At 72.0% G+C, this 230,686-nt stretch carries 210 protein-coding genes, 7 tRNA genes and 1 pseudogene (2 of these 218 only partly in view); 168 read left to right on the top strand and 50 right to left on the bottom strand.

What is annotated here, in order from left to right:
* On the top strand, positions 1 to 550 hold the final stretch of the coding sequence (locus A6035_RS09415) for a THUMP-like domain-containing protein (protein WP_108847575.1). The gene continues 680 nt to the left of window position 1, outside the view; the window shows 550 of its 1,230 coding nt (coding positions 681-1,230); its start codon lies beyond the left edge, outside the window; it ends in the stop codon at positions 548 to 550.
* On the opposite strand, the gene A6035_RS09410 is transcribed toward A6035_RS09415, so the two are convergent.
* Positions 535 to 1,866, bottom strand: coding sequence for an outer membrane protein assembly factor BamB family protein (locus A6035_RS09410; RefSeq protein WP_108847574.1), 1,332 nt, complete (start codon positions 1,864 to 1,866; stop codon positions 535 to 537). The genes A6035_RS09415 and A6035_RS09410 overlap by 16 nt on opposite strands.
* 208 nt (positions 1,867 to 2,074) lie before the next feature.
* Here A6035_RS09410 and A6035_RS09405 point away from each other — a divergent pair, with 208 nt between their 5' ends.
* From A6035_RS09405 to A6035_RS09380, 6 genes are all read left to right on the top strand, one after another.
* Complete coding sequence (locus A6035_RS09405) at positions 2,075 to 3,706, top strand: AMP-binding protein (protein WP_108847573.1); 1,632 nt, start codon at positions 2,075 to 2,077, stop codon at positions 3,704 to 3,706.
* A 130-nt stretch (positions 3,707 to 3,836) separates the two neighbouring features.
* Positions 3,837 to 4,622 (top strand): electron transfer flavoprotein subunit beta/FixA family protein, encoded by a 786-nt coding sequence (locus tag A6035_RS09400; RefSeq protein ID WP_108847572.1) that lies wholly within the window; start codon positions 3,837 to 3,839, stop codon positions 4,620 to 4,622.
* A gap of 52 nt (positions 4,623 to 4,674) precedes the next feature.
* On the top strand, positions 4,675 to 5,625 hold the full coding sequence (locus tag A6035_RS09395) for an electron transfer flavoprotein subunit alpha/FixB family protein (RefSeq protein WP_108847571.1): 951 nt from the start codon (positions 4,675 to 4,677) through the stop codon (positions 5,623 to 5,625).
* A gap of 93 nt (positions 5,626 to 5,718) precedes the next feature.
* The gene (locus A6035_RS09390; protein WP_108847570.1) at positions 5,719 to 6,915 is read left to right on the top strand and encodes a cysteine desulfurase family protein; all 1,197 of its coding nucleotides are present in this window, start codon (positions 5,719 to 5,721) and stop codon (positions 6,913 to 6,915) included.
* The gene (gene mnmA, locus A6035_RS09385; protein WP_108847569.1) at positions 6,912 to 8,042 is read left to right on the top strand and encodes a tRNA 2-thiouridine(34) synthase MnmA; all 1,131 of its coding nucleotides are present in this window, start codon (positions 6,912 to 6,914) and stop codon (positions 8,040 to 8,042) included. Before A6035_RS09390 ends, mnmA begins: the two co-directional genes overlap by 4 nt.
* Positions 8,039 to 9,127, top strand: coding sequence for a uroporphyrinogen decarboxylase/cobalamine-independent methonine synthase family protein (locus tag A6035_RS09380; protein WP_244192401.1), 1,089 nt, complete (start codon positions 8,039 to 8,041; stop codon positions 9,125 to 9,127). Before mnmA ends, A6035_RS09380 begins: the two co-directional genes overlap by 4 nt.
* Positions 9,128 to 9,137: 10 nt before the next feature.
* On the opposite strand, the gene A6035_RS09375 is transcribed toward A6035_RS09380, so the two are convergent.
* Positions 9,138 to 9,833: an exonuclease domain-containing protein gene (locus tag A6035_RS09375; protein ID WP_108847567.1), complete on the bottom strand. Its 696-nt coding sequence runs from the start codon at positions 9,831 to 9,833 to the stop codon at positions 9,138 to 9,140.
* 69 nt (positions 9,834 to 9,902) lie between these two features.
* On the opposite strand from A6035_RS09375, the gene ligA reads away from it, so the two are divergent.
* Positions 9,903 to 12,083: an NAD-dependent DNA ligase LigA gene (ligA, locus tag A6035_RS09370; RefSeq protein WP_108847566.1), complete on the top strand. Its 2,181-nt coding sequence runs from the start codon at positions 9,903 to 9,905 to the stop codon at positions 12,081 to 12,083.
* Between the two features lie 9 nt (positions 12,084 to 12,092).
* Here the strand turns inward: ligA and A6035_RS09365 are convergent, their stop codons facing one another.
* Positions 12,093 to 12,749 (bottom strand): ACT domain-containing protein, encoded by a 657-nt coding sequence (locus tag A6035_RS09365; protein ID WP_108849182.1) that lies wholly within the window; start codon positions 12,747 to 12,749, stop codon positions 12,093 to 12,095.
* Positions 12,750 to 12,826: 77 nt separating this feature from the next.
* Here A6035_RS09365 and gatC point away from each other — a divergent pair, with 77 nt between their 5' ends.
* From gatC to gatB, 5 genes are all read left to right on the top strand, one after another.
* Complete coding sequence (gatC, locus tag A6035_RS09360) at positions 12,827 to 13,126, top strand: Asp-tRNA(Asn)/Glu-tRNA(Gln) amidotransferase subunit GatC (RefSeq protein ID WP_061229410.1); 300 nt, start codon at positions 12,827 to 12,829, stop codon at positions 13,124 to 13,126.
* Positions 13,123 to 14,577: an Asp-tRNA(Asn)/Glu-tRNA(Gln) amidotransferase subunit GatA gene (gene gatA / locus A6035_RS09355; protein ID WP_108847565.1), complete on the top strand. Its 1,455-nt coding sequence runs from the start codon at positions 13,123 to 13,125 to the stop codon at positions 14,575 to 14,577. Before gatC ends, gatA begins: the two co-directional genes overlap by 4 nt.
* Entirely contained in the window at positions 14,574 to 15,974 is a 1,401-nt protein-coding gene (locus tag A6035_RS09350) for a DHA2 family efflux MFS transporter permease subunit (RefSeq protein ID WP_108847564.1), read from the top strand. The genes gatA and A6035_RS09350 overlap by 4 nt, the downstream gene beginning before the upstream one ends.
* Positions 15,975 to 16,049: 75 nt before the next feature.
* The gene (locus A6035_RS09345; RefSeq protein ID WP_108847563.1) at positions 16,050 to 17,084 is read left to right on the top strand and encodes an ATP-dependent 6-phosphofructokinase; all 1,035 of its coding nucleotides are present in this window, start codon (positions 16,050 to 16,052) and stop codon (positions 17,082 to 17,084) included.
* 10 nt (positions 17,085 to 17,094) lie between these two features.
* The gene (gene gatB / locus A6035_RS09340) at positions 17,095 to 18,576 is read left to right on the top strand and encodes an Asp-tRNA(Asn)/Glu-tRNA(Gln) amidotransferase subunit GatB (RefSeq protein WP_108849181.1); all 1,482 of its coding nucleotides are present in this window, start codon (positions 17,095 to 17,097) and stop codon (positions 18,574 to 18,576) included.
* 57 nt (positions 18,577 to 18,633) lie between these two features.
* On the opposite strand, the gene A6035_RS09335 is transcribed toward gatB, so the two are convergent.
* Both A6035_RS09335 and A6035_RS09330 read right to left on the bottom strand, forming a co-directional pair.
* A complete protein-coding gene (locus tag A6035_RS09335; RefSeq protein WP_108849180.1) occupies positions 18,634 to 20,196 on the bottom strand; it encodes an HNH endonuclease signature motif containing protein in 1,563 nt (520 codons plus the stop codon).
* A gap of 92 nt (positions 20,197 to 20,288) precedes the next feature.
* Positions 20,289 to 21,314, bottom strand: coding sequence for a PQQ-dependent sugar dehydrogenase (locus tag A6035_RS09330; RefSeq protein ID WP_167400721.1), 1,026 nt, complete (start codon positions 21,312 to 21,314; stop codon positions 20,289 to 20,291).
* A gap of 66 nt (positions 21,315 to 21,380) precedes the next feature.
* Between A6035_RS09330 and A6035_RS09325 the strand changes: the two genes are divergently transcribed.
* A complete protein-coding gene (locus A6035_RS09325) occupies positions 21,381 to 22,199 on the top strand; it encodes a DoxX family protein (RefSeq protein ID WP_108847562.1) in 819 nt (272 codons plus the stop codon).
* A gap of 70 nt (positions 22,200 to 22,269) precedes the next feature.
* Here the strand turns inward: A6035_RS09325 and ilvD are convergent, their stop codons facing one another.
* Entirely contained in the window at positions 22,270 to 24,108 is a 1,839-nt protein-coding gene (gene ilvD / locus A6035_RS09320; RefSeq protein WP_108847561.1) for a dihydroxy-acid dehydratase, read from the bottom strand.
* Between the two features lie 182 nt (positions 24,109 to 24,290).
* Between ilvD and A6035_RS09315 the strand changes: the two genes are divergently transcribed.
* Positions 24,291 to 25,727, top strand: coding sequence for a YhgE/Pip domain-containing protein (locus tag A6035_RS09315; RefSeq protein WP_235026806.1), 1,437 nt, complete (start codon positions 24,291 to 24,293; stop codon positions 25,725 to 25,727).
* Here A6035_RS09315 and A6035_RS09310 read toward each other — a convergent pair.
* Positions 25,623 to 26,057: a PH domain-containing protein gene (locus tag A6035_RS09310; protein ID WP_108847559.1), complete on the bottom strand. Its 435-nt coding sequence runs from the start codon at positions 26,055 to 26,057 to the stop codon at positions 25,623 to 25,625. The genes A6035_RS09315 and A6035_RS09310 overlap by 105 nt on opposite strands.
* Before the next feature lie 282 nt (positions 26,058 to 26,339).
* On the opposite strand from A6035_RS09310, the gene A6035_RS09305 reads away from it, so the two are divergent.
* The 4 genes from A6035_RS09305 (at position 26,340) to A6035_RS09290 (ending at position 31,539) form a co-directional block, all read left to right on the top strand.
* Positions 26,340 to 28,235 carry an acetolactate synthase large subunit gene (locus A6035_RS09305; protein WP_108847558.1) on the top strand — a complete coding sequence of 632 codons (1,896 nt, stop codon included), beginning with the start codon at positions 26,340 to 26,342 and terminating at the stop codon, positions 28,233 to 28,235.
* Positions 28,232 to 28,738, top strand: a complete 507-nt coding sequence (ilvN, locus tag A6035_RS09300) for an acetolactate synthase small subunit (protein ID WP_007627160.1) — start codon at positions 28,232 to 28,234, stop codon at positions 28,736 to 28,738. Before A6035_RS09305 ends, ilvN begins: the two co-directional genes overlap by 4 nt.
* A 54-nt stretch (positions 28,739 to 28,792) precedes the next feature.
* Entirely contained in the window at positions 28,793 to 29,806 is a 1,014-nt protein-coding gene (gene ilvC / locus A6035_RS09295) for a ketol-acid reductoisomerase (RefSeq protein ID WP_108847557.1), read from the top strand.
* A 77-nt stretch (positions 29,807 to 29,883) separates the two neighbouring features.
* On the top strand, positions 29,884 to 31,539 hold the full coding sequence (locus A6035_RS09290) for a hypothetical protein (protein WP_108847556.1): 1,656 nt from the start codon (positions 29,884 to 29,886) through the stop codon (positions 31,537 to 31,539).
* A gap of 40 nt (positions 31,540 to 31,579) precedes the next feature.
* On the opposite strand, the gene A6035_RS09285 is transcribed toward A6035_RS09290, so the two are convergent.
* On the bottom strand, positions 31,580 to 33,064 hold the full coding sequence (locus A6035_RS09285) for a phytoene desaturase family protein (RefSeq protein ID WP_244192400.1): 1,485 nt from the start codon (positions 33,062 to 33,064) through the stop codon (positions 31,580 to 31,582).
* Positions 33,061 to 33,597: a hypothetical protein gene (locus tag A6035_RS09280; RefSeq protein WP_244192399.1), complete on the bottom strand. Its 537-nt coding sequence runs from the start codon at positions 33,595 to 33,597 to the stop codon at positions 33,061 to 33,063. The genes A6035_RS09285 and A6035_RS09280 overlap by 4 nt, the downstream gene beginning before the upstream one ends.
* 284 nt (positions 33,598 to 33,881) lie before the next feature.
* Between A6035_RS09280 and serA the strand changes: the two genes are divergently transcribed.
* From serA to A6035_RS09255, 5 genes are all read left to right on the top strand, one after another.
* Entirely contained in the window at positions 33,882 to 35,474 is a 1,593-nt protein-coding gene (gene serA / locus A6035_RS09275) for a phosphoglycerate dehydrogenase (protein ID WP_108847554.1), read from the top strand.
* Positions 35,475 to 35,500: 26 nt separating this feature from the next.
* Positions 35,501 to 36,520 carry a 3-isopropylmalate dehydrogenase gene (locus A6035_RS09270; protein ID WP_108847553.1) on the top strand — a complete coding sequence of 340 codons (1,020 nt, stop codon included), beginning with the start codon at positions 35,501 to 35,503 and terminating at the stop codon, positions 36,518 to 36,520.
* A gap of 113 nt (positions 36,521 to 36,633) precedes the next feature.
* Entirely contained in the window at positions 36,634 to 38,496 is a 1,863-nt protein-coding gene (locus A6035_RS09265) for a DUF294 nucleotidyltransferase-like domain-containing protein (protein WP_108847552.1), read from the top strand.
* 53 nt (positions 38,497 to 38,549) lie between these two features.
* Complete coding sequence (locus A6035_RS09260) at positions 38,550 to 39,215, top strand: exonuclease domain-containing protein (protein WP_235026597.1); 666 nt, start codon at positions 38,550 to 38,552, stop codon at positions 39,213 to 39,215.
* Between the two features lie 9 nt (positions 39,216 to 39,224).
* On the top strand, positions 39,225 to 40,019 hold the full coding sequence (locus tag A6035_RS09255) for a fumarylacetoacetate hydrolase family protein (RefSeq protein ID WP_108847550.1): 795 nt from the start codon (positions 39,225 to 39,227) through the stop codon (positions 40,017 to 40,019).
* A gap of 36 nt (positions 40,020 to 40,055) precedes the next feature.
* Here A6035_RS09255 and A6035_RS09250 read toward each other — a convergent pair whose 3' ends face one another.
* The gene (locus A6035_RS09250; protein ID WP_108847549.1) at positions 40,056 to 41,186 is read right to left on the bottom strand and encodes an isochorismate synthase; all 1,131 of its coding nucleotides are present in this window, start codon (positions 41,184 to 41,186) and stop codon (positions 40,056 to 40,058) included.
* 128 nt (positions 41,187 to 41,314) lie between these two features.
* On the opposite strand from A6035_RS09250, the gene gltX reads away from it, so the two are divergent.
* The 3 genes from gltX (at position 41,315) to A6035_RS09235 (ending at position 43,145) form a co-directional block, all read left to right on the top strand.
* Positions 41,315 to 42,799 (top strand): glutamate--tRNA ligase, encoded by a 1,485-nt coding sequence (gene gltX / locus A6035_RS09245; RefSeq protein WP_108847548.1) that lies wholly within the window; start codon positions 41,315 to 41,317, stop codon positions 42,797 to 42,799.
* Between the two features lie 148 nt (positions 42,800 to 42,947).
* A tRNA-Gln gene (locus tag A6035_RS09240) sits at positions 42,948 to 43,019 on the top strand.
* A 53-nt stretch (positions 43,020 to 43,072) separates the two neighbouring features.
* Positions 43,073 to 43,145 (top strand) — tRNA-Glu (locus A6035_RS09235).
* A gap of 62 nt (positions 43,146 to 43,207) precedes the next feature.
* Here A6035_RS09235 and A6035_RS09230 read toward each other — a convergent pair.
* From A6035_RS09230 to A6035_RS09220, 3 genes and pseudogenes are all read right to left on the bottom strand, one after another.
* Positions 43,208 to 43,621: pseudogene (locus A6035_RS09230) on the bottom strand (acyl-CoA thioesterase); the annotation flags it as partial.
* A gap of 189 nt (positions 43,622 to 43,810) precedes the next feature.
* Positions 43,811 to 45,400: an MDR family MFS transporter gene (locus A6035_RS09225; protein WP_108847547.1), complete on the bottom strand. Its 1,590-nt coding sequence runs from the start codon at positions 45,398 to 45,400 to the stop codon at positions 43,811 to 43,813.
* On the bottom strand, positions 45,393 to 46,133 hold the full coding sequence (locus A6035_RS09220) for a TetR/AcrR family transcriptional regulator (RefSeq protein ID WP_108847546.1): 741 nt from the start codon (positions 46,131 to 46,133) through the stop codon (positions 45,393 to 45,395). The genes A6035_RS09225 and A6035_RS09220 overlap by 8 nt, the downstream gene beginning before the upstream one ends.
* Before the next feature lie 119 nt (positions 46,134 to 46,252).
* Here A6035_RS09220 and A6035_RS09215 point away from each other — a divergent pair.
* Both A6035_RS09215 and A6035_RS09210 read left to right on the top strand, forming a co-directional pair.
* Positions 46,253 to 46,328: transfer RNA gene (locus A6035_RS09215), tRNA-Glu, on the top strand.
* Between the two features lie 71 nt (positions 46,329 to 46,399).
* A complete protein-coding gene (locus A6035_RS09210) occupies positions 46,400 to 47,254 on the top strand; it encodes an ABC transporter substrate-binding protein (protein WP_108847545.1) in 855 nt (284 codons plus the stop codon).
* A 27-nt stretch (positions 47,255 to 47,281) separates the two neighbouring features.
* On the opposite strand, the gene A6035_RS09205 is transcribed toward A6035_RS09210, so the two are convergent.
* Positions 47,282 to 47,983 carry an IclR family transcriptional regulator gene (locus A6035_RS09205; RefSeq protein WP_108847544.1) on the bottom strand — a complete coding sequence of 234 codons (702 nt, stop codon included), beginning with the start codon at positions 47,981 to 47,983 and terminating at the stop codon, positions 47,282 to 47,284.
* A 69-nt stretch (positions 47,984 to 48,052) separates the two neighbouring features.
* Here A6035_RS09205 and leuC point away from each other — a divergent pair, with 69 nt between their 5' ends.
* From leuC to A6035_RS09190, 3 genes are all read left to right on the top strand, one after another.
* Complete coding sequence (gene leuC, locus A6035_RS09200; protein ID WP_108847543.1) at positions 48,053 to 49,519, top strand: 3-isopropylmalate dehydratase large subunit; 1,467 nt, start codon at positions 48,053 to 48,055, stop codon at positions 49,517 to 49,519.
* A 6-nt stretch (positions 49,520 to 49,525) separates the two neighbouring features.
* A complete protein-coding gene (gene leuD, locus A6035_RS09195) occupies positions 49,526 to 50,122 on the top strand; it encodes a 3-isopropylmalate dehydratase small subunit (protein ID WP_108847542.1) in 597 nt (198 codons plus the stop codon).
* Between the two features lie 136 nt (positions 50,123 to 50,258).
* On the top strand, positions 50,259 to 50,639 hold the full coding sequence (locus A6035_RS09190; protein WP_108847541.1) for an HU family DNA-binding protein: 381 nt from the start codon (positions 50,259 to 50,261) through the stop codon (positions 50,637 to 50,639).
* 72 nt (positions 50,640 to 50,711) lie between these two features.
* Here the strand turns inward: A6035_RS09190 and A6035_RS09185 are convergent, their stop codons facing one another.
* The 3 genes from A6035_RS09185 to cofC are packed head-to-tail and all read right to left on the bottom strand — an operon-like array spanning position 50,712 to position 54,435.
* The gene (locus A6035_RS09185) at positions 50,712 to 51,626 is read right to left on the bottom strand and encodes an NUDIX hydrolase (RefSeq protein ID WP_108847540.1); all 915 of its coding nucleotides are present in this window, start codon (positions 51,624 to 51,626) and stop codon (positions 50,712 to 50,714) included.
* Positions 51,623 to 53,737 carry an RNA degradosome polyphosphate kinase gene (locus A6035_RS09180; protein ID WP_412523655.1) on the bottom strand — a complete coding sequence of 705 codons (2,115 nt, stop codon included), beginning with the start codon at positions 53,735 to 53,737 and terminating at the stop codon, positions 51,623 to 51,625. Before A6035_RS09180 ends, A6035_RS09185 begins: the two co-directional genes overlap by 4 nt.
* A complete protein-coding gene (gene cofC / locus A6035_RS09175; protein WP_108849177.1) occupies positions 53,716 to 54,435 on the bottom strand; it encodes a 2-phospho-L-lactate guanylyltransferase in 720 nt (239 codons plus the stop codon). Before cofC ends, A6035_RS09180 begins: the two co-directional genes overlap by 22 nt.
* 107 nt (positions 54,436 to 54,542) lie before the next feature.
* Between cofC and A6035_RS09170 the strand changes: the two genes are divergently transcribed.
* Positions 54,543 to 55,541: an NAD(P)H-dependent glycerol-3-phosphate dehydrogenase gene (locus A6035_RS09170; RefSeq protein WP_108847538.1), complete on the top strand. Its 999-nt coding sequence runs from the start codon at positions 54,543 to 54,545 to the stop codon at positions 55,539 to 55,541.
* 10 nt (positions 55,542 to 55,551) lie between these two features.
* Positions 55,552 to 56,658, top strand: a complete 1,107-nt coding sequence (locus tag A6035_RS09165; RefSeq protein WP_108847537.1) for a D-alanine--D-alanine ligase family protein — start codon at positions 55,552 to 55,554, stop codon at positions 56,656 to 56,658.
* Between the two features lie 44 nt (positions 56,659 to 56,702).
* Here the strand turns inward: A6035_RS09165 and A6035_RS09160 are convergent, their stop codons facing one another.
* Positions 56,703 to 57,317 carry a DUF3515 domain-containing protein gene (locus A6035_RS09160; protein ID WP_108847536.1) on the bottom strand — a complete coding sequence of 205 codons (615 nt, stop codon included), beginning with the start codon at positions 57,315 to 57,317 and terminating at the stop codon, positions 56,703 to 56,705.
* Positions 57,318 to 57,438: 121 nt separating this feature from the next.
* Between A6035_RS09160 and thiL the strand changes: the two genes are divergently transcribed.
* The 3 genes from thiL to A6035_RS09145 are packed head-to-tail and all read left to right on the top strand — an operon-like array spanning position 57,439 to position 59,694.
* Positions 57,439 to 58,452, top strand: coding sequence for a thiamine-phosphate kinase (gene thiL / locus A6035_RS09155; protein ID WP_235026664.1), 1,014 nt, complete (start codon positions 57,439 to 57,441; stop codon positions 58,450 to 58,452).
* Positions 58,453 to 58,461: 9 nt separating this feature from the next.
* Entirely contained in the window at positions 58,462 to 58,983 is a 522-nt protein-coding gene (locus A6035_RS09150; protein ID WP_108847534.1) for a gamma carbonic anhydrase family protein, read from the top strand.
* 3 nt (positions 58,984 to 58,986) lie between these two features.
* Positions 58,987 to 59,694 carry a uracil-DNA glycosylase gene (locus tag A6035_RS09145; protein WP_108847533.1) on the top strand — a complete coding sequence of 236 codons (708 nt, stop codon included), beginning with the start codon at positions 58,987 to 58,989 and terminating at the stop codon, positions 59,692 to 59,694.
* 54 nt (positions 59,695 to 59,748) lie between these two features.
* Here A6035_RS09145 and A6035_RS09140 read toward each other — a convergent pair whose 3' ends face one another.
* Positions 59,749 to 60,543, bottom strand: a complete 795-nt coding sequence (locus tag A6035_RS09140) for an enoyl-CoA hydratase-related protein (protein ID WP_108847532.1) — start codon at positions 60,541 to 60,543, stop codon at positions 59,749 to 59,751.
* Positions 60,544 to 60,670: 127 nt separating this feature from the next.
* On the opposite strand from A6035_RS09140, the gene A6035_RS09135 reads away from it, so the two are divergent.
* From A6035_RS09135 to A6035_RS09000, 28 genes are all read left to right on the top strand, one after another.
* Positions 60,671 to 62,446 (top strand): DAK2 domain-containing protein, encoded by a 1,776-nt coding sequence (locus tag A6035_RS09135; protein WP_108847531.1) that lies wholly within the window; start codon positions 60,671 to 60,673, stop codon positions 62,444 to 62,446.
* On the top strand, positions 62,443 to 64,713 hold the full coding sequence (gene recG / locus A6035_RS09130) for an ATP-dependent DNA helicase RecG (RefSeq protein ID WP_108847530.1): 2,271 nt from the start codon (positions 62,443 to 62,445) through the stop codon (positions 64,711 to 64,713). Before A6035_RS09135 ends, recG begins: the two co-directional genes overlap by 4 nt.
* Before the next feature lie 16 nt (positions 64,714 to 64,729).
* A complete protein-coding gene (gene rsmD, locus A6035_RS09125) occupies positions 64,730 to 65,317 on the top strand; it encodes a 16S rRNA (guanine(966)-N(2))-methyltransferase RsmD (protein ID WP_108847529.1) in 588 nt (195 codons plus the stop codon).
* Complete coding sequence (gene coaD, locus A6035_RS09120) at positions 65,314 to 65,787, top strand: pantetheine-phosphate adenylyltransferase (protein ID WP_108847528.1); 474 nt, start codon at positions 65,314 to 65,316, stop codon at positions 65,785 to 65,787. Before rsmD ends, coaD begins: the two co-directional genes overlap by 4 nt.
* 131 nt (positions 65,788 to 65,918) lie before the next feature.
* Entirely contained in the window at positions 65,919 to 66,710 is a 792-nt protein-coding gene (locus A6035_RS09115; protein WP_108847527.1) for a DivIVA domain-containing protein, read from the top strand.
* A 23-nt stretch (positions 66,711 to 66,733) separates the two neighbouring features.
* Positions 66,734 to 67,333 (top strand): YceD family protein, encoded by a 600-nt coding sequence (locus A6035_RS09110; RefSeq protein WP_108847526.1) that lies wholly within the window; start codon positions 66,734 to 66,736, stop codon positions 67,331 to 67,333.
* A complete protein-coding gene (rnc, locus tag A6035_RS09105; RefSeq protein ID WP_108847525.1) occupies positions 67,330 to 68,043 on the top strand; it encodes a ribonuclease III in 714 nt (237 codons plus the stop codon). The genes A6035_RS09110 and rnc overlap by 4 nt, the downstream gene beginning before the upstream one ends.
* Position 68,044: 1 nt before the next feature.
* Positions 68,045 to 68,956 carry a bifunctional DNA-formamidopyrimidine glycosylase/DNA-(apurinic or apyrimidinic site) lyase gene (gene mutM / locus A6035_RS09100; protein WP_108847524.1) on the top strand — a complete coding sequence of 304 codons (912 nt, stop codon included), beginning with the start codon at positions 68,045 to 68,047 and terminating at the stop codon, positions 68,954 to 68,956.
* A gap of 4 nt (positions 68,957 to 68,960) precedes the next feature.
* The gene (locus tag A6035_RS09095; RefSeq protein WP_244192398.1) at positions 68,961 to 69,452 is read left to right on the top strand and encodes an OsmC family protein; all 492 of its coding nucleotides are present in this window, start codon (positions 68,961 to 68,963) and stop codon (positions 69,450 to 69,452) included.
* Positions 69,449 to 69,739, top strand: a complete 291-nt coding sequence (locus tag A6035_RS09090; protein ID WP_108847523.1) for an acylphosphatase — start codon at positions 69,449 to 69,451, stop codon at positions 69,737 to 69,739. Before A6035_RS09095 ends, A6035_RS09090 begins: the two co-directional genes overlap by 4 nt.
* Positions 69,740 to 69,755: 16 nt before the next feature.
* Positions 69,756 to 73,319, top strand: a complete 3,564-nt coding sequence (gene smc / locus A6035_RS09085) for a chromosome segregation protein SMC (protein WP_108847522.1) — start codon at positions 69,756 to 69,758, stop codon at positions 73,317 to 73,319.
* Between the two features lie 95 nt (positions 73,320 to 73,414).
* Positions 73,415 to 74,932, top strand: coding sequence for a signal recognition particle-docking protein FtsY (ftsY, locus tag A6035_RS09080; RefSeq protein ID WP_108847521.1), 1,518 nt, complete (start codon positions 73,415 to 73,417; stop codon positions 74,930 to 74,932).
* Between the two features lie 230 nt (positions 74,933 to 75,162).
* On the top strand, positions 75,163 to 76,458 hold the full coding sequence (locus A6035_RS09075; protein WP_108849175.1) for an ammonium transporter: 1,296 nt from the start codon (positions 75,163 to 75,165) through the stop codon (positions 76,456 to 76,458).
* Between the two features lie 28 nt (positions 76,459 to 76,486).
* Complete coding sequence (locus tag A6035_RS09070; protein ID WP_007632886.1) at positions 76,487 to 76,825, top strand: P-II family nitrogen regulator; 339 nt, start codon at positions 76,487 to 76,489, stop codon at positions 76,823 to 76,825.
* A 187-nt stretch (positions 76,826 to 77,012) separates the two neighbouring features.
* On the top strand, positions 77,013 to 79,388 hold the full coding sequence (locus tag A6035_RS09065; protein ID WP_108847520.1) for a [protein-PII] uridylyltransferase: 2,376 nt from the start codon (positions 77,013 to 77,015) through the stop codon (positions 79,386 to 79,388).
* Positions 79,389 to 79,452: 64 nt separating this feature from the next.
* Positions 79,453 to 81,042, top strand: a complete 1,590-nt coding sequence (gene ffh, locus A6035_RS09060) for a signal recognition particle protein (protein ID WP_108847519.1) — start codon at positions 79,453 to 79,455, stop codon at positions 81,040 to 81,042.
* 197 nt (positions 81,043 to 81,239) lie between these two features.
* Entirely contained in the window at positions 81,240 to 81,737 is a 498-nt protein-coding gene (gene rpsP / locus A6035_RS09055) for a 30S ribosomal protein S16 (protein WP_108847518.1), read from the top strand.
* A gap of 5 nt (positions 81,738 to 81,742) precedes the next feature.
* Entirely contained in the window at positions 81,743 to 81,985 is a 243-nt protein-coding gene (locus A6035_RS09050; protein WP_007632879.1) for an RNA-binding protein, read from the top strand.
* 41 nt (positions 81,986 to 82,026) lie between these two features.
* The gene (gene rimM, locus A6035_RS09045; RefSeq protein WP_108847517.1) at positions 82,027 to 82,560 is read left to right on the top strand and encodes a ribosome maturation factor RimM; all 534 of its coding nucleotides are present in this window, start codon (positions 82,027 to 82,029) and stop codon (positions 82,558 to 82,560) included.
* 35 nt (positions 82,561 to 82,595) lie between these two features.
* Positions 82,596 to 83,387 (top strand): tRNA (guanosine(37)-N1)-methyltransferase TrmD, encoded by a 792-nt coding sequence (trmD, locus tag A6035_RS09040; RefSeq protein ID WP_108849174.1) that lies wholly within the window; start codon positions 82,596 to 82,598, stop codon positions 83,385 to 83,387.
* A gap of 161 nt (positions 83,388 to 83,548) precedes the next feature.
* Complete coding sequence (rplS, locus tag A6035_RS09035; protein WP_108847516.1) at positions 83,549 to 83,890, top strand: 50S ribosomal protein L19; 342 nt, start codon at positions 83,549 to 83,551, stop codon at positions 83,888 to 83,890.
* Between the two features lie 62 nt (positions 83,891 to 83,952).
* On the top strand, positions 83,953 to 84,717 hold the full coding sequence (lepB, locus tag A6035_RS09030; protein ID WP_108847515.1) for a signal peptidase I: 765 nt from the start codon (positions 83,953 to 83,955) through the stop codon (positions 84,715 to 84,717).
* Positions 84,714 to 85,421, top strand: a complete 708-nt coding sequence (locus tag A6035_RS09025) for a ribonuclease HII (RefSeq protein WP_108847514.1) — start codon at positions 84,714 to 84,716, stop codon at positions 85,419 to 85,421. The genes lepB and A6035_RS09025 overlap by 4 nt, the downstream gene beginning before the upstream one ends.
* On the top strand, positions 85,418 to 85,723 hold the full coding sequence (locus A6035_RS09020) for a DUF2469 domain-containing protein (RefSeq protein ID WP_007632861.1): 306 nt from the start codon (positions 85,418 to 85,420) through the stop codon (positions 85,721 to 85,723). Before A6035_RS09025 ends, A6035_RS09020 begins: the two co-directional genes overlap by 4 nt.
* Before the next feature lie 141 nt (positions 85,724 to 85,864).
* Complete coding sequence (locus tag A6035_RS09015) at positions 85,865 to 86,260, top strand: YraN family protein (RefSeq protein ID WP_108847513.1); 396 nt, start codon at positions 85,865 to 85,867, stop codon at positions 86,258 to 86,260.
* A 2-nt stretch (positions 86,261 to 86,262) separates the two neighbouring features.
* Complete coding sequence (locus tag A6035_RS09010) at positions 86,263 to 87,780, top strand: YifB family Mg chelatase-like AAA ATPase (protein ID WP_108847512.1); 1,518 nt, start codon at positions 86,263 to 86,265, stop codon at positions 87,778 to 87,780.
* On the top strand, positions 87,780 to 88,985 hold the full coding sequence (gene dprA / locus A6035_RS09005; protein ID WP_108847511.1) for a DNA-processing protein DprA: 1,206 nt from the start codon (positions 87,780 to 87,782) through the stop codon (positions 88,983 to 88,985). Before A6035_RS09010 ends, dprA begins: the two co-directional genes overlap by 1 nt.
* Before the next feature lie 67 nt (positions 88,986 to 89,052).
* Positions 89,053 to 90,012, top strand: coding sequence for a tyrosine recombinase XerC (locus tag A6035_RS09000; protein WP_108849173.1), 960 nt, complete (start codon positions 89,053 to 89,055; stop codon positions 90,010 to 90,012).
* A gap of 22 nt (positions 90,013 to 90,034) precedes the next feature.
* On the opposite strand, the gene A6035_RS08995 is transcribed toward A6035_RS09000, so the two are convergent.
* Positions 90,035 to 90,700 (bottom strand): peptidoglycan DD-metalloendopeptidase family protein, encoded by a 666-nt coding sequence (locus A6035_RS08995; protein WP_108849172.1) that lies wholly within the window; start codon positions 90,698 to 90,700, stop codon positions 90,035 to 90,037.
* Between the two features lie 413 nt (positions 90,701 to 91,113).
* Here A6035_RS08995 and rpsB point away from each other — a divergent pair, with 413 nt between their 5' ends.
* From rpsB to A6035_RS08970, 5 genes are all read left to right on the top strand, one after another.
* Complete coding sequence (gene rpsB, locus A6035_RS08990) at positions 91,114 to 91,995, top strand: 30S ribosomal protein S2 (RefSeq protein WP_108847510.1); 882 nt, start codon at positions 91,114 to 91,116, stop codon at positions 91,993 to 91,995.
* Positions 91,996 to 92,204: 209 nt separating this feature from the next.
* Positions 92,205 to 93,029, top strand: coding sequence for a translation elongation factor Ts (tsf, locus tag A6035_RS08985; protein ID WP_108847509.1), 825 nt, complete (start codon positions 92,205 to 92,207; stop codon positions 93,027 to 93,029).
* A gap of 238 nt (positions 93,030 to 93,267) precedes the next feature.
* Positions 93,268 to 93,993: a UMP kinase gene (gene pyrH / locus A6035_RS08980; RefSeq protein ID WP_108847508.1), complete on the top strand. Its 726-nt coding sequence runs from the start codon at positions 93,268 to 93,270 to the stop codon at positions 93,991 to 93,993.
* A gap of 65 nt (positions 93,994 to 94,058) precedes the next feature.
* Positions 94,059 to 94,616 carry a ribosome recycling factor gene (gene frr / locus A6035_RS08975; protein WP_108847507.1) on the top strand — a complete coding sequence of 186 codons (558 nt, stop codon included), beginning with the start codon at positions 94,059 to 94,061 and terminating at the stop codon, positions 94,614 to 94,616.
* A 41-nt stretch (positions 94,617 to 94,657) separates the two neighbouring features.
* Entirely contained in the window at positions 94,658 to 95,536 is an 879-nt protein-coding gene (locus A6035_RS08970; RefSeq protein WP_108847506.1) for a phosphatidate cytidylyltransferase, read from the top strand.
* A gap of 66 nt (positions 95,537 to 95,602) precedes the next feature.
* Here A6035_RS08970 and A6035_RS08965 read toward each other — a convergent pair whose 3' ends face one another.
* Complete coding sequence (locus tag A6035_RS08965) at positions 95,603 to 96,043, bottom strand: LapA family protein (RefSeq protein ID WP_108847505.1); 441 nt, start codon at positions 96,041 to 96,043, stop codon at positions 95,603 to 95,605.
* Between the two features lie 84 nt (positions 96,044 to 96,127).
* Between A6035_RS08965 and rlmN the strand changes: the two genes are divergently transcribed.
* Positions 96,128 to 97,237 carry a dual-specificity RNA methyltransferase RlmN gene (gene rlmN / locus A6035_RS08960; protein WP_108847504.1) on the top strand — a complete coding sequence of 370 codons (1,110 nt, stop codon included), beginning with the start codon at positions 96,128 to 96,130 and terminating at the stop codon, positions 97,235 to 97,237.
* A 167-nt stretch (positions 97,238 to 97,404) separates the two neighbouring features.
* Here the strand turns inward: rlmN and A6035_RS08955 are convergent, their stop codons facing one another.
* Complete coding sequence (locus A6035_RS08955) at positions 97,405 to 97,779, bottom strand: DUF2631 domain-containing protein (RefSeq protein ID WP_108847503.1); 375 nt, start codon at positions 97,777 to 97,779, stop codon at positions 97,405 to 97,407.
* A gap of 163 nt (positions 97,780 to 97,942) precedes the next feature.
* Between A6035_RS08955 and dxr the strand changes: the two genes are divergently transcribed.
* The 8 genes from dxr (at position 97,943) to A6035_RS08920 (ending at position 105,861) form a co-directional block, all read left to right on the top strand.
* Positions 97,943 to 99,106 (top strand): 1-deoxy-D-xylulose-5-phosphate reductoisomerase, encoded by a 1,164-nt coding sequence (gene dxr / locus A6035_RS08950; RefSeq protein ID WP_108847502.1) that lies wholly within the window; start codon positions 97,943 to 97,945, stop codon positions 99,104 to 99,106.
* Between the two features lie 3 nt (positions 99,107 to 99,109).
* Entirely contained in the window at positions 99,110 to 100,330 is a 1,221-nt protein-coding gene (locus A6035_RS08945) for a M50 family metallopeptidase (protein ID WP_268817662.1), read from the top strand.
* 135 nt (positions 100,331 to 100,465) lie between these two features.
* Complete coding sequence (ispG, locus tag A6035_RS08940; RefSeq protein ID WP_200836388.1) at positions 100,466 to 101,614, top strand: flavodoxin-dependent (E)-4-hydroxy-3-methylbut-2-enyl-diphosphate synthase; 1,149 nt, start codon at positions 100,466 to 100,468, stop codon at positions 101,612 to 101,614.
* Between the two features lie 3 nt (positions 101,615 to 101,617).
* The gene (locus A6035_RS08935; RefSeq protein WP_108847500.1) at positions 101,618 to 102,472 is read left to right on the top strand and encodes a GNAT family N-acetyltransferase; all 855 of its coding nucleotides are present in this window, start codon (positions 101,618 to 101,620) and stop codon (positions 102,470 to 102,472) included.
* A 204-nt stretch (positions 102,473 to 102,676) separates the two neighbouring features.
* Positions 102,677 to 103,126 carry a hypothetical protein gene (locus A6035_RS08930; protein WP_244192397.1) on the top strand — a complete coding sequence of 150 codons (450 nt, stop codon included), beginning with the start codon at positions 102,677 to 102,679 and terminating at the stop codon, positions 103,124 to 103,126.
* A complete protein-coding gene (locus A6035_RS18215) occupies positions 103,126 to 103,278 on the top strand; it encodes a hypothetical protein (protein WP_159149604.1) in 153 nt (50 codons plus the stop codon). Before A6035_RS08930 ends, A6035_RS18215 begins: the two co-directional genes overlap by 1 nt.
* A 64-nt stretch (positions 103,279 to 103,342) precedes the next feature.
* Complete coding sequence (gene map, locus A6035_RS08925) at positions 103,343 to 104,218, top strand: type I methionyl aminopeptidase (protein ID WP_108847499.1); 876 nt, start codon at positions 103,343 to 103,345, stop codon at positions 104,216 to 104,218.
* A gap of 164 nt (positions 104,219 to 104,382) precedes the next feature.
* Complete coding sequence (locus A6035_RS08920; RefSeq protein ID WP_108847498.1) at positions 104,383 to 105,861, top strand: flavin-containing monooxygenase; 1,479 nt, start codon at positions 104,383 to 104,385, stop codon at positions 105,859 to 105,861.
* A gap of 16 nt (positions 105,862 to 105,877) precedes the next feature.
* On the opposite strand, the gene mtr is transcribed toward A6035_RS08920, so the two are convergent.
* Together mtr and A6035_RS08910 are read right to left on the bottom strand one after the other, a co-directional pair.
* Positions 105,878 to 107,278: a mycothione reductase gene (gene mtr / locus A6035_RS08915; protein WP_108847497.1), complete on the bottom strand. Its 1,401-nt coding sequence runs from the start codon at positions 107,276 to 107,278 to the stop codon at positions 105,878 to 105,880.
* A 5-nt stretch (positions 107,279 to 107,283) separates the two neighbouring features.
* Complete coding sequence (locus A6035_RS08910; RefSeq protein ID WP_235026755.1) at positions 107,284 to 108,318, bottom strand: alpha/beta hydrolase; 1,035 nt, start codon at positions 108,316 to 108,318, stop codon at positions 107,284 to 107,286.
* Positions 108,319 to 108,453: 135 nt separating this feature from the next.
* Between A6035_RS08910 and mqo the strand changes: the two genes are divergently transcribed.
* The 3 genes from mqo to A6035_RS08895 all read left to right on the top strand — a co-directional run bounded on the left by mqo (position 108,454) and on the right by A6035_RS08895 (position 112,402).
* On the top strand, positions 108,454 to 109,950 hold the full coding sequence (gene mqo / locus A6035_RS08905) for a malate dehydrogenase (quinone) (RefSeq protein WP_108847495.1): 1,497 nt from the start codon (positions 108,454 to 108,456) through the stop codon (positions 109,948 to 109,950).
* Between the two features lie 135 nt (positions 109,951 to 110,085).
* Positions 110,086 to 111,312, top strand: a complete 1,227-nt coding sequence (cobA, locus tag A6035_RS08900) for a uroporphyrinogen-III C-methyltransferase (protein ID WP_108847494.1) — start codon at positions 110,086 to 110,088, stop codon at positions 111,310 to 111,312.
* Positions 111,313 to 111,415: 103 nt separating this feature from the next.
* Positions 111,416 to 112,402, top strand: a complete 987-nt coding sequence (locus A6035_RS08895; RefSeq protein ID WP_108849169.1) for an LLM class flavin-dependent oxidoreductase — start codon at positions 111,416 to 111,418, stop codon at positions 112,400 to 112,402.
* An 86-nt stretch (positions 112,403 to 112,488) separates the two neighbouring features.
* On the opposite strand, the gene A6035_RS08890 is transcribed toward A6035_RS08895, so the two are convergent.
* The gene (locus tag A6035_RS08890) at positions 112,489 to 113,238 is read right to left on the bottom strand and encodes a YaaA family protein (RefSeq protein ID WP_108847493.1); all 750 of its coding nucleotides are present in this window, start codon (positions 113,236 to 113,238) and stop codon (positions 112,489 to 112,491) included.
* 57 nt (positions 113,239 to 113,295) lie between these two features.
* Between A6035_RS08890 and A6035_RS08885 the strand changes: the two genes are divergently transcribed.
* The gene (locus A6035_RS08885) at positions 113,296 to 115,047 is read left to right on the top strand and encodes a proline--tRNA ligase (RefSeq protein ID WP_108847492.1); all 1,752 of its coding nucleotides are present in this window, start codon (positions 113,296 to 113,298) and stop codon (positions 115,045 to 115,047) included.
* 5 nt (positions 115,048 to 115,052) lie between these two features.
* On the opposite strand, the gene A6035_RS08880 is transcribed toward A6035_RS08885, so the two are convergent.
* Both A6035_RS08880 and A6035_RS08875 read right to left on the bottom strand, forming a co-directional pair.
* The gene (locus A6035_RS08880; RefSeq protein WP_108847491.1) at positions 115,053 to 115,457 is read right to left on the bottom strand and encodes a ferritin-like domain-containing protein; all 405 of its coding nucleotides are present in this window, start codon (positions 115,455 to 115,457) and stop codon (positions 115,053 to 115,055) included.
* A complete protein-coding gene (locus A6035_RS08875; RefSeq protein ID WP_108847490.1) occupies positions 115,454 to 115,921 on the bottom strand; it encodes a hypothetical protein in 468 nt (155 codons plus the stop codon). The genes A6035_RS08880 and A6035_RS08875 overlap by 4 nt, the downstream gene beginning before the upstream one ends.
* A 104-nt stretch (positions 115,922 to 116,025) precedes the next feature.
* On the opposite strand from A6035_RS08875, the gene A6035_RS08870 reads away from it, so the two are divergent.
* The 22 genes from A6035_RS08870 (at position 116,026) to A6035_RS08765 (ending at position 141,347) form a co-directional block, all read left to right on the top strand.
* Complete coding sequence (locus A6035_RS08870) at positions 116,026 to 116,571, top strand: ribosome maturation factor RimP (RefSeq protein ID WP_108847489.1); 546 nt, start codon at positions 116,026 to 116,028, stop codon at positions 116,569 to 116,571.
* Positions 116,568 to 117,554: a transcription termination factor NusA gene (nusA, locus tag A6035_RS08865; RefSeq protein ID WP_108847488.1), complete on the top strand. Its 987-nt coding sequence runs from the start codon at positions 116,568 to 116,570 to the stop codon at positions 117,552 to 117,554. The genes A6035_RS08870 and nusA overlap by 4 nt, the downstream gene beginning before the upstream one ends.
* Positions 117,555 to 117,694: 140 nt before the next feature.
* Positions 117,695 to 118,078, top strand: a complete 384-nt coding sequence (locus A6035_RS08860) for a YlxR family protein (protein ID WP_108847487.1) — start codon at positions 117,695 to 117,697, stop codon at positions 118,076 to 118,078.
* Positions 118,079 to 118,161: 83 nt separating this feature from the next.
* On the top strand, positions 118,162 to 120,996 hold the full coding sequence (gene infB / locus A6035_RS08855; RefSeq protein ID WP_108847486.1) for a translation initiation factor IF-2: 2,835 nt from the start codon (positions 118,162 to 118,164) through the stop codon (positions 120,994 to 120,996).
* 111 nt (positions 120,997 to 121,107) lie between these two features.
* Entirely contained in the window at positions 121,108 to 121,566 is a 459-nt protein-coding gene (rbfA, locus tag A6035_RS08850) for a 30S ribosome-binding factor RbfA (protein ID WP_108847485.1), read from the top strand.
* Positions 121,563 to 122,540, top strand: a complete 978-nt coding sequence (locus A6035_RS08845) for a DHH family phosphoesterase (RefSeq protein ID WP_108847484.1) — start codon at positions 121,563 to 121,565, stop codon at positions 122,538 to 122,540. The genes rbfA and A6035_RS08845 overlap by 4 nt, the downstream gene beginning before the upstream one ends.
* Positions 122,524 to 123,951 carry an MATE family efflux transporter gene (locus A6035_RS08840; RefSeq protein ID WP_244192396.1) on the top strand — a complete coding sequence of 476 codons (1,428 nt, stop codon included), beginning with the start codon at positions 122,524 to 122,526 and terminating at the stop codon, positions 123,949 to 123,951. Before A6035_RS08845 ends, A6035_RS08840 begins: the two co-directional genes overlap by 17 nt.
* Positions 123,948 to 124,874 (top strand): metallophosphoesterase family protein, encoded by a 927-nt coding sequence (locus A6035_RS08835; RefSeq protein ID WP_108847482.1) that lies wholly within the window; start codon positions 123,948 to 123,950, stop codon positions 124,872 to 124,874. Before A6035_RS08840 ends, A6035_RS08835 begins: the two co-directional genes overlap by 4 nt.
* The gene (locus A6035_RS08830) at positions 124,874 to 125,608 is read left to right on the top strand and encodes a 4'-phosphopantetheinyl transferase family protein (protein ID WP_108849168.1); all 735 of its coding nucleotides are present in this window, start codon (positions 124,874 to 124,876) and stop codon (positions 125,606 to 125,608) included. Before A6035_RS08835 ends, A6035_RS08830 begins: the two co-directional genes overlap by 1 nt.
* The gene (gene truB, locus A6035_RS08825) at positions 125,605 to 126,516 is read left to right on the top strand and encodes a tRNA pseudouridine(55) synthase TruB (RefSeq protein ID WP_108847481.1); all 912 of its coding nucleotides are present in this window, start codon (positions 125,605 to 125,607) and stop codon (positions 126,514 to 126,516) included. The genes A6035_RS08830 and truB overlap by 4 nt, the downstream gene beginning before the upstream one ends.
* 23 nt (positions 126,517 to 126,539) lie before the next feature.
* Positions 126,540 to 127,502 (top strand): bifunctional riboflavin kinase/FAD synthetase, encoded by a 963-nt coding sequence (locus A6035_RS08820; RefSeq protein ID WP_108849167.1) that lies wholly within the window; start codon positions 126,540 to 126,542, stop codon positions 127,500 to 127,502.
* Positions 127,503 to 127,617: 115 nt separating this feature from the next.
* Positions 127,618 to 127,887 carry a 30S ribosomal protein S15 gene (gene rpsO / locus A6035_RS08815; protein WP_007632724.1) on the top strand — a complete coding sequence of 90 codons (270 nt, stop codon included), beginning with the start codon at positions 127,618 to 127,620 and terminating at the stop codon, positions 127,885 to 127,887.
* Positions 127,888 to 128,239: 352 nt separating this feature from the next.
* Complete coding sequence (locus A6035_RS08810) at positions 128,240 to 130,501, top strand: polyribonucleotide nucleotidyltransferase (protein ID WP_108847480.1); 2,262 nt, start codon at positions 128,240 to 128,242, stop codon at positions 130,499 to 130,501.
* A 110-nt stretch (positions 130,502 to 130,611) separates the two neighbouring features.
* Positions 130,612 to 131,958 (top strand): M16 family metallopeptidase, encoded by a 1,347-nt coding sequence (locus A6035_RS08805; RefSeq protein WP_108847479.1) that lies wholly within the window; start codon positions 130,612 to 130,614, stop codon positions 131,956 to 131,958.
* 34 nt (positions 131,959 to 131,992) lie between these two features.
* Positions 131,993 to 132,742, top strand: coding sequence for a 4-hydroxy-tetrahydrodipicolinate reductase (dapB, locus tag A6035_RS08800; RefSeq protein WP_108849166.1), 750 nt, complete (start codon positions 131,993 to 131,995; stop codon positions 132,740 to 132,742).
* Between the two features lie 10 nt (positions 132,743 to 132,752).
* Positions 132,753 to 133,232: a hypothetical protein gene (locus A6035_RS08795; protein WP_108847478.1), complete on the top strand. Its 480-nt coding sequence runs from the start codon at positions 132,753 to 132,755 to the stop codon at positions 133,230 to 133,232.
* Complete coding sequence (locus A6035_RS08790) at positions 133,229 to 133,681, top strand: flavodoxin family protein (RefSeq protein WP_108847477.1); 453 nt, start codon at positions 133,229 to 133,231, stop codon at positions 133,679 to 133,681. Before A6035_RS08795 ends, A6035_RS08790 begins: the two co-directional genes overlap by 4 nt.
* Before the next feature lie 38 nt (positions 133,682 to 133,719).
* Positions 133,720 to 134,472, top strand: coding sequence for an FAD-dependent thymidylate synthase (gene thyX, locus A6035_RS08785; RefSeq protein WP_108847476.1), 753 nt, complete (start codon positions 133,720 to 133,722; stop codon positions 134,470 to 134,472).
* 58 nt (positions 134,473 to 134,530) lie between these two features.
* Complete coding sequence (dapA, locus tag A6035_RS08780) at positions 134,531 to 135,478, top strand: 4-hydroxy-tetrahydrodipicolinate synthase (protein ID WP_108847475.1); 948 nt, start codon at positions 134,531 to 134,533, stop codon at positions 135,476 to 135,478.
* A complete protein-coding gene (locus A6035_RS08775; RefSeq protein ID WP_108847474.1) occupies positions 135,475 to 137,706 on the top strand; it encodes a ribonuclease J in 2,232 nt (743 codons plus the stop codon). Before dapA ends, A6035_RS08775 begins: the two co-directional genes overlap by 4 nt.
* A 4-nt stretch (positions 137,707 to 137,710) precedes the next feature.
* Complete coding sequence (locus A6035_RS08770; RefSeq protein WP_108847473.1) at positions 137,711 to 138,367, top strand: TIGR03085 family metal-binding protein; 657 nt, start codon at positions 137,711 to 137,713, stop codon at positions 138,365 to 138,367.
* 61 nt (positions 138,368 to 138,428) lie between these two features.
* Positions 138,429 to 141,347 carry a DNA translocase FtsK gene (locus A6035_RS08765; protein ID WP_108847472.1) on the top strand — a complete coding sequence of 973 codons (2,919 nt, stop codon included), beginning with the start codon at positions 138,429 to 138,431 and terminating at the stop codon, positions 141,345 to 141,347.
* A gap of 3 nt (positions 141,348 to 141,350) precedes the next feature.
* Here A6035_RS08765 and A6035_RS08760 read toward each other — a convergent pair whose 3' ends face one another.
* Positions 141,351 to 141,632: a YciI family protein gene (locus tag A6035_RS08760; RefSeq protein ID WP_061227727.1), complete on the bottom strand. Its 282-nt coding sequence runs from the start codon at positions 141,630 to 141,632 to the stop codon at positions 141,351 to 141,353.
* 88 nt (positions 141,633 to 141,720) lie between these two features.
* Between A6035_RS08760 and pgsA (A6035_RS08755) the strand changes: the two genes are divergently transcribed.
* From pgsA (A6035_RS08755) to A6035_RS08715, 9 genes are all read left to right on the top strand, one after another.
* Positions 141,721 to 142,308: a CDP-diacylglycerol--glycerol-3-phosphate 3-phosphatidyltransferase gene (pgsA, locus tag A6035_RS08755; protein ID WP_108847471.1), complete on the top strand. Its 588-nt coding sequence runs from the start codon at positions 141,721 to 141,723 to the stop codon at positions 142,306 to 142,308.
* A 7-nt stretch (positions 142,309 to 142,315) separates the two neighbouring features.
* Complete coding sequence (locus A6035_RS08750) at positions 142,316 to 142,867, top strand: CinA family protein (protein WP_108847470.1); 552 nt, start codon at positions 142,316 to 142,318, stop codon at positions 142,865 to 142,867.
* A gap of 31 nt (positions 142,868 to 142,898) precedes the next feature.
* Positions 142,899 to 143,198, top strand: a complete 300-nt coding sequence (locus A6035_RS08745; protein ID WP_412523620.1) for a helix-turn-helix domain-containing protein — start codon at positions 142,899 to 142,901, stop codon at positions 143,196 to 143,198.
* Between the two features lie 96 nt (positions 143,199 to 143,294).
* A complete protein-coding gene (locus A6035_RS08740; protein WP_108847469.1) occupies positions 143,295 to 144,125 on the top strand; it encodes a PspA/IM30 family protein in 831 nt (276 codons plus the stop codon).
* Positions 144,126 to 144,193: 68 nt separating this feature from the next.
* On the top strand, positions 144,194 to 144,388 hold the full coding sequence (locus A6035_RS08735; protein ID WP_108847468.1) for a DUF3046 domain-containing protein: 195 nt from the start codon (positions 144,194 to 144,196) through the stop codon (positions 144,386 to 144,388).
* 235 nt (positions 144,389 to 144,623) lie between these two features.
* Positions 144,624 to 145,727, top strand: coding sequence for a recombinase RecA (gene recA, locus A6035_RS08730; protein ID WP_108847467.1), 1,104 nt, complete (start codon positions 144,624 to 144,626; stop codon positions 145,725 to 145,727).
* Entirely contained in the window at positions 145,727 to 146,353 is a 627-nt protein-coding gene (locus A6035_RS08725) for a regulatory protein RecX (RefSeq protein WP_108847466.1), read from the top strand. The genes recA and A6035_RS08725 overlap by 1 nt, the downstream gene beginning before the upstream one ends.
* Positions 146,354 to 146,379: 26 nt before the next feature.
* On the top strand, positions 146,380 to 147,948 hold the full coding sequence (gene miaB, locus A6035_RS08720) for a tRNA (N6-isopentenyl adenosine(37)-C2)-methylthiotransferase MiaB (RefSeq protein WP_200836390.1): 1,569 nt from the start codon (positions 146,380 to 146,382) through the stop codon (positions 147,946 to 147,948).
* The gene (locus A6035_RS08715; RefSeq protein ID WP_108847465.1) at positions 147,936 to 148,520 is read left to right on the top strand and encodes an Rv2732c family membrane protein; all 585 of its coding nucleotides are present in this window, start codon (positions 147,936 to 147,938) and stop codon (positions 148,518 to 148,520) included. Before miaB ends, A6035_RS08715 begins: the two co-directional genes overlap by 13 nt.
* A 71-nt stretch (positions 148,521 to 148,591) precedes the next feature.
* Here A6035_RS08715 and A6035_RS08710 read toward each other — a convergent pair whose 3' ends face one another.
* Entirely contained in the window at positions 148,592 to 149,977 is a 1,386-nt protein-coding gene (locus tag A6035_RS08710) for a DUF349 domain-containing protein (RefSeq protein WP_108847464.1), read from the bottom strand.
* A gap of 222 nt (positions 149,978 to 150,199) precedes the next feature.
* Here A6035_RS08710 and A6035_RS08705 point away from each other — a divergent pair, with 222 nt between their 5' ends.
* The 3 genes from A6035_RS08705 to A6035_RS08695 are packed head-to-tail and all read left to right on the top strand — an operon-like array spanning position 150,200 to position 152,549.
* On the top strand, positions 150,200 to 150,856 hold the full coding sequence (locus tag A6035_RS08705) for a class III extradiol ring-cleavage dioxygenase family protein (RefSeq protein ID WP_108847463.1): 657 nt from the start codon (positions 150,200 to 150,202) through the stop codon (positions 150,854 to 150,856).
* Complete coding sequence (gene miaA, locus A6035_RS08700; protein WP_108847462.1) at positions 150,853 to 151,806, top strand: tRNA (adenosine(37)-N6)-dimethylallyltransferase MiaA; 954 nt, start codon at positions 150,853 to 150,855, stop codon at positions 151,804 to 151,806. The genes A6035_RS08705 and miaA overlap by 4 nt, the downstream gene beginning before the upstream one ends.
* Positions 151,803 to 152,549 carry an IclR family transcriptional regulator gene (locus A6035_RS08695; RefSeq protein WP_108847461.1) on the top strand — a complete coding sequence of 249 codons (747 nt, stop codon included), beginning with the start codon at positions 151,803 to 151,805 and terminating at the stop codon, positions 152,547 to 152,549. The genes miaA and A6035_RS08695 overlap by 4 nt, the downstream gene beginning before the upstream one ends.
* A 110-nt stretch (positions 152,550 to 152,659) precedes the next feature.
* On the opposite strand, the gene A6035_RS08690 is transcribed toward A6035_RS08695, so the two are convergent.
* Complete coding sequence (locus A6035_RS08690; protein WP_108847460.1) at positions 152,660 to 154,840, bottom strand: malate synthase G; 2,181 nt, start codon at positions 154,838 to 154,840, stop codon at positions 152,660 to 152,662.
* Between the two features lie 118 nt (positions 154,841 to 154,958).
* Between A6035_RS08690 and dapF the strand changes: the two genes are divergently transcribed.
* Positions 154,959 to 155,888, top strand: coding sequence for a diaminopimelate epimerase (dapF, locus tag A6035_RS08685; RefSeq protein ID WP_108847459.1), 930 nt, complete (start codon positions 154,959 to 154,961; stop codon positions 155,886 to 155,888).
* Positions 155,889 to 155,902: 14 nt separating this feature from the next.
* Positions 155,903 to 157,354 carry a GTPase HflX gene (hflX, locus tag A6035_RS08680; protein ID WP_108847458.1) on the top strand — a complete coding sequence of 484 codons (1,452 nt, stop codon included), beginning with the start codon at positions 155,903 to 155,905 and terminating at the stop codon, positions 157,352 to 157,354.
* 71 nt (positions 157,355 to 157,425) lie between these two features.
* Here hflX and lexA read toward each other — a convergent pair whose 3' ends face one another.
* Positions 157,426 to 158,094 (bottom strand): transcriptional repressor LexA, encoded by a 669-nt coding sequence (gene lexA / locus A6035_RS08675; RefSeq protein WP_108849163.1) that lies wholly within the window; start codon positions 158,092 to 158,094, stop codon positions 157,426 to 157,428.
* A gap of 228 nt (positions 158,095 to 158,322) precedes the next feature.
* On the opposite strand from lexA, the gene A6035_RS08670 reads away from it, so the two are divergent.
* Positions 158,323 to 158,772, top strand: coding sequence for a hypothetical protein (locus A6035_RS08670; protein ID WP_162533993.1), 450 nt, complete (start codon positions 158,323 to 158,325; stop codon positions 158,770 to 158,772).
* 111 nt (positions 158,773 to 158,883) lie between these two features.
* Entirely contained in the window at positions 158,884 to 159,339 is a 456-nt protein-coding gene (gene nrdR, locus A6035_RS08665; protein WP_108847456.1) for a transcriptional regulator NrdR, read from the top strand.
* An 87-nt stretch (positions 159,340 to 159,426) separates the two neighbouring features.
* On the opposite strand, the gene hrpA is transcribed toward nrdR, so the two are convergent.
* Complete coding sequence (gene hrpA, locus A6035_RS08660; protein WP_108847455.1) at positions 159,427 to 163,341, bottom strand: ATP-dependent RNA helicase HrpA; 3,915 nt, start codon at positions 163,339 to 163,341, stop codon at positions 159,427 to 159,429.
* Between the two features lie 50 nt (positions 163,342 to 163,391).
* On the bottom strand, positions 163,392 to 163,580 hold the full coding sequence (locus A6035_RS08655) for a hypothetical protein (RefSeq protein ID WP_108847454.1): 189 nt from the start codon (positions 163,578 to 163,580) through the stop codon (positions 163,392 to 163,394).
* Between the two features lie 49 nt (positions 163,581 to 163,629).
* Between A6035_RS08655 and A6035_RS08650 the strand changes: the two genes are divergently transcribed.
* Positions 163,630 to 164,385 (top strand): hypothetical protein, encoded by a 756-nt coding sequence (locus A6035_RS08650; protein ID WP_108847453.1) that lies wholly within the window; start codon positions 163,630 to 163,632, stop codon positions 164,383 to 164,385.
* Here the strand turns inward: A6035_RS08650 and A6035_RS08645 are convergent.
* Together A6035_RS08645 and A6035_RS08640 are read right to left on the bottom strand one after the other, a co-directional pair.
* Entirely contained in the window at positions 164,360 to 165,019 is a 660-nt protein-coding gene (locus A6035_RS08645) for a potassium channel family protein (protein ID WP_108849162.1), read from the bottom strand. The two genes, A6035_RS08650 and A6035_RS08645, sit on opposite strands and share 26 nt — an antisense overlap.
* A gap of 88 nt (positions 165,020 to 165,107) precedes the next feature.
* Positions 165,108 to 165,770, bottom strand: a complete 663-nt coding sequence (locus tag A6035_RS08640; RefSeq protein WP_108847452.1) for a potassium channel family protein — start codon at positions 165,768 to 165,770, stop codon at positions 165,108 to 165,110.
* A 65-nt stretch (positions 165,771 to 165,835) separates the two neighbouring features.
* Between A6035_RS08640 and A6035_RS08635 the strand changes: the two genes are divergently transcribed.
* From A6035_RS08635 to dxs, 3 genes are all read left to right on the top strand, one after another.
* A complete protein-coding gene (locus A6035_RS08635; protein WP_412523648.1) occupies positions 165,836 to 167,875 on the top strand; it encodes an APC family permease in 2,040 nt (679 codons plus the stop codon).
* On the top strand, positions 167,872 to 169,224 hold the full coding sequence (locus tag A6035_RS08630) for a class I SAM-dependent RNA methyltransferase (RefSeq protein WP_108847451.1): 1,353 nt from the start codon (positions 167,872 to 167,874) through the stop codon (positions 169,222 to 169,224). Before A6035_RS08635 ends, A6035_RS08630 begins: the two co-directional genes overlap by 4 nt.
* A 118-nt stretch (positions 169,225 to 169,342) precedes the next feature.
* Positions 169,343 to 171,220 carry a 1-deoxy-D-xylulose-5-phosphate synthase gene (gene dxs, locus A6035_RS08625; RefSeq protein WP_108847450.1) on the top strand — a complete coding sequence of 626 codons (1,878 nt, stop codon included), beginning with the start codon at positions 169,343 to 169,345 and terminating at the stop codon, positions 171,218 to 171,220.
* An 86-nt stretch (positions 171,221 to 171,306) separates the two neighbouring features.
* Here dxs and A6035_RS08620 read toward each other — a convergent pair whose 3' ends face one another.
* Together A6035_RS08620 and A6035_RS08615 are read right to left on the bottom strand one after the other, a co-directional pair.
* Entirely contained in the window at positions 171,307 to 172,545 is a 1,239-nt protein-coding gene (locus A6035_RS08620; RefSeq protein WP_108847449.1) for an HRDC domain-containing protein, read from the bottom strand.
* Positions 172,542 to 173,129 carry a DUF3000 domain-containing protein gene (locus tag A6035_RS08615; RefSeq protein ID WP_108847448.1) on the bottom strand — a complete coding sequence of 196 codons (588 nt, stop codon included), beginning with the start codon at positions 173,127 to 173,129 and terminating at the stop codon, positions 172,542 to 172,544. The genes A6035_RS08620 and A6035_RS08615 overlap by 4 nt, the downstream gene beginning before the upstream one ends.
* A gap of 176 nt (positions 173,130 to 173,305) precedes the next feature.
* Between A6035_RS08615 and hemE the strand changes: the two genes are divergently transcribed.
* Genes hemE through hemQ form a run of 3 tightly spaced genes read left to right on the top strand, consistent with a single transcriptional unit; the run spans position 173,306 to position 176,457 of the window.
* Positions 173,306 to 174,370, top strand: a complete 1,065-nt coding sequence (hemE, locus tag A6035_RS08610; protein WP_425267522.1) for a uroporphyrinogen decarboxylase — start codon at positions 173,306 to 173,308, stop codon at positions 174,368 to 174,370.
* The gene (gene hemG / locus A6035_RS08605) at positions 174,367 to 175,758 is read left to right on the top strand and encodes a protoporphyrinogen oxidase (protein WP_108847446.1); all 1,392 of its coding nucleotides are present in this window, start codon (positions 174,367 to 174,369) and stop codon (positions 175,756 to 175,758) included. The genes hemE and hemG overlap by 4 nt, the downstream gene beginning before the upstream one ends.
* Before the next feature lie 3 nt (positions 175,759 to 175,761).
* Positions 175,762 to 176,457, top strand: coding sequence for a hydrogen peroxide-dependent heme synthase (gene hemQ, locus A6035_RS08600; protein ID WP_108847445.1), 696 nt, complete (start codon positions 175,762 to 175,764; stop codon positions 176,455 to 176,457).
* A 118-nt stretch (positions 176,458 to 176,575) separates the two neighbouring features.
* On the opposite strand, the gene msrB is transcribed toward hemQ, so the two are convergent.
* From msrB to A6035_RS08580, 4 genes are all read right to left on the bottom strand, one after another.
* Positions 176,576 to 177,010, bottom strand: a complete 435-nt coding sequence (gene msrB, locus A6035_RS08595; RefSeq protein WP_108847444.1) for a peptide-methionine (R)-S-oxide reductase MsrB — start codon at positions 177,008 to 177,010, stop codon at positions 176,576 to 176,578.
* Positions 177,011 to 177,019: 9 nt separating this feature from the next.
* Positions 177,020 to 178,216, bottom strand: a complete 1,197-nt coding sequence (locus A6035_RS08590; protein WP_244192580.1) for a glycosyltransferase family 87 protein — start codon at positions 178,214 to 178,216, stop codon at positions 177,020 to 177,022.
* 53 nt (positions 178,217 to 178,269) lie between these two features.
* Positions 178,270 to 179,766: an alpha/beta fold hydrolase gene (locus A6035_RS08585; RefSeq protein ID WP_108849160.1), complete on the bottom strand. Its 1,497-nt coding sequence runs from the start codon at positions 179,764 to 179,766 to the stop codon at positions 178,270 to 178,272.
* Positions 179,767 to 179,897: 131 nt separating this feature from the next.
* Complete coding sequence (locus A6035_RS08580; protein WP_108847442.1) at positions 179,898 to 180,644, bottom strand: dihydrofolate reductase family protein; 747 nt, start codon at positions 180,642 to 180,644, stop codon at positions 179,898 to 179,900.
* Positions 180,645 to 180,695: 51 nt separating this feature from the next.
* Here A6035_RS08580 and zapE point away from each other — a divergent pair, with 51 nt between their 5' ends.
* Positions 180,696 to 181,712 (top strand): cell division protein ZapE, encoded by a 1,017-nt coding sequence (gene zapE / locus A6035_RS08575; RefSeq protein WP_108847441.1) that lies wholly within the window; start codon positions 180,696 to 180,698, stop codon positions 181,710 to 181,712.
* Positions 181,713 to 182,016: 304 nt separating this feature from the next.
* Here zapE and A6035_RS08570 read toward each other — a convergent pair whose 3' ends face one another.
* The 5 genes from A6035_RS08570 to A6035_RS08550 all read right to left on the bottom strand — a co-directional run bounded on the left by A6035_RS08570 (position 182,017) and on the right by A6035_RS08550 (position 183,264).
* Complete coding sequence (locus tag A6035_RS08570) at positions 182,017 to 182,550, bottom strand: GNAT family N-acetyltransferase (RefSeq protein WP_108847440.1); 534 nt, start codon at positions 182,548 to 182,550, stop codon at positions 182,017 to 182,019.
* A gap of 22 nt (positions 182,551 to 182,572) precedes the next feature.
* On the bottom strand, positions 182,573 to 182,803 hold the full coding sequence (locus A6035_RS08565; protein WP_159149647.1) for a hypothetical protein: 231 nt from the start codon (positions 182,801 to 182,803) through the stop codon (positions 182,573 to 182,575).
* Positions 182,804 to 182,965: 162 nt separating this feature from the next.
* Positions 182,966 to 183,040, bottom strand: a tRNA-Val gene (locus tag A6035_RS08560).
* 31 nt (positions 183,041 to 183,071) lie between these two features.
* Positions 183,072 to 183,142 (bottom strand) — tRNA-Cys (locus A6035_RS08555).
* 49 nt (positions 183,143 to 183,191) lie between these two features.
* A tRNA-Gly gene (locus tag A6035_RS08550) sits at positions 183,192 to 183,264 on the bottom strand.
* Positions 183,265 to 184,072: 808 nt separating this feature from the next.
* On the opposite strand from A6035_RS08550, the gene A6035_RS08545 reads away from it, so the two are divergent.
* Positions 184,073 to 184,144, top strand: a tRNA-Val gene (locus A6035_RS08545).
* Positions 184,145 to 184,247: 103 nt separating this feature from the next.
* Here the strand turns inward: A6035_RS08545 and A6035_RS08540 are convergent.
* Positions 184,248 to 184,928: a DsbA family oxidoreductase gene (locus A6035_RS08540; protein WP_235026586.1), complete on the bottom strand. Its 681-nt coding sequence runs from the start codon at positions 184,926 to 184,928 to the stop codon at positions 184,248 to 184,250.
* 158 nt (positions 184,929 to 185,086) lie between these two features.
* On the opposite strand from A6035_RS08540, the gene thrS reads away from it, so the two are divergent.
* The 18 genes from thrS to A6035_RS08450 all read left to right on the top strand — a co-directional run bounded on the left by thrS (position 185,087) and on the right by A6035_RS08450 (position 203,012).
* Positions 185,087 to 187,171, top strand: a complete 2,085-nt coding sequence (gene thrS, locus A6035_RS08535; protein ID WP_167400783.1) for a threonine--tRNA ligase — start codon at positions 185,087 to 185,089, stop codon at positions 187,169 to 187,171.
* The gene (locus A6035_RS08530; protein ID WP_108847436.1) at positions 187,168 to 187,770 is read left to right on the top strand and encodes an ATP adenylyltransferase; all 603 of its coding nucleotides are present in this window, start codon (positions 187,168 to 187,170) and stop codon (positions 187,768 to 187,770) included. The genes thrS and A6035_RS08530 overlap by 4 nt, the downstream gene beginning before the upstream one ends.
* 12 nt (positions 187,771 to 187,782) lie before the next feature.
* The gene (pgsA, locus tag A6035_RS08525; protein WP_108847435.1) at positions 187,783 to 188,442 is read left to right on the top strand and encodes a phosphatidylinositol phosphate synthase; all 660 of its coding nucleotides are present in this window, start codon (positions 187,783 to 187,785) and stop codon (positions 188,440 to 188,442) included.
* Complete coding sequence (locus A6035_RS08520; RefSeq protein ID WP_108847434.1) at positions 188,439 to 189,347, top strand: phosphatidylinositol mannoside acyltransferase; 909 nt, start codon at positions 188,439 to 188,441, stop codon at positions 189,345 to 189,347. The genes pgsA (A6035_RS08525) and A6035_RS08520 overlap by 4 nt, the downstream gene beginning before the upstream one ends.
* A gap of 7 nt (positions 189,348 to 189,354) precedes the next feature.
* On the top strand, positions 189,355 to 190,470 hold the full coding sequence (locus A6035_RS08515; protein ID WP_108847433.1) for a glycosyltransferase family 4 protein: 1,116 nt from the start codon (positions 189,355 to 189,357) through the stop codon (positions 190,468 to 190,470).
* Positions 190,460 to 191,059 carry an NUDIX hydrolase gene (locus A6035_RS08510; RefSeq protein ID WP_108847432.1) on the top strand — a complete coding sequence of 200 codons (600 nt, stop codon included), beginning with the start codon at positions 190,460 to 190,462 and terminating at the stop codon, positions 191,057 to 191,059. The genes A6035_RS08515 and A6035_RS08510 overlap by 11 nt, the downstream gene beginning before the upstream one ends.
* Positions 191,060 to 191,152: 93 nt before the next feature.
* Positions 191,153 to 192,058, top strand: a complete 906-nt coding sequence (gene pdxS / locus A6035_RS08505; RefSeq protein ID WP_108847431.1) for a pyridoxal 5'-phosphate synthase lyase subunit PdxS — start codon at positions 191,153 to 191,155, stop codon at positions 192,056 to 192,058.
* 7 nt (positions 192,059 to 192,065) lie between these two features.
* The gene (locus tag A6035_RS08500) at positions 192,066 to 192,938 is read left to right on the top strand and encodes an acyl-CoA thioesterase (protein ID WP_108847430.1); all 873 of its coding nucleotides are present in this window, start codon (positions 192,066 to 192,068) and stop codon (positions 192,936 to 192,938) included.
* Positions 192,935 to 193,549: a pyridoxal 5'-phosphate synthase glutaminase subunit PdxT gene (gene pdxT / locus A6035_RS08495; protein WP_108847429.1), complete on the top strand. Its 615-nt coding sequence runs from the start codon at positions 192,935 to 192,937 to the stop codon at positions 193,547 to 193,549. Before A6035_RS08500 ends, pdxT begins: the two co-directional genes overlap by 4 nt.
* 90 nt (positions 193,550 to 193,639) lie before the next feature.
* Positions 193,640 to 194,392 carry a YebC/PmpR family DNA-binding transcriptional regulator gene (locus A6035_RS08490; RefSeq protein ID WP_108847428.1) on the top strand — a complete coding sequence of 251 codons (753 nt, stop codon included), beginning with the start codon at positions 193,640 to 193,642 and terminating at the stop codon, positions 194,390 to 194,392.
* A gap of 63 nt (positions 194,393 to 194,455) precedes the next feature.
* A complete protein-coding gene (locus A6035_RS08485) occupies positions 194,456 to 195,115 on the top strand; it encodes a crossover junction endodeoxyribonuclease RuvC (protein ID WP_108847427.1) in 660 nt (219 codons plus the stop codon).
* Positions 195,112 to 195,711: a Holliday junction branch migration protein RuvA gene (gene ruvA / locus A6035_RS08480; RefSeq protein WP_108847426.1), complete on the top strand. Its 600-nt coding sequence runs from the start codon at positions 195,112 to 195,114 to the stop codon at positions 195,709 to 195,711. The genes A6035_RS08485 and ruvA overlap by 4 nt, the downstream gene beginning before the upstream one ends.
* Positions 195,711 to 196,817, top strand: a complete 1,107-nt coding sequence (gene ruvB, locus A6035_RS08475) for a Holliday junction branch migration DNA helicase RuvB (protein ID WP_108847425.1) — start codon at positions 195,711 to 195,713, stop codon at positions 196,815 to 196,817. Before ruvA ends, ruvB begins: the two co-directional genes overlap by 1 nt.
* A gap of 92 nt (positions 196,818 to 196,909) precedes the next feature.
* A complete protein-coding gene (gene yajC, locus A6035_RS08470) occupies positions 196,910 to 197,218 on the top strand; it encodes a preprotein translocase subunit YajC (protein WP_108847424.1) in 309 nt (102 codons plus the stop codon).
* A gap of 144 nt (positions 197,219 to 197,362) precedes the next feature.
* Entirely contained in the window at positions 197,363 to 198,991 is a 1,629-nt protein-coding gene (secD, locus tag A6035_RS08465; protein WP_108847423.1) for a protein translocase subunit SecD, read from the top strand.
* Positions 198,988 to 200,046 (top strand): protein translocase subunit SecF, encoded by a 1,059-nt coding sequence (gene secF / locus A6035_RS08460; RefSeq protein ID WP_108847422.1) that lies wholly within the window; start codon positions 198,988 to 198,990, stop codon positions 200,044 to 200,046. The genes secD and secF overlap by 4 nt, the downstream gene beginning before the upstream one ends.
* On the top strand, positions 200,043 to 200,600 hold the full coding sequence (locus A6035_RS08455; RefSeq protein WP_108847421.1) for an adenine phosphoribosyltransferase: 558 nt from the start codon (positions 200,043 to 200,045) through the stop codon (positions 200,598 to 200,600). Before secF ends, A6035_RS08455 begins: the two co-directional genes overlap by 4 nt.
* 45 nt (positions 200,601 to 200,645) lie before the next feature.
* On the top strand, positions 200,646 to 203,012 hold the full coding sequence (locus A6035_RS08450; RefSeq protein WP_108847420.1) for a RelA/SpoT family protein: 2,367 nt from the start codon (positions 200,646 to 200,648) through the stop codon (positions 203,010 to 203,012).
* A gap of 97 nt (positions 203,013 to 203,109) precedes the next feature.
* Here A6035_RS08450 and A6035_RS08445 read toward each other — a convergent pair whose 3' ends face one another.
* Positions 203,110 to 204,030 carry a peptidylprolyl isomerase gene (locus A6035_RS08445; RefSeq protein ID WP_108847419.1) on the bottom strand — a complete coding sequence of 307 codons (921 nt, stop codon included), beginning with the start codon at positions 204,028 to 204,030 and terminating at the stop codon, positions 203,110 to 203,112.
* Between the two features lie 209 nt (positions 204,031 to 204,239).
* Here A6035_RS08445 and A6035_RS08440 point away from each other — a divergent pair, with 209 nt between their 5' ends.
* Together A6035_RS08440 and hisS are read left to right on the top strand one after the other, a co-directional pair.
* On the top strand, positions 204,240 to 204,905 hold the full coding sequence (locus tag A6035_RS08440; protein WP_108847418.1) for an MBL fold metallo-hydrolase: 666 nt from the start codon (positions 204,240 to 204,242) through the stop codon (positions 204,903 to 204,905).
* A gap of 44 nt (positions 204,906 to 204,949) precedes the next feature.
* Positions 204,950 to 206,230, top strand: a complete 1,281-nt coding sequence (gene hisS / locus A6035_RS08435; RefSeq protein ID WP_108847417.1) for a histidine--tRNA ligase — start codon at positions 204,950 to 204,952, stop codon at positions 206,228 to 206,230.
* Between the two features lie 13 nt (positions 206,231 to 206,243).
* Here hisS and ypfJ read toward each other — a convergent pair whose 3' ends face one another.
* Positions 206,244 to 207,152, bottom strand: a complete 909-nt coding sequence (gene ypfJ / locus A6035_RS08430) for a KPN_02809 family neutral zinc metallopeptidase (protein WP_108847416.1) — start codon at positions 207,150 to 207,152, stop codon at positions 206,244 to 206,246.
* 149 nt (positions 207,153 to 207,301) lie between these two features.
* Here ypfJ and aspS point away from each other — a divergent pair, with 149 nt between their 5' ends.
* Positions 207,302 to 209,104, top strand: a complete 1,803-nt coding sequence (gene aspS / locus A6035_RS08425) for an aspartate--tRNA ligase (protein WP_108847415.1) — start codon at positions 207,302 to 207,304, stop codon at positions 209,102 to 209,104.
* Positions 209,105 to 209,203: 99 nt separating this feature from the next.
* Here the strand turns inward: aspS and A6035_RS08420 are convergent, their stop codons facing one another.
* Positions 209,204 to 210,508 carry an alkaline phosphatase family protein gene (locus A6035_RS08420; protein WP_108847414.1) on the bottom strand — a complete coding sequence of 435 codons (1,305 nt, stop codon included), beginning with the start codon at positions 210,506 to 210,508 and terminating at the stop codon, positions 209,204 to 209,206.
* Positions 210,509 to 210,670: 162 nt separating this feature from the next.
* On the opposite strand from A6035_RS08420, the gene A6035_RS08415 reads away from it, so the two are divergent.
* The 17 genes from A6035_RS08415 to carB form a co-directional block, all read left to right on the top strand.
* The gene (locus A6035_RS08415) at positions 210,671 to 212,047 is read left to right on the top strand and encodes a replication-associated recombination protein A (protein ID WP_412523603.1); all 1,377 of its coding nucleotides are present in this window, start codon (positions 210,671 to 210,673) and stop codon (positions 212,045 to 212,047) included.
* Positions 212,048 to 212,487: 440 nt separating this feature from the next.
* On the top strand, positions 212,488 to 215,148 hold the full coding sequence (gene alaS, locus A6035_RS08410; protein ID WP_108847413.1) for an alanine--tRNA ligase: 2,661 nt from the start codon (positions 212,488 to 212,490) through the stop codon (positions 215,146 to 215,148).
* Positions 215,145 to 215,627: a Holliday junction resolvase RuvX gene (gene ruvX / locus A6035_RS08405; RefSeq protein WP_108847412.1), complete on the top strand. Its 483-nt coding sequence runs from the start codon at positions 215,145 to 215,147 to the stop codon at positions 215,625 to 215,627. Before alaS ends, ruvX begins: the two co-directional genes overlap by 4 nt.
* 93 nt (positions 215,628 to 215,720) lie before the next feature.
* Complete coding sequence (locus A6035_RS08400) at positions 215,721 to 216,893, top strand: endolytic transglycosylase MltG (RefSeq protein WP_108847411.1); 1,173 nt, start codon at positions 215,721 to 215,723, stop codon at positions 216,891 to 216,893.
* Positions 216,883 to 217,731 carry a shikimate dehydrogenase gene (locus A6035_RS08395; protein WP_108847410.1) on the top strand — a complete coding sequence of 283 codons (849 nt, stop codon included), beginning with the start codon at positions 216,883 to 216,885 and terminating at the stop codon, positions 217,729 to 217,731. The genes A6035_RS08400 and A6035_RS08395 overlap by 11 nt, the downstream gene beginning before the upstream one ends.
* Positions 217,732 to 217,837: 106 nt before the next feature.
* Positions 217,838 to 219,040, top strand: a complete 1,203-nt coding sequence (gene aroC, locus A6035_RS08390) for a chorismate synthase (RefSeq protein ID WP_108849159.1) — start codon at positions 217,838 to 217,840, stop codon at positions 219,038 to 219,040.
* Entirely contained in the window at positions 219,037 to 219,591 is a 555-nt protein-coding gene (locus tag A6035_RS08385; RefSeq protein ID WP_108847409.1) for a shikimate kinase, read from the top strand. Before aroC ends, A6035_RS08385 begins: the two co-directional genes overlap by 4 nt.
* Before the next feature lie 52 nt (positions 219,592 to 219,643).
* Positions 219,644 to 220,771: a 3-dehydroquinate synthase gene (gene aroB / locus A6035_RS08380; protein ID WP_108847408.1), complete on the top strand. Its 1,128-nt coding sequence runs from the start codon at positions 219,644 to 219,646 to the stop codon at positions 220,769 to 220,771.
* Positions 220,768 to 221,868, top strand: coding sequence for an aminopeptidase P family protein (locus A6035_RS08375; RefSeq protein ID WP_108847407.1), 1,101 nt, complete (start codon positions 220,768 to 220,770; stop codon positions 221,866 to 221,868). The genes aroB and A6035_RS08375 overlap by 4 nt, the downstream gene beginning before the upstream one ends.
* Before the next feature lie 93 nt (positions 221,869 to 221,961).
* Positions 221,962 to 222,525 carry an elongation factor P gene (efp, locus tag A6035_RS08370; RefSeq protein ID WP_108847406.1) on the top strand — a complete coding sequence of 188 codons (564 nt, stop codon included), beginning with the start codon at positions 221,962 to 221,964 and terminating at the stop codon, positions 222,523 to 222,525.
* 2 nt (positions 222,526 to 222,527) lie between these two features.
* Positions 222,528 to 223,082 (top strand): transcription antitermination factor NusB, encoded by a 555-nt coding sequence (gene nusB, locus A6035_RS08365; protein WP_108847405.1) that lies wholly within the window; start codon positions 222,528 to 222,530, stop codon positions 223,080 to 223,082.
* 69 nt (positions 223,083 to 223,151) lie between these two features.
* Positions 223,152 to 223,736 (top strand): bifunctional pyr operon transcriptional regulator/uracil phosphoribosyltransferase PyrR, encoded by a 585-nt coding sequence (gene pyrR / locus A6035_RS08360; protein ID WP_108847404.1) that lies wholly within the window; start codon positions 223,152 to 223,154, stop codon positions 223,734 to 223,736.
* Positions 223,733 to 224,674, top strand: coding sequence for an aspartate carbamoyltransferase catalytic subunit (locus A6035_RS08355; RefSeq protein WP_061228662.1), 942 nt, complete (start codon positions 223,733 to 223,735; stop codon positions 224,672 to 224,674). Before pyrR ends, A6035_RS08355 begins: the two co-directional genes overlap by 4 nt.
* A complete protein-coding gene (locus A6035_RS08350; RefSeq protein ID WP_108847403.1) occupies positions 224,671 to 226,017 on the top strand; it encodes a dihydroorotase in 1,347 nt (448 codons plus the stop codon). Before A6035_RS08355 ends, A6035_RS08350 begins: the two co-directional genes overlap by 4 nt.
* Positions 226,014 to 226,553: a PH-like domain-containing protein gene (locus A6035_RS08345; protein ID WP_108847402.1), complete on the top strand. Its 540-nt coding sequence runs from the start codon at positions 226,014 to 226,016 to the stop codon at positions 226,551 to 226,553. Before A6035_RS08350 ends, A6035_RS08345 begins: the two co-directional genes overlap by 4 nt.
* Positions 226,550 to 227,758 (top strand): glutamine-hydrolyzing carbamoyl-phosphate synthase small subunit, encoded by a 1,209-nt coding sequence (gene carA / locus A6035_RS08340; RefSeq protein ID WP_108847401.1) that lies wholly within the window; start codon positions 226,550 to 226,552, stop codon positions 227,756 to 227,758. The genes A6035_RS08345 and carA overlap by 4 nt, the downstream gene beginning before the upstream one ends.
* Positions 227,758 to 230,686 carry the 5' portion of a carbamoyl-phosphate synthase large subunit gene (gene carB, locus A6035_RS08335; protein ID WP_108847400.1) on the top strand. It continues 431 nt past the right edge of the window, so 2,929 of the gene's 3,360 nt are visible here — the first part of the coding sequence; the start codon lies at positions 227,758 to 227,760; its stop codon lies off the right edge, out of view. Before carA ends, carB begins: the two co-directional genes overlap by 1 nt.

Here is a 230,686-nt window from a genome sequence, read left to right as displayed (position 1 = left end):
CCTGTCGGGGGGCGTGCGGCGCCGCGCGACGGTCGTGCGTACCGCGGCCGCCGGGGCGCCGGGCCCGTGGGGGCCGGCGCGCCTGACCGCGGACGGCGTCGCCGTGCACGTGGAGGAGGTGACCGACGGCGACGACGACGAGGTCGACGCCCACCCCGAACCCGAGCGGTTCATCGTGGATCCCGACGGGGCGGTCGTCCGGGCGGGGCTCGTGCGGCACTGGGCCCGCAGGCACGGGCTCCGCCAGCTCGACCCGCGGATCGCGCACCTGACCGGGCCGCGGATCCCTCCGGGCCACAGCGGGTTCGAGGTGCTCGAGCGGTGTCGGCTGGACCGCAAGCAGCTGCGTCGCGCCCTACGCGCGCGGGACTGCGGGTCGCTGGAGATCCTCGTGCGCGGCGTCGACACCGACCCGGACGTGCTGCGTCGCTCGCTGTCGCTGTCGGGTTCGCGGCCGCTGGCGCTGGTGGTCACCCGCATCGGCACGTCGGCCGTGGTGTTCGTGTGCGGGCCCCGGACCCGGGCCGCCGGGGATCAGCCGAACATGTAGACGGCGCCCATCGCGGTCGTCAGCGCGATCCGGCCGTCCGAATCGACGCTGAGTCCCGACACGGGACCCGATGCCGCGGGCACCTCGAGCCGGTGGACGGTCCGCCCGTCGCCGCCGTCGAGCACGTGCACGGCGATGCCGGGCTCGTCCCCGCCACCGCCCGCGCGCACGGCCACGACCACCTGCCCGTCCGGGGTCGCGGCCGGGTTGGTGAGCTGCTGCAGGTCGTCCCGGCGCCAGACCTCGCGGCCGGTCCCGTCGACCGGGCGGACGGCCACCACGGGCGCCGGGCCCGCGTCGTCGTCGTGCTCGTCGTCGGGACCCCTCCACACGGTCGTCGTGCGCCCCGCGGTGACCAGGGTGCCGTCGGGCAGCAACGCCGGCGAGGCGTCCGGGCGGTACCCGACCGGCGTCGTCCACAGGGCGGCGCCGTCGGCCGCCCGGTACGCGGCGAGGGCGCCGTCCGCGGCGTGCACGTAGACCTCGTCCCGGTCGCCCGACAGGACCACCGGCACGCCCAGCCGACCCTCGGCCAGGGGGACGCGCCACAGGACCTCCAGGGCGGGCCGCTCGTCACCGACCAGCCGCACGGCGACCAGCTCCGGATCCGCCGTGCCCGGCGTCCACGCGGTGAGGTACGCCGTGGCCGCGTCGGTGTCCACGGCCGCGGTCGCCGGCACCGGACATCCCCGCGCACCGGTGGCGCACCACGGCAGACCGTAGGCCGGGTCGTCCGTCGCGACGTCGCCGGTGATGCGCAGCTCGGGGGTGACGTCCAGACCCGTGTGGGCGTTGACGACGCGAGCGACCCCGAGGTGGGAGACGAGCAGCAGGTGGCGGTTGTCCATCAACGTCACGGTGGTCGGCACGCCGCGGGTAGCGGCGAACCACCGGTTCTCACCCTCGGCGGCCACCGCCGCGACCCCGCCGTACGCCGGCACGAACAGCGAGCCGCGCCCGTCGACCGTCGCCGTGATGCGCGGGCCGTCCGTCGGCATCCGCGAGCACCACCGCTTGCGGCCGTCGTCGGCGGTGAGGGCGAAGAGGTTACAGCCGCGCTCGGAGACCGTCGCCTGGAACGAGGTGCCGATCCCGTCGGAGGAGGCCACCCCGATCGCCGGGGCGCCCAGCGTGCGCGACCAGAGGAGCTCGGGGGAGTCCGACACCCCGGCGTGCGCCCGAGACGAGTTCGGCGGGCCACCGGCCACCGACGACCAGCTCGCGGCCTGGCCGAGGCGGGCGTCCCCGCTCGGTGTGTCCGACGCGCAGCCCGAGGCCACGGCGAGGGCGAACCCGGCGACGACCAGGGACCGCACGGTGCGCGGTAACGATGCCGGTGCCACAGGTCCCCCCGTCGAAAGAGTGATCAGGGCGTAAGCGTAGTCCGAGCGCCCGGTGACCCAGGGGTACGCCCGGGGGAACCGCCGCTCGCGGAGCGCGCTCCGCCGATACCGTGACGACACTCACCCGTGCCCGCGAGGGCACCAGCCCCGGCCCCGGCCCGACGGAAGGCGGACACCCCCGATGACAGCGAACTCCGGACTCGACACCGCGCTGACCCCGCTGAGCTTCCTCTCCAAGGCCGCGCGCGTCTCACCTGACGCGACCGCGGTGGTGGACGGCCCGCGGCGCCAGACCTACGCCGAGTTCGCCGAGCGGGCCACCCGCCTGGCCTCGCTGCTGAAGATGCGTGGTGTCGCGCGCGGCGATCGCGTCGGCGTCCTGGCCCCCAACTCCGCGGAGGCCCTGCTCGCCCAGTTCGCCGTCCCGCTGGCCGGCGGCGCCGTGGTCGCCCTCAACACCCGTCTGGCCCCGGCCGAGATCGCCTACATCGTCGACCACGCCGGCATCGAGGTGCTCATCGCCGACGCCGACCTGCTCGCCGGCCTGGGCGACGAGGTCCCCGACGCGCTGCGGCTCATCCTGGTCGCGCCCGACGCCGACGGCACCCAGCCCGACGCCTCCCGCTTCGGCCCGCGCGCCGAGGCCCTCGAGGAGGGGCTCGCGAACGCCTCGCCGCAGCCCGTGCCGTGGACCGTCGCCGACGAGGACTCCGTCATCGCCGTCAACTACACCTCCGGCACGACCGGGCGCCCCAAGGGCGTCATGTACACCCACCGCGGCGCCTACCTCAACGCGCTCGGCGAGATCATCACGCAGGGCTTCGACGCCGACTCGCGGTACCTGTGGACCCTGCCGATGTTCCACTGCAACGGCTGGTGCACCACCTGGGCGCTGACCGGGGCGCGGGGCACCCACGTGTGTCTGCGCGCCGTCCGCGGGGAGGACATCTGGAGACTGTTCGACGACGAGGGGATCAACCGCCTGGCGGGGGCGCCGGCCGTGCTGTCCACGATCGCGGACGACCCGGCCGCCCGGCCGATCGAGGGGATCCGCATGGTCACCGCGGGGGCCCCGCCCTCGCCGACGATCCTGCGCCGCTTCGAGGAGCTCGGGATCGACGTCACCCAGGTGTACGGCCTCACCGAGACCTACGGCCCCTTCACCGTGTGCACCCCGCAGCCCGGCTGGGCCGATCTCGACCCCGACGAGCGGGCCGCCCTCAAGTCCCGCCAGGGCGTCGCGATGATCCATGCCGACACCGTGCGCGTGGTCGAGCGGACCTCGCCGGGGGAGACCCGCCTGATCGACGTCCCAGCCGACGGCGTGACGATGGGCGAGGTCGTGATGACCGGCAACGGCGTCATGAAGGGCTACTTCAACGACCCCGAGGCCACCGCCGCCGCGTTCGCCGGGGGCTGGTTCCATTCCGGTGACCTCGGCGTGATGCACCCCGACGGATACGTGCAGCTGCTCGACCGCGCCAAGGACGTGGTGGTCTCCGGCGGCGAGAACATCTCCACCATCGAGGTCGAGCAGGCGATCGTCTCCCACCCCGACGTCGTGGACTGTGCCGTGGTGTCCATGCCCGACGAGAAGTGGGGCGAGCGGCCCAAGGCCTACGTGGTGGTCCGGCCGGGATCGCAGCTCGACGAGGCCGGCGTGATCGAGCACTGCCGTACGAAGATCGCCCGCTACAAGGTCCCCGGCGCGGTGGAGCTGACCGAGGCGCTGCCGCGGACGTCGACCGGCAAGGTGCGCAAGAACGAACTGCGCGACGCCGCGTGGGCCGGCTGGGAGAAGCGGATCAACTGACGGGTGCGAACCCGGCCCCGCCACCGTGACGCCGGTGCCGTTATTGTGTCAGGCAGGACCACAATCCGGTGCGCCCGGTCATGACGGGGGGCGCACCCCGCCCCGACTCGCAGGAGGTCGACGCAGGCCCATGACGAACATCGTCGTACTGATCAAGCAGGTTCCCGACACCTATTCCGAGCGCAAGCTCTCGGACGGGGACTACACCCTGGACCGCGAGGCCGCGGACGCGGTCCTGGACGAGATCAACGAGAAGGCCGTCGAGCAGGCGCTCCAGATCAAGGAGGCCAACGGCGGCGAGGTCACCGTCCTGTGCGCCGGACCGGATCGCGCCACCGAGGCCATCCGCAAGGCCCTGTCGATGGGTGCCGACAAGGCGGTCCACCTCAACGACGAGGGCCTCCACGGGTCCGACGTCGTCCAGACCGCGTGGGCCCTGGCCAACGTGCTGGGCACCATCGAGGGCACCGAGCTGGTCATCGCCGGCAACGAGGCCACCGACGGCCGCATGGGTGCCGTCCCGGCCATCCTCGCCGAGTACCTGGGCCTGCCCCAGCTCACCCACATGCGCACCCTGGAGATCGCCGACGGCGTCGCCAGGGGCGAGCGCGAGACCGACGAGGGCATCTTCGAGGTGGAGGCCTCCCTGCCGTGCGTCGTGTCCGTCGGCGAGAAGATCAACGAGCCGCGGTTCCCGTCCTTCAAGGGCATCATGGCCGCCAAGAAGAAGCCGGTCGAGGTCCTCACCCTGGCCGACGCGAACATCGAGGCCGGCCAGGTCGGCAAGGACAACGCCGCGTCGACCGTGACCTCCTCCGCCCCGAAGCCGCCGCGTGCGGCCGGTGAGAAGGTCGTCGACGAGGGCGAGGGCGGCAACGACATCGCCAAGTACCTCGTGTCGCAGAAGCTCATCTGACGCGAGCTCACCCCGACCGACTCATCACAGTCTTTTTCAAGGAGAACCCACCATGGCTGAAGTCCTCGTCGCGGTCGAGCACGTCGACGGCGAACTCAAGAAGGTCACCAACGAGCTGCTGACCGCCGCCCGCGCGCTCGGCGAGCCGTCCGCCGTCGTGTTCGGCGAGACCGGCACCGCCGCCGCGCTCACCGACGCCCTCAAGGAGGCCGGCGCGGAGAAGATCTACGTCGCCGAGGGCGACGCGGTGCAGAATTACCTCGTCACCCCGAAGGTCGACGTCCTGGCCGGCCTCGCCGAGCAGGGCGCCGCCGCGATCGTCCTGGCCGCCACCTTCGAGGGCAAGGAGGTCGCGGGTCGTCTCGCGGCCCGTACCGGCTCCGGCGTCCTCACCGACGTCATCGAGATCCGTGAGGACGGCTCGGCCGTCCACTCGATCTTCGGTGGCGCCTACACCGTCGAGGCCACCGTTTCCGGCGACACCCCGATCTACACGCTGCGTCCGGGCTCCGTCGAGGCGTCCCCGGCCGCCGGTGCGGGCGAGGTCGTCGAGGTCCAGGTCCCCGAGCCCGAGAACGCCGCCAAGGTGCTCTCGCGCAACCCCATCGTCGGTGGCGACCGCCCCGAGCTCACCGAGGCGACCGTCGTCGTCTCCGGTGGTCGCGGTGTCGGCTCGGCCGAGAAGTTCGAGGAGGTCGTCGAGCCGCTCGCCGACTCCCTCAAGGGTGCGGTCGGCGCCTCCCGCGCCGCCGTCGACTCGGGCTACTACCCGGGCCAGTTCCAGGTCGGCCAGACCGGCAAGACCGTGTCGCCGCAGCTGTACATCGCCCTGGGCATCTCGGGCGCCATCCAGCACCGCGCCGGCATGCAGACGTCCAAGACGATCGTCGCGGTGAACAAGGACGAGGAGGCCCCGATCTTCGAGATCGCGGACTACGGCATCGTCGGCGACCTGTTCAACGTCGCCCCGCAGCTCACCGAGGCCGTCAACGCCCGCAAGTGAGCCCCGCACACCGTGTCTGACGGACGCGACCCGGACCCCGGCACCCCTGCGGTGCCGGGGTCCGGCGCATCCGGGCGTATCCTTGCCTGCGATATGCCCACCTTGCGCCCCGTGCACTATCTGGACCACGCCGCGACCACCCCGATGCGTCCGGCGGCCGTCGCCGCCTACGCCGAGGCGGCCTCGGTGGTCGGCAACGCCTCCTCGCTCCACGGCTCCGGTCGCCGCGCACGGCGACGCGTCGAGGAGGCCCGCGAGTCCCTCGCCCACCACCTCGGGTGTCGACCCTCGGAGGTGGTGTTCACCTCCGGCGGTACCGAGTCCGACAATCTCGCGGTTCTCGGACAGGCGGCCGCTCACGACGGCGACCTCGTCGCCGTCGGCGCCACCGAGCACCACTCCGTCCTCGACGCCGTCGCCCATCTGGCGACCGGGCGCGGCGGGAACAAGGAGATCCGGCTCCTGCCCGTCGACACGCGCGGCGCCGTCGTCCCGGACACCGTCCGTGAGCTCGCCGAGGAGGCCGGCCCCCGCCTCGCCCTGGTCGCGACGATGCTGGCCAACAACGAGATCGGCACCCTCGGCGACGTCGCGGCGGTCGCCGGCCACGCCCGCGCGGTCGGCGCCGCCGTCCACACAGACGCCGTCCAGGCCGTGGGGCACGTGCCGGTGGACTTCGCCGCCCTCGGCGTCACCTCTCTGAGCCTGTCCGCCCACAAGTTCGGCGGCCCGCTCGGTGTGGGCGCGCTGATCCTCGACCGAGGCGCCGACTGCCTGCCGATCGGCTTCGGCGGCGGGCAGGAGCGCGACCTGCGCTCCGGGTCGGTGGACGTACCCGGCGTCGTCGCCATGGCCGTGGCCCTCGAGGAGGCCGTTCGCGAGATGGAGGCCGAGACGCGGCGGCTGACCGCGCTGCGGGACCGTCTCGTCGACGGCGTGCTCGCCGCGGTCCCCGGTGCGATCGCCAACGGGGGCGGCGAGCGCCTCCCGGGGATCGCCAACATCACCTTCCCCGGATGCTCCGGAGAGTCGCTCATCCTCCTGCTGGACGCCGCCGGGATCGAGTGCTCGACCGGCTCCGCGTGCACCGCCGGGGTCGCCGAGCCCAGCCACGTCCTGCTCGCCCTCGGCGCCGACGACGCCTCGGCGCGGAGCAGCCTGCGGCTCAGCCTGGGGTACACGACCACCGAGGCCGACGTCGACGCCGCGATCGCCGCCCTGGGCCCCGCCGCCGACCGCGCCCGCGTCGCGGGCCTCGGTCTGGCCCGTGCCGGGGTGAGCGCGTCATGAGAGTGCTCGCCGCGATGAGCGGGGGAGTGGACTCCGCCGTGGCCGCCGCCCGCGCCGTGGCCGCCGGCCACGAGGTCGTGGGCGTGCACCTGGCCCTCAGCACCGATCCGGCGACCCTGCGGACGGGATCCCGGGGCTGCTGCTCGCGCGAGGACGCCGGCGACGCCCGTCGCGTCGCCGACCTGCTGGGGATCCCCTTCTACGTCTGGGACTTCGCCGAGCGGTTCCGGGCCGACGTCATCGACGACTTCGTCGAGTCCTACGCCCGCGGGGAGACGCCCAACCCGTGCCTGCGCTGCAACGAGCGCATCAAGTTCGAGGCGCTGCTCGAGCGCGGCATGGCGCTCGGGTTCGACGCCGTCGCGACCGGGCACTACGCGCGGCTGTCGACCGAGGAACTGCCCGACGGCTCCCGCCGGCCCGTCCTGCGCCGGGCGGTCGACGCGGCCAAGGACCAGTCCTACGTCCTCGGCGTGCTCACCCCCGAGCAGCTCGCCCACTCGATGTTCCCGCTGGGGGACTCGCTCAAGTCGCAGGTCCGCGCCGAGGCGGAGGCGGCGGGTCTGCCGGTGGCCACCAAGCCCGACAGCCACGACATCTGCTTCATCCCGTCCGGCGACACGCGTGCGTTCCTCGGGGCCCGCATCGGGGTGCGCCCCGGCGCGGTCGTCGATGCCGACACCGGTGACGAGCTCGGCCGCCACGACGGGATCCACGGGTTCACCATCGGCCAGCGCAAGGGGCTCGGTGTGCAGGGACCTGCGGCCGACGGCCGCCCCCGGTACGTCACCGCGATCGACGCCGACAGCGGCACCGTCACCGTCGGCGGCGCGGATCACCTGCTGTCCGTCGCCATGACGGCCACCTCGCCGTACTGGCTGGTCGACGACGAGGTCCGCGAGACCGACTGCCACGTGCAGATCCGCGCGCACGGCGAGGCCACCCCGGCGCACGTCCGTCGGGTCGGGGACGGCGCGGACGCCACGCTCGAGATCACCATGGACGAGCCGGTCCGCGGGGTGGCACCCGGGCAGGCCGCCGTCCTGTACCGCTCCGAGCCCGACGGCGACCGCGTCCTGGGCAGCGGCACCATCTCCGCCTCCCGCCCGGCGACGGAGACGGTGTGACGCCGGGAGCGGGTCCCTCACCGTCCAGCACCGGGCCCGGCCCGATGCCCGGCACCGATCCCCGCGAGGCGGCCCGCGTAGTGATGGGGGAGTGTCACTCCCTCCCGTTCCTGCCGGAGCTGGCTGACCGGGGCCCCGGCGCGGACGCGATCGGCCGGACCCTCGCGATGCTCGCGGACCTGCCCACGGACGTCACGCCGCGCGGGTGGCGGCTCGCCGATTCGCCGGGCCGCCTCGCCCGGCGGGCCGCCGACCACCTCGAGCGGGACGGCGACGCCCTCGAGGAGGCCGACGAGCTGGCGAGGGACCCCGAGGAGGTGCCCGAGCCCGATCGTCGTCGGCTCCAGGTGCGGATCGTGGGCCCGTGGTCGCTCGCGGCGCAGGTGGAACTGCCCGGCGGGATGCCGGTCCTGTCCGACCGCGGTGCCCGACGCGACCTGGCGGCCTCCCTCACCGAGGGCGCGGGAGGCTTCGCCGCGCGGCTCGCGGGCCGGCTGCGTGCGGGCGCCCGCGTCCTGCTCGACGAGCCACTGCTCTGGAAGGTGGCCGCCGGGACGGTGCAGTCACCCAGCCGCCTCGACCCGATCGCGGCCGTCCCCGCCGACCAGCTCGCCCTGTCGCTGTGCCGCTTCGGAGACGCCCTGCGCCGCGCCGGCGCCGCCGAGGTCATGGTCCGCGTCCCCGCGACGTCGGATCCCGGCGCGCCGCCGGTCTGGTCCGTCATCGCCGAGCCGCCCCGGGGCGAAACGCCTCTCGACGGCGCGTGCGTGCCCGCCTCACCGCTGTACTCCGCGCGGTCGCACGCCGCCCTCGACGCCGCCGGCACCCTGCTGGGGGACGGCCGCACCCTCCAGTTGGAGGGTCTGCCCGGTGCCGGCCGGCCGCCGCGGACCACCGCCGAGGCCGAACGACCCGCGGCGGAGTTGGTGGCGCTTCTCGACCGGCTCGGGGCGCCGCCTCAGTCGCGCCTGCCCTCGATCGTCCTCACGCCGACGGCAGACGACATCGTCTCGCCCTCGGGGGCCGCCGCGGCGCTGCGCGCATCCCGACTCGTCGCGGAGACCGCGCCCCGGATGGCCGAGTGATCGGCCGGGGCTACACCGTCGCCATCGGCCACAGGGTGTTGACGTCGGACGCGTCCTTCCCGCAGCGCTCGAGGTAGGCGGCGAAGTCCCGCTGGCGTGCCTCGTGCCACCGGGCCTGCTGTGCGTTGGACTCGCGCCAGTCACAGCCGGACAACTTCTGCTGCGTCCCCAGCATCTTCCACGCCAGGCGTGCAGCCGCGAGCGCATCCCCGGCCGCCTCGTGCGCGGCGTCGAGGCGCACCCCGTGCTGACCGCACAGCGCCTCCAACGTGCGTTTGCCCTTGCGGAAGGGGTCGACGGCACGGTCGACGACATAGGGATCGATCACCGGGCCGGCCACCTCGAATGTCGGGTGCCACCGGCGCAGGATCGTCAGGTCGTAGCACGCGTTGAACACCACGAGCGTGCGGCCGTCGCGCCATCCCTGCCGGATGGCCTCCACGGTCTCCGCGATGACCTCCGCGTGGGGCCGACCGTGCTCCCTCGCGTGGGCGGTGGTGATGCCGTGCACCGCGGTCGCCCCCTCGGGGATCTCGATACCGGGATCGGCCAGCCAGTTCCGTGCCTTCTTGTGTGGCCCGTCGATCTCGATCAGGGCCGAGGTCACGACGTGGGCCGTACGCGGGTCGGGACCGGTCGTCTCGAGGTCGAAGGCCAGGAGGCGGTTCCGGTCGATGGTGACGGGGAGCGTGATGTCGTTGTTCATGGGCTCACCGTAGGCCAGCGCTCCGACACCGCGGAGGCATCGTGGCCGCCTGCGACATAACCTGTCTGTGTGAGCCAAGCGAGCGACAGCACCGAGCCCGTCGGCACCGGGGACATCCCGCCGGAGGTGAGGCAGGAGTGGACCGAGCTCGCGGAGACCGTCCGCGACCATCAGTTCCGCTACTACGTCAAGGACGCGCCGATCGTCTCCGACGCCGAGTTCGACCGGCTGTTCGGGGAGTTGCAGGCGCTCGAGGAGAAGCACCCGGGGTTGCGTACCGCCGACTCGCCCACGCAGCTCGTCGGCGGTGGCTTCTCCACCGACTTCGCCCCGGTCGAGCACCTGGAGCGGATGACCAGTCTCGACAACGTCTTCTCCGAGGAGGAGCTGCGCGACTGGGTCGCCTCCGCGGTCGAGCAGGCGGGCGTGCCCGAGAACCGGCTGCCGTTCCTCTGCGAGGTGAAGATCGACGGCGTGGCCCTGGATCTGGTCTACCGCGACGGGAAGCTGGTCAGCGCGGCCACCCGTGGCGACGGGCGCACCGGCGAGGACGTCACCCTCAACGCCCGCACGATCGAGGACATCCCGGTGACCCTCACCCCGACGGAGGACCGGCCGGTGCCCTCGCTGCTGGAGGTCCGCGGGGAGGTCTTCTTCCGCCTCGAGGACTTCGCCGAGCTCAACGCCCGGCTCGTGGCCGAGGGCAAGGCGCCGTTCGCCAACCCCCGCAACAGCGCCGCGGGGTCGCTGCGGCAGAAGAACCCCGCCATCACCGCCCAGCGCCGTCTCGGCATGTACTGCCACGGGCTCGGAGCGGTGGAGGGCGCGACGTTCCAGAGCCTCCACGACGTCTACCTGGCCCTGGCGGACTGGGGCCTGCCGGTCTCCCCGCACACCGCGCCCGCCACCGGCGTCGAGGAGGTGGTCGAGCGCATGCGGTACTGGGGTGAGCACCGCGGCGACCCCGAGCACGAGATCGACGGGCTCGTGGTGAAGATCGACGACCGCGCCGTCCAGCGCCGCCTCGGCCAGACCTCCCGGGCCCCGCGGTGGGCGATCGCCTACAAGTACCCGCCCGAGGAGGTCATGACGGAGTTGCTCGACATCCGGGTCTCCGTCGGCCGGACCGGGCGCGTGACCCCGTTCGCCTACATGGAGCCGGTCCTCGTCGCGGGGTCGACGGTCTCACTGGCGACGCTGCACAACCAGACCGAGGTGATCCGCAAGGGCGTGCTCATCGGCGACACCGTGGTGATCCGCAAGGCCGGCGACGTGATCCCCGAGGTCCTCGGTCCCGTGGTCGAGCGGCGCGACGGGACCGAGCGCGAGTTCGTCTTCCCCGAGCGCTGCCCCGAGTGCGACACCGTCCTGGCCCCCGCCCGCGAGGGCGACGCCGATTGGCGCTGCCCCAACCAGCGGTCGTGCCCCGCCCAGCTGCGCGAGCGGCTGTTCTACCTCGCCTCCCGCAACGCGCTGGACATCGAGGCACTCGGATACGAGGGGGCGTCCGACCTCCTCGCCAGTGGCGTGCTCGAGAACGAGGCCGGGCTCTTCGATCTCACCGAGGCCGATCTCCTCCGCACCCACCTCTACACCCGTATCGACAAGGCGACGCGGAAGCAGATGGAGGAGGGGGCCGAGCCCGAGCGGACCGTGCTCACCGAGAACGGACGCAAGCTGCTGGCCAACCTCGCCACCGCGAAGGACCGGCCGCTGTGGCGGGTCCTGGTCGCCCTGTCGATCCGTCATGTCGGTCCCACGGCCGCGCGTGCCCTCGCGACCAGGTTCGGGACGATGGAGGCCATCCGCGCCGCGTCCGAGGAGGAACTGGCCGAGACCGACGGCGTGGGCCAGACGATCGCCGCGTCGGTGGTCGAGTGGTTCGGCGTCGACTGGCATCGCGAGATCGTCGACCGGTGGACGGCGGCCGGCGTCTCGATGGCCGATGAGCGGGACGAGTCGATCCCGCGGACGCTCGAGGGGCTGACGATCGTCGCCACGGGCTCGCTCGAGGGCTTCACCCGCGACGGCATCAAGGAGGCCATCATCGCCCGCGGCGGCAAGGCCTCGGGTTCGGTGTCCAAGAAGACCGACTACGTGGTCGTGGGCGACAACCCGGGCTCGAAGGCGGCGAAGGCCGAGGAGCTCGGGCTGACCATCCTGGACGAGGCAGGCTTCGTCGAGCTCCTGGCGAACGGGCCCGCCCCGGCCGAGACCGCGGATCCGGACGCGGACGACGTCGACCGGTGACGACGCGCCTCAGCCGGCGTGAAGGGTCCGCAGGATCCCGGTGAGGTAGCCGAGACGGGCGATCTCCGACGGCCGGAACGAGGGGCCGCCGGGCCGACCGACCACCAGGACGTGACCGGCGTTCAGGGGCGCGGCCGCCAACGCGGTGTCCATCGCCGTCCATTCGGCCGGGACCTCGTCGTCGTCGTCATCCAGTGCGGTGACGCGTGCCAGGCCGCACACGACGGGGACCTCGCCCCCCTCCCACATCGGCGCGGACTCCCCGCGGGCCACCAGTCGACACGTCGCGTCCCCGGTCACCTCCAGCACCAACGCCCAGCCGACGCGCAGTGCGGCGGGGATCTCGTCGGCGAGCATCTGCGCGGCCCCGGCGCCCGCCCCGGCGACCGCGTCGATCAGCTCGAGCTCGCGATGGGCGTCGAGGATCCCGCCGAACGGACGCAGGGAGTCCACGACCACGCCGTCGAGTCGCTCGGCCGCCGTGATGAGGGAGTCGGGGAAGGTGCCGTGGGGTACGTCCACGACGATGTCGTCCACCGCGACACCGTCGAAGCGGTCCACGACGTCGAGGCTGATGATGTCCGCGTCAACGGTTCCCAGGGCCACCGCGAGGGAGCCGAGGCTGCCCGGTCGGTCGGGCAACATGACGCGGAGGAGATAAGACATGACGCCCATTGTGCCGCACCCCCGCGGCCTGACTAGGCTGGGCCGGTACCGACCACGCCACGGAAAGGGGCAGGCACGTGACCTCGATCTCACGCGGGGACGTCGCGCATCTGGCCAGGCTCTCCCGCCTGGAACTGAGCGACGCCGAGCTGGATTCGTTCGCACAGCAGCTCACCGACATCCTCGACCACGTGCAGGCCGTCTCCGAGGTCGCCGCGGACGACGTCCCGGCGATGAGCCACCCCACCGCGATCACCAACGTGTACCGGGACGACGTGGTCGCCCCGGGTCTGACCCCGGAGCAGGCGCTCGACCAGGCCCCGGCCTCCGACGAGCAGCGCTTCGAGGTCCCGCAGATCCTGGGAGAGGACGCATGACCGAGCTCACCACCGCCACCGCCGCCGAGCTGGCGGGCCGGATCGCCGCGCGGGAGGTGTCCTCGGAGGAAGTCACCCGTGCGCACCTGGACCGGATCGACGAGGTCGACGGCGAGATCAACGCCTTCCTGCACGTGGGCGCCGACGAGGCCCTCGCGGCGGCGCGGGACGTCGACTCCCGCCTGGCCGCCGGTGAGACGCTCGGCCCGCTGGCCGGCGTGCCGATCGCCCTCAAGGACGTCTTCACCACCACCGACGCGCCCACCACGTGTGGCTCCCGCATCCTCGAGAAATACCGCTCGCCCTACGACGCGACCGTGACCGGTCGGCTGCGTGAGGCGGGCATCCCGATCCTCGGCAAGACCAACATGGACGAGTTCGCCATGGGGTCCTCCACCGAGAACTCCGCCTACGGACCGACCCGCAACCCCTGGGATCCCAGCCGCACGCCGGGCGGCTCGGGCGGCGGTTCGGCCGCGGCGCTCGCGTCCCACCAGGCGCCGCTCGCCATCGGCACCGACACCGGTGGGTCGATCCGCCAGCCCGCCGCGCTCACCGCGACGGTCGGCGTGAAGCCCACGTACGGCACCGTCTCGCGCTACGGCCTCGTGGCCTGCGCCTCCTCGCTCGACCAGGGGGGGCCGTGCGGCCGCACCGTCGAGGACACCGCGCTGCTGCACCAGGTGATCGCCGGGCACGACCCGCGTGACTCCACGAGCCTCGACGTGTCGATCCCGGACGTCGTCGCGGCCGCGCGGGAGGGCGCGAAGGGCGACCTGACCGGACTGCGCGTCGGCGTGGTCTCGGAGTTCTCGGGCGAGGGTTACCAGCCCGGCGTCGAGGCGTCGTTCCGCGCCGCGGTCGACACCCTGCGCGAGCTGGGCGCCGAGATCGTCGAGGTCTCCTGCCCCAACTTCCGCTACGCACTGCCCGCCTACTACCTCATCCTCCCGTCCGAGGTCTCCAGCAACCTCGCGCGCTTCGACGCGATGCGCTACGGCCTGCGGACCGGCGAGGGCTCGGCCGACCAGGTCATGGCCGCGAGCCGCGAGGCCGGCTTCGGGCCGGAGGTCAAGCGCCGCATCATGCTGGGCACATACGCCCTGTCGGCCGGCTACTACGACGCCTTCTACGGCCAGGCGCAGAAGGTGCGCACGCTCATCGCGCGCGACTTCGACGCCGCCTACCAGAAGGTGGACGTCCTCGTCTCGCCGACCACGCCCACGACGGCGTTCCCGCTGGGGGACAAGGTCGAGGACCCGGTCGCGATGTACCAGTTCGACCTGTGCACGCTGCCGCTCAACCTCGCCGGGCACTGCGGCATGTCCGTGCCGTCCGGTCTCGTCGACGGACTGCCCGCGGGCTTGCAGATCATGGCGCCGGCGCTCGCCGACGACCGCCTCTACCGGGTGGGCGCCGCATACGAGGCCGCGAGAGGCGCGATAGCGTGACCACGGTCCCCGAGCGGGACGCCTGGAAGGCCCTCGCGGCCCTGGTCATCGGGTTCTTCATGATCCTGGTGGACCAGACGATCGTCGCCGTGGCCACCGACGCGTTCGTCACCCAGCTCGGTGCCAGCACCAACCAGGTGATCTGGGTGACCAGCGCCTACCTGCTGGCGTACGTGGTCCCGCTGCTGTTCACCGGGCGGCTCGGGGACCAGATCGGACCGCGCACGGTCGCGATCGCGGGACTGGTCGTGTTCACCGGGGCGTCGCTGTGGTGCGGCCTGGCCCCGAACGTCGAGATGCTCATCGTCGCCCGGGTGTTCCAGGGTGTCGGGGCCGCGCTCCTGACGCCGCAGTCGCTGAGCGTGATCACGCGCGTCTTCGCGCCCGAGCGTCGGGGCGCGGCGATGGGCACGTGGGGCGCCGTGGCCGGGATCGCGTCGGTGGTCGGCCCGGTGTTCGGCGGCGTGCTGATCGACGCCTTCGACTGGCGCTGGATCTTTTTCGTCAACATCCCGTTCGGTGTACTCGCCGTGGTGCTGGTGTGGCTGTGGGTGCCGGTGCTCGAGACCCGCACGCGCTCCTACGACGTGCCCGGGATCGTGCTGTCGGCGATCGGCATGTTCCTGCTGGTGTTCGGCATCCAGCAGGGCGAGTCACACGGCTGGGGCGGAACGACCGCGGCGCTGATCGTGGCCGGGGTCGTGGGGCTCGCCATGTTCGTGTGGTGGCAGTCGCGCGTGCGGACCGAGCCGCTGGTCCCTCTACGGTTGTTCCGCGACCGCAACTTCTCGATCGGCACGTTCGGCGTATCGACGATCGGCTTCGTCACCGCCGGCACCATGGTGCCGCTCATGTTCTACCTGCAGGGCGTCAAGGAGCTGACCCCGACGCGGGCCGGCCTCATGCTGCTGCCGATGGCTCTTGTCGCCGGTGTCCTCGCGCCGGTCGTGGGCCGGTGGGCCGATCGCCTCGACCCGCGGATCTTCACGGGCGTCGGGTACTTCTCCTTCGCGATCTCCCTGTTCTGGCTGGCGCTGGTGATGGACTCGCAGACGCCGGTGCTCGTCCTGCTCGGCCCCATCGCCCTCATGGGGGTGGCCAACGGGTGTGTGTGGGCGCCGACGTCCTCCACCGCGATGCGCCGCCTCGAGCTGGCCTCCGCGGGCGCCGGGTCCGGCGTGTACAACACCACTCGCCAGGTCGGCGCCGTGCTGGGTTCCGCCGCGATCGGCGCGCTGATGCAGGCTCGCCAGGTCGCGCACGGGGACATCGGTCAGGCGGTCGCGGACTCGATGTTCCTGCCCGCGGTGGTCGTCCTGCTCGGCGGCCTCGTCACGATGGCGTTCAAGACGGGCGATCAGTCGTTCGCGGAGCCGGCGACCAGCCCGGCGAGGTGACCCGCTCGGCGAGGTGACCCGCGCGGCGGGAGGCCGTGCGCCCCTAGACTGCGGGGGAACCGAGAGGAGCTCGACGTGCGTATAGGTGTCCTCACCGCCGGCGGCGACTGCCCCGGCCTCAACGCGGTGATCCGCGCCCTGGTCCGCACCGCCAACTCCGAGTACGACTCGCCGGTCCTGGGCTTCCAGGACGGGTGGTCCGGCGTGGTGGAGGACCGTGCGGTCCCACTGTTCGACGACGAGGGCATCGACCGCATCCTGCTCCGCGGTGGCACGATCCTCGGGACCGGCCGACTCAACCCGGACATTCTGACGGCCAGCCTCCCGGAGATCCGTCAGACGCTCGAGCGGCACGCCCTGGACGCCCTGGTGGCGATCGGCGGCGACGGTACGCTCAAGGCCGCCCGGTGGCTCACCGAGAACGGCATACCCGTGGTGGGCGTGCCCAAGACCATCGACAACGACGTCGGTGGCACCGACTACACCTTCGGCTTCGACACGGCCGTGTCGATCGCCTCGGACGCCATCGACCGTCTGCACACGACCGCGGAGTCCCACGAGCGGGTGATGCTGGTCGAGGTGATGGGCCGTCATGCCGGCTGGATCGCTCTACACGCCGGGCTCGCCTCGGGGGCGCACATGATCGTGATCCCCGAGGTCCCGTTCGACATCGACTACGTGTGCAAGGTGATGAAGCGTCGCTTCCAGATGGGGGAGGCCTACGGCATCTGCGTGGTCGCCGAGGGCGCGACACCCGTCGAGGGCTCCGGAATGACCCTGCGCGAGGGTGGCACCGACCAGTTCGGGCACGAGGTCTTCACCGGGGTCGCGGACCAGATGGCGACGGCGATCCGTGAGCGCATGAACCGCGACGTCCGCACCACGGTGCTGGGCCACATTCAGCGGGGCGGCACGCCGACCGCCTACGACCGCAATCTGGCGACCCGGTTCGGGGTGCATGCGGCGCATGCCGTGCACCGCGGGGATTTCGGCCAGATCGTCGCCTTGCGGGGGGAGTCGATCGCGATGGTGCCGGTCGAGGAGGCCGTGTCGGTGCTCAAGACAGTTCCGGAGGACCGCTACCGCGAGGCCGCCTGCCTCTTCGGCTAGATTGTTCGGCATGGAGTTCACCGAGGTCGTGTCACGTTTCGATCCCGTCATGGGTATGGAGGTGCACGTCGAGCTGCACACCAACACCAAGATGTTCTGCGGGTGTCCGACCGCGTTCGGGGCCGAGCCCAACACGCAGGTGTGTCCGGTGTGCATCGGCCTGCCGGGCGCGTTGCCGGTCGCCAACCGGCAGGCGGTCGAGTGGGCCATCAAGATCGGTCTCGCGCTGAACTGCTCGATCGCGCCGTACAGCCGGTTTGCCCGGAAGAACTACTTCTACCCGGACCAGCCGAAGAACTACCAGATCTCGCAGTACGACGAGCCGATCGCCCACGACGGCTACCTCGACGTCCAGCTCGAGGACGGCTCCACCTGGCGGGTGGACATCGAGCGCGCCCACATGGAAGAGGACACCGGGAAGTCCACGCACGTGGGCTCGGCGACCGGCCGCATCCACGGCGCCACGCACTCGCTGCTGGACTTCAACCGTGCCGGCGTGCCGCTCATCGAGATCGTCTCCAAGCCGATCGTCGGGGCGGGGGAGCGGGCCCCCGAGATCGCCCGCGCCTACGTGTCGGCACTGCGTGACCTTCTCAAGAGCCTCGACGTATCCGACGTCCGGATGGATCAGGGGTCGATGCGCTGCGACGCGAACGTCTCACTGATGCCCAAGGGCGCCACCGAGTTCGGTACCCGCACCGAGACCAAGAACGTCAACTCACTGCGCAGCGTCGAGATCGCGGTGCGCCACGAGATGTGCCGCCAGGCGGACGTGCTCGAGTCCGGCGGCGAGGTCGTCCTGGAGACCCGGCACTTCCACGAGTCGGACGGCACGACGACCGCCGGTCGCCCGAAGGAGTCGGCCGAGGACTACCGCTATTTCCCCGAGCCGGACCTGGCGCCCGTCGAGCCGACGGAGGAGCTCATCGAGTCGATCCGCGCGACGCTGCCGGAGCTGCCGTGGGTGCGTCGGGCGCGCGTGCAGGCGGACTGGGGCGTGTCGGACGAGGAGATGCGCGATCTCGTCAACGCCGGCGCCCTGGACCTCATCCTCGCCACGGTGGACGCCGGCGCGCCGCCCGCCGAGGCCCGGTCGTGGTGGGTGTCCTACCTGACACAGCAGGCCAACAAGCGGGGCGTCGAGCTGGACGCCCTCGCCATCACGCCCGCGCAGTTGGCGCGGGTCATCGAGCTGGTCGCCGAGGGCAAGCTCACCAACAAGCTGGGCCGTCAGGTCGTCGACGCGGTCCTCGACGGCGAGGGCGAGCCCGATCAGATCGTGGCGGACAAGGGCCTCGAGGTGGTCCGCGACGATTCCGCGCTCCAGAAGGCCGTCGATGATGCGCTCGCTGCTCAGCCGGACATCGCGGACAAGATCCGCTCCGGCAAGGTGCAGGCCGCCGGCGCGATCGTCGGTGCGGTCATGAAGGCCACCCGCGGACAAGCCGACCCGGCCCGCGTGAAGGAATTGGTGATCGCTGCCTGCAGCTAGGCGGTACAACCGACTACTCCGTCGGTCGTCCCTCGCGTCCGGACCTCGCCCCGCCGATCAGGCGGGGCGGGGTCCGTCTCGTTCGGCGCCGCGTGGGTTGGTGAGGTGGCCGTCGTCGGCGATGAGTCGGTCGAGGTGTTGGTGCCAGCGGTGGTCGAGGATGCGGTCGCGGGCCTGGGCCAGGGGGCCGTGGGGTCTGGTGTGGTGTTCGTGTCCGGTTTCGGTGATGATGGTCAGCTCGCCGAGGGGTCCGGGCCGGTAGGCGCAGTGGCCGAAGGTTTTCTCCCGGTGGTGTTTGCGGCACAGGCACACCAGGTTCCACTCGGCGGTGGGCCCGCCCAGTTCGGGACGCTGGTGATCGAAGGCGATGACGTGGTCGATCTCGCAGTTGTGGGCGTCGACGGTGCAGCCGGGGTGGCGGCAGGTGCCGTCGCGTAGTCGAATCCGTTCGGCCAGGGCGGGGCTGATGCGGTACTTCAGCGCCGCGTCGGGGGTGTCCTCGGTGCCGGGTTGCGGGTCGAGCAGTTCGAACCGGACCTTGGCGTCGCCGCCGGAGAGCAGTTCCTCGCACAGCCAGTCGAAGCTGGCGTAGGCGCCGGTGACGAACTCCACGCGGTTGGGCAGGCCCTGGGCGATGCTGTCGATCACGGAGATGCGGATCGGCTGGTCGGTGCCCCACGAGGCCCCCAGCGGCGCACGACCGGCCGCATCGGCGGCGTCGGTGCCGGGGGCGGTGTCGGTGTCGGCGGCGGTGGCCGTCGCGCCCGGGGCAGCCGGGTCGGCCGCGCCGTCGTCGCCCGGGTGGTCGGGCAGGGGGTCGGCGATGTCGGTGGTGTTGGGATCGCCCAGGGCGATCAGGGCGTCGGCGCGGAGTTGGTCGCGGGTGCGGGGATGCCCGGTCTCGGCGGCGGCGCGGGCGGCGGCGTCGATGCGGCGGCGCAGCTTCTCGGCGTCGCCGGAGGGCAGATGGGCCCACATGCTGGTCATGCCGTCGCGTTCGGGCCGGAACCGCACGGTGCGCTTGTCGGCGGCCGCGTCGACGGCGTCGCCGGCGCCTTGGGGGTCGTGGCGTTCGCGGGAGGCGTCGACGGTGGTGTCCAGGGCGGTGCGGCTGGGCCGGTGACCGCCGGCCAGGTCGCGGGTCAGGCGGGCCACGACATCGGATTCGACACCACTGATGATGTCGTCGGGGATCGAGGCCAGGCGGCAGGCGGCGTCGATGGCCAACTGCTCGGGCAGCAGCCCCCGCTCGACGGCCTCGCGTAGGCGGGGCAGGCGGGTGTGGATCTGCACGCCGGCGGTGACCAGGTGGCGGGCGTGCCAGCCGGTCATCGCCAGCGCCGCGGCGAGGTGGTGGCGGGCCCGGTCGGCCGGGTCCAGGCGGGCGTGCGCGGGACGGGTATCGGCGCCGGGCTCGCCGCGGGCGGCCTCGTCCAGGGACTTGAAGCTCTCGACCAGCAGGTGTGCGGCATGCAGCCGAGTGGCCCCCGCCAGGTTCTGCGCCAGCGTCGCCGACCGCGCCACCTCGCTCAGCGCCGAGGCGTCCAACGACTCCAACGGCTCGTCCACCGCGCGCAGCGCGCCGAGACCGAACGCCCTCGCCGTCGTCGTCGTATCCACTCCGGTCACCCCCCGCTCGCGTCGCACTATCACTCGAACGTGAGAACGAGTTTACCGGCCAAACCGGCGTCGCACAAGGGTTCGAGTCGGACTCACATGCGGGCGTCGCCTCCGCCGCCGGAGTCGGGCAGGATGACCGCCCGGTCGTCGGTCGCGACAGGGGAGCCGCCGGCCTTGTTGGTGGTCCCGGCCAGGAGGATGCCCTCGCCGACCACGGTGAGCCCGGTGAGTCGCCCGTAGCGCCCCTCCGCGAGGGCCTCGGGCTGACCGCGCGCGGCACCGCCGGCGGTCTGCAGGGTGTCGACGCGCTCGGCGTCCGGGAGTGCGATCGCCATCGTCCCCTCGCCGGCGGCGCACCCGCCCGCGGAACGCTGGTCCGGCCACGTCCACACCATCCGATCCGGGGCGCGGAGCGCGGCGCCGCGGTCGGTCACGGTGGAGAGGTACACCTCGTCGCCGTGGACGCACAGCGCCTGGATACGACCAAGATCGCGCCCGATCACCTCGGGTCGCTCGGCGCGCCCGATCCCCGTGTACGACGGGAACCGCGCGAGCTCCGACCCGACACCGACGGTGAGGACGTCCGCGACGAACGCGAGGCCGCCGCTCTCGGCGGGGGCGAGCTCCGCGACCGTGCGGGGAGCGTCGCCGCGCGCCAGGCGCTCGACGCGGGTGGGTCCATCGCCGACGACGAGGAGATACACCAACCGGTCCTGGGCGAAATCCGGGGAGGGCGCGACCGCGGCCACCCGACCGCCCCGCGGATCCACCCGCCCGAAATCCTCCGGCTCCGCGTCCGGCGAGACGATCCGCACCGCACCCGTCGACTCCGCGACCAACGCCCGCTCGCCCAGACCCGCCACGGCGACGGCCGGACCCAGACACGCGGCGATCACCGCGGGGTCCGGGTCTACGCACGGGCCGGTCTCGGGTGGCGGTTCGGGCGCCCCGGAGGGCGAGGTCGGCGGGGGAGTCGGAGCGCCGGGCGCACTCGGCGGCGGCGCGGCCCCCGCTCCCGGACCCGGTGCCGGCGTGAACGGGGCCTCGAGGCGATCGTCGAACCTCGCGCAGCCCGACACCGCGACGGCGAGCGCCAGGACGAGCGCGATCGATCTCATGCCGACCAGACTACGGCGCGCCGTGTCCTACGGGTCCCCGCGGCGGCCCCGGCCTACAGTCGAGGGGTGACTTCCTCAAAGCGCGGCGACGACGACGCCCGTACCGAGATCATCCACGACGTCGACTACCCGCTCGACGTACCCGACGCGAGCGGGTCGGGATCGGGTGCGGGCGGTGGGACGGGGGACGCCGCCACCACCGCGTTCCCGGCCGCCGGGCGCACCGACTACTCGCAGTTCTCCGAGTCGGGTGGATACGACATGTCCGCGCCGTTGCCGTTCGGCGAGCAGCCGACGACCATCGCCCCCGCCCGCCGCGACGAGATCGGCAGGCGCGGGACCATCGACCTCGGACTGTTCGTCCTCCGCCTGGCGGTGGGCGTCCTTCTGGCGATGCGCGGCCTGCAGAAGCTCGCCGGGTTGTTCGGTGGCCCCGGGATCGACGGGTTCACCCAGACTCTCGCCGACTCGGGGTTCGACATGGCCCGCGCCCTGGCGATCGCCGGCGGAGCCGTCGAGCTCGTCGCGGGGGTCATGCTCGTCGTGGGACTGGCCACGCCCATCGCCGCTGCCGGCCTCCTCGGGATCGTCGGCCTCGGCATCGCGGTCCGGTTGACCGGAGCGGACCCCATCCCGGTCCTCAGCGACACCTCGCGGGGACTCGAGCCGTCGATCCTTTACGCCGCCGCACTGATGACACTGCTCTTCACCGGACCCGGGCGGTGGGCCGCCGACCGCAAGTGGGGATGGTCGCACCGCCCGCGGTTCAGCGGGATCGTGTGGCTGGTGATCGTCGTCGTGCTCGCCGGGCTCGTGTGGTACTTCCTCAACGGCACCAACCCGTTGACGTCGTCCGCCGACAGCGCGCCGGTCACCGCGGGCTGACCGCGCCGCCGGCTGATCGCGCCGGTCTCTGCGGGCCGACCGCTCACTGGTGTCCGGCCCGCAGCCGCAATCAGTCCGGCAGGATCCGGACGGCGCCCTTGTCCGCCGATGACGCCATCGACGCGTACGCGCGCAGGGCGGTCGAGACCTTCCGGTCCCGGTTCGCCGGCCGCCACGGCAGCTGACCCTTCTCCTCCCGGCGGCGGGCCAACTCGTCGTCGTCCACCGCCACCGAGATGGACCGCGTGGCCACGTCGATCGTCACGATGTCGCCGTCACGCACCAGGCCGATCGGGCCGCCCGAGGCGGCCTCGGGCGCGATGTGGCCGATGGACAGTCCCGAGGAACCGCCCGAGAACCGACCGTCGGTGATGAGGGCGCACTTGGTGCCGAGGCCGGCGCCCTTGATGAACGCGGTCGGGTGCAGCATCTCCTGCATGCCCGGGCCGCCGGCCGGTCCCTCATACAGCACCACCAGGACCTCACCGGCCCGCAGCGTCTTGCTGAGGATCACCGACACCGCCTCCTCCTGGGACTCGACCACCCTGGCCGGCCCCGAGAAGTGGAAGTTCTCCTCGGACACGCCCGCGGTCTTGAACACCGACCCGTCGGGGGCGATGTTCCCGCGCAGCACGACGAGGCCGCCCTCGGCGGTCGCGGGGTGCTCCACCGAGTGGATGCAGCCGCCCACCGCGTCGGTGTCGAGCGACTCCCACCGGTTGTCCGTGGAGAAGGGCTCGATCGTGCGCACCCCGCCCGGGGCGGCGTGGAACAGCTCGACGGCCTTCTCGGTGGCCGTGCCACTGCGGATGTCCCAGTCGGCGATGTACTGCTCGAGCGACGGCGAGTGCACCGAGTGGACGTCGGTCTCCAGCAGGCCACCGCGGTACAGCTCGCCGAGGATCGCGGGGATGCCGCCGGCCCGGTGGACGTGCTCCATGTAGTAGTCCGAGTTCGGGGCGACCTTGGCCAGGCACGGCACCCGGCGGGAGACCTCCTCGATGTCGTGCAGGTCGAAGTCGACCTCGCCCTCCTGCGCGGCGGCGAGAATGTGCAGCACAGTGTTCGTGGAGCCACCCATCGCGACGTCGAGCGCCATCGCGTTGGTGAAAGCCGACTTGGTGGCCACCGAGCGGGGGAGCACGGAGTCGTCCTCGTCGCGGTAGTAGCGCGTGCACAGGTCCACGATGAGCCGACCCGCCTCGGCGAACAGCTCGCGGCGCGCACCGTGCGTGGCCAGCGTCGAGCCGTTACCCGGCAGGGACAGCCCGAGGGCCTCGGTGAGGCAGTTCATCGAGTTGGCGGTGAACATGCCCGAGCACGACCCGCAGGTCGGGCAGGCCGACCGCTCGATGGCGTCCAGATTCTCGTCGTCGACGGCGGAGTTCGCCGAGGCGGAGATCGCGGTGATGAGGTCCGAACCGGCCTTGACGACGCCGTCGACGACCACCGAGAAGCCCGACTCCATCGGCCCGCCCGAGACGAACACCGTGGGGATGTTGAGCCGCATGGCCGCGTTGAGCATGCCCGGCGTGATCTTGTCGCAGTTGGAGATGCACACCAACGCGTCGGCCGTGTGGGCGTTGACCATGTACTCCACCGAGTCCGCGATGATCTCGCGGCTGGGCAGCGAGTACAGCATCCCGGCGTGCCCCATGGCGATGCCGTCGTCGACCGCGATGGTGTGGAACTCACGCGCCACGCCGCCCGCCGCCGCGATCTGCTCCGCGACGATCTCGCCCACGTTCTTCAGGTGGACGTGGCCGGGTACGAACTGCGTGTAGGAGTTGGCGATCGCGATGATCGGCTTGCCGAAGTCCGAGTCCGTCATGCCGGTCGCACGCCAGAGGGCCCGGGCCCCCGCGGCGTTGCGTCCGGCGGTGCTGGTTCGTGACCTCAGGGGCGGCATGGGACCTCGATCCGGTTCGAAGGGGGCGGGCGGCCGGAGGGGCTGTACCCGCGGGGGCGTCCCGGACGCGCCGACGGCGCCCCGGACGCGCCGTGACCTCCCCACGATACGCCCCGTTGTGGGTTTACTCTTCTCACGGTCGGCCGCCCGGCCAGCCCGCCCACGACGCGAAGGGGATGGATATGAGCGACTCCGGCCACACCGGCGGGATCCGTGAGTTCGTCTCGCACTCCGCAGGGGCCGTCGCGGTGGTCTGTGGCCTGTTCTTCCTCCTGGCCTTCATGTACATCGGCGGCACCGCGGACCCGCAGGCCCACGCCCGGCACATTCCTGTCGCCGTGGTGAACTCGGACGAGGCGTCGACGCTCGAGACCCCGATCGGCCCGCGACGGATCGACGTGGGCACCCGCATCACGGCGGGGCTCATCCAGAACAACGACTGGGGCACCGTGAGGCTGCACATGGTGGACCCGGCCACCGCCGAGGCCGGGTTGCGAGACGGAACGTATTTCGGCGCCCTGCGGATACCCGCCGACCTCAGCGACCGGGTCGTGGGACTGGTCGAGGCGGCCGCGACGGAGGCGGGGCGGAGCGGGCCCGTGCCGGACCGCGCACGCGTGGAGCTGCAGTACTCACCGCGGGTGTCGATCGTCTCCGGCCAGGTGCTGAACACGATGGCCGACCGGATGCGGGAGTCGTTCCGGGAGAGCGTGGGACCCGGCCTGCTGGAGGACGCCGGGCTCCTGGCGGGCGCGGAGGGCGGATCGGTGGGCGCGGCGGCCGCACTCGCAGTCGAGGACCCGATCAGGGTGGACGTCACGGCGTGGAACCCGCTGCCGGCGGGTGTCTCCAACGCGTCGCTGCCGATGTTCTACGCGCTGGTCGTCATCCTGGCCGGGTTCACCGGCGCGATGATCATCTCGGCGCTCTTGGACGCCCGACTCGGGTTCATCCCGCTCGAGATCGGGCCGTTCGCCCATCACGTCCACGTGGCGCCGTTCGGTCGGTTCCAGACCCTCGTGCGAAAGTGGGCGGTCACGCTCGTCACCGCTCCGCTGGTGTCGGTTCTATGCCTGTGGGTGGCGGACATCCTCGGCATCAGCGGGTACGACCCGTGGCACATGTTCTGGTTCTCGAACCTCGTGATCGTGGCGGTGGGGGTCTGCGCGCACACCATCATCGCCGCGATCGGCAACGCCGGGCTGCTGGTCAACCTCGTGCTGTTCGTGGTGCTCGGGATCCCCACCTCCGGCGGGGCGACGCCCACCCAGATGCTGCCGCCCGTCTTCGTCGCCATCGGCGACCTGCAACCGATGCACCAGGCCTATCTCGGCCTGCGCTCGATCATGTTCTTCGACTCGGGCTGGGAGGCCGGCCTTGGTCACGCCGTGTGGGTGCTCGGTGCCTGGACGCTGGGCGGGCTCGCGGTGGGCATCGCGGTCACCCTCGTGTACGAGCGGATGGGGATGCGTCGGCAGGCCGTGGCCGATCGGGTGCCGGCCGGCCGGGGCGGATCAGGGCTGCTCGGGTCCGGGCGCGGCGTAGGGGTCGCGGATGCGGCCCCGGCTGGCGGCGGACAGGCGCGGGAGGTCGTGGAACGACACGCCGCCCATCGGTAGGGAGTCGTCCGAGGTCGTCACGAGCCGGGCGAAGCCCTTCTTCGGGAACATCACGCCCTTCACCTCGTCCCACGGGACCGAACGCCGGGAGCGCCAGGTCGACAGGTGCACTCCGCGCTCGTCGAGCCGGGTGCGGGTCCTGGCCACCCACCAGGCGAAGCCCACCGGGATCAGCACCAGCCAGCCGAGGGCCAGCGGGTAGGCCGCGACGGGCCAGAGGATCGCCACGACGAGGATGGCGATGACGATGTAGGACATGGGGTTGACGCGGAAGAGGGCGCGGTCGCGCGGGGTCGACTCCGGCACGGGGGCTCTGAATGGGGCGCTCATGATGCCCTCTAGTCTCGCACGGTCCACTATGTGGGATCGGTGTTCCACGAGTTGACGCTGCGGACAGCCGGGGCCTAGTCTGGGCCGCGTGAACACCTGGAACGGTCTCGTACTCGGCCGGCGCGTCGGCGCCTGAGCCGCAACCTGGCTTTCCCCCGACGCGCACCCTCGCCGGCCCCATGTGGCCGTCGGGGGTTTTTTGTTGCCAGGTTCCACCGGTCCCACCGGACCGGGTGAGGCGACGAACGACAAGCTCCACGACCAGCATGAAGGACAGTTGAAGTGAGCGCACCAACGGCACAGCCCGGACCCCGTCCGGGCACAGACCAGAAGGCCCGCCCGGCGGCCCCCGAGCGGATGACGGGCGCGCAGGCCGTCGTCCGGTCCCTCGAGGAGATCGGCACCGAGGTGGTCTTCGGCATCCCCGGCGGGGCGATCCTGCCGGTCTATGACCCGCTCTACGACTCGGCCAAGGTCCGACACGTGCTCGTCCGGCACGAGCAGGGCGCGGGCCACGCCGCCACCGGCTACGCCCAGGCCACCGGCAGGGTCGGCGTCTGCATGGCGACCTCGGGCCCCGGTGCCACCAACCTGGTGACGCCGCTCGCGGACGCACAGATGGACTCGGTTCCGGTCGTGGCGATCACCGGCCAGGTGGGGACCTCTCTCATCGGCACGGACGGCTTCCAGGAGGCCGACATCTCCGGCATCACGATGCCGATCACCAAGCACAACTTCCTGGTCTCCCACGGCGACGACATCCCGCGGATGATCGCCGAGGCGTTCCACATCGCCCAGACGGGCCGTCCGGGTGCCGTGCTGGTCGACATCCCCAAGGACGTCCTCCAGGGCGAGATGACGTTCTCGTGGCCGCCGGAGATGAAGCTCCCCGGCTACCGGCCCGTCACCAAGCCGCACGGCAAGCAGATCCGCGAGGCCGCCCGGATGATCGCGCGGTCGAAGCGCCCGGTGCTGTACGTCGGCGGCGGCGTCATCAAGGCGGACGCCTCGGCGGAGCTCATGGCGCTGGCCGAGCTGACAGGCATCCCCGTCGTCACCACGCTCATGGCCCGCGGCGCGTTCCCGGACTCGCACCGGCTGCACTACGGCATGCCCGGCATGCACGGAACGGTCGCCGCGGTCGCCGCACTGCAGCGCTCCGACCTGCTGGTCACGCTCGGCGCGCGCTTCGACGACCGGGTCACGGGGCGCCTCGACACGTTCGCGCCCGACGCGAAGGTCATCCACGCGGACATCGACCCGGCGGAGATCGGCAAGAACCGTGCGGTCGACGTGCCGATCGTCGGCGACATCAAGGAGGTGCTGGTCGAGCTGGTCGAGACGCTCCGCGGTGAGCGGGAGTCCGGTGCGCTGGACGCGCCGTCCGCGTGGGTGGGCGAGCTGGACGAGATCCGTGACGAGTACCCGCTGGGATACGCGCCGCAGTCGGACGGGTCGCTGTCTCCGGAGTACGTCATCGAGCGCCTCAGCGCCGCCGCCGGCCCCGACGCGGTGTACTGCGCGGGCGTGGGGCAGCACCAGATGTGGGCTGCCCAGTTCGTCCAGTACGAGAAGCCGCGCACGTGGCTCAACTCGGGCGGTCTCGGCACCATGGGTTACGCGGTCCCCGCCGCGATGGGCGCCAAGTTCGGCCGTCAGGACGCCGAGGTGTGGGCCATCGACGGCGACGGCTGCTTCCAGATGACCAACCAGGAGCTCGCCACCTGCGCCATCGAGGGTGCGCCGATCAAGGTCGCGCTCATCAACAACGGCAACCTCGGCATGGTCCGGCAGTGGCAGACGCTGTTCTACGAGGAGCGCTACTCGCAGACCGACCTGTCGACGCACTCCATGCACATCCCCGACTTCGTCAAGCTCGGCGAGGCGCTGGGCTGCGTGGCGCTGCGCTGCGAGCGGGCCGAGGACGTGGACGACGTGATCGCCAAGGCGCGCGAGATCAACGACCGGCCGGTGCTCATCGACTTCATCGTGGGCAAGGACGCCCAGGTCTGGCCGATGGTCGCGGCCGGGACGTCCAACGACGAGATCATGGCGGCCCGGGACATCCGTCCGCTGTTCGACGACACCGACTCCGCGGCGGACGAGGCCACGGAGATCCACGAGGTGACCGAGCGGATCGACGCCGCCGTCACCTCCGGCCAGGAGGAGGATCAGTGAGCGCTCGTTCCCACACCCTGAGCGTGCTGGTGGAGGACAAGCCCGGCGTGCTCGCGCGCGTCGCGTCACTGTTCTCCCGGCGCGGGTTCAACATCGAGTCGCTGGCCGTCGGCCCGACCGAGACCGACGGGCTGTCACGCATGACGATCGTGGTCAACGTCGAGGACTTCCCGCTCGAGCAGGTGACCAAGCAGCTCAACAAGCTGGTCAACGTCATCAAGATTGTCGAGCAGGACCCGGCCGGTTCGGTGGCCCGCGAGCTCACGCTGGTCAAGGTCCGTGCCGACGCCACCAACCGCGGGCAGATCGTGGAGATCGCCAGCCTGTTCCGTGCGCACATCGTCGACGTCTCGCCGGAGTCGCTCACGCTCGAGGCCACGGGCACGCCGGACAAGCTGGACGCGCTGCTGCGGATGCTCGACGGCTACGGCATCCGCGAGATCGTCCAGTCCGGCATGGTCGCGCTCGGACGCGGTCCCAAGTCCATCACCACCACTCGATAGTCTCGACCTGTAACCCGGTTTCGACTTACCGATAACAAACGAAGGGAATCCACCATGGCAGTGGAGATGTTCTACGACGATTCGGCGGACCTGTCGCTGATCCAGGGCCGCAAGGTCGCCGTCATCGGCTACGGCTCGCAGGGCCACGCGCACTCGCTGAGCCTGCGCGACTCCGGTGTGGAGGTCGTGATCGGCCTGCGCGAGGGCTCCAAGTCCCGCGAGAAGGCCGAGGAGGCCGGCCTCAAGGTCATGACCGCGTCCGAGGCCGCCAAGTGGGCCGACGTCGTCATGCTGCTCGCCCCCGACACCTCGCAGGCGCAGATCTACGCCGACGACATCGAGCCCAACCTGAACGACGGCGACGCGCTGTTCTTCGGCCACGGCCTCAACATCCACTTCGGCCTCATCAAGCCGGCCGAGAACATCACCATCGCGATGGTCGCCCCCAAGGGGCCCGGCCACCTCGTGCGCCGTCAGTTCGTCGACGGCAAGGGCGTCCCGGCGCTCATCGCCGTGCAGCAGGACCCCAAGGGCGAGGGCGAGGCGCTCGCGCTGTCCTACGCCAAGGCGATCGGCGGCACGCGTGCCGGTGTCATCAAGACCACCTTCAAGGACGAGACCGAGACCGACCTGTTCGGTGAGCAGGCTGTGCTGTGCGGCGGCACCGAGGAGCTCGTCAAAACGGGCTTCGAGGTCATGGTCGAGGCCGGGTACGAGCCCGAGCTGGCCTACTTCGAGGTGCTCCACGAGCTCAAGCTCATCGTGGACCTGATGTACGAGGGCGGCATCGCCCGCATGAACTACTCGGTGTCCGACACCGCGGAGTTCGGCGGCTATCTCTCCGGCCCGCGCGTGATCGACGCCGGCACCAAGGAGCGCATGAAGGAGATCCTCGCGGACATCCAGAACGGCGAGTTCACCAAGCGCCTCGTGGCCAACGTCGAGGGCGGCAACAAGGAGCTCGAGCAGCTGCGCAAGGAGAACGCGGAGCACCCGATCGAGGTCACCGGCCAGAAGCTGCGCGACCTCATGAGCTGGGTCGACCGTCCCATCACGGAGACCGCCTGAGTGTCGCTGAAGCATCTCGTGTGAGGTCCCTGTAGGGTCCACCGGGATCGTTTCCCGACAGCTGTAGGAGGACCGCCGTGCGTCACATCAACCGAGGTGTGGGTGCGGCGGTCCTCGCCATTTCCCTGGCCGCCACGACGGTGGCCTGCGGGTCGACGGAGGACGGTGACGCCCCCGGGATGCGGGCGGTGGAGGCGGACGGCGTCCGGGTCGCCGCCGACGCCGACGGCTCGGGGGTGGAGGCCACGCGACTGCTGGTGGAGTCCGCGCCGGTGGTCGTGGTGGCCGCGCCGGACGAGGCGGCCCAGGCCGCGGCGGCGTCGGTCGCCGTGGGCCTGCGCGCCCCGATGCTCACCGCCGTTCCGGGCGGCGAGGCGGGCCTGGCCGACGAGGTGTCGCGGCTCGGCGCCGAGCGGGTGCTCCGGGTCGGCGCGGTGTCCTTCGGATACGACGACGGCGAGGTGGTCGATTCCCCGACCGACCGGCCGGGACTCGAGGAGCTGACCGGCATCAGCTTCGATTCCGAGGTGGAGGTCCCCGGCGACCGGATCGACGACGTCACGGTCCACCAGTCGCCCGGCGCGCCGGCGCTGATGACGGTCGGCGGCACGGACGCCGCGGGCGGCGGAACGGATACCGCCGGAGGCGACGCGGACAGCGACGACGGCTCGGGTGCGGCGGAGCCGTTCGAGCCGGGCGCACCCGCGTGGGACGGCGACGACGCCCCGAGCGTGCTCGTCCACGACCGGACCCCCGTCGCGTCGATAGCGACGGCCGTGGCCGCCGGCGCGGCGGTGTCCCACCTGCGGGCGCCGGATCCCCGGGTCGACGGCGGGTCGGTCGAGGCCGTGCGCGACGCCGACGCGGTCTACGCACTCGGTCCCGGGTGGGGCACCGAGCAGCAGCTCGGAGACCGCGTCGAGACCGCCCGGACGGTGCCCGAGCTCCCGGGCGGCGGGCAGCTGATGTTCCCGGGGCGGCGGTTCGTCGCGGCCTACGGGTCGCCGATCACCCCGGCGCTGGGCATCCTCGGCGAGCAGGGGCCCGCCGAGAGCGTGGCGCGCGTGCAGACCCTGGTCGACCAGTATCAGCCGTTCTCGCCGGAACCGGTGATCCCGGCGTTCGAGATCATCGGCACGGTCGCCGCGGGCGGGCCCGGCGCGGACGGGAACTTCACCAACGAGTGGCCGCCGGAGGTGTTCGTCCCGATGGTCGACGCGATCACCGACGCTGGTGGCTACGCGGTGATCGACCTGCAGCCGGGGATGGCCGACATGGTCGACCAGGCCAGGATCTTCGAGGACCTGCTCCGGCGGCCCGGCGTGGGGTTGGCGCTGGACCCCGAGTGGAAGCTGGAGCCGGGGCAGCAGCCGGGCGCGCAGATCGGGTCGGTGGACGCGGAGGAGATCAACCGGGTGATCCACTGGCTGGCGGACCTCACCCGCGACAGCGGGGGGCCTCAGAAGCTGCTCATCCTCCACCAGTTCAGCATGGCGATGATCACCAACCGGGACCAGATAGACACCTCCCGACCCGAGGTGGCGATCGCCCTGCACGCCGACGGACACGGGACGCCGGGGCTGAAGATGGAGACGTGGGACGTCCTGCGCAGCGGGCTCTCTCCCGACATCTGGATGGCCTGGAAGAACTTCTACGACGAGGACACGCCCACGTTCACGCCCGAGCAGACGATGGCCGTGCGGCCGCGCCCGTGGTTCGTGTCCTACCAGTGACCCGGCAGGCCTCCGCGAGGTGACGTCGCCGGCGGCGTGATCAGCGGCCGAGGATCCGGTTCGCCACGTGTCGGCCGGCCATCCCGTGCACGCCGGGCCCGGGCGGGGTGGAGCCCGAGGCGTGCCAGATCCCGGGGACGGGCGTGGCGAACGGGTCGACCCGCGGCACCGGGCGGGCGATGAGCCCCCGCAGGTCCACCCGTCCCGCCGCGATGTCCCCGCCTGCGTTGTTGGCGTTGTGCTCGGCCATCCGGTCCGCGGGCGTGGAGTGCGCGGCCAGCACGACGTCGCGCACGCCGGGCGCGACCTCCTCCAGCGCGGCGAGCACCTGCTCGGTCTGATCGCGGCCGGAGAAGGCGGGGACGTGGGCGTACGTCCACAGAGGCCGCCGGCCGTCCGGGGCGATGCGGCCCGGGTCGGTCACCCACGGCTGCGAGACGAGGATCATCGGACGCTCGGCGTGGCGACCGGCGGCCACCTCGCGCTCGGCGACGGCGAGCGCGTGCGAGTCCCCGCCCAGGTGCACGGTGCCCGCGCGGGCGAGGCGCTCGTCCCGCCACGGCACGGGGCCGGACAGGACGAGGTCGACCTTCGCGGCCGCACCGCCGACCGGCGCCTCCAGCAGCTTCCGCGCCCGGCGGGCCACGGCGGGCGACGGCGAGGACGCCAGCAGGATCTCACCGAGGATCCGGGACGAGGTGTTGAACACCACGTCCCGGGCGTCGAGCCGCGCCAGCGAGTCGACGGTGACGCCCGTGTGGATCTCGCCGCCGGCGTCACGCACGGCGTCGGCGAGGGCCGCGGTGATCGCGCCGCTGCCGCCGACGGGCAGACCCCATCCGCGCGGGGAGTGCAGCAGCGCGCCCAGGACGAGCCCGACGCCGGTCGCGGCCGGGGACGTCAGGGGAGTGATGGCGTGGGACGCGATGCCGGACAGCAGCGTCCGGCCGTCCGGGCCGAGCGGGTCGGCGACCCCGCCGCGGGGGTGGGCCCGCAGGAAGGCGCCGGCGAGCGCCGCCGTCGCCGCTACGGGCGGGATCGAGCGCTGATCGGACAGGGCGGCCGCGACCGCGTCCTCGGCGCGGCGGCCGACCGGACCCATCACGCTCCACCAGCGGTCGGCCTCCTCGCGCGAGCCCAGCCCCTCGGCGAGGGTGGCGGGGGAGGGGTCGGACGGCACGACGATCGCGTCCCGACCCGGCAGGGCGTGCCCGAGCTGTACCGGGGGCGTGGCCAGCTCGACACCGTGGGCCGCGAGATCGAACTCGCGGAAGAACGGTGAGGCCCCCGCCATCGGATGCACGGCCGAACAGGGGTCCACCAGCAGACCGTCGGCGAGGTCGTCCGGGATGTCGCCGGCGGCGTCGGACATCGGGAGGGTCCGGCAGCCGCCGCCGACCGTGTCCTGCGCCTCGAGGACAACGACCTTCCGCCCGGCACGGGCGCACATGACGGCCGCGGCCAGACCGCTCGGGCCCGAGCCCACCACGATGACGTCCGCGCGCACGGTTCCCGCGGCGCTCACCCGAAGACCGCCAGACCGTAGGTGCGGCGCAACTGCTCCAGCAACTCCTCCTGCGCCCGGGCCTGTCCGGCGAGACCCCGCAGGAGCCGGCCCGTGTCGTGGACGCCGACCTCGTCGTCGTCGCCTCCGGTCCCCGCACCGTCGCGCCGGGCTCCGGCACCGTCACCGCCGGGCGCCGGGTCGTCGGCGACCCACGACGCCGCGAGCAGCTCCCACATCGAGCGCTTGGCCACCACCAGGGTGCGGAGCGTCTCCAGCACGGCGAGCCGCGCCAACGGATCGCGCAACACCGGCCCCACGGGTAACGCGGAAAGCGTCACCACGGACGACGCCCGGAGCAGACCGCGACCCGGCGCGCCCCACGGCGACAGGCGCCGCAGCAGCGCGGCGGCGATGTCGATCTCCCGGTCGAACTCCGCGCGCAGCGGTACCAACCGCACGCGGTCGGCCGGCTCCACGGCGCTGATACAGCGGTCGAGGAGGCTGCGACCCACGGCCGCGCCGTACAGGTGCGCCCGCAGATACGTCGCCACCGCCGTCGCTCCGCGCGCCGGCGCCACCACCGGCAACCACGGGTCAGGGAAACGGACCGGGGGCGGTGTCGACCGGGGGCTGCGGGGCATCGGGGCTCCGTTCATCGCGCGGCGGTGTGCTCGTCGGTGCGCCGGTGCCACGACGGTGGCAGCGGATCGACCGTAACCGTCAGCCCGGACTCCCCGCCACGGTAGGCGTCCCGGGCCGCACCGGCCACTGGTCGGCGTCGGTGACAGGTGCCCTAGACTGGCCGTGCCCATTTTGACACCGAGGAGATCCCACTGTGACAGCATCCGGACGTCCCGTCGTCCTCATCGCCGACAAGCTCGCCCAGTCGACCGTCGACGCGCTCGGCGACGCCGTGGAGGTCCGCTGGGTCGACGGCCCGGATCGTCCCAAGCTCCTCGAGGCCGTCGCCGACGCCGACGCCCTGCTCGTGCGCTCCGCGACGACCGTCGACGCCGAGGTGCTCGCCGCGGCGCCGAACCTCAAGATCGTAGGCCGCGCCGGGGTGGGCCTGGACAACGTCGAGATCCCCGCCGCCACCGAGCGCGGCGTCATGGTGGTCAACGCGCCCACCTCCAACATCCACTCGGCCGCCGAGCACGCGGTGTCGCTGCTCATGGCCGCCTGCCGTCAGATCCCCGCCGCCGACCGGACGCTGCGCGAGCACACCTGGAAGCGAAGCTCCTTCAACGGCGTCGAGCTGCTCGGCAAGACCGTCGGCGTCGTGGGCCTGGGCCGCATCGGGCAGCTCGTGGCCCAGCGCCTGGCGGCGTTCGAGACCCACATCATCGCCTACGACCCCTACCTGCCGGCCGCCCGCGCGGCGCAGCTGGGCATCGAGCTGGTCGACATCGACGAGCTGGTCTCCCGCGCAGACATCATCACGATGCACCTGCCCAAGACCAAGGAGACCGCCGGCCTGTTCGACGCCGAGCGTCTCGCCCGCGCCAAGGACGGCGTCGTGATCGTCAACGCCGCCCGCGGCGGCCTCATCGTCGAGGACGCCCTCGTCGACGCCCTGAAGTCCGGCAAGGTCCGCGCCGCCGCGCTCGACGTGTTCGACACCGAGCCGTGCACCGACTCGCCGCTGTTCGAGCTCGAGAACACCGTCGTCACCCCGCACCTGGGCGCCTCCACCGCCGAGGCCCAGGACCGCGCCGGCACCGACGTCGCGCGCAGCGTCCTGTTGGCCCTACGCGGTGAGTTCGTGCCCGACGCCGTCAACGTCTCCGGCGGCCCGGTCGGCGACGAGGTCGCCCCGTGGCTCGACCTCGTCCGCAAGGTCGGCCTCATCGCCGGCCACCTGTGCCCGGGCGTGCCCACCACCGTCAACGTCGAGGTCGCCGGCGAGCTCGCCGCCGAGCAGGTCGACGTCCTCGGCCTGGCCGCCCTGCGCGGCCTGTTCTCCGCCATCACCGACGAGCCGGCCACGTTCGTCAACGTCGGCCAGATGGCCGAGCAGCGCGGCGTCACGCACTCGGTCGAGACCCGCAGCGAGTCCAAGTCCTACCGCAGCACCGTCACCGTCACGGCCGTCGCCGCCGACGGTTCCACCGGGAAGGTCACCGGGACCCTCTCGGGCCTGGACCAGGTGCAGAAGATCGTCCGGATCAACGAGCGCGGCTTCGATCTGCGCGCCCAGGGTCAGAACCTCTTCGTCCACTACTCGGACCGCCCGGGTGTGCTCGGCAAGGTGGGTTCGATCCTCGGCGGCGAGGGCATCGACATCCAGGCCGCCGCCCTGAGCCAGGACGCCACGGGTGAGGGCGCGTCGCTCATCCTGCGCGTGGACCGTGCGGTCGCCGAGCCGACGATCGACCGGATCGTCTCCGACCTGGGCGCCACCGCCACCCAGATCAACCTCGACTGACGAGCAGCAAAGGAACCCACACCGTCATGAAGCTCGCAGTCATCCCCGGCGACGGCATCGGCGTCGAGGTCACCGCCGAGGCGCTCAAGGTCCTCCACGCGCTGGTGCCCGACGTCTCCACGACCGAGTACGACCTCGGTGCCCGCCGTTACCTGCGCAACGGCGAGACCCTCACCGACGCCGACATCGCCAGCCTCAAGGAGCACGACGCCATCCTGCTGGGCGCCATCGGCGACCCGCGCTCCGTGCCGGCCGGCGTGCTCGAACGCGGCATGCTGCTGCCGCTGCGGTTCGCGCTCGACCACCACGTCAACCTCCGGCCCTCGCGGCTCTTCCCCGGTTCGGCCACCCCGCTGAAGAACCCCGGCGAGATCGACTTCGTGGTGGTGCGCGAGGGCACCGAGGGCCTCTACACCGGTAACGGCGGCGCGATCCGCGTCGGCACCCCACAGGAGATCGGGACCGAGACGTCGGTCAACACCCGCTTCGGCGTGGAGCGCGTCGTCCGCGACGCGTTCGCCCGCGCGCAGGCCCGCCGCGGCAAGCTCACGCTGGTCCACAAGACCAACGTGCTGGTCAACGCCGGCGGACTGTGGCAGCGGACGGTCGACGAGGTCGCGCCCGAGTTCCCCGCTGTCGAGGTGGACTACTGTCACATCGACGCCGCGACCATCTACATGGTGACCGACCCCGCGCGCTTCGACGTGATCGTCACCGACAACCTCTTCGGCGACATCATCACCGACCTCGCCGCCGCAGTCACCGGCGGGATTGGCACCGCGGCGTCCGGCAACATCGACGCCTCCGGCACCAACCCGTCGATGTTCGAGCCCGTCCACGGCTCGGCCCCGGACATCGCCGGCCAGGGCAAGGCCGACCCGACCGCGGCCATCCTGTCCGTGGCCCTGCTCCTGCGCCACCTCGGCAAGGAGGAGGTGGCCGCGCGCGTCGAGGCCGCCGTCGAGGCCGACCTCGGCTCGCGCGGCGACGCGCCCGTCGTCACCTCCGAGGTGGGCGACCGGATCGTCGCCGCGGTCAGCGCCTAGCCCGGACCGCCTCGCCGGCGACGGCACGCCGGGACCCGTTCCACCCCGCGGCCCGCGGGTGTGAATCGCGTGAAGCGATCACACCGCGGGCCGCTGGCGTCCACAGTGGAGGCGTGGACGTGGAACTGGCCGAGGTGCGCGACTTCCTCGCCCGCTGCGCGCCGTTCGACGGGTTGCCGTCGGAGCAACTCGACCGGTTGCCCGCCCTGCTGTCCCAGCGGTACCACCGCCGCGGCTCCGTGATCATCGAGCCGGGGACGCCGAACGACTGCCTGCACATCATCCGTACGGGAGCCGTCGAGGTGTGCGACCCCGACGGCACCCTGCTGGACGCGCGCGACGAGGGCGACTGCTTCGGCTACTCGACGCTCACCGAGTCCCGCCTGTCGCGCTACCTCATGGTCGCCTCGGCGGACACCCTGCTCCTCGAGATGCCCCGCGAGGTGTTCGACGAGCTGGCCGACGGGCATCCTGCCCTGCGCGCCTTCTTCGGTGCACGCAGCGACCGCATCCGCCAGGATCTGGCTTCCGCCCGCGTCGCCGCGTCCGGCGGAGACGCCCTCGGCACGCCGGTGGGAGAACTGCTCACGCGGGACGCGGTCACCGTGGGACCCGACACCCCCATCCGGGAGGCCGCACAGGTCATGACGAGGGAGCGGGTGTCGGCGCTCGTGGTGGTCGAGGTCGGGCGCGTGGTGGGGATCTTCACCGACCGCGATCTCCGCGCGAAGGTCGTCGCCGTCGGCGGGGACCCCGAGGCCCCGGTCTCGACCATCATGACCCGCGACCCGGTGACGGTGGACGCCCGCACGCGGGCGTTCGACGCCACGCTGCTCCAGATTGACCGCGGGGTCCACCATCTACCGGTGTGCCAGGACGGGGCGCCGATGGGGATGGTCACCACGGGCGACCTGCTCCGGCTCGCCCAGGCCGACCCCGTCTACCTCGCCGCGCGGATCTCCCGCGCCCCGGACGCCGACACGGTCGCCCGGCTGGCGGAACGGCTTTTGCCGCTGATCGGTGAATTCGTGCGGCGCGGGACCGCACCCCAGGACATCGGGCGCGTCATCACCGCCACCGCCGACGCCGCCACCCGGAGACTGATCGCCCTGGCCGAGGCCGACCTCGGTCCGGCGCCCGCCGCCTACTGCTGGGTCGGTCTCGGCTCGCAGGCCCGCGGGGAACTCGGTGCCTCCAGCGACCAGGACAACGCCCTGATCCTCGACGACGCCGCCGACACGGTCCCGGGCGCCCACGACTACTTCGCCGCACTCGCCGACCGGGTCTGCGACGGCCTGGACCGGGCGGGCTTCCCGCGCTGCCCGGGCGGCGTGATGGCGAGCAACCCGCAGTGGCGGCGCACCGCGTCCGACTGGGAACGGCGGGTGCGGGACTGGGTGGGCGCGCCCGACCCCGACGCCGTCCTGCACAGCCAGGTGTTCTTCGACATCCGCGCCGTCCACGGGTCCGAGCGCCTGGTGGACCGGGTCCGCCGCGAGATGCTCTCCAGGTCCCGGGGGAGCCGGCGGTTCCTCGCCCACCTCGCCCGGATCGCCTGCGACTGGCAACCGCCCCTCGGGTTCTTCCGGGGCCTCGTGGTCGCGCGCCGGGGGGAGTACCGCAACACGCTGGACATCAAGGCGGGCGGCATCGCGCCCGTCGTCCAGATCGCCCGGCTGCACGCGCTGTCGGCCGGGCTACCGGAGGTCTCCACACTGGGCCGGCTCGAGGCCGCGGCGGCCGCCGGGGTGATCGCCCGGACGGACGCCGAGAACCTCTCCGGCGCTATCCGATTCCTCAGGGGTCTGGCCTACCGGCACCACGCGCGCCAGATTGCCGAGGGGCTCGAGTTGGACAACCACGTCGACCCGTCGACCCTCGGCACGATGGACCGCCACCGCCTGCGGGCGGCGTTCCGCATCATCGCGGCCGCACAGTCCGCGTTGGCCATCCAGTACCGGGTCGGGCAGATGTGACGGGTCGGGGCAGACTGACGACGGCCGCCCGCCGGCGACGCGCGGCGCGCCGGGTGCCCGACGGCCCGCTCGGCACCTTCCTGCGGACACCGCCGCCGGGCCCCGGCACCCCGCTCGACGAGGCGCGGCTGCTGGCCGTGGACGTGGAGACGACGGGCCTCGACCCGCGACGGGACCGGGTCGTGTCGGTGGGATTCGTCCCGGTCGACGGGGACCGGATCGTGCTGGGCGGGGCCGGGTCGATGCTCCTGCGGCCGGACGACCGGTCGGGTGACGACGGCGGTGTGGGCCAGAGCGCCACCGTGCACGGCCTCACCGACGACGACGTGGCGCACGGGGCGGGGGTCGCGGAGGTGCTCGACCGGGTGCTCACCGCCCTGACCGGGCGTACCCTGCTGGCGCACTACAGCACGATCGAGGTGGACTTCCTCGGCGCGCTGTGTCAGCGCGTGTACGGCGTGCGCCCGCCGCTGGAGGCCGTCGACACCCTCGAGCTGCAGCGACGGATACTCGGCGGAGGGATCGACATGGGGTTCACGGCGGATCCCTCGCCCGACGAGCTGCGCCTGTGGGGCGCCCGGGGACGCTACGGGCTGCCCCGGTACCGCGCGCACGACGCGGCCGTCGACGCGCTCGCCTGCGCCGAGTTGTACCTCGCCCAGGTGGCCGAGCTCCGCGACCGTGGGGCGCGGGTTCTGCGTGACCTCCGTACGCCCTAGGATCGCGGTATGCGTCTCGCCCGTATCGCCCATCCGCAGGGGTTCGCCTTCGTCGAGGTCCGTGGGGACGTCGCCGACCCCACCTCCCTGACCTGTGCCGAGATCTCCGAGCACCCGTTCGGCACCCCCGAGTTCACCGGACGGGAGTGGCCGCTGGCCGACGTCCGACTCCTCGCGCCCATCCTGGCGTCGAAGATCGTGTGTGTCGGCAAGAACTACGCCGACCACGCCGAGGAGATGGGTTCGCAGGCCCCCGCCGAGCCGTTGATCTTCCTCAAGCCCAACACCTCGGTCGTAGGCCCCGAGGCCGCCATCGCGTACCCGCCGAGCTCCGAGCGGGTCGACCACGAGGGCGAGCTCGCCGTCGTGATCGGGCAGCCGTGCCGCGACGTCGCCGCCGCCCGTGCGCACGAGGTCATCCTGGGCTACACCTGCGCGAACGACGTCACCGCGCGCGACCAGCAGCTCTCGGACGGACAGTGGACGCGGGGCAAGGGCTACGACACCTTCTGCCCGCTCGGTCCGTGGATCGTCACCGACCTCGACCCGAACGGTCTCGACGTCCGCACCACCGTCACGCACGAGGACGGGACCCGCGAGCTGCGCCAGGACGGCAACACCTCGCAGTTCATGCACACCGTCGGCGAGATCATCGAGTACGTCAGCCGGGTCATGACCCTGCTGCCCGGGGACGTCATCCTCACCGGCACCCCGGCCGGCGTCGGGTCGATGCTGCCCGGGGACCGCGTCACCGTGGAGATCGAGGGCATCGGTGCTCTGACCAACCCGGTCGTCGACAGGTAGCCACCCCGCGTGCCGCCGGGCTCGGCCCCCGGCGGCCTATGCGGCGCCGACCGCCCGCAGGACGGTCCGCAGCTTGGCGCCGGTCTCCGCGACCTCGTCGTCGGGCTGCGAGTCGGCCACGAGCCCGCCCCCGGCCCAGGCGACAGCCCCGGCGCGGTCCGCGTCGATCTCGACGCACCGGATGGTGACCATCCACTCGCCGTCTCCGCCGGCGTCGGACCAGCCGACCGCGCCCGCGTAGAAGCCCCGGTCGCCCTCGATCCCCGCGATGAGGCGGCGGGCCGCGTCCGTCGGCGTCCCGCACACCGCAGGCGTGGGGTGGACGGCCAGGGTCAGATCCAAAGCGGTGGTCCTGGGGTCGGCGATGCGCCCTCGGATCCGGGTCCCGAGGTGCCACATCTCCCGGGTCGAGGTCAACGACGGGTGCTCGGGGATCTCGAGGTCGGTGCACAACGGCCCGAGCGACCGGGCCAGCGAGTCCACGACGAAGGCGTGCTCGGAGGCGTCCTTTCCGGAGGCCCGCAGCGCGCGGCCCGCGGCCTGGTCGGCGGCGGGATCGGCGGAACGGGGCGCGGACCCGGCCAACGGGTGGCACTCCACCAGGTCACCCCGGCGACGGACGAGCAACTCGGGACTGGACCCCACCAGGACGCGGCCCGAGTAGCGACCGCCGGCGGGGGAGAGGTCGACGAGGTACCCGTCGGCCGAGGGGCTCGAGTCGATGAGGGCGGCGCACACCGCGTGGGGATCGATCGGCTCCTCCGCCGCCAGGCGCACCGCCCGGGCGAGGACCACCTTGTCGAGTTCGCCCGCGCGCACGCCCGCGATCGCGGTCGCGACACGCGCCCGGTGCTCCGCCGCCGTGGGCATCTCTTCGGCGATGTGGGCGCGAGTCCGCATCGCGCGGAAATACGCAGGCGGCTCGAGCGGGCCGTCGGTGCGCACCACGACGTCGGGCTCCACGAGCGCGGCCGGTGCGTCCGGCTCGAAACCGATCGCACCCACCACGAGGCCGCAGGAGCCCGAACGCAGGGCCAGTGCGGCGTCGGCGGGATCGGTGAACGAGGCGAGCGCGCCCTGCGTGCGCAGCGAGCCGGTCGCCCGCGAGAGCAGGAAGTCCGGGGCGGTGACGGGACGCCCGACGTCGGGGTGGAGCCCTGACGCCACGGCTCGCCTCCCTCGACTCGGTCCGGTCCGTGGGGCGCCGTCCTGGAGGCGCCGGCCACGGGTACCCGCTGATCCTAGGCCGGTCCTCGACGGGGGTGCGAGCCGGGACCGTCACTAGGATGGGCCCCATGACAGCCTCCGATGTCCGCGTCCGCTTCTGTCCGTCGCCCACCGGCACACCTCACGTGGGGCTCGTGCGCACGGCACTGTTCAACTGGGCGCACGCCCGGCACACGGGTGGGACGTTCGTGTTCCGGATCGAGGACACCGACGCCGCGCGCGACTCCGAGGAGTCCTACCAGGCGATCCTCGACGCGCTGCGGTGGCTCGGCCTGGACTGGGACGAGGGACCCGAGGTCGGCGGTCCGTACGCGCCGTACCGCCAGTCGGAGCGGCGAGATCTGCACCTCGACGTGGTGCGCCGGCTCGTCGAGGCGGGGGAGGCCTACGAGTCCTTCTCCACCCCCGAGGAGGTCGAGGCCCGGCACCGGGCGGCCGGACGCGACCCCAAGCTCGGCTACGACGGATACGACCGCGACCTCACCGAGGAGCAGAAGCAGGCCTTCCGCGACGAGGGCCGCGGAGCTGTGATCCGCTTGCGGATGCCGGACGAGGACCTGTCCTGGGACGACCTCGTCCGCGGTGAGACGACGTTCAAGGCCGGCACGGTCCCCGACTTCGCGCTCACCCGCGCCAACGGGATCCCGCTCTACACGCTGGTCAACCCCGTCGACGACGCCCTGATGAAGATCACTCACGTCCTGCGCGGCGAGGACCTGCTCAGCTCCACCCCGCGGCAGATCGCCCTGTACCGCGCCCTCGAGCGCATCGGCGTGGCCGACGATGTGCCCGAGTTCGGTCACCTGCCGTTCGTCATGGGCGAGGGCAACAAGAAGCTCTCGAAGCGCGATCCCGAGTCGGACCTCTTCCTGCACCGCGACCGCGGCATGCTGCCCGAGGGCCTGCTCAACTACCTGGCGCTGCTCGGGTGGGGCCTGTCGGACGACCGTGACGTGTTCTCGCTGCAGGAGATGGTCGACGCCTTCGACGTCCGCCAGGTCAACGCGAACCCGGCCCGCTTCGACCAGAAGAAGGCCGACGCGATCAACGCCGAACACATCCGTCAGCTGTCGGCCGACGAGTTCGCGCGTCGTCTGCGCGAGTACCTCGTCGCCCACCCGGCCCAGGACGGACTCACGCTGCCGGCGGACTTCGACGAGCAGCGGTGGGCGGTCGTGGCCGAGTTGCTGCAGACCCGCATCGTGGTCCTGTCGGACGCCTGGAATCTCATCCGCTTCCTGCTGGTGGACGAGTCGGAGTTCACGGTGGACCCGCAGTCCGCGGCCAAGATCCTCAAGCCTGAGTCGCGTGAGGTCGTCGACGCGGCGATCGCCGTCCTCGACTCTCTCGAGGAGTGGACGACGCCCGCCATCGAGGCAGCACTGTCCGGGGCGCTGGTCGACGGTCTGGGCATCAAGCCGCGCAAGGCCTACGGCCCGGTGCGGGTGGCGGCGACGGGCTCGCATATCTCGCCCCCGCTGTTCGAGTCCATCGAGCTGCTCGGCCGCGAGGCGACCCTGTCCCGTCTCCGCTCGGCGCCGGTCGCCGACTGATGAGAGCGGCCGCGCCGGTCGTCAGGTGACGGGCGCGGCCGGGTCCGCCCTCGGAAACAAGGACTCTGACCAGGCGATTTGTTATTCACCCACAGAGGTTTGGTAGTCTCTTCGAGGTCGCCGAAGAGCGGCGGACAAGTGAAAATAGTGGCCTATGGTGTAATTGGCAACACAGCTGATTCTGGTTCAGTCGTTCTAGGTTCGAGTCCTGGTAGGCCAGCGGAGCACTCCACGCGAGTGCTCACAGCGGATCCCCTGCGGATCCGTGTCCTAGCCCCCGTCGTCTAGCGGCCTAGGACGCCGCCCTCTCACGGCGGTAGCGTGGGTTCGAATCCCATCGGGGGTACAACATGAAGACGCCCGGAGCACATCGCTCCGGGCGTCTTCCGCATTTCGGGCGGTCATCGCTCAGCTCGGGGCGGGCGCCCGCCTCGCGGACCGTCCCCGTGCCCGCAGCCGGATGAGGTCCCGTGCGTGTGCGTCCAGGGCGGCGCAGACGGTGAGGCAGTGCGTGCTGAGCGTGCGGGCGGACGAGGTGGCCGGCCCGGAGCGCACGTGCACGGAGACGTGCATGGTCTCGTGGCCGGTGTGGAGGAGGCGGGCCTCCACCTCCACCACGTCCCCGATCCGCACCGGGTGGTAGAAGCGCACCCCGCCGGCGTACACGGAGTTGCACGGGGTCCCCGACCACTGGGCCGCACACAGGTTCGCCGCGTCGTCGATCCACGACATGATCCGTCCGCCGTGGGCGTTGCCTCCCCAGTTGACGTCCGAGGGGGCGGCCAGGAACCGCAGCACGGTCTGGTGGGAGGCGGTGCGGTCGGGAGCGGTGAGGTGCGGCGTGGTCACACGTCGGACGCTAGTGACGCCGCGTGACGGGGCCGTGTGTCGTGCGTACGGATCCCGTGTCGGACTCCTCACCCCCGCGCCGGCGCGCGGTGAGCGCGGGCACGGGGGTGAGGGCGGCGGACCGCGGCGGGGAGCGCACCGATGGGTGCGCCTCGGGGACGGTCAGTCGACCGTCTCCTTGAGGGTGTCCTCGCGGACGAACAGCAGCAGCACGGTCGCGACGAGGATGAGCGGGACGACCATGTGGTAGATCGGCACCAGGGCGTCGTTGTACGCCCCGACGATCGCGTCGTGCAGGGGGCCCGGCAGCCCGGCGAGGATCTCCGGGCTCATGGAGTTGGCTCCCGAGCCGTGGGCGAAGGTCTCGGCGAGCCGTGCGCCCTCGGGTCCGAGCTGGGCCGCCGCGGCGGGGATGCGCTCGCCCATGAGGTCGGCGAGCCGGCTGACGAACAGCGAGCCGACGATGGCCGAACCCATGGTCCCGCCGATCTGGCGGAAGAAGTTGTTCGACGCGGTCGCGGTGCCGACCACCGAGATGGGGAACGCGTTCTGGACGATCAGCACGAGCAGCTGCATGCACAGGCCCAGTCCGAAACCGAACACGAAGAGCACCACGCCGAGGTGGACGAGGGTGTCACCGGCCTGCAGCGAGCCGATGAGCCAGAGCCCGACGCCCATGATGAGCGTGCCGGCGACGGGATACCACTTGTAGCGGCCGGTGCGGCTCACGATGTTGCCGACGACGATGGAGGTGCCCATCATGCCGATCATCATGGGGATCATCATGAGGCCGGCCGCGGTGGGCCCGAGACCGTGGACCATCTGGATGTAGGTGGGCAGGTAGGCCATGCACCCGAACATCGCGACGCCGATCAGGAGCCCGGCGGCGGTGGAGACCGAGAAGTTGCGCTCGGCGAACAGCGTCATCGGGATCAGCGGGTGCGGGGAGCGACGCTCGACCTGTACGAAGGCCACGGCGCACACGAGGAACAGCGCGCCCATGCCGAGGATGACCGGGTCGGTCCAGTCGTAGCGGTTGCCGCCCCACGAGGAGATGAGGATGAGCGCGGTGGTGCCGACGGCCATGAGCAGCGTGCCGGGCCAGTCGGTGCGGCGTCCGCTGCCGCGGTTGGGCAGGCGCAGCCAGACGACGGCCACGACGAGGGCGATCAGGCACACGGGGAGGTTGAACCACAGCGCCCACCTCCAGCCGGGCCCCTCGGTGAAGAATCCGCCGAGCAGCGGGCCGAGGACGGAGGACAGCCCGAAGACGGCGCCCATGACGCCCATGTAGCGGCCGCGCTGCCGGGCGGGGACGACGTCGGCGACGATCGCCTGGGACAGGACCATGAGGCCGCCGCCGCCGAGTCCTTGGACCGCGCGTGCGGCGATGAGCAGATCGATGTTCCACGCCAGCGCGCCGAGGAGGGAGCCGGCGGAGAACAGCAGGATGGCCGTGACGAAGAGGGGTTTGCGCCCGATCTGGTCCCCGAGCTTGCCGTACACGGGCAGGCCGATCGTCATGGTGAGCAGGTAGACGGTGATGACCCAGCTCATGCGGTCGACGCCGCCGAGGTCGGCGACGATCGTCGGCAGTGCGGTGGCGAAGATCATCTGCCCCAGGGACACGATGAGCATCCCCAGCAGCAGCGAGGTGAACACCAGCGGGACGTTGTGCGTCGTCGGCGCCGGGGCGGGGGAGCGGTCGGCACCGGGCGGTGCCGCGGTGGTGCGGATGTCTGTCTCACTCATGCGGGGTCCCGTCGGTGGAGGAGTCGTGGGCGCAGGGCTCGCCGACGAGCACGGCGAGCTGCCGCAGGGCGGTGGCACAGTCGGCGTGGAGGTCGGCGAAGGTGGCGGAGTCCCGGTTCAGCCAGGTGGCCATGCCGAGGTTGCCCGAGGCGGCGACGAGCGCGACGCACGCGCGTGCCTCGGCCTCGGCGCTCACTCCGGGCAGGCGGCGCAGCCGCGGGTGCTGGTCGAGGTGGCAGGAGACGAGGTCCACGAGTTCGAGCTGGAACCGGTACGAGGCGGTCATCCGCGCGGCGCCGAGTTGCGGCTCGGCCCGGAAGATGTCGCGCCGACGTTGGACGAGCGTGGCGGTCTGCTCGCGGTCCGCGATGCGGGTGGCGGCGAAGCCGGCGAGGAAGACGCGCATCACCGCGCCGGGGACGTCCGGATCGACCCGGTCGAGGAACTCCTCGCGCTCGGTCTCGGGGACGTCCTGCGGGGTGGCGCCGATGACCGCGGCCTCCTTGGAGGCGACGTAGTTGAAGAACGTCCGCTTGGAGACTTCGGCGGCCGCGCAGATCTGGTCGACCGTCACCGCGTCGTACCCGTGCTCGAGGACCAGCGCGGTGGCGGCGTCCTCGATGGCGAGGAGCGTCGCGCGGCGCTTGCGGTCGCGCAGGGAGTCGTCGCGTGGGGCGTCCGCACTCGGGGACGCGTCGTGGGCCTGCAGGGAGGCGTCGGGGGGAGAGCTCACAGAGGAAGCCTAACGGAATAAGTAGACCGAGTGCATCTTTGTACCGGGTGAAGTCCGCCACGCGCACCGATTTGGTTCCGCGTCCACCTGTCGGCTACTGTGGTGGAGCAGCAAGCAAGGCCCCCGTCGTCTAGCGGCCTAGGACGCCGCCCTCTCACGGCGGTAGCGTGGGTTCGAATCCCATCGGGGGTACCAGGCAGACGTCCCGGTTCGTCACTGACGAGCCGGGACGTTCCGCATTTCGGGGGTCGTGCGAAGATCACCGCGTGACCTCGCGCCGTGACCTGTTCCGCCTCGCCGCGGGGGCCGGCCTGTCCCTCACCGCCCTCGGTGCGTGCGGCGCGGAGAAGGGGGCGACGACGACGAGTCCGTCCGCCACCCCGACGGACCCGCTGGCCCCTCCGAAACCGGTCCGGACACCCACGCCGGACGCGCCGCCGCGGCGTCTCCTCGCGCTCTCCTCGGCGGATCTCGACGTCCTGCACGCTCTCGACCGCGAGCCGGAGGCCGCGTGGGCGGTCGACGGCACGGGCCCGCGGCCGTGGCGTGGGCGGCCCGCCCCGCCGCGTCCCGAGTGGGACGGCCCGGGCCTGCCCGATCTGCGGTCACTGCTGCCGTTCGGCGTCGACGCCTTCGTCCTGGCCGCGGCGGACGTCACCGGCGACCAGCTACGCGGGTACGAGCGCCTGGCGACCGTGATCGTCGACCCGCAGGGGCGACCGGGCTGGCGGGACCACCTCGACCTCGTGGCCGACGCCCTCGACCGCGATCCCGGACCGGCGGCCGCCACCGCCGAGGAGGCGCTCGACGCGTGGACCCGGGGTCAGCGGCGGCTCGGGGTCGAGGCCCTCGCCGTCGTCGTCGGCACCGGCGCCCGGCCCGACACCCCCGTCGCCACCCTCGCGGCGGACTCGCCGCTCGGCGCGGAGATCCGCGCCCTGGATTTCGAGGTGGACGCCCGGGCCGAGCCCCGGCCGTATCGGGCGCTGCGGCGTCCGGGCGTCCAGGTGGTGCGGGTCGACCCCCGCGACGACGACCTCGTGGCGGCCGTGCGACAGCCCAGCGTCACGAGCCTGCCGTGGGCGCTGGACAGGCTCGTCCGCGGGCGACGGCCCGCCTGAGGGCCGGCCGCGTGCCGACGGGCCGCCCTACAGCCGATTGTGGATCGCGTCGGCCGCGGCGAGCAGGTCGGCGGCCCACTTCACGCCCGGTCGTCGGCCGATGCGGTCCACCGGCCCGGAGACCGAGATCGCCGCGACCACGGTTCCCGTCGAGTCCCGGATGGGCGCGGAGATCGAGGCCACGCCCGCCTCCCGCTCGGCGACGGACTGCGCCCAGCCGCGCCGGCGGACCTCCGCCAGCTGGCGTTCGGTGTACGTGGCGTCGGTCAGCAGCGTGCGCTGCGTGGCCGGGTCGGCCCACGCCGCGAGGACCTTGGCCCCCGAACCGCGGCTCATGGGCAGGACTGCGCCGACGGGCACCGTGTCCCGCAGGCCGGTCGGCGGCTCGGCCGAGGCCACGCAGATTCGACGATCGCCGTCCCGGCGGTAGACCTGAACGCTCTCCTCGGTGATCTCCCGCAACCGCGGCAGCACCGTGGAGGCGGCGTCGGCGAGGGAGTCGGAGACGTGCGCCGCGAGCTTGGCCAGGCCGGGCCCGAGGCTCCACACCCCGGCGTCGTCGCGGGACAGCAGTTGATGGATCTCCAGCCCCACGGCGAGGCGGTGCGCGGTGGCGCGCGGCAGTCCCGTCCGCTCGCAGAGGTCGGCCAGGACGCAGGGCTGTTCGGCCACCGCGTGCAGCACCGTCATCGCTTTGTCGAGGACCCCGATCCCGCTATACTGTCTCACAGTTCGACTATATCGTCCTACATGGTGAGAAACCATCAGAGGCTCATCCGGGACGTGACTGGAGGCGTGATGACTGAGACCGTGACCGGCGGAACGCGACCGCGGACCCTGGCCGAGAAGGTCTGGGATGACCACGTGGTGGTCAGCGGAGAGGGCGAGGGCGAGTCCCGGGGGCCCGACCTCATCTTCATCGACCTCCACCTCATCCACGAGGTCACCAGCCCCCAGGCGTTCGACGGACTCCGCCTGGCCGGCCGTCAGCTCCGCCGCCCGGACCTCACCCTGGCCACCGAGGACCACAACGTGCCGACCGACATCGTCGGCGGCGCCGTCAACCTCATCGCCGACCGGACCTCGCGCGTCCAGATCGAGACCCTGCGCCGCAACTGCGAGGAGTTCGGGGTCCGGCTGTACCCGATGGGCGACCTCGACCAGGGGATCGTCCACGTCGTGGGCCCCCAGCTGGGCCTGACCCAGCCGGGCATGACGGTGGTGTGCGGCGACTCGCACACGTCCACCCACGGGGCGTTCGGGTCCATCGCCATGGGCATCGGCACCTCCGAGGTCGAGCACGTCATGGCCACCCAGACGCTCAGCCTGCGGCCGTTCAAGACGATGGCGGTGACCGTCACCGGCGAGCTGCAGCCCGGCGTCACGGGCAAGGACCTCATCCTCGCCGTCATCGCCCAGATCGGCACCGGCGGGGGACAGGGCTACATCATCGAGTACCGCGGCGAGGCCATCGAGAAGCTCTCGATGGAGGCCCGGATGACCGTCTGCAACATGAGCATCGAGGCCGGCGCGCGGGCGGGCATGATCGCGCCCGACCAGACGACCTACGACTACCTGCGCGGCCGTCCGCACGCGCCCACGGGCGACGAGTGGGACGAGGCCGTGCGGTACTGGGACAGCCTGCGCACCGACGACGACGCGGTCTTCGACACCGAGGTCGTGATCGACGGCTCCGCGCTCACCCCGTTCGTCACCTGGGGCACCAACCCCGGCCAGGGCGTCCCGCTGGGCGCGTCCGTCCCGAACCCGGACTCGTTCACGGACGAGAGCGCGCGCATCGCCGCCGAGAGCGCCCTGGAGTACATGGACCTGCGGGCCGGCACCCCCATGCGCGAGGTGCCCGTCGACGTCGTGTTCGTCGGGTCGTGCACCAACGGCCGCATCGAGGACCTGCGCACCGTCGCCGAGGTCATCGACGGGCAGAGGATCGCCGACGGCGTCCGGATGCTCGTCGTGCCGGGTTCCATGCGGGTGCGCGAGCAGGCCGAGCAGGAGGGCCTGGACCGGGTGTTCACCGAGTTCGGCGCCGAATGGCGCCAGCCCGGCTGCTCCATGTGCCTGGGCATGAACCCCGACTCGCTGCTGCCCGGCCAGCGGTGCGCGTCGACCTCAAACCGCAACTTCGAGGGACGTCAGGGCAAGGGTGCGCGCACCCACCTGGTCAGCCCGTCGGTCGCCGCGGCCACCGCGGTGCTCGGGCACCTCGCCTCGCCCGTCGATCTCGAGCCCGCGAAGGGGGCCTGACACCTCATGGAGCCGATCACCACCCACACCGGCATCGGCGCCCCGCTGCGCCGCTCCAACGTGGACACCGACCAGATCATCCCCGCCGAGTACCTCAAGCGCGTCACGCGCACGGGTTTCGAGGACGGGCTGTTCTCCTCCTGGCGCGCCAACGAGCCGGACTTCGTCCTCAACCGTGCGCCGTACGACCGCGCCTCCGTCCTGGTCGCCGGACCGGACTTCGGAACCGGCTCGTCGCGCGAGCACGCCGTGTGGGCGCTCATGGACTTCGGCTTCCGCGTGGTCGTCTCGTCCCGCTTCGCCGACATCTTCCGCGGCAACTCGGGTAAGTCCGGTCTCGTGGCCGCTCAGGTCGAACAGGAGAACGTCGAGCTCCTGTGGAAGGTGATGGACGAGCGACCGGGTATCGAGCTCACCGTGGATCTGGTCGCCCGCACGATCACCGCGGGTGAAATCACCGTGCCGTTCGACATCGACGACTACACGCGCTGGCGGCTCATGGAGGGGCTCGACGACATCGGCCTCACGCTGCGGCGTGCCGACGATATCGAGGCGTTCGAAAGCCGGCGGCCGGCGTTCAAACCGGTCACCACACCCCGCTGATCGACGCGCGTCAAAAATGTTCCGGAGTCACCTCCGAGTTGACCGCCGTCCGGCCCAGCCGTGTGAGTATGCTTATATTCATTCCGTGCGGTTGCGGAAACCGCGCACGCATACTCACCCGAAGGGGGATCCCCACGTGAACAAAGCCGACCTGATCGCCGAGCTGGCGGACCGGATGGGCGGAGACCACCAGCTCGCCACCGAGGCGCTGGAGAACACCCTCGACATCATCGTGCGGACGGTGGCGTCCGGGGAATCCATCACCATCATGGGCTTCGGCATCTTCGAGAAGAAGGCACGTGCGGCCCGCGTCGCGCGCAACCCCCACACCGGCGAGTCCATCCCGGTCCCGCCGACCTACTCGCCGGTGTTCCGGCCGGGTCAGTACTTCAAGTCCGTCATCCAGGGCACCGAGACGCTGCCCGAGGGGCGGCTCGCCGCCAAGCGGTCGAGTTCGCACCAGTCGTTCGGTGGCCTGCACACCAACGGCGTCGGCCTCCGCGACAAGGTCAGCTGAGCCGCTCGGCCTCGGTCGGCTGGCTCGGCCCCGGCCGCACCCGGGTGACCCGGCCGCGTGGCCGCCCGCGCCTCAGAACAGCGGTAGGGGGCTCGGGTAGTAGTCGGCGTGGACCACCGTCCCGCCGTCGAACCCCAGCACCCAGACGCCGGCCTTCTTCGTGGACGCGTCGCCCACGTCGAGGCCGGCCGGCCCGGCCAGATCACGGACCATCCCGGGGATGGCGCTGCCCTGCGAGGACACCGCGGCGACACCCTCACCGGCGGCGATCCGGGTCAGCCGTGACACGGCCGCGACGGGATCGTCGAGGTAGGCCTCGTCGCTCAGCGCCGGCTCGGTCGAGACCGGGACCCCGAGTTCATCGGCCAGTGGCGCGAGCGTCTGCTCGCACCGGACCCGCGGCGCGCTGTGGAGACGGGTGACACCGAACGCCCGCAGCATCGGCGCCAACATCTCGGCCTGCACCCGGCCGTTCTTCTCCAGCGGCCTCAGGTCATCGTCACCGCTCCACTCGCTCCGGCGCCCCGCCTTGGCGTGCCGCACGAGCAGCAGGACCGACCGGGCGCGCGGCGCGTCGTCGAAGCGGCTGAGGATCTTCCGGTCGAGCGGGTAGGAGACGAGCCGCTTGGCCTCGTCCACGGGCACCCAGCGGATCTCGTCGACCTCGGAGTTGGGTTCGAAGTCACCGCCGGTGGCCAGCGCCGACCAGTAGGTGACCTCTTTGCGGGTGTTCTCCTTGAGGGGGTAGGCGGTGGTCCCGATCCGGGACCGCAACTCGGCGGCGAAGCCCGTCTCCTCCTCGATCTCGCGCACGGCGGTGACCGGCAGTGCTTCGCCGGCGTCGACCTTGCCCTTGGGCAGGGACCAGTCGTCGTAGCGCGGCCGGTGGACGACCGCACACAGCGGCGAGTCGCCGTCCTTCCGGTACAGGACGGCCCCGGCGGCCGGGACCACGCGGACCCTGGACTTCCCCGGCTTCGGGCTCATCGGTTCCGGAACCCCGCGTGCTGGGAGGCCATGCGCTCCTGGTGATCGACCGAGTCGTCCCAGTCCTCCGGCGCCGGCATGCGTCGCCAGGTCGCGTCCGGTTGGAGGTGGAAGCTGCGGGTCGCCGGGTCGAGCGCCGAGTCGAAGATGCGGCGGATCTGCTCCTTGAGGCGGTGGTCGGAGACGGTGACCATCACCTCGACCCGGCGGTCGAGGTTGCGGTGCATCATGTCCGCACTGCCGATGAACACCTCGTCCGCACCACGGAAGTGCAGGATCCGCGAGTGCTCGAGGAAGCGGCCGAGGATCGACCGGACGTGGATGTTCTCGCTCAGGCCCGGGACCCCGGCGCGGAGCGAACAGATGCCGCGCACCACGATCTCGACCGGCACGCCGGCCTGGGAGGCGCGGTACAGCGCGTCGATCACCTGCTCGTCCACCAACGCGTTGGCCTTGAGCCGGATGCCCGCCTCGTGCCCCTCCTCGGCCAGGGCGATCTCGCGGTCGATTCGCTCGATGATGCCGGAGCGGATGCCCTCCGGCGCCACCAGGAGACGGCGGTACTTGCTCACGTTGGAGAACCCGGTGAGGTGGTTGAACAGGTCCGTCAGGTCCGACACGACCTCCTCGTCGGCCGTGAACAGTCCCACGTCCTCGTACAGCCGGGCCGTCTTGGGGTTGTAGTTGCCGGTGCCGATGTGCGCGTACCGCTGTAGCCGGTCGCCCTCCTTGCGCACCACCAGGCAGGTCTTGCAGTGCGTCTTGAGGCCGAGCAGACCGTAGACGACGTGCACGCCGGCCTGCTCGAGCTCGCGGGCCCACCGGATGTTGTTCTGCTCGTCGAACCGGGCCTTGATCTCCACCAGCGCGACCACCTGCTTGCCGGCCGCCGCGGCGTCGACGAGCGCGTTGACGATGGGGGAGTCACCGGAGGTCCGGTAGAGGGTCTGCTTGATCGCCAGGACGTCCTCGTCCGCGGCGGCCTGCTCGATGAACCGCTGCACGGTCGTGGCGAACGAGTCGTAGGGGTGCTCGACGAGGACGTCGCACTCCTGCAGGGAGGCGAAGATGTTGCGGGCTGTCTCCCGTTCCCCGAAGGCCGGGGGAGTGGCCGGGACCATGGCCGGGTCCTTGAGGTCGGGAAGGTCCAGTCCGTGGATCTGCCACAGGCCGGTGAGGTCGAGCAGACCGGAGAACCGGATGACGTCGGCGGAGTCGACGTCGAGTTCCCGCTGCAGGATCCGCAGCATCCGCGGGGTGGTGTCCTCCGCGATCTCCAACCGCACCGCCGACCCGAAGCGGCGACGCGCCAGTTCACGCTCGAGAGCCTGCAGCAGGTCCTCGTCTCGGTCCTCCTCGACCTCCATGTCCGCATTGCGGGTCACCCGGAAGACGTGGTGTTCGACGACCTCCATTCCCTGGAACAACTCGCCCAGGTGCGCGGCGATGATGTCCTCGGCGGGGACGAACGAGTACTCGTCCGGTCCCCCGCGGTCCACCCGGACGAAGCGGGGGACGTTGTGGGGGATCTTCACCCGGGCGAAGTGCTCCTGGCCCGAGTCGAGGTCACGGATGATGACCGCGAGGTTGAGGCTCAGGCCCGAGATGTACGGGAACGGGTGCGCCGGGTCCACCGCCAGCGGGGTGAGCACCGGGAAGATCGAGTTGCGGAACAGTTCCGCCAGTGAGAACCGCTCGTCCGCGGTGAGTTCGGACCACGGGAGGATCCGGATGCCGTTCGCCTCCAGCTCCGGTCGGATCTCGTCGCGGAACAACCGGGTCTGCTCGTCACACAGCTCGCGCGTGCGCAGACTGATCCGCCCGAGTTGCTCGGCTGGCGTCTGACCGTCGGCGGAACGGACCGACAACCCCGTCTTGTCACGTCGTTTGAGGCCGGCGACGCGCACCATGTAGAACTCGTCCAGGTTGGAGGCGAAGATCGCGAGGAACTTGGCCCTCTCCAGCAGCGGGAGATCCTTCTCGCCGGCCAGCGCGAGGACCCGCGCGTTGAAGTCGAGCCAGCTCAGTTCGCGGTTGAGGTAACGGTCTCGGGGCCGGGGCAGTCCCTGGAGGGCGTGCTGTTCTACGGTCACCGCACCATTGTGGCCGATACCCCGTGGACGTGTGTGGCGTGCCGCGTCGAGGGGTCCCGCAGCGTCTCGGCCGTGGCGGCTCCCACGTCGCGGGCCGAGAGGGTGGCGAGATCGGCCGGGATGTCGACGTCCCGGGCGGCCGCGGCGAGATCGGCCGCCACGCCGACGGTCACTGCCCCGCCCGCGCGGAACCGGGTCGCGGAGTCGGGGCCGAAACGGCACACGCGGGACTCCGGCGCGCCCGTCCAGAACGCCATCGTCGTCCCGGCCCCGCGATGGTCCGCGACCGTCGAATGGGGATGCCGCGCGGCGGAGGCGAGGATGCGCGCGAGGTGATGCGGGCGGAGCTCGGGCAGATCGGCGGTGACGACCCCGACCGGTCCGTGGACGTCGGCGAGCGCGGCCGTCAGCGCGGCGTTGAGGGGGTCGACGCGGGGGCGGGGGGCCTGCTGTGGCTCCGGGACGAACTCCGCGCCGACCCGGGCCGCCAGGTCCCGGACGAGCGGATCGACGGCGGAGACGACACGGACCCGACCGACACCGGGGGTGGCGAGGCACGCCCGCAGTACGTCGGCGGCCATCGCCAGGACGAGGGCCTTCCGCCCGGCCGACGGCAGAGCCGGATCCAGGCGACTCTTCGCGCGGTCCAGCGCCTTGACGGGGACGACGATCGTCCAGCCGTCAGTGCCGGTCGTGCCGCCCTCAGCTGTGCTCATCGCCCGCCATCCTGCCAGCCGCGCCTCGGTGGCGTCCCGCGCCGGGTAGCGTTTGCCGGGATCCACCGCGGTCGGCGGGCAGGGACGACGAGGGCCGGGAGGCGAAGATGGCGCGGATCGCGGTGATGGGAGCGGGATCCTGGGGGACCGCGGTCGGCAAGGTGCTCGCCGATGCCGGGTCCGAGGTCGTGATGTGGGCCCGCCGCGAGGAGGTGGCGGCCGATATCAACGGAGCGCACTGCAACCCCACGTACCTGCCCGACATCGTGCTGCCCGCGAGCGTGTCCGCGTCCACCGATCCCGCGGAGGTCCTCGAGGGCGCCGAGGAGGTCGTGCTCGCCGTGCCCTCGCAGAGCCTGCGCGGCAACCTCGAGACCTGGGTCCGGTCCTTCGAGCCCGACGCCGGCGTCCTCTCGTTGGCCAAGGGCATCGAGACCGGCACCCTCATGCGCATCAGCGAGGTCGTGGCGGAGGTCGTCGGTCTGCCGGAGTCCCGCATCGCCGTGCTGTCCGGCCCGAACCTCGCCCGCGAGATCGCCGAGGGACAGCCCGCCGCCACCGTGATCGCGTGTTCGGACGAGGAGCGGGCCGCCCGCCTCCAGGACGCGTTCTCCACCCCGTACTTCCGGCCGTACACCAACACCGACGTCGTGGGGTGCGAGATCGGCGGCGCCACCAAGAACGTCATCGCGCTGGTGTGCGGGATCGCCACCGGGATGGGCCTGGGGGACAACACCATGGCCACCCTCGTCACGCGGGGGCTGGCCGAGACCACCCGGCTCGGGGTGGCGCTGGGCGCGAACCAGATGACGTTCGCCGGGCTGGCCGGGCTGGGCGACCTCGTGGCCACCTGCACCTCGCCGCTGTCGCGCAACCGGACCTTCGGGGAGCGGCTGGGCCGCGGCGAGACCCTCGAACAGGCGCAGCGGGCGACCAACGGCCAGGTCGCCGAAGGCGTCAAGTCGTGCACCTCGATCCGCGAGCTGGCCCGGCGGACCGGGGTCGAGATGCCGCTCACCGAGGCCGTCCACGAGATCTGCCACGAGGGCGGCGACGCCGTGGAGGTGGCGGTGCGCCTCATGAGACGCAGCACCAAGCCCGAGTAGCCTCGGCCCGGTGAATCGCATCACCGTCGCAGTCCTCTACGGCGGCCGCAGCTCCGAGCACTCCGTGAGCTGCGTGTCCGCCGGTGCCGTCATGGGTCACCTCGACCGCTCCCGCTACGAGGTGATCCCCGTCGGCATCACCGAAGCGGGGGCCTGGACCCTCGGATCCGACGACACGGCGGACCTGCGCATCGCCGACCGGGTCATGCCCGTGGTCGACGCCGGCCGACCGCGGGTCGCCCTCGGACTGTCCACCGACGACCGCGGCGTGCTGCGGTACGCCGACGGCGACCGGGCCGGGCAGGAGATCGCCCGGGTGGACGTGGTCTTCCCTGCCATGCACGGCACCCACGCCGAGGACGGGACCATCCAGGGCCTGCTGGAGCTGTCCGGCATCCCGTACGTCGGGCCGGGTGTGTTCGCCAGCGCGGCGGGGATGGACAAGGAGTTCACCAAGGTCGTGCTGGGCGCGGCAGGGCTGCCCATCGGGCGCCAGGTCGTCCTGCGGCCCGGCACCGCGACGCTCTCGCCCGCCGACCGCGACCGGCTGGGACTTCCGTTGTTCGTCAAGCCCGCCCGCGGCGGTTCGTCCATCGGCATCACCAAGGTCTCGCGGGCGGCCGACCTCGACGCCGCGATCGTTGAAGCCCGCCGCTTCGACGACAAGGTGATCGTCGAGGCCGCGATCGTCGGCCGCGAGATCGAGTGCGGGGTGCTGGAGTACCCGGACGGCCGGGTCGAGGCGAGCCTGCCGGCCGAACTGCACATCCCCGGCGAACCGACCGGGGTGGGGGGCGAGACGGAGGGCGACGCCTTCTACGACTTCGACACCAAGTACCTCGACGACGTGACGACCTTCGATCTGCCCGCCGACCTCCCGGCCGAGCAGACCGCGCAGCTGCGGGCCCTGGCGGTCGAGGCGTTCCACGCCCTCGACGGACGCGGTCTCAGCCGCGTGGACTTCTTCGTCACCGCCGACGGGCCGGTGATCAACGAGGTCAACACGATGCCGGGGTTCACCCCGATCTCGATGTACCCGCAGATGTGGGCGGCGACCGGGGTGGACTACGAGAGTCTGCTCGACACGCTGATCCACACCGCGATCGCCCGCGGCTGACCCTCAGGGCGCGGTGGGGCCCTGTCGGGGCGCCCTCGGGCGGGTCAGCCCGCCGGGGCCGGGTTCGGCTCGACCTCCTCGAGCGCCGCGGTGAGCGCGTCGGACAGGTCCTGGATCGGGCCGGTGCCGCTGCCCTCGGGGAGGGTCACCGCCACGTACTGCGGGCGGTCGACCGCGACCCACGTGGAGTCGGTGACGGCCGGGTCCGGATCGGGCTCGTTGAACCACTGCACGCCGTTGACCTCCTGCAGTCCCACGCCGACCGTGAACGTCGGCGGCGCGGGCAGCCCGCAGCGCACGATGATGGGCTCGGCGTCCGGCATCCGGTAGGCGGCCGTCCCCTCGGGCGCCGGCTCGACCAGCGCCACCCGGGCGGCGTCGCCGAGCATCTCGGGCAGCTGGCCGACGAGGGCGGCGCACTCCTCGGACCCCGCAGCCGGCGCCGGGATGGCGACGGCGGCCACAGGCTCGCTCGCGGCCTCCTCTGCCGCCTCGTCGCCGATTCCGCGCACCATCACCAGCACCACCGCCAGCATCGCGAGGGGGATGACGGCGGCGAGCGCCACCACGATCTTCGAGACCGGCGCCGCGGACGCGGCACCCGCGTCCCTCGGTCCGGCGTCGTACCGGTCGGCCGGGTCCGAATCCCTCGAAGCCACGTCGCGTCGTCCTTCCTCCCACGGCGGCCGGCGCGGAGCGCGGCCGCTAGCCTGACGGCAACGCTACAGACCCGCGCCGGAGCTCCCGGCGTGCGACACCACGGGAAAAGGGGTGGCCGCCGTGTCAGACCGGGCCGAGACCGCCGCCCATGCGGTCAGCCCCGACCGGGACCTGACCGTTGCCCGGGCGGGGGAGGCGGCGGTACTCGCCGTCCTCAGCGGGCCGGGCGACGGGCATGCGGACGATCCCGTGGGCAACGGGGACGACGCGGCGGTGCTGGGGCCGGCGGAGGCGACGGTGGTCACCACCGACATGCTCGTCGAGGGCACCCACTTCCGACTGGACTTCACCGGCTGGGCCGACCTGGGGCGCCGGGCGGTGGCCCAGAACGTCTCCGACGTCCTGGCGATGGGCGCCGACTGCACCCGTGTGCTCGTCGCCCTCGCGGTACCCGCCGGGACGACCATGGGGCAGATCGAGGACCTCGCCGCGGGGATCCACGGGGAGGCCGCCCGATCCGGCGCCGTCGTGGTGGGCGGCGATCTCACCAGGGCCGACCTCGTCGTCGTCGGCGTCACCGCGATCGGCACCCTCCCGCGCGGCGCCCGGGCACTACGCATCAACGGCGCGGAGCCGGGGGATGCCGTCGCACTCACCGGGACCCCCGGGCGCTCGGCGGCCGGCCTCGCGCTCCTCCTCGCCGGACATCCCCAGGGGCCTCTACAGCAGTCGCACCGCGTTCCCGTGCCCCCGATCGGACTCGGGACCGCGGCGCGCCTCGCGGGGGCACGGTCCCTCACCGATGTCAGCGACGGCCTGCTGCGAGACCTGTCGGGCCTGGCGCGCGCCTCGGGCGTCGCGGCCGACCTCACCGCGGACGCGCTCCCCGTCGACCCCCTCCTGTACGAAGCCGCCGGTACGCTCGGCGCGGCCGACCCCGCCGCGCAGGTCACGGACTGGGTGCTCGACGGCGGCGAGGACCACGGCCTGCTCGGCACCTTCCCACCCGGGACCACCCCGCCGGCCGGGTTCACGGTGATCGGCACCGTCCGGGCCGGTGAGCCGGGGCGCGTCACACTCGACGGCCAGCCGCGGGTCCCCGGGGGCTGGGACTCGGCGCGGGGCGCGAACTAGGGTGGACGCATGGCCGTCTACGCACTCGGAGACCTCGAACCCGACATCGCCCCCGACGCGTGGGTGCACCCCGACGCGGTGGTCATCGGGCGGGTGACCCTCGGACCCGGCGTCTCGGTGTGGCCCACCGCCGTGCTGCGCGGGGACTACGGGCGCATCGAGGTCGGCGCCATGTCCAACATCCAGGACGGCACGATCGTGCACTGCACGGCGAGCGACGCGACGATCATCGGCGAGCACTGCGTGGTCGGGCACAACGCCCACATCGAGGGCGCGACCATCGGTGACCGCACGCTGATCTCGTCCGGGTCGATCGTGCTCAACGGCGCAGTCATCGGCGCGGGCGCCGTCGTCGCCGCGGGGTGCCTGGTGCCCCCGCGGTTCGAGCTGCCCGACCGCCGCATGGCGATGGGGATGCCCGCGAAGATCCGGGAGGGCCACAAGGTCGACCCCGCGATGCTCGAGGGCAACACGCAGATGTACCACGACAACGCCATGCGCTACCGCGCCGACCTGCGCCGCCTGGACTGACCGGTGGCACCACGACGCACCCCCGCGCCGCTCGCCGACCTCCTCGACCCCGGCTGGGCGGAGGCCCTGGCCCCGGTCGAGGAGCGAATCCACGAGATGGGCGACTTCCTCCGCGCCGAGAACGCCGCCGGCCGGGGTTTCCTGCCGGACGCGGACCGTGTCCTGCGGGCGTTCACGCAGCCGTTCGACGACGTCCGCGTGCTCATCGTGGGCCAGGACCCGTATCCCACGCCCGGGCATCCGATCGGACTGAGCTTCGCGGTCGAGGCGGACGTGCGCCCGCTGCCCCGCAGCCTGGTCAACATCTACCGCGAGTACACCGACGACCTCGGGCTGCCGGCCCCCCGACACGGTGACCTCGGCGCGTGGACCCGGGCGGGCGTGCTGCTGCTCAACCGGGTGCTCACCGTGGCCCCCGGCGAGCCCGCCTCGCACCGCCGCAAGGGCTGGGAGGAGATCACCCAGCGGGCGATCGAGGCGCTCGTCGAGCGCGAACGGCCCATGGTGGCGATCCTGTGGGGACGCGACGCGCAGTCACTGGCGCCGATGCTCGGCGACACTCCGGTCATCGCCTCCGCGCACCCCTCGCCGCTGTCGGCATCGCGGGGCTTCTTCGGCTCCAGGCCGTTCAGTCGGGCGAACGAGGAGCTTCGCCGACTCGGCGTGGAGCCGGTCGACTGGAGCCTCCCCGACGAGCCCCGACAAGCGTAGAGGCAGGAGGCGGGCGGGCCGGTGCCGGCGGACCGGCCAGCAGGCCCCGTCGCGTCAGCGCCCGCCGAACTCCGGCGTGCGCTTGGCGACGAAGGCGTCCACGCCCTCGACGCCGTCCGGGGAGACGGCCAGCCGGGCGATCGAATCCCGCTCGGCGTCGAGCTGCTCGGCCAGCGTCGTGGACTCCGAGGCGCGGAGCAGGGCTTTGGCGGCCGCGTGTGACTCCCGGGGCCCGGCGGCCAGGCGGACCGCCAGCTCGCGCGCGGCCTCGCGGACGTCGCCGTCGACGAACGTCGTGAGCAGGCCCAATTGGTACGCCCTCGCACCGTCCATCGGCTCGTTGCTGATGATGAACGCCCGAGCCGCACCCTGGCCGATCGCGCGGGGCAGGCGCCACGACATCCCGCCGTCGGGGGACAGGCCGATACCCGGATAGGCCGCCAGCAGCCGGGTGTCGGGGCCGCCGACCGAGAAGTCCGCGGCCAGGACCAGCGAGGCCCCGGCGCCGGCCGCCCACCCCGCGACGGCGGCCACGACCGGCACGGGGAGCTCGTCGAGCTGACGGACGACCGCGTGGAGACGGTCGGCGAGCTCGCGCACGTGCTCCGCGCGGTCGGGGGCCGCGGCGAAGCCCGGGACGTTGCCGCCCGCGCAGAAGTTCGCGCCCAGGCCCACCAGGAGGACCGCGCCGGCGTCGATCTCACCCGCGAGCAGGGCGCGCAGCGCGACCGACGCCTGGTCGACCGCGTCGGAGTCCAGCGAGTTGCCCCTGCCCTCCAGGGAGACCGGGAGCGTGAGCACACCCTCGGCGAGGGTGACGAGCGGGGTGTCGGCGAGGTCGAAGGTCATCGTGGTGCTCCCGGGTCGTATCGGCCGTCTCGGCTAGTCGGAGGGCTGTCGAGTGGTGAGGGTACTAGGCTTGGCCGCGCGGGCCGGGAGTTGCACCACAGGGGTGGTCGTGTGGTGAGGAGGGGTGATGACGCAGGAGTCGACTCATGTCGAGGATCGTCCGTCGACCCTCGACGCGCACGGACTGCTCCTCTGGGCGCGGCGGTCCGTCGAGATGCTCGCGCTCCACCGCGAGGAGATCAACGCCCTCAACGTCTTCCCGGTGCCCGATTCGGACACCGGGACCAACCTGCTCTATACGATGCGCGCGGCCGTGGACCGTGCTGAGGGCGAGGACGCGTGGATCACCGAGGGCGGCGGCACGGCGGGCGCCCGCGAGATCGCCGTCGCGCTCGGCCACGGGGCGGTCCACGGGGCGCGCGGCAACTCCGGCGTGATCCTGTCCCAGGTGCTCCGTGCGGTCGGTGAGGCGGCGACCTTCACCGTCGTCGACGCCTCGACCTACCGCCGGGCCCTGCGCACGGCCGTCACACTCGTCGACCACGCGCTGAGCGACCCCGTGGAGGGGACCATCGTCACGGTCCTGCGCGAGGCCGCGTCGGCGGCGGGGCGCTCGTCGGCCCACTCGCTGGTCGAGGTGGCCCGCGCGGCTGCGGACGCCGGAGCGGAGGCCCTGGACCGCACGACCGCGCAGCTCCCGGCGCTGCGCCGTGCCGGGGTCGTGGACGCCGGCGGTCGGGGCCTGCTCGTCCTGCTCGACGCGATGGTCGAGGTGCTGACGGGACAGACCCCCGAGCGCCCGGAGTACTTCACGCCGTCCGAGCCAGCCGCCGCGGCGGCCGCGGTCGCGGCATCCGGTGGCGACGGCCGGCCCGGCGGCGCGGGAGCCGGAGGGACCTGCGACGCCGAAGACGTCGAGCGCGGGACGCGGTACGAGGTGATGTACTCGCTGACCCACTCCGACGACGCGCGCGCCGACGAGCTGCGGTCGGCACTGCGGATGCTCGGCGACAGCGTGGTGGTGGTCGGCGACGGCGGCTCGGACGTCAACGCCAGGTGGGCGGTCCACGTCCACACCGACGACATCGGCTCGGCAATAGAGACGGCGCTGCCGCTGGGGCGCGTCACCGAGATCAGGGTCACGGACATGCTCGACCCGATCGGGAACAGCGGCCGGGGCGAATCCGCCGACGACGCCGCGGGCGCGGGCGTCGGCGGCGGCGCCCGGCGTGGCGGTCCCGGCGGTGAGCCGGGCGTGCGACGCGTGGTGGCCATCGTCCCGGACGGCCCGCTCGCCGAGCTGTTCGCGGGCGCGGGCGCCGCGACCGTCGACCCCGGCGAGAACGGGGCCGGTGTGGTCGACGCCGTGCTGGCCGTGGAGGCCGATGAACTGCTCGTGCTGCCCAACGGGGAGCTCTCGCGGGACCGGATCAGCGCGCTCGACGCCGCGCTGCGGGACGCCGTCGGCCACGCGTTGATCCTGCCGACGGGATCGGTGGTCCAGGGACTGGCCGCGCTCGCCGTGCACGACCCCACCACGACCCTGTCGCTGGACGGGTTCTCGATGGCCGACGCGGCGGCGGGCACCCGGCACGCGCACCTCGCCCGGGCCGAGCAGGACGCCCTCACGCTGGTCGGCCGGTGCGCGGCGGGCGACCTGCTCGGCGTGGTCGGCCACGATGTCGCGCTCATCGGGACCGACGCGGTCGAGGCGGTCTGTGCGCTGGTCGACCGCATGCTGTCCGCCGGCGGGGAGCTCGTCACGGTGTTGTTCGGAGACGAGTACGACGAGGCGGCGACCGAGTCGGCGCTCTCCAGGCTGCGCAGCGCGCACCCCGACATCGAGGTCGTCGGCTACGCCGCGGGCCCGGGGCGGGCGCTGGCGCACGTCGGGGTCGAATGACGACGCTCGCCACCACGGACACGCCCCTGGTCGAGGTGCTCGACCCCGGGCTGGCGGAGCGGATCACCACGGCGTTCGGCCACCGGACCGTCGGGGACCTGCTGCACACCCTGCCGCGGCGCTACCGCCAGCACGGGCAACGCTACGACAAGCGGCAGCTCGTCGACGGCGAGCGGGTGACGGTCATCGGCACGGTCACCACGGCGCGGACGAGGACTTACCACACCAAAAAAGGCCAGCCTCGCGAGATGCTCACGCTCACCGTGGAGGACGGCGACATGGAGTTCCGAGTGGTCTTCTTCGCCGGTCGCAGCATCAAGTACCTGCTCCCGGTGGGCACCCTCGCCATGTTCGACGGCACCGTGTCGCACTTCCGTCGCGCGCCGGACCTCAAGCACCCCGAGTTCCTGGTGCTGCGGTCGGTCTCCGGGCAGAGCGGGCAGCTCAAGGGATCAGGCGACCTGGCCGCGCTGGCCCGGCTCGCTGCGGAGATCGACGCCGAGGGCGGGCCGAGCCTGTTCGACCGCCCGCTGCTGCCCGTCTACGCCGCGAAGGAGGGCGTCACCTCGTGGGACCTGCTCGGCGCGGTCGTGACCGCGTTGCGGGCGCTGGTGCCGGTGGTCGACCCGCTGGACGACACCGTGCGGTCGGCGGCGGGGCTGATGGGGTTGGACGAGGCGCTGCGTAAGGCGCATCTGCCCGAGAACGCGCGGGAGAAGGACCACGCGGGACACCGGCTGCGCTTCGACGAGGCGCTCGCCCTGCAGCTGCTGCTCGGTGCGCGGCGCCGGTTCGTCGCGCGGGACCCGGCGCCGGCCAGCCCGGTGCGGGACGACGGCATCCGCGCGGCGATGGGCGCCCGCATGCCGTTCGAGCTCACCGACGGACAGAAGGCGGTGCTGGAGGAGATCTCGGCCGACCTGGCGCGGGACGAGCCCATGAACCGGCTCCTGCAGGGCGAGGTCGGCTCGGGCAAGACCGTGGTCGCGCTGCTCGCGATGCTGCAGGTGCTCGACGCCGGACGGCAGTGCGTCATGCTCGCGCCCACCGAGGTCCTGGCGGTCCAGCACCACCGGTCCCTCACCGCGATGCTCGGCGATCTCGGCGAGCGCGGCCGCCTGGGCGCCGCCGACCACGCCACCCGCGTCGTGCTGCTCACCGGTTCGATGTCCACCGCCCAGCGTCGGGCGGCCCTGCTCGACATCGTCACCGGCGAGGCGGGGATCGTCGTGGGGACCCACGCCCTGATCCAGGACTCGGTGGACTTCTTCGACCTGGGCCTGGTGGTGGTGGACGAGCAGCACCGCTTCGGGGTGCGTCAGCGCGACCGCCTGCGGTCCAAGGGCCGCGCCGGCATGGTGCCGCACCTGCTGGTGATGACGGCGACCCCCATCCCGCGGACGATCGCCATGACGGTGTTCGGCGACCTGGAGGTCTCCGAGCTCGAGGAGCTCCCCGGGGGTCGGCGCCCGATCTCGACGTCCGTCGTGCCGGCGCGCGAGCGGCCGGCGTGGTTGGTGCGGGCGTGGGAGCGGGTGCGCGAGGAGGTGGCCGCCGGCCACCGAACGTACGTGGTGTGTTCCCGCATCGATGCCGACGACGGCAAGGCCGACGACGGGGCGAAGGGTGACGACGACGAGGGCGGCGACAGACCGCCGTTGGTCGCCGCCGTGGATCTGCACGAGTACCTGTCCACCGGCCCGCTGGCCGGGCTGAGGATCGGCCTCCTGCACGGCCGGCTCCCGTCGGAGGAGAAGGACGCCACCATGGCCGACTTCGCCGCGGGCCACCTCGACGTACTCGTGTCCACGACCGTCATCGAGGTCGGGGTGGACGTCCCCGAGGCCACGGTCATGGTGGTGATGGACGCCGAGCGTTTCGGTGTGAGCCAGCTCCACCAGCTGCGCGGTCGGGTCGGCCGCGGCGGGCTGCCGGGACTGTGCCTGCTCGTGACCAACTCCCGCGCGGGGAGCCGGTCCATGGAGCGGCTCGACGCGGTCGCCGCCACGAGCGACGGGTTCGCCCTGGCCCAGCTGGACCTCGTCCAACGGCGCGAGGGGGACATCCTGGGGGACGCGCAGTCCGGGGCGCTGTCGGCGCTACGGCTGCTCTCGGTTGTCGACGACGGGGACGTCATCGAGATCGCCCGCCGCCACGCCGAGGAGATCCTCGAGGCGGACCCGGGCCTGCACCGGCACCCCGCCCTCGCCGAGCGTGTCCGCCGCCTGGCCGGCTCCGAGGAATCCGACTACCTGTTCAGATACTGACGCGACGGGAACCCGAATGACCCGCATCATCTCCGGCCGCCTGCGCGGGCTGTCGATCACCGTGCCGCCGGCCGGGACACGGCCCACCACCGACCGGGTCCGCGAGGCGCTGTTCAGCGCCATCGACAGCCGGGTGGACCTGGACGGCGCCGCCGTCCTCGACCTGTTCGCCGGCTCCGGGGCGCTCGGGCTCGAGGCCCTGTCCCGGGGGGCCGACACCGCGTGGTTCGTCGAGGAGAACCACCGGGCGGTGGCCTGCCTGAAGAAGAACACCGGAGGGGCCTCGTCGTCGTCACCCTCCCTGCGCACCATCGTCAGACGTGCGGCCCTCCCGGCGGCCGTCGAGGGCGACTGCCCCGTGCCCGGCGGCTTTCACCTGGTCCTGGCCGACCCGCCGTACGAGCGCTCGGCCGTGCTCGACGAGCCGGTCCTGGGCGCGCTGCTCGCGGGGGGTTGGCTCGCCGAGGACGCCCTCGTGGTGTGGGAGCGCTCGAAGCGCGACCCCGCGGTGCGCTGGCCCGCCGGCTACGACGTGATCTTCGAGCGCACGTACGGGGAGACCACGATCGAAATGGCCAGGCCGGTTGATACGGTCGCCCCATGACGACCGTCGTGTGCCCAGGCTCCTTCGACCCGGTGACCCTCGGGCACCTCGACATCATCCGCCGCGCCGCGGAGCTGTTCGACGACGTGGTCGTGTGCGTGGTCGCCAACCCCAACAAGCAGGGCACCTTCACGATCGACGAGCGCAAGGCGCTCATCGACGAGGTGTGCGCGGACATACCCGGCGTGCGGGTGGACAGCTTCTACGGACTGCTCGTGGACTACTGCCGCGACCAGGGGGCGACGGCCGTCATCAAAGGCCTGCGGGACTCCACCGACTACGACTACGAGCTGCCGATGGCCCACATGAACCGGTCCATCGCGGGCGTCGACACCGTCTTCCTGCCCACCCGGGCCGACTTGGCGTTCGTGTCGTCGTCGCTGTGCCGCGAGGTCACCCGGCTCGGCGGCGACGTCTCGCACCTGCTGCCGGATCCGGTCGCGGTCGCGCTGCGGGAGCGCCTGGGCTGAACCGTCGCGCTGCGGGAGCGCCCGGGCTGAAATCGCCGGACCACCGGACACACCGCCGCCGCACCGGCCCGTCACCGTGTGTTGCGGGCACACTGATGGGACGAATGTGACGATCCGGTGAAGGGACGAGCGTGTACCGAGTGTTCCAGGCCCTCGACGAGCTGAACGCGATGATCGAGGACGCCCGCAGTCTGCCCATGACCGCGAACTGCGTGGTGCCCCGGCACGAGTCCCTGCTGTTGCTCGACGACATCCGCGACTCCTTCCCCGGCGAACTCGACGACGCCCAGGACGTGCTCGACCAGCGCGACCGGGTGCTGGCCGAGGCGGACGCCACCGCTCGCGAGACCGTCGCCGCCGCCGACGCCGAGGCGGACCGCACCCTGCGGGACGCCCGCGAGGACGCCGACGCGATGCTCGCCGACGCCAAGTCCCGCGCCGACCGCATGGTCGCCGAGGCCACCGCGCACGCCGACGGGCTCGTCGGTGATGCCCGCGCCGAGGCCGCCGAGCTACTGGATCGGTCCCGCCGGGACGCCGAGTCCACCACCACCCGCGCCCGCGCCGAGGCCGACCGGCTGGTCGAGCAGGCCAACATCCTCTACGACCGCACGATCACCGAGGCCCGCCAGGAGCAGCAGCGCATGCTGTCCGAGTCCGAGGTCGTCCGGATCGCCGACGAGGAGGCCGCCCGCGTGCGCGACGCCGCCCACGCCGAGAGCGAGCGCCGGCGCGAGGAGTGCGATGCCTACATCGACGAGAAGATGGCCCGCTTCGAGGAGTTCCTCGGGGCCACGCTGCGCACCGTCGCACGCGGCCGCGAGGAACTGCACGGTGTCGCGCCCGCCGCACGGCGCGATCCGGCCGCCCGCAGGGGCACCCGTGACGACGAGCGCTTCGGCGACGGGTACGGGGACTACTGAGTCAGGCGGGTAGTCTGCTGGGCGTGTCCACCACCTCCCGCACCCCCCGCCACGGCCGTCCGGCCGCCGATTCGCTCGTCCTCGACACCCGCGTGCTCTCCCGCACGCCCGGCGCGATGGAGCCGGTGCAGCGCGCCGCCGTGCTGCCCTCCGACATCGGCGTCGAGCTCATCCGGATCCCGAGCGGGTCGCAGGTCGAGCTGGACCTGATGATGACGTTCGTCGACGAGGGCGTGCTGGTCACCGGGTCGGTCAGCGGCCGGGCCGACGTCGAGTGCGCGCGCTGCCTCGGTGAGTTCACCACCGACGTCGCCGTGGAATTGACCGAGATGTACGCGACCCCCGGCACCGCCGCGGCCGACGGCGCGGAGGAGGACGAGGTGCGACTGCTCGACGGCGAGCTGATCGACCTCGAACCGGCCCTCGTCGACGCGTTCGGTCTCGAGTTCCCCATGTCGCCCACGTGCACCGACTACGGACACGACAAGTGCGTGAACCCCGAGACCCCCGCCCCGGACGGGGTCTCCGGCGAGGAGACCGGCCGCATCGACCCGCGCTGGGCCGGACTGGCGGAGAAGTTCGGCATGACGGACCCGGCCGACTCCGACGGGGACCGCGCGTGACCGACCAGCCCTCGCCGCTGGACACCGTCCTGGGCGTGGCCCTGCCCGCCGGCCTGGCGACCCAGGCGCTGACCCACCGCTCCTACGCCTACGAGCACGGGGGGCTGCCGCACAACGAGCGCCTGGAGTTCCTCGGCGACGCCGTGCTGGAGCTCGTCGTGACGGAGTACCTCTACAACGCGTACCCGGACCGCCCCGAGGGCGACCTGGCCAAGATCCGCGCGAGCCTGGTCAACACGTACGTCCTGGCCGACATCGCCCGCGAACTCGGCGACGGCGGACTGGGCCGACACCTGCGGCTGGGCCGCGGCGAGGAGCTCACCGGCGGCCGGGACAAGCACTCGATCCTCGCCGACACCCTCGAGGCGGTGTTCGGATCGGTCTATCTCACCCACGGCCTCGAGACGGCCCGCGGCCTGATCGAGAAGATCATCGGCGACCGCCTGACGGTCGTGCCCCATCTGGGCGCGGCGCTGGACTGGAAGACCAGCCTCCAGGAGAAGTGCGCGTCGCTCGGCCGGCCCAAGGCGCGCTACGAGATCACCTCCACGGGCCCGGACCACGACAAGACCTTCTCCGCCGTGGTGTTCGTCGGCGACGACGCGCTCGGCGAGGGCACCGGCCGCACCAAGAAGGAGGCCGAACAGAAGGCGGCCGAGCAGGCCTGGGCGGCCCTGGACGGGGCCACGGCGGACCGGACCGCCGGCTGACGTGCCCGAACTTCCCGAGGTCGAGGTCGTCCGCCGGGGACTGGTCGATCACGTCGTGGGTCGCACGCTCGTCTCCGTCGAGGTCACCGGGGCGCGCACGGCACGCCGCCAGCCCGGGGGCGCGACCGAGATCGTCGCGCGGCTGACCGGGCGTACCGTCAGCGGGGCGCGACGCCGTGGCAAGTACCTGTGGCTCACCCTCGACGGCGAGGACGCGGCCGGCGCCGACTGCCTCCTGGTCCACCTGGGCATGAGCGGGCAGATGCTCGTCACGGGTGCCGGCGCACCGCCGGTGCGCCACCTGCACGCCCGGGCCGTCCTGGACGACGGCAACGAGCTCCGGTTCGTCGACCAGCGCACGTTCGGCGGGTGGACGGTCGTGCCGATGGCTGAGTCCCGTGACGGCAGCGGGGTGCTGCTGCCCGCGCCGGCCGCGCACATCGCCGCCGACCCGTTCGAGTCCGCGTTCGACCCCCTCGCCGCCGCCCGGGTCATCCGACGCCGCGACACCGAGATCAAGCGGCTCCTGCTGGACCAGACCGTCGTGTCCGGCATCGGCAACATCTACGCCGACGAAGCGCTGTGGCGCTCCGGTCTGCACGGTCGGCGACGGTCCGGCGCGGTCACCCTGCGCGCCGTCACCGGCGCCCTCGAGCACGCCCGCGCGGTGATGGCCGACGCCCTCGACGCCGGCGGCACCTCGTTCGACGCGCTGTACGTCAACGTCAACGGCGCCTCCGGGTACTTCGACCGGTCGCTCGACGTCTACGGCCGTGCGGGCCTGCCGTGCGGCCGCTGCGGGACCGCCGTCGTGCGCGAGGACTTCATGAACCGGGGCTCACACTTCTGCCCCGTCTGCCAGCCCGCGCCCCGCCGCCGGAGCGGGGCGCGCCGCCGCCCGGTCGTACGATGACCGCATGACCCAGACGCCTCAGCCCGCACCGCAGGATCCCGCACCCGCCCACGGGGACGCCCCCGGGTACGCCCCGGGCCCGGAGCTGCGGGTCGACCGGGTCGGCACCCGGCGCTACGTGGGCACCTCCTCGCGCGGGGCACGGGTCGAGATCGGGTCGGCCGACGTCGAGGGCGTGTTCACCCCGGGCGAGCTGCTCAAGATCGCGCTCGGTGCGTGCACGGCCATGGCGTCGGACTTCACCGTCTCCCGCCGGCTCGGTGACGACTACGCCGCGACCGTCCGCGTCTCCGGCGACGCCGACCGCGAGAACGAGCGCTACCCGCGCCTCGAGGAGACCTACGAGCTCGACCTGTCGGGCCTGGACCCGGCGATGGCCGACCGCGTGCTCGACATGATCCGCCGCTCGGTCGACGCCACGTGCACCGTCGGCCGGACCATCACCGCGGGTACCGAGGTGGCGCTGCACTTCGAGACCGGGCGCGATCCCGAGTGAGCGACCCGGGGCAGGACACGGTCCGCCTGGTCGCGTGGGTGCACGGTCACGTCCAGGGCGTCGGCTTCCGCTGGTGGACGCGCAGCCGCGCCCTCGAACTGGGCCTGAGCGGGTACGCGGCCAACAAGCCGGACGGCCGCGTCCACGTGGTGGCCGAGGGACCGGAGTCGGCGTGCCGGGCCCTGTGCGATCTCCTCCGCGGTGGCGAGACCCCCGGACGCGTGGACCTCGTCGTCGACACCTACGAACCGGCGCGAGGCGGACTGACGGGATTCGTCGAACGCTGACCTAGGATCGACATCCGTGTATCTCAAGTCGCTGACGCTCAAGGGCTTCAAGTCCTTCGCCGCGCCCACGACGTTGAGATTCGAGCCCGGGATCTGCTGCGTCGTCGGCCCCAACGGCTCGGGCAAGTCGAATGTCGTCGACGCGCTGACGTGGGTCATGGGCGAGCACAGCGCCAAGACCCTGCGCGGCGGGAAGATGCAGGACGTCATCTTCGCCGGCACCGCCGGCAAGCAGCCGCTCGGCCGCGCGGAGGTCACGCTCACCCTGGACAACTCCGACGGCGCGTTGCCGATCGACTACGCCGAGGTCTCCCTGACCCGCCGGATGTTCCGCGACGGGGCCGCGGAGTACGAGATCAACGGCGACCGCGCCCGCCTCATGGACGTGCAGGAACTGCTGTCGGACTCCGGCATCGGGCGCGAGATGCACGTGATCGTCGGCCAGGGCAAGCTCGCCGAGATCCTCGAGTCCAAGCCCGAGGAGCGACGCGCGTTCATCGAGGAGGCCGCCGGCATCCTCAAGCACCGCCGCCGCAAGGAGAAGGCGCAGCGCAAACTCGCCGGGATGCAGGGCAACCTCGACCGGCTCAACGACCTCACCACCGAGCTCCGACGCCAACTCAAGCCGCTCGGGCGGCAGGCCGAGGTCGCGCGGCGGGCGCAGACCATCCAGGCCGACCTGCGCGATGCGACGTTCCGGCTGGCCGCCGACGACCTCGTCACCCGCCGGCGCGAGCTCGCCGACGCCGAGAGCGTGCGCGCCCGCCTGGCCGACCGGGTGGCCGAGGCGGTCGACCGCCGGGACGAGCTGGCCCGCGCCGCGGCGGAGACCCAGGCCGAGCTCGACAGGCTCACCCCCGAGGCCGACGCCGCCCAGCAGCGGTGGTTCGCCCTGTCGACCCTGGCCGAGCGGGCCCGCGCGACCGCCCGTATCGCCTCCGACCGCGCCCGTTCGCTCGCCGCCGAGGTCGCCGTGCACCACGGCACCGATCCCGACGAACTCGACCGTCAGGCCGAGCGCGCCGCGGCGCACGAGCAGGATCTCGCGGAGCAGGCCGAGGCCGCCGCCGACCGGGCCCGCCGCGCGACGGAGGCGCTGGGTGCGGCCGAGGCTGCGCTCGCCGCGCTCGAGGCCGAGCACCTCAAGGCCGTCCGGGCGATCGCCGACCGGCGCGAGGGCGTGGCCCGACTCGCCGGCAAGGTCGAGACGCTCGCCGCGCGCGTGGAGTCGACCGAGGCGGAGATCGCGCGGCTGGACGCCGAGGCCGCCGCTGCCCGCGCCGCCGTGGCCGACGCCGAGGCCGAGTTCGACGCGGTCCACGCCCGGATCGGCGCCCACTCCGAGGGCGAGCGCACCCTCGACGAGCACCTCGGCCGCGCGGAGCGCGCCCACCTGGCCGCCCGGGCGCGACTGGCCGAGCTGCAGGGCCTCGAGCGGGAGGCCGATCAGCGGATCGCGCGGTTGGCCGCGCGCATCGAGACCCTCGAACAGAACAAGGGCGCCGGTGACGGCGCCGACTGGGTCGTGCGGCATCTCGGCGCGGATGCCGTGGCCGGCACGGTGGGGGAGTCGCTCGGCGTGCGCGACGGCTGGGAGCGCGCGATCGGCGTGGCGCTCGGCCCCGCCGTCGACGCGGTGGTCGTGGACGCCGGGGTGGACCGCGGGGAGGTGCTCGCCGCGCTGCGCGAGGCCGACGCGGGGCGGGCGGGGCTCGTGGGCCGCGGCGCGCCCGGCGGGGACTACCGGCTCGAGGTGGACCTCGTCGACGGCGCCCGGTGGGCCCTGGACGTGGTGGACGTGCCCGAGGACCTCGTCGCCGCGGTGACCGCCCTGTTGGTGGACGTGGTCGTGGTCGACGACCTGACCGCCGCCCAGGCTCAGGTCGACGCGGACCGGCGCGTGCGCGCGGTGACCCGGGACGGGGAGCTCGCCGGCGCGGGGTGGGCCGTGGGTGGCTCGGCGTCCGGGCGCACGGGTCTGGAGATCCAGTCCGCGATCGACGCCGCCGTCGCCGAGCGCGACTCGGTCCGCGCCGAGATCGAGACCGCCCGCGCCGAGCTGGCCGGCGCCGAGGCGGAGGACGCCGAGCGCGCCGACAGGTACTCCGAGACCCTCGCCGCGATCGGGGAGTCCGATGCCGCGATCGAGGAGATCTACGCCGAGCTGGCCCGCATCGGGCAGCGGCGTCGCCGCGCCGAGGCGGACGTGCGCCGCCTCGAGCAGTCGCGGCGCATCGCCGTGGACAAGCTCGATGCCGCGCGCGCCGAGCACGCCGAGCTGTCCGACCGGCTCGTCCGGGCGGGTGACGACGACGAGGTCAGGCCGCCCGAGGACGACGGTCGGGTCGCGGCGCAGGCGGAGGTGGCGACGGCCCGGGCCGCCGAACTGGAGGCCAGGCTCGCGCACCGCTCCGCCGAGGAACGGGCCGCCGGCGTCCGCGGGAAGTCGGCGTCCCTGCGACGGGCCGCCCAGGCCGAGCGCGAGTCCCGTGCCCGCGCGGCCCGGGCGGCGGCCGAGCGCCGACGGGGCGCCGAGGTCGCCGGGGTGGTGGACGAGCTCAGCGGGCGACTGCTGGCCCGCCTCGACGAGCTCATCGCCGCCGCCTCGGCGGAACGCGACCGGCTGGCGGCCGCGCGCTCGGAGGCGACCGCCCGGGCCACCGCCCTGCGCGGTGACCTCACCGCGGCGGAGAGCGAGGTCTCACGGCTGGGGGACGCCGCGCACCGCGACGAGATCGTCCGCGCCCAGCTCGAGGTCAAGGTCTCGGAGCTCGAGGCGGCGGTGCTCGAGCGGCACGGGATCGAACCGGAGGCGCTGGTCGCGGAGTACGGGCCCGACGTGGACCTGCCGCCGTCCGCGCTGGAGATGTCGGAGTACGAGGCGGCCCGCGAGCGTGGCGAGGACGTCACCCCGCCGCCGCCCATGCCGTTCGTGCGGTCCGAGCAGGAGCGGCGCCTCAGGCGAGCGGAGAAGGACCTCGCCACGCTCGGCAAGGTCAACCCCCTCGCGTTGGAGGAGTTCGCCGCGCTCGAGGAACGCTACGCGTTCCTGTCGGCCCAGCTCGACGACGTCAAGAAAGCCCGCGCGGACCTCGAGGGCGTGATCGACGACGTCGACGACAGGATCGAGCAGATCTTCACCGAGGCGTATATCGACGTCGAACGCGAGTTCCGCGACGTGTTCTCGGTGCTGTTCCCGGGCGGCGAGGGCCGGCTGGTGCTCACCGAGCCCGACGACATGCTCGCCACCGGCATCGAGGTGGAGGCGCGGCCGCCCGGCAAGAAGGTCAAGCGGCTCTCGCTGCTGTCCGGCGGCGAGAAGTCGCTGACGGCGGTGGCGATGCTGGTGGCGATCTTCAAGGCCCGGCCCAGCCCGTTCTACGTGATGGACGAGGTCGAGGCCGCGCTCGACGACACCAACCTGCGCCGGCTCATCGGGCTGTTCGAGCAGCTGCGCGAGACCAGCCAGCTCATCGTGATCACCCACCAGAAGCCGACCATGGACGTGGCCGACGTGCTCTACGGCGTCTCCATGCAGGGCGACGGGATCTCCAAGGTCATCTCCCAACGCATGCGCTGACCGTGACCGGCGCGGCGAGGGGGAGCGGCGTGGCCGCGGGCCGCGGACCCCCGGGGCCGCCATGGCGACGGACGCCCTCGGCCATACTGGGCACCGTGACTACCACCACCTGGATCATCATCGCCGTCGCCGCGGTGCTGCTGCTGGCCGTCATCGCCCTCGTCGTGGGCCTGCAGCTGCGCAAGAAGCGGCAGATCTCCCTGACCAAGGCCGAGGAACGCAAGGAGCTCACCCGCGAGGAGCGGTCCGGCAACTACCAGGCCGGGACGGGGTTCTCCTTCGCGCAGGGCGGCGGTGTGGCCGCGCCCGCCAAGGAGCCGATCCCGAGGGAGGAGCCCCGTTCCGCAGCCGCACCTCCCGTCGCGCCTCCCGTCGCGCCTCCCGCCGCGCCGGCCGGACCGCCACCCGCGACGCCCACTGACGCCCGGCCCGGTACGCCGACGGCGCCGGAGACCCCGCCGGTGGCCGAGCCGACGCCCGCGCCGGAGCGCGGCGTCGATGCCGAGCCCGAGATCCCGGTCGTCGAGCCGGACGTCGAACCCGGTCCGAGCGCGGACACGGAGATCGTCGAACCCGCCCCCGTCGAGCCGGTGGTCGTGCCGCCCGAGGTTCCCTCCGACGAGGTCCCGGCGCCCACCACGGAGGTCATCACCGGGACCCCCGAGCCGGTCGCACCGGTCGAGCGCATCGATCCGGCCACCGGCCGACTCGACCGCCTCCGGGGCCGGCTCGCCCGCTCGCAGAACACCGTCGGCCAGGGGCTGCTCGGCCTGCTCGGTGCGGGCGACCTCGACGAGGACGCCTGGGAGGAGATCGAGGACACCCTCATCATGGCCGACCTCGGGGCCACCACGACCCAGCGCGTGGTGGACCGGCTGCGGGAGGAGATCGCGACCCGCCAGGTCCGCACCGAGGCCGAGGTGCGGGACCTGCTCCGGCAGACCCTCATCGACAACCTCCACCCCGAGTACGACCGCTCGCTACGTGCGCTGCCGAACGAGGGCACGCCCGCGGTCCTCCTCGTCGTCGGCGTCAACGGCACCGGCAAGACCACCACGACCGGCAAGCTCGCCCGCGTCCTCGTCGCCGACGGCCGCGCCATCCTGCTCGGCGCCGCGGACACGTTCCGCGCCGCCGCGGCGGACCAGCTCCAGACCTGGGCCGAGCGCGTCGGCGCCGAGGTCGTGCGCGGCAAGGAGGGCGCCGATCCCGCCTCGGTCGCCTTCGACGCGGTCAGACGCGGCGTCGAGACCGGTGTGGACGCCGTGCTCGTGGATACCGCGGGCCGCCTCCACACCAAGGCCGGCCTCATGGACGAGCTCGGCAAGGTCAAGCGGGTCGTCGAGAAGAAGACCCCCGTCGACGAGGTCCTGCTCGTGATCGACGCGACCACCGGACAGAACGGGCTCATGCAGGCCCGCGTGTTCAAAGAGGTCGTCGACATCACCGGCGTCGTGCTGACCAAGCTCGACGGCACCGCCAAGGGCGGCATCGTCTTCCAGGTGCAGCACGAGCTGGGCGTGCCGGTCAAGCTCGTCGGGCTGGGCGAGGGCGCGGACGATCTCGCGCCGTTCACCCCCGAGGCGTTCGTCGACGCGCTGCTCGGGACCTAGGCGCGGCGGGCCGCGACACATGACCGGAACCGGGGCCCGTCGCGTGTAACCGGTAGGAAACACACGCGCACATCCACCGCAACACGGCAGCGGAAACCTCTAGTGCGACGGGGAGCGAGAAGACGCTCACCACGCAACGAAACGAGGAGGACAGCACCGTGATAGGTGACAGTGTCGCGTTGCTCGCCCAGGAGGCGACGCCGGAGTTCGATACGGGAGACACGGCCTGGATGCTCATGGCGGCATCCCTGGTCCTGCTCATGACCCCCGCCGTGGCGTTCTTCTACGGCGGTATGTCCCGGCAGAAGTCGGTGCTCAACATGATGATGATGTCGTTCGGCACCATGGGGCTGGTCGGCGTCGTCTACCTGCTGTGGGGCTGGTCGATGTCCTACGGCACCGAGTCCGTGGCCGGGCTGTTCGCCAACCCCTTCGAGATGTTCGGACTGTCCGGGGTGATCGGTGACGCGAGCGGGTGGGCGATGTCCGGCTCCGGGGCCTACCCGGCGGTCGTCGACGTCGCCTTCCAGGTGACGTTCGCGATCATCACCGTGGCGCTCATCTCCGGTGCGATCGCCGAGCGCGTCCGGTTCGGCACCTGGCTCGCGTTCGCCGGCGTGTGGGTCACCCTCGCGTACTTCCCGCTCGCCCACATGGTGTGGGGCGGGGGACTGCTCTCCCACTCCGACAGTGGTCTGGCCGCGATGATCTTCGGCTCGGTCGACGACGGCGAGGGCGGCCTGACCGCGGCCGTGGGCCCCGTCGACTTCGCCGGCGGAACCGTCGTGCACATCAACGCCGGTATGGCCGCGCTGGTGCTCGTCCTGCTCATCGGCAAGCGGCTCGACTTCGGTCGCACCGCCTTCCGCCCGCACAGCCTGCCCCTGGTCATGCTCGGCGCCGCGCTGCTGTGGTTCGGCTGGTTCGGGTTCAACGCCGGCTCCGCGTTCGGCGCCAACGGCACGGCCGGCCTGGCCTGGGTCAACACCACCGCCGCCACCGCCGCCGCGATGCTGGGCTGGCTCCTGGCCGAGCGCATCCGCGACGGGCACGCCACCAGCCTCGGCGCGGCCTCCGGCGTCGTCGCCGGCCTCGTCGCCATCACCCCCGCCGCGGGGTCGGTCCACCCGCTCGGCGCCATCGCCCTCGGCGCGATCGCGGGCGCGCTGTGCGCCCTCGCCGTGGGACTCAAGCACCGATTCGGCTACGACGACGCGCTCGACGTGGTGGGCGTCCACCTCGTGGCCGGCATCTGGGGCACCGTCGCGATCGGACTGTTCGCCACCGGCACCTTCGACACCGCGCCCGGCGTCTTCTACTCCGCCGACGGCTGGCGCCTGCTGGTCGTCCAGATCGCCATCGCCGTCGTGGCGCTGGTGTTCACCGCGGTCATGACCGTGATCGCCTGGGCGATCTGCCGCCCTCTCGGCTGGCGGATCGACAAGGCCGACGAGCAGGCCGGCATCGACGGTGCCCAGCACGCGGAGACCGCGTACGAGGCCTCGACCAACGCGCTCATCCGCTGAACCGACCCCCTTCGAAAGGAACCAGGACATGAAGCTCGTCACCGCGATCGTCAAACCGTTCACGCTCGACGACGTCAAGGCCGCCCTCGAACAGGCGGGCATCCACGGACTCACCATCAGCGAGGTCCAGGGCTACGGACGCCAGAAGGGCCACACCGAGGTGTACCGCGGCGCCGAGTACGCCGTCGACTTCGTGCCCAAGATCCGGGTCGAGGTGGTGGTCGACGACGACACCGCCGGGACGGTCGTGCAGCTGATCGTCGACGCGGCCCGCACCGGCAAGATCGGCGACGGAAAGGTCTGGGTGACCGCCGTCGAGAGCATCGTCCGTGTCCGCACGGGCGAGGAGGGTGTCGACGCCATCTGAGCGGCCCCGCCCGTTCCCACACATACCCACGCTTCCGCGCGCGGGTCGTCCCCCACGGGGGCGGCCCGCGCTCTCGTGTGCGCCCGCTCCGTGCGGGGCCGTTCACAGAAGCGAAACACGCCCGCCCCGGCGGGGTGACACGGGCGCGGGACTCTGGATCCCGACGGACGTGGGGAAGGGGAGAGGGATGAGGGCGACCGCTGACGGCGAACGTGCCACGGCACTGCGAGCCGGACGTGCACGGATCCTCTCCGCGCGGCGCGAGGACCTGCCGGCCGCGGCACTGCGGGCAGCCCTGTGCGAGCTCTACGAGATGGAGTTGTCGCGGCTCGCCGAGGAGGCCGGCGTCGACCCGGGCTCAGGATTCGCCCTGATCGCGTTCGGCGGACTCGGCCGCAGGGAGGTCCTGCCGCATTCGGACCTCGACCTGGTGCTCGTGCACGAACGCCGCACGGACCGCGACGTGGGCGAGCTCGCCGACGCGCTGTGGTACCCCCTGTGGGACTCCGGGGTCGGCCTCGACCACAGCGTCCGCACGGTTGACCAGTGCCTGGCCGTCGCCGCCGCCGACGTCTCGGTGGGCCTGAGCCTGCTCGACGCGCGGGTGATCGCGGGCGATGCGGATCTCGGTGCTCTGGTCGTCGACGGCGCCCGCCGCCAGTGGCGTGACCAGATCGCCTCCCGCTTCGACGACCTCGTCGCCGCCGCCGCGGCGAGGCGCCACCGCGCCGGCGTCATCGCCCACCGCAGCGAGCCGGACCTCAAGAACGGTGTCGGGGGTTTGCGCGACGCACAGCTCGTCACAGCCCTGGCGCTGGCGCACCTCAGCGACGGCCGACCCGTGGTGCCCGGGGGGATGGCTGCCGCGCACCGGCTCGTGCTCGACGCCCGCACCGAGCTGCACCGGGTCGCCGGGCGCGCCCGCGAGGTGCTGCACGCGGAGTACGGCGACGAGGTCGGCCGTGCCCTAGGACTCGGTGACCGGTTCGACCTCGCCCGTGCCCTCAGCGACGCCTCCCGCACGATCGCGTTCACCGCCGACCAGGCGATACGCGGATCGTGCGCGACCCTGTCGACGCGGGGGCTCACCGGGCTGCTGAGGCGGTCCCCGGTCCGCCGGCCGCTGGACGACGGCGTGGTCGAGCACGCGGGCGAGGTGGCGCTGGCCCGTGGCGCGCGCGTCGCGGAGGACCCCTGGCTACCGCTGCGGGTCGCGGCCGCCGCCGCGCGGTTCTCCCTGCCGGTGGCGGGCTCCACCCTCGGCGTCCTGGCCGAACGCAGCCCCGCCCCCGAGGGCCGGTGGCCCGCGGAGGCGCTGTCCGACCTGCTGGTGCTGCTGGGCTCGGGCGAGGCGCAGATCCCCGTGCACGAGGCCCTCGACCGCTGCGGACTGTGGGAGCGCTTACTGCCCGAGTGGTCCGGCGTGCGGGACCTGCCCGCCCGCGAACGCACGCACGTCTACACGGTCGACAGGCACCTCGTGCAGACGGCGGTCGAGGCGTCGCGGCTCACCACCTCGGTCGGGCGGGCCGACCTCCTACTGCTGGCGGCGCTCCTCCACGACCTCGGCAAGAGCCGCGGGGGCGACCACAGCGAGAACGGCGCGGTCATGATCCGGCCGATCGCCGAGAGGATGGGGCTGAGCGTGCGCGACACCCAGACCCTGGAACGACTCGTCCGACACCACCTCCTCCTCGCCAGGACCGCCGGCCGCCGCGACCCCTCCGACCCGGAGACCGCCCAGTTCGTCCTCGACACACTGGACTGGGACACGGCCGCCCTGGACGTGTCGGCCGCGCTCACCGAGGCGGACTCGATCGCCACCGGCCCGACCGTGTGGACGGCGGGACGGGCCAGCGCGCACACGGCGCTCGTCGCGGCGTGCCGCGCCCAGGTGGGGCCCCGGCCCGCCGCCGTCGAGGCGCCGACGGTGCGGGCGTCGAGACGGCACGGGCCCCCCGACGTCGTCGTCGAGCTCCGTGCCGCGGGCACGGGCACCACCCACGAGGTCACCCTCGTCGCCCCCGGCGCCGGACGATCACTGGCGGTGGCCGCGGAGGTCCTCGCCGCCCACCGACTGGAGATCGTCGACGCGGAGATCGACCTCCGGCCGCCCGGCGGGATGCGCGCGAGGATGACGGTCTCCACGAGGTTCGGCGATCCAGTGGACGCGCGCGTGCTCCGGCAGGACCTGCGCCGGGCGATCGACGCCGGCCTCCCGGGATCGCTGCGCGCAGCCCTGGCGCGGGGCGAGGCCCTGCCCATCGGGCCCCCGCGGGCCAGGTCCTCCGTCCTCGTCGGGCACCGCTCCGACGCGGACGGCGTGATGATGGAGGTCCGCGCCGAGGACCGACCGGGGCTGTTCGCCCGGATCGTCTCCGCGATCCTGCAGACGGGCGCCCGGATCGACTGGGTGGTGGTCCGGACCAGGGGTGCGGCGGTCGAGGACGTGTTCGCCCTCTCCGGGCCCGGTGCGGTCCTCAGCACGGCCGGTCAGGTCGAGTCGCTGCTGCCGGGACACCAGCCCGCGACGCCCGTCGTCGCGCGTGCCGATACCCTGTGATCAGTCGTCGCCGACGACGCCGGGACGCGCGCGCTCCCGGGACGCGAACCAGGGAGCTGTTGCCGTGTTCGAATCCTTGTCCGACCGCCTCACAGGGGCGCTCAAGGACCTGCGCGGAAAAGGTCGGCTGAGCGAGGCCGACATCGACGCGACGGCCCGCGAGATCCGACTCGCGCTGCTTGAGGCCGACGTCGCGCTGCCGGTCGTGCGCGCCTTCATCTCCCGGGTCAAGGAACGGGCCAAGGGTGCCGAGGTCTCCGAGGCGCTCAACCCCGCCCAGCAGGTCGTCAAGATAGTCGACGCCGAGCTCACCGCCATCCTCGGTGGCGAGGCCCGCCGGATCGAGTTCGCCAAGCAGCCGCCGACGGTGATCATGCTGGCCGGTCTCCAGGGCGCCGGTAAGACCACGCTGGCGGGCAAGCTCGCGTACTGGCTCAAGGGCCAGGGGCACACCCCGCTGTTGGTGGCGTGCGACCTCCAACGCCCGGGCGCGGTCGACCAGCTGCGCATCGTCGGTGAGCGTGCCGGCGTCCAGACGTTCGCGCCGCACCCCGGCACCTCGGTCGGAGGGGACGGCGCGGAGATCGGCGTCCAGGAGCCCGTGTCGGTGGCGCAGCGCGGGCTGGCCCACGCGCGCGCCAAGATGCACGACGTCGTGATCGTCGACACCGCCGGCCGCCTCGGCATCGACGAGGAGATGATGGCCCAGGCCCGGGGCATCAGGGACGCCGTCCAGCCACACGAGACCTTCTTCGTCCTGGACGCCATGATCGGTCAGGACGCGGTGGTCACCGCCGAGGCGTTCCGCGAGGGCGTCGGCTTCACGGGCGTCGTGCTCACCAAGCTCGACGGTGACGCGCGCGGCGGCGCCGCGCTCAGCGTCCGCGAGCTCACCGGCACCCCGATAATGTTCGCCTCGGACGGCGAGAAGCTCGAGGACTTCGACGTCTTCCATCCCGAGCGCATGTCGAGCCGGATCCTCGGCATGGGCGATGTCCTGTCGCTCATCGAGCAGGCCGAGACGGTCTTCGACGCCAAGGAGGCGGAGAAGACCGCCGCCAAGATCGGCTCCGGCGAGCTCACGCTCGAGGACTTCCTCGACCAGATGATGATGATCCGCAAGATGGGCCCCATCGGGAACCTGCTCGGTATGTTGCCCGGCGGCAAGGACATGAAGGACGCCGTCGGCGACATCGACGAGAAGCACCTCGACCGCATCCAGGCCATCATCCGCGGCATGACCCCCGAGGAACGTGCCGATCCCAAGATCATCAACGGTTCCCGCCGTCAACGCATCGCCAACGGCTCGGGCGTCACCGTCACCGACGTCAACCAGCTCGTCGACCGGTTCTTCGAGGCCCGCAAGATGATGAGCCGGATGGCCGGCCAGATGGGGATGCCCGGGGCCGGGCGTAAGAACCAGCGCAAGGGTAAGAAGGGTAAGGGGAAGGGCAAGGGGCGCGGCCCCACGCCGCCGAAGAACCGCGGCATGATGCCCGGGATGCCCGGGATGCCGCCCGGCGGGATGCCGGGCATGCCGGGGATGCCGCCCGGTGGCATGCCGGACCTGTCGCAGATGCCGCCGGGCCTGGACCAGCTCCCGCCCGGTCTCGAGGGCATCGATCTGGACAACCTCAAGTTCCCCAAGCGGTGACCCGACGGCCCGCGGGCACCGATTGGTGCCCGCGGGCCGGGCGTGTCTAAACTGGACCGCTGGACGCCGTCACCGGTGGGCCCCCGCGCGGGGCCCGGGCCGAACGGCGGTCACCCGGAAGGCGAAACCGGACCCCGCGACCAGCGCGGGCGTCGCTGAATCGCCATGTGACCCACAACAGGAAGTGAGACGCGCTCATGGCCGTCAAGATCAAGCTCACCCGACTCGGCAAGATCCGCAACCCGCAGTACCGGGTCGTCGTCGCCGACGCCCGCACCCGCCGCGACGGCCGTGCGATCGAGACCATCGGCCTCTACCGTCCGAAGGAGGAGCCGAGCTTCATCCAGATCGACTCCGATCGCGCGCAGTACTGGCTCGGCGTCGGCGCCCAGCCGACCGAGGCCGTCGAGCAGCTGCTCAAGGTCACGGGCGACTGGCAGAAGTTCAAGGGCATCGAGGGCGCCGAGGGCACCCTTCGTACCCCGGAGCCCAAGCCCTCCAAGCTGGACCTGTTCAACAAGGCGCTCGAGGAGGCCCAGGGCGAGCCGTCCGCCGAGGCCATCACCGCCAAGCGCAAGGCCGACAAGGCGAAGAAGGCCGATGAGGCCAAGAAGGCCGAGCAGGAGGCCGCCGCGGCGACCGACTCCGCCGAGGGCGAGGCCGCGTCGGCTGACGCCGAGACCGCCGAGGCCTGAGACAGATGAACGACATGGTCGTCGACGCCGTCGACCACCTCGTCCGCGGAATCGTGTCGGATCCCGACGCGGTCTCCGTGCGGTCGAGTGGTGGTCGGCGCGGCACCGTGATCCGGGTCGCGGTCGCGCCCGAGGATCTCGGCCGTGTCATCGGCCGGGGCGGTCGCACCGCCTCCGCGATCCGGACGATCGTCTCCGCCGTCGGGGGAGAGGGAATCCGGGTCGACGTGGTCGACACCGACCGCTGATCCCCACCCCGCACGCCGACAACCGGAGGACCTGACACACCATGGAGCTCGTCGTGGGCCGCGTCGTCAAATCGCACGGCGTCCGCGGCGAGCTCGTGGTGGAGGTCCGCACCGACTCGCCCGAGGAGCGGTTCGCGCCCGGCGCACGGCTCACCGGCCGCGTCGGCAAGGGGGACCGCGCCACCGATCGTGACGTCACAGTGGAAGCCGCCCGGAACCACTCCGGGCGGCTTCTCGTGCGCCTGGCCGGTGTGTCCGACCGCGACACGGCCGACGCCCTGCGGGGCATGCTCCTGCTGGTCGACTCCGCCGAGCTCCCCGATCCGGAAGACCCGGACGAGTACCACGATCACCAGCTCGTCGGGCTGCGGGTGCTCGATGCCTCGGGCGCACCGCTGGGCGAGGTCACCGAGATCGTCCACACCGCCGCCGGAGAACTCCTCGGAATCCGACTGAACGACGGGGCCGACGCGCTCGTCCCCTTCGTCACCGAGATGGTCCCCGAGGTCGACGTCCCCGGTGGCACGTGCGTCATCGACCCACCGGAGGGGCTGCTCGACCTGGGTACGTCGTGACCGGGCCCGCCGCCGGCGAGCGGTCCGGGCCGATCATGCGTCTCGACGTCGTCACCGTCTTCCCCGACTACCTCGCCCCGCTCCGTCTCGCCCTCCTCGGTCGCGCCGTCGACCGCGGCATCGTCGAGGTCGGCGTCCACGATCTCCGCGCCTGGACCCACGACGTGCACAAGTCCGTCGACGACACCCCGTTCGGCGGCGGGCCGGGGATGGTGATGCGGCCGACGGTGTGGGGCGACGCGCTCGACGACCTCGTCCCCCCGGCCGGCACCGGGGGGGCGACCGGGTCGACCGCCTCGGATCCGGACTCCCGGCCCCTGCTGATCGTCCCGACCCCCGCCGGGCGGCCCTTCTCCCAGGCCGACGCCCACCGGTACGCCCGTCGCCGTCGGATCGTGTTCGCGTGCGGCCGCTACGAGGGCATCGATCAGCGCGTGGTCGACGAGGCTTCCGAGCGTATGGACGTCGAAGAGGTCAGCATCGGGGACTACGTCCTGATCGGGGGCGAGGTGGCCGTCCTCGTCATCGCGGAGGCCGTGGTCCGCCTCCTGCCAGGTGTGCTGGGGAATCGGCGCAGTCACGAGGAGGACTCCTTCTCCGACGGCCTCCTCGAGGGGCCGAGTTACACCCGCCCCGAGGTGTGGCGCGACCGCCCGGTGCCCGAGGTCCTCAAGAGCGGCGATCACGCGAGGATCGCGCGATGGCGCCGCGACGAATCGCTGCGGCGGACCGCGGAGAGGCGACCGGACCTCCTGCGCCGTGCCGCGCTCGGCGCCGCCGACCTGCAGACCCTCGCCGAGCTGGGATGGGAACCACCCGCGGACTGATTTGGGCCGGCCGCGGCGGGGATGGCACACTAGCGAGGTTGACCTTTCGGGCGCACGCGCGCCCGTGGACGGTCGCGCTGATCCGGGGCACGAACCGGTCGATCCGCCTGACGGCGGGCGCCAGGGTCCTCTGTCCTCATTCCTGACATGCAAGGAACACAATGAACACTCTCGACTTCATCGACAACAAGTCCCTCCGGGACGACATCCCGGAGTTTCGTGCCGGCGACACGCTCGACGTGCACGTCAAGGTCATCGAGGGCTCCAAGGAGCGCATCCAGGTCTTCAAGGGCGTCGTGATCCGTCGCCAGGGCGGTGGCGTCCGCGAGACCTTCACCGTCCGCAAGGTCTCGTTCGGCGTCGGCGTCGAGCGCACGTTCCCCGTGCACTCGCCCAACATCGACCGCATCGACGTGCTCGTGCGTGGCGACGTCCGCCGCGCCAAGCTGTACTACCTGCGCGCGCTCCGTGGCAAGGCCGCCAAGATCAAGGAGAAGCGCTGAGCGCATAGAGCGAGTCGGACTCGGCCGCCGTCGGCGGTGCGGGATCGACTACGCTCATCCGGGTGAGCAGCACCGATACGCCCGGACACGACACCGCCGAGCCGGGACCCCGTGATCACGGGGCCCCGGCTCGCGGCGTCGAGAAGAAGGGCCAGCCCTGGTACATCGAGATCCCGCTGCTGGTGGTGATCGCCCTGGCCCTGGTGTTCGTCTTCCAGACCTTCGTCGGTCGCGTCTACCAGATCCCGTCCGAGTCGATGGAACCCACGTTGCACGGCTGCGCCGGCTGCACGGGAGACCGGATCTTCGTCGACAAGATCAGCTACCGGTTCGGTGATCCCCGGCCCGGCGACGTGGTCGTCTTCGAAGGGCCCGATTCGTGGAACGAGGGATACCAGTCCATTCGTTCGGACAATCCCGTCATCCGCACCCTCCAGAACATCGGCGGTGTGATCGGCATCGTCCCGCCCGACCAGAACGACATGGTCAAGCGCGTGATCGCCGTGGGCGGGCAGACCGTGGGGGGATGTGCGCCGGACGGGTCGCTCCTCGTCGACGGCCAACCGCTTGACGAGCCCTACCTCAACGAGGACCCGTCGCCCGCCCGCAACCCGTTGAACTGCGCGTTCGGTCCCGTCACCGTCCCGGAGGGCAACTACTGGGTGATGGGCGACAACCGCGGTAACTCCGCGGACTCCCGCTTCCACATGGGCGACGAGTACCAGGGCACGGTGCCGGCGGAGAACATCATCGGCAAGGTGCAGGCGATCATCCTCCCGTTCGACAGGATCGGGACGGTCTCCTCGCCGGACATCAGCGCGGGGTGACCCGGGGACGTCCGGAGCGGTCGCGACGGCACCGCCTGCTGCCCACCCGGGCGCGGGTGACCCGCAGGGACGGCCGGCTCGCGCTGGAGGCCGCGCTCAGCCGTCGGGGGCTGGGTCCCGTAGCGGGCGTCGACGAGGCCGGCCGCGGCTCCTGCGCGGGTCCGCTCGTCGTGGCGGCGTGTGTGCTCGGTGACCGCCTCCACCCGGAACTGGCGGACCTGGACGACTCGAAGAAGCTCACCGCGGCGGCCCGTGATCGGCTCCACGACGCGGTCCTGCGGCGCGCCAGGGCGGTCTCGGTCGTCGTGATCGAGCCGGATCGGATCGACGCGCGCGGGATCCACCGCTGCAATATCGAGGGGATGCGTCGGGCGGTCGCCGCCCTGGACCCGCGACCCGGGTTCGTCCTGACAGACGGGTTCGCGGTCGACGGTCTCGGGTGCCAGTCCACGGCGGTGATCGGGGGTGACGCGGTGGTCGCATCCATCGCCGCCGCGAGTGTCCTCGCGAAGGTCACGCGCGATCGGATTATGGTGGACCTCGACTCGCGGTACCCGGGCTACGGCTTCGCCGCCCACAAGGGGTACAGCACCACGAGTCACGCCAGGGCGATCGAGCAGCTCGGTCCCAGCGACATCCATCGGATGTCGTACGCCAACGTCCGTCGCGCCGCGCAGGCGCATTCGAGGAGCAGCACGAGATGAGCGCCGAGGATCTGGAGAACTACGAGACCGAGATGGAGCTCTCGCTGTACCGCGAGTACCGCGACATCGTCGGTCAGTTCACCTACGTCGTCGAGACGGAGCGGCGCTTCTACCTCGCCAACGCCGTCGAGTTGATCCCGCGGTCCGCCGACGGGGAGGTGTACTTCGACGTGCGCATGTCAGACGCGTGGGTGTGGGACATGTACCGACCTGCTCGTTTCGTCAAATACGTTCGCGTGCTGACGTTCAAGGACGTCAACATCGAGGAGCTCGACAAGCCCGAGCTGCGCCTGCCGGAGTAACCCCCGCCGCAGTTCTCCACAGCCCGATCCGCCTCCACAGGAGGCCCCCGGCCCGGTCCGCGACCAGCGGATCGGGCCGTCGTCGTCCGGAAGGGTGTGCCCCGGCGGACCCGGACGGGCCGGGCCGCCGGGAGGACGGCGATGACAGGGGACGGGGCGAGGCGCGCCAGGGGCGGCGAGGACCCGCGGCGGAGGACGGGACGGATCGGGGAGGAACACGCGGCGGTCCTGCTGGAGGCCCGCGGTGCGGTGGTGATCAGCCGGAACTGGCGGTGTCCGGTCGGGGAACTCGACCTGGTGGTCCTGGACCCCGCGGGCAGACTGCGCTTCGTCGAGGTGAGGGCCCGCACCGGTACGGGTTACGGCAGCCCCGCCGAGTCCGTCACGGGGAAGAAGCGCCGACGCCTGCGCCTGCTGGCCACCCACTGGCTGGCGGAGCACCCGGGTCGCTGGCGTCAGGTGTGTTTCGACGTGGTCGGGGTGGATCTGGCCGATCCGTCGCGGCCCCGACTCGAGCTGTTCGAGGACGTGATGTAGCCGTGGCGCTCGGGCGGACGTGGGCGGTGACCCTGCACGGGGTGGGCGGTCAGATGGTCGAGGTCGAGGCGGACGTGGGTCGCGGGCTGCCGGGGGTGAGCATCGTGGGGCTGCCGGATTCGGCGGTGCTGCAGGCCCGGGAGCGGATACGGGCGGCGGTGACCAACAGCGGCCTGTCGTGGCCGGCGGGCAAGGTCGTCCTGTCGCTGTCGCCGGCGGGTCTGCCCAAGCGGGGCTCCGGTTTCGACCTGGCGCTCGCGGTGGGGACCCTCACCGCCTCCGGGGAACTGCCCGCGTCGTGCTTCGACGGCACCCTGCTGGTGGGCGAGCTCGCCCTCGACGGGCGCGTCCGTGCGGTCCGCGGGGTCCTCCCCGCGGTTCTCGCGGCCCGGGACGCCGGGCTGCCCCGCGCGATCGTCCCGAGCGCGAATCTCGCGGAGGCCCGGCTGGTCCGCGGCATCGATTCCGCGGGTGTGGACTCGCTGGCGATGCTCGCGGTGTGGAGCCGTGGTGGCGGTGCGCTGGTGACGGACGCGCCGGCCGCGCGTGCCGTGGGCGGGCGGCCCGGCGAGGACCTCGCCGAGGTGTACGGCCAGGACGACTGCCGGCGGGCGGTGGAGATCGCGGCCGCCGGCGGGCACGCCCTCCTCCTGCGGGGGGCGCCCGGGACGGGCAAGACGATGCTGGCCCGACGACTGCCCGGACTCCTGCCGGACCTGGGGGAGCGCGAGGCCCTCGAGGCCACGGCCGTCCACTCGGTCATGGGCACACTCGCCCCGAGGGATCCGCTGCTGCGTCGACCACCGTTCGTCGCACCGCACCATTCGGCCTCGGTGGCCTCGCTGGTGGGCGGCGGGAACAACGTCGCCCGCCCGGGGGCGGTGACGCTCGCGCACCGTGGGGTGTTGTTCCTCGACGAGTGCGCCGAGTTCCCCGCCCGCGTGCTCGACAGCCTGCGGACCCCGCTGGAGGACGGGGAGGTGAGGATCGCCCGCCGGGACGGCATCTCGGTCTATCCCGCGCGATTCCAGCTGGTGATGGCCGCCAACGACTGCCCGTGTGGCAGCGCACGACCGGACGCGTGCACCTGCACGCCGGACGCGCGGCGGAGGTACGGCCGCTCGCTGACGGGCCCGCTGCGGGACCGCATCGACATCGCGGCCCGCGCCCTGCCGATCGGGTCGGGTCTGTTCGCGGTCGGGGAGGTGGAGGACACGGCCGCGGTACGCGGAAGGGTGGCCGCGGCCCGCGCAGCCGCCGCCGAGAGGTGGGCCGGGTGCCCGGACGCGGCGGGCGCCCGGGCCAACGCGGAGGTCCCCGGGCGCGTGCTGCGCTCGGTGTGGGGGCTCGACCGGAGCGCGTTGCAGCCGCTCGACCGCGCGCTCGCACACGGGGTGTTGTCCGCGCGGGGCGTCGATCGATGCCTGCGCCTGGCGTGGACGGTCGCCGACCTGGACGGGGCCACCGTGCCGCGCGAACCCCATGTGGCCGAGGCACTGATGCTGCGAGGAGAGGACTGATGTCGGTGGGCGAGCAGGAGGCCGCGGCGGTGCCGCGGGACGTCCGCGAGGCGTACGCGTATCTGGGAGCGGTCACCGAACGGCCGACCGCGCAGGTGTGGGACCTGGTCGACTCGGTCGGTCCGGTCGCCGCGCGGGACCTCATCCGGGACGGGCGGGCGGGTGAGACGCTGAACGCCCAGGCCGAGTCCCGTCGCGAGCACGTGGACGGGGCGGCACTGCTCGAGTCGGCCGCGACCGTAAGCGCCCGTCTGGTGGTGCCGGGCGACCCGGGCTGGCCGGGATACGCGCTCGCGCCGCTCGACCGGCCACGCGGGCGTCGCCGGGACGGCACGGGAGGGGTGCCCACCGCGTTGCGCCCACTCGGGTTGTGGTGGCGGGGGCCGGCCGACCCGGCGACGGAGCTGGGCAGGTCGGTGGCGGTGGTGGGCACCCGGGCGCCCACGCCGTACGGCCGGACGGTGGCCGCGGATCTGAGCGCGGGGGCCGCGGCGGAGGGTTTCACCGTGGTCTCGGGAGGCGCGTTCGGCATCGACGCGGCCGCGCACCGCGCCGTGCTCGGGGTGCGGGGCACGACGATCGCGGTCCTGGCCGGGGGCGTCGACCGTCTGTACCCGCGCGGCAACGACGGCCTGCTCCGTGAGGTCGCGGAGACCGGTGCGGTCGTCTCCGCACAGCCGCCGGGGACCGGGGTGACGAGGTACCGGTTCCTCGACCGCAACCGCATCATCGCGGCGTTGACGGGCGCGACGGTGGTGGTCGAGGCGGCGGCCCGCAGCGGTGCGCTGAGCACGGCGGCGTGGGCGGCGGCCCTCGATCGGCCGGTCGGTGCCGTACCGGGTCCGGTCACGTCGGTCGCGTCGGTCGGATGCCATCTCCTCCTCCGGGACCGTGGGGCGGTGCTGATCGGGCGCACGGCGGACGTGGTCGAGCTGGCCGGCGCGATGGGGGAGACGGCCCCGCCGCCGGCCGGGGAGGCCACGTCGTGGGACGGGATGGACGACGTGACGCGGCGGATCCTCGAGGCGCTGCCGACCTCGGGAGGGGCCGCCCCCGCGGAGGTCGCCAGGTCGGCCGGGATCGCGCCGACCACGGTGCGGGCCGTACTCGGTCGGCTGATGTCGACCGGCGCGGCCGTGCGGGGCCCGGAGGGCTGGCGCAGATCCGGCGACGGCGGGATGCAGCTCAGCCTGCCGGTGTCCTGAGGCGGGCTCGGCTCCGGATGGTTGCGTGCTCCTCGAAGGACCGCGACAATCGGTGCCCATGGGACGGATGCGCACTCGTGAGGACGATGGAAACGCGCTGTCCGACCACCTCGAGGAGGTGCTCGACGACTACGTCGAGCACCTCCTCACCGGCAGGTCGCGCTCCGAGGCGACCGCCCGCTCCTATCGATCGGACGTCCGCGGGCTGCTCGGCCACCTCGCGGCGGGCGACGGCGGGCCCACCACCGGGCCGGAGCTCGGAGCCGCGTTGACCCTGCCCGCCCTACGGGGCTGGCTCGCCGCCCAGGTGGCCGCGGGAGCCGCACGGTCGACCGTCGCACGCCGGGTCGCGGCGGCGCGCTCGTTCAGCACGTGGGCAACGCGTACCGGGCTGCTCCCGACCGACGTCGCGGCCAGACTGGAGGCTCCGCGTGCCCGCCGGCACCTGCCGGAGGTCCTCGACGCCGCCCAGGCGGGCGAGACCATCCGGACCAGCGAACTCGGCGCGGCCGAGGGCGACCCCCTCGCCGTCCGTGACCGGCTCGTGGTGGAGCTGCTGTACTCGTGCGGCATCCGGGTGGCCGAGCTGTGCGGCCTCGACGTCGACGACGTCGACACGGAACGGCGACTCCTCCGCGTGATCGGCAAGGGCGACCGCGAGCGGGCGGTCCCGTACGGGGCTCCCGCCGACCGGGCACTGCGGGCCTGGCTCGACACCGGGCGGCCGGCTCTGACGAACGCCCGCTCGGGTCCGGCCCTCCTGTTGGGAGCCCGCGGCGGACGCCTGGACCCCCGGGCGGCCCGCAGGATCGTCAACGAGGTCAGCGAGGCCACGCCGGGCGCGCGCCGTGTCTCGCCCCACGCCCTGCGGCACAGCTCGGCGACGCACCTGCTCGAGGGCGGCGCGGACCTGCGACACGTCCAGGAACTGCTCGGGCACTCCACGCCGGCGACCACCCAGATCTACACGCACGTCTCGGCAGAGCGCCTCCGCGCCGCCTACCGCGGAGCCCATCCCCGCGCCTGATCGAGGTCGCCGCCGCCGCTTCTCAGCCCACGCCGTCGCCGGGCAGGGTCGGCTTGAGACGGATCGGACGGTGGGCGTCGGCCAACAGCGCGAGCGGATCGACGTAGTCGTCGTCGTCACCGGACGGGCCACCCGAGGCCACCCGCGCGCCCCAGTGCAGACACGCCACCACCGGACACCCGGGGTGGCCGGCGAGGAGCCGGCCGATCCGTGCACCCGCGGCGACGGCGTCTCCGGCGCGCACGTCGGCGGCGACCGGTTCGTACGTCGTGCGCAGCCCGCTGCCATGGTCGATCGACACCACCGGCCGCCCGGCCACGGCGCCGGCGAAGGACACCGTCCCGTCGGCGGGGGAGAGGACGGGTGAGTGCGGCGCCGCGGCCAGGTCGACCCCGCGGTGGCCGGGCAACCACCGCCGCGCCGGAGGGTCGAACGCGGTGACCACCGACAGCGGGCCCGGCACGGGGCCGACCATCGCCGGACGTGGACCGACCGGCGCCGCGCCGGAGTCCGGAGCGACGCCCACGGTCGGCGCGGCGTCCGCTGACGGCACAGCGCCCGCGGACGGCACCGAGGCGGGCGGAGCGGCGGAGGCGAGGGGCACGACGACGAGGACGACGACGAGCGCCGCGGTCACGAGGCCGGCGGACGCCCCGTCGCGCCCACCCCGTCCACGAGACCTGATCATCGTCACGCCCCGAGTGCACCGCACAGGCCCGCCCACCGCCAGGGGCGGCGCGCCCGTTGTGGACAGGGTGGACGACCATCCCCAGGGCCGGGGGACCGGTCGGAAGAGGCCCGCCTTGGCTGCGCGGGGCCGAGGGGATATGCTTCCCAGTGCGGTCGACTCTCGTCGATCGACTTCGCGTGTCCTGCGGCGACCCGGTCAACGGCGCCGCATCCGGGCCCCGGGGCTGCAGAGCCCCGGCCTCCCCGGACGTCGGACCAGCAGGTGCCCCCGCACGCCGGGGGTCCGGCCCGGCGCGGACACCAGGGCCCGCCGCCGCCCGGCGAGTGGGCATAACCCGATACGTACCAGAAAGCGAGGACGAGGGCCTCGCGGTCCGGCTGCTTCCAAGCCGGACGAGCCCTCAACCCATCATGGCAGTCATCTCCATGAAGCAGCTGCTCGACGCAGGCGCCCACTTCGGCCACCAGACCCGCCGCTGGAACCCGAAGATGCGTCGGTTCATCTTCACCGACCGCAACGGCATCTACATCATCGACCTGCAGCAGACCCTGACGTACATCGACCAGGCGTACGAGTTCGTCAAGGAGACCGTCGCCCACGGCGGCACCGTCCTGTTCGTCGGCACCAAGAAGCAGGCCCAGGAGGCCATCGCCGAGGAGGCCGCCAAGGTCGGGATGCCGTACGTCAACCAGCGTTGGCTGGGTGGCATGCTCACCAACTTCCAGACCGTGCACCAGCGGCTCCTGCGGCTCAAGGAGCTCGAGTCGATGGAGCAGACGGGCGGATTCGAGGGTCGCACCAAGAAGGAGATCCTCATGCTCACGCGCGAGAAGAACAAGCTCGAGCGCACGCTCGGCGGTATGCGTGACATGAGCAAGGTCCCCTCCGTGGTGTGGGTCGTCGACACCAACAAGGAGCACATCGCCGTCGGCGAGGCCCGCAAGCTCAACATCCCGGTCGTCGCTCTGCTCGACACCAACTGCGACCCGGATGTCGTCGACTACCCGATCCCGGCGAACGACGACGCGATCCGCTCGGTCACCGTGCTGACCCGCGTCATCGCCTCCGCCGTCGCCGACGGTCTCAAGGCCCGCTCGCAGGCCGGCAAGGCCACCGGCGAAGAGGCCGAGCCGCTCGCCGAGTGGGAGACCGAGCAGCTCGACCAGGTGACCGGTGGCGCCGCCACCGAGGGCACCGAGGGTCCCGCCGCGGACATCACGGGCACCGAGTCGCCCGCCGCCGAGGCCCCCGCGGCCGAGGTCCCCACCGAGGCTCCGGCCACCGAGGCCTGATCCGCACCACCAGCTCGAGCGCCATCGGGCCCGGCCGCCCACGATCCCCGAGGGGATCTTCCCGGTGGCCGGGCCCGAGGTGTCGGAGGCGGTGGGCGGCCGTCCCCGGACGTCCCGGCGTCTAGGGTGGAGACGATCGCGCCCGCCGCCCGACTCTTGAACACCTTTCCCGACACATCACGAACCCCTTTAAGGAGGGTCGCCCCACCATGGCGAACTACACCGCTGCCGACGTCAAGCGTCTGCGTGAGCTCACCGGCTCCGGGATGATGGACTGCAAGAAGGCCCTGGAGGAGACCGACGGCGACTTCGACAAGGCCGTCGAGGTCCTGCGCATCAAGGGCGCCAAGGACGTGGGCAAGCGCGCCGAGCGCACCACGGCCGAGGGCCTGGTCGCCATCAAGGACGGCGTCATGATCGAGCTCAACTCCGAGACCGACTTCGTCGCCAAGAGCGCCGAGTTCATCGCGCTCGCCGACAAGATCGTCGACGTCGCCGCCTCGCAGGGCATCTCGGACCTCGACGCCCTCAACGCCGCCGAACTCGACGGTTCCACCGTCGCCGACGCCGTCGTGTCGTTCTCCGCCAAGTCCGGCGAGAAGCTGGTCCTGCGCCGCGTGGGCAAGCTCGACGGCCCGGTCGCCGTCTACCTGCACAAGCGTTCCTCCGACCTGCCGCCCGCCGTCGGCGTCATGGTCGCCTACTCGGGTGAGGGCGAGGCCGCCGAGTCCGCCGCGCGCGCCGCCGCGATGCAGATCGCCGCGCTCAAGGCCCAGTACGTCTCCCGCGACGAGGTCCCCGCCGACATCGTCGCCAAGGAGCGCGAGATCGCCGAGGCCACCGCCCGCGAGGAGGGCAAGCCGGAGCAGGCCCTCCCGAAGATCGTCGAGGGTCGCCTCAACGGCTTCTTCAAGGACGTCTGCCTCCTCGACCAGCCGTCGGTCACCGACAACAAGAAGACCGTCGGCGCCCTGCTCGACGAGGCCGGCGCGAAGGTTTCGGCCTTCCTGCGCTTCGAGGTCGGCCAGGCCTGATCCGACCGGGACCCGTCACCAGGGGTCCCACACGACGGCGGCACCCGGGATTCCCGGGTGCCGCCGTCGGCGTCTGCGGACCCGGGTGTCCCCGCGCCCGGCGGGCTCCGGTGTGGCGTCAGGGGCGATAGGGCAGAATGAACGCGGTCCCACCATGGGCCGCACGCCACCCCGACGACACCCCGTCGGGGGCGTTGACGCGCGATACGGGCTCGATCCGCCCGGGACGAGGAGAACGATGACCGACCCGCGGGACGGCTACAGGCGAGTGATGCTCAAGCTGGGCGGCGAGATGTTCGGCGGCGGCGGCGTGGGTATCGACCCGGATGTGGTCCAGTCGGTCGCCCGTCAGATCGCCGAGGTGTCCCGCACGGGGGCGCAGATCGCGATCGTGATCGGTGGCGGCAACTTCTTCCGCGGCGCCCAGCTGCAGCAGCGTGGCCTGGACCGCGCCCGCAGTGACTACATGGGGATGCTGGGCACCGTGATGAACTGCCTCGCCCTGCAGGACTTCCTCGAGCAGGAGGGCGTCTCGACGCGCGTCCAGACCGCCATCCACATGGGACAGGTCGCGGAGCCGTACATCCCGCTGCGCGCCGAGCGGCACCTGGAGAAGGGGCGCGTCGTGATCTTCGGCGCCGGCATGGGCATGCCCTACTTCTCGACCGACACCACCGCGGCGCAGCGGGCGCTGGAGATCAAGGCCGACGTGCTGCTCATGGCCAAGGCCGTCGACGGTGTGTATTCGGATGATCCCCGCACGAACCCCGGGGCCGAGCTGTTCACCCGCATCGAGCACCGCGAGTGCCTCGAGCGCGGGCTGAAGGTGGCCGACGCGACCGCGTTCAGCCTCTGCATGGACAACAACATGCCCATCCTGGTCTTCAACCTCCTCACCGAGGGCAACATCGCTCGCGCCGTGGCCGGTGAGCAGATCGGGACCCTGGTCAGCAGCACTGACTGAAGCAGCCCGCACTGACCCGCCCGCCACCGGACCACAGCCACCGACGAGAACGAAAAGAGACGCACATGATCGACGACACTCTGCTCGAGGCCGAGGAGAAGATGGAGAGGGCGCTCGAGCACGTCCGTGACGAGCTCGCCGCCATTCGCACCGGCCGCGCCAATCCGGGCATGTTCAACCGCGTGCTCTGTGAGTACTACGGGACGCTCACCCCGATCACCCAGATGTCCAGCATCACCGTCCCCGAACCACGGATGCTGATCATCAAGCCGTACGAGATGTCGCAGATCGGCCCCATCGAGAACGCGATCCGCAACTCCGACCTCGGCGTCAACCCGACCAACGACGGGCAGGTCCTGCGCGTCACGGTGCCGCAGCTCACCGAGGAGCGGCGTCGTGATCTGGTCAAGCAGGCCAAGGCCAAGGCCGAGGACGGACGGATCGCGGTCCGCGGCGTCCGACGCAAGGCGATGGACGAGCTCAAGCGCATCCAGAAGGACGGCGAGGCCGGCGAGGACGAGGTCACCGCCGCCGAGAAGGAGCTCGACAAGCTCACCCAGCGTTACGTGGCCGATGTCGACGAGCTGGTCAAGATCAAGGAAGGCGAGTTGATGGAGGTCTGACCTCCCTGCCCGTTCCGCCCTTCACAGTCGAGGAGTACGCCGTGGACACCGCTCCCCCCGGACCGCCCGGGCCCACTGCCGCGGCCGCCGCACCTCCGTCGCGCGCCGGCCGGGACCTGACCCGGGCCATCCCCGTCGGGGTCGGCCTCGGTGCGCTCGTGATCGCGAGCATCGCCTTCACCCCTCGCGCCTGGTACGTCGTCGCCGCGGGAGCCGTCGCGATCGGCACCTGGGAGGTGTTCAAGCGTCTGCGGCAGGCGCGGTTCCGGCTCCCGCTGATACCGCTCCTGCTGGGCGGGCAGGCGACGGTATGGGCGGGTTTCCTCAGCGGGGCGGAGGGCGCCTTCGCCGCGTTCGCCGTGACCACTGTCGTGGTGTTCGTGTGGCGACTGCTCATGGGCGGACTGACCACCGCGCCGAAGAACTACATGCGGGATGCCTCGGTCGCGGTGTTCGTCCTGGTGTGGATCGCCGTCCCGGGCTCGCTGGGCGCCATGCTGTCCGACGGGGAGTTCGGGGCGCAGCGGGTCGTGGCGCTCATCCTGCTGGTCGTGTGCTCGGACGTCGGTGGCTACGTCGCGGGGGTGCTGTTCGGCAAGCACCCGATGGCCCCGGCGATCAGCCCGAAGAAGTCCTGGGAGGGTTTCGCCGGTTCACTTCTGTTCGCCACGGTCGGCGGCGCCACCGTGGTGGCGACGATGTTCGACGACAGCATTTGGAAGGGGATCCTGCTCGGCGTCCTCACCGTGTTCACCGCGACGCTGGGCGACCTCGTCGAATCCCAGGTCAAGCGGGATCTGGGCATCAAGGACATGGGGACGATGCTGCCGGGCCACGGCGGTTTCATGGACCGCCTCGACTCCGTGCTGCCCAGTGCCGTGGTCGTCTGGGTCGTCTTCACGTACGTCGTCCCGACCTGACCGGCCGGGGGCGGGCCGACCTGACCGGCCGGACCGACGGCGTGGGGAGCCGCGGGCCCGGCGGGGTCAGTGCCCGCGGGCCGAGAGCTTGCGGGCCCTGCGCGCACGCATCCGCAGCTGGAGGATCCGGAATCCGGCGAACAGCGCCATGATGAGCGCCCCGGCGATCGCCGCCAGGAGGATCAGCACCCCCAGCGGCAGACTGAATTCCCACCCGAGGTAGCGGACGTCGGTCGAGGTCGTGTTCTGCGCGATGAAGATCAGCAGCAGGACCGTCACCAGTGCGCCCAGGACGAGACCGACCCACGCCGATCCCAGGAGGCCGCCGGCGGTGTCGGGGTAGGGGTCGTCCCCGTTCCCCCGGCCCGGTCGTGGGCTGTCGGTCGCCCCGTCCTGGGGGGCCGGCGCCGAGTCGCCGACATCGGATCGCCCGGCGGGCAGCCCACCCGACGCGTCGCCTGCGCCCGGATGATCAGGGTCTACGGGATCGTGTGAACGTGTGGCCATACCAGAACTGTATGTGCTCATCTCATCGGGCGGCACCGTTGGCGGTGTGTCCTGCGCGTTCGTTTCTGACAGAATGGCCGAATCATGGCTGAACCTCTTCCCCTCGTATTCGACGCCCCTCGCCGCGGGCTGCCCCCGCGCCACTTCGCCGACCTCGACTCCGACGGCCGCGCGGTGGCGATGGGTGACCTCGGGGTCCCCTCGTTCCGTGGGAAGCAGCTGGCGAACCAGTACTTCGGGCGGCTGGAGGCGGACCCGCGCGAGATGACCGACCTCCCGGCCGATCTGCGCGACCGGGTGGGGCAGGAACTCTTCCCGCCGCTCACCACCTCGCTGCGTCACGTGTCCGCGGACGAGGGCACCACGCGCAAGACGCTGTGGAAGCTGCACGACGGGTCGCTGGTGGAGAGCGTGCTCATGCGCTACCCCGACCGGGCGACGGTCTGCATCTCGAGTCAGGCCGGCTGTGGCATGGCGTGCCCGTTCTGTGCGACGGGGCAGGGCGGCCTCCAGCGGAACCTGTCGACGGCGGAGATCCTCGAGCAGGTTCGCGTGGCGGCGCGGGCGCTGCGGGACGGCGATATCCCGGGGGGACCGGGGCGCCTGTCGAACGTGGTCTTCATGGGGATGGGGGAGCCGCTGGCCAACTACAAGCGGGTACTCGCCGCGGTCCGCGGGATCATCTCGCCCCCGCCGTCCGGTTTCGGGCTCTCGCAGCGCTCGGTGACCGTGTCGACGGTCGGGGTCGTCCCCGCCATCCACCGGCTCGCCGAGGAGGGACTCCAGGTCACCCTCGCCGTGTCGCTGCACACCCCGGACGACGAGCTCCGCGACACCCTGGTGCCGGTGAACAACCGGTGGCCGGTGACCGAGGTGATGGACGCGGCCCGCCACTACGCCGACGCCACCGGCCGGCGTGTGTCCATCGAATACGCGCTGATCCGCGATGTGAACGACCAGGTCTGGCGCGGGGAGATGCTCGGTCGGTTGCTCGCGCAGCGGCTCGGGCCCATGGCGCACGTCAATCTCATCCCGCTCAACCCGACGCCGGGAAGCGAATGGGACGCCAGCCCCCGCCATCAGCAGGACGCCTTCGTCGCCGCCGTGCGCGCGGCCGGCGTGTCCTGCACGGTCCGTGACACCCGCGGCTCGGACATCGACGCCGCGTGCGGACAGCTGGCCGCCGAGGGCTGATCGCCCCCGGAGTCCGTTCTCGCGTCGGGCGGCGCGCCGACTCCCGGATCGCGGCCGCGCGGACTCCCGACCGCTACCGCGCCGACTCCCGTCGCCGCCTCACCGACGAGAAGGGCCGCCACCGCTCCGGGGAGTGGTGGCGGCCCTTCGTCCGGGTCGGCCCGGCGTCAGTGCTTGGCGGGAGCGATGCCCTCCGGGTTCCTGGCGGCGTCGCCGGTCGCGACCGTGCTGGCCGCGGCGTAGTGGTGCGCGGAGACCTCGTGGATCCGGCTCTTCTTGAGGGTGTCGTCCTTCTTGGGACGCAGCGAGATGACCATCCAGATGGCCAGGATCGCGGCGATGCTCACCAGCCAGATGTTCTCTACCCGGCCGATGTGGTTCCCGAAAAGCATCGCCAGGAGGAACAGGACGAAGAACCCGCCCACGGCGACGCCGACAATCCTGCTGTGCTTGTGCCAGCCCCAGGCGACCGAGGGCTCGTCCACGGAACTGATTCCGTTGACGACGATCTCCCTGCTGGTGTGGTGTCCGTCAGCGCTCATGCTCCCCGGTTCTCCTCACGGCTCGCTGGCAGCCCTGCGGGCCGCCGACATCGTGGCCAGTTTGTCACACCGCCTTCTCAGGTCGACGCCTAACCCGCCGAGGGAGGCCCCGAGGGGGTCGTCCGATGCGGCGCATACGGCCGTCGCCGTGGACAATGGCGGGGTGACCACGCGCGTTCTCGTCCTCGGCAGTACCGGTTCGATCGGTACCCAGGCACTCGAGGTGACCTCGCAGGCCGGTGCCGACCGCTTCGAGGTGGTCGGGTTGGCCGCGGGCGGGGGCCGGGTAGATCTCCTCGCGGAGCAGATTCGCGCGACCGGCGCGCGCATCGTCGCCGTGTCGGACCCGTCCGCGGCCCGGCGGATCGGCTCGTCGTTCCCGGATGTGACGGTCCTGTCCGGTCCGTCCGCGGCGACTCAGCTGGTCGACGCGGTGGAGTCGGACGTGGTGCTCAACGGCATGGACGGGTCGAGGGGACTGGGGCCGACCCTGGCGGCGCTGCGCTCGGGCGCCCGGTTGGCACTGGCCAACAAGGAGTCGCTAGTCGCCGGGGGCGCGCTCGTGACGGGGGCGGCCGCGCCGGGGCAGTTGATCCCGGTGGACTCGGAGCACTCCGCGATGGCGCAGTGCCTGCGCGCGGGCACGGCCGAGGAGGTGTCCTCGCTGGTCCTCACCGCGTCCGGTGGCCCGTTCCGCGGTCGGACGCGCGCGGAGCTGGCCGACGTCACGGCCGAGCAGGCGCTGCGCCACCCCACGTGGGCGATGGGCCGGATGATCACGCTCAACTCGGCGACGTTGGTCAACAAGTCACTCGAGCTCATCGAGGCGCACCTGCTGTTCGGGGTGCCCTACGACAGGATCGAGGTCACGGTCCACCCGCAGTCGGTGGTGCACTCGGCCGTGACGTTCGTCGACGGGGCGACGGTGGCCAAGGCCTCGCCGCCGTCGATGAAGCTCCCGATCGCGTTGGCCCTCGGCTGGCCCGACCGCGTCCCGGGTGCGTCGACGCCGCTGGATTTCACCCGCGCCCACACGTGGACGTTCGAACCGGTCGACTCCGGGACCTTCCCCGCGATCGAGGTGGCCCGCGCGGCCGGCGAGGCGGGTGGCCTGCGCACGGCGGTGTTCAACGCGGCCAACGAGGAGGCCGCGCCGGCGTTCCTCGACGGACGGATCCGGTTCGCGGACATCGTGGACGTGGTGGCGGAGACCGTCGGCGCCGCGGACGAGTGGGCGTCGGATCCGCGGGACCCCGACGACGTCGCGGCGGCGGAGTCCTGGGCGCGGCGGCATGCCGCGGCCATCGTCACGGGCCTGGAGGGCTGAGTCGTGCTGATCGTCGGGATCGTCCTGTTCGCGCTGGGGATCATGGTGTCGATCGTGCTGCACGAGTACGGGCACATGAGGGTGGCCCTGTGGTCGGGGATGAAGGTGCGCCGGTTCTTCGTGGGCTTCGGCCCGACCCTGTGGTCGGTGCGGCGGGGCGGGATCGAGTACGGGCTCAAGGCGGTCCCGCTGGGCGGGTTCTGCGACATCGCCGGGATGACCGCGTACGACCGGTTGTCGCCGGAGGACGAACCGAAGGCCATGTGGCGTCAGGCGTGGTGGAAGCGCGTCGCGGTGTTGCTGGCGGGGCCGTTCATGAACATCGTGCTGGCGATCGCCCTGTTCTACACGGTCGCCCTGGGGTGGGGGTTGGCCAACAGGGACGTCCAACCGATCCCGACCGACCGGGTCGCCGCGGTGGTCGGTGACACGTGCGCGGGTGCGGACGAGTGTGGCATCGGCGTGGGCCCCGCCGGTGAGGCGGGGATCCTCCCGGGCGACCGGATCACCGCCGTCGACGGGGTCCCCGTGGTGAGCTGGGCCGACCTGTCGGACGTGGTGTCGGCGCGCCCGGGCGAGACCGTGCCGGTGGCGTTGGAGCGGGACGGGGAGGAGGTGACGACGACGACGACGTTGACCTCGTCGACCGTCGACGGTCAGGCGCGGGGAGCGCTCGGTGTCCGGCTCTCGGAGGACGGGATCCCGCAGGAGATCCTCGACGACCCCGCGTATCAGAACGTCCACACCTATGACGCGATCTCCGCGGTGCCCGCGACCTTCGTCTTCACCGGTGAGATGGTTGAGGCGACCGTCGAGGGCCTGATCTCGTTCCCGGCGAAGATCCCGGCCGTCGCGGCGTCGATCTTCGGCCCGGAGCGGGCCGAGGACTCGCCGGTGTCCGTGGTGGGCGCCAGCTACATCGGCGGACAGGCGGTCGAGCAGGGGCTGTGGAGCCTGTTCCTTCTCTTCCTCGCCGGACTCAACCTCTTCCTCGGCGCGTTCAACCTCGTGCCGCTGACGCCGTTCGACGGCGGCCACATCGCGGTGGTGTTCTACGAGAAGATCCGCGACGCGGTGCGGAGGCTGCGCGGGCTGGCTCCCGGCGGCCCGGCCGACTACGAGAAGCTCGCGCCGCTGACGATGGCGGTGTTCGTCTTGTTGATCGGCGTCTCCGCGATCGTTATCACCGCCGACTTCGTCAACCCGATCCTGCTGCCGGGCTGAGCCGACCCACACCCACCTCGCCCCCGTCGCCGGTTACCCGGATAATGGCGGGCGGGACTCGCGGGCACCCGGCCCGCAGCCCCTACGGAAGGCCCTGTTGTGAACGACTCATCCTCGATCCCGGTCGGACTGGGTATGCCCGACTCACCGCCGCCGGTGCTGGCGCCGCGGCGCAGGACCCGGCAGCTGTTCGTCGGCCCGGTCGGCGTGGGCAGTGATCACCCGGTCTCGGTCCAGTCCATGACCAACACCAAGACGCACGACATCAACTCGACGCTGCAGCAGATCGCCGAGCTCACGGCGTCCGGCTGCGACATCGTCCGCGTGGCCTGCCCGCGGCAGGAGGACGCCGACGCGCTGTCGACGATCGCCCGCAAGTCGCCGATCCCGGTGATCGCCGACATCCACTTCCAGCCCAAGTACATCTTCGCGGCGATCGACGCCGGGTGTGCGGCGGTGCGCGTCAATCCGGGCAACATCAAGGAGTTCGACGGGCGCGTCAAGGAGGTCGCCAAGGCTGCCGGCGACGCGGGCATCCCGATCCGTATCGGCGTGAACGCGGGTTCGCTCGACCCCCGCCTGCTGGCCAAGTACGGCAAGGCCACGCCCGAGGCGCTCGTGGAGTCGGCCGTATGGGAGGCCTCCCTGTTCGAGGAGCACGGGTTCGGTGACATCAAGATCTCGGTCAAGCACAACGACCCGGTGATCATGGTCGAGGCGTACCGGCAACTCGCGGCCCAGACCGACTACCCACTGCACCTCGGGGTGACGGAGGCGGGCCCAGCGTTCCAGGGCACCATCAAGTCCGCCGTCGCGTTCGGCGCGCTGCTGTCCGAGGGCATCGGCGACACGATCCGTGTCTCCCTCTCTGCCCCGCCGGCCGAGGAGATCAAGGTAGGCGCGCAGATCCTGCAGTCGCTCAACCTGCGCCCGCGGAAGCTGGAGATCGTCTCCTGCCCGTCCTGCGGTCGCGCACAGGTCGACGTGTACAAGCTCGCCGAGGAGGTCACCGCCGGTCTCGAGGGGATGAGCGTGCCGCTGCGTGTGGCCGTGATGGGCTGCGTGGTCAACGGACCGGGCGAGGCGCGCGACGCCGATCTCGGTGTCGCCTCGGGCAACGGCAAGGGGCAGATCTTCGTCAAGGGCGAGGTCATCAAGACGGTGCCGGAGGCGGCGATCGTGGAGACCCTCATCGAGGAGGCCATGCGGATCGCCGACGAGATGGGCGAGACGGTGGGGGAGGCCGCCGAGGGGCAGGGCCCCCAGGTCAAGGTCACGCGATAGGCCGTGACCGATACGGCTGCACCGGGCACCGGGATCGGGGAGTGCCGGGAGGTCGGCCCGGGCGAGTCCCGGGCCGTGTCCGATGTGCTCGCGTCCGATCCGCTGGTCTCGGCGCCCGCCGCGGAGAAGCTCGCGACGTCGGGCGTGGTCGCCGGTGCGGACGGTCGCTTCCTCACCCTGGGCGGTCCCGCGCGGTCGCTGGTCTTCGTCGGCAGTTCCGTGCTGCCCCTGCGCGGTGACGACGCCGATCACCGCGCGCTCGGCCGCGCGGTCGCCGGTCTCGGGCTCGGCCCCATGTCCGTCCACGGTCGGCGGGAGCAGGTGGCCTCCCTGTGGCCGGCTCTCCGTGACGCCTGGGGCGAGGCCAGGGAATACCGCGGGCGGCAGTTCCTCATGACGCTGGAGCGCCCGGTGGATCCCGCGATGATCCCCGACGGGATCCGCCCCGCCACCCTGGAGGAGTTCGAGCCGGTCCTGGCGGCCGCCGCGGCCATGTACCGCGAGGAGCTGCGCGCCGACCCGTTCGCCGTGGGGGCGGGGATCCCCTTCCGCCGTCGCGTCGCCCGTTCGCTGGCGAGGGGGCGGACCTGGATCGGGCTCGACCGGGGCGAGGTGGTCTTCAAGGCCGACGTCGCCGCTCTCGCCCCGCGGGTCGCGCAGATCCAGGGCATCTGGGTGCACCGGGAGAGGCGGGGCGCCGGTCTCGGATCGGGGGGGACGGCCGCGGTGTGCGCGGCGCTCCGGTCCCGCGGGCTCACGCCGTCGCTCGTGGTGAACGGGTCCAACGTCGCCGCCCGCGCCGCCTACCGCCGCGTCGGCATGACCGACGCCGTCGACTACGCGACCGTCCTCCTGTGATCAGCACCGCCGCCGCCGCGCGGGCCCGACCCCGAGCGGGGTACCGCGCCCGCCGCGGCTTCGGGCCCGGCGGGGCGCTGTGGGACAGTGGATCGGAAGTCGGATCGTGACCTCGAACTTCTGGAACCGCACGGAGGGTAGGACGGCGATGAACCGGACAGCGACAGTGACCACCGGACACGGTGCCTCGCAGAGGAGGGCCGCGTGAGCGTTCCCGCCCCCGCGCCCGCCGCCCCCGCGCCCGCCGCCCCCGCGCCGGTCGGAAGGGCCGTGGCCGATCCGGGTTTCCGGTCGCAGCGCGGAGCCGACCGGCTCATGCGGCGCCTCCTCGGGATCCACGAGATCGACAGCAAGGCCGGCTCGGGCGCGCACCGCGCGTTTCGTATCTCCGTTCTCGTGTCCGCCGTGCGCTGCCTCATCACGTACCTCGCCATCCCGATCCTCGTGCCGCTGCTCAGCCTGTCCGGGTGGGTGGCGGCCCCGGTCGGAATCGCGCTGTGCGTCATCGCCGTCGTCAACGGTGTGGTGAGTGTGCGGCGCTTCTGGGCGTCCGACCACGCGCGGCGCTGGATCTACACCGCCTTCATGGGCGTCGTGTTCGTCATCCTCGGCGTGGCCATGGTCTCCGAGCTGAGCCGGCTGGGGGTGATGTGATGGATCCGCGACAGGACCCCGACACCGGGGCCGAGCAGGAGGACCGGGTGGAGCCCGACGAGACCGGCCGGTCCCCGGGCGGCGACGTGCTCACCATGTGCCTCTTCGGGGCCATGGTGATCGTCGCCTCGATCTGTTTCGTCATCTGGTGACTCGCCGCCCCCGTGCGCGGCCACCGGCGGGGCCGGTCGGCTCGTCCCGGCCTATCCTGGTGGCATGACCACCTCCACCCGGCAGCCCCTCGTCCCCGGTGACCCCACCCCGATACGGACGGTGCCCGACTCGATCTCGCGTCCGGAGTACGTGTGGCGTGACCGCGTCGACGAGGCCAACGGCGAGGCGTGGGTGCAGCCGCCCGAGGTGATCGACGCGATGCGCGTGGCGAGCAGGATCGCGGCGGACGCGCTCGTCGCCGCCGGTGAGGCCGTCGCGCCGGGCGTGACGACCGACGAGATCGACCGGGTCGTCCACGAGTACCTGTGTGACCACGGGGCCTATCCGTCGACGTTGGGATACAAGGCGTTCCCCAAGTCGTGCTGTGTCTCGCTCAACGAGGTCATCTGCCACGGAATCCCCGACACCACGGTGATCCGGGACGGCGACATCGTGAACGTGGACGTGACGGCCTACATCCACGGCGTGCACGGCGACACGAACGCGACGTTCCTCGCCGGCGAGGTCAGCGACGAGGTGCGGCTGCTGGTCGAGCGGACCGAGGAGGCGATGAACCGCGGGATCAAGGCCATCCGCCCCGGACGCGAGGTCAACGTCATCGGTCGCGTCATCGAGTCCTACGCCCGGAGGTTCGACTACACAGTGGTCCGCGAGTTCACGGGTCACGGCGTGGGGCCGACCTTCCACAACGGGCTCGTCGTCCTGCACTACGACGAGCCGTCGCGGACCGAGGTCCTCGAGCCGGGCATGACCCTGACCGTCGAGCCCATGATCTCCCTCGGCGGCCCGGGGTTCGAGGTCTGGGACGACGACTGGACCGTGACGACCGCGGACAAGGCGTGGACCGCGCAGTTCGAGCACACGGTCGTGGTGACCGAGGACGGCTACGAGATCCTCACCCTGCCCTCCGGCTCCTGACCCTCCGGCGGGCGGGGTGAACGCCCACGGGGGCGGCGAACGCCCGCGGGTCCGGTGCGCGCCCGCGGGTCCGGTGCGCGCCCGCGGGGAGTCGTGGCGGCGTCATATGAACGGTCGTCCCGATGTGGCCTCGGGGGTGGACACGGCAAGGCATACTGTCCAGCATGATCGACTCGCCCCGTGGACCCGTGGACCAGATCGACCTGCTGGTGGTGGGCGCCGGCTTCGGCGGTATCGCCATGGCCGACCGTCTCCTACGCGAGGGTCGGGGCCGCGACTTCCTCGTCCTCGAGGCCGCCGACGAGGTGGGCGGGACGTGGCGCGACAACACGTATCCGGGCTGCGCCTGTGATGTGCCGACGGCGCTGTACTCGCTGTCCCGTCACGCCCACCCGGGGTGGTCGCACTCATTCGGTCGGCAGCCCGAGATCCACTCCTACCTGGTGTCGGTCGCCGACCGTATCGGCCTGCGTGAGCGGCTCGTCACCTCCTGCGAGGTGACCGCGGCGAGGTGGGACGCCACAGCGGGGTCGTGGATCGTCGACACGAGTCGCGGGCAGGTGCGGGCGCGGCACCTCGTGGCCGCGACGGGCGCTCTCTCCGCGCCGTCGGTTCCCCGCCTGCCGGGGCTCGACTCGTTCGAGGGGGAGGTGTTCCACTCCGCCCGGTGGCGACACGACATCCCACTCGAGGGCAAGAGGGTCGCCGTGGTGGGCACCGGGGCCTCCGCCGTGCAGTTCGTGCCGGAGATCGCCGGGACCGCCGAGCACGTGACGGTGTTCCAGCGGACCCCCGGGTGGATCCTGCCCCGGCTCGACCGTCCGATCTCCGAACGCCGCAAAAAGCTGTACCGGCGACTGCCGCTCCTGCAGAAGCTCGTCCGCGGGCGGATCTACCTGGGGCGCGAGCTGTACGTCGTCGTGTTCACCCGGGCGCAGGTCCTGCTGCGCTTCTTCGAGTGGTTCGCACGGTTCTACCTCTTCCTCAAGGTCCGCGACCGCCGCATGCGCAGGGCGCTCACGCCGGACTTCTCGATCGGCTGCAAACGCGTCCTGCTCACCAGCCACTGGCTCCCCGCGCTGACGCGCCCCGACGTGACCCTCGTCCCCGGGGCGGCGTCCGCCGTCACGCCCGGAGGCCTGGTCGCCGACGACGGGACCGAGCACGCGGCGGACGTGATCATCTTCGGCACCGGCTTCCAGCCGACCGAGCCACCAATCTCGAAGCTGATCACCGGAGCGGACGGCCGCACGCTCGCCGAACACTGGGACGGCAGCCCGCGCGCCCACAACGGCGTCACCGTCTCCGGCTTCCCCAACCTGTTCCTGCTCTACGGACCCAACACCAACCTGGGGCACTCGTCGATCGTGTACATGCTGGAGTCGCAGGCCGGACACGTCCTGCGACTGGTCGACCTGACGGAGCGGTCGGGGGGCGGGACGATCCAGGTGCGGGCTGAGGTGGAGCAGGCCTACGCCGATCGCATGGACCGTGAACTGGCCCACACCGTGTGGAACCAGGGCGGGTGCTCGAGTTGGTATATCGACTCGCGGGGCCGGAACTCACTGCAGTGGCCGACGTTCACGTTCCGGTACCGCGAGCAGGTCCGCACCGTGGACCCGGGGGACTTCGTCCTCACCTGACGGCGCCCGCCGCGGACTAGAAGCCGCGGTCGGGGAAGTCCAGACCGAGCAGCGCGTTCTCGACCACCTCGGCCATCGCCGGGTGGATCCAGTACTGACGCCGCGCGAGATCGGGCACGGTGATCTCGAACTCCATCGCCTGGATGAGGATCTGGATCAGCGACGGCGCGTGGGCGCCCATGATGTGGGCGCCCAGCAGGAGGCCGGTCGCCCGGTCGGCGATCAACTTGCAGCAGCCGACCGAGTCCTCCATCGCCCAGCCGTAGGCCACGTCGCCGTAGTCCTGGGTCTTGACGGTCACGTCGTACCCGGCGGCCCGTGCCTCCGCCTCGGTGAGGCCGACCGACGCGATCTGCGGCCACGTGAAGACCGCGTACGGGACGTGGCTGTGGTGGAACGGCTGCAGATCGTCGGGGTGATGCAGGTTGTGGCCGAGCACGCGCTGCTCATGGTTGGCGACGTGCTTGAGCTGGAACGGCGAGCTCACGTCCCCCAGCGCCCACACCCCCTCTGCGGTGGTGCGGCCGTACTCGTCCACCCGGACCCGGGCGCCGTCCATCTCCACCCCGGCGGAGGACAGCCCGAGCAGATCGCCGTTCGGCGTGCGCCCGGTCGCCACGAGGAGCGCGTCGCCCGAGCAGGTCGAGCCGTCCTCGAAGCTGACCTCCACGCCCCGGCGGTCCTCACCGGTCGCGGTCATGTTGGTGATCTGCTGACCGAGTCGCACGTCCCAGCGACGCCCGGCCGCCGCGGTGAACCGCTCCGCGAGCTCGCGGTCGAGATGCTTGAGCAGCACGTCGGAACGACCGATCACGGTGACCTCCACGCCCAGGGAGGAGAAGATGTGCGCGAACTCGCAGGCGATGAAGCCGGACCCCTGGATGACGATCGACTTCGGCAGCTCCGGGATCCGCATCACGTCGTCACTGGTGTGGAAGGCCACGCCGGCCTCGGTGACGATGTCGGGGATCGACGGACGGCCACCGGCGGCGATGACGACGGAGTCGGCGGTGATGATCTCCCCGGTGCCGGTGTCGATGGTGCGCGGCCCGACGAACCGCGCGTGGCCGTCGTACACCGTGACGTTGTCGCAGCGGTTACGCCGGTAGTCCTCGCCGCTGTTGGCGATGGGGTCGATCCGACGCTCGAAGACCCGCGAGACGATGTCCGGCCACCGGACCCCGTCGAGCGTCGAGTCGACCCCGTAGGTCGACGAATGCGTGACCGAGGTGGCCGTGTCCGCTGTGTAGACGAACATCTTGGTGGGGATGCACCCGACGTTGAGGCAGGTGCCGCCGAACGTCCCCTTCTCGCAGATCGCGACGGATTTGTCGGCGAACGACTCGTCGACCAGCGAGTTGCCGCTGCCCGTGCCGATGACGACGAGGTCGAAGTGGCGCGAGGGGGTCTGTGTCATTGCGGTCAGGACTCCTTGGGGTGTGCGGACAGGGTCTGGTCGAGCCAACGCCCGAGATGATCGAAGACCACCTCGAGCACGTCGGCGCGGGAGAGGAAGACATCGTGGCGGGCACCGTCGACGGCGATGTCCGTGACGTCCGCGGAGACGCGGTCCGCGAACCGTTGCATCGACCGGACGTCGAGGATGAGATCCGTGTCGACGTCGATCTCCCCGCCGCGGGGCCTCGTCCCGACCGACGACGCGGTCGAACGCAACAGCAGCACCGGCAGCGGCAGGTCAACGCCGGCCTGCAGGCGGCGCTGAGCGCGGCGCACCGCGGCGAGCCACCCGGCGCGGACGCCCACCCCTCCGGGGGGTTTGAGGGTGGTGTCGAAGTGGAAGTCACCGTCGTGGTCGACGTGGGTGCTGATCACGTACCGGTCCGACGTGGGCAACGGGAGTCGATAGAACGGGCGGACCGAGCCCAATGTCCGGATCACCGGATCGAGCACCGCCCGGGCGCGCTCCGGCACGTCGAGCTGGAACCAGGGGGAGTTCAGCACCACTCCCACGACGGGCTCCAGCGCGGACCGGTCGCGACGCCGCGCCAGCCACAGGGGCACCACCAGGCCTCCCGTGGAGTGCGCGAACACGAACACGGGCACGCCCGGGTGCTCGGCGACGATCACCTCGAGCGCCTGATCCAGCTCGTCGTCGTACCTCTCCAGGTCCGTCGTGAAATGAGGCGTCACCCCCTCCCGCCTCGACCGGCCACACTTGCGCAGGTCGATGCCGTACGTCGCCGTTCCGCGCGCGGCGAGGAACTCGGCCAGGTGCGTGTGGAAGAAGTAGTCGGACAGTCCGTGGACCACGAGCACCACGGCGTCCGGCCGGGTCGGCGCGTCCTCGTGACGCACCAGGGTCGCCGAGATGGGCCCCTCGCCGTCCGGATCGGTCCCGAGCGGGAGGTCGCGCCGTCGGTACGACGGCCCAAGCAGATCCGGGGTCCATCGCGGGTCGGATCCGGAGGCGGCGGGATCGGGGGAGTGCGGCGACACGACGACCACCCTAGTCCGGTGTGCCGCGGCGGCGTCCCCGTGAGTAGGCTTGAAGCCCTGTGGGCGCGGGCCCCCGAGGGACCGCCCCGCGTCGACGTGAGATTCGGGTCCACGACCAATGAGCGAGGGTAGCCGGTGACTTCAGACCAGGTGGCAAAGCACGGAACGACGGATGTGGCGCTCATCGGCGCGGGCACCATGAGCGCGACCCTGGGGGCGTTGCTGCGTCGGCTCCAGCCGGACTGGGACATCCAGGTCTTCGAGCGGCTGGAGGGCCCCGCCATGGAGTCCTCCGACGCCTGGAACAACGCCGGCACCGGCCACTCCGCCCTGTGCGAGCTCAACTACTCGCCCAAGACCGCCGACGGCGACGTCGACATCACCAAGGCCGTAGGCGTCAACGAGAAGTTCCAGGTCTCCCGTCAGTTCTGGTCCTACGCTGTGGAGAACACCATTCTCGGCGACCCGACGGAGTGGATCCGTCCCGTGCCGCACATGAGCTTCGTCGCCGGCAAGGACGGCCAGGACTACCTGCAGAAGCGGTACGACAAACTCGCCGGGCACCCGCTGTTCCCGGGGATGAACCACACCACCGACTTCTCCGAGCTGGAGCGGCTCGTGCCCCTCATGGCGAAGGGCCGCTCGCCCGAGCAGCCGTTCGCCCTGAGCCACTTCTCCAACGGCACCGACGTCAACTTCGGTGCCCTCACCCGTCAGCTGGTCAAGTACCTCACCCGCACGGGCACCGAGGTGCACTACCAGAACCAGGTCAAGGACATCGAGCGCAACACCGACGGCACGTGGCGCCTCACGGTGGCCAACCGCCACACGGGTGACGAGCGCACCGTTGACGCCAAGTTCGTCTTCGTCGGCGCGGGCGGCGGCGCCCTGCACCTCCTGCAGAAGTCCGGCATCCCCGAGATCAAGGGCATCGGCGGGTTCCCCGTCGGCGGCCAGTGGCTGCGTTGTACCGATCCCCAGCTCGTCGAGCAGCACCAGGCCAAGGTCTACAGCCAGGCCTCCGTCGGCGCGCCCCCGATGTCCGTGCCGCACCTGGACACCCGCGTCATCGACGGCAAGAAGGGCCTGCTGTTCGGCCCCTTCGCCGGCTGGACCCCCAAGTTCCTCAAGATGGGCAGCTTCCTGGACCTGCCGTCGAGCATCCGGCTCGGCAACCTCCTGCCCATGGCCAACATCGGCCTCACCGAGATGAGCCTGGTCAAGTACCTCATCACCGAGCTGGCCAAGAACCACGGCGCACGCGTCGACTCCCTGCGCGACTTCGTCCCGTCCGCCCAGGAGGGTGACTGGGAGAAGGTCGTCGCCGGCCAGCGGGTCCAGGTGATCAAGCCCAACGGCCGCGGCGGCACCCTCGAGTTCGGCACCGCCGTGGTCAACGCCGCGGACGGGTCCATCGCCGGCCTGCTCGGCGCGTCGCCGGGCGCCTCCACCGCGGTCGACGCCATGGTCGACGTGCTCCAGCGCTGCTTCCCGAGCCGGTTCGCCGAGTGGAAGCCCGCGCTCGAGGAGATGATCCCGTCGCTGGGCCGCAAGCTCGCCGAGGAGCCGGCGCTGTTCACCGAGCAGTTCGAGCGGTCCACCCGGACGCTCAAGCTCGACCAGAAGGTCTGATCGACCGGCACCGCCGCGCCGCGGCCCCGCCACCCTCATCCCCCGGCCGCCTCCTCGGCGAGGCCGGGGGATGAGTCGTCTCACACGGCCCGGGTCGACGACCGGGGCGCCGCCGACGGCGGATAGGATCGGGGCATGATCCGGCCCGTGAACCCGTACCCCGTCGGCCTGGACCTCGAAGGCCGTCGCGTTGTGGTGATCGGCGGTGGATCCGTGGCGCAACGCCGCGTCCCCGTGCTGCTCGAGGCCGGTGCGGTCGTCCACCTCATCAGCCCGGAGGTCACGCCCACTCTGCAGGGGCTCATCGATACGGGCCGCGTCTGGTGGGAGCCCCGCGAATACCGGACCGGGGATCTCGAGGGAGCGTGGTACGCGGTGGCCGCGACGAGGAACTCCCTGGTCAACGCCCGCGTCGCCGCAGAGGCCGAGCAGCACCGGACCTTCTGCGTCCGCGCCGACGCCGTCACGTCCGGCACCGCCGTGACCCCCGCCGTCGTCCGGCGGGGGCAGATGCTCGTCTCGGTGCTCACCGGCGACCGCGACCGGACCGCCGAGGCGCGCGACATCGTCGCGAGGGCCCTCGACGAGGCCGGTGCCGAGGCCCCGGAGGTCGACGATTCCCTGCGCGGGACCGTCGCCCTGGTCGGAGGGGGGCCGGGTGCGGACGATCTCATGACGGTCCGCGGGCGTCGACTGCTCGCCCGCGCCGACGTGGTGGTCGCCGACCGGCTGGCCCCGCAGCGTCCGCTCGCCGAGCTACGACCGGACGTCGAGATCGTCGACGCCGCCAAGATCCCCTATGGCCGCTCGATGGCCCAGGAGGCGATCAACGAGGTACTCGTGGACCGGGCACAGGGCGGGAAGTTCGTGGTGCGGCTCAAGGGCGGCGATCCCTTCCTCTACGGACGTGGCTTCGAGGAGGCCCAGGCCTGCGCGGAGGCCGGGATCCCGTGCACGGTCGTGCCGGGCGTCTCCAGTGCGCTCGCCGTGCCCGCCCTAGCGGGTATCCCCGTGACCAACCGCGGGATGACCCACGAGCTGACCGTCGTCTCCGGACACCTCCCGCCCGGGCACCCGGGGTCCCTCATCGACTGGGAGGCGCTCGCACGCATGCGCGGCACTCTCGTCGTGCTGATGGGTGTCAAGAACTCGCCCGCGATCGCCGAGTCGCTCATGGCCGGGGGCCGTTCGCCCGACACCCCGGCCGCGGTGGTCGTCGACGGCAGCCTCGAGGGCCAGTCGACCTACCGGTGCACTCTCGGCACCATGGCCGGGACCCTCGACGAGCACGAGGTACGGCCACCGGCCATCGTCGTGATCGGCGACGTCGCCGGTCTCCCGCAGGTCCTCGCCGCCGACTGACGCACCCGGTCGCGCCGCGGCGCCGCGGTTCCGCGCCGACCTCCGGCATGATGGCGTCGTGGACAACCCCAAGAAGATCGGCTTCCTGTCCTTCGGTCACTGGATGGACCATCCGGACTCCGCGGTCCGATCCGCCTCCGACGCGCTGCTCCAGAGCGTCGAGTTCGCAGAGGCGGCGGAGGAGCTCGGCGCGGACGGTGCGTACTTCCGGGTCCACCACTTCGCCCGCCAGCTCGGGACCCCCGCCCCTCTGCTCGCGGCCGTCGGCGCCCGGACCCACCGGATCGAGATCGGCACCGGCGTGGTGGACATGCGCTACGCCAACCCCCTCGGGTTCGCCGAGGACATCGCCGCCGCCGATCTCCTCGCCGGCGGGCGCGTCCAGCTCGGGGTCTCGCGCGGCTCGCCGGAGCAGGTGATCGACGGCTGGCGCTATTTCGGCTTCCGGCCCGGGGAGGGGGAGACGGACGCGGACATGGCCCGGCGCCACACGGAGGTCTTCCTCCGGGCGGTCGAGGGCGCGGCGTTCGCCGAACCCAATCCGCGTCCGATGTTCCCCAACCCGCCGGGGCTCCTCCGCGTCGAACCCCACTCCGAGGGTCTGCGGGAACGCATCTGGTGGGGCGCCGCCTCCGACGCGACCGCCCGGTGGGCCGCCTCGACGGGGATGCATCTCATGTCGTCCACCCTGAAGGCGGACGAGTCCGGAGAACCGCTCCACGTTCAGCAGCGCCGGCAGATCGAGGCGTTCCGGGAGGAGTGGGCGCGCCACGACCACGGGTTCGCACCGAGGGTCTCGGTGTCCCGGTCGATCGTCGCCATCACCTCTGACGCCGACCGGCGCTACTTCCTGGGCGGCGGGGAACGCGGAGATCAGTTCGGGGACATCGAACCGGGCCTCCGCGCGGTCTTCGGCCGCTCGTACGCGGCCGAGCCGGACCAGCTGGTCGAAGAGCTCCGGGCCGACGAGGCGATCAGCGCGGCCGACACCCTGCTCGTGACCGTCCCGACCCAGCTCGGCGTCGACTACAACGCCCACCTGCTGGAGTCGATCCTCACCCATGTCGCGCCGGAGCTGGGCTGGCGCTGACTCCCGCCGGAGACCGTGTCCCGCCGGAGACCGTGTCCCGCCGGGGGAGGTCTCCCCGGGGGAGAGACCCGGCGGGGGGCGTCGACTCAGGGAGCGGTGACCATCGTGACGACCGAGTCGGACTCGTGCTCGACCGTGTGGCCGGCCCGGCGTGCCACGCGGAGAAGCGACGCGACGTCGTCCATCTCCGCCCGCGACGTCGCGAGGGTCCGCGCGAGCAGCCCCTTGTGGAACTTGGAGAAATGGGAGACCACCTTGCGGGTGCCGTCCGGATACTCCGTGACCACGTCGACCGTGACCGCCCCCGGCACCGGACCGAGCTGGTGGTAGCCGCCCGAACGGAGGTCCACGACGAGCTCGTCGTCCCACGCCGCGGTGGCGGCGGTGAGCGACGGCTTCCACACGGAGCGCAGCGTCCCCAGGCCGGGGAGTCTCGTCCCCGCGGAGAGCCGGTAGTGCGGGATCGGGTCGGATGCGCCGACGAGGCCGAAGAGCGCGGACCCGATCCACAGGCGTGACTCGGCCCGCGATCGCGCGGCGCCGCTCAGCGACGGCTGGTCGAGGGCGTCGTAGAGGACACCCGTGTACCGGCTCAGCGCCGGGGCGGTGGGGGAGGACCACAGCTGCGCGTTCAGATCGACCTCGCCCGCGAGTCGCTCACTCAACCCCAGAGCGGCGCGCGCGGCCTCCGGGTCACCGGTGCACAGGGGGACCAGCGTGTCGGCGACCACCTTCCGGGTGTCGCCGAGAGACGGTAGCGAGAGGGCCGTGAGATCGAGTGGGGCACCGGAGCCTCCGACGGACTTGGTCTCGGAGGGCGAGAGGAGGATGCGCACCCGGCAGAGGCTACCGTCGGGCCTGTCCGGCACCCCCGGCGGCTACTCTGGATCACCGTGATCACGCGCCTGTCCCACCTGTTCCTCCGCACCCTCCGCGACGACCCGTCGGACGCCGAGGTCCTCAGCCACAAGCTGCTCGTCCGCGCCGGCTACATCCGCCGCGTCGCGCCCGGTGTGTACTCTTGGCTCCCGCTGGGCCTGCGCACGCTCAGGCGGGTCGAGCAGGTGGTCCGCGAGGAGATGGACGCCTTCGGCGCCCAGGAGATCAGCCTGCCCGCGCTCCTGCCCCGCGAGCCGTACGAGACCACCGGCCGCTGGACCGAGTACGGTCCGGCCCTGTTCCGCCTCAAGGACCGCAAGGGCAACGACATGATGCTCGGGCCCACCCACGAGGAGCTCTTCACGCTCACGGTGCAGGGCGAGTACTCGTCGTACAAGGATCTACCGGTCACTCTGTACCAGATCCAGACCAAGTACCGCGATGAGGAGCGGCCCCGCGCCGGCATCCTGCGCGGCCGCGAGTTCGTCATGAAGGACTCGTACTCCTTCGATGTCGACGACGCCGGGCTCGAGCGCTCGTACCAGGCTCATCGTGATGCGTACCAGCGGATCTTCGACCGACTGGGCATCGAGTACGTCATCTGCGCGGCCACCTCCGGTGCGATGGGCGGATCGGCGTCGGAGGAGTTCCTCGCCGTGTCGGCCGCCGGCGAGGACACGTTCGTGCGGTCGACGGACGGTGCGTACGCGGCCAACGTCGAGGCCGTCGTCACCCCCGCACCCCCGGCCCGTCCGCTGGAGGGACTGCCCGAGGCGACCGTCCACGACACGCCCGACGCCCCGACCATCGACTCGCTGGTCGCGTGGGCGAACTCCGCGGGCCTCGGACGCGAGGTCGGTGCCGCCGACACGCTGAAGAACGTGATGCTCAAGGTGCGCCGCCCCGGCGAGGAGTGGGAGCTACTGGCGGTGGGTCTGCCCGGCGATCGCGAGGTGGACATGAAGCGGGTCGAGGCCGCCCTCGAGCCCGCCGAGGTCGCGATCCTGGAGGAGGCCGACTTCGCCGCCAACCCCTTCCTCGTCAAGGGGTACATCGGCCCCCGGGCGCTGCGGGACAACGAGGTCCGGTACCTGGTCGATCCCCGGGTGGTCGAGGGCACCGCGTGGATCACCGGCGCCGACGAGCCGGGCCGCCACGTCGTGGACCTGGTTTGCGGGCGCGACTTCACGCCCGACGGGACGATCGAGGTCACCGAGGTCCGCGAGGGCGATCCGGCACCGGATGGTCACGGCACCCTCACGCTCGCCCGCGGTATCGAGATCGGCCACATCTTCCAGCTCGGTCGCAAGTACACCGATGCCTTCGGGTTCGACGTGCTGGGGGAGAACGGCAAGCCCGCACGCGTCACGATGGGTTCGTACGGGATCGGCGTCTCGCGCCTGGTCGCCGTCCTCGCCGAGCAGTTCGCCGACGACAAGGGCCTCGTCTGGCCCGCGGAGGCCGCGCCGGCCGACGTGCACGTGGTGATCGCCAACAAGGACCAGGCCGCGATCGACGGTGCGGCCACCCTCGTGGAGGCGTTCGATCGGGCGCGACTCGAAGTCCTCTTCGACGACCGCAGGGCCTCACCGGGCGTGAAGTTCAAGGACGCCGAACTCATCGGCGTCCCCTGGGTCGTCGTGGTGGGTCGCGGCTGGTCCGAGGGAACGGTCGAGCTCCGCCACCGGGCCACCGGCGAGGTCACCCAGGTGGCGGTCGACGGCGCCGCGGACGAGATCATCCGGCTCATCGGCGCCGGGCGCTAGGCCCGTCAGGCGGAGGGCGGGAACCCGGGCAACGCCTCGAACGGGGCGCCCGGGACCAACGTCCTCCACCGCGCGAGCTGTACCGCCGCCGCGCTGAGGGCGTCAACGCAGAACCGGCGGGTCTCCGGCGAGTCCGAGCGGCCGAGTTCCACACGCCACGCCTCACAACAGTCCGACTCCAGTCGGATGGCCAGGAGGACGGGGGAGGACGGGGTCTCCGGTCCGACGAGGTAGCCCACGGGCGCCGGTGGGGATCCCGGCCACAGTCGTTCGGCCTCGTCGCGGCGGGCACGGTGGGCGGCCAGTTCGCGCCGCACGGCCGCACGGATACTCGCGTCGGCGCGGGAGAGGACGAGTCCGTATCCGTAGATTGCGGCGTCCTCCGCAGCCAGTCCCACGGCCCGGCTCATGCGAGCACCACCTCGGCGGCGGCGGTGCACGCCGCGGAGACGGCGCCGGCGATCTCGGCCCGGGCCCCGTCGATCGCCGCCGCGACGTCCGCGGCCAGCGCCGCATCCGCACGCAACCTGGCCCGTACCTCGTCGACGGAGGGGCACACCGGAAGCGGGGCCGGTGCCACCGGCTGGTCCTCGCCCTCGTCGGCCGTGTCGGCCAGTTCCGCGAGCGCGTCTGCGTGCACCCGACGTGCGTCGGCGATCCGTCGCAGCGCTCCGACGCGGCCCCCGTGTGTGGCGTCCGCGGCCGCCAACTCGCGGGCGTCGCGGGCGGCGGCGTCGATCAACGGGATCAGCGGGTCCGGGCGGTCGACGACCGCGGGCAGTGCGCAGCCACCGGCGACCGCGAGCCCGGTGACGCCGACGGCCGCGCCCACGAATCGACGGCGGGAGAGGACGACGGGGGCGGAGTGGGGCACTCCGACATCCTGCCAGGGCTCGGAGGTGGGGGCGTCGAGGCGGTACAGTGATGCGGCCCGTCCGCGTCCCGGACGGGTTCCCCGGCCCGCACTCCAGGAGCACAGTGATCGTCCCCGAGCCCGACAGGGCCCACATACTCAGAGCGGTATCCGACCGCGGCCTCGATCTCGAGGACATCCGGGAGGATGCCGGCTCGTCCGCCTGGCGCGTGACGATCGTCGTGGACGGCGACTCCGGAGTCTCACTCGACGACCTGGCAGAACTGTCGACCGCCGTCGATCCCCTCGCCGAGGGATGGGGCGGACCGGACCGGCCCGTGACGCTCGAGGTGACCAGCCGCGGGATCGACGCGCCCCTTGAGCACCCGAGACACTGGCGTCGGGCCCGCGGGCGTCAGGTGGATCTCACCTACGTGCAGGGCGCCGAGGGCCCGGCACGAGCACGGGTCGGAGATCTGGACGAGGCCGCGGGGGTGGTCCGCCTCGTGTCCGGTGCGGGCCGGGACAAGAAGGTGGAGCCGGTGGCGCTGGAGCAGGTGGCCCGCGCCGTGATCCGGGTCGAGTTCCGGCCCGTCCCGCAGGACGAGCTGGACCTGCTGTCGGAGCCGGGGGCAACCGGTCGTGGCGCGCGAGAAGGAGAAGACCGTTGAACATCGACATGGCAGCGCTCAACATGCTGTCCCTGGAGCGCGAGATCCCGCTGGATGATCTCGTGCATACGCTGGAGAACGCGCTTCTCACCGCCTACAAGCGCACCGACGGAGCGCACCGCGTGGCCCGGATCGAGCTGGACCGAAAGGCCGGCACCGTCGCCGTGTTGGCGGCGGAGGTCGACGAGGACGGCAACCGTATCGGCGAGTTCGACGTCACCCCCTCCGACTTCGGGCGGGTCGCGGCCGCGACCGCGCGGCAGATCATCCTCCAGCGCCTCCGTGAGGCGGAGACCGATCGCATCTACGGCGATCTCGTCACCCGTGAGGGTGAGGTCGTCAGCGGCGTCATCCAGTCCGACTCGCGGGCCAACGCCCGGGGCATCGTGGTGGTCCACATCGGACCGGAGAACGGCGGCACCGAGGGCACGATCGCCCCCGCCGAGCAGGTGCCCGGCGAGAGCTACCAGCACGGCGAACGCATCAAGTGTCACGTGGTGGGCGTTCACAAGGGTCCGCACGGAGCCTCGGTGTCGCTGTCCCGGACGCACCCGGATCTCGTCCGTGGGCTCTTCGCCCTCGAGGTGCCCGAGATCGGTGACGGTTCGGTGCGTATCGCGGCGATCGCCAGGGAGGCCGGGCACCGCACGAAGATCGCGGTCGAGTCCACCGTCTCGGGCCTGAACGCCAAGGGCGCGTGCATCGGCCCGAACGGCGCCCGCGTCCGTGCCGTGATGGCGGAGCTGAACGGCGAGAAGATCGACATCGTCGACTACGACGACGACCCGACGGTGTTCGTCGGGAACGCCCTGTCGCCGGCGAAGGTCATCTCGGTCTCCGTGGCCGACGAGCAGGCGAGGGCGGCCCGGGTGGTCGTGCCGGATTACCAGCTCTCGCTCGCGATCGGCAAGGAGGGGCAGAACGCCCGCCTGGCCCACCGCCTCACCCAGTGGCGGATCGACATCCACAGCGACGCGGAGTGAGGCCCGTCGTCCGCGGGCGCCACGCGGTCGGGCGCGCCGTTAGTGTCGACACGGCATCTTCTGTAGACTGATCAGTTGTCACAGTGACTTCACGTCCACCCGTCCCCACGGGCCGGGCGGCGAGAGACCGAGGTGGCCGTATGCCGGGTCGTCAGGACCAGCGGAACGACGCCGCCGAGGACGAGGGTCCCATCCGGACCTGCGTCGGTTGCCGTGGCCGGGATAACGACTCCCGGCTGCTGCGGATCGTCCACGATCCGCAGACGGCGGCGCTCTCGTCCGATCCGCGTCGGCGGGCGGAGGGGCGAGGAGCCTGGGTGCACCGCGACGAGCGGTGCATCGCGACAGCACTCGACCGCAGGGCCTTCATCAGGTCACTGCGAGTCGCCGGGAACGTGTCGCAGGATGCGGTCTCGGAGGTGCTCGAGGCGTTACGGCTCGGGCACGACACCACCCGTCGGCCGTTCGGCCCGGCGGGGGAGCACAAGAAGAGGAACGGACCAGACACGATGAGCACACCGTGAAGCTCCAGCGATGAACGTCCATCGAATGTAGACCGAGGTCGCGCGGCCAGCCCCTGCCGTGAGACCTCGCAGTGAGGAGAGCAGTGGCAGGCAAGCCCCGGGTACACGAACTGGCCAAAGAGTTCGGTATCACCAGTAAAGAACTTCTGACGAAGCTCCGCGATCAGGGAGAGTTCGTCAAGTCCGCGTCGTCGACGCTGGAGGCACCGGTCGTCCGGCGCCTGCGCGAGGCGCACGCACCGGCAGGAGGCGGCGACAACGCCGCGCCGGCGCCCAAGTCCGGTGGAGGGTCCGCGCCCAAGCCGGGCGCCCCGTCCAAGCCCGCTCCGGGTCCGCGTCCGGGTGCGACCCCGCGCTCCGCGGCGCCCAAGCCGTCGGCCGCGCCCACCCCGGGCGCCAAGCCCGCGGCACCGGCCCCCAAGCCCGCCTCGGCGCCGACACCGGGCGACAGGCCCGCTGCGGGATCGACGCCGGGTGCCAAGCCCGCCGCGCCGGGCGCGAAGCCCGGCGCGCAGCGTCCCTCCCCGGGTGCGACCCCGGGCGCAGCGGCAGCCGCGTCCCGGCCGTCTCCCGGCCCCCGTCCGGCCGGCCCGAAGCCCGGGCCCAAGACGCCGCGCGTGGGTAACAACCCGTACTCCAGCGGCACGACGCCCGCGCCGCGCCCCCAAGGCGGTCCGCGCCCGGGTCCCGGCCAGGCGGGTCCGCGACCGGGTGGCGCACGTCCGGCGCCGGGTCAGGGCGGTCCGCGTCCACCGCAGCGCCAGGGCGCTCCGGGTCAGGGCGGCCCCCGTCCCACCCCCGGCAACATGCCGCCTCGTCCCAACCCCGGTCAGATGCCGGGGCAGGTCGCACGGCCCGCAGCGGGTCGCGGTCGGCCGGGTGGTCCCGGCGGACGGCCCGGCGGCGGTGGCTTCCGCCCCGGCGGTGGCGGCGGCGCTCCGGCAGCGGGCGGCGGCGGCTTCCGCGGTCGGCCCGGTGGTGGCGGTCGCGGTCGCGGCGGTGCCGCGGGTGCGTTCGGTCGTCCCGGCGGTGCCCCGCGTAGGGGGCGCAAGTCGAAGCGGCAGAAGCGTCAGGAATACGATTCGATGCGGGCACCGGAGGTCGGCGGCGTCCGGCTCCCGGACGGTCGTGGGCAGGTCCTGCGGCTGGCTCAGGGCGCGTCGCTGAGCGACTTCGCGGACAAGATCGACGTCAACCCGTCGCAGCTGGTCCAGGCGCTGTTCAACCTGGGCGAGATGGTCACCGCCACGCAGTCGGTCACTCCGGAGACGCTCCAGCTCCTCGGTGAGGAGATGGGCTTCAAGGTCCAGATCGTCAGCCCCGAGGATGAGGACCGCGAGCTGCTCGAGTCCTTCGACCTGTCCTTCGGCGAGGACGAGGGCGGCGAAGAGGACCTCGAGCGTCGTCCCGCGGTCGTCACCGTCATGGGTCACGTCGACCACGGTAAGACGCGGCTGCTCGACAGCATCCGGTCCGCCAAGGTCGGCGAGGGTGAGGCCGGTGGCATCACCCAGCACATCGGTGCCTACCAGGTCACCGTGCCGGTCGACGAGGTCGAGCGCACGATCACCTTCATCGACACCCCGGGTCACGAGGCGTTCACCGCCATGCGTGCCCGCGGCGCAAAGTCCACCGACATCGCGATCATCGTGGTGGCGGCGGACGACGGCGTGATGCCGCAGACGGTCGAGGCGATCAACCACGCACAGGCGGCCGAGGTGCCGATCGTCGTGGCGGTCAACAAGATCGACAAGGAGGGCGCGCAGCCCGACAAGATCCGTGGCCAGATGACCGAGTACGGCCTCGTGCCGGAGGAGTACGGCGGCGACACCATGTTCGTCGACATCTCCGCCAAGCAGAACCTGAACATCGATTCGCTGCTCGAGGCCGTCGTCCTCACGGCGGACGCCGCTCTGGACCTGCGGGCCAACCCGGACATGGACGCGCAGGGTGTCGCGATCGAGGCGCACCTCGACCGCGGTCGTGGTCCCGTGGCCACCGTGCTCATCCAGCGCGGCACGCTGCGGGTCGGCGACTCGATCGTCGCCGGCGACGCCTACGGTCGTGTGCGCCGCATGGTCGACGAGCACGGTCAGGACGTCGTGGAGGCGACCCCGTCCCGTCCGGTCCAGGTCATCGGCCTGACGAGCGTCTGCGGTGCCGGCGACACCCTGATGGTGGTCGACGAGGACCGCACGGCCAGGCAGATCGCCGACCGTCGTAACGCGCGCAAGCGCAACGCGATGGCCGCGCGCAGCCGTCGCCGGATCAGCCTCGAGGACCTGGATTCCCACCTCAAGGAGACGAGCCAGCTCAACCTCATCATCAAGGGCGACAACTCCGGTACGGTCGAGGCCCTCGAAGAGGCCCTCATGGGTATCGAGGTCGACGACGAGGTGCAGCTGCGCGTCATCGACCGCGGTGTCGGTGCCGTCACCGAGACGAACGTCAACCTCGCGGCGGCGTCCGACGCGGTGATCATCGGGTTCAACGTCCGCGCGGAGGGTAAGGCCACCGAGATGGCCAACCGCGAGGGCGTGGACATCCGGTACTACTCGATCATCTACCAGGCGATCGACGAGATCGAGAGCGCGCTCAAGGGCATGCTCAAGCCGATCTACGAGGAGAAGCAGCTCGGACAGGCGGAGATCCGCCAGATCTTCCGCTCCTCCAAGGTGGGCAACATCGCCGGTTGTATGGTGCTCGACGGCATCATGCGGCGTAACGCCAAGGCGCGGCTCATCCGCGACGGCAACGTGGTCGTGGAGGAGATGACCGTCTCCTCGCTGCGCCGGGAGAAGGACGACGTGACCGAGGTCCGCGAGGGCTTCGAGTGCGGTCTGACGGTGACGTACTCCGACATCAAGATCGACGACGTGATCGAGACGTACGAGCTCGTCGAGAAGCCGCGCGACTGACGTCGCAGAGCACACCGTGGGGGCGGGTTCCGTATCGTACGGACCTGCCCCCGCGGTGCGCTCGTCAACACGTGACCGCGCAGCGGTCGCACCATGTCAAGGAGGATCGCCATGACCGGCAAGGGACGCGCGGGACGGCTCGGCAAGCGGATCGGTGAGATCGTCGCGACGGCCATCGAGCACGAGATCAAGGATCCGCGGCTCGAATACGTCACCATCACCGACTCGCGCATCACGGCGGACCTGCGGGTCGCCACCCTGTACTACACGGTGCGGGGCGAGACCCTCGACGAGGAGCCGGACCTGGAGGCCGCGGAAGAGGCGTTGACCGCCGCCCGCGGGCGTCTGCGCACCATGGTCGGCAGGCAGACCGGGGTCAAGTTCACCCCGGAGCTCACGTTCGTCCTCGACTCCGTCCCCGACGCCGCGCGGCACATGGAGGAGCTCCTCGCCAGAGCGCGGGCCAACGACGAGCAGGTCCGGCGTGCGGCCGAGAACGCGCGTCCCGCCGGTGATGAGGACCCCTACCGGAAGCCGGAGGAGGACCGACCGGAGGACCGCGACCGGTGACGACGGCGGTGGACGCCGCGGGGGCGGCGGACGTGTTGGCGCGGCATCGCGAGGTAACCGTGCTGTGTCACGTCCGCCCGGACGCCGACGCTCTCGGCAGTTCCTGCGGTCTGGCGCGGGCCCTGCGGGCGGTCGGTGTGACCGTCCACCATTCGTTCGACCCCGGCGTGGTCCCGGACGCGCTTCGTGGCATCCCGGGCACCGACCGGGTGGTCCCGCTGTCCCGGGTGCCCGCCCACGACGGCCTCGTGGTGACCCTGGACTGCGCGAGCCCCGACCGGGCCGGGGCCTGGGAGCGGCTGGCCGAGACGGCGTCCGAGGTCCTGGTGGTCGACCACCACGGGTCGAACCCGGGCTTCGGATCGCACATGTACCTCGATCCGGCCGCCGCGTCGACCGCGTCACTCGTGTTGGAGGTGCTCGACGCCGGCGGGTACATCGTCGACGCCGACATCGCCACCAGCCTCTACGCCGGCCTCGTCACCGACACCGGGTCGTTCCGGTGGGGCGGGTCGCACGCGCACGAGACCGCCCGCCGCCTGCTCGAGGCCGGGGCGGAGTCGGAGGAACTCGCGTACGACCTGCTCGACGCCCGCTCCTTCGCCTGGTTGCAGGTCCTGGGTGAGCTGCTCGCCACCGTCCGTCTGGAGGTCGACGCCGTGGCGGGTCGAGGTGCCGTCTGGCTCGCGGTCCCGTACGAGGTGATCGCCGCGGCGGACGAGGACGACGTGGAGTCGCTGGTGTCCCATCTGCGGGGCGTCCGGGAGGCGCGGGTGGCGGTCCTGCTCAAGGAGTACCGACCGGGGGAGTGGGCCGTCTCGCTACGCTCCCGGAGCGACGCGGATCGGGAGGCGATCGACGTCTCGGCGGTGGCCGCGGCTCTGGGCGGCGGCGGACACCCGTCGGCGGCCGGCTGCACCGTGCGCGGCGACCTCGACGCCGTGAGTGCGAGGCTCCGTGAACTCCTCGGCTGACCCGGCGCCCCCCGCTCCGCGGTCGGCGGCACGGCCGGAGCCGGAGCCGGTGCTGCAGGTCGGGGTCGGAGCGATCGGTCGTCGCCTGTGGTCCATCGCGCTGCCCGTGCTGCCGGTGCTGTCTGCCGAGCCCGTCTACCTGCTGATCGACGGCATCATCGTGGGCCGTCAGGGCGCGGACGACCTCGCAGCCCTCGGCGTGGGTGCGCTCGTGCTGCTCGTGCTGGGCACCCAGATGAACTTCCTTTCCTACGGGACGACCGCCCGGTCCGCGCGGCTGCACGGCGCCGGTCGGCGCGCCGACGCGGTCGCCGAGGGCGTGCAGGCGACGTGGATCGCCCTCGCTGTCGGAGCGCTCGTGGTCGCCGCGGTGTCGGCGCTGATGGGCCCGCTCACTCGTGCCCTCGCCGCGGACGCCGAGGTCGCCGCCGGGGCGGCCGAGTGGCTCCGGGTGGCGGTGTGGGGCATCCCGTGCATCCTCGTCGCCTCGGCCGGGCACGGCTGGATGCGCGGCGTCCAGCGCCTGCGTACCCCGCTCGCGCTGGTGTCCGTGGGGATCGGCGTGTCGACCATCGGCTGTGTGGTGCTCGTTCCCGGACTGGGGCCCGCGCCGGAGATGGGACTGGTCGGCAGCGCGTGGTCCAATCTGGCCGGTCAGCTGCTCATGGCGGCGGGTTTCCTCACCACGCTGGTCCTCGAGCACCGCGGTTCGCTCCGGCCTCGTCGCGCCGTGATCGTCAGCCAGCTGCGGATGGGTGTCGACCTCATCATCCGCACCGCGTCGTTCCAGATCACCTTCGCCGTCGCCACCACCGCCGCCGCCGCGGCGGGCGTCAACTCGCTCGCCGCCCACCATCTCGCACAGCAGCTGTGGTCGCTGTACTCGCTCGTCCTGGACTCCGTGGCGATCGCCGCGCAATCGCTAGTGGGCGCCGCCCTGGGCGCCGGGCTCGCCGCGCACGGCCGGGCGTTGGCCCGGGCCGTCGTCGTGTGGTCGCTGGGACTGGGGGTCGCGCTGGCGCTGCTGACGGTGGTCTTCCGTGAGCCGCTGGCCGCCCTGCTGGCCGGCGACGCGGGCGTGGCGGACCGGCTCGTGGTGGCGCTGATCGGCATGGCGGTCGTCGTCCTGCCGGCGGCGGTCGTGTTCGGCCTCGACGGGGTCCTGCTCGGTGCCGGGGACGCGGCGTACCTACGCACGAGCACGGTCATCGCCGCGCTGTTCGGCTTCCTGCCCGTGCTTCTGGCGACCCGGCACTTCGGGTGGGGCCTGACCGGGATCTGGTGGGGGATGGGGGTCTTCGTCGGGATGCGGCTCGTCGCCGTGGGGATGCGGGTGCGCGGCGACCGGTGGGTGGTCCTCGGCGCGCGTACCCCGGAGGCCGCCGGTGCCGACGCGGGGGCCACGGGATGACCGCGGGCCCGTCCCTGCGGGCGGTGTCCGACCTGCACGTGGGGCACCGCGGGAACGCCGACGTGGTGGACGACCTCCACCCGGGGCACCCGGGCGACTGGCTGATCGTGGCCGGAGACGTCGCGGAGAAGACCGACCACGTGGTGGACGCCCTGGAGCGCCTGGCGGCCCGGTTCGAGCGCGTGATCTGGGTACCGGGCAACCACGAGTTGTGGATCGGGCGCGATGACGAGGGGATGACCTCCACAGCCAAGTACGACCGGTTGGTGGAGGCGTGCCGGGCGATCGGCGTGGACACCCCCGAGGACCCGTACCCCCTGTGGACCGGCCCCGGCGGGCCGGCGTGGGTGGTGCCGATGTTCCTGTTCTACGACTACAGCTGGACCCCCGTGGCGGGGCAGGCCCGCGCGGAGGCGCTGGCCGGGGCGCGCGAGCGCCGGGTGGTGGCGTCCGACGAGTTCCTCATCGACCCGGGCCCGCACGGCGACGCCGTGGCGTGGTGCCGGGAGCGCCTCGTGGCCACCACGACCCGGCTGGGGCGCCTCGACCCCGCCCACCCGACCGTGCTGATCAACCACTGGCCGCTGCTGCGCGAGCCCACGCGGGTACTGCGCCACCCCGACTTCGCGCTGTGGTGTGGGACGGAGCAGACGGCCGACTGGCACCGCCGCTACCGGGCGACCGCGTGCGTCTACGGGCACCTGCACATCCCGCGCACGACCGTGCACGACGGCGTGCGCTTCGAGGAGGTCTCGCTGGGCTACCCGCGCGAGTGGGGGGCCCGGGGGCGTCCGGAGCCGCTGACGCGCCAGATCCTGCCCGCCCCGGACGCGCCGCAGGTGCGGTGGGTGCGGGGCGAGGATGGCATGCCGCGGCTCGCCCGACCGGGCGAGAGCGCGCCGGAACTGGAGGAGGAGCGGTGATCGCGGACCTGTTCCCCGGCGACCTGTTCCCGGACGACGTGGCCGTGGTGACCGACGCTGAGCTCGGGATGGACGACGCCGCCCTGCTGGCGTCGCTGTACCCGGTGGAGGTCGAGCAGATCGGTGCGGCGGTGGAGCGGCGGCGGGTCGACTTCGCCGGGGCGCGGGCCTGCGCGCGTGCGGCCATGGCGCGGCTCGGGGTGCCGCCCGGCCCGGTGCTGCGGGGCGCGCGGGGCGTGCCGGTGTGGCCCAGGGGGCTGGTGGGCACGCTGACGCACACCGACGGTCTGCGCGCCGCCGCGCTGGCCCGGGCCGGGCGGGTGCGGTCGGTGGGGTTGGACGTCGAGCGGCACGAACCGCTCGCCGACGGGGTGCTGGAGGCGGTGTCGCTGCCGGAGGAGGCGGCGTGGGTGCGCGCCGCGCGCACGGAGATGCCGTCGGTAGCGTGGGACGCGCTGCTGTTCACCGCGAAGGAGGCCACGTACAAGGCGTGGTTCCCGCTCACCCACCGGTGGTTGGGGTTCGCCGACGCGCACATCACCCTGGTGCCGGACGGCGACGACGACGAGGTGGTGGTCCGCGGCACGCTCGTCTCGCGGATCCTCGTCGACGCGCACACGGTGGACGGCGGCGCGGACGCGACCGAGTTCCGCGGCCGATGGGCCGTCCGGGGCGGCCACGTGGCCTCGGCGATCGTGCTGCGGCCCGCCGGTGTCGATAGCGTGGGTCCGTGACGCCGCGCAGACCCGACCCCCGTCCCGCCCCCGAACCCGGCCTGGTGGTCGTGGACAAGCCCGGGGGGATGAGCAGCCACGACGTGGTGGCGCGATTGCGCCGGTTCTTCGGCACCCGCAAGGTCGGACACGCCGGCACGCTCGACCCCATGGCCACGGGTGTGCTCGTCGTGGGCATCGAACGCGCCACCAAGATGCTCGGCATGCTCGCGCTGGAGACCAAGTCCTACGAGGCGACCATCCGCCTCGGCGAGACCACGACCACCGACGACGCCCAGGGGGAGACCACCGCGACCGTCGACGCCTCCGCGGTGGCCGACACCGCGATCGACGCGGCCGTGGCCGACCTGACGGGCGAGATCGACCAGGTGCCGTCGGCGGTCAGCGCGATCAAGGTCGACGGGAGGCGGGCCTACGACAGGGTGCGGTCGGGGGAGGAGGTCGAGCTCCGGTCCCGGCGGGTCACCGTCACCCGGTTCGACGTGCTCGAGCGGGTCCGCGCCGGGGCGGTGATCGACCTCGTCGTCGTCGTCGACTGCTCCACGGGGACCTACATCCGCGCGCTCGCCCGCGACCTCGGCGCCGCGCTCGGCGTCGGGGGCCACCTCACCGCCCTGCGCCGGACCCGCGTCGGACCGTTCGGGCTCGACGTCGCCCGCACGCTCGACGAGCTGGAGGCCGCGCCGACCCTGTCCCTCGACCTCGACGCGGCCGCCCTGGCAGCGTTCCCCCGCCGCGACATCGACGCCGACGCCGCCGAGGGGCTCCGCCACGGCCGCTGGCTCGACGCCCGGGGCGACACCGGCGTCGTCGCCGCCGTGGGTCCCGACGGTCGGGTCGCGGCGCTGGTCTCGGAGTCCGGACGCCGCGCCGCTCCGGTCGTGGTCATGCGCCCGGCGGGGCTGTGAACCCCGCGCGTAAGGTGGTCGCCGTGCAGCTGTGGCGGACGTTCGACGAGATCGTGATCCCCGACGGCGGGACCTCCGTCGCCCTCGGGGTGTTCGACGGACTCCACCGGGGGCACCGCACCCTCGTGGACCGCGCGGTCGGCGCGGGGCGCGAGCTCGGTGCCAGCCCGGTGCTGGTGACCTTCGATCCCCATCCCGTGGAGGTCGTCCGGCCGGGCACCCACCCGTCCGTCCTCACCCCCCTTCCCCGGCGCGCCGAGCTCGCGGCGGGATTCGGCGTGGACGCCGTGTTCGCGCTGCCCTTCGACCGCGAGATGGCCTCGTGGGAGCCCGACGAGTTCGTGGACCGCGTCCTCGTCTCCGGTCTCGACGCCCGCGCCGTCACCGTCGGACGTAACTTCACGTTCGGTCGCCGGGCCGCCGGAACCCCAGAGACGATGCGTGACCTGTGCGCGGAGCGGGGGATCGCGTGCGAGGTGGTCGACCTGCTGGAGGCCGGCGGTGAGACCGTCTCCTCGAGTCGGGCCCGGCGCCTGCTGTCGGAGTCCGACGTCGCCGGGGCCGGGGAGATCCTCGGCCGCCCCCACCGCGTCTCGGGCGTCGTCGTCCACGGTGCCGGGCGAGGGGGCCGCGACCTGGGCTACCCGACCGCCAACCTCGACCTGCCCGAGCACACCGCCGTCCCCGCCGACGGGGTGTACGCGGGCTGGTTCACCGTCCTCGACGACGGCCCGGTGGACGGGTCGATCGTCCCGGGGCGCCCCTACGCGTCCGCGATCTCCGTCGGCACCAACCCGACGTTCGGCGACGCCCCGCGCAGTGTCGAGGCGTTCGTGCTGGACGAGTCCGCCGACCTGTACGGCCGGACGGCCGCCGTCGACTTCGTCGACCACGTGCGTGACATGGAGAAGTTCTCGTCCGTGGACGAGCTGCTCGTGGCGATGGACCGCGACGTCCGGCGCACCCGCACCGTGCTCGGGGCCTGACGGCGCCCGAATTGGGGCCGCCGCCCCCGGCTGGTAACGTCTCCTGTCGGCCCTGCTGCGGTCCGCGGCGGCGGTGGCCACACATTTTCGCGGACTGGAACAACCAGGAGTCATCATGGCGCTGAGCACCGAAGAGAAGAAGGCCGTTCTGGCCGAGTACGGGGTCCACGAGACCGACACCGGGTCCCCCGAGGCGCAGGTCGCGCTGCTCACCCGGCGCATCCAGCAGCTCACCGAGCACCTCAAGACCCACCAGCACGACCACCACTCGCGTCGCGGCCTGCTGCTGCTGGTCGGCCGTCGCCGTCGGCTGCTCAAGTACATCGCCAAGGTCGACATCGCGCGCTACCGCTCGCTGATCGAGCGCCTCGGCCTGCGCCGCTGACATCGGCCCGTCCGGTCCCGCCGACGATCCCCGCCCTCCACGTGAGGGTGGGGATCGCCTGCGTTCCGGGGGAGGCGTGCCCGCGCGCCCCGGTGACCCGGGGCGTTTTCCCTGATAGCCTGGGACACAGCCGGTGCACACGTGCCGGGGTGGTCGACAGGTCCGATTGGCGGTCCTCGGTAGTGGCCGCCGGAACCCGACGCACGCGGGCTCGTGAGAGCCGCGCGCACCGTTCCGGCCGCTTCGATCGAAGACCGAGGTCGTACCGGGACCGCCCTGTCGCATGGCCGGCGGCCCCGGCGGGCACAGCCCCGCCGCGAGGCCCCATCACCCCCGATACGACAGGAAACACATGTCACAAATCACGGCCGTCGAGGTCGAGGACGGCGTCTTCGAGTCCGTCGCGACCATCGACAACGGTGACTTCGGTCGCCGCGAGGTTCGCTTCGAGACAGGCCGGCTGGCCAAGCAGGCCGCCGGTTCGGTAGTCGCCTACCTCGACGACGACACGATGTTGCTGTCCGCCACCACCGCGGGCAAGCACCCCAAGGACCACTTCGACTTCTTCCCGCTGACGGTGGACGTCGAGGAGCGGATGTACGCCGCGGGTCGCATCCCCGGCTCGTTCTTCCGCCGAGAGGGTCGTCCCAGCACGGACGCGATCCTCACCTGCCGCCTCATCGACAGGCCGCTGCGCCCGACCTTCGCGGACGGCGTCCGCAACGAGGTCCAGGTCGTCGTGACCGTCATGAGCCTCGATCCCAAGGACCTCTACGACGTGGTGGCCATCAACGCCGCCTCCGCGTCCACGCAGCTGTCCGGGCTGCCCTTCTCCGGCCCGGTCGGCGGCGTGCGTGTCGCCCTCATCCCCACGGCGGCCGACCCGGCCGGCCAGTGGGTCGCGTTCCCGACCGCCGAGCAGCTCGAGGAGGCCGTGTTCGACATGGTCGTCGCCGGCCGCGTCGTCGGCTCGGGAGACGACGCGGACGTCGCGATCATGATGGTCGAGGCCGAGGCCACCGACAACGTCATCGAGAAGATCGCCGGCGGCGCCCAGGCGCCCACCGAGGAGGTGGTCGCCCAGGGGCTCGAGGCCGCCAAGCCTTTCATCGCGGAGCTGTGCGCCGCCCAGCAGGCACTGGCCACCGCCGCCCCCGGGACGCCGCGTGAGTTCCCGCTGTTCCCGCCGTACGCCGACGACGCGTACGCGGCCGTCGCCGAGGTCGCGGAGACCAAGCTGGCCGAGATCATGCGCATCGCGGACAAGCAGGAGCGCGAGGTCGCGACCGATGAGCTCAAGGCGTCCGTGCTCGACGAGCTCGCCGACCGCTTCGCCGACCGCCTCGGCGAGATCGGTGCCGCGTTCAAGTCGCTGACCAAGAAGATCGTCCGCCAACGAATCCTCACCGATCACTTCCGGATCGACGGCCGCGGCGTGCGCGACATCCGCGCGCTGTCCGCCGAGGTCGAGGTCATCCCGCGCGCACACGGCTCGGCCCTGTTCGAGCGCGGCGAGACCCAGATCATGGGTGTCACGACGCTCGACATGGTCAAGATGGCCCAGCAGATCGACTCGCTCGGCCCCGAGACCAGCAAGCGCTACATGCACCACTACAACTTCCCGCCGTACTCCACCGGTGAGACCGGCCGCGTGGGCTCGCCCAAGCGTCGCGAGATCGGCCACGGCGCGCTCGCCGAGCGTGCCCTCATGCCGGTGCTGCCCAGCGTCGAGGAGTTCCCCTACGCCATCCGCCAGGTCTCCGAGGCGCTCGGCTCCAACGGTTCCACCTCCATGGGCTCGGTGTGTGCGTCGACGCTGTCGCTGCTCAACGCCGGCGTGCCGCTCAAGGCGCCCGTCGCCGGCATCGCGATGGGCCTCGTCTCCGACGAGGTCGACGGCGAGACCCGCTACGTGGCCCTCACCGACATCCTCGGTGCCGAGGACGCGTTCGGTGACATGGACTTCAAGGTCGCCGGCACCGGGATGTTCGTCACCGCGCTGCAGCTGGACACCAAGCTCGACGGCATCCCGTCCGAGGTCCTGGCCGGGGCGCTCACGCAGGCCCGTGAGGCCCGCCTGACCATCCTCGACGTGATGGCCGAGGCGATCGACGAGCCGGACGAGCTGAGCCCGTTCGCGCCGCGCATCGTCGCCATCAAGGTCCCCGTCGACAAGATCGGCGAGGTCATCGGGCCCAAGGGCAAGATGATCAACTCGATCACCGAGGAGACCGGCGCGTCCGTCTCGATCGAGGACGACGGCACCGTGTACATCGGCGCGACCGACGGCGAGTCGGCGCAGGCCGCGATCGACAAGATCAACGCCATCGCCAACCCGCAGCTGCCCAAGGTCGGCGAGCGGTTCCTCGGCACCGTGGTCAAGACCGCCCCCTTCGGCGCCTTCCTGTCGCTACTGCCGGGCCGTGACGGCCTGGTCCACATCTCGAAGCTCGGCGGCGGCAAGCGCGTCGGCAAGGTCGAGGACGTGGTGAACGTCGGCGACAAGATGCAGGTCGAGATCGCCGACATCGACAACCGCGGCAAGATCAGCCTCGTGCCCGTGGGCGAGGACGCCGACAACGGCTCCGACGCGGACGCCGGCGGCGACGACTGATCCCGCGCCCGGCGCCCCGAGGGGGCCGGGCACACCCGAGGCACGCACCCCGCGCGGGGTGCGTGCCTCGTTCGTTCGACCCGAACGCAGCAGACCGACGATGGAGGGCCGTGAACCCAGAGATCCGCGTGGACCGAACGATCCCCGGCGTCAGGGTGGTGACCGAGGAGCTCCCGTGGTGCCACACCGCCGCGGTCGGCATCTGGATAGGCGCCGGGTCGGCGGACGAGGGCCCCGACGAGCACGGCGCGGCCCACTTCCTCGAACACGTCCTGTTCAAACGCACGGCCACCGCGTCCGGGCGCGAACTGTCCGAGCGGATCGACCTGCTCGGGGGCGACCTCAACGCCTACACCGGGCGCGAGCACACGTGCTATCACGTCCAGGTCCCCGCCGAGGGTCTGGACACGGCCGTCGACGTCCTGGTGGACGTGGTGGCCAACGGCTCCTGCGACCCGGAGGACGTCGAGGTGGAGCGCGACGTCGTGCTCGACGAACTCGCGGGTCGGGCGGACGATCCGGAGGACCTGGCCTGCGAGCTGGTGGCCACGGCGGCCCTGGGGCGCGACCCGCTCGCCCGCCCGGTGATCGGCACCGAGGAGTCCGTCGAGGCGCTGGACGCCGCCACCCTCAGAGCGTTCCACCAGCGCATCCTCGGCTCCGGGGACGTCGTGGTCGCGGCCGCGGGCCGCATCCTCCACGACGCGCTCGTCGCCCGGATCGCCGGCGGACCGCTGCCCCTGGCGGTGGCCCGCAGCCTTCCCGGCGCGGATACTCCCGTCGGGCCGGGCGACCGCGCACGGTCCCTCGTCCCGGCCCGCGGGCGGCGCGGCGCCGACGGCGTCGACCCCGGCTGGGCGACCGCTCCGGTGGTGGTCGGCGAGGACGACGACTCCGAGCAGGCCCTGCTGGCCCTGGCCCGTCGCACCCCCGCGCGGGGACACGGTGACCGCGCGGCCGCCCAACTCGGCACCGCCGTGCTGGGCGGCGGGCTGAGCTCGCGGCTGTTCCAACGGATCCGGGAGGAGCTCGGTCTGGCTTACACGGTCTACGCCGGCATGGACCAGTTCCACCCGACCGGGCTGCTCACCGTGGTCGCCGGCTGCCCCGTCGACCGCGTCGGATCCCTGCTCGGGGAACTCGGCGAGGTCGTCGACGGGATGCGCACGGCACCGCCCTCGTCCGACGAGGTGGATCGCGCGATCGGGCACCTCACGGGCTCCATCAGGCTCGGCCTGGACGACCCCCTGTCCCGGATGACGCGGATCGGACGACACCTCCTCGACCGCGACCGGGTCGTGACGGTCGAGGACTCCGTGGCCCGGCTACGGCGGGTCACCGCCGGCGAGGTCGCCGACTACTGGGCGGGCGAGTCCGCGCCCTGGTGCCTGGCCGCCGTCGGACCCGGCATGCCGGACGGCGGCGCGGCGGGATTGCTCGAGCGCGTCGGCGGATAGGCTGGAGAGGACGACGATGACCACGGAGGAGACGATGACGGTGACGAAGGTCGGGGTGCTCGGTGCACGCGGCAAGGTGGGTTCGGCGATCTGTGAGGCCGTTCGTGCGGCCGAGGATCTGGAGCTCGTCGCCGAGGTCGACCAGGGCGACCCGCTCAGCGCGCTCGTCGACGCGGGGGCCGAGGTCGTCGTCGACTTCACCCACCCCGACGTGGTCATGGGCAACCTCGAGTTCTGCGTCGCCAACGACATCCACGCCGTGGTGGGCACGACCGGATTCACCGACGAGCGTCTCGAGACGCTCCGCGACTGGCTCGCCGACAGCCCGGACACCGGAGTGCTGGTCGCGCCCAACTTCGCGATCGGCGCGATCCTCATGATGAGGTTCGCGGTGCAGGCGGCGAAGTACTTCCCGTCCGCCGAGATCGTCGAGCTGCACCACCCGAACAAGGCGGACGCGCCGTCCGGCACCGCGCACCGCACCGCCGCCATGATGGTCGCCGCACGCGCCGAGGCGGGGCTCGGTCAGTCGCCGGACGCCACCTCCACCGAGCTCGACGGCGCCCGGGGAGCCGACGTCGACGGGGTCCGCGTCCACTCAGTCCGGCTGACCGGCCTGGTCGCACACCAGGAGGTGCTCCTCGGGACGCAGGGGGAGACCCTGACGATCCGGCACGACTCGCTGGACCGCTCCTCCTTCGCCCCCGGCGTCCTGCTGGGTGTCCGATCGATCGCCGCGGCCCCGGGACTGACCGTGGGGCTCGACGCATTCATGGACCTGTAGGACGCCCGCGGTGGACAGAGTCGTCAAACCCCTGGTCATGGCCCTCACCGCGGTGGGCCTGGTCGTGGCCTTCCTCTACCTGCTCTACCTCGGGTGGTCGATGTTCCGCGCCTCGGAGCACCTGTCCGTCCGCGGTCTCGGGGTGGGGATCCTCCTGCTCGCCGTCGTCGGGGCGTGGGCCACCTGGGCGATCGTGCGCAACGGACTGGAGTTGCAGAAGATCTCGGCCGCGGCCGCCGCCGAGGGCGTCGAGCTGGACCTCACCGGACTGGACCGGCGACCCTCCGGCCGTCTCGAGCACCACTCCGCCGACGAACTGTTCGACCGGGTCAGCGCCGAGTACCAGGCGGCGCCGGACGACTGGCGGACCACCTACCGCCTCGCGCGCGCCTACGACCACGCCGGTGACCGCATCCGGGCGCGGGAGATGATGCGCACGGCCATCGAGCTGCACGATGCCGAGGCGGCGCCGGGGAAGGACCCGCGATGAGCACCGTCTTGCTCGTCCACCACGCGCCGTCGCCTCGGCTGCGGCGCATCCTGGAGGCCCTGGAGACCGGGCTCGCCCACCCGGAACTGGAGGGCATCTCGGTGGAGTCGGTCCCCGCCCTGGCCACCACCGACGACCACGTCCTGCGAGCCGACGGCTACGTCCTGCTCACCCCGGCGAACTTCGGGTACATGTCCGGAGCGCTCAAGCACTTCTTCGACCGCACCTACTACACCTGCGAGGGCGCGGTCTCCGGCCGCCCGTACGCGCTGTGCGTGCACGGCGACAACGACACCGCGGGAGCGGTCACCTCCGTCGAACGCATCGCCACCGGCTGGGGCCTGCATGCCGTGGGTCCGGCCGCGCAACTCACGGGCGAACCCACACGCGAGGACCTCGACGCCGTCGCCGAGGTCGCGGCCACGGTCGCCGCACACCTGCTCGGCTGAACCGCCGGGCGCACCACGTCACCACAAGGAGCCTCATCATGTCCGAGCTCGTCCGGCGGCAGGTCCGCATGGTCGCGCACACCGAGTTCATCCCGCCCGATGAGGTCGGGTGGGAGACGGACGCGGAAGGCGGGTCCGCGCTCGCGGAGTTCGCCGGCCGCGCGTGCTACCAGAGCTGGGACAAGCCCAACCCGCGCACCGCGACCAACGCGGGGTACCTGCGGCACATCCTCGAGGTGGGGCACCTGTCGGTGTTCGAGCACGCCAGCGTGACCTTCTACATCACCGGCATCTCGCGGTCCTGTACCCACGAGCTGATCCGGCATCGGCACTTCTCCTACAGCCAGCTCTCCCAGCGGTTCGTCCCGGAGCACGACTCGAAGGTCGTCCCGCCCCCGGCGATCGCCGACGACCCCGAGCTCGTCGAGATCTTCCGCCGGGCCACCGACGCCTCCCGCGACGCCTACGCGGAGATGCTCGCGAGGCTCGAGGAGAGGTTCGCGGACGTGCCCAACCCGATGTTGCGGCACAAGCAGGCCCGGCAGGCGGCCCGGTCGGTGTTGCCGAACGCCACCGAGACCCGCATCGTCGTGACGGGCAACTACCGCTCGTGGCGGCACTTCATCGGGATGCGCGCCACCGAGCACGCCGACACCGAGATCCGGGGCCTGGCGATCGACGTCCTGCGGCAGTTGCGCGAGGCCGCGCCGGCCGTGTTCTCGGACTTCGAGATCGCCACCCTCGAGGACGGATCGGAGATCGCGGTCAGCCCGTACGTGCTCGAGGGATGAGCACACCCGCCGGGTCGGAATCGGGATCCGGACCTGGCTGCGGGTACCCTGGGAGACCATGACACACGTGACCACCGGGGGGCCGACACCGGCCGGTAGTGGCCGGGCCCCCGCCGAGACAGGGCGCCCGGCGCCGTTCGGCACGGTCGTCACGGCGATGGTGACCCCGTTCGGGAACGACGGCTACGTCGATCTCAAGGCCGTCGCACGTGTCGCGCGACATCTCGTGGACTCCGGGTGCGACGGCCTCGTCGTGTCCGGGACCACGGGCGAGTCGCCCACCACCACCGACGCGGAGAAGATCGCGGTCCTCGAGACCGTCCTCGCCACGGTGGGGGACAGGGCGACGATCGTCGCGGGCGTCGGGACCTACGACACCGCCCACTCCGTTCACGCGGCCCGACAGGCCGCGGCCTCCGGAGCGCACGGTCTGCTCGTCGTGACCCCGTACTACTCCAAGCCCACCCAGGCGGGCCTGGACGCCCATTTCCGCACCATCGCCGACGCGACCGACCGGCCGGTGATGCTCTACGACATCCCCCCGCGGTCGGTCGTCCCGATCCAGGCGGAGACGCTGATCGGTCTGTCCGCGCACCCGAACATCGTGGCCGTCAAGGACGCGAAGGGTGACTTCCACGACGCGGTCACCGTCATGTCGCACTGCGATCTCGTCTACTACTCGGGAGACGATCAACTCAACCTCCCGTGGCTCGCCGTCGGGGCGAGCGGCTTCGTCAGCGTGATCGGCCACGTGGCCGCGCCGCGTCTGGTCGAACTCCGCCGCGCGTTCCTGTCCGGAGACATCGAGACGGCCCGCCGGATCAACCTCGGACTCCTCCCGCTCTTCGACGCCCAGCGGGCACTCGGGGGCGTGTCGATGTCCAAAGCAGCACTTGAACTTCTCGGGATCCCGGCCGGTGTGCCGCGACTCCCGCAGTTACCACCCACCGACGAGCAGCGAGCGGCCCTCGAGGCGCTGCTGCTCAGAGCAGGAGTCACCAGATGACGGAAAGTTCCTCCACCGGCCGCGGACGCGGCCGTACCCGACGCGCCGCGGGGCGGCCCTCGGGCGAGCCGGCACCCGCCACTGCCGTGCAGTTCACCGAGCCGACCCCGGCTCCCGACGCCCCCGCCGCCGAGTCGGCGCCGTCCCGCTCCGGCCGGGACAGGGCTCAGCAGGACAAGGGCCAGCAGGACAAGGGCCAGCGCGGCGGCCAGCAGAGCAGGTCCGAGCAGAGCAACGGCGGTCAGAACAAGGGCGACCAGGACAAGGGCGGTCAGAACAAGGCCGACCAGGGCAGGGCCCAGCAGGAGTCGTCCAAGGGCGGCTCACGGGGTCGCGGTCGCGGTTCCGCCTCCGGCGGTCAGGAGGGCGGCCAGAAGTCCGGCGGTCAGAAGTCCGGCGGTCAGAACGGCGGCAACCAGGACTCCGGCGGTCAGAACAGCGGACGCGGTCGCGGCGGCCGCAGCCGGGGTCGTGGACGGGGCGAGACCTCGACGGCCGAGTTCGGTGGCGTGAAGACCATGCAGGGCGGGGACATGACGGTCCGTCTGCCCAGCCCGCCGAAGCCCCGCAAGGGTGCCCTGCGGATCGTCGCGCTCGGCGGCATCTCCGAAATCGGCCGGAACATGACGGTCTTCGAGTACGACTCGAAGCTTCTGATCGTGGACTGCGGCGTCCTGTTCCCCAGTTCCACGGAGCCCGGTGTGGACCTCATCCTCCCGGACTTCGGGCACATCGAGGACCGCCTGGACCAGGTCGAGGCGCTCGTGCTCACCCACGCCCACGAAGACCACATCGGGGCGATCCCGTTTCTGCTCAAGTTGCGCCCGGACATCCCTGTGGTGGGCTCCAAGTTCACCCTCGCGCTGGTGGCGGCCAAGTGCCAGGAGCACCGCATCAAGCCGGTATTCCGCACGGTCGACGAGTCCAGCGTCAGTGACTTCGGCAAGTTCCAGGTCCGCTACTTCGACGTCAACCACTCGATCCCCGAGTGCCTGGGCGTGGTCATCAAGGCCGGCGACAACACGGTGATGATGTCCGGCGACATCAAGCTCGACCAGCTCCCCACCGACAAGCGCCCCACCGACCTGCCCAAGATGTCGCGGTTCGGCGACGAGGGTGTCGACCTGCTGCTCCTGGACTCCACCAACGCGACCACGCCGGGCATCAGCCCGTCGGAGTCCGGAGTCCGGCCCGCCCTGCAGCGGCTCATCGCCGACGCGCGCCAGCTCGTGGTGGTCGCCTGCTTCGCCTCCAACGTCTACCGCGTCCAGTCCGTCGTCGACGCGGCCGCCGCCACCGGACGCAAGGTCGCCCTGACCGGACGGTCCATGCTCCGCAACATGGAGATCGCCCTGGAGATGGGCCTCCTCACGGATCCCGACAGGGTCCTGGTGGACATGGACACCGCGGCCAAGCTGCCCTCCGAGAAGGTCCTCGTGATGACCACCGGTACGCAGGGTGAGGCCATGGCCGGGCTGTCCCGGATGGCCCGCCGTGAGCACCGGCAGATCAACCTCTCCGAGGGCGACACGGTGCTGTTCTCCTCGTCGATCGTCCCGGGCAACGAGGAGTCCGTCTTCGGCGTCCAGAACGGTTTGTCGCAGATGGGCGTGAACGTGGTCACCAGCCGTGAGGCGAACATCCACGTCTCCGGCCACGGCTATTCCGGCGAACTGCTGTTCATCTACAACGCCGTGCGTCCGAAGAGCGCCATGCCCGTGCACGGCGAGTGGCGGCATCTGCGCGCCAACAAGGCTCTCGCCGTGGCGACCGGGGTGCCCGAGGAGAACGTCGTCCTCGCCCAGAACGGGGTGGTCGTCGACCTCGTCGACGGCAAGGCCTCCGTGGTGGGACAGGTGCCGGTCGGCAACCTGTACGTGGACGGCCTGTCCACCGGCGACATCGGCGACACCGTGCTCGCCGACCGGACCGCTCTCAGCGAGGACGGGTTCATCGTCGCGACGGTCGTGGTCGATCCGCGCACCGGTCGCCCCGTGAGCAAGCCGCAGATCATCGGCAAGGGCTTCACCGACGAGCCGGGCGCTCTCGCCCCGGTGGTCGAGCTGGTGGAGAACGCGCTGTGGGATCTCGCCGGCGAGGGCGAGACGGACCCGTACCGGATCGCCCAGGCCGTCCGGCGCACCGTCGGTCGCTGGGTGTCGGAGAAGTGGCGCCGCAAGCCCATGATCGTGCCGACCGTCATCACCTCCGCCGTCGCCGAGGCCTGAGACCGTGGGTCCCGACCGTCCGAGCCTGGCCCAGCGGGAGCGGAGCGCTCTCGTCGAGACGATGCGTGCCGCGGGGCCGGACGCCCCCACGCTGTGCGAGGGATGGACGGCCAGGGACCTGGCCGCCCACCTCGTCGTACGGGAGGGGCGGCCCGACGCCGCGGCCGGGGTCGTGGTCCCCGCGTTCGCGGACCGGCTCGAGCAGATCAGGCTCCGAGAGGCCGAGAGGCCGTGGGAGGACCTCCTGTCCGCGATCGCCGCGGGCGCGCCGTGGTACTCGCCGTTGCGCTACGCGGACCGCGTGGCCAACACGGCCGAGTACCTGGTCCACCACGAGGACGTCCGACGCGGCGGCCCGGGATGGACCAGGCGCGGGTTCGACCTCGAGGACCTCGAGCGGGTCTGGACGCTGGCCACCACCGTGGCGCGGACGTTCCTGCGCAAGGTCGACGCCCGCGTGGACATGCGCGCCCCCTCCGACCTCGGCTCCGCGAAGATCGCGCCGGTGTCGACGGGGGCCGCGTTGGCGCCGTTGGTGAGCGTCTCCGCCGATCCGGTCGAGCTGCTGCTGTGGGCGTTCGGTCGCGACGAGGTCGAGGTCGACGTCTCCGGAGCGCAGCGGGGGATCGACGCGCTGCGGGCCGTCCCGCGAGGCCTGTAGAACAGCCCCCGCCCGTGTGGCTGCTGTTACCAGTGGTGCCTGAGACGATAGAGTAACGGTCATGGCATCCACCTCGAGCACGCGATCCTCCCGTGCCCCCGGCGGCCGACGTCCGGCTCCGACATCGGGAGCGAAGCGATCGACCACGTCCACCTCGTCGTCGTCACGGAACGGCGGTTCCCGGCGTGGAGCGGTGGTCTCCACGCCCAAGAAGGGCACGCGCGGCGGCGCGCGGACGGCATCGCCGGCCCCAGAGCGGACCTCCGGCGCGTTCGGTGCCGTCGGCCGCGGCCTGCGCGGGGGATGGTCGGCGGTGGCCAAGGGCGTCGGACACGGTGTCCGTGGTCTCGGGGGAGGGGACGACGACGACAAGGTGATCCCCCCGCACCGCAGGGACGGTCTCGGGCTCATCCTCGTCGGCGTCGCCATCGTCTTCGCCGGAGCCGTGTGGTTCGGCGCGGCCGGGCCGGTCGGGGACTGGATCGACACCGGAATCCGCACGATCGTCGGCACCCCCGGCGCGCTCCTACCCCTGCTGTTGGGCGGGTGGGGCGTGCTCGTCATGGCGCGCGAGCCGCGACCGGACGTCCACTCGCGCTGGCTGGTCGGCGCCACGGTCACCGCTCTCGGCGTCCTGGGCCTGTGGCACATCGGCTCCGGCTCGCCGACAGATCCCGAGGGCGTCCGCTCCGGCGCCGGCGTCCTGGGCCGGATCGTCGGCGGCACGCTCGAGGCCGGGCTGTCGGTGTTCGTCGCCGTCCCGCTGCTCGTGCTGCTCGTGGCCTACGGCCTCCTCGTGATCGTGGGCCGGCCCGCCCGCGAGATCCCCGGCATCGTCCGCGGCTTCTTCGGCTGGGACGGCAGCGGCGACATCGTCGACCACGACTACGACGACGCCGCGGAGGACTGGGACGACGAGGCGACCACCGCGTACCCGATCGCCGAGACCACGGGGCAGGAGGACTCCGTGCGCGCGGCGACCCGGCGCAGCTCACGGCGCCGCGTGGCGGCCTGGTCCGACACCCCCACCACGGGCGAGACCGTGGAGATGCCGCGGGCCTCACGCGCCGCCGCGCAGGCGCGGGACACGTCCGACGCGGACGTCCCCGGCGACGGCGCGGCGCTCGACGACGAAGCCCCGGCGCCGACCCGCACCCGGCGCGCCCCACGCCGGACCGAGGTCCTGCCGGCCGGCGAGGACCCGACGGCCGACACCGCGTCGGCGGCAGACCCCGCGGCCCGTGCCGCGGCGGAAGAGGCCCCCACCCGAGTGGCGTCACCGCGGGTCACCGCACCGACGCCCGCGGCCCGTGCGACCGCACCCGCCCCCGCGACGCCCGCCGTGAACACCTCGGCCGTGCCGCAGACCAACACGCCGTCGACGCACACCGCCGCCGAGGGCGACACGGAGCGGCTCGACTCGCAGACCCAGCTCCTCAGCGGCATCGACTACGCGCTGCCGCCGGTCAGCCTGCTCACCGCCGGCGACCCGCCCAAGGCGCGCAGCGAGTCCAACGACCAGATGATCGAGGCCATCCAGGGCGTCCTCCAGCAGTTCAAGATCGACGCCGCCGTCACCGGTTTCACCCGTGGCCCGACGGTCACCCGCTACGAGGTGGAGCTCGGGCCGGGCGTCAAGGTCGAGAAGATCACCGCCCTGCACCGCAACATCGCGTACGCGGTGGCGACGGACAACGTGCGCCTGCTCGCGCCGATCCCCGGCAAGTCAGCGGTCGGTATCGAGGTGCCCAACCTCGACCGCGAACTGGTCCGGCTCGCCGACGTCCTCACCGACCCCAAGACCGCGAGCAAGCACAACCCGATGCTCATCGGTCTGGGCAAGGACATCGAGGGCGACTTCGTCACCGCAGACCTCGCCAAGATGCCGCATCTGCTGGTGGCCGGTTCAACCGGCTCCGGTAAGTCGAGCTTCGTCAACTCGATGCTCGTGTCGCTGCTCACGCGCGCCACCCCGGACGAGGTCCGCCTCATCCTCGTCGACCCCAAGATGGTCGAGCTCACGCCGTACGAGGGCATCCCGCACCTCATCACGCCGATCATCACGCAGCCCAAGAAGGCGGCCGCGGCCCTGGCGTGGCTCGTCGAGGAGATGGAGCAGCGCTACCAGGACATGAAGTCCACGCGGGTGCGTCACATCACCGACTTCAACGAGCGGGTGAAGTCCGGGGCCATCACCGCTCCGCCCGGCAGCGAGCGGGTCTACCGCCCGTACCCGTACATCGTGGCCGTCGTCGACGAGCTCGCCGACCTCATGATGACCGCCCCGCGCGACATCGAGGACGCCATCGTCCGCATCACCCAGAAGGCGCGCGCCGCCGGCATCCACCTGGTGCTGGCCACGCAGCGGCCGTCGGTCGACGTGGTCACCGGCCTGATCAAGACCAACGTGCCGTCGCGGCTGGCGTTCGCCACCTCGTCGCTGACGGACTCGCGCGTCATCCTCGACCAGGCGGGCGCCGAGAAGCTCATCGGTATGGGTGACGGCCTGTTCATCCCGATGGGCGCCTCCCGCCCCATCCGTATGCAGGGCGCGTTCATCACCGACGAGGAGATCCACGAGGTCGTCGACTACGCCAAGAACCAGGCCGAGCCCGAGTACGACGAGTCCATCACCGCCTCGAAGGACGACGGCAAGAAGGACATCGACTCCGACATCGGCGACGACCTCGACGATCTGCTCGCCGCGGTCGAGCTCGTGGTCTCGAGCCAGTTCGGCTCCACCTCGATGCTCCAACGCAAGCTGCGTGTGGGCTTCGCCAAGGCCGGCCGCCTCATGGACCTCATGGAGTCCCGCGACATCGTGGGCCCCTCGGAGGGGTCCAAGGCGCGCGAGGTCCTGGTCAAGCCCGAGGAGCTCGCCTCGGTGCTGTGGATGATCAAGGGCGGGAGCCCGCCCGAGGACGATCCCGGCGAGCAGCCCGCCGAACTCGACGCGCCGGCCGGGACGCCGGTCGGGTAGCGGTCAGGAGAAGGCGCCGAACACCGGCCTCCACTCCCGCACGGTGATCTCCGAGACCATCCCGCGCAGGCAGTGGGGGTCGTCGTTCACAAGGGAGCGCGCGGCCTCGTCGTCGTCGGCCTCCACGAGCAGTAACGCGCCGGAACCGTCGACGAACGGTCCCACGGACCGGATGGCGCCGGCGGTGACCTGCGCGTCCAGCCACTCACGGTGGGCGGGTTTGTTGGCCTCGCGCTCCTCGCTCTGGGCGGCCTCGTAGCGGTAGGTGACGGCGAACAGCGGCATGGGTGGCTCTCCCTCGGGGGTCGGCGGTGACGGGCGGGGGTGCGCCCGCGACCAAGGGTATTCGCCGGGGTCTCGCTAAGGTGTGGGGGTGACTGCTTCCACGCGCGAGGACGGCCGCCCGGCCGCCGACGTCCCCGTTCTCAACATCGCGAACGTCCTCACCGTGCTGCGGATCCTCCTCGTGCCCGTCTTCGTCGTGATGTTCTTCATCGCGGGCGCCCAGGAATCGTGGTGGCGGGTGGGCGCGTTCGTCGTCTTCGCCGTGGCCATGCTCACCGACTACGTGGACGGCTACCTCGCGCGGCGGCTCGGTCTGGTCACCGACTTCGGCAAGATCGCCGACCCTATCGCCGACAAGGCGCTCATCTCCGCCGCGCTCATCTCCCTGTCCCTGGTGGGCGAGCTGTTCTGGGCGGTGACCGTCGTGGTCCTCGTCCGCGAGGTGGGGATCACCCTCTGGCGCCTGTTCGGTGTCGACTACGTGGTGGCCGCCAGCAAGGGCGGCAAGCTCAAGACCGTGACCCAGACCCTCGGCGTGGGCATGCTCATCCTGCCGCTGCCGCACTGGGTGTGGCCCGCCGAGTGGGTCGTCATGGGGATCGCCGTGGCGCTGACCGTGTACACGGGCGTGGACTATCTGGTCAAGGCCAGGCGGGCCGCGCTCGTCCGGAGCTGAGACGGGTATGGATGCCGGCCCGCCGTCACCGGACTCCGTGGTGCCGTCACCGGCTGCCGCGGCGGCCGTCGCCGCGCTCCGCGACCGCGGGTGGGCCCTGGGCACGGCCGAGTCCCTCACCGCCGGGTTGCTCGCCGCGACCGTCGCCGAGGTGCCGGGCGCGAGCGCCGTGCTGCGCGGGGGGCTGGTCGTCTACGCGACCCCCCTCAAGCACGAGCTCGCCGACGTGCCCACCGACGTCCTCGAGCGCCACGGCGCCGTGTCTCCCGAGACCGCACGCGCGCTCGCCGCGGGCGCGGCGCGACGCTGCGGCGCCGAGGTCGGCGTCGGTCTGACCGGCGTGGCCGGCCCGGACACCCAGGAGGGTAGACCGGTGGGCACCGTGTACGTGGGCCTGACGACCCCGGAGCGCGCGGCGTGGTCGGTGCCGCTGTCCCTGTCGGGCGACCGGGCCGCCATCCGCCGCGCGGCGTGCGAGGCGGCGTTGGCGCTGGTGGTGGCCGCGGCCGGTGGGGATCCGGAGGTCGACGACGACGACGGGAACGAATCCGGGAACTGACGCGTTGTACCGGGTGATGCCGAACATCCAGATGACCACACTGCCCCGACCGGACGAACCCGGAGCGACGCCTCTGCTGCGCGAGACCCTGGGGACCGTCCTGCGCGGGCTGCGCGGGGAGTCGGGTCGCACCCTGCGTGACGTGGCCGACGCCGCCCGGGTCAGCCCCGGCTACCTCTCCGAGATCGAGCGTGGCCGCAAGGAGGCCTCGAGCGAGTTGCTCGCCTCCATCTCCGGCGCGCTCGACGTGTCCCTGGGCGAGATCCTCATCCGCGCCGCGCTCGAGGTCTCGCCCCCCGGGACCGTCGCGGAACCCGTGCTCGCGGCATGACACCGCCGCCGCGTCGCCCGGTGGTCGCACACGGGCGTCGTTCGGTACCGTAGACAAGACCCGTCGTCCGAATCGGCAGAAGGACACTACGCAGCGATGGCCAATCCGTTCACCAAGGCATGGCGCTACCTCATGGCGTTGTTCGATTCGAAGATCGACGAGAATGCTGACCCCAAGGTCCAGATCCAGCAGGCGATCGCCGACGCGCAGCGCCAGCACCAGCAGCTCTCGCAGCAGGCCGCGGCGGTGATCGGCAACCAGCGCCAGCTGGAGATGAAGCTCAACCGCCAGCTCGCGGACATCGAGAAGCTGCAGGGGTCGACCCGCCAGGCGCTGCAGATGTCCGAGCAGGCGCGCGAGAACGGCGACATGCAGAAGGCCACCGAGTACGAGAACGCCGCGGAGGCGTTCGCCGCGCAGCTCGTGACGGCCGAGCAGAACGTCGAGGACCTCAAGGGTCTGCACGACCAGTCGCTCCAGGCCGCCGCGCAGGCCAAGAAGGCCGTCGAGCAGAACGCCATGGTCCTGCAGCAGAAGGTGGCGGAGCGCACCAAGCTGCTCAGCCAGCTCGAGCAGGCCAAGATGCAGGAGCAGGTCAGCGCCTCCCTGCAGTCGATGTCGGAGCTGTCCTCGGGCGGCAACACCCCGAACCTCGACCAGGTCCGCGACAAGATCGAGCGTCGCTACGCCAACGCCCTCGGCTCCGCCGAGCTCGCGCAGAACTCCGTGCAGGGCCGGATGCTCGAGGTGGAGCAGGCCTCCACCCAGATGGCCGGGCACAGCCGGCTCGAGCAGATCCGGGCGTCGATGAAGGCCGATGGCGGGCAGCTGGGTCAGGGATCCGGCGCCGCAGGACAGATCGGCCAGGGCCAGTCCCAACCGGCCACCCCGCAGCAGCAGCAGCAGGCGCAGACCGAACAGCAGTGATCTCGCGGCCACGGGCCGTCGGCGAGCGTGCCGGCGGCCCGTCGTCGTCTCGCAGGGGAGGGTGAGACGTGACTCTGACCGAGTTCCAGGCACGCACGGTCGAGGCGTTCGGTGAGCTGCGCGCCGACCATCTGGTCCGCTCGCACCACCTGGCGGCGTGCGGCGGCCGGACCGCACACGAGGCCATCGACGCGGGGGAGTCCGTGAAGCGCGTGTGGCTCGCGTTGTGCGACGAGTTCGAGGTGCCCGAGCACCTGCGCTAGGCGGATCCGCCCGGCGTGTCCCTCGACCTCGAACACCCGTTCGGCTACACTCGAGAGCATGTGATGGCGGGTCCACCGTCCACAGGGATCCACAGGGCGTGCCGCCTCCACAGGGCGCGGTCGCCGGGTACGACGCGAGGGGATCGTGTCGTACCCGGCCGCTAACGTCCGCGAGTGAAGACCACACAGACCGATCGGCCGGAGGCCGGGGGTCGGACCGAGAACGGAGCATGAGATGGCAGGCAAGGCCAAGGCGGGCTCGAGCAAGGCCGGAGCCGCCCAGAACCGCGAGCAGGCGCTGGAGCTGGCTCTGGCGCAGATCGACAAGGCCTACGGCAAGGGCTCCGTCATGCGGCTGGGCGATGACACCCGGCCGCCGGTCCAGGTCATCCCGTCCGGTGCGCTGTCGCTCGACGTGGCGCTGGGCGTGGGCGGCTTCCCCCGGGGCCGCGTCGTGGAGATCTACGGGCCGGAGTCCTCGGGTAAGACCACGGTCGCGTTGCACGCCGTGGCCAACGCCCAGGCGGCCGGAGGCATCGCGGCGTTCATCGACGCGGAGCACGCGCTCGACCCGGAGTACGCCCGCAAGCTGGGCGTGGACACGGATAACCTCATCGTCTCCCAACCCGACACCGGTGAGCAGGCGCTGGAGATCGCGGACATGCTGGTCAAGTCCGGCGCGATCGACATCCTCGTGATCGACTCCGTCGCGGCGTTGGTGCCGCGTGCGGAGATCGAGGGCGAGATGGGTGACAGCCACGTCGGCCTGCAGGCCCGGCTCATGAGCCAGGCGCTGCGGAAGATGACCGGCGCGCTGCACAACACCGGCACCACCGCGATCTTCATCAACCAGCTGCGCGAGAAGATCGGCGTGATGTTCGGTTCGCCGGAGACCACGACCGGCGGTAAGGCCCTCAAGTTCTACGCGTCCGTCCGCCTGGACGTCCGCCGCATCGAGACCCTCAAGGACGGCGCCGACGCGGTCGGTAACCGCACCAAGGTCAAGGTCGTCAAGAACAAGGTCGCGCCACCGTTCAAGATCGCCGAGTTCGACATCCTGTACGGCGAGGGCATCAGCCGCGAGGGCTCGCTCATCGACATGGGTGTGGACAACGGCTTCATCAAGAAGTCCGGCTCCTGGTTCACCTACGGTCAGGACCAGCTGGGCCAGGGTAAGGAGAACGCCCGCCGCTACCTCAAGGACAACCCGTCGGTGCGGGACGAGATCGAGCGGAAGATCCTCGACAAGCTCAACATCGGTGCGGGCGCGGAGATCGCGGAGATCGAGGCGGAGTCCGATGAGGACGCTCCGATCGACGTGGTGCCCGTCGACTTCTGATGCCGGGCCGGTCCACACGGCCGGGCCGGTCCGGTGGGCCGGGCCCGGTCGGCGGGGGCATCGACGCGGACGAGTTGCGCGCGGCCATCGCCGCCGTGGAGTCGCGGCCCTCGAGCTCCGCGGACCTGCCCCCGCTGGCGCCGGAGGCGCACGAGGCCGCCACGTCCGCCCTCCGGCTGCTGCGACACCGGCCGCGCAGTGAGCACGAGCTCCGTCAGCGGCTGATCGCCAAGGAGTTCGCGCCGGCGGCCGTCGACGAGGCGCTCGATCGCGTCCGTGCCTGGGGTCTGCTCGACGACGCGGAGTTCGCCGCCGAGTGGGTCCGCGGACGCCGGCGCCGCCGCGGTCGTTCGCGTGGGGCGCTCGAGCGGGAGCTGCGCGACAAAGGCGTGGCCGAGGGGCACATCGCGGACGCGGTGGCCGATATCGACGAGTCCGACGAGCGTCGGCAGGCGACGGAGCTCGTGCGCGCCCGGCTGGACAGGCGCCCGGCCGCCGCGCTCTCCGGGCCCGAGGCGCAGGGCGAGCGGCGGCGGCTCGTCGCGTTCCTCGCCCGGCGGGGTTATCCCACGGGGTTGGCGATGTCCGTCGTGGACGCCGAATTGGCGGCCCACGCCTCGCCCTGAGTACCCTGGCCTGCGTGGATTCTCTCGTGACCGACCTGCATCCGGCGGCGGAGGACGTCCCCGCCGAGGGCGTGGACCGTCGCACCTACCAGGTGCGCACCTTCGGATGCCAGATGAACGTCCATGACTCCGAACGGCTCTCCGGGGTGCTCGACGCCGCCGGCTACGTGCCCTTCGAGGGCGACGCCGACCCGGCCACCGGCAGCCTGCCGGACCTCGTCGTGTTCAACACCTGTGCGGTCCGTGAGAACGCCGACAACCGGCTCTACGGCACCCTCGGCCACCTGCGGCCCTGGAAGGACGCCAACCCCCGGCTGCAGATCGCCGTCGGCGGATGCCTGGCGCAGAAGGACAAGGACGCCGTCGTGTCCCGGGCGCCGTGGGTCGACGTCGTGTTCGGCACCCACAACCTCGGCCACCTGCCCACCCTCCTCGACCGCTCCCGGCACAACGAGCGGGCCGAGGTGGAGATCGCCGACTCCCTGCAGCACTTCCCGTCGACCCTGCCGGCGACCCGTGACTCCGCCTACGCCGGCTGGGTCTCCGTCTCCGTCGGCTGCAACAACACCTGCACGTTCTGCATCGTGCCGTCCCTGCGCGGCAAGGAGGTGGACCGCCGCCCGGGCGAGGTCCTCGCGGAGATGCAGGCCCTCGCCGACGAGGGCGTGCTCGAGGTGACGCTGCTCGGCCAGAACGTCAACGCCTACGGACGGTCGTTCCACGACCCCGACGAGCCGTCCGACAAGGGTGCGTTCGCCAAGCTCCTGCGCGCGGCCGGCCGGATCGAGGGCATCGAGCGGATCCGCTTCACCTCGCCCCACCCCGCCGAGTTCACCGACGACGTCATCGAGGCCATGGCCTCCACCCCGACCGTCTGCCCGCAGCTGCACATGCCGCTGCAGTCCGGCTCCGACCGCGTCCTCCGCGCCATGCGGCGCTCCTACCGGTCCGAGCGGTTCCTCGGCATCATCGACCGCGTCCGCGCGGCCATGCCGCACGCCGCGATCACCACCGACATCATCGTCGGCTTCCCCGGTGAGACCGAGGAGGACTTCCAGGCGACCCTCGACGTCGTCGAGAAGGCACGGTTCTCCAGTGCCTTCACCTTCCAGTACTCGCCCCGCCCCGGGACCCCGGCGGCCACGATGGAGGACCAGATCCCGAAGGCCGTGGTCCAGGAGCGGTACGAACGGCTCATCGCCCTCCAGGAGCGGATCACCCTGGAGGAGAACCAGGCGCAGGTCGGGCGCGTCGTCGAGCTGCTCGTCACCGCCGACGAGGGCCGCAAGGACGCCGCCACCGCCCGCATGACCGGCCGCGCCCGCGACGGTCGCCTCGTGCACTTCGCGCCCGTCGGAGAGGCCGCCGACCGGGTGCGCCCCGGCGACGTCATCACCACCCGCGTCACCGCCGCCGCCCCGCACCACCTGCTCGCGGACGACGGCGTCCTCAGCTACCGCGCCACCCGCGCCGGGGACCGCCACGAGGAGGGCCGCAAGCCCGAGACGCCACCCATCGGCGTCGGGCTCGGGCTGCCGACCTTGCGCCGCGAGACCGTCCCCGCCGCCACCATCGAGAAGGGATGCCCCACGTGAGCACCGACGACGACCGACGAGATCCCATCGCGGGGATCATGGAGGTCACCCGCAACGCGGAATCGGAACTGCGCTCCAAGGACCGCATCCTCGGCCGCACCCTCGTGATCGGCCGGGCCTACCTCGCCTCGGCCGTCCTCATCGTGCTGCTCGCCGCCGCGCTCGCCCTCCCGCACAGCGACGGCGTCCGCGGGTTCGACGTGCTGTTCTTCACCGACGTGGCCCGCGAGCAGTACACGTCGCTACCGTCCCACCTGTTCGTCCTCCTGTACTCCGTGGGCACCATCGTCTTCGGCGCCGTGATGATCCTGTCGCAGAAGTGGTGGGCCGCCGGCATCGCGTGGAGCACGGCCTGCGTGGCCGCCGTGTACGGCGTGCTGGCGATCTGGCTGCGCCAGTCGGGCCGTGGCCCGAACCCGGACTTCCAGGATTTCGGCGGTCCCGGCATCGGCCTCTACCTCAGCGAGCTGCTCGTGCTGGCGCTGGTCGCGACCCTCGCCGCGGTGCTGTGGTCGCGGACACCCGAGCAGCGCCAGCTGGAAGAGGACGCCCGGCACGGCGACGGGGCCTGACCACACCCCGCAGACGCCGGGAGCCCGGCCGGTGATCCCGGCCGGGCTCCCGGCGTCTGTTCGTGCCACCGTCAGCGGGTGTCGACCGCCTTCTCCGCCGCCTCGGCCCACTCACGCCACTGCGCGGCCTGCGCCCGGGCGCTCTCGGCGTCCCTGATCTTGCCCGCGGCGTCCGCCTTGGCGGCCTGCTCCTCGAAGTCGCGGACCCGGTCCCAGAACTGGCCGGCACGCGCCCTGGCCTCCGGATCCGTGCGGCGCCACTCGGTGTCCGCCGCGTCCGCGACCGCCTTCTCCAGCGCACGGATACGGCCCTCGAGGCGACCCATCTTGTCGCGCGGGACCTTGCCGATCTCCTCCCACCGGGACTGCAGGTCCCGCAGCGCGGACCGGGCGGCGGCCAGATCGGCGGCCGGGTCGATCCGGCCCTCGAACTCGGCGAGCAGGGCCTCCTTGGCCTCGGCGTTCGCCTCGAACTCGGCGTCCCGCTCGGCGGCCGCCGCGTGCCGCGCGTCGAAGAAGAAGTCCTGGGCGGCCTTGAACCGCTTCCACAGCGCGTCGTCCGCCTCACGCGGCGCGCGGCCCGCGGCCTTCCACTCGTCCATGAGCTTGCGGAAGGCCGTCGCCGTGTCGTTCCAGTCGGTCGACCCCGACAGCGCCTCCGCGCGCTCGACGAGTTCCTCCTTGACCCGCTTCACCGACGCCCGGTTGCGATCCAGTTCCGCGAAGTGGGAGCCGCGCCGGCGGTTGAACGCCTCGCGTGCTTTGGAGAAGCGCTTCCACAAAGCGTCGTCCGTCTTGCGGTCGATCCCGCGGATCGTCTTCCACTCCTCGAGGATGTCCCGGAGACGGTCGCCCGCGACCTTCCACTGGGTCGAGGACGCGCCGATCTCCTCGGCCTCGGACGCCAGGGCCTCCTTGCGGGCGATCGCCGCCGCACGCTGCTCGTCCTTGCGCTGACGAGCGGCCGCCTCGACCTCCGTGGACCGTTCGATCACCGCGGTCAGACGCGCCGCGAGCGAGTCGAGATCGCCCACGGCCGCGGCGGTCGGGATCTGCTCCGCGAGGGCCTCGGCCGAGGCGCGGGTCTTGCGCGCGTCCTGAGGGTGCGACTCCAGCCGCGTCTCCAGCAGGGCCACCTCGGCCGCCAGATCGTCGAAGCGGAGCCCGAAGTGCGCCAGGCCCTCCTCGGGTGCGCCCGCCTGCCACGAGCCCACCTGGCGCTCGCCGTCACCGGTGCGCACGAACACCGCGCCCGTCTCGTCGACCCGGCCCCACTGCGACGGGTCGGACCCGCGCGCGACCCGTGGATCGGCCGCGGGGGTCGGCCGCGGAGCCACCTTCCGGGCGAGCGCCGCGGGCGATGGCCCGCCCGGCCGTGGCCCGGGCCGCGGACCCGGTGTCGGGGTGGCCCCGCCGTCGTTCGCTCCGCCCGTGGCGGTGGGTGACTGCTCGGTCATCTCGTCCTCGTTTCCCTCTGCCGCGTGTCACGGCACCGTCGCCGGGATCGCACCGGTCGTCGCCTCGCCGCCCCGGCTCGGACCGGCGCGGCATCCTTCTAGTGTGTACCAACCGCCGCACGGGTGTCCGCCGTATCCCCGGGTACGCCCCACCGAGCCCACCCGGCATCACGGGGCGGCGTCCTGCGACGGTGTCGTAGGCGGTCAGTAGGGTTTCCAGGTGTGAACACGTCAGTCGTCCTGGTCCCCGGCGCACCCGCGCTCGTGCCCGAACTCTCCGGGACAGCGGCCGCCGACTTCGCACGCCAGGTCGCCGAGATGGTGCGCGTGCTCCGGCGTGCCGCGGGGGACGCGAGCGCGGTCAGGGTCGTGGGGGCGGACAGCGGCGGACGCTCACTGGGAGACGTCCGCTCGACGCTCGCCCGGTGGGGGGCCGACGTCCCGGTCGGACGGCCCGGTGCCCCGCCGGCGCCGCACGAGGCGGTCCCGGATGCCGCGCTGATCGCGTGGTGGCTGCTGGACCGTGCGGAGATCGGCCTGACCAGGGCCTTCACCGGCGTGACCGGGCCGTCGCCCACCACGCCGCAGGTCGGGGCGGACGACCTCGTCGTCGTCGTCGCCGACGGACCCGCCTCCCTCGCGCCGCGCGGCCCCGTCCCCGAGGACCCGCGCGGCGTCGACCTGGACGCCAGGCTCGGCCGGTGGCTCCGAGACCCCGGCGGGCTCCCCGACCCCGGGGCCGACGTCGCCGAGGAGATCGGGTGGTGGAGCCGTCCCGCGTGGCTCGTCCTCGCCGACCTCGTGGACTCGCGCGCCGCGCGCGAACAACTGTCCTGGGCACCGTTCGGTGTCGGCTACCACTGCGGGTGGTGGTCATGACCGGCCCGGCCCCCGTCGCCGTGATCGGGCCGACGGGCACCGGCAAATCGGAGCTCGCGCTGGGTCTGGCCGAGCGCCTCGGTGGCGAGATCGTCAACTGCGACGCGATGCAGCAGTACCGCGGCATGGACATCGGCACCGCCAAACTCAGGCCCGAGGAGCGCCGCGGCATCCCGCATCACCGACTCGACGTGCTCGATGTCACCGATACCGCGAGCGTCGCCGACTTCCGCGCCGAGGCCGAGCGCGAGATCGGCGGGATCCGCGACCGCGGGCACGTGCCGATCCTGTGCGGTGGGTCCATGATGTACATCCAGGCGCTGGTGGACGGGTGGAGCATCCCGGACACCGACCCGGAGGTGCGTGCCCGCTACGAGCGGCGGCTGGAGGAGATCGGCGTCCGCGCCCTGCACGCCGAACTCGCACGGGTCGACCCCGAGGCGGCGCGGACCATCCTGCCCACCGACCCGCGGCGCACCGTCCGCGCCCTGGAGGTCGTCGAGCTCACGGGGCGGCCGTTCTCCGCGTCCCGACCGGCCATCGGCGAGCCACGATTCGGTACCCGTCTGATCGGCCTACGGTGCGCGCTGCCCGAGCTCGATGACCGGCTGGCCGCCCGGACCTCGACGATGTTCGCCGACGGGCTCGTCGAGGAGGTGCGGGGTCTCGTCGGCGTCGGGCTCCTCGAGGGCGTCACGGCCCGCCGCGCGATCGGCTACGCCCAGGTGCTCGACGAGATGGACGACGCCCTGCGGATCGACGACGAGGGGTTGTCCCGTGCGGAGGAACGGACGGTCATCGGCACCCGCCGCTACGTCCGCCGTCAACGGTCGTGGTTCGGACGCGACCACCGGATCCGCTGGATAGACACCGACACCCGTGACCGGGCCGACGACGCCCCGCGGCCGCTGGACGAGGCGCTGCGGATCCTGGGGGAGGGGACGCGATGACGGCGCCCGGCGCCGGGCGGTCCCGCGTCCAGTCCGTCGACCGCGCGTTCTCGTTGCTCGACGCCTTGTCCCGCCGCGGGGGACGCGCCAGCCTCGGCGAACTGGTCGCCGACACCGGGCTGGCCGCCGCGACCGTCCACCGGCTCTGCGGCACCCTCGCCGAGAGCGGACACCTCCGCCGCGACGCCGGCCGCGGCTACCTCCTCGGCCCCCGCCTCCAACGGATCGGGGACGCGGCCCAGCGCGCGACCGCCTCGTGGGCGGAGCCCGTGCTGCGGGCCGTCGTCGAGGGCACAGGGGAGACCGCCAACCTCGCCGTCCGGGAGGGCGACGGCGTGGTCTACCTCGCCCAGGTGCCCTCGCCTCACTCGATGCGGATGTTCACGGAGGTGGGGCGGCGCGTCGAGGTCCACTGCACGGCGGTGGGCAAGGCCCTCGTGGCGGGCGACGACGACGCCGACATCCGCGCCATGCTGGAACGGGCCGGCATGCGCCGCTACACCGACTCGACCCTCGTCGAGGTCGGCGCGCTGATCGAGCAGATCCACGAGGTCCGACGCCGGGGCTTCGCCACCGACGAGTCCGAGCAGGAGGAAGGGGTGCGGTGCGTGGCCATCGCCGTGGGCACCGGCGACGCGGCGTTCGCGATCTCCGCCTCCGGGCCCGAAGCCCGCTTCACCCGAGACCGGAGGGACGCCGCCGTCGACGTCCTCCGGGCCGCGGTAGGGGGTCTCCTCGGCTGACCGTGCGGCGTGGCGCCGTCCCGATACCGGAGATCCGCTACTCCCGGCCCGGATTCGCTACCTCTGCAGGGGTAGCGGATGCCGAAGGGAGTAGCGGATTCCCGCGAGGGTCAAAGCCCGTTCGCGGCCTTGAACTCGCGGCGACGGCGGTGCAGGATCGGCTCGGTGTAGCCCGACGGCTGCGTGGTGCCCTCGAGGATCAGCTCGCGGGCCGCCTGCCAGGCGATCGAGGACTCGACGTCCGGCGCCATGTTCCGGTAGGCGTCGTCGCCCTCGTTCTGCTTGTCGACGACCTCGGCCATGCGGCGCAGCGAATCCTCCACGAACTCCGCGGTGACGATGCCGTGGCGGATCCAGTTGGCCAGCAGCTGCGAGGAGATCCGCAGCGTGGCGCGGTCTTCCATGAGGTTCACGTCGTGGATGTCCGGGACCTTCGAGACGCCGATCCCCTGCTCGACCCAGCGGACGACGTAGCCCAGGATGGTCTGGCAGGAGTTGTCGACCTCCTCCTTCTTCTCCTCATCCGACCAGTCGGTGCTCGGCGCGAGCGGCACCGTGAGGATGTCGTCGACGCTCGCGCGACGACCGCCGGCGAGGAGCTCCTCCTGGCGGGTCAGGACGTTGACGCGGTGGTAGTGGGTGGCGTGCAGGGTGGCGCCGGTCGGCGACGGGACCCAGGCGGTGTTGGCGCCGGCCTTCGGCTGGCCGATCTTCTCGGCGAGCATCTCCGCCATGAGGTCGGTCTTGGCCCACATGCCCTTGCCGATCTGCGCGCGGCCCCGCAGACCACACGCCAGGCCGGTGTCGACGTTGAAGTCCTCGTAGGCGTTCATCCAGCGCGCGGACTTCATCTCGCCCTTGCGGATCATCGGCCCGGCCTCCATGGAGGTGTGGATCTCGTCGCCGGTGCGGTCGAGGAACCCGGTGTTGATGAACACGACACGCTCTGTGGCCTCCGCGATGCAGGCGGCGAGGTTCACCGACGTGCGGCGCTCCTCGTCCATGATGCCGACCTTCAGGGTGTTGGCCGGCAGGCCGAGGAGCTTCTCGACGCGGCCGAACAGCTCGGTGGTGAACGCGACCTCGTCGGGCCCGTGCTGCTTGGGCTTGACGATGTAGATCGACCCGCTGCGGCTGTTGCCGCGCTCGTTGCCCTCCGCGATCCCGTGCATGCCCGCCAGCGCGGTGATCAGCGCGTCGAGGATCCCCTCGGGCAGCTCGTTGCCCTCGGCGTCCAGGACCGCGGGGTTCGTCATGAGGTGGCCGACGTTGCGGACGAACAGCATCGATCGCCCGTGGAGGCGGACCTCACCGGAGCCGTCGGGGGAGGTGTAGACACGGTCGTCGTTGAGGACGCGGTTGAACGTCTTACCGCCCTTGCTGATCTCCTCGGACAGGTCGCCCTTCATCAGGCCGAGCCAGTTGCGGTAGCCGAGCGTCTTGTCCTCGGCGTCGACAGCGGCGACGGAATCCTCGAAGTCCATGATCGTCGTGACGGCGGACTCGAGGACGACGTCCTTGACGCCGGCCGCGTCCGTCGAGCCGATGGGGGAGTCCGGGTCGATCTGGATGTCGATGTGCAGGCCGTTGTTGCGCAGCAGCACCGAGGAGGGGCTGGCGGCATCCCCGCGGTAGCCCACGAACTTCTCCGGGTCGGCCAGCCCGGTGGTCGCGCCGTCCGCGAGCGTGACCCGGAGCGCGCCGTCCACGACCGCGTACCCGGTGGTCCCCACGTGGCTGCCGGAGGCCAACGGCGCCGCGTCGTCGAGGAACTCACGAGCCCACTCGATCACCTTGTCGCCACGGACCTTGTTGTAGGAGTCGCCCTGCTCGGCGCCGTCGGTCTCCGGGATGGCGTCGGTGCCGTAGAGGGCGTCGTAGAGCGAACCCCAGCGAGCGTTGCCGGCGTTGAGGGCGAATCGTGCGTTGGTGACCGGCACGACGAGTTGCGGACCGGCGACGGTCGCGATCTCCGCGTCGACGTTCTCCGTGGTGACCGAGACCGACTCGGGCTCCGGCACGAGGTAGCCGATCTCCCGGAGGAACTCCTTGTACGCCGCCTGGTCGATCGGCGCCGGGTTCTCGTGGTGCCACGCGTCGATCTTCGACTGCAGGTCGTCCCGCACGGCGAGCAGTTCGCGGTTCCGGGGAGCCAGGTCCGCGAAGATCTCGGAGGCACCGGCCCAGAACGCGTCGGGGTCGACCCCGGTGCCCGGGATCGCCTGGGTGTTGACGAAGTCGAAGAGGACCTCGTCGACCTGGATACCGCCGACGGTGATGCGTTCGGACATCGATGCTCTCCTCAGGTAGGGGATCGTTCTCCCCACCGACTCTAATGTCCTCGTCGTGGCGCTTCATCCGCCATTTCCGCAGTGCGGAATGACGGTCGGCCGCTAGTACGATCACGACATGACTCCGGACCACACGCCGACGGCCACCGACGGCATCGCCTTCCTCAAGGGCCACGGCACACTCAACGACTTCGTGATCCTGCCCGACGACCACGCCGAGCTCGACCTCGACGAGACGCTGGTCCGCGCGCTCTGCGACCGACGCGGCGGCATCGGTGCCGACGGAATCCTCCGGATCGCCACCGCCGGTGCCCTAGTCGATCGCGGGGTTCTTCCCGCGCTCCCGAACGGGGTCGACCGCGCGGACTGGTTCATGGACTACCGCAACGCGGACGGTTCGATCGCCGAGATGTGCGGAAACGGGGTCCGGGTATTCGCCCACGCGCTGGTGGCCACGCACCGGGCCGACACCGGAACGATCGCCATCGGCACGCGTTCCGGGCCGCGGCCCGCGACGATCGTGTCCCACTCCGGCGACGACGCCGTCGTCCGGGTCGACATGGGGGAGCCGCGGCTGCTCGGACTCTCCTCGGCCGAGCTCGGTGGCCGCACCTTCGCGGGCGTGGCCGTCGACATGGGCAACCCCCATCTGGCCTGCATCGTGCCCGGGCTGGACGCCGCGACTCTGGCCGCCTTGCCGGTCGGCGACGCCCCGACCTTCGACCGCGATTTCTTCCCACACGGCGTCAACGTGGAGATCGCCACGCCCCTGTCCGAGGGGCGGGTGACCATGCGCGTGCACGAGCGGGGAGCGGGGGAGACGATGTCATGCGGGACCGGCATCGTGGCGACGGCGGTCGCCGCTCTGGCCGACGCCGGACGCGGCACCGGAGACGTCGTCGTGGCGGTCCCCGGCGGGGAGGTCAAGGTACATCTGACCGACGGCGGTTCGACTCTCATCGGCCCGTCCGCGCTCGTCGCGAGCGGCCGGTACCACGGCGGGGCATATCACACGGCCGTGCACGCGACACACACAGCCCCGATGTGAGATGATGCAGGGGAATGACTATTGATCACACGGCCGCCGAGCGGCCGACACGCGACCTCGATCCATCCATCGGCGAACTGCAGCTCGAGGAGAGATCCTCGCTGCGCCGGGTGGCGGGTCTGTCCACCGAACTCCAGGACGTCAACGACGCCGAGTACCGCCAGCTCCGCCTGGAGCGGGTCGTACTGGTGGGCGTGTGGACCGAAGGGTCCGCAGCCCAGGCGGACGCCGCGATGGCGGAGCTCGCCCAGCTCGCCGAGACGGCCGGCTCCGAGGTCTGCGACGCTCTCATCCAACGCCGCGACAAGCCGGACGCGGCGACCTTCATCGGCTCCGGAAAGGTGAGCGTCCTCAAGGACGTCATCGCCGCGACGGGTGCCGACACCGTGATCTGCGACGGCGAGCTCACCCCGGGTCAGCTCCTCGCGCTGGAGAAGGCGATCAACGTCAAGGTCATCGACCGGACGGCGTTGATCCTCGACATCTTCGCTCAGCACGCGACCAGCCGCGAGGGCAAGGCGCAGGTCTCCCTCGCACAGATGGAATACATGCTCCCCCGCCTCCGCGGGTGGGGTGAGTCGCTCTCCCGACAGGCGGGTGGCCGGGCCGGCAGCAATGGCGGCGTCGGCCTGCGTGGCCCCGGTGAGACGAAGATCGAGACGGACAGACGCCGTATCCGCGAGCGCATGGCCCGGCTGCGTCGCGACATCAAGGGCATGAAGCAGTCCCGCGACACCAAGCGCTACCGCAGGCGCGCCACGCCCGTTCCGTCGATCGCGATCGCCGGATACACCAACGCCGGGAAGTCGAGCCTGTTGAACCGGATCACCGGCGCCGGCGTCCTCGTGCAGAACGCGCTGTTCGCCACACTCGATCCCACCACCCGCCGCGCCGACCTTCCCGACGGGCGGCCGGTCGTGTTCACCGACACGGTCGGCTTCGTCCGGCACCTGCCCACGCAGTTGGTCGAGGCGTTCCGGTCCACGCTGGAGGAGGTGGTCGACTCCGAGCTGTTGCTCCACGTGGTGGACGGTTCGGACGCGTTCCCCCTTCGTCAGATCGAGGCCGTCCGCAAGGTGATCAACGAGGTTGTGGAGGAGCAGAACGCCGAACGACCTCGCGAGTTGGTGGTCATCAACAAGATCGACGCGGCCGATCCGGTGGTGCTCACCGAGCTGCACCACGCCCTGCCGGACGCGGTCTTCGTCTCAGCAGCCACCGGGCAGGGCGTCGACGAGTTGCTCGAACGGATCATGCAGATCGTGGCCTCCGGAGACATGGAGCTGACTCTCGAGGTCCCGTACACCCGTGGTGACGTGGTCGCACGGGTCCACACCGAGGGTGCGGTGGTCGAGGAGGAGCACACCGACCGCGGTACGCGCCTGGTGGTGCGGCTTCCCGCCTCGGTGGCCGGTGAGCTCGGCGAATTCGTCTCGGACAGCGGCACACGCGACGGGGCCGCCTGACCGGTCCCTGCGACGACGACGCCGCCTGACCCGATCACGGGGCAGGCGGCGTCGTCGTCGCAGGGCGGTGTTCAGAGTTTGCGGAACACCGTGACGACCTTGCCCAGAATCGTGGCGTGCTCGCCCGGGATGGGACTGAAGGACGGGTTGTGGGGCAGGAGCCAGACCCCGGTGGAGTCCTTGCGGAAGGTCTTCACGGTCGCCTCGCCGTCGATCATCGCGGCGACGATCTCGCCGTTGTCCGCGACGTTCTGCCGCCGCACCACGACGTAGTCCCCGTCGCAGATCGCCGCGTCGATCATCGACTCACCGACGACCCTGAGCATGAAGAGGTCCCCGGACCCCACGAGATCGGTCGGGAGCGGGAAGACCTCCTCCACGGCCTGCTCGGCGAGAATGGGGCCACCCGCCGCGATCCGACCGAGGACCGGGACGTAGACGGGCTCGACCGCTCCACTCGGCCGTCGGACCTCGCTGGTGGGGGAGCGGCGCCCCCGGGTCTTCTGCCCGGGCACCCCGTGGACGTCGACAGCCCGCGGCTTGTGCGGATCCCGGGTCAGGAACCCCTTCTTCTCCAGGGTCCGCAGCTGATGCGCTACAGACGACGTCGACTGCAGGCCCACGGCGTCCCCGATCTCGCGGATGCTCGGCGGATAGCCGCGCTCCTTGACCGTGTCGTGGATGTGCAGCAGCACACTCTTCTGGCGGTCTGTCAGTGAGTCGAAGTCGGGCTTCGGCATCTCGGGTCCCTTCGGCGAATGGATGTTCGACGTCGTCATCTGTGTACACCCTATCGCCCCTGAGCGGGGAGCGCCACACACACGTTCGAAGAACTTCGTCGCGGAATGGTGACCGTGTCGGAGTCGCGTGATACAACTCTAGGCGTATCGGTATTCGAACATAGGTACACAGAAATCCACACGATTGTGCGAATCCTCTTCGCACACCGTATCGAGCAGGGAGTGGACATGACCATTCTGGAGATGCACTCGCACACCGACTCCACCGTGGGGTGGACCGAGATCTGCGCGGCGGAGCACCGCGCCCCCGCCCAGCGTGCGGACGGTGTCCGCCCGCACGCCGGCCGGGCCGGGGACCGACAGGCCCGCGGGCGTTCCGGGACCCGACCCGGCGCGCGGCCGGTGGGCCGTCGCGACTCCGCCTCGCCCATCCACGGCGCCTCCACCGACCGGGTCGTCGCTCACGCGCCGGCGACCTCGCGGACGTCGGCTCCGCGGCGGATCGTCCAGGCCCGCCCGGTGGCGTCCGACCGTGTGCGCGCCTGCCGCGTTGAGTCGCCGGCCCCGACCCGTGTCGTCGATGACGTGCCCGCCTGGGCACTCCTGGCCTGCGGCATCGCCTTCGGGGTTCTCATGCTCCTGGCCGTGGCGTTCCTCGGCGGGCCCGCCTACGCGTGACCGGCACACCGGCCTCCTAGAATGAGTCGGGGACGATGGTCAATCGTCCCCGCGTCCCGTGGTCTACGTCCTGGGAGGCGTGAAGTCCGGTCGACGAAGGGCCACACGGGAATGTACTGCCCTACATGCCACAACGAGGACTCCCGGGTGATCGACTCACGATCGGTCGACGAGGGTCAGGCCATCCGGCGCCGGCGGGAGTGCCCGGAGTGCGGGCACCGCTTCACGACGCTCGAGACGCCACTGCTGACGGTCCTCAAACGCAACGGCGTCACCGAGGCCTTCAGTCGCGACAAAGTGGTCCGGGGAGTTCGCCGGGCCTGCCAGGGCCGGTCCATCGATGAGGACGCCCTTCGGCGCCTCGCCCAGCAGGTCGAGGACACCGTCCGCGCACGCGGCGCGTCCGAGGTGCCCGCCCACGAGATCGGTCTCGCGATCCTCGGCCCCCTCCAGGACCTCGACGAGGTGGGCTACCTACGCTTCGCCTCCGTCTACAAGCAGTTCAGTTCGGCCGACGATTTCGAACGCGAGATCATCGCGCTCAGGGACCGCCGCGCGACCCTGTGATCCGCCGCGCGAGCCGCTGACCCGCCGGCCCGCGCCGATGGCAGGCCGCTGCTCACACCAGTGGTAGGACCTCCGGCCGCCGGACGGTCAACGCCGGGCGCGGGGTGCGAGCGCGGACGCCACCGCCTTGTCGATGCGCTCGGCCGAGACCGGACGGGACGTACCGAGGGACTGGGCGAACAGTCCCACTCTGTATTCGGCCAGCAACCACCGCAGCTCGCGCGACGAGCGCGCGCCGCCGGGCCGACGTCGCAGAGCCGCGCACGCCTCCTCGACGGTCTCCTCCGACCGCGCCAACCGGGCCGTCAGTTCCCGATGCCGGGCAGGGGACTTCTCCGCCAGGTCGAGTCGGACACCGACCGCCTTCACGTGCCGCTCCAGGTGCGGCAGCACGTCGACCGGATGCCGGGCCAGAAAACCCTTACCCACGAGGAACTCCAGCGACGGGGCCACCGCCTCGGCGACCTCGGCCGGGGCCTCCGCCACACGCACGGACACCTCCCGCGCCGCCACCAACGCGGGCACGACCGCCGAGATCGCCGACGCCACGGCCCCCGGCACCTCCGCCCTGGCGGCGTCCCGTAACTCGCCGAACTCCGCCACCGTCAACACCGGCACGCCCTTACGCCGGGCGATGATCCGGCCACACGCCGCCAGGGCGGCGTCGGAGACCAGTGCCTCGACGCCCCCGTGCGGGTACTGGGTCAGGGCCAGTCGCTGCTCGACCGGGCGACCGCGCAGGATCGAGGAGGCGGAGACGAGGTCGGACGAGATGAGCGTGAGCACCGCTGACGCCTGCCTGGTCCGGCGTTCCTCCTCCGTCGCGCACGCGACCCGGTGGATGCCGTCCGCATCGACGCGCAGGGCGGGGTAGACCGTCACCTCCACACCGTCCACCGTGCCGGTAACCGACGGGGGGAGATCGCCGATGGTGTCGGCACTCCACTGCCGGAATGGCCCGTCGTCCGGCACGAGCCGGGTGTTGAGGGTCTCGCGCACCTTGTCCCGCAGTCGCGTCCGCAGCGCTGCGAGGTCGGTGCCGGACGCGACGACCGTCTCGCCGTCGACCACCTCGAAACGCACCCGCAGGTGATCGGGGAGCTGCGTGGGGTCGAACTCGCGGGGGTCGACCGTCGTCCCGATCCGGGCGGAGAGCGCCTGCGCCAGGGCCACCGGAAGCGGGGCCGAGCGCGGGGTGACGTCGCGGGCGAGCAGGGCGGCGTATTCCGCGGGCGGCGAGCAGAGCCGCCGGAGGTACTTGGGGAGGGTGCGCAGCATCTCCGTGTAGAGCTCTTCGCGCAGCCCGGGGACCAACCACTCGAAACCGGCGGTGGTCACCGAGGACAGCTGGGGCAGCGGGATCCGGACGGTGATGCCGTCGGCGGCGACGCCCGGGTCGAACTCGTAGCGCAGCTCGAATCGTCGGTCGCCCTGCTGCCAGAACGGCGGGAAGTCACCCGCGTCGGGGGCGGCTTCCGAGGTGCGGATGTCGGCGGGGGTCAGCCGGATCGAGTCCGGGTCGCGGTGGCCGCGCTTCTTCCACCACGAGTCCAGGTGACGGCCGGAGGTGATGTCGGCGGGGAGCCGGTCGAGGTAGAAGGCGACCAGGGCCTCGTCGTCGATCACCAGGTCGCGTCGACGGCTGCGGGTCTCCAACTCCCTGGCCTGCGCCACGGCCTCGGCGTTCTCCCGGATGACCGGGACCCGCGTGTCGAGGCGCCCCTCGACGATCCCGTGACGGACGAGCATTTCGCGGGCCAGGGGAGCGTCCACCCGGGACAGCAGCACGCGGCGCGCCTCCACGACCGTCAGGCCCAGCAGGAGGACCTTCTCGTAGGCCATGGCGGCGCCGCGGGCGTCCGACCAGTGCGGCTCGGAGTACTGGGTGCGGGTGAGGTGGCCGCCGAGCTGCTCGATCCACGCGGGGTCGATGCGCGCCACGTCGCGGGCCCACAGCCGTGAGGTCTCCACGAGCTCGGACGCCATGACCCACCGGGGTGGCTTCCGGGCCAGGTCCGAGCCGGGGAAGATCTGGAAGCGGATGCCGCGGGTGCCCCGGAACTCGCGGGCGTCCTCGTCGCGCATGCCGACGTTGGTGAGCAGGCCGGTGAGGATCGCCTTGTGCAGGTCGTCCTCGGACGCCTGGCCGGACGGCGGGTGCCAGCCGCGTTCGCGGCACATGCTCCGCAGCTGGGCGTTGAGGTCCTGCCATTCGCGGATGCGGAGCCAGTGCAGGTACTCCGCGCGGCACATCTTGCGGAACGCGCTGCCGGAGAGTTCGCGGCGCTGCTCGGTGAGGTAGCGCCACAGGTTGAGGTAGCCCAGGAAATCGGACGTCTTGTCGGTGAAGCGGCGATGGAGCTGGTCGGCCTTGTCCCGCTCCTCCGCGGGCCGCTCCCGGACGTCCTGCACGGTGAGGGCGGCGACCACCACGAGCACGTCGCCCAGCGCCCCGTTGCGGTGGCCCTCCACCACCATCCGGGCCAGTCGGGGGTCGAGGGGGAGCGCGGCCATGTCGCGGCCCACCTCGGTCAGGTGCGGGCGCTCGTCGTCGTCGACCCTCAGCGCCCCCAGCTCGGTGAGGAGGGTCATGCCGTCGCGGACCGCCTTGCGGTCCGGCGGCTCGACGAAGGGGAAGTCGTCGACGGGACCGAGGTCGAGATCCGCCATCGACAAGATGACCGAGGCGAGGTTGGTGCGCAGGATCTCGGGGTCGGTGAACTCGGGCCGTGCCTCGAAGTCCTCCTCCGAGTACAGGCGGATGCAGATGCCGTCGGCGACGCGGCCGCAGCGGCCCGCGCGCTGCGCGGCGGAGGCCTGCGAGACCGGCTCGATCGGCAGCCGCTGGACCTTGGTCCGGGTCGAGTACCGCGAGATGCGCGCCTGTCCGGTGTCCACCACGTAGCGGATGCCCGGGACGGTCACCGAGGTCTCGGCGATGTTGGTGGACAGCACGACGCGCCGGGTGGAGTGGGCGCGGAAGGCGCGCTGCTGTTCGGCGGCGGTGAGGCGCGCGAACAGCGGGAAGATCTCCGTGCGCGGGAACTTCCGCCCTCGCAGCACCTCCTCGGCGTCCCGGATCTCGCGCTCGCCGGACAGGAATACCAGGACGTCGCCGTCGTCCTCGCGCAGCAGCTCCGCCACGGCGTCGGCGAGCGCGTCGAGGGGGTCCAGGTCGATCACCCGGTCCCCGTGCTCGACCTGGAGCGGTCGGTATCGGATCTCCACGGGGTAGGTGCGTCCGGAGACCTCGATGACCGGGGCGGGGCGCCCGTCGGGTCCCGCGAAGTGGCGGGCGAACCGCTCGGGGTCGATGGTCGCGGAGGTGATGACGAGCTTGAGGTCCGGGCGCCGCGGGAGGATCTGCTTGAGGTAGCCGAGGAGGAAGTCGATGTTGAGGCTTCGTTCGTGGGCCTCGTCGATGATGATCGTGTCGTAGGCGCGGAGCAGCCGGTCGCGGCGGATCTCCGCGAGCAGGACGCCGTCGGTCATGAGCTTGACCGAGGTGTCGGGTCCGGTGCGGTCGTCGAAGCGCACTGCGGAGCCGACGGGACCGCCGATCTCCACGCCGAGTTCGTCGGCGATCCGCTCGGCCACGGAGCGGGCGGCGAGGCGCCGCGGTTGGGTGTGGCCGATCACGCCGCGCACGCCGCGCCCGAGCTCGAGGCAGATCTTGGGGATCTGGGTGGTCTTGCCCGAGCCGGTCTCGCCGGCGATCACGACCACCTGGTTCTCGCGGATGGCCTCGGCGATCTCGTCCTTACGCGCGCTGACGGGGAGCTGCTCGGGGTATTCGGGGACGGGGATCGCCTCGGCGCGCCGCCGGATGCGCTCGGCGGCCTCGTCGACGCGGCGGGTGAGGTCGTCGAGCTGGTCGGCGCGGGCCCGGCGGATCCGGGGGCGGAGCCGGTGCGCGTCGAGGGTGCCGACCTCGTCGAGCCGGACGAGCAGATCGTGGCGGGCCCGGCGGAGCTCGGGTGGGGCTGAGGTGGACGACGGCATGGTGCCCGCCAGGATATCGGCACCCGGGCCGGGTCGGCCGGACGGCGTCGTCAGTCGCCGGCGGCGTCGCGCCGGGCCTGGATACGCGTGTAGCGCTCGTGGAGTCGTTCGCGGATCTCGTCCGGCTCATAGGAGCGGCGGCGCCGTTCGGACCGGGCGGCGAGGATCCCGGAGGCCGCGACACCCGCCAGTCCCGCCGCGCCGATCATCTTGAACCACTGCCGTCCCCGGGGAGCCATGTGCTCGAGCCTAGGCCGACCGGCCCGGCCGCCCTGGCAGGATCGCACCATGGACATCGACACCGTGCCTCTGGCCGCGGCGGCCGACCGTACGCGCACCGGGGACCTGTGGCTGTTCCGCGGCCGGACGACGGCGGACCGGCTGATCCAGACGTTGACCAACGCGCCGGTCAACCACGTGGGGGTCGCGGTGGTGCTCGAGGACATGCCGCCCCTGATGTGGCACGCGGAGATGGGCAGGGCGTTGCCGGACGTGTGGACGGGCCGCCGCCAGCGTGGGGTGCAGCTGCACGACCTCGAGGCAGCGGTGCGTCAGTGGACGGGCCCGTACGCGCAGCGGGCGTGGTTCCGGCAGATCTCGCCGGAGGTCGGGACGGTGCAGGAGGAGGCGCTGTTGGAGACGATCGCGCGCCTGGACGGCGTGTCGTTCCCGTCGGCGGGGCGCCTCACCGCGCGGTGGGCGCGGGGACGCTGGGCGTCGCGCGGCCGACAGTCGCCGGGCGGCGTCGCGGCCGGTCCGGGGGCGGTGTCGGGGAACGACGACGAGGTGGGCGGTGGGCTCCGGGGCCTGCTCCCGCGGCGCGGGCGGGTCTCGCCCGGTCCCGCGATGCGTATGGAGGCGGCCTACTGCGCGGAGGTCGTGGGCCTGACCCTGGAGGCGATGGGCGTGCTCCGGCCCGCCGGGGACGCCAGTTGGTACGACCCGGGGAGGTTCTGGAGCGGGGACGACCTGCCCCTTGCGCCGGGCTGGGGCTACGGGCGGGAGATCGCCGTGACGGTCAACCGCCCAGGATCGCCTCGCTGACGTCGGCCTCGACCGCTTCGGGGGCCACCACGAGCAGTTCGTCACCGGGCTCGAAGGGCACATCGGGTTCGGGGACGATCACCCGCCCACCGCGCAGGATCGCCACGAGGGCGGCGTCGCGGGGGATCCGCACGCGGGACACGGGGCGTCCGGCCAGCGGGGTCTGCGGGGGCAGGGTCACGCTGACGAGGTTCGCGCCCCCGCGACGCAGCGTCATGAGCCGGACGACGTCGCCGACGGACACCGCCTCCTCGACGACCGAGACGATCAGTCGGGGGGTGGAGACCGCCACGTCGACCCCCCAGCGGTCGTCGAAGAGCCACTCGTTGCGGGGGTCGTTGACCCGGGCCACGACGCGGGTGACGGCGAACTCGGTCTTGGCGAGCAGGCTCACCACGAGATTAGCCTTGTCGTCCCCGGTCGCGGCGACGACGACGTCGGCCTCCTCGATGCGGAGCCGCTCGAGGACGCTGAGCTCGCACGCGTCCCCGACCTGCTGGTCGGCGTCCTCGACCGGGTCGGAGGAGAACACGCTGGAACGCTTGTCGATCAGGGTCACCGTGTGGCCGCCCGCGAGGAGCTCGCGGGCGATGGACCGTCCGACGACGCCCGCGCCGGCGACGACGACCCGCATCGAGCTCGTCCGGAACGCCCGGGACGGGGCCTCGGCGAGCAGGCCGGAGCCGTCGGCGTAGTCGTCGACCGCGGGATCGGGTGTCGGGTCAGGCATCGGAGGGTCCTCGCTGCAGCATGTCGTCCAGACCGCGCACCGACTCCGAGGGCAGGGCGAGGTGGAGGACGTCGTCGGACTGGACGAGCGTGTCCCCGTCCGGGATGCGGCATTCGCCGAAGCGGGTGACCGCGGCGGCGCGGCCACCGGCCTGCGCGGCGAGCCGGTCGACGGGCAGGCCCACCCATTCCCGGGGTGCGTCGAGGGCGACGAGGGACACCGTGTCGGTCTGGTCCCGCCACTCCACCGGACTCGTCCCGGCGGTGATGTACCGGACGAGCCGGCCGGTCGCCCAGGGGACGGTCGTGACGGTGGGGATGCCCAGGCGCTCGTAGACCTCGGCGCGGCCGGCGTCGTAGATGCGGGCGATCACGCGCTCGACGCCGAAGGTCTCGCGGGCCACGCGGGCCGCGATGATGTTGGAGTTGTCCCCGGAGGACACGGCGGCGAACGCGTCGGCGCCCACGAGTCCGGCGTCGGTGAGCACCGCCCTGTCGAACCCCTGGCCCGTGACGGTGCGGCCGCCGAATCCCTCGGGGAGTCGGGCGAAGGCCGCCGCGTCGCGGTCGATCACCACCACCGCGTGGCCGGCGGCGTCGAGCTCGGCGGACAACCCCGCCCCGACGCGGCCACAGCCCATGACGACGACCCTCATCGCGAGTCCCACTCCTCACGGCGCACGCTCGTGCCCCAGGGACGTCACGCTACTCACATCCGCGGATGCTGTCCGCCGCGGCGCGCGGGTCCTACGATGTGTCGGTGTCCAGGATCTCCAGGGTCTCCGTGGGAGCCAAGCGGCTGTTGGTGGGGCGCCCCTTCCGCAGCGACACCATCGGCGCCACCCGCCTGCGCAAGCGGATAGCCCTGCCGGTGTTCGCCTCCGACGCGCTGTCGTCGGTGGCGTACGCCCCGCAGGAGATCTTCCTCGTGCTGTCGATCGCCGGGATGTCGGCGATCGCGTTCACCCCGTGGGTCGGGGTGGCGGTCGCGTTCGTCATGGTCGTCGTCATCGCCTGTTACCGGCAGAACGTCCACGCCTACCCGTCGGGCGGCGGCGACTACGAGGTGGCCACGGTAAACCTCGGCCCCCGCGCCGGCCTCGGGGTGGGCGCGGCGCTGCTCATCGACTACGTCCTCACGGTCGCCGTCTCGATCTCCGCCGCGGCGGCGAACATCGGCTCCGCCATCCCGTTCGTGCAGTCCCACGCCGTCTTCTTCTCCGTGCTCGCGATCGCCGGACTGGCCGCGGTCAACCTCCGGGGGATCCGTGAGTCCGGGGCGATGTTCGCGGTGCCCGTCTACGCGTTCCTCGCGTCGATGATCGCGCTCATCGTGTGGGGCCTGCTGCAGGTCGAGGTGTTCGGCCGCGACCTGCGCGCGGAGTCGGCGGGGTTCGACCTCGTCCCCGCGGAGGGCGCGGAGGTGACCGGCCTGGCGCTGGCGTTCGTCGTGGCCAAGTCCTTCGCCTCGGGGTGCGCCGCGCTCACCGGCGTCGAGGCCATCCACAACGGGGTGCCGGCCTTCCGCAAGCCCCGCGCCCGCAACGCGGCTGTCACCCTCGCGATCCTGGGGGTGCTCTCGGTGTCGTTCCTGCTGGGCCTCATCGCGTTGGCGCGCAGGCTCGGGGTCCGGATCGCCGAGAACCCGGCCACCCAGCTCGTCGGCGCCCCGGAGGGGTACCAGCAGAAGACGATGATCGCGCAGCTCGCGGAGCCGGTCTTCGCCGGGCTGCCGATCGCGTTCTACGTCGTCATGGTCGTGACCGCGACCATCCTCGTGCTGGCGGCCAACACCGCGTTCAACGGCTTCCCCGTGCTGGCGTCCGTGCTCGCACGCGACAAGTACCTGCCCCGTCAGCTCGCCACCCGCGGCGACCGACTCGCGTTCTCCAACGGCATCGTGCTCCTGGCGATCGCGGCGATCGCGCTGGTGGTCGCGTTCGACGCCCAGGTGACGGTCCTCATCCAGCTGTACATCGTGGGCGTCTTCGTGGCGTTCACGTTGGGCCAGCTCGGGATGGTCCGCCACTGGACCCGGCGGCTGCGGCACGAGGAGATCCCGGCGGTGCGTCGCCGGGCTCGCCGGTCGCGGGCGGTCAATGCGGTCGGGTTCGGCCTCACCTCTGGTGTCCTGCTCATCGTCATGGCCACCAAGTTCTTCTCCGGCGCCTATATCGCCGTCCTGGCGATGGTGGCGGTCTTCGCCGTGATGCGGCTCATCCACCGGCACTACGACGCGGTGGCGCGCGAACTGGAAGACTCCTCCCGAGAGGCCGTGCTGCCCAGCCGGACCCACTGCCTCGTCCTGGTCTCCAAACTGCACCTGCCGACCATGCGTGCCCTCGCGTACGCGAGGGCGACCCGCCCGGACACCATCGAGGCCCTGACGGTGAACATAGACACCGCAGAGACCCGCACCCTCGTCAGAGAGTGGGAGAGCCGGGGCATCTCCGTTCCGCTCAAGGTCGTCGAGTCCCCGTACCGTGAGATCAACCGCCCGGTCGTGGACTACGTCAAGCGGCTGCGGGACCAGTCGCCGCGGGACGTGGTGATCGTGTACATCCCGGAGTACGTGGTGGGCCACTGGTGGGAGCAGCTGCTGCACAACCAGAGCGCGCTCCGGCTCAAGACCCGCCTGCTCTACGAGCGGGGCGTCATGGTCACGAGCGTGCCGTGGCAGCTGTCGTCCTCGCGCGGCCGGGCGGAGCAGGCCCGCGACGAACCGATCGTCGGGCGTTTGGGCGGACCGGAGGCGAGATGACACACGAGCACACGACCGACTGGACGGGCCGCGTCCTGCGGCTGGAGGTGGTCGGCCCGGCGCACGGCGGTGAGTTCGTCGCCCGGCACGAGGGACGAGTGGTGTTCTGCCGCGGCGGGATTACCGGGGAGACGGTCGACGTCCTGATCGAGGACGACCCGGGCCGCGCCTTCTGCCGCGGCACCGTGCAGTCGGTGATCGTCGCGTCCCCGCACCGGGTGGAGCCCGCCTGCCCAGCGGCCGCCGCCGGGGCCGGGTGCTGCGACTGGAGCCACATCGAGCCCGCCGCCGCCCGCGGGTTCGCCGGCCGGATCCTCGCCGAGCAGGCCGCCAGGATCGGCCGGATCGACTCACACGCCGACGCGGTCCCCGTCGAGGTCCCCGCCGGCGACGCCGCGACGACCGGGTGGCGCACGGTCGCCCGGTGGGTCACCGGCCCCGACGGTCGGCCCGGTGTACGCCGGGCGCGGTCACGGGACCTCGTGACCGAGCCCTGCGTCCAACCCGATCCGCGCATCCTCGACGTGGTGACCGCCGCGGACGTCGGCCCCGGGCGCGAGCTCCTCGGGCTGCTCGGTGACGACGGGACGGTCCACGTCGCCCATCGGCCGGCGGTACGTGACGCGCCCCGCGGGCAGGGTTCGCGCGCGCGTCGGTCCGCCGCGACGCGGGCCCGGGCGCGGCACTCCCGGGCGGCGGGCTGGGAGTTCGTCACCGGCGGACCCGACGTCGTGCGGCGCGTGGGGGAGCGGGAGTGGCGGTTGCCTCCCGAGGCCTTCTGGCAGGCCCACCGCAGCGCGGCGACCCACTACGCGTCGGCGGTCCGCACGGTGGTGGCGCAGTCCCCGGGCCTTCCGGACGAGCCCGTCGTCTGGGACCTCTACGGAGGCGCCGGACTGTTCGCCGCGGCCGTGCGGGAGGCCGTTCCGGGCGCGCGCGTGACCGTGGTGGAGTCCTCGTCGGCGTCGCTGGGGGCGGTGTCGACCACCCCCGGATCCGGCGACCCGGGCACGGCGTCCGCGCTCGGCCCGGGAGTGCACACCGTGCGCTCGAGGGTCGAGACGTTCCTCGAGGACCTCGCGGCGGACGCCGAGGCCGACCCGGCCCCCGACGTCGTGGTGCTCGACCCGCCCCGCGGGGGTGCCGGCATCCCGGTCATGCAGCGCCTGGCGGAGTTGACCCGGTCGCGGATCGTCCACGTCGGCTGCGACGCCGCGAGTCTGGCACGGGACGTCGGAGCGCTCGTCGCGGCCGGGTGGACGCTCACGGATCTGCGGGGCGTCGCCGCGTTCCCCGGCACCCACCATGTCGAGGGGATCGCGGTGCTGGATGCCCCGGGCGGACGCTGAATCGCCACGCCGGTCGGCGGCCCACCCACCGACCGAGGGCGAGCCCGCGGGCCCTCAGCCCGTAGACTGGCGACTCGACCCAACGGGGTGTCGGACAGGGAAGGGGCAGTCGACAGCAATGAGCGTGCTCGATCAGGTGAACGGCCCCTCCGACCTCAGGGGGCTCGGACCCGACGAGTTGGGCCGGTTGTGCGGCGAGATCCGCGAGTTCCTCATCCGCAAGGTCGCGGCCACGGGCGGGCACCTCGGACCCAACCTGGGCGTCGTCGAGCTGACGGTCGCCCTGCACCGCGTGTTCGACTCACCGCGTGACCCGATCGTCTTCGACACCGGACACCAGTCGTACGTCCACAAGATGCTCACCGGGCGACGGGACCACTTCGACGGGCTGCGCACCCGCGGCGGCCTCTCCGGATACCCGTGCCGCGCGGAGAGCGAGCACGACATCGTCGAGTCCTCGCACGCCACCGCGTCGCTGTCGTACGCGGACGGGCTCGCCAAGGCCTTCGCGCTGCGTGGCGAGCGCGACCGGACCGTCGTCACCGTGATCGGTGACGGGGCGATGACCGGCGGTATGGCGTGGGAGGCCCTCAACAACATCGCGGCCGCGAAGGACCGGCCCATGGTGATCGTCGTCAACGACAACGGCCGCTCCTATTCGCCGACGATCGGCGGTCTCGCCGAGCGGCTGGGCGCGCTGCGTCTGCAGCCCGCGTACGAGAAGGCGATGGACCGGACGAAGAGCGCCCTGACCGCCCGCAAGGACGTCGTCGGCAAGGCGGTCTACTCGGTGCTGCACGGCATCAAGGCCGGCGTCAAGGACGTCGTGTCGCCGCAGGAGCTGTTCGCCGACCTCGGCCTCAAGTACATGGGCCCGGTCGACGGGCACAACCTCGCGGCCACCGAGGCGGCGCTCCGGCTCGCCAAGGATTTCGGCGGCCCCGTGGTGGTCCACGTGGTCACCCGCAAGGGCATGGGCTACGTGCACGCGGAGAACAACGAGGCCGATCAGATGCACGCCACCGGGGTGATCGACCCCGAGACGGGTAAGCCGCTGTCGACCTCGTCGTCCGTCGACTGGACCTCGGTGTTCTCCGAGGAGCTCTGCGCGATCGGCGCCGAGCGCGACGACGTCGTGGCGATCACCGCCGCGATGGCCGGGCCCACCGGGCTGGCGGCCTTCGGCGAGCGGTTCCCCGATCGGATGTTCGACGTCGGCATCGCCGAGCAGCACGCCGTGGCCTCCGCGTCCGGGCTGGCGCTGGGCGGGATGCATCCCGTGGTGGCCGTCTACTCGACCTTCCTCAACCGGGCCTTCGACCAGCTGCTCATGGACGTCGCCCTCCTCTGTCAGCCCGTGACCCTGGTGCTGGACCGTTCCGGTGTGACCGGTCCCGACGGCGCCAGCCACAACGGGATGTGGGACCTGTCGCTCACCGGCATCGTCCCCGGCGTGCGGGTGGCCGCGCCGCGCGACGCGCTCACCCTGCGCCAGGAGCTCCGCGAGGCCGTGGCCGTCGACGACGGCCCCACCGTCGTGCGCTTCCCCAAGGGCTCCGTGGGCGAGCCCGTCCCGGCCCTGGCCACCTCCGAGGACGGCGTGGACCGGGTCCACGGCCCGGGTGACGCCGAGGTGCTGGTGGTGGCCGTGGGGCCCATGGTCGCGCCCGCCGCGGCCGCGGCCCGCGCGCTCGAGGCGGAGGGGATCTCCGTGGACGTGGTCGACCCGAGGTGGGTCTACCCCGTGCCGGCGTCGATCGTCGAGACCGCCCGCGGCCGCCGCCTGGTGGTGACGGTCGAGGACAACGGACTCCACGGCGGAGTCGGGTCCGCGGTCTCGGCCCGCCTGGACCTCGCCGCCGTGCGAGGCGACCGCATCGCACTGGGCATCCCCCAGGAGTTCCTCGACCACGGCTCCCGCGGCGAGATCCTCGCCGAGGCCGGGCTGACCGCGGAGGGGATCGCCGAGAGCATCAGGGCCCGCCTGGCACTGTAGAACGCGCGCGTCGGACCGACCCGGTAGGTCACGGGCCGCCCCGGCGGGGAGGGCCGACCCGGTAGGTCACGGACCGACCCGGCGGGTCAGCTCTCCGCCCGGAACCGGCGCACGGCCTCGAGCAGAGGGCCGGTCGTCAGCTCGATCTGCCACTCCCGCGCCCCCTCGTCCCGCAGGACGTCGTCGAGTAGCTCGGCGTCGTCGGCGGGACCGGAGGTGGCCGCACGCCAGACCCACAACCGCAACGTCGAGGGCTTGAGGAGCAGACCCTGGTCGATCCCCAGGTCGTCGGCGAGAGCAGCGATCGCCTCCCGCGCGACGTCCAGGAGCGCGGCGGCCTCCGGCTCGTTGCGCTTCCACGACGCGTGCGGGGGATGCTCGGCGGGCGGACCCTGACGGGACGGCAGGTCCTCGCGGCCGAGTCCGTCGGCCCATTCGAGGGCGGCCAGCCATTCGCCGACCAGGCGTCTGCGCTGCGGGCCGTCGAAACCGTCGATCGCCAGTAGCGCGGACCGGCTGGTCGGGCCGACCCGTGCGGCCTCGACGACGGCGGCGTCGGCCAGTAGTCGCTTGGGAGCGATGTCACGCTCGGCGGCCACGCGGTCGCGGGCCATCCACAGCTCCCGCGCGCGGGCCAGCTGCCGGCCGTCGCGCAGGCTCGACAGGCGTGACAGACGTCGCCAGGGGTCGGCGGCGGCCGGGGTCGGGACCGAGTCGACGAGGTGGCGGCACTCCGCCTCGAACCACTCTCGGCGGCCCAGGGCGTCGAGCCGGGGCAGGACCTCGTCCGCCAGCTCGTGGAGGAACAGCACGTCGTAGGCCGCGTAGTCGAGCCACGCGGCGGGCAGCGGCCGGCGGGACCAGTCCGCGGCCGAGTGCGCCTTGGCCAGCCCGATCCCGAGATGCTCGGAGATCATGGCGCCGAGGTTGACCCGCTCGATCCCGAGGAACCGCCCGGCGAGCTCGGTGTCCACGAGCGCGGTGGGGTGGATGCCGAGCTCGCGCAGGGACGGCAGGTCCTGGCTCGCGGCGTGGAACAGCAGCGGCCGCTCCGAGAGGACGGTGGCGAGCGGCCCGACGGTCCGGCCCGGGGTCTCCGGGTCCACGAGCAGGGCGGGCTCGCCGGGGACGCGCAGCTGGAGCAGGAACGCGCGCTCGGAGTAGCGGATCCCGGAGGCGCGTTCGACGTCCACCGCGATCGGCTCGGACGACGCGTCCAGGGCGCCGACGACCGCACCGATCCCGGCGAGGTCGTCGACGAACTCGTACTCGGCCGGGGGAGGCGCCGCCCCGGGCGGGGTCTCGCCGCGGCGGCGCCCGCTCACGCCCGTCCGCGCAGGGACGTGACCCCGACGGGCGGCAGGCCGGCGGCCTGCGCCAGGGTCTTGCAGAACGCCGACGCGTGGCCGGTGAGGTCCGGCTCGAGGGCCGTCCACGACGCGCGCAGCTCCAGCTGATGGGCCTGCGGGGGGCCGGCGATGTCGCCGTAGCGGACGGAGGCCGTGCTGGTGACGGTGCCGCCGAGGGCCGTGTACGGCCCGGCCTCCTCGTCCAGCGCCTCCGTCAGCCAGCTCCACGCCACCTGCGGCAGGAGCGGATCACCCGCCAACGAGGCCTCCATGTCCGCCTGGATGTACGCGACCAACCGCAGGGTGCCGTTCCAGGCGTCGTCCCCGGACGGGTCGTGCAGCAGGATGAGGCGGCCGAACGCGTCGCCGTCGGAGAACTCCGGCACGTCGTCGCCCCGGGGCGGGAGGATCTCCACACCGAGGGCGTGACTGTAGGGCGCCAGTCGCTGCGGCGGGCGGATCGGGCCGACCGAGATCTCGGGCCGTACCTCGAGCCGCGACAGCGACTCGACCGCCGCCCGGAAGACCTCGGGCTCGCCGTCATTGACCGATGTGCTCACAGGTCGTCACGCTAGCGACCACCGCCACGTGCGTGGAAGAGGCGCGCCGTCACCGGCCCGGGTGGGCTGACCGGCCCCGGCGGCCACTTCATGGGACGATGGGGGGCGTGTTGAACTCTGATGCGTCCTCGTCCCCCCTTCCCGGCGGCACCTCCGGTGCCGGAACCACCGAGCGGGTGGCCGCGGCCCCGGGCCGTCGCGCCGGGGCGGGCCCCTACCTCGACGAGGTCACGGGCAGGGGCGGTGCGCACACGCCGGTGTGGTTCATGCGCCAGGCGGGCCGGTCGCTCCCCGAGTACAAGGAGGTCCGGGGCACCTCGACCATGCTCGAGGCGTGCTTCGACCCTGAGATGACCTGCGAGATCACGCTGCAGCCGGTGCGCCGTCACGGCGTGGACGCGGCGATCTTCTTCTCCGACATCGTCATCCCGCTGGCCGCGGCCGGCGTGGACATCGACATCGTCCCGGGGACCGGTCCCGTGGTGGCCGAGCCGATCCGCGACGAGTCGGACGTGGCCGCGCTGCCCGAGCTCACCCCGGACCGCCTCGAGGCGATCGAGGAGGCCGTGCGGCTCATCACCGCCGAGCTCGACCCGGCCGTGGCCCTCATCGGCTTCGCCGGCGCGCCCTTCACCCTGGCGTCCTACCTCATCGAGGGAGGCCCCAGCCGCAACCACGAGCACACCAAGTCGCTGATGTACTCGCGCCCCGAGGTGTGGAACGCACTGATGGCCAAGCTCGCCGACCTCACGACCGTGTTCCTGCGCGCGCAGGTCGGGGCGGGCGTCGACGCGGTCCAGCTCTTCGACTCGTGGGCCGGGGCGCTGACCGAGCGGGACTACCGCTCCCTGGTCCTGCCGCATTCCACGCGGATCTTCTCCGACGAGGTCATCTCCTCGGTACCGCGCACCCACTTCGGCGTGGGCACCGGCGAGCTGCTCGGCGCGATGGGCGAGGCGGGCCCCGAGGTGGTGGGCGTGGACTGGCGCATCCCGCTCGATGACGCGGCCACCCGGGTACCCGGCAAGGTCCTGCAGGGCAACCTCGACCCGGCGATGCTCTTCGCCGACCGCTCGGCCCTGGACGGCGAGGTCCGGCGCATCCTCGAGGAGGGCCGCCGCGCCCGCGTGGCCGGCGCCGCCGGCCACGTGTTCAACCTCGGCCACGGGGTCCTGCCCGCGACCGACGCGGGCGCCGTGACCCACGTGGTGGAGCTCGTCCACGACCTCACCGGCAAGTGACGGAGGCGTCGCCGCGCGTCGTCGTGGTGGGGGGCGGCCTCAGCGGACTGACGGCCGCCTACCAGCTCTCGCTGGACCTCCCCGGCGCGCACGTGACCGTCCTCGAGGCGTCGGCGGCGCCCGGGGGAGCGCTGCACACGGTCGACTTCCCCTCGGGGCCCATGGAACTCGGCGCGGAGGCGTTCATCGGCCGCCGCCCCGAGGCCTCACAGCTGGTCGCCGAACTCGGCCTCACCGACTCGCTGCGCCACCCGGGCACCCTCGGGCCGGCCATCCTCACCGGCGGGGGCGCGGTCCCCATGCCGCGCGGGACCCTCATGGGTCTGCCGTCGGACGTCGACGCCCTGTCGGAGGTGCTCGGCCCCGCCGAGCGGGCCGTCGCCGCGCGCGAGGCGGACCTGCCGCTGGAGTGGGAACCGGGCTCGGACGTGTCCCTGGGCGCGCTGGTCGCCGAGCGGTTCGGCCACGCGGTCGTCGCCCGGCTCGTCGACCCCATGCTCGGCGGGGTGTACGCCGCCCCCAGCAGCCGACTCGGCCTGCGCCAGGTCGTGCCCGGGCTCGCCGAAGCGCTCGATCGTGGCGCGCCCAGCCTCACCGCCGCCGCCCGCGAGCTCACCGGCAACCGCACGCCCGGCCCGGTGTTCGCCACCCTCGACGGCGGCTATCGCGTCCTCGTCGACGCGATCGCCGCCGCCTCCGGTGCGCTGATCCGCACCGGCGCGAGGTGCACCTCACTCCGGCGCGAGGGCGACGGATACACGCTGGCGGTCGTCGGTGACCGCGGGTCGTGGGTCGAGAGCGCCGACCTCGTCGTCGTCGCCATCCCCGTTCCCCACGCCGCGCCGCTGCTCACCGCCGCCGGCGGCCTCGACGCCGGGGAACAGGCCCTGTCCGGGATCCGCACGGCCTCCTCGGCCGTCGTCGCGCTCGAGGTCGACCGCTCCGCGGACCTCCCCGAGCGGTCCGGGATCCTCGTCGCGACCGACGAGCCGGTGCCGTTCAAGGCCATGACCTTCACGAGCCACAAGTGGCCCCACCTCGACACCCGTCCCGGTCACCTGGTGCGGGTCTCGTTCGGGCGACTCGACGACGACGAGGTGCTCGCCTCCGACGACGCCTCCCTCACCCGGATGGCCGAATCCGCGCTCGGGGGACTGTGCGGCTCCGCGCCGACGATCCTGCACTCGCGGGTGCGCCGCTGGACGGACGCCCTCGCCGAGATCGGCCCCGGCCACGACGCCCGGATCGCCGGTGTGCGGGCCGAGCTGGCCGAGCGGCTGCCCGGCGTGGAACTCGTCGGCGGGGCGACCGCGGGCGTGGGGGTACCCGCCTGCATCGGGTCGGCACGGGCCGCGGCCCGGCGGCTGGCCGCGAAGTGGCAGGATTGAGCCATGGCACGCCTCGACTACAAGAAGCTCAACTCCACCCTGCGCTACCTGATGTTCTCGGTCTTCACCGTGACGCCCGGGCAGCTCGGCGAGGACCGGGACGCGGTCGCCGCGGATCTCGAGTCGTTCCTCGCCCGCTACGAGGGCACGGACGTCGTGGTCCGCGGCCTGTACGACGTGTCCGGTCTGCGCGCCGAGGCCGACTTCATGTTCTGGACCCACGCCGAGCACATCGAGGACCTGCAGCGGTTCTACAACGAGTTCCGGCGCACCACCCTGCTGGGCCGGGCCAGCACCGCGTACTGGTCCAACACCGCCCTGCACCGGCCCGCCGAGTTCAACAAGAGCCACATCCCCGCCTTCCTCGCCGAGGAGGAGCCGGGCGCGTACATCTCCGTGTATCCGTTCGTGCGTTCCTACGAGTGGTACCTGCTGCCCGACGAGGAGCGCCGCCAGATCCTCGCCGAGCACGGCCGCGCCGCCCGCGAGTACCCGGACGTCCGCGCCAACACCGTGCCCGCGTTCTCGCTTGGTGACTACGAGTGGATCCTCGCCTTCGAGGCGCCGCAGCTCGACCGGATCGTCGATCTCATGCGGATCATGCGCTCGACCGAGGCCCGTCGCCACGTGCGCGAGGAGATCCCGTTCTTCACGGGGCCGCGCGTCACGGCCGCGCAGCTCACCGCGACCCTGCCGTAGGGTTCGCGCGTACCCGACTGCGCGCGGGAAAAGGGGCCGACCGGGAGGATCCGGTCGCTCCCTTTCGCGTGCCGCGAGCGACTCTGCTGTGCCGCGCGCCCGCGGTGCGGGTCCGCGCTCAGCCCTCGGCGGGCTCGAGCGTCAGGCTCACCGAGTTGATGCAGTACCGCAGGTCGGTGGGCGTGCCGTAGCCCTCGCCGGCGAACACGTGGCCCAGGTGACCGTGGCAGTTGGCGCAGATGACCTCGGTCCGGGTCATGCCGAGCGAGGTGTCCTCGCGCTCGATGACCGCGTCGCCGGCCAGCGGGGTGAAGAACGAGGGCCAGCCGCAGTTCGACTCGAACTTGGCGTCGCTGCGGAACAGCTCCGCGCCACAGCCGCGGCAGCGGTAGACGCCCTCGGTCTTGGTGTCGTTGTACTCGCCCGTGAAGGGCCGCTCGGTCCCGGCCTCGCGGAGGACCTGGTACTCCGCCGGGCTGAGGCGGCGGCGCCACTCGGCGTCGTCGAGGGTGAAGTCGGGCTGGGTGGTGTGGCTGTCGGTGGGCTTGCTCATGCCCGCAGGCTACGCCGCTGCGGCGGCCGGTGCGATCCGCTCGTGGCGGCGGGGGTCCGAGCGGCGCCACAGGAGCACCACCAGCACGGTGGCCAGCAGCAGCAGCCAGCCGAGGGTCGGGTGCGCGAACTCGAGCAGCCGCCCGTAGTACGGCCAGCGCGTCGACTCCCAGAAGTCGAGGGTGAAGAACCCGTAGGCCGCGAGCCACGCCGGCCAGTTGCGCACCAGGGACTTGTCGAGCACCACCGTGAGCATAATGGGGATGAGCATCATGGAGTAGTACATCTGGCCGAGGGTGGAGACGAGGAACACGCCGGAGAGGACGACGCCGGAGGTGGTGGCGAGCCACAGGACCTCGTGGTTGTGGCGGTACTCGAGCAGCAGCCACACCGCCAGAAGCGTCGCGGCCACCACGAGGATCCGCGCGACCAGGATGAGCGGCTCCGGGACCCCGTAGTACAGACCGAGCCCGGCGAGCGAGCTGTTGTAGTAGTCACGCACCTCGCCCATGTACGCCAGCGTGGTGTCGACGTAGCTGCGGGCGTCGACGGTCAGCGCCCAGCCGGCGGCCATGGCCACGGCGGGGATCGCGGCGGCCGTGACGAAAGGCTGCCACTGCCTGCGGATGAGCGGCAGCACGAGCAGCGGCGCGAGCATCGGTTTGACGGCCAGCGACAGGCCGATGGCCACGCCCGCCCACCACAGGCGTCGGCGGTGCAGCAGGTACAGGAACGCGACCTGGCAGAGGAAGATCAGGCCGTTGACGTTGGTGAACACCAGCGTGTTGGTGACGGCCTCCGTGCAGAACACGGCCAGCAGGATCGAGGGGGCGGCGAACGACCGCACATCGAGGTCGAACAGCCGCATGAGCAGCCACAGCGCGGCGATGATCGCGGCGGTGTTGAGGCCGATGAACAGCCAGCGGGCGAGCGTGTAGTTGTCGATCAAGCCGAACGGGGCCAGCATGAACGTCCCGCTGGGGGCGTAGAGGTAGTGCGGCTGGACGGTCAGCAGGTTCTCGGCGTACACCGGCTCGCCGGCGAGGAACCGCCTGGTGGCGGCGTAGACCGTGCCGAAGTCGTTGGTGACGGAGCCGTTGACGGCCCTGATCAGGACACGGTGGATGACCGTCATGATCGCCAGCGGCCACAACACGTGGGCGAGGACGCGGGGCACGGTCATCGTGTTTTGGGTCGGCAACGGCACGACACGCAGGCTACCGCCTGGCCGTCCGGGGTCGGGCGAGGCGCTCCGGTCGGTCAGGACGGGCAGGCGGCGGAGTCCTCGGCGGTGTCGGGGTCGGCGAGGAATCCGGTCACCGCGGTTCGGGCGCACACGGAGTGCAGAGTCACGCGCGATCCGGGTGCGCCCCAGGTGAGCGTGCGGACGTCGGTGGCTCCGGCGGCGGTGAGCGCGGCGGCGGCCGGTTCGACGGCGGCGGCGCCGGCGACGGGGTCGGCGATCCCGCCCAGGAGGAGGACCGGCACGTCGGCGGGCACGCTGACCGGAGCCTGCCCGGGGACGGGCCAGGTGGAGCACGCGGACAGTTGCGCGGCGAGGATCTCCCCGAACGGCGGGGTGCCGGCCCACTCGGAGCTCAGTTCGTCGACGCGGTTGACCGGCACGCGGCGTGACAGGTCGGAGCACCCGGCCACGTACGGCAGGGACGTCCCGGACAGTTCTGTGGCGCGATCACGGACGCTGTCGGGGGTCTCGTCGGGCGCCGCGCTCACGAGGTCGCCGAGGATCACGTCGCCGGGGGACGGGGCGGCGGCGGAGGCGCCGGACAGGTCGGCCAGCGCGGAGCGGACGACGTCGGACAGCAGGGCCGCGGGCACGGTCGCGCCGGGGCCGCGGGCACGGTCGAGGGCACTGGCGATCGCGTCGACCTTCTCGTCGGCGTCACCGGGTCCGCATTCCGGCCGCGTGCACGAGGCGGCCCAGAGCCGCAGCGCGGAGTCGGAGCCGTCGAGGGCGGCGCGGGCGGCGGCCTCCTGGTCGCCGTCAGCGGGGGCGGGGGAGTCGACGACCAGTGCCGACAGGCGGCCGGGGTGGGCGCTCGCGTAGGCCAGGGCGGTGCGGGCGCCGGTGCCGATGCCCAGAACGGCGAGTCCGGGGACCCCCCATTCCTGCCGGAGCCGTTCGAGGTCCTCGGCGGCGCCCGCGGCGCCGAAGTCCAGTTCGCGTCCCTGGAGCTGGTCGGTGCACGACTGCGCGGTGTCGGCGAGGGCGCCGCGCACCTCGGGGGAGGTGGGGTCGGTGCCGCGGTCCGCCAGCCCGTCGAGGGTGCGCCGGGCGGGGAAGGACAGGCACGCTCCGGCCGCGCCGGACCGGCCCCGGTGGTCGACGACGACGAGCGGCCGGGAGTCGGTGAGTTCGGGGCCGGCGGAGGCGAGCCGCGCGGTGAGGGTGTCGGGTGAGGTCTCGGGACCGGCGACGACGACGAGGGGCGCCGCGTCGTCCGGGGTGCCCGTCGCCGTGAGGCGCAGGACGGGCGTGTCCCCGAGCATCGAGCACTCGACGGTGGCGTCCTCGGGGATCCCGCGGGCGCGGTTCCCCGCGCACGGGGTCCAGGTGAGGTCGGAGCGCGGTACGAGCCACTCCGGGCGGTCCGCCGTCTCCTGGCCGGTCCCGCCGTCGGCGTCACGGCCCGGGGCGTCGCCGGTGGCCAGCCGCGGGCCCGTGGCGGGCAGGGGAGCGCAGGCGGCCGCCACTACCGCGACGGCGGCCGCTGCGGCTCCGAGCGCGCGCGTCATCCGACCACGGTGCCGGGGGCCCGCGTCGTCTCCGGCGCGGGTCATCTGTCCGCGTCCCCGGGGAGCCGGGTCGTCTCCGGCGCGGGTCATCTGTCCGCGTCCCCGGGGAGCCGTGTCGTCTCCGGCGCGGGTCACCCGGCCGCCCCGTCGACGACCCAGCGCGCGTAGAGCCCGCCGTGCGGGCAGGTGAAGGCGGCGGCGACCCGCATCGGCACGCTGCTGGTGCCCGGGCCGCTGGCCAGCGGCGTGCGGTCGCCGCCGACGACGAGCTGTGGCGCGACGGACAGCACGAGCTCGTCGATCGCGCCCTCTCGGAGGAAGGTGCCGAGGAGTTCGGGGCCACCCTCGAACGCCACCTCGGACGCCCCGAAGTGGGTGGCCAGCGATCGGACCGCCGCGCGCAGCGGCCCGGGGTCCAGCACGTGGACGGTCACACCCTGTCGGCGGGCGACCTCCAGGCGGTCGCCGGGGACGCCGTGTGCGGCGACGACCTGGAGGGCGTCCCCGAGTGGCGCGCAGTGTTCGATCAGCCGGTCGGGGAGGCTCCGGGTGAACACCAGGACCACTGGCGGGGGACCGGGGCGACGGTCCGCCCAGGCCTCGGCGATCCGGGCGGGGCCGTATCCCTCGGCCAGGGCCGTGGCGGAGCCCACCATCACCAGGTCGGCGCGGGCGCGCATAGCGTCGTAGACGAGTCTGTCGGTCGGGGTGCCGAGCCCGCCGCTACGTCCGTCGACGGTCGTGCTGCCGTCGACCGTGGAGATCATCACGGCCCGGATGCGGGGCAGGGCGAGATCGGGCTCCGGTTCCAGCGCCTCCCAGAGGGTGTCCAGGGCCGCGGGGTCGTCGTCGATCACGGTCAGCCGTGTCGTGGGCACCGCGGACTCCTTCCGTTCTGACGTCGGATGCCCCCACGATAGGCTCTGCGTATGGTCTCTCGCCTCGTTGACGTCACCCCGGTGGTCCCCGCCGACCAGCTCGTGGCCCAGATGGTGCCGCCGTCGATGTTCGACGACGTCAGCTTCGACTCCTACATCCCGGATCCGGCAGAGCCCTCGCAGGCCGCCGCGGTCAAGGCGTGTCGGCAGTTCGCCGAGGAGGTCAACGCCCGGCGCGCGCCGAAGAAAGGCCTGTTCGGTCGACGCCCCAAGGCCGTCCAGGGTTCCGGTATCTACCTCGACGGCGGGTTCGGTGTGGGCAAGACCCACCTGCTGACGTCGATCTATCACAACTGCCCCGTGCCCAAGGCGTTCGGCACGTTCGTCGAGCTGACGCACGTGGTGGGCGCGCTCGGCTTCAATCGCGCGGTCGAGGAGCTCTCGGGCCACTCCGTGCTGTGCATCGACGAGTTCGAGCTCGACGACCCGGGCGACACCATGCTCGTCTCCCGCCTGCTCGCCGAGCTGACGACGGCCGGTGTCAGTGTGGCGGCCACGTCCAACACCCTGCCCGAGCAGCTGGGGGAGGGGCGCTTCGCGGCCAAGGACTTCATGCGGGAGATCCGCAAGATGTCGGGCATCTTCGAGTCCATCCGCGTGGACGGTCCGGACTACCGGCACCGCAACCTGCCGCCGGCCCCGGACCCGATGACCGACGAGGACCTGCGGGCGGACGCCGAGGCGGTCGACGGCGCGACATTCGATGACTTCGACGAGCTGTGCCAGCACTTGTCCACCCTGCACCCCTCCAAGTACAACCGCCTGGTCGACGGTGTGAACCGTGTCTGCCTGAGCGGGGTCAAGCCGCTGCCGGACCAGTCGATCGCGCTGCGGCTCGTGGTGCTCGCGGACCGTCTCTACGACGCGGGGATCCCGGTGCGGAACTCGGGCGACAAGTTGGACGCGATCTTCACCGAGGAGATGGTCGCCGGCGGGTACCGCAAGAAGTATCTGCGGGCGACCTCGCGACTGCTGGCGCTGTCCCGCTTCGAGACCGTCGGCGGCTGACCTCCGGCCGTAGCAGCGCGGCGCCGCGGCCTACCCGGTGTCGGCGACTCGCCGCGACCCGCGAGGCTCTCGACCCGCGACGTCACCTATCGGAGCGCCCGCCACCCATCGGCCTCCGCGCCACCTATCGGATAACGCGACGCCTAAGGGATCCCACAGGTGGCGCGTGATCGGATAGGCGGCGTTGCCCTCCCACGATCTGGCGACCCGCGCGAGCGCCCACTCAGGGATCGCGTGCGATGAGAGGTGCGTTGTCCCGCCCGGGAGCCCCGAGCGAGGACTCGTCCAACCGCAGCAGCGCGACTCAGAGGGGCAGTTCGTAGACGACGTCGGTGTTGGCTACGCCGCCCACGTCAAAAGTCCGATTTCCGCGAGGCTCGAACCCGTGCTTGACGTAGAACCTGCGGGCCCGCGCGTTCGCGACGTTTGTGGCCAACCAGACGCTCCGCACACCCGACTGCCGGCTCCGCGCCGTCACGTCGTCGAGCATCAAGGACGCGATACCCGCGCCGTGGTGGTCCGGGTCGACGTAGAACTTGCTGATGCCCGTCGTGGGGCGGTGGACGATCTGCGATGCGCAGTCCGGATCCATCGCCGTGCCCTCTACGAGCAGGACGTACCCCACGATCGCGCCGCCGTCTGCACGACACACCAGCACCTCGTGGTCCGGGGACTCCTTGTATGCCCTGAACGCCTTTTCACTGAGGTGCTCGGTGATGAAGGCTCCGATCACCCCCGCGTCGAGGTCGGGCGGGCACGCCAGCGGGAACGTACGGGCGGCCAGGTCCGAGAGGGGGCCGAGGTCGGCCTCTACGGCCTCGTCGAGTCGCGCGGTCACCCAGCCAGCCTAGGGGCACCGTTCACGCGTGCAGATGAAGGCTCTCGTCCTCGCGTACCCCGCGGATGACATACCGCTCGATGTCGTCGCCACCGCCGAGCACGAGCGTGACCTCATACGAGTCGGCAGCGGTCCGACGGAGGTCGGCAAGGACCCCGGTGATGTGGCGGCGGTCGACGACGCGGCCGCGCATGCTCGCCACGTCGGCCCGGCCGACCGTCGTCGGATGGTGGAGTCGGGGCGTGGCAGTCATGTACTCATCATCCGCGACAGACATCACACCGGCGGAACGGTCAGGTACCGGTACGGCGGCGATCTGTCCGGTGGCAGGGGAGGACCGCGGCTGGGTCTCGAAGCGCATTTCACCACCGGCGCATCAACGCCGAAAGCCCCAGCCGGGGCCGGGGCTTTCGTGTGGTGCGCGATACTGGGATTGAACCAGTGACCTCTTCCGTGTCAGGGAAGCGCTCTCCCGCTGAGCTAATCGCGCGGGTTCTGCGCCCGGACGAATCCGGACGTAGAGGTGGAGACGGGAATCGAACCCGTGTTGACGGCTTTGCAGGCCGCTGCCTCACCACTCGGCCACTCCACCGCAAAGGTATCGAGCCTGGTGAGGACGTCCTGGCTCCTCGATCCCTCCGAGCGGATGACGGGATTCGAACCCGCGACCCTCACCTTGGCAAGGTGATGCGCTACCAGCTGCGCCACATCCGCATCGCTTCCCGGCTCGCTGTTGCTTACCGCGTTGCGAGAATGAACATTAGCCGACGAGTTCGACGGAACACAAATCCGGGGTCGGAAATGCGCGATGAACTGGGCGGATGTCCGAAAACAGGCGTCTGCGACCGCTCCCGGCAGACCCACACACCGGCCGATCCGCCTTCGCAGCGAGCGCCCCTGGCGATCCGCAGAGAACGCGCCCGCCGGTCGCGGCCGCGATCGCGCCTGCCCAGTGGCTTACCTGCCCGCAGGCCTTGGCCGCACACGCCCCTCCCCGGCCGGAGCCCCGCGCCCCGTCGCCTCCGCACGCGAACCCGTTCCATCTACTCGGCTAGCCGCTCGCCTGAGTGCCCGCCAGGCCTGGACAGCGAGTTCGCCCGCCCGCGCGCCCGGCAGACTTCGGAGGCGCATCGCGCCCGCCCGCGCGCTCGGCACAACCCGGCGGTGAATTCCGCCCGCGGCGCCTCCGAGCGCGCGGCGGGAGGACGGTACGAGCGGACGCGGGCGGTAGAGGGCCCGCGCGCCGGGCTGGCGGGCGCCGCCGGACGCGCTCACCGCCGAGCGGTCATATGTGTCCAAGTTTTCCCAGGTCACGACTCGGAAATTTCGTCGTTTGTGACCACTCGCCGGTCGGCCACACTGACGGTGGCTGGGGGAGCGCGGCGGGGGCGCGGCGCGGGGCGGCGGGGGCGCAGCGGTGTGCGCGAGCTGGGCGGGAACGGGGATCCGGGCCCCGAATTGGGCGGCGGGCCGGGGCTTGCTACAGTGTTCCGGTGCCGAGCGAGAGAGCCCGGCGACATGCGGTCCTATAGCTCAGCGGAAGAGCGCTCCGTTCACACCGGAGAGGTCACTGGTTCGAACCCAGTTAGGACCACAAGGCAATCAGAAGCCCTCCCGGATGCCGGGAGGGCTTCTGTCGTCGCAGGGGGCGACCGCGGCGCGGCAGCAGCCGGTGCGGGGTCGGCCGGCGAGACGGGTCAGCCGGCGTCGGACGTGGCCTCCGCGCCGGACTCCAGTGCCTGCTCCAGCGCCTGTACGAACACCTCCACGGGCTGCGCGCCGCTCACCGCGAGCCGGCCATCGAACACGAAGAACGGCACCCCTCGGACCCCGAGGCCGCGGGCGGTCTCCACGTCGCGCCGGACCTGGTCGGAGAAATCGTCGCCGGCCAGCACCCGGTCGACCGAGTCGGAGGGCAGGCCGGCGTCGACGCCGATACGTCGCAACACGGCGGGGTCCGAGATCACCTGACCCTCCGAGAAGTGGGCGCGGCGCAGTCCCTCGTCCACCTCGTCGGCGCGCCCGTGCTCAGCCGCCAACGCGGCGAGCCGGTGCGCGTCGAACGTCGAGCTGACCCGCGCCGACCGCCAGTCGAACTCCAGACCCAACTCGCGGAAGCGGGCGGCCATCTGCTTCTGCCCAGCCTCGGCTTCGGCCCGGGACATCCCGTATTTGCGCGCGAGCATCTCGACGCTGGTCTCGCCCGGCTCGTCGCCCGTGACGCGAGGTGCCGACGGATCGAGTTCGTAGGCGCGCCACGCGACCTCGACCTCGGTGTCGGGATGCTCGACCCGGAAGGACTCCAGCGCCGCCTCCAGATGCCGCTTGCCGATCCAGCAGAACGGACAGATGACGTCGGACCAGACATCGATGCGCATACCCGGGTGCAACGCCCCGGCGAGGTCCGGGATTCCGAGGGGGCCCGGGTAGCATGGACCGGCCCGGTCCGCCGTACGGACCGCGGTGTCAGCCCGGGCGGCCCGTCGCCGCCCGACGTCCACTGCCGAGGAGATCGTCCCCCGTGTCCGAGAACCGCATGCCTCAAGCCGATGTCGACGCGACGGGTGCGGCCACCGTGACCACCGTCATCCCGGCCGGTGAGCCGGCGGGCAAGATCCTCGCCGAGCGCGAACTCCAATCGCGCAGCGGGCCGGAGACGATCGTCGTGGTGCGCGATCCGGAGGGCACGCTGCGGGATCTGTCGTGGGAGCCGGAGGTGGACACCGAGGTCGAGCTCGTCCGCGCCGACACCGAGGACGGCCGCTCGGTGATCCGACACTCCTGCGCACACGTGCTCGCCCAGGCCGTTCAGGACAAGTTCCCCGAGGCCAAGCTCGGCATCGGGCCGCCGATCGAGAACGGCTTCTACTACGACTTCGACGTGGCCGAGCCGTTCACCCCCGAGGACCTCAAGGACCTCGAGAAGCGGATGAAGAAGATCATCAAGGCGGGTCAGCGCTTCTCGCGCCGCGAGTACGCCTCGCTCGACGAGGCCCGGGCCGAGCTGGCCGGCGAACCGTACAAGCTCGAGCTCATCGAGGACAAGGGTCGGGCGGACGCAGGCGACGAGGGCGGCGCCGAGGCCCTCGAGGACTCCGAGATCATGGAGGTGGGCGCGGGCGCACTCACCGCGTACGACAACCTCAACCCCCGGACCGGTGAGGTCATCTGGTCCGACCTGTGCCGCGGACCCCACGCTCCGACCACCAAGTTCATCCCCGCGTTCACGCTCACCCGCTCGTCGGCCGCCTACTGGCGGGGCGACCAGAGCAACGCCGGCCTCCAGCGCATCTACGGCACCGCGTGGGAGAGCACCGAGGCCATGGACGCCTACCTCGACCGACTGGCCGAGGCGGAGAAGCGCGACCACCGGCGGCTCGGCACCGAGCTCGACCTGTTCAGCTTCCCCGACGAGATCGGCTCCGGTTTCCCGGTGTTCCACCCGCGCGGCGGCATCATCCGCAACGAGATGGAACAGCACTCCCTCAGGCGCCACCTGGCCGCCGGTTACTCGCTGGTCAACACCCCGCATGTGACCAAGGGCGATCTGTTCCGCAAGTCGCAGCACCTGAGCTGGTACTCGGAAGGCATGTTCCCCCCGATGGTGCTCGACGCCGAACACGACGCGGACGGCAACGAAACCAAGCCGGGGCAGGACTACTACGTCAAGCCCATGAACTGCCCGATGCACAACCTCGTCTTCGACTCCCGCGGCCGCTCGTACCGCGAGCTGCCGCTGCGGATGTTCGAGTTCGGCACCGTGTACCGGTACGAGAAGTCGGGCGTGATCCACGGGCTCACCCGCGCCCGCGGCTTCACCCAGGACGACGCGCACATCTACTGCACCGAGGAGCAGATGGAGGGCGAGATCGCCTCCGTCCTCTCGTTCATCATCTCCCTGCTGCGTGACTACGGTCTCGACGACTTCTACCTCGAGCTGTCCACCAAGGACCCGGAGAAGTACGTCGGCGGCGACGAACTGTGGGAGCGGGCCACCGAGACCCTGCGTCGGGTGGCGACGAACTCCGGGCTCGAGCTCGTGCCGGACCCGGGCGGGGCGGCGTTCTACGGTCCCAAGATCTCCGTGCAGGCCCGCGACGCGATCGGCCGCACCTGGCAGATGTCGACCGTGCAGCTCGACTTCAACCTGCCCGAGCTGTTCGATCTGACCTACAACGCCGCCGACGGGACCAAGAAGCGCCCCGTCATGATCCACCGCGCGCTCTTCGGCTCGATCGAGCGGTTCTTCGCCGTGCTGCTCGAGCACTACGCGGGCCTGTTCCCGGCGTGGCTCGCGCCCGTGCAGGTGGTGGGCATCCCCGTCGCCGAGGCGCACGAGAAGCACCTCGAGGACGTCATCGACGAACTGCGGGGCAGGGGCATCCGCGCCGAGCTCGACACGTCCGACGAGCGGATGCAGAAGAAGATCCGCAACCACACCACCGGCAGGGTCCCGTTCATGCTGCTGGCCGGTGACCGCGACGTGGAGGCCGGCGCCGTGAGCTTCCGGTTCCCCGACGGCACGCAGCTCAACGGCGTCTCTCGTAACGCCGCCATGGACAAGATCGCCTACTGGATCAACTCGCGCCGCAACGACGTGCCCACCGCGGAGCGCGTGTGACGTCCGGGGAGTCGGTGCCGACCGAGGAGTACCGCCAGTTCGGCGTGGGCGAGGACCGTCTCCAGCTGCTGTGGGCGCCCTACCGGATGTCCTACATCGCGGAGACGCGCCCGGAACCCGCCGAGGGGATGACGGGGGAGCCGTTCCTCGACATCCCCCGGATGAGCGACGAGGACGGGCTGGTGGTCGCCCGGGGCGAGCACGTCTACGTCGTGCTCAATCTCTTCCCGTACAACCCGGGTCACGCCATGGTGGTGCCGTACCGCAAGGTGGCGAACCTGGAGGACCTGGACGACGGCGAGTCCCGCGAGCTGATGTCCTATACGCAGCACCTGATCCGGGTCGTGAAGGCGGTCTCGGCACCCGATTCGTTCAACGTCGGGCTCAACCTCGGCGGCGCGGCCGGCGGGTCGCTGTCCGACCATCTGCACCAACACGTCGTCCCACGCTGGATCGGGGACGCCAACTTCATTACGGTGACCAGCGGCACCAAGGTACTGCCGCAGCTCCTCCGTCAGACGCGGCAGCTGCTCGCCGAGGCGTGGTCCACCACGGAGTCTCCGGCTACCGTGCCCGGGTCGACCACACCTTCTAGGTAAGCGGGGGGACGAATGCTCAGCGAGTACGGAAGGTCGGGGGTCACCCGGGTGGCCCACCCGTTCGCGACGCTGCTCGTCCGGGCGGGCGTCACGGCCAACGGCATCACCCTGACGGGGCTCGTGCTGACGAGCGCCGCGGCCGTCGCCCTGTTCGGCAACGGCCTGCTCGTCGCGGGCGCGATCGTCATCGCGCTGTGCACCCTGCTCGACCTGGTCGACGGTGCCGTCGCGCGCGCCGGCGGCGGCGGATCGCCGTACGGCGCCCTGGTCGACGCGGTGTCCGACCGGGTCGCGGACGGCGTGATCCTGTCCTCCCTGCTGTGGTGGCTCGTCTACGCCGAACCCGATAACCGCTACGCGCTCGTCATGCTGCTGGCCTGCCTGGTGCTGTCCCAGGTGGTGTCCTACTCCAAGGCCCGAGCCGACGCCGGAGGCCTGCGTACCCCCGGCGGGCTCATGGAACGCGCCGACCGGCTGGTACTCATCCTGCTCGGCGCCGGGCTCGAGGGACTGGGTGTCCCGTGGGCCCTCGAGGTGGGGCTCACCGCCGTCGCGGCGGGCAGCCTCGTCACGGTCGTCCAGCGCGTATGGGGCGGGCGCACCGACTACTTCCGCCGTGTGGCCCGCGAGGACGTCGCCACCGCACCGACGACGAGGCCGGGAGACCGATGAGCGGCGTGACCGAGCGCCTGTCCGATCTGGGCTACGCGGCCGGGTGGGCCGCGGTCCGGGCCCTCCCCGAGGGCCTGGCGCGGGCGCTCTTCCGCACGGGCGCCGACGTCGCCGCCCGTAGACAGGGCCCCGACTCCCAGCTGCGCAGGAATCTCGCCCGGGTCCTGGGCGTCCCGCCGGCCGAGGTCCCCGACGAGCTCATCCGCGACTCCTTCCGGTCCTACGCCCGGTACTGGCGGGAGGCGTTCCGCCTGCCCTCGATGGACCGGGAGGCCGTCGCCCGCGAGATGGACCGCACCATAGACGGGATCGAACACCTCGACGCGGCCCTCGCGCCGGGGCGCGGCGTCGTGGTGGCCCTGCCGCACTCGGCCAACTGGGACCTCGGGGGCACCTGGCTCGCGCGGCGGTACGGCGGGTTCGCCACCGTCGCCGAGCGGCTCCAGCCGGAGTCGCTCTACCAGCGCTTCCTGGACTATCGCGAGAGTCTGGGATTCACCATCTTCCCGCATACGGGTGGGCCGACCCCGCCGCTGGACGCATTGCGGGACTTCCTCGCCGGCGGCGGCATCGTCGCCCTGCCGGGGGAACGGGACCTGCGCCGCACCGGGGTGCCCGTGACGTTCTTCGGCGAGACGACCCGCATGCCCGCCGGCGCGGCCAGGCTCGCGGTGGAGACCGGCGCGCCGTTCCTGGTGGCCCAGTTCTGGTACGACGGCCCCGACACCATGCGGGTCCGGATCACCCCGCCTATCGACGTCTCCGGGGGCGTCGAGTCCGCCGTCCAGGCGATGGCCGACCTGTTCGCCGAGGGCATCGCCCGGCACCCCGCCGACTGGCACATGCTGCAGCCACTGTGGCTCGACGACCTGACGGCCGAGCGGCGAGAGCGGATCGAGGGCTGATCCGGCCGTGCGTATCGGCATGATCTGCCCCTACTCCTTCGACGCCCCCGGCGGTGTGCAGGCCCACGTCGTGGACCTGACGGAGGAGCTCCGACGCCGCGGGCACACCGTCCGCGTCCTCGCCCCGGGCAGTCCCGGCAGCGCACCGGTCTCCGGCATGACGCTGACCGGGCCGGGCGTCCCGATCCCGTACAACGGGTCCGTGGCCCGGCTCAGCTTCGGGCCCACGTCCTGGCGCGCGACCCGTCACTGGCTGCGCGAACAACCCCTCGACGTGCTGCACATCCATGAACCCAACGCCCCCGGGGTCGGCATGTTCGCCCTCGCGATGTGTTCGGGCCCCATCACGGCCACCTTCCACACCTCGACCACCGAATCGATGATCCTCGACGCCGCGGACGGCGTCCTGGCCCCGCTGCTCGAGAAGATCCGTGGCCGTATCGCCGTGTCGACCCTGGCCCGCCGCTGGCAGATGGAGGCCCTGGGCTCCGACGCCGTCGAGATCCCCAACGGGGTCGACGTGAGCGCCTTCAGCGACGTCGACACCTCCGGAGAGCCGGCCGACGCCCCGACGGTGGCGTTCCTCGGCCGCTACGACGAGCCCCGGAAGGGGATGGGCGTCCTCGCCGCCGCGCTGCCGGCCGTCCTGCGCGAGGTCCCGGGCTTGCGTCTGCGGATCATGGGCGACGGTGACGAGCACGCCCTGCGCGCGCGACTACCCGCCGGTCTCGACGTGGAGTTCCTCGGCCGCGTCGACGACGCCCGCAAGGCCGCCGTCCTGGCCGCTGCCGACGTGTACTGCGCCCCCAACACCGGCGGCGAGAGCTTCGGCATCGTCCTCGTGGAGGCCATGGCCGCCGGCACCGCGGTCGTCGCCTCGGACCTCGACGCGTTCCGCCGGGTCCTGCGCGACGGGGAGTGCGGAGAACTCGCGGCTGTCGGGGACGCCGACGCCCTCGCCGGTGCCCTCACTGTCGTCCTGACCGACCCCGCGCGCCGTGCCGAGCTGTGCACCCGCGGCAGCGAGGCGGTCCGGGAGTACGACTGGCCCGTCGTCGCCGACCGGGTGATCCGCGTGTACGAGACGATCCGGGGACCGGGGGAGACGCTCCGTGTCCGTTGAGCTGATCGCCCTCGTCGTCGTCGTCCTCGTCGCGGTCCTGGCCGCCGCCCTGTTCGGCGCCTACCTCACCGCCCACCGACTGGACCGGCTGCACATCCGCACCGACCTCGCCCGCTCCGCCCTGGCCGGCGCCCTGGAGCGGCGCCACGCGGTCACCGCCGCGGTCGTGCGCGACCTCACCCCGCGCGACCCGCCGGGGGCCGACCGACTGTCCCGCGCGCTCGCCCGCGCCCGCGCGCACCCCCCGGACGCCGTCGCCGGGCCCGACCCGGCGCCGCAGCCCCCGCCGCGCCGGAGGACCGACCTGACCGACGACGATGACGAGGCAGGCGAGCACGCTGAACTGGCCGAGAACACCCTCGGCATGATGCTGGCCGCGCTCGACGTGGACGCACTACCCGGCGATCTCGCCGGCGAACTCGAGGACGCCACCGACCGCGTCGCCATGGCTCGCCGCTTCTACAACGACGCCGTGCGGGACACCCGCAGTCTGCGCGAGCAGACCGCCGTCCGCGCCCTCCGCCTGGCCGGCCGGGCCCCCATGCCCGACTACGTCGAGCTCGTCGACGCCCCGCCCCCGCGCCCCTGACCCACCCGCGCGGGGCGGCGGTTGGGGCGCCGACGTGCGGCCGCCCTACACTGGACGCCTATACACGTCGTCTGAGCCAGGAAGGCCAATTTCGTGAGCGAGCCGCAGTCGAGCGAGAACACCACCGGAACCGCACGCGTCAAGCGGGGCATGGCCGAGATGCTCAAGGGCGGCGTCATCATGGACGTCGTCACCGCCGAGCAGGCGAAGATCGCCGAGGACGCCGGTGCCGTGGCCGTCATGGCCCTCGAGCGTGTTCCCGCCGACATCCGCGCCCAGGGCGGCGTCGCCCGGATGAGCGACCCCGACCTCATCGACGGCATCATCGAGGCCGTCTCGATCCCGGTGATGGCCAAGGCGCGCATCGGCCACTTCGTCGAGGCACAGATCCTGCAGGCCCTCGGGGTGGACTACGTCGACGAGTCCGAGGTCCTCACCCCCGCGGACTACACGAACCACATCGACAAGTTCGCCTTCACCGTGCCGTTCGTCTGCGGCGCCACCAACCTCGGCGAGGCGCTGCGCCGCATCACCGAGGGTGCGGCCATGATCCGCTCCAAGGGCGAGGCCGGCACCGGCGACGTCTCCAACGCCACCACCCACATGCGCTCGATCCGCCAGCAGATCCGCAAGTTGCAGAACCTGCCGGAGGACGAGCTGTACGTGGCGGCCAAGGAGCTGCAGGCCCCGTACGAGCTCGTCAAGGAGGTCGCGGAGAAGGGCAAGCTCCCCGTGGTGCTCTTCACCGCCGGCGGCATCGCCACCCCCGCCGACGCCGCGATGATGATGCAGCTCGGCGCCGAGGGCGTCTTCGTCGGCTCGGGCATCTTCAAGTCCGGCAACCCGTCCGAGCGGGCCAAGGCCATCGTCAAGGCCACGACCTTCCACGACGACCCGGAGATGCTCGCGAACATCTCCCGTGGTCTCGGCGAGGCCATGGTCGGCCTCAACGTGGACGACATCCCGGAGCCCCACCGGCTCGCCGAGCGGGGCTGGTGACCCGCCGGTGGCGAAGATCGAGGAGATCCTCGACATCGAGCGGATCGACCGCGACCTCTACCGGGGTCCCGCGATCCGCACCCACCTCCAGCGGACCTTCGGTGGACAGGTGGCCGGTCAGACCCTGACCGCCGCCGTCCAGACAGTGGATTCCGACAAGCACGTCCACTCCCTGCACGGGTACTTCATCCGCCCGGGGATCCCCGATGTGCCCACCGTCTACCAGGTCGACCGGCTCCGTGACGGTCGGAGCTTCGCCACCAGGCGGGTCACCGCCATCCAGCAGGGAGAGCCGATCTTCTCCATGTCGGCCTCCTTCCACCTGATCGACCAGGACGGGATCGAGCACCAGGACCAGATGCCCCGCGTCGTCGACCCCGAGGAGATCCCCGTGACCTCCGTCGACGACCTGGACGAGGTCCACCGCGTCTTCGTCGACGAGTGGGCCCAGTGGGACATCCGCTTCGTCCCCCGTGACGGGATGCCGACCAGCCGTGAGCTGGCCGCGCAGCAGCGGGTGTGGTTCCGGTGCGTCGACCGCCTCCCGGACGACGCCAACTTCCACGTGTGCACGCTGGCGTACATGTCCGACATGACCCTGCTGGGATCCGCCAAGATCCCGCACCCCGACGAGCCGACCCAGGACGCCTCGCTCGACCACGCCATGTGGTTCATGCGGCCCTTCCGGACCGACGACTGGCTGCTCTACGACCAGACGTCCCCGTCCGCCTCCGGGGGGCGTGCCCTGACCCAGGGGCGGATCTTCGACCGCTCGGGGCGACTCGTGGCCGCCGTGACCCAGGAAGGCCTGTCCCGGCAACTCAACCCGGGAGCCCAGTCGTTCCCCGTGGACACCTCCGGCTCCACCTCCGTGTCGTGAGCGGGCGCACACCGACGATCGGGGTCCTCGCCCTCCAGGGCGACGTGGCCGAGCACATCCGTCACCTCGAGACCGTCGGCGCGCGGGCCGTCCCCGTGCGCCGACGGTCCGAGCTGGACGCGGTGGACGGCCTGGTCCTGCCGGGAGGCGAGTCCACCGCGATGAGCCGACTGCTGGACGTGTACGAGCTGCACGAGCCCGTGGCCGAGCGGATCTCCGGCGGCATGCCCGTCTACGGGTCGTGCGCCGGCATGATCCTGCTCGCCTCGGACGTCCTGGACACCCGGGCCGACGCGACGTGGTTCTCCGCGATCGACATGACGGTCCGCCGGAACGCCTTCGGGCGGCAGGTCGACTCGTTCGAGGCCGACCTCGTCGTCGACGCCCTCGGTGGCGACCCGGTACGCACGGTGTTCATCCGCGCCCCGTGGGTCGAATCGCTCGGGCCCGACGTGCAGGTCCTCGCCGACGTCCGCGCCTCCGACGGCCGCGACCACGTGGTCGCGGTGCGGCAGGGCAACGCCCTGGCCACGTCGTTCCACCCCGAGATCACCGACGACGTGCGCGTCCACGGGTACTTCCTCGACATGGTGCGGCAGGCCACCTCGTAGACTAGGCGGTCAGCGGACCTCTACGAGGCGCCGCGCCGGGCCGCCGGACGGCGGGACCCGGTCCCCAGACCCCCGGAGGGCGGAACATCAATGGCAGGCCATTCCAAGTGGGCCACCACCAAGCACAAGAAGGCGGCGATCGACGCCAAGCGCGGCAAGCTCTTCGCCAAGCTCGTCAAGAACATCGAGGTGGCCGCCCGCACGGGCGGCGGTGACCCCGCCGGAAACCCCACTCTCTACGACGCCATCCAGAAGGCCAAGAAGAACTCCGTCCCGGCCGACAACGTCGAGCGCGCCCGCAAGCGCGGCGCCGGCGAGGAGGCGGGCGGCGCCGAGTGGGAGACCATCATGTACGAGGGCTACGGCCCGAACGGCGTGGCCCTGCTCATCGAGTGTCTGACCGACAACCGCAACCGCGCCGCCGGCGAGGTGCGCACCGCGATGACCCGCAACGGCGGCAACCTCGCCGACCCCGGCTCCGTGGCGTACCTGTTCACCCGGAAGGGCGAGATCGTCCTGGACAAGGGCGAGCTGACCGAGGATGACGTCCTCATGGCCGTGCTCGACGCCGGTGCCGAGGAAGTCAACGACCTCGGTGAGCAGTTCGAGGTGGTCTGCGAGTCCACCGACCTCGTCCAGGTGCGCACCGCCCTGCAGGAGGCCGGGATCGACTACGAGTCCGCCGAGTCGGGCTTCCGGGCGTCCGTCGAGGTCACGGTCGACGCCGACGGCGCCGCCAAGGTCTTCAAGCTGATCGACGCGCTCGAGGACTCCGACGACGTGCAGAACATCTACTCGAACATGGACGTCCCCGAGGACGTGCTGGCGAGCCTCAACGCCTGACGGCCGATCCCACTGGTAGGGTCTCGAACGTAGGTTCTACCACCGGTCGAGGAGAGGTCGCAGATGCGCGTCATGGGTGTGGACCCGGGGCTGACCCGGTGCGGGCTCGCCCTCATCGAGACCGCGCCGGGCCGCGCGGTCACGGCGCTCGACGTGGACGTGGTGCGCACGACCTCCGACGAGCCGCTCGAGCGCCGGCTGCGGGCCGTGCACTCCGTGGCCGACGAGTGGATGGAGATCCACCGCCCCGACGTGGTGGCCATCGAGCGCGTGTTCGCGCAGAACCAGGTCTCGACCGCCATGGGCACCGCTCAGGCCGCGGGTGTCGTCGCGCTGGCCGCGGCGTATCGCGAGATCCCCGTGGCGTTCCACACCCCGTCGGAGGTCAAGGCCGCGATCACCGGTAGCGGGCGCGCGGACAAGAAGCAGATGACCCTGATGATCACCCGCATCCTGGGCCTGCAGAAGCCGCCGAGCCCGGCCGACGCCGCGGACGCGCTCGCCCTGGCCGTCTGCCACAGTTGGCGCGCGCCCATGCAGGGTCGGGTCGACTCGCTCGACGCCCACGTCGCCCGCTCGCGGGCCGGCTTCGAGGCGAAGGTCGCGGCCGCCAGGGAAGCGGCCGCATCGGACGGGACCGGGCGGCGCGACCCGGCCGCCGACCAGGAACGCGCCCGGGCGGCCGCCCGCGGTATGGCGCGGACGAAAGGAGTGCGCTGGTGATCGCCTCGATCCGGGGAACGGTGGCCGAGATCGGCCTGGACCGCTGCGTCGTGGAGACCGGAGGCGTCGGTGTCCTCGTACACGCGACCCCGGCCGCGCTCGCGGGACTGCGGCGCGGCACGGAGGGCATGCTCCACACCGAACTGGTGGTCCGCGAGGACTCGCTCACCCTCTACGGCTTCGACTCCGTCGACGCGCGACAACTGTTCCTCACCGTGCAGACCGTCTCCGGCGTCGGACCGCGGCTCGCGCTGGCGATCGTCGCCACACTCGAACCCGAGGCCCTCATCCGCGCTCTCGGCACCGGGGACGTCAAGGCGTTGACCCGGGTGCCGGGCGTCGGCAAGCGCACGGCCGAGCGGATGGTCCTCGAACTCAAGGACAAGGTCGGGCCGGTGCCGGACGGTGACGCGACGACCGCCGTGGGCGGGAGCGGGCGCGCACCGGCCGCCACCGAGGTGGCCGACGCCCTGGAGGGCCTGGGCTTCTCCGCGGCGGAGGCCGAGAAGACCGCCACCGCCGTACTGGACTCACAGCCCGACCTCGATCCCGCGCAGGCGCTGCGCCTGGCCCTCAAGTCACTCGGTAAGCGCTGATGACGGGACAGTTCGACACCACGAGCGGCGGCGCGGAGGCCGGGGACGGGCACGAGGCGGAGCTCTCCGCCTCGCTCACACCGTTCGACACCGACGTCGAGGGCGCGCTGCGACCGCGCAGCCTCGGGGAGTTCATCGGCCAGGAGACCGTCCGCGAGCAGCTCGATCTGGTCCTCACCGCCGCCACCCGCCGGGGCGTCGTACCCGACCATCTGCTGTTCTCCGGCCCGCCTGGTCTGGGCAAGACGAGTCTGGCCATGATCGTGGCGGCCGAGCTCGGCGGCTCACTGCGCATCACCTCCGGGCCCGCGCTCGAGCGGCCCGGGGACCTCGCCGCGATGCTCTCCAACCTCATCGAGGGCGACGTGCTGTTCATCGACGAGATCCACCGCATCGCCCGGCCGGCCGAGGAGATGCTGTACCTCGCCATGGAGGACTTCCGGATCGACATCATGGTGGGCAAGGGCCCCGGGGCCACGTCGATCCCGCTGGAGATCGCTCCGTTCACCCTGGTCGGCGCCACCACGCGCTCCGGCGCGCTCACCGGTCCACTGCGTGACCGCTTCGGGTTCACCGCGCACATGGACTTCTACACCGACGCCGACCTGGCCCGGATCGTGACCCGCGCGGCCGAGATCCTCGCCATCCCCGTCGACCCCGACGCCGCGCTGGAGATCGCCGGTCGCTCCCGCGGAACGCCCCGGATCGCCAACCGCCTGCTGCGGCGGGTCCGCGACTTCGCCGAGGTACGGGCGGACGGCCGCATCACCGTGCCCGTCGCGCGCGCGGCCCTCGAGGTGTACGAGGTCGACGAGTTGGGACTCGACCGCCTGGACCGCGCCGTGCTGCGCGCGCTGCTCGTCCAACACGAGGGCGGACCGGTGGGCCTGAGCACGCTCGCCGTGGCGGTGGGGGAGGAGTCGACCACCCTGGAGGAGGTCTGCGAGCCCTTCCTCGTCCGCGCGGGACTGCTCGCCCGGACCCCCCGGGGACGGATTGCGACCGCCGCGGCGTGGGAACACCTGGGGCTCACCCGCCCCGACAAGACGCCCGCCGAGCCGATGCTGCCGGTCGAGGTCGACCGGGGCCCCGGCGCGCGCGGCTGACCCCCGGGCTGGCATCCTCGGACGGGACCGTCCGTAGCCCGGACCCGACCCACCGGACCCGGAACCCGCGGGTCCACACCAGGAGGACCCCCATGGGACTGGAACTGCTGCTGCCGTTGATGATCATCGTGCTGCTCGTGCTGATGTTCATGCAGAGCTCGAAGCAGCGCAAGGCGATGAAGGAACTGCGGGAGATGCAGGAGTCCCTCACGGTGGGGGACCACGTGCTCACCACCTCCGGCCTGCACGCCACGATCCTCGCAGTGGACGCGGACACCCTCGAGCTGGAGATCGCGCCCGGGGTCCGCACCCGCTGGGACAGGCGCGTCATCCGCGAGAAGTTCGACACCTCCGCCGCGCCGGAAACCGGACCGGGGACCGACGCCTCGGGTTCCCGGTAGTCGACTACCGGCGAGTAGTGTAGTGGGGCCGACCAGCCGGAGGCCTCAGACGAAGACCGAGAGAGATCACCTGTGTCGCCAGTACGTTCTCGAGGCGCCGACGCCCGCCCCAGACCCTGGGCGCTGCTGTCCAGCTTCTTCCTGGTGCTGTTCATCCTCTTCCTCGCCGCGTTCGCCGTGGCGGACCGGGGGCTTACCCCGAAGCTGGGGATCGACCTCCAGGGCGGCACCCGTGTCACGCTGATCCCCAAGGGCGATCCCGACGAGGCCGACCTACGGCTCGCGCAGGACATCATCCGCGACCGCGTCGACGGTCTCGGCGTCGCCGGGACCACCGTCGTCATCGAGGGCAGCAACATCGTCCTCACCGTGCCCGGTGAGGACTCCAGCCAGGCACGCGACCTCGGCACGACCTCCCAGCTGACCATCAGACCGGTGCTCGAGGTGCAGCCCGTCGCCGAGGGTGACCGCGAGCCGGTCCCCGCCGATAAGGGCGACCGCGATGCCGTGGCCGCCGCCGTCGAGGAGGCGCGCGCGGAACGCCAGGGCGAGCCCGCCGAACTCATCGAGAAGCTGCCCACGTTCCGGTGCCCGGAGCGCGACGTGCTCGCCGGCTTCGACGACCCGGCCCAGGCCCTCATCGCCTGCGGGGAGGGCGCCAAGTACGTCCTCGGGCCCGTCCCGCTCCTCGTCGGTGAGCCCGAGGACGGGCAACGACTCGACGGTCAGCAGATCGTCAAGGACTCCGTGAGCCACGGCTTCAACCAGCAGGCCGGCAAGAACGAGGTCTCGTTCCGGTTCAACGCCGGCCCCGGCGAGCAGGGCAGCGCCACCTGGTCGCGCCTGACGCAGGAGAACCTCCAACGCCAGATCGCGATCCTCCTCGACGGCGAGGTGATCAGCGCCCCCGTCGTGCAGGGCGTCACGCCGGTCGGGTCCGCGACCTCCATCACCGGAGACTTCACGATCGAGGAGGCGGCCGCACTCTCGGCGAACCTGCGTTACGGTGCGCTGCCCATCTCGTTCGAGGATCCCAACGTCGACAACGTCCCGGCCTCCCTCGGCCTCGCGTCCCTCGAGGCGGGGCTGCTCGCCGGTGCGATCGGTTTCCTGCTGGTGCTGGCCTACTCCGCGTTCTTCTACCGCCTGCTCGGCGTCCTCGCGTTCGTCTCGCTGCTGCTGTCCTTCCTGCTGACCTATATCGTCCTGGTCTTCCTCGGCTACACCGTCGACTACAGCCTCGACCTGGCCGGGATCGCCGGCCTGGTGATCGGCATCGGTATGACGGCCGACTCGTACGTCGTGTTCTTCGAGCGCATCAAGGACGAGCTGCGCGACGGGCACCGGTTCAGATCCGCCGTACCCCGGGCCTGGAAGAGCGCCGGCCGCACCATCGTCACCGGCAACATGGTCAGCCTCATCGGCGCCGTCGTGCTCTACCTGCTCGCCAGCGGCGAGGTACGCGGCTTCGCCTTCACGCTCGGCCTCACGACCGTCATGGACGTGTTCGTCGCCTTCACCGTGACCTGGCCGCTCGTCTACCTGGCCTCCACACGGCCCCTGTTCGCCAAGCCGTCGGCCAACGGCATGGGCCGGATGGAGAACCTCCAGGCCGCTGCCGCCGAGCAGCGCCGGCTCGACCGCCGGGCGGAGAAGGAGGCCGAGGACACGCGCGATCGCGGGGTCACGGCGACCATCCGCGGCCCGGGCGGCGACACGCTCGCCGAGCCCCGGATCGACCGACCCGCCACCGACGAGGAGGAGGGCCGATGAGCACGCCCACCAGCACCGCCACCGAGAGCGGCGCGCCGGCCGGGGCGCCGACCGGCAGCCTGTTCACCCGGCTCTACACCGGTACCGGCGCGTTCGGCATCGTCGCGAACCGACGCAAGCTCTACGTGCTGACCGCGGTGATCGTCGCCATCTGCCTGGCCAGCATCATCTTCCGCGGCTTCAGCTTCGGCATCGACTTCACCGGCGGTACCAAGCTCTCGATGCCGGCGGGCAATCACGACCAGGACCGCGTGGCCGCGGTCGTCGAGGAGTCCATCGGTGAGGAGCCCCAGACGGTCCAGGTCGTCGGCGCCGGTGACGCGCGGATCGTCGAGGTCGAGACCCGGTTCCTCACCAGTGACGAGATCCGCGCCGCCAAGAACGCGATGTTCGAGGAGTTCCAGCCCGTCACGGCCGACGGGGCCGCCTCCGTCGAGGCGATCGGCGACTCCGCCCGCAGCGAGAGCTGGGGCGGGCAGGTCACGCAGAACGCGCTGATCGCCCTCGGCGTGTTCCTCGTCATCGTGTTCGGCTACATCGCCTTCCGCTTCGAGTGGCAGATGGCCACGGCTGCGATCGTCGCGCTGCTGTTCGACGTGGTGACCACCGCCGGGATCTACTCGATCATCGGCTTCGAGGTCACCCCCGCCACGGTCATCGGCCTGCTGACGATCCTCGGTTTCTCGCTCTACGACACGGTGATCGTCTTCGACAAGGTCGAGGAGAACACCCGGGGCCTCAGACACACCGCGTCGCGCACGTTCGCCGAGGAGGCCAACCTCGGCGTCAACCAGACGCTCATGCGGTCCATCCACACCACCATCATCGGCGTGCTGCCGCTGCTGGCGCTGGTCGTGATAGCCGTCTGGATCCTCGGTGTGGGCACGCTGTTGGACCTCGCCATAGTCCAGATGGTGGGCATCATCACCGGCACCTTCTCCTCCGTGTTCCTCGCGACGCCGCTGCTGGTGTCGTTGAAGAACCGCGACCCCGACATCCGACGCCAGACCGCCAAGGTCCTGGCCCGACGCGAGAAGGCCGAGGCCATCGCATGACCGACTCATCCGTCACCCACGTCTCACCGACCATCAGCTCCGCCGTCGAACGCCTGATGCGCCGGGTCGAGGACTTCCCGTCCGCGGGCGTCCAGTTCTGCGACCTGACGCCCGTGCTCGCCGACCCCGACGGCTTCGACGCCGTCGTCCGCGGGCTCATCGCCGGTCACGAGATCGGCACCGTCGACTACGTCGCCGGTCTCGACGCGCGTGGCTTCCTGCTCGCCGGAGCCGTCGCCGTACGCCTCCACACCGGCATCCTGGCCGTCCGGAAGGCGGGCAAGCTCCCACCGCCCGTGCACTCGCGCTCCTACGAGCTCGAGTACGGCGCCGCCACGCTGGAACTGCCCGCCGACGGGCTCGACCTGCGCGGTAAGCGGGTCCTCGTCGTCGACGACGTCCTCGCCACCGGTGGCACCCTCACCGCGGCCGTCGGCCTGCTGGAGGACTGCGGCGCCGTCGTCGCCGGGCTGTCCGTCGTCCTCGAGATCCCCGGCCTCGGGGGCCGGGATAGACTGGCCGGCACACCGCTGACCTGCCTCACGGTCGCGTGACCCCCGGCCGCTCCTGACGGCCCGACACTGCAGGAGGAGCCGGAGATGACGCAGCGCCAGAACCCCACCGGCAACCCCGACGGGGGCGGCCACACGGGTAAGAAGGCCACGCCGCAGCCCACCACCCAGCCGCTGCCGGTGATCCCCGGCTCCCGGCCGTCCGCCGGACGCCGGGTCCGGGCGCGATGGGCGCGTCGGCTCACCTCCGGTCTCACCGTCACCTCCACCCCAGCGGTCCTCGAACCGCTGGTGCGTGTCCACCGCATCCACCACGCCAAGGCGGACGTGGGGCTCCTTGCGCGCGCCTACACCCTCGCAGAGCGCCAGCACGAAGGCGTGTACCGAAAGTCCGGCGATCCCTACATCACCCACCCGCTGGCAGTGGCCACCATCTGCGCGGAGATGGGCATGGACACCACGACGCTCGTCGCCGCCCTCCTGCACGACACGGTCGAGGACACCGACTACTCGCTCGAACAGCTCGAGGCCGACTACGGGGGAGAGGTCGCCCACCTGGTGGACGGCGTCACCAAGCTGGACAAGGTCGACTTCGGCGAGGCCGCCGAGGCGGAGACCATCCGCAAGATGATCATCGCCATGGCGCACGATCCCCGCGTCCTGGTCATCAAGGTGGCCGACCGCCTGCACAACATGCGGACCATGCGCTTCCTCCCGCCGGAGAAGCAGGTCAAGAAGGCCCGTGAGACGCTCGAGGTGATCGCCCCCCTCGCGCACCGGCTCGGCATGGCCACCGTGAAGTGGGAACTCGAGGACCTCGCGTTCGCGATCCTCGAGCCCAAGAAGTACCAGGAGATCGTCCGGCTGGTGGCCGACCGCGCACCCAGCCGCGACGTCTACCTGGGCACCGTCATCAACCGGGTCAAGGCCGACCTCGAGAAGGCCAACATCCAGGCCCGCGTCGAGGGCCGGCCCAAGCACTACTGGTCGATCTACCAGAAGATGATCGTCCGAGGTCGCGAGTTCGACGAGATCCATGACCTCGTGGGCATCCGCGTCCTGTGCGATGACGTGCGTGACTGCTACGCGGCGATCGGCGTGGTCCACTCGACCTGGAAACCCATGCCGGGCCGGTTCAAGGACTACATCGCCCAGCCCCGCTTCGGCGTCTACCGCTCCCTGCACACGACCGTGATCGGGCCCGACGGGAAACCGCTGGAGATCCAGATCCGCACGCATGAGATGCACCGCAACGCCGAGTACGGCATCGCAGCGCACTGGCGCTACAAGGAGACCCGCGGCAAGCACAACGGCGACCCCGCCGAGGTCGACGAGATGGCGTGGATGCGCCAGCTCCTGAGCTGGCAGCGCGAGGCCGCCGACCCGGGGGAGTTCCTCGACTCCCTCCGGTTCGAGATGACCAGTAAGGAGATCTTCGTCTTCACCCCCAAGGGCGACGTGATCAACCTGCCGGTCGGCGCGACCCCCGTGGACTTCGCCTACGCCGTCCACACCGAGGTCGGCCACCGCTGCATCGGCGCACGGGTCAACGGCAAGCTCGTCGCGCTCGAGCGCCCGCTCGAGAACGGCGAGGTGGTGGAGGTCTTCACCTCCAAGGACCCCAACGCGGGACCGAGCCTGGACTGGCAGAAGTTCGTGGTCTCCGGCCGCGCCAAGAGCTCGATCCGGCAGTGGTTCGCCAAGGAGCGCCGCGAGGAGGCTCTCGAGCGCGGGAAGGACCTCATCACCCGCGAGGTCCGTCGCGGTGGCGTCCCCGTCCACCGGGTCTTCTCCAACGAGTCGATCGCCGGCGTCGCCCGCGAACTCGGCTTCACCGACGTCACCGCCCTGTACACGGCGATCGGCGAGAACCACGTCTCCGCCAAGACGGTGGTCGGGCGTCTCGTCGCGGCCCACGGCGGCGTCGACGAGGTCACCGAGGAGCTCGCGGATCGCTCGCGGGACAAGACCATCACCCCGCACCGACCCACGCCCGCGGGTGCCGGCGTCCTCGTCGGCGGTGTGGAGGACGTCCACGCCAAGCTCGCCCGCTGCTGCACCCCGGTGCCCGGCGACGAGGTCCTGGGCTTCATCACCCGCGGTGGCACGGTGAGCGTCCACCGGACGGACTGCACCAACGCCTCCGACCTCCACCGAGAGCCCGAGCGGTTGGTCAAGGTCGAGTGGACGCCACAGCCGGGCGCCCTGTTCCTCGTGGCCATCCAGGTCGAGGCACTGGACCGGCACCGGCTCCTGTCCGACGTCACCAAGGTGCTGGCCGACGAGAAGGTCAACATCCTCTCCGCGTCGGTGCAGACCGCAGGTGACGACCGGGTCGCCATCTCCAGGTTCACGTTCGAGATGGCCGACCCCAAGCATCTAGGCCATGTCCTCAACGCGGTTCGTCGGGTCGAGGGCGTCTTCGACGCCTACCGGATGACGTCCAACTCCTAGGCCCGGCGAGCGCCGGAGCCGCACGAACCAGAACCACCCCGGCCGGGCGGCCGGGGTGGTTCTGTACAGCAGGCGATCCGGGCGGGCCCGGGCCGGTTCACTCCTCGGGCAGACCCTCCTGGGCGCCGACCGTGACCTTCTCGATCTGGACCGCGCGCCTGGGCGCCTGGTAGTCCTCGCTCATCGGGTCGTCGCTCTTGATGCCGCCCTCGGCGATCTCGTCCAGGACCTCCAGCCCCGACTCACCGATGGTGCCCATGACCGAGTACTCGGGCGGGAGCATGGAGTCCTCGTAGACGAGGAAGAACTGGCTGCCCGCACTGTTCGGCGCCTGGGACTTGGCCATGGCGACCGTGCCGCGCGGGTAGACCGACATCCCGGAACCGTCCTCGGCCACGGGGAGATCGGTGGGCGGCTCGTCGACGATGGAGTAGCCGGGGCCCGAGAGGCCGGTACCGGTCGGATCGCCGCACTGCAGCACGGAGAGTTCGGCGCCCTCCTCACCGATGGTCAGGCGGTGGCACTCGGTGTCGTCGAAGTAGGCCTGCTCGGCCAGATGCACGAAGCTCTCGACGTTGCAGGGGGCCTCGGCCCGGTCCAACTCGAGCGGGATGTCACCGGCGTTGGTCGCGATGCTGATCTCGGCGGTACCCCGGCGGGGCTGGTCGCCGCTCGGCGGCTCCACCTCGCGCTTGGTCTCCTCGATCTCGTCGATCTGCTCGTTGAAGCGCTCGGCCTCCGCGACCACCTCGGGGCCCTGGTCCTCGAACTGCGCGGGATCGACCTTCTCCATGGGCGTCTCCGCCGGGTACTCGCAGGTGACCCAGTTGGCCGCGTACTCCTCGGCGCGCGCCTGTTCAGCCTTGTTCCAGACCACGACACCGACGATCCCCAGCAGGACCACCACGACGACGGCGGCGCCGGCGATCTTGAGCTGCTTCTCGCGGCGAGCCTGGGCCTCCATCTGCTCGCGCAGGCGCTGGCGCGCCTCGGCTCGGCGTTCCTGGTTGGTGGACACTGACCCTCCTGGGGACCTGGACTAGGCTGGAACGGTCGGCCGGACGATACGCCGGGTCTCCTTACGGGAGGCCTCGGGGACGGTCCGGTCCAGGGTCCTTGTCTACCAGGTCGGGCAGCGTCGACCGCACACCACTCCGGTGTCGGACCGCGTTGACCCGACGCCGCGCGCCAGGCGCCGTGGATTGTCGAAGAAAGGGAGTACAGGACGTGCAGATCGTCGGTTTCCCCGCCGGGATGTTCCAGACCAACTGCTACATCGTGTCCGACGACGCGGGGGACTGCGTGATCGTGGACCCGGGCCAGGACGCCGAGGAGCAGGTGCGGCGCCAGATCTCGGAGGCGGGCCTGCGCCCCCGTGCGGTGCTGCTCACGCACGGGCACCTCGACCACATCTGGAACGCCCGGCAGGTCGCGGACCACTACCGCATCCCCGCCTACATCCACCCGGATGACCGCCCGATGCTGTCGGATCCGGGCAAGGGTCTGTCGCTCGACCTGTCGGCCATGCTCAAGGACATGACGTTCACCGAGCCCGCCGAGGTCGTCGAGGTCTTCGACGGCGACACCCTGCGGTTCGGGTCGATGACCTTCGACGTGGATCACGCCCCCGGGCACAGCCCCGGTTCGGTGTCCTTCCGGATCACCGTGCAGACCGAGGAGGGACCGCGGATGGTGGTTCTCGGTGGCGACGTACTGTTCCAGGACGGGGTCGGTCGCACCGACCTGCCGGCGGGGGACACCGAGGTGCTCATGCAGTCGATCGCCAAGAAGTTCCTCGTCCTGGACGACGACGCGGTGGTCCTGCCCGGCCACGGCCCGTCCACCACGATCGGTCGCGAGCGCCGGTCCAACCCGTTCCTGCGCGACCTCTAGACCGACCAGCGCCCCCGCCCCTATCTGACCCGAGGACTTTCCCTGTGACCGGCACCGAGAAGAAGACCGCCCTCAAGGCCCCCAAGGGCGTGCCCGACTACGTCCCCCCGGCGTCCGCCGGGTTCGTCGCCGTCCGCGACGCGATCACCACCGCCGCCCGGCGCGCCGGCTACGGCCACATCGAGCTGCCCATCTTCGAGGACACGGCGCTGTTCGCCCGTGGTGTGGGCGAGTCCACGGACGTGGTCTCCAAGGAGATGTACTCGTTCGAGGACCGGGGTGGCCGCAGCGTCACGCTGCGCCCCGAGGGCACGGCCGGGGTGATGCGGGCGGTGATCGAGCACGGGCTGGACCGCGGACAGCTGCCGGTCAAGCTCTGCTATGCCGGGCCGTTCTTCCGGTACGAGCGGCCGCAGGCCGGTCGCTACCGGCAGCTCCAGCAGGTCGGGATCGAGGCCATCGGGGTCGACGACCCCGCCCTCGATGCCGAGGTGATCGCCGTGGCCGACGAGGCGTTCCGGTCGCTCGGACTGACCGGTTTCCGCCTCGAGCTCACCTCGCTCGGCGACGAGACGTGCCGGCCGCAGTACCGCGAGCGGCTCCAGGCGTTCCTCGCCGGGCTGGACCTCGACGAGGCGACGCGGGAGCGCGCGCGGATCAACCCGCTGCGCGTGCTCGACGACAAGCGCCCCGAGGTGCGTGCGCAGCTCGAGGACGCGCCGCTGATGATCGACCACCTCTCGGACGCCAGCGCCGAGCACTTCGCGACCGTGCGGGCGCACCTGGACGCGCTGGGCGTGGCGTACACGGTCAATCCCCGCATGGTCCGCGGCCTGGACTACTACACCAAGACGACGTTCGAGTTCGTGCACGACGGCCTCGGCGCGCAGTCCGGGATCGGCGGCGGCGGCCGCTACGACGGGCTGATGGAGCAGCTCGGCGGCCAGGCCCTGTCGGGCATCGGCTTCGGGATCGGGATCGACCGCACGGTGCTGGCGCTGCAGGCCGAGGGGTTCGATCCGGCGGCGCAGGGGCGGGTCGACGTGTACGGCGTCGCGCTGGGGGCGGCGGCCAAGGCGGCGATGGTGCCGGTCCTGGCGGAGTTCCGCCGAAACGGGTTGCGGGCGGACATGGCGTACGGCGACCGGGGTATGAAGGGCGCGTTCAAGGCGGCGGACCGTTCGGGCGCGGCGGTCACGGTCGTCATCGGCGAGAACGAGCTCGAGACCGGCACCGCGGTGGTCAAGACGATGTCCACCGGCGAGCAGGAGCCGGTTCCGCTCGAGGCGATCCTGGGGCACGTCACCCGGGCCGTCGAGCGCTGACTCCTCCCGCGCGTCAGAGCTGTGTGCGGAAGGTGTCGCAGGCCTGCACGGAGCCCTGCTCGTAGCCGGTGAGGAACCACTGCCTGCGCATCTCGGATGAGCCGTGGGTCCACGAGCGGGGGTCGACGCGCCCGCCTCCGGTGCGCTGGATGTGGTCGTCGCCGATGGCCTCCGCGGTCCGGACGATCGCGTCCACGTCCTGCGGGGTCAGACTCTCCAGTAGCGGCGGGCCGCCGTCGGGCGCCGGTGTGGAGGTCGCGTAGTGGGCCCAGAGCCCCGCGTAGCAGTCGGCTTGTAGCTCGACGCGTACCGCCCCGGAGGACGGGCCCTGCGGGTCCTGCTGCGAGCGTCGGATGTCGCCGAGCACGGTCTGCAGGTGATGGCCGAACTCGTGCGCGACGACGTACATCTGGGCCGCGCCGGAGGGCGGCCCGCCGAGTTGTCCCACGAGGACGCTGTCGAAGAACGAGGGGTCGATGTAGACGGTCTGTCCGGCGGGGCAGTAGAAGGGGCCGATGTCGGAGGAGGCGGCACCGCAGCCGGTGTCGACGGCGCCGCTGAAGACGGTGGTCCGGGGCTGGACCCAGCGCATCCCCACCTGGTCGGGCAGCTGGGTGGTCCAGACGTCCTCCAGGCTCTCCGTGGTGGCGACGATGCGGCAGATCGTGTCGGTGTTGGCCTGCGGCAGGTCGCACTGGTTGATGTGGGACTGGAACTGCTGCGCGGAGTCGGAACCCTGTCCCTGGGCACCGGTGGGACCGGTGTCCAGGCCGAGCTGGCCCGGGTCGACACCGAGGACCAGCGCGATGAGGATGACGGCGAGGCCGCCGATCCCTCCGCCGACCGCGATCCCCCGGCGACCTCCCCGGCCCCCGCCGGAGACTCCGCTGGTGTCGAGCCTCCCACCCTGTCGAAACGTCATGCTCTCCGCCTTCCGGGTGGTGCGTCGCCCGGTCTGTCGTGGACGTAGACTGTTCCCCGTCCGAGCCCGTGGCCGGCCGTGGGGTCGTCCCGTCGGTGCTCACGCTCAGGCGATCACACCACACTTTCCCCGACGAGAGGACCACCGTAGTGCTGCGCACCCATTCCGCCGGCCAGCTCCGAGCCGCCGACGCCGGTGACACCGTCACCCTGGCCGGCTGGGTGGCACGCCGCCGGGATCACGGCGGTGTCATCTTCGTCGACCTGCGCGACGCCTCGGGCGTGTGCCAGGTGGTCTTCCGTTCCGAGGACGTGGCCGAGCGCGCCCACCGCCTGCGCAACGAGTACTGCGTGGCGGTCACCGGCGTCGTCGACCGTCGTCCGGAGGGTTCGGAGAACCCGAACCTCGCCTCGGGCGAGATCGAGATCGACGTCACGTCGTTCGAGGTCCTGGGGGAGGCGGCGGCGCTGCCGTTCCAGCTCGACGACGAGGTGGGGGAGGAAGCGCGCCTGCGTCACCGCTACCTAGACCTGCGCCGCGAGGGCCCGGGTGCGGCGCTGCGGCTGCGGTCGAAGGTCAACGCCGCGGCCCGTGGCGTGCTGACGCGTCACGACTTCGTGGAGATCGAGACCCCCACCCTGACCCGCTCGACCCCGGAGGGCGCGCGCGACTTCCTCGTGCCGGCCCGCCTGCAGCCGGGCACGTTCTACGCCCTCCCGCAGTCTCCGCAGCTGTTCAAGCAGCTGCTCATGGTGGCCGGGATGGAGAAGTACTACCAGCTGGCCCGCTGCTACCGCGACGAGGACTTCCGTGCCGACCGGCAGCCGGAGTTCACGCAGCTCGACGTGGAGATGAGCTTCGTCGACCAGGACGACGTGATCGCGCTGGCCGAGGAGATCCTCACCGACGTGTGGGCCACCGCCGGGTACGAGATCTCCACCCCGATCCCGCGGATGACGTACGAGGAGGCGATGCGCCGCTACGGCTCCGACAAGCCGGACCTGCGCTTCGACATCGAGCTCGTCGAGTGCACGGAGTTCTTCGCCGACACCCCGTTTCGGGTGTTCAAGGCGCCCTACGTCGGCGCGGTCGTCATGAAGGGCGGCGCGTCGCAGCCCCGTCGCCAGCTCGACGCCTGGCAGGAGTGGGCCAAGCAGCGCGGCGCCAAGGGACTGGCGTACATCCTCGTGGGCGAGGACGGCCAGCTCGGCGGTCCCGTCGCCAAGAACCTCTCGGACGCCGAGCGCGAAGGCATCGCCGCCCACGTGGGCGCGGAGCCGGGTGACTGCATCTTCTTCGGCGCCGGTGGCGTCAAGTCCACCCGCGCGCTGCTCGGTGCCGCCCGCGGCGAGATCGCGGCCAAGCTCGGCCTGATCGACCCCACCAAGTGGGCGTTCACCTGGGTCGTCGACGCCCCGATGTTCGAGCCGGCCGACGACGCCACGGCCGCCGGCGACGTGGCCGTGGGCTCGGGCGCGTGGACCGCCGTACACCACGCGTTCACCTCGCCCAAGCCCGAGCACCTGGACACCTTCGACACCGATCCCGGCTCGGCGCTGGCGTACGCCTACGACATCGTCTGCAACGGCAACGAGATCGGCGGCGGGTCGATCCGTATCCACCGCAAGGACGTCCAGGAGCGGGTGTTCGGCGTCATGGGCATCTCGGCCGAGGAGGCGCAGGAGAAGTTCGGCTTCCTGCTCGACGCCTTCTCCTACGGCGCCCCGCCGCACGGCGGCATCGCGTTCGGCTGGGACCGCATCTGCGCTCTGCTGGCCGGGACCGAGTCGATCCGCGACGTCATCGCGTTCCCCAAGTCCGGCGGCGGCGTCGACCCGCTGACCGATGCGCCGGCGCCGATCACCGCGCAGCAGCGCAAGGAGTCCGGCATCGACGCCAAGCCCGTGCAGCGCGGCCAGTCCGCCCCGTCCGCGGAGGCCCCGGCGCAGTAGTCGTCGAGCGCGGGATCGGGCCCGCGGCGTGGTCGCCTCCGGCCGTGCCGCGGGCCCGACCCGTACGCGGTCCCGTACCGCGGCCGTCCGCGGCCCGCGTCAGAGGTGGAACGCCTCGAGCGCGGGCCGCCCGTCCATCCCGCCGTGGTCGAGGCCGAACAGCCTCGCCACGGTCGGTGCCACGTCGAGCGTGCGCACGGGCCGGTCGACCACGGCGCCGCGCCGCACGATCCGGTGGCCGCCGCCGATGAAGAACGGGATGCCCAGCGTGACCTCGTGGCCGTGGTTCCCGGGGATCGGGTTGGAGAACGGGGTGGGGTCGGAGAACCTCCACCCGGGGTGACACGTCGCCACGAGGTCTCCGCCGCGCTCGCCCAGTGACAGCTCGGCCGGATCGTAGAGGCGGTGGACGCCGGGCAGCCCGCCGATCACCTCGCGCAGTCGCGCGAGCGAGGCGTCGCGCTCCGCCGCGGGGCCGAGGTGGGTGAACGTGTCGGCGCCTCCGTTCTGGGCGATCCCGAACCGCCCGCGCAGCACCGGGTCGGCGTCGATCGCGCCGGCCGCACTGATGAGTCGCAGGGGCTCGGACCAGTCCATCCCGTGGTCGGCCAGGACGATGAGCACCGAGCGTTCCCAGCGCCCGGTGGCGCGCAGGAACTGCTCGAGGTCCCAGAGCTTGTGGTCGGAGTTGAAGACCGCCTGGTTGCGGGCGAGTCGCAGCGAGGTGCCCGACAGGTCCATGTGGCCGAAGCGGTCCATGTCCCCGAGGTTGACGAAAGTCATCCGCGGCGCGTGGTCGGTGATGGTCCGCTTGAGCGCCTCGACGGTGAACCAGTCCAGCGAGTGGTCGGTGATCGGCACGAGCGGGAACGGCGCCCACTGCACGCTGGCGCGCCCGCTGAACAGCCCGTGCAGGTAGTCCTTGCTCAGCACGCTCGCGGTGGTGAGGCCGGCCTCGGTGCGGATCCGGTCGAGGACCGTCGGTGCGCGCAGGTCGTCGGGCCGGTCGAGCGTGCGGTCCGTGCCCGCGGCCCGGTCCCAGATCGCGTTGGCGGGCACCCCGTTGCGGTGGGGGAGGACGCCGGTGACCATCGCGGCGTGGTTGGGCAGGGTCTCGGCGATCATGATCGACGAGGCGTCGGTGAACCGCGTCCCCTCGGCGGCCCAGCGGTGCAGTGTCGGCGCCTGCGCGGCGCCCAGTTCGTCCGGTCGCATGCCGTCGGTGACGATCACGTAGACGTCGAGGTCGTCGGCCACCGGGCGCACCGGGTCAGCCCACACGCGCGCCGGTTCGGCGAGGAGGGTCACCCCGACCGCGCCGGCGGCGGCGACCCTCCCAGCGCCGGCGAGCGCCTCGCGGCGGGTGAGCGTGGGGCCGTGGGTGGGGTGGTCGTCGCGGCACATCGGGTGGGCCCTCCGGGGGTCGTGGCGTGGGGTGGTGGCGTGGTGTGGCGGCGGCGCGCCCCCGCCGGGGAGGTGGCGCACCTGGCCTCCAGACAACCCGACGACGACGAGGGCCGCGGTCACTTCCGCGGATCCGTCGCCGGATGTTCACCTGGGGGTTCGCTGTCGGGGCCCGCCGGTAGCCTGGGGGGCGTGACAGAAGACGCTGGGCTGTTCGCCGCCGGGGACGCGGGCGGCGCCGGGCCCGTTCCTCCGGCGTCGTCGTCCGTGGACCCGGGCGCCCCGTTGGCGGTCCGGATGCGACCGCGGACGCTGGACGAGGTGATCGGCCAGGAGCACCTGCTGCGCCCCAACTCGCCGCTGCGGCGGCTGGTGGAGGGGCGCGGGGGCTCGTCGGTGATCCTCTACGGCCCTCCGGGGACCGGCAAGACGACGCTGGCCAATCTGGTGGCCAGCACGTCGGGTCGGCATTTCGTCGCCCTGTCGGCGCTCAGCGCCGGGGTCAAGGACGTCCGCGCGGTGATCGACGACGCCCGCACCCGGCAGGTCCACGGTCAGCGCACGGTCCTGTTCATCGACGAGGTGCACCGGTTCTCCAAGAGCCAGCAGGACGCCCTGCTGGCGGCGGTGGAGAACGGCATCGTCCTGCTGGTGGCCGCGACCACGGAGAACCCGCATTTCTCGGTGATCGCCCCGCTGCTGAGCCGGTCGCTCATCGCCGAACTGCAGGGTCTCGACGACGCCGGGGTGGCCGCCGTGCTGCGCCGCGCGGTCTCCGACGAGCGGGGGCTGGCGGGCCGGGTCGAGCTCACCGACGCCGCGGCGGAGGACATCGTCCGGCTCTCGGGCGGGGACGCACGGCGCAGTCTGACAATCCTGGAGGCCGCGGCCGGGGCCGCCGAAGACGGCGTCGTGACGCCGGAGATCGTCGAGCTCAGCCTGGACGCGGCGCCCGTGCGCTACGACCGTGACGGCGATCAGCACTACGACGTCACGAGCGCGTTCATCAAGTCCATCCGGGGGTCCGACGTAGACGCGGCGCTGCACTACCTGGCGCGCATGCTGGTCGCGGGGGAGGACCCGCGCTTCATCGCCCGGCGGCTCATGGTGCACGCGAGCGAGGACATCGGCATGGCCGACCCGACCGCGCTGCTGTCCGCGAGCGCGGCGGCGGAGATCGTCCAGAAGGTCGGCATGCCGGAGTGCCGGCTCGCGCTGGCCCAGGCCACCATCCACCTCGCGACCGCCCCCAAGTCCAAGGCCGTGATCGCGGCCATCGACGCCGCCATGTCCGACGTCCGCGCTGGCGGCGTCGGGGAGGTGCCCAAGCACCTGCGGGACGGCCACTACGCCGGGGCCAAGGGGCTCGGCAACGGGGTGGGCTACCGGTACCCGCACAACGCGGCGCCGGGGGTCGTGGCGCAGCAGTACCCGCCCGACGAGCTGGTGGGGCGGGATTACTACGAGCCCGGGCCGCACGGGCACGAACGCGAACTGTCCGCCCGGGTCGACAAGCTCCGCCGGATCATCCGCGACTGACGACCGGGCACCGTACGTTCGCCCGACATACATGAGCATTTCCTTGTGACGAGCTTCGGCGTCTGGGGCACCGGAGCACACAGCCTCGACCTGCTGCCGCAGGAGGCCTTCATCACCGCCGCCGACTTCGGCATCATCCTGCCCCCGATGCCGAGCTGACCGACCCTCTCGCCGCACACGGCCAGCCCGGGCGCCCCTCCGCCGGACCGGTGGAGCGGGCGTCCGCGTCCCTTCCGGGTAGCGGACCCTCGTCGTCGTCGTCGGAATGCCACGCCCCCCCCCGGGCGGCGGCCCCGAACGCCACGTCCCCCGCGCGACGGCTCCTCGCCCCCGCCCGCGGCGCCTCCCCGCCCGCCCACCTCGTTCCCGGGCGCCGACCCGCGCGGCGGTAGTCTTGACTCTCGCCCGACACCACCCGTAGACGACCAGTGAGGCCCCCTGTGAAGACCCATGAGATCCGGCGCCGCTTCCTCGACCACTTCGTCCGCGCCGGACACACCGAGGTCCCCAGTGCGTCACTGGTGTTGGACGATCCCAACCTGCTGTTCGTCAACGCCGGCATGGTCCCGTTCAAGCCCTACTTCCTCGGCCAGGAGACACCGCCGTACGCCACCGCGACCTCCATCCAGAAGTGTGTGCGCACCCTCGACATCGAGGAGGTGGGCATCACCACCCGCCACAACACCTTCTTCCAGATGGCCGGCAACTTCTCGTTCGGCGACTACTTCAAGGAAGGGGCCATCCGCCACGCGTGGTCGCTGCTGACGTCCTCGCTCGACGACGGGGGCTTCGGCATCGACCCCGCGCTGCTGTGGGTGACCGTCTACCTCGACGACGACGAGGCGTACGGCATCTGGCGCGACGTGGTCGGCGTCCCCGAGGAGCGCATCCAGCGGCGTGGCATGGCCGACAACTACTGGTCCATGGGCGTACCGGGGCCGTGCGGGCCGTGCTCGGAGATCTTCTACGACCGCGGACCCGCCTACGGCGTCGACGGCGGGCCGGAGGCCGACGAGGACCGCTACATCGAGATCTGGAACCTCGTGTTCATGCAGAACGAGCGCGGCGAGGGCACCGGCAAGGACGCCTTCGAGATCCTCGGCCCGCTGCCCAAGCAGAACATCGACACCGGCATGGGTGTCGAGCGCGTCGCCTTCCTCCTCCAGGGCGTCGAGAACGTCTACGAGACCGACCTGCTGCGCCCGGTCATCGACACCGCCGAGCGCCTGTCCGGCGCGGAGTACGGCCCCGACAGCGCCTCGGACGTGCGGTTCCGCGTGATCGCCGACCACGCCCGCACCGCCTACATGCTCATCTCCGACGGCGTGTCCCCCGGCAACGAGGGCCGCGGCTACATCCTCCGTCGCCTCCTGCGACGCATCGTCCGCTCCGTCCGACTCCTCGGCGCGGCCGGGGAGACCATGGCCGAGTTCATGGCCACCGTCCGCGACGCGATCGGTCCCTCGTTCCCCGAGACCGTCTCCGGCTACGAGCGGATCGAGCGGATCGCCGTGGCCGAGGAGGCCGCCTTCCTCAAGACCCTCGAGTCCGGCACCCAGCTCTTCGAGCGCGCGGCCGAGTCCGCCCGCCGGTCCGGCGCCGCGGTGCTCTCCGGACAGCAGGCGTTCGCCCTCCACGACACCCACGGGTTCCCGATCGATCTCACCCTCGAGATGGCCTCCGAGGCCGGGCTGCAGGTCGACGAGGAGGGCTTCCGCTCCCTCATGTCCGAGCAGCGCGCCCGCGCCAAGGCCGACTCGCAGGCGAAGAAGCACGCCCACGCCGACCTGTCCGTCTACCGCGACTTCCTCGACGCCGGCGAGACCGTCTTCACGGGCTTCACCGACCTCACCGACGAGTCGCGCCTGCTGGGCATCGTCTCCGGCGGCGAGGCCGTCGCCGTGGCCCGCGAAGGCGACGAGGTGGAGTTCGTGCTCGACCGCACGCCCTTCTACGCCGAGTCCGGCGGCCAGCTGGGCGACCGCGGCATGATCTCCACCGCCGGCTTCCAGATGCGCGTCGACGACGTCCAGAAGATCGGCAAGAAGCTCTGGATCCACAAGGGCGTCCTCACCGCAGGCGAGGTCGAGGTCGGGCAGCTCGTCACCGCCGCCGTCGACCCCGAATGGCGCAAGGGCGCCACCCAGGGCCACTCGGCCACCCACCTCGTCCACGCGGCGCTGCGCCAGATCCTCGGGCCCGAGGCCGTCCAGGCTGGTTCGCTCAACAAGCCCGGGTACATGCGGTTCGACTTCAACTGGTCCGGCTCGATCCCCGCCGACGTCCTCGCCCAGATCGAGGAGGTCACCAACTACGCGGTCGACGCCGACTACGGCGTCAACACCATCGAGACCACCCTCGACGAGGCCAAGCGCATGGGCGCCATGGCCCTGTTCGGCGAGAACTACGGATCCACGGTCCGCGTGGTGGAGATCGGCGGCCCGTTCTCCATGGAACTGTGCGGCGGCACCCACGTCTCCAGCTCCGCGCAGATCGGCCCCGTCAGCCTGCTCGGCGAGGCGTCCGTCGGGTCCGGCATCCGGCGTGTCGAGGCCTACGTCGGCATGGACGCCTACCGCCACCAGGCCCGCGAACGCGCGCTCGTGTCCGGCCTCGCGACCTCGCTCAAGGCGCCCGCCGACGAGCTGCCCGACCGCATCGCCGCGCTGACCGCCAAGCTGCGCGAGGCCGAGAAGGCCCTCGATTCGCTGCGCGCGGCCCAGCTGGCCTCCCAGGCCGGCGACCTGCTCGGCTCGGCCGAGGACCTCGGCGGCATCCGGTTCCTCGCCCACAGCGCCCCCGGCGGTGCCGCCGGAGACCTGCGCACCCTCGCGTCCGACCTCAGGGGCCGCCTCGGCTCCGACGCCGGCGTCGTCCTCCTCACCGCGCCCGGCCAGGGCAAGGTGCCGTTCGTCATCGCCGTCACCCCGGCCGCCCAGGAACGCGGCCTCCGGGCCGGCGACCTCGTCAAGGCGATCTCTCCGGCGCTCGGCGCCCGCGGCGGCGGCAAGGCCGACATGGCCCAGGGCGCGGGCACCGAGCCCGGCGGCATCGACGCCGCGGTCTCTGCCCTGCGCGACGCCGTCCGGGACGCCGGATGACCGACCCCGGCGCGACCGCGGGAACCGGACCGGCCTGGACCCGCGGGCGCCGGCTCGGCCTGGACGTGGGCACCGCGCGCATCGGCGTGGCCTCCTGTGACCCCGACGGGATCCTGGCCACCCCGGTCGAGACCATCCGCGTGGTCGACGGCGACCCCGGGTGGGCCGCCGAACTCCGGCGGCTCGGCGAGCTGGTCTCCGAGTACGACGCCGTCGGCGTGGTCGTGGGTCTGCCCACCTCGCTCAAGGCGCGCGAGACCGCCTCCACCGCCATGGCCCGATCGTTCGCCGAGGCTCTGACCACCGGTTCTCCGGAACTACCGGTGGAACTCGTCGACGAGAGACTGACCACCGTCACCGCCGGCGCGGCCCTCCACGGGGCCGGTCGCAACACGCGCAAGCAGCGCGACGTGATCGACCAGGCCGCCGCCGTCGTCCTCCTGCAGGCCTGGATCGACTCGCGGCACGCCCGCCGATGAGCGGCGCGCCGACCGGCGGAGATGGATAAACTCGCGGCCGAGCACGATGCTGTCCGTCGGGCAGCTCCCCTTCAACCCTGACCGAGGAGCACCATGTCTGCGGCACGAGGACGCTCACGCACGAGCGCCACCACCAGGTTCGTTCTCCTGGCGGCCGTGATCGGGGTGGTCCTCGCGTTCGGCGTCATGGTCTACCGCAATCTCAACACCGAGGTCGCCGCCGCGCCCGACTTCGAGGGCCCGGGGAGCGGGAACGCGCTCCTACACGTCGAGCCCGGCGACACCCTGGGCGTCGTGGGGGACCGCCTCTACGAGATCGGCACCATCGCCAGTACCCGCGCCTTCACCGGCGCCGCGACCGGTACACCCGTCGAGGGCATCCAACCCGGTTACTACCAGGTGCGTCAGGAGATGAGTGCGGACGCCGCCGTCGAGGCGTTGTCGGACCCGCGGAACCGCGTCGGGATGGTCGACGTCAAGCCCGGCGGTCGGCTCCTGGACACGGTCGTCGTGGGCGGGGGCACCGAGAAGGGCATCTTCACCCTGATCGCCGACGCCACCTGCCTGCGCGACCTCGACTCGCCGGACGAGGCCCCGGCGTGTCGACAGCCCCAGGAGATCGTGGACGCCGCCGTCCGGGCCGACCCCGCGGTGCTCGGCGTCCCCGACTGGGCGATCAACGAGGTCCGGGCCGCCCCGGACCCGGTGCGCCGGCTCGAGGGCCTCGTCCGGCCGGGCGTCCACACCATCGACCCCCGCTCCGAGCCCGTCGACATCCTGCGGCACCTCATCGAGACCTCCACCGCCGCCTACTACGAGACCGGTCTGGTCCCCGCGGCCGAGCGGATCGGCCTGACCCCCTACCAGGTGGTCACCGCGGCCTCACTGGTGGAGAAGGAAGGTCTGCCGCAGGACTTCGACAAGGTCGCCCGGGTCATCCTCAACCGCCTCGCCGAACCCATGCGGCTACAGTTCGACTCCACCGTGAACTACGCCCTCGCCGATCAGGAGATCGCCACCACCGACGCCGACCGGGCCGCCCGGACCCCGTGGAACACCTACGCCATGGACGGTCTCCCGTACGGGCCCATCGGCTCACCCGGACTCGAGGCGCTCCGCGCCATGGAGAACCCGGCCGACGGGCAGTGGAAGTACTTCGTCACGGTGGACATGCAGGGCACCACCCGCTTCGCCGACGAGTACCCGGAACACGAGCGAAACCAGAGCGAGGCGATCGCCAACGGGGTCCTGGCCAGTGGACGCTGATCCGTCGACGCCCGCCGCCGGGCCGCGGTCGGCGGCCGTGCTCGGGCATCCGGTGGACCACTCGCTCTCCCCGGTCCTGCACGGCGCCGCCTACCGCGCCCTCGGGCTCCACGACTGGACCTACGAGCGCATCGACTGCGACGCCGAGCGCCTGCCGTCCCTGGTGGACTCCTCGCCGGCCCACCGGATCGGCTACTCGGTCACGATGCCCGGGAAGTTCGCCGCGCTCGCGCACGCCACCGAGGTCAGCGACCGCGCCCGCATCGTCGGCAGCGCCAACACCCTCGTGCGGCGCGGCGGCGGCTGGTTCGCCGACTGCACGGACGTCGACGGGGTCACCGGCGCCCTGGCCACGTTCGGCGACCTGCCCGCCGCGCCGACGGCGGTCGTGCTCGGCGTGGGCGGCACCGCCCGACCGGTCCTGGCGGGCCTGGCCGCGGCCGGCGCGACCCGCGTCGTCCTGGCCTCCCGCCGCGACAACGCCGGCCCGGCCGCGGAGTGCGGGCGCGCCCTCGGCCTGGACATCAACACGGTGCTGCTGACCGACACGTCGCTACCCGTGGAGATCGAGGCCGCGGACGTGCTGGTCAGCACCGTCCCCGAGCCCGGGATCCGGGAGCTCACCGGTCTCGTGTCCGGCGCCCGCCGGCTCTTCGACGTGCTCTACGACCCCTGGCCGACCGTGGCCGGGGCGGCCGCCTCCGCCGCCGGGGTGCCCGTGGTGGGCGGCGACGTCATGTTGCTCAACCAGGCCTTCGGTCAGGTCGAGTTGTTCACGGGCAGGCCCGCGCCGCGGGCCGAGATGGCCGCGGCACTGGCGCGGGCCCTCGGGCGGTAGCCTCCGCGGGCCGGGGCCGGGGCGGGGGCGCACCGGCCCTCGTCGACGCGGCGCCGCGTCGGGCCTGATGTGCCCCCGCCCACGGCGTCGTGGGATGATCGGCGACGTGCTGAAGTGGACCACTGCCGGAGAATCGCATGGCCAGGCCCTCGTGACGATCGTCGAGGGCGTCATCGCGGGCGTCGAGGTGACGAGCGAGGAGATCGCCGCGCAACTCGCCCGCCGACGCCTCGGCTACGGCCGCGGTGCGCGCATGAAGTTCGAGGCCGACGCCGTGCGCGTGCTGGGCGGCGTCCGGCACGGTCGGACCATGGGATCGCCGGTGGCGATCGAGGTCGGGAACACCGAGTGGCCCAAGTGGGAACAGATCATGTCGGCGGACCCCGTGGACCCCGAGGAGATCGACGACAAGGCCCGCGCCGCCCGCCTGACCCGCCCGCGGCCCGGTCACGCGGACTTCTCCGGGATGCTCAAGTACGACTTCGACGACGCCCGGATGGTCCTCGAGCGGGCCAGCGCGCGGGAGACCGCCGCCCGGGTCGCGGCCGGGACGGTCGCTCGCGGCGTGCTCCGCGACGTCCTCGGCGTGGAGGTACTGTCCCACGTCGTCTCCGTCGGCGCCTCGGAGCCCTACGTGGGCCCGGAGCCGACGTTCGCCGATCTCGAGGCGATCGACGCCAGCCCCGTGCGCGCGTTCGACGCCGCCGCCGCGGAATCGATGATCGCGGAGATCGAGGCCGCCAAGAAGGCCGGCGACACCCTCGGGGGCGTCGTCGAGGTCGTCGTCCACGGACTCCCCATCGGGCTCGGGTCGCACGTGTCGGGCGAGGAGCGTCTCGACGCCCAGCTCGCCGGCGCCCTCATGGGGATCCAGGCCATCAAGGGTGTCGAGGTCGGTGACGGGTTCGAGACGGCTCGCCGACGCGGCAGCGTCGCCCACGACGAGATGGTCCGCGGTGCCGACGGCGTCGAGCGGCGCAGCAACCGGGCGGGCGGGCTCGAGGGCGGGATGACCAACGGCCAGCCCCTGCGGGTGCGGGCGGCGATGAAGCCCATCTCGACCGTTCCGCGCGCCCTCGCGACGGTCGACATGGAGGACGGGTCGGCGGCCACGGCGATCCATCAGCGCTCGGACGTGTGCGCCGTCCCCGCGGCGGGCGTCGTCGCGGAGTCGATGGTCGCGCTGGTCCTGGCCCGGGCGGTCCTGCAGAAGTTCGGTGGCGACTCGCTGGCGGAGACCCACCGCAACGCCGAGGGGTACCTCGACGCGGTCGCCGAGCGTCTGGACTGGGCGACGGACGAGGTATGAGCGGCCCGGCACGTCCGGTCGCGGTGCTCGTGGGCCCGCCCGGCGCCGGGAAGACCACCATCGGCCGCAAACTCGCCCGACGTCTCGAACTGCCGTTCCTGGACGCCGATCACCTGATCGAGGAGGCCGAGGGCCGGAGTATCCCCGAGATCTTCGCTTCCGACGGCGAGCACGCCTTCCGCGAGATCGAGGAGCGGATCATCGGCGAGGCGCTCACCTCCTTCGACGGGGTGCTCTCCCTCGGCGGTGGTGCGGTGCTGTCCCCGGTGACGCGGGAGCGACTGCGCGGGCACCGGGTCGTCCACCTCACGATCGGGGTGGCCGAGGGCGTGCGCCGGTCCCAGGGGCCGGGCCGCCCGCTGCTGTCCGGGGGCGACGTCACCGCGCGGTACCAGGCACTGCTCACCGAGCGGGCACCCCTGTACCGGGAGGTGGCCTGGACGACCGTGAGCACCGAGCGGCGCAGTTCGGGCAAGGTGGTGTCGGACATCGTCGACAGGCTCGGGTCCGGCGACCCGCATCCGCGGGGCGCCGGCGGCCGGACGAGATGATGGTGAGCACGCGCACACGCGTGCCCAGACGATCGATGAGCGGGAGCGACAGATGAACCAGGATGCGAACACCAGCGACCCCGTCGTCGTGGAGGTGCGTGCCGCGGATCCGTATTCCGTGGTGATCGGCCGCGGGTTGCTACCGGAGATCCTCGAGGCGTGCTCGTCCTCGCGGACCGTCGCGATCTTCTACCAGCCGCCTCTGGCGCAGACGGCCGAGACGCTGCGCGAGAAGCTCGCCGAGGTGGGGGTGGACGCCCACCGCATCGAGATCCCCGACGCCGAGGCCGGGAAGGACCTCGCCGTCGCCGGGTTCTGCTGGGACGTCCTCGGCCAGATCGGCCTCAACCGCAAGGACACCATCGTCAGCCTGGGAGGCGGGGCCGCCACCGACCTCGCCGGCTTCGTCGCCGCCACGTGGATGCGTGGCGTACGGGTGGTGCACATCCCCACGACGTTGCTGGCGATGGTCGACGCGGCCGTCGGCGGCAAGACCGGCATCAACACGGACGCGGGCAAGAACCTGGTGGGCAGCTTCCACGAGCCGGCGGCGGTGTTCGTCGACACGGCCACCCTCGAGACCGTTCCCCGCAACGAGTTGGTCTCGGGCATGGCCGAGGTGGTCAAGTGCGGCTTCATCGCCGACCCCGTGATCCTCGACCTCATCGAGGCGGACCCGGAGGCGGCCCTTGACCCGTCCGGGGACACGATCGTCGAGCTGATCCGCCGCAGCGTGCAGGTCAAGGCCGACGTCGTGGGGCAGGACCTCAAGGAGTCGGGACTGCGGGAGATCCTCAACTACGGGCACACCCTCGGCCACGCGGTCGAGCGTCGCGAGCAGTACCGCTGGCGTCACGGCGCCGCGATCAGCGTGGGCATGTGTTTCGTCGCGGAGCTGGCGAGGCTCGCCGGTCGCCTCGACGACGCGACGGCTGAACGGCACAGCTCGGTCCTGGCCTCGCTCGGCCTGCCGACCGGGTACGACCCGGACGCCTTCCCGCGCCTCCTCGAGCTCATGGCCGGGGACAAGAAGAACCACTCCGGCTTCCTGCGCCTGGTGGTACTGGACGGGCTCGCGCGCCCCTCCCGGATGGAGGCCCCGGACCCGTCGCTGATGACGGCCGCCTACGCCACCATCTCCGAGGGCCGTGCCCCGAGCGGCGGGGGGATCCTCCTGTGATCGAGCGACTCGCCCCCCGCCGGAAGGCCCTGGCCGCCGCCCTGGCGGACGTCGGTGCACAGGGCCTGTTGGTCACCGATCCGCGCAACATCGCCTACCTGACCGGGTTCCGCGGGTCGGGTGGTGTCGCGTTGGTGGATGACGACGGCGAGGCGGTGCTGTGCACGGATTCGCGGTACGAACTCCAGGTGGTCGAGCAGGCCCCGGACGTGGGGCACGTGATCTCGCGGGAGTACGTTTCCGGCGTGCTGGGGCGTCGCCGCGGCCCCGCGGAGGCCCCGCTCGCCGTGGAGGCGGAGCACATGACGCTGTCCGCGGCGTCCGCCCTCCGCCGCGCGCTCGCGGACACCGGGGGAGCGGCCACCCGCATCGTCGAGACCAGCGGCCTCGTGGAGCAGGTGCGCCGCACCAAGGACCCCGAGGAGTTGGCGCTCATCGAGCGCGCCTGCGGCGTGGTCGACGAGGCGTGGACACACCTGCTGACCACCGGTGCCATCGCCGCGGGCCGCACCGAGCGGGAGGTCGCGGCCGACCTCGAACACGCGATGCGGCGGGCGGGGTCGGACGGTGTGGCGTTCGAGACGATCGTCGCCTCGGGTCCCAACGGCGCGCACCCGCACCACGTGCCGGGCGACCGGGTGCTCGCCGACGGCGACCTCGTGGTGGTCGACTTCGGCGCCACCGTCTCCGGCTACGCGTCGGACTGCACCCGCACGGTCGCGCTGGGCACCGCTCCGGAGCGACTGCTGGACGCCTACGAGGTCGTCCTGCGTGCGCAGCTGGCCGGCGTGGAGGCGGTGCGAGAGGGGACGGGATGCGCGGAGCTCGACGCGGTGAGCCGGGGCATCATCGACGACGCCGGGTTCGGCGACCACTTCGGCCACTCGCTGGGTCACGGGGTGGGCCTCGACGTGCACGAAGCGCCCGCGGTGTCGACGAGGTCCACGAGTACACTGTCCGACGGCGATGTGATCACCATCGAGCCGGGGATCTACCTCCCCGGCCTCGGCGGGATCCGTATCGAGGACACCGTGGCCGTCACCGGCGGTGGCGGGAGGTCCCTGACCACCACGTCGAAGGCTCTCAGGGTGCTCTGACCATCAGGTGCCCCGAGTGGTCTCCCCACGACCACGCGCGCGGTGCCGTCACCGGCCGCCGCGCCCGACGACTTTCCCGAAGGAGTACCGACCATGGCGTCCACTGCCGACTTCAAGAACGGCCTCGTCCTCAAGGAGGAGGGCCAGCTCTGGCAGATCACCGAATTCCAGCACGTCAAGCCCGGCAAGGGCCCCGCGTTCGTGCGGACCAAGATGAAGAACGTGGTGTCCGGCAAGACCATCGACAAGACCTTCAGCGCCGGCGTGAAGGTCGAGACCGCGACGGTCGACCGCCGGGACATGACCTTCCTCTACCGCGACGGTGAGGACTACGTCCTCATGGACGAGCAGGACTACGAGCAGATCAACGTCCCGCCCGCCGTGATGGGCGACGCCGCCCGCTTTTTGCTGGAGAACACCTCGGTCCAGGTCTCCATGCACGAGGGCGTGCCGCTCTTCGCGGAGATGCCGGTGGCCGTGGACCTGCTGGTCCAGCACACCGATCCGGGCCTGCAGGGTGACCGTTCGACCGGCGGCACCAAGCCGGCGACGCTCGAGACCGGCGCCGAGGTACAGGTGCCGCTGTTCATCAACACGGGCGACAAGCTGCGTATCGACACCCGCGACGGCCGTTACCTCAGCCGGGTGAACGACTGATCATGGCGGACGAGGTCGACCACCGGCGCCGAGGAGCTCGGTACCGGGCGCGCAGGCGTGCCGTCTCTCTGCTCTTCGAGGCCGAACTGCGGGACGCCGACGTGGTGCAGCTCGCGGAGGAACGCCGGCGGATGGGCGAGGAGTCCCAGGAGTTCCACGACGTCGCGCCGTACACCATGGAGATCGTCACCGGCGTCGCCGAGCGGCTCGACCGGCTGGACTCGACGATCTCCGAGCACCTGCGGGAGTGGACGCTCGAGCGGCTGCCCGCCGTCGATCGCGCGGTGCTCCGCTCGGCCGCGTGGGAGCTGCTCTTCGGCTCCGACGAGGTGGACGCGGCCGTGGCGATCGACCAGGCGGTCCTGTTGGTGTCGGACCTGTCCGCGGAGAAGTCGGTGCCGTACGTCAACGCAGTGCTCGACCGGGTGGCCGGGCTGGCCCAGCACATCCGGGCCGCCGAGCGGGCCGTGTCGAGCCTGGAGGGCCCGGCCGACGCCGAGGCGCCGGACGTGTCGCAGGCCACGTCCGACGATCCGGGGACGGGCGCGGCCGACTGATAGAGTTCAGGTCCGAAAGCTATCCCTTTAACGAGCCGTCCAGCGAGGCGGACAAGGAGGTGGTGATCGGTGAGCGCTGACGGTTCGGAGACGAACTCGGTGTCACTCTTCACGTCCGACGACGTCGCCAGGACGGTGTCCCGCCTGGCACATCAGATCATCGAACGCACTGCTGCGGACGCGCCCGGCTCGGGCCCCGTGGTGCTGCTCGGCATCCCGACCCGCGGCGTGCCGCTGGCCGCCCGCCTCGCCGAGCGGATCCGCGAGTTCAGCGGGGCCGAGGTCCACGCCGGGTCGCTCGACGTCACGCTCTACCGTGACGATCTCGCGGGCGGACCGCACCGGCCTCTGGGCCCCACGAGGGTCCCGTCGCAGGGGATCGACGGGGCCACGGTCATCCTCGTCGACGACGTGCTGTTCTCGGGCCGGACCATCCGGGCCGCGTTCGACGCGCTCCGTGATCTCGGTCGGCCCGCCCGCGTCCAGCTGGCGGTCCTCGTCGACCGCGGTCACCGCGAGCTGCCCATCCGCGCGGACTACGTGGGCAAGAACGTCCCGACCTCCCGGGAAGAGGGCGTGTCGGTACGGCTCACCGAGATCGACGGCACCGACGCCGTGTTCCTGCGGCGACCCGACCCGGAGAGGATGCGATGAAGCACCTGCTCTCGGCGGCCGACCTCGACCGGGACGCGGCGCTGTCGATCCTCGACGAGGCGGCGCGCCTGAAGGAGGCCCTCCTCGGCCGCGAGGTCCGCAAACTGCCGACGCTGCGGGGCAAGACGGTGCTGACGGTGTTCTACGAGAACTCCACCCGGACCCGCGTGTCCTTCGAGACCGCCGGCAAGTGGATGAGCGCCGACGTCATCAACGTCTCGGCCAGCGCGTCCTCCGTCCAGAAGGGCGAGTCGCTCCGCGACACCGCGTTGACCCTCACCGCCATCGGTGCCGACGCCCTCATCGTCCGCCACCCCGCCTCGGGTGCGGCGCAGCAGATCGCCGGCTGGGTCGCCCCCGGAGGGGCCGGCCCGTCGGTCATCAACGCCGGTGACGGCATGCACGAGCACCCCACCCAGGCACTGCTCGACGCCATGACACTGCGCGAGCGGCTCGGCGGTGTCGAGGGACGCCGCGTGGTGATCGTCGGCGACATCCTGCACTCACGGGTCGCCCGGTCCAACGCCCTGCTGTTGTCGACACTGGGCGCGGAGGTCGTCCTCGTCGCTCCGCCCACGCTGTTGCCGGTGGGCGTGGAGTCCTGGCCCGTCCGCGCCTCCACCGATCTCGACGCCGAACTGGACGGCGCGGACGCCGTCATGATGCTGCGCGTCCAGGCCGAACGGATGAACGGCGGGTTCTTCCCGTCCGCCCGCGAGTACGCGGTGCGCTACGGACTCGGACCCGCCCGCGCGGCCCGGCTCGGGGAGGACGTCGTGGTCCTGCACCCCGGCCCGATGGTCCGCGGCATGGAGATCGGCTTCGACACCGCCGACGCGCCGTCGTCCGCGATCCTCCAGCAGGTCACCAACGGGGTGCACGTCCGCATGTCGGTCCTGCTGCACGCCCTTGTCGGAACGGAAGGAAACCCCGAGTGAGCGCCCACTCTGCGCCTACCCTGCTGCTACGTCGGGTACGCCCCTACGGAGAGGGCGACCCCGTGGACGTCCTCGTCCGGGACGGCCGGATCGCGGCGATCGGCGACGACGCCGGCGCCCACGCCGAGGCCGGTTCCGCGGATGTCACCGACGGTGGCGAGGGCGTCGAGATCCTCGACTTCGACGGGGCGGTCCTGCTGCCCGGGTTCGTCGATCTGCACACCCATCTGCGCGAGCCCGGCCGCGAGGACACCGAGACCATCGCGACCGGATCGGCCGCCGCCGCCCGCGGCGGCTACACCGCCGTGTTCGCGATGGCCAACACCCAGCCCCCGCAGGACAACCAGACGGTCACCGACTCGGTCTTCAGGATCGGCCGCGAGGTCGGTCTGTGCGACGTCCACCCCGTCGGCGCCGTCACCGTCGGACTCGCCGGCGAGCAGCTCACGGAGATGGGGCAGATGGCCTCGGGGGAGGCCCGCGTACGGGTCTTCTCCGACGACGGCATGTGCGTGTACGACCCGCTGGTGATGCGCCGCGCCCTCGAGTACTCGGCCGGTCTCGGCGTGCTCATCGCGCAGCACGCCGAGGAGCCGCGGCTGACCCGCGGAGCGGTGGCACACGAGGGGCCCACCGCGGCACGCCTCGGGCTCACCGGCTGGCCGCGCTCGGCCGAGGAGTCGATCGTCGCCCGCGACGCGATCCTCGCCCGCGACGCCGGTGCCCGCGTCCACATCTGCCACGCCTCCACGACCGGCACCGTCGAGCTGCTGCGGTGGGCCAAGGCGCAGGGCATCTCGATCACCGCCGAGGTCACCCCGCACCACCTGCTGCTGGACGACTCGCGACTCGAGTCGTACGACGGCGTGTACCGCGTCAACCCGCCGCTGCGCGAGGCGCACGACGCGGCGGCACTGCGCGAGGCCCTGGTCTCCGGGGTGATCGACTGCGTCGCCACCGACCACGCCCCGCACGCGGCCCAGGAGAAGTGCTGCGAGTTCGCCGCCGCCCGTCCCGGCATGCTCGGCCTCGAGACCGCCCTGCCCATCGTCGCCGCACTGCTGGTCGAATCCGGGGACATGACCTGGCGGGACCTCGCCCGCGTCATGAGCACCCGGCCCGCCGAGATCGCCGGCCTGTCGGACCAGGGGCGGCCGATCGCGGTGGGGGAGCCGGCCAACCTCGCCGTCGTCGACCCCGACTCCCCGTGGACCGTCGTGGGCGAGGAGCTCTCAAGTCTGTCCGCCAACACCCCCTACGAGGGAATGACGTTCGCGGCGAGGGTCGTCGGCACCGTGTACCGGGGCCGCCTGACCACCCGCGACGGAGAGGTACTCGCATGACCCAGGACATCTGGACCGTCATCTTCGTCATCGCCGTCCTGCTCGGTCTGATCGGTCTGATGACGCTCGGCTGGCGGAACCGGAGCCGATCCCAGGCGGGTCTGTTCGGTGACCTGCCGGCACCGCCCGCCGACCCGGGCGAGATCGTGTTGGGTCCGCTGTCCGGCGTGTACATCGGAAGCACCATCGCGGGCGACTGGCAGGCCAGGATCGCCCGCCCGCCGCTCGGGCACCGCTCTGCCGGCACCCTCACCGCCCACACCGACGGCCTGCGACTCGACCTGGCCGACGCCACCATCTGGATCCCGCGCGCCGACCTCGTCGACGTGCGCCGCGCCTCGGCACTGGCCAACAAGACCGTGCCCGGCGGCGGCATCCTCGTCGCCCGCTGGCAGGTCACCGGCGCGGACGGCCGCACACTCGTCGACTCGGGCTTCCGGGCCGACGACAAGGACGGCTACCCCCGCTGGGAGACGCTGCGCGGTGACGCCGCCCCCACCCCCGATACCGACTCCACCACCGAGGAGAAGCAGTGACATCGCACAGCACCACGCCCGCGCGACAGGGGGTCGGCGAGCCCGCCGCACTCGTCCTCGAGGACGGGCGTATCCACCGGGGTCAGGCCTTCGGCGCCACCGGCACCACGCTCGGCGAGGCGGTGTTCACCACCGGTATGTCCGGGTACCAGGAGACCCTCACCGATCCGTCCTACTGTCGGCAGATCGTCGTGACCACCGCGCCCCAGATCGGCAACACCGGCTGGAACGACGAGGACGGCGAGTCGCTGCTGGACGGCGAGGTCGGCGGCGGCCGCATCTGGGTCGCTGGCCTCGTCATCCGCGACCTGTCGCGCCGCGCCTCGAACCAGCGCTCCACGCGCACGCTCGAGGAGGAGATGGTCACCCAGGGCATCGTCGGGATCGCGGGGATCGACACCCGCGCGGTCGTCCGCCACATCCGCGAGCGCGGTGCGATGAAGGCCGGCATCTTCTCCGGCGCGGACCTCTCCGACGACGAGACCATGCTCGCCGCCGTCCGCGCCCAGGAGTCCATGGCAGGCGCGTCGCTGTCCGACGAGGTCACCACCTCCGAGCCGTACGTGGTCGAGCCGGAGGGCGAGACCAGATTCTCGGTCGCCGCCCTCGACCTGGGCATCAAGTCCAACACGCCGCGCATGCTCGCGGCACGGGGCGTCCGCGTCCACGTGATCCCCGCCGGCTCGACCCTCCAGGACGTCCTCGACCTCGATGTCGACGGGGTCTTTCTGTCCAACGGGCCCGGCGACCCGGCGACCGCCGACGCCGCCGTGCACCTCACCAAGGAGGTCCTCGGCCAGGGCATCCCGTTCTTCGGCATCTGCTTCGGCAACCAGATCCTCGGGCGCGCGCTGGGCCTGGACACGTACAAGATGCGGTTCGGTCACCGCGGCACCAACATCCCGGTGATCGAGAAGGCCACCGGCTCGGTGGCCATCACCTCGCAGAACCACGGGTTCGCCCTCCGCGCCCCCGAGAACGACACCTGGGAGACGCCGTGGGGGACCGCGACGGTCACCCACGTGTGCGCCAACGACGGCACCGTCGAGGGCGTCGCCCTCACCGACGGCAGCGCGTTCTCCGTCCAGTACCACCCCGAGGCGGCCGCGGGTCCCCGGGACGCAGCGGACCTGTTCGACCGCTTCGTCAGCCTGCTCGCCTCCTCCGACACCGGCTCCGCAGACTCCAGAAAGGGCTCGAACTGATGCCCCGGCGCACAGATATCAACCACGTCCTCGTCATCGGCTCCGGCCCGATCGTCATCGGCCAGGCCAGTGAGTTCGACTACTCCGGGACCCAGGCGTGCCGTGTGCTCAAGTCGGAGGGGCTGCGCGTCACGCTGGTCAATTCCAACCCGGCCACGATCATGACCGACCCCGAGTTCGCCGACGCGACCTACGTCGAACCGATCACCCCCGAGTACATCGACAAGATCTTCGTCCGCGAGGCCGAGCAGGGCCATCCCGTCGACGCGGTCCTGGCGACCCTGGGCGGGCAGACCGCGCTCAACGCCGCCATGCAGCTCGACGCCCAGGGGATCCTCACCAAGCACGGCGTCGAGCTCATCGGCGCCGACATCCCGGCGATCAACCGCGGCGAGGACCGCCAGACCTTCAAGGACATCGTCGCCAGCGTGGGCGGCGAGTCCGCGCGCAGTGCCGTGTGCCACACCATGGAGGAGGTCCACGCGACTGTCGCCGAGCTCGGCCTACCCGTCGTCGTCCGCCCGTCGTTCACCATGGGCGGCCTGGGTTCCGGCCTCGCCTTCACCACCGAGGACCTCGAGCGGATCGCCGGCGGCGGGCTGTCGGCCTCGCCCACCGCGAACGTCCTCATCGAGGAGTCCATCCTCGGGTGGAAGGAGTTCGAGCTCGAGCTCATGCGCGACAACAAGGACAACGTCGTCGTCGTGTGCTCGATCGAGAACGTGGACGCCCTCGGCGTGCACACCGGCGACTCGGTGACGGTCGCGCCGTCGATGACGCTGACCGACCGCGAGTTCCAGGACATGCGCGACCTCGGCATCGCGATCATCCGCGAGGTCGGCGTCGACACCGGCGGCTGCAACATCCAGTTCGCCGTCAACCCGGTCGACGGCCGCATCGTCGTGATCGAGATGAACCCGCGCGTGTCCCGCTCGTCGGCGCTGGCCTCCAAGGCCACCGGCTTCCCGATCGCCAAGATCGCGGCCCGCCTCGCCATCGGCTACTCGCTCGACGAGATCACCAACGACATCACGGGGGAGACCCCGGCGTGCTTCGAGCCGACCCTCGACTACGTCGTCGTCAAGGCCCCGCGTTTCGCGTTCGAGAAGTTCCCGGGTGCCGACGACACCCTCACCACCACGATGAAGTCGGTGGGCGAGGCCATGAGCCTCGGCCGCAACTACCGCGAGGCGCTCGGCAAGGTCATGCGCTCGCTCGAGACCAGGGCCGCCGGCTTCTGGACCCTGCCCGACGAGGTCATCGCCCCGGGGCGTTCGACCGACGTCTCGGCGGTCCTCGATGACCTCCGCCGCCCGACCGAGGGCCGCATGTACGACGTCGAGCTCGCGCTGCGCCTGGGCGCCACGGTCGAGCAGGTCCACGAGGCCTCGGGCATCGACCCGTGGTTCGTCGACGAGGTCGCCGCACTGGTCGAGCTGCGCCAGGAGATCATCGACGCCCCGGTCGTCGACGAGCCCCTGCTGCGTCGCGCCAAGCACAACGGGCTGTCCGACGCCCAGATCGCGGCGCTGCGCCCCGAGTTCGCCGGGGCCGAGGGCGTGCAGCGCCTACGGCACCGCCTGGGGGTGCGCCCCGTCTACAAGACCGTCGACACCTGCGCGGCGGAGTTCGAGGCCAAGACCCCGTACCACTACTCCACCTACGAGCTCGACCCCGGCGCCGAGTCGGAGGTCACTCCGCAGACCGAGCGGGAGAAGGTCATCATCCTGGGCTCCGGTCCCAACCGGATCGGCCAGGGCATCGAGTTCGACTACTCGTGCGTGCACGCCGCCCTGACCCTGTCCGAGGCCGGGTACGAGACCGTGATGGTCAACTGCAACCCGGAGACCGTCTCGACCGACTACGACACGGCGGACCGCCTCTACTTCGAGCCGCTCACGTTCGAGGACGTCATGGAGGTCTACCACGCCGAGTCCGAGTCGGGAACGGTCGCGGGCGTCCTCGTCCAGCTCGGCGGACAGACCCCGCTCGGCCTGGCCGCCCAGCTCGAGGAGGCCGGGGTGCCGATCGTCGGCACCAGCCCGTCCGCCATCGATCTTGCCGAGGACCGCCGCGAGTTCGGCGAGGTGCTGGTCCGCGCCGGCCTGCCCGCCCCCGCGTTCGGCACCGCGATCAACGCGGAGGAGGCCACGACCATCGCCGCGGACATCGGCTACCCGGTTCTCGTGCGCCCGTCCTACGTGCTGGGCGGCCGGGGCATGGAGATCGTCTACGACGAGGCCTCCCTGCGCTCCTACATCGACCGGGCGACCGAGATCAGCCCGGACCGGCCGGTCCTGGTGGACCGCTTCCTCGACGACGCCGTCGAGATCGACGTCGACATCCTGTGTGATGGCACCGAGGTCTACCTCGGTGGCGTGATGGAGCACATCGAGGAGGCCGGTATCCACTCGGGCGACTCCGCCTGCGCGCTCCCGCCGATCACCCTCGGCCAGGACGACATCGACCGTGTCCGCCGTTCGAGCGAGGCCCTCGCCTTCGGCATCGACGTCAAGGGTCTGATGAACGTGCAGTACGCCATCAAGGACGACGTCCTCTACGTCCTCGAGGCCAACCCGCGCGCCAGCCGCACCGTGCCGTTCGTCTCCAAGGCGACCGGTGTCCACCTGGCCAAGGCCTGCGCCCGGATCATGATGGGCGAGTCGATCGCCGCGCTGCGCGAGGAGGGGCTCCTGCCCTCGGACCGGGACGGTGGCTCGCTGCCCGCGGACGCGCCCGTCGCGGTCAAGGAGGCGGTCCTCCCGTTCAACCGCTTCCGCACCCCGGAAGGCGACACCGTCGACTCCCTGCTGAGCCCGGAGATGAAGTCGACCGGCGAGGTCATGGGCATCGGGCCCGACTTCGCCGTCGCCTTCGCCAAGGGGCAGCTCGCCGCCGAGGGTGTCCTCCCCACGTCGGGCACCGTGT

The sequence above is a fragment of the Dietzia lutea genome (assembly GCF_003096075.1).
Classification (GTDB): Bacteria; Actinomycetota; Actinomycetes; order Mycobacteriales; family Mycobacteriaceae; genus Dietzia; species Dietzia lutea.
This window is presented reverse-complemented; position numbering and strand designations above follow the sequence as displayed.

Coding starts and splice junctions, on each gene's coding strand:
- A6035_RS09405 (WP_108847573.1), top strand. CDS start 2,075: ATGACAGCGAACTCCGGACTCGACACCGCGCTGACCCCGCTGAGCTTC.
- A6035_RS09400 (WP_108847572.1), top strand. CDS start 3,837: ATGACGAACATCGTCGTACTGATCAAGCAGGTTCCCGACACCTATTCC.
- A6035_RS09395 (WP_108847571.1), top strand. CDS start 4,675: ATGGCTGAAGTCCTCGTCGCGGTCGAGCACGTCGACGGCGAACTCAAG.
- A6035_RS09390 (WP_108847570.1), top strand. CDS start 5,719: ATGCCCACCTTGCGCCCCGTGCACTATCTGGACCACGCCGCGACCACC.
- mnmA (WP_108847569.1), top strand. CDS start 6,912: ATGAGAGTGCTCGCCGCGATGAGCGGGGGAGTGGACTCCGCCGTGGCC.
- A6035_RS09375 (WP_108847567.1), bottom strand. CDS start 9,833: ATGAACAACGACATCACGCTCCCCGTCACCATCGACCGGAACCGCCTC.
- A6035_RS09365 (WP_108849182.1), bottom strand. CDS start 12,749: ATGTCTTATCTCCTCCGCGTCATGTTGCCCGACCGACCGGGCAGCCTC.
- gatA (WP_108847565.1), top strand. CDS start 13,123: ATGACCGAGCTCACCACCGCCACCGCCGCCGAGCTGGCGGGCCGGATC.
- gatB (WP_108849181.1), top strand. CDS start 17,095: ATGGAGTTCACCGAGGTCGTGTCACGTTTCGATCCCGTCATGGGTATG.
- A6035_RS09330 (WP_167400721.1), bottom strand. CDS start 21,314: ATGAGATCGATCGCGCTCGTCCTGGCGCTCGCCGTCGCGGTGTCGGGC.
- ilvD (WP_108847561.1), bottom strand. CDS start 24,108: ATGCCGCCCCTGAGGTCACGAACCAGCACCGCCGGACGCAACGCCGCG.
- A6035_RS09315 (WP_235026806.1), top strand. CDS start 24,291: ATGAGCGACTCCGGCCACACCGGCGGGATCCGTGAGTTCGTCTCGCAC.
- A6035_RS09310 (WP_108847559.1), bottom strand. CDS start 26,057: ATGAGCGCCCCATTCAGAGCCCCCGTGCCGGAGTCGACCCCGCGCGAC.
- ilvC (WP_108847557.1), top strand. CDS start 28,793: ATGGCAGTGGAGATGTTCTACGACGATTCGGCGGACCTGTCGCTGATC.
- A6035_RS09270 (WP_108847553.1), top strand. CDS start 35,501: ATGAAGCTCGCAGTCATCCCCGGCGACGGCATCGGCGTCGAGGTCACC.
- A6035_RS09255 (WP_108847550.1), top strand. CDS start 39,225: ATGCGTCTCGCCCGTATCGCCCATCCGCAGGGGTTCGCCTTCGTCGAG.
- gltX (WP_108847548.1), top strand. CDS start 41,315: ATGACAGCCTCCGATGTCCGCGTCCGCTTCTGTCCGTCGCCCACCGGC.
- A6035_RS09225 (WP_108847547.1), bottom strand. CDS start 45,400: ATGAGTGAGACAGACATCCGCACCACCGCGGCACCGCCCGGTGCCGAC.
- leuC (WP_108847543.1), top strand. CDS start 48,053: ATGACTGAGACCGTGACCGGCGGAACGCGACCGCGGACCCTGGCCGAG.
- leuD (WP_108847542.1), top strand. CDS start 49,526: ATGGAGCCGATCACCACCCACACCGGCATCGGCGCCCCGCTGCGCCGC.
- A6035_RS09185 (WP_108847540.1), bottom strand. CDS start 51,626: ATGAGCCCGAAGCCGGGGAAGTCCAGGGTCCGCGTGGTCCCGGCCGCC.
- cofC (WP_108849177.1), bottom strand. CDS start 54,435: ATGAGCACAGCTGAGGGCGGCACGACCGGCACTGACGGCTGGACGATC.
- A6035_RS09170 (WP_108847538.1), top strand. CDS start 54,543: ATGGCGCGGATCGCGGTGATGGGAGCGGGATCCTGGGGGACCGCGGTC.
- A6035_RS09150 (WP_108847534.1), top strand. CDS start 58,462: ATGGCCGTCTACGCACTCGGAGACCTCGAACCCGACATCGCCCCCGAC.
- A6035_RS09140 (WP_108847532.1), bottom strand. CDS start 60,543: ATGACCTTCGACCTCGCCGACACCCCGCTCGTCACCCTCGCCGAGGGT.
- A6035_RS09135 (WP_108847531.1), top strand. CDS start 60,671: ATGACGCAGGAGTCGACTCATGTCGAGGATCGTCCGTCGACCCTCGAC.
- recG (WP_108847530.1), top strand. CDS start 62,443: ATGACGACGCTCGCCACCACGGACACGCCCCTGGTCGAGGTGCTCGAC.
- rsmD (WP_108847529.1), top strand. CDS start 64,730: ATGACCCGCATCATCTCCGGCCGCCTGCGCGGGCTGTCGATCACCGTG.
- coaD (WP_108847528.1), top strand. CDS start 65,314: ATGACGACCGTCGTGTGCCCAGGCTCCTTCGACCCGGTGACCCTCGGG.
- A6035_RS09095 (WP_244192398.1), top strand. CDS start 68,961: ATGACCCAGACGCCTCAGCCCGCACCGCAGGATCCCGCACCCGCCCAC.
- A6035_RS09075 (WP_108849175.1), top strand. CDS start 75,163: ATGCTCATGGCGGCATCCCTGGTCCTGCTCATGACCCCCGCCGTGGCG.
- A6035_RS09070 (WP_007632886.1), top strand. CDS start 76,487: ATGAAGCTCGTCACCGCGATCGTCAAACCGTTCACGCTCGACGACGTC.
- A6035_RS09065 (WP_108847520.1), top strand. CDS start 77,013: ATGAGGGCGACCGCTGACGGCGAACGTGCCACGGCACTGCGAGCCGGA.
- rpsP (WP_108847518.1), top strand. CDS start 81,240: ATGGCCGTCAAGATCAAGCTCACCCGACTCGGCAAGATCCGCAACCCG.
- A6035_RS09050 (WP_007632879.1), top strand. CDS start 81,743: ATGAACGACATGGTCGTCGACGCCGTCGACCACCTCGTCCGCGGAATC.
- rimM (WP_108847517.1), top strand. CDS start 82,027: ATGGAGCTCGTCGTGGGCCGCGTCGTCAAATCGCACGGCGTCCGCGGC.
- trmD (WP_108849174.1), top strand. CDS start 82,596: ATGCGTCTCGACGTCGTCACCGTCTTCCCCGACTACCTCGCCCCGCTC.
- rplS (WP_108847516.1), top strand. CDS start 83,549: ATGAACACTCTCGACTTCATCGACAACAAGTCCCTCCGGGACGACATC.
- A6035_RS09020 (WP_007632861.1), top strand. CDS start 85,418: ATGAGCGCCGAGGATCTGGAGAACTACGAGACCGAGATGGAGCTCTCG.
- A6035_RS09015 (WP_108847513.1), top strand. CDS start 85,865: ATGACAGGGGACGGGGCGAGGCGCGCCAGGGGCGGCGAGGACCCGCGG.
- dprA (WP_108847511.1), top strand. CDS start 87,780: ATGTCGGTGGGCGAGCAGGAGGCCGCGGCGGTGCCGCGGGACGTCCGC.
- A6035_RS09000 (WP_108849173.1), top strand. CDS start 89,053: ATGCGCACTCGTGAGGACGATGGAAACGCGCTGTCCGACCACCTCGAG.
- A6035_RS08995 (WP_108849172.1), bottom strand. CDS start 90,700: ATGATCAGGTCTCGTGGACGGGGTGGGCGCGACGGGGCGTCCGCCGGC.
- rpsB (WP_108847510.1), top strand. CDS start 91,114: ATGGCAGTCATCTCCATGAAGCAGCTGCTCGACGCAGGCGCCCACTTC.
- tsf (WP_108847509.1), top strand. CDS start 92,205: ATGGCGAACTACACCGCTGCCGACGTCAAGCGTCTGCGTGAGCTCACC.
- pyrH (WP_108847508.1), top strand. CDS start 93,268: ATGACCGACCCGCGGGACGGCTACAGGCGAGTGATGCTCAAGCTGGGC.
- frr (WP_108847507.1), top strand. CDS start 94,059: ATGATCGACGACACTCTGCTCGAGGCCGAGGAGAAGATGGAGAGGGCG.
- A6035_RS08965 (WP_108847505.1), bottom strand. CDS start 96,043: ATGGCCACACGTTCACACGATCCCGTAGACCCTGATCATCCGGGCGCA.
- rlmN (WP_108847504.1), top strand. CDS start 96,128: ATGGCTGAACCTCTTCCCCTCGTATTCGACGCCCCTCGCCGCGGGCTG.
- A6035_RS08955 (WP_108847503.1), bottom strand. CDS start 97,779: ATGAGCGCTGACGGACACCACACCAGCAGGGAGATCGTCGTCAACGGA.
- ispG (WP_200836388.1), top strand. CDS start 100,466: ATGCCCGACTCACCGCCGCCGGTGCTGGCGCCGCGGCGCAGGACCCGG.
- A6035_RS18215 (WP_159149604.1), top strand. CDS start 103,126: ATGGATCCGCGACAGGACCCCGACACCGGGGCCGAGCAGGAGGACCGG.
- map (WP_108847499.1), top strand. CDS start 103,343: ATGACCACCTCCACCCGGCAGCCCCTCGTCCCCGGTGACCCCACCCCG.
- A6035_RS08920 (WP_108847498.1), top strand. CDS start 104,383: ATGATCGACTCGCCCCGTGGACCCGTGGACCAGATCGACCTGCTGGTG.
- mtr (WP_108847497.1), bottom strand. CDS start 107,278: ATGACACAGACCCCCTCGCGCCACTTCGACCTCGTCGTCATCGGCACG.
- cobA (WP_108847494.1), top strand. CDS start 110,086: ATGATCCGGCCCGTGAACCCGTACCCCGTCGGCCTGGACCTCGAAGGC.
- A6035_RS08895 (WP_108849169.1), top strand. CDS start 111,416: ATGGACCATCCGGACTCCGCGGTCCGATCCGCCTCCGACGCGCTGCTC.
- A6035_RS08880 (WP_108847491.1), bottom strand. CDS start 115,457: ATGAGCCGGGCCGTGGGACTGGCTGCGGAGGACGCCGCAATCTACGGA.
- A6035_RS08860 (WP_108847487.1), top strand. CDS start 117,695: ATGCCGGGTCGTCAGGACCAGCGGAACGACGCCGCCGAGGACGAGGGT.
- rbfA (WP_108847485.1), top strand. CDS start 121,108: ATGACCGGCAAGGGACGCGCGGGACGGCTCGGCAAGCGGATCGGTGAG.
- A6035_RS08835 (WP_108847482.1), top strand. CDS start 123,948: ATGACCGCGGGCCCGTCCCTGCGGGCGGTGTCCGACCTGCACGTGGGG.
- rpsO (WP_007632724.1), top strand. CDS start 127,618: ATGGCGCTGAGCACCGAAGAGAAGAAGGCCGTTCTGGCCGAGTACGGG.
- A6035_RS08810 (WP_108847480.1), top strand. CDS start 128,240: ATGTCACAAATCACGGCCGTCGAGGTCGAGGACGGCGTCTTCGAGTCC.
- dapB (WP_108849166.1), top strand. CDS start 131,993: ATGACGGTGACGAAGGTCGGGGTGCTCGGTGCACGCGGCAAGGTGGGT.
- A6035_RS08790 (WP_108847477.1), top strand. CDS start 133,229: ATGAGCACCGTCTTGCTCGTCCACCACGCGCCGTCGCCTCGGCTGCGG.
- thyX (WP_108847476.1), top strand. CDS start 133,720: ATGTCCGAGCTCGTCCGGCGGCAGGTCCGCATGGTCGCGCACACCGAG.
- dapA (WP_108847475.1), top strand. CDS start 134,531: ATGACACACGTGACCACCGGGGGGCCGACACCGGCCGGTAGTGGCCGG.
- A6035_RS08775 (WP_108847474.1), top strand. CDS start 135,475: ATGACGGAAAGTTCCTCCACCGGCCGCGGACGCGGCCGTACCCGACGC.
- A6035_RS08765 (WP_108847472.1), top strand. CDS start 138,429: ATGGCATCCACCTCGAGCACGCGATCCTCCCGTGCCCCCGGCGGCCGA.
- A6035_RS08760 (WP_061227727.1), bottom strand. CDS start 141,632: ATGCCGCTGTTCGCCGTCACCTACCGCTACGAGGCCGCCCAGAGCGAG.
- A6035_RS08750 (WP_108847470.1), top strand. CDS start 142,316: ATGGATGCCGGCCCGCCGTCACCGGACTCCGTGGTGCCGTCACCGGCT.
- A6035_RS08745 (WP_412523620.1), top strand. CDS start 142,899: ATGACCACACTGCCCCGACCGGACGAACCCGGAGCGACGCCTCTGCTG.
- A6035_RS08740 (WP_108847469.1), top strand. CDS start 143,295: ATGGCCAATCCGTTCACCAAGGCATGGCGCTACCTCATGGCGTTGTTC.
- recA (WP_108847467.1), top strand. CDS start 144,624: ATGGCAGGCAAGGCCAAGGCGGGCTCGAGCAAGGCCGGAGCCGCCCAG.
- A6035_RS08725 (WP_108847466.1), top strand. CDS start 145,727: ATGCCGGGCCGGTCCACACGGCCGGGCCGGTCCGGTGGGCCGGGCCCG.
- A6035_RS08715 (WP_108847465.1), top strand. CDS start 147,936: ATGCCCCACGTGAGCACCGACGACGACCGACGAGATCCCATCGCGGGG.
- A6035_RS08710 (WP_108847464.1), bottom strand. CDS start 149,977: ATGACCGAGCAGTCACCCACCGCCACGGGCGGAGCGAACGACGGCGGG.
- miaA (WP_108847462.1), top strand. CDS start 150,853: ATGACCGGCCCGGCCCCCGTCGCCGTGATCGGGCCGACGGGCACCGGC.
- A6035_RS08695 (WP_108847461.1), top strand. CDS start 151,803: ATGACGGCGCCCGGCGCCGGGCGGTCCCGCGTCCAGTCCGTCGACCGC.
- A6035_RS08690 (WP_108847460.1), bottom strand. CDS start 154,840: ATGTCCGAACGCATCACCGTCGGCGGTATCCAGGTCGACGAGGTCCTC.
- dapF (WP_108847459.1), top strand. CDS start 154,959: ATGACTCCGGACCACACGCCGACGGCCACCGACGGCATCGCCTTCCTC.
- hflX (WP_108847458.1), top strand. CDS start 155,903: ATGACTATTGATCACACGGCCGCCGAGCGGCCGACACGCGACCTCGAT.
- lexA (WP_108849163.1), bottom strand. CDS start 158,094: ATGCCGAAGCCCGACTTCGACTCACTGACAGACCGCCAGAAGAGTGTG.
- A6035_RS08670 (WP_162533993.1), top strand. CDS start 158,323: ATGACCATTCTGGAGATGCACTCGCACACCGACTCCACCGTGGGGTGG.
- nrdR (WP_108847456.1), top strand. CDS start 158,884: ATGTACTGCCCTACATGCCACAACGAGGACTCCCGGGTGATCGACTCA.
- hrpA (WP_108847455.1), bottom strand. CDS start 163,341: ATGCCGTCGTCCACCTCAGCCCCACCCGAGCTCCGCCGGGCCCGCCAC.
- A6035_RS08655 (WP_108847454.1), bottom strand. CDS start 163,580: ATGGCTCCCCGGGGACGGCAGTGGTTCAAGATGATCGGCGCGGCGGGA.
- A6035_RS08650 (WP_108847453.1), top strand. CDS start 163,630: ATGGACATCGACACCGTGCCTCTGGCCGCGGCGGCCGACCGTACGCGC.
- A6035_RS08645 (WP_108849162.1), bottom strand. CDS start 165,019: ATGCGGGTCGTCGTCGCCGGCGCGGGCGTCGTCGGACGGTCCATCGCC.
- A6035_RS08640 (WP_108847452.1), bottom strand. CDS start 165,770: ATGAGGGTCGTCGTCATGGGCTGTGGCCGCGTCGGGGCGGGGTTGTCC.
- A6035_RS08635 (WP_412523648.1), top strand. CDS start 165,836: ATGCTGTCCGCCGCGGCGCGCGGGTCCTACGATGTGTCGGTGTCCAGG.
- A6035_RS08630 (WP_108847451.1), top strand. CDS start 167,872: ATGACACACGAGCACACGACCGACTGGACGGGCCGCGTCCTGCGGCTG.
- dxs (WP_108847450.1), top strand. CDS start 169,343: ATGAGCGTGCTCGATCAGGTGAACGGCCCCTCCGACCTCAGGGGGCTC.
- hemQ (WP_108847445.1), top strand. CDS start 175,762: ATGGCACGCCTCGACTACAAGAAGCTCAACTCCACCCTGCGCTACCTG.
- msrB (WP_108847444.1), bottom strand. CDS start 177,010: ATGAGCAAGCCCACCGACAGCCACACCACCCAGCCCGACTTCACCCTC.
- A6035_RS08585 (WP_108849160.1), bottom strand. CDS start 179,766: ATGACGCGCGCGCTCGGAGCCGCAGCGGCCGCCGTCGCGGTAGTGGCG.
- zapE (WP_108847441.1), top strand. CDS start 180,696: ATGGTCTCTCGCCTCGTTGACGTCACCCCGGTGGTCCCCGCCGACCAG.
- A6035_RS08565 (WP_159149647.1), bottom strand. CDS start 182,803: ATGACTGCCACGCCCCGACTCCACCATCCGACGACGGTCGGCCGGGCC.
- A6035_RS08540 (WP_235026586.1), bottom strand. CDS start 184,928: ATGCGCATCGATGTCTGGTCCGACGTCATCTGTCCGTTCTGCTGGATC.
- thrS (WP_167400783.1), top strand. CDS start 185,087: ATGCCTCAAGCCGATGTCGACGCGACGGGTGCGGCCACCGTGACCACC.
- pgsA (WP_108847435.1), top strand. CDS start 187,783: ATGCTCAGCGAGTACGGAAGGTCGGGGGTCACCCGGGTGGCCCACCCG.
- A6035_RS08520 (WP_108847434.1), top strand. CDS start 188,439: ATGAGCGGCGTGACCGAGCGCCTGTCCGATCTGGGCTACGCGGCCGGG.
- A6035_RS08490 (WP_108847428.1), top strand. CDS start 193,640: ATGGCAGGCCATTCCAAGTGGGCCACCACCAAGCACAAGAAGGCGGCG.
- A6035_RS08485 (WP_108847427.1), top strand. CDS start 194,456: ATGCGCGTCATGGGTGTGGACCCGGGGCTGACCCGGTGCGGGCTCGCC.
- ruvB (WP_108847425.1), top strand. CDS start 195,711: ATGACGGGACAGTTCGACACCACGAGCGGCGGCGCGGAGGCCGGGGAC.
- yajC (WP_108847424.1), top strand. CDS start 196,910: ATGGGACTGGAACTGCTGCTGCCGTTGATGATCATCGTGCTGCTCGTG.
- secF (WP_108847422.1), top strand. CDS start 198,988: ATGAGCACGCCCACCAGCACCGCCACCGAGAGCGGCGCGCCGGCCGGG.
- A6035_RS08455 (WP_108847421.1), top strand. CDS start 200,043: ATGACCGACTCATCCGTCACCCACGTCTCACCGACCATCAGCTCCGCC.
- A6035_RS08450 (WP_108847420.1), top strand. CDS start 200,646: ATGACGCAGCGCCAGAACCCCACCGGCAACCCCGACGGGGGCGGCCAC.
- ypfJ (WP_108847416.1), bottom strand. CDS start 207,152: ATGACGTTTCGACAGGGTGGGAGGCTCGACACCAGCGGAGTCTCCGGC.
- A6035_RS08420 (WP_108847414.1), bottom strand. CDS start 210,508: ATGTGCCGCGACGACCACCCCACCCACGGCCCCACGCTCACCCGCCGC.
- ruvX (WP_108847412.1), top strand. CDS start 215,145: ATGACCGACCCCGGCGCGACCGCGGGAACCGGACCGGCCTGGACCCGC.
- A6035_RS08400 (WP_108847411.1), top strand. CDS start 215,721: ATGTCTGCGGCACGAGGACGCTCACGCACGAGCGCCACCACCAGGTTC.
- A6035_RS08385 (WP_108847409.1), top strand. CDS start 219,037: ATGAGCGGCCCGGCACGTCCGGTCGCGGTGCTCGTGGGCCCGCCCGGC.
- aroB (WP_108847408.1), top strand. CDS start 219,644: ATGAACCAGGATGCGAACACCAGCGACCCCGTCGTCGTGGAGGTGCGT.
- efp (WP_108847406.1), top strand. CDS start 221,962: ATGGCGTCCACTGCCGACTTCAAGAACGGCCTCGTCCTCAAGGAGGAG.
- nusB (WP_108847405.1), top strand. CDS start 222,528: ATGGCGGACGAGGTCGACCACCGGCGCCGAGGAGCTCGGTACCGGGCG.
- A6035_RS08355 (WP_061228662.1), top strand. CDS start 223,733: ATGAAGCACCTGCTCTCGGCGGCCGACCTCGACCGGGACGCGGCGCTG.
- A6035_RS08345 (WP_108847402.1), top strand. CDS start 226,014: ATGACCCAGGACATCTGGACCGTCATCTTCGTCATCGCCGTCCTGCTC.